Genomic DNA, 230686 nt, shown 5'->3' with positions numbered 1-230686 from the left:
ACGCGGCGGACGGCGCTGCTCTCGCCGCGCTGATGGCCCTGCTGTACGCGGAGAACATCGAGGTCGCTGAAGTCTGGGCGGACAAGCTGGCGGCAGAGGCCGGAGCATCGAACGGGGAGGACGCGGAGTACGCCGGTATACGCGCCGAAATCGCCCTGCGGCGCGGCGATCTGACCGCGGCCGTCGAGGCCGCCGACATGGTCCTGGACGGCAGGCCGATGCCGTCGTTCGACATCACCGCCACGTTACTGTTGGCCAGCAGGGCGTCCGTCGCCGTCCGGCTGGGCGAACTCGACCACGCAGAGAAGCTGTTCGCCGCGCCGCCGGGGGACGCCTTCCAGGACAGCCTCTTCGGTCTGCATCTGCTCTCGGCGCACGGCCAGTACAGCCTCGCGACAGGCCAGCCCGAGTCGGCGTACCGGGCCTTTCGTGCCTGCGGCGAACGTATGCGTGGTTGGGGCTTTGACGCGCCCGGTATGGCCCTGTGGCGCGTCGACGCCGCCGAGGCGCTGCTCGGCCTCGACCGGAACGAGGGCCGGCGGCTCGTCGACGAACAGCTGAGCCGGACGATGGCCCCCCGGTCCCACGCGTTGACGCTGCGGATAAAAGCGGCGTACATGCCGGAGCCGAAGCGGGTCGACCTGCTCTACGAAGCGGCTGAGCTGCTGCTCTCCTGCCGGGACCAGTATGAGCGGGCGCGGGTGCTCGCCGATCTGGGCGAGGCGCTCAGCGCGCTCGGGAGCTACCGGCAGGCGCGAGGTGTGCTCCGGCAGGCTCGGCACCTGGCCATGCGAACCGGCGCGGATCCTCTGCTGCGCCGGCTCGGAGTCAGGCCCGGCCGGCAGGACGACCCCGACCCGCAGCCGCGGAGCAGATCGCTGACCAACGCTGAGCGGCGTGCGGCGTCGCTGGCCGCGACCGGACTGACCAACCGGGAGATCGCCGACCGGCTCTTCGTCACCGCCAGCACCGTGGAGCAGCACCTCACCAACGTCTTCCGCAAGCTGGGCGTCAAGGGCCGCAAGCATCTGCCGGCCGAGTTGGACGACATGGAATAGCCCGGCGGGCACCGGACCGCGTCGCCCACGTACGGGCGACACGGTCCGCAGTCGTGATCAGGCGGCCCCGCCCCAGGTGACCCGTAGCTCGACCGAGCCGAACCGGCCGTGCTGCCGTTCATCGGCACGTCGCCGGCGGCTCCTTTCAGGTTTGGGTGGGAAGGCGGGAGTGACGGCCCGGATCCGTGACGCGTGGTCAGCCGTCCTCGCGGAGAGCGGCGACCTGGTAGAGACCGGTGCCGGCGAAGAGCGACTCCTGCTCGGCGAAGACCGTGAAGCCTTTTCCACGCAGCAGGGTGAGCACCTGATCGAGTGCGCCGTCGATGTCATGGACCTCGACGACAACCTGACGGATGCGGGGCCAGTCGGCCTCGTCGATGCCTGCCAGAACCTGCTGCTCGTTCTGCTCCACATCGATTTTGAGAAGCCCGATGGCGGCGATGCCGCGCTCCGCGATGACGTCGGAGAGCCGGACGACCGGAGTGTCGATCAGCTCGGTCTGCGGCGTCTGGTCCAGCATCGCGTCGACTTCCTCGGCGCTGAAGCCCTGGTTGAGGCCCAGCGAGCGCAGCTCGGCACGGTCGGCGGCCTTCGGATGGAAGGTGGAGAGCAGCGTCGCGTCCGGGAAGAAGGTCAGTTGCCTGACCCCGGCCACGTCCGAGACCGCGCACTGGTCGAACCGGCCCGCCACCCCATGCCGCTCCGCGTTCGCCCTCAGCGCCGCGTACGGCACCGGCGCAGGCTCGAAGGCGTGCACGGTGACGGGGCACTCAAGGTGAGCGAACAGGGTGAACATGCCGATGTTCGCCCCGACGTCGAACACCACGTCGCCAGGGCGCAACTCGACGCCGTGCTGCAGGTAGCAGCGTTGGGCGAAGATCTCCTGGTAGAGGAACTCGGTCTCGCTGGCACTGATGTGCGTGAAAGTCTTGCCGTTCGGCAGCTCCATCGTCTGCGCGGGCGTGCTCACCTCGGCACCCCAGGTGACCCGCAGCTCGGCCGGGCTGAACAGACCCGCGTCGTTCATCGGCACGTCGCCGGCGAGGCGTACGTCGGGAAAGCGTTCGAACAGGCGTAGTACGGCGACCTTGATCAGCATCCGGGCGAGGTGCTGGCCCGGGCACTTGTGGACGCCGTGCCCGAACGCGAGGTGGGGTTCGGACTTGCGTGCGAGGTCGAGCTTGTCCGCGTCGTTGAAGACTTTGGGGTCGCGGTTGGCCGTGGAGTAGAGCGGAATGACCCTGTCGCCCGCTTTGATCAGCTGGCCGTGCACTTCGACGTCCTCGACACAGACCCGCGGGATTCCCAACGCGTTCAGCGGCAGGTAGCGCAGCAACTCCTCGACCGCGCGGTCGATCAGTTCCGGGTCCTCCCGCACGGCGGCCCACTGCTCGGGGTGGGCGAGCAGCGCGAACAGGCAGTAGCCGACCATCTGCTGCATCGTCTCGTGGCCGGCCAGAACCAGCACCGAGAACGCCCCGGTCGCCTCTTCCTCGCTCAGGGCCTCATCCTCGCCGGCCACTGCCAGCCGGTGCAGCAGCCCGGTGCCCGTCTCTTCCCGTTTGTTGCGGACCAGTGACTCCGCGAAAGCAAAGAATTCCCCCATCACCTTCGTGGTGCCGGCCCCGTCGGTCTTCTCGGCGGTGACGTCGATGATGCCCCGAATGCGGGCCTGGAGCGCGGCGCCTTCCTCTTCGCTGAGGCCGTAGAGGTCGTTGATGACCTTGGGCGCCAACCGATTGGCGTACCCGGGCATCAGGTCGGTGCCGGGTCCGGACGCCTCGATGGTGTCGAGGCAGGCGTCCGCCACCTGAACGGCGGTCTCCTCCAGGTTCCGGGCGGCTCGCACGTTGAAGTCCGTGCCGATCTGCTGCCGGTAGCGCCGGTGTTCGGGCGAGTCCATCCCGGAGAACCAGCCTGGACGGTCGGGCAGGACTCCGTCCGCTCCCGAGCTGAACCGGGGGTCGTTGGTGACCATCTTGACGTCCTCGGCCGATGGCAGGAGCCAGTGCTTGGCACCGAAGATTTCGAACGAGCCTATGGTGCCGCTCTCCAGGAGCGCACGCTGGTCGTCCTGGATCGAAAACGGGCAGCGCCCGGTGGACTGGCTCTGAGGCTGAACCTCGGTACTCATCTGTAATCCTCCAAGTATGGGCGAGCGTCCACTGAGGTCACGCCGCCACTCCTTCGATTTCGACCAAGAGGTCGGTGCGCGCTATGTCGGTGTGCAGCACGGCCGCCGTGGCCTCGAGGGAAAGACGCTCGGCGCAGATCCGGCGAACGGCCGGAATGTCCTCGCTGTGTCGCACGTAGACCTTCAGGTGGTCGACGTCGGCGAGGGTGCGACCCCGGTGGAGCCCGTGCCGCCGCAGGTTCTCGGCGCTGATCACCTGAGCGATGTTCCGCAGCGCGATGTCGCACTGCCGGGCAACGTCACCGTGGTGCACGGTTTCGTGGCCGAGGATGCCGGCGGTCGCGGAGACGTAGAGCCGGCCGTCGTCCGATCCGGGCGCCGCGAGCCAGGTGGCGCGCGCGAAGACCGGCGGGCGCGGACCGTACCGCTGTGGGTAGCGGTGCGCCGTCAGTACGGCCGGGTTCTCGATGTTGACCCGCTCGCCGGCTCGGGCGGCGAGGAAGTAGCAGGCGATGCCGCCGCCGTGGGTGCCGATGCCGGTGGCCGCCGGCATGCTCGCCGGGTCGATCCCGCAGGCGTCCAGCGCCTCGGCTCGTCCCACACAGAAGTCCTGGTAGACCTCGAGGCCGTCGGCGTTCGGTGTGTTGATGCCGCTGACGTAGTTCCAGATACGAGCGAGACGCGGATACCCCAGCTCGCTGGTCAGGCCGAAGATCGCGGTGTAGAGGGCCGCGGTGCCGGCCGCGTACCGATCCCCTTCGGGAACCCTGGCGACGCCGAAAAGATAGTCGGCTGTCCGGGCCCAGGTGACGCCGCCGTGGCTGCCCGACTCCTTCGGCCCCGCCGCGCGCCATACCTCGGCGAACGGTTCGCCGTCGGGGGTCGTCGTGTGCACCGCTGTCCGCGGACGGCCGTCGGCCAATGACACCCCGGTGTGCCCGGCGCGGTGTTCGATGACACCGAGCAGCGTCTCGTCGTCGACGAGATCCGGCGAACCGAGCTTTTCGAAGGAACAGAACGGTGGCGTGACCGGCGCAGTCAAACGTCTCACACTCTTTCGCCGTCATTGGGTACGTCCTGGATAGGAAAATGCCGCGTGCCAATCCACGCAACCCCCTATGAACGAACGTCGGGGTCTGCGGGGCAATCCAGGGGGATCATCTGGGGGTGATTGTCGTCAGCCTGCCGCTATCGTTGCACCGACTCACGCATGACCGGCCCCGTGTGTCGACAAACGGAGACTTCCGGAAAAGCAAGAAATTCAGAGTTGCCGGTGGAATCAATCCAACGTTCGCGTGAATTGCCCTGACAGCCGCGGCGACCGCGCGAAGAACTCTGATGACGACGGAGAGGCGACACGTGCAGACCAGGATTCTAGGCCAGCGCGACATCAAACGGATTCTCTTGGTGGTCGGCCGCGATGTCATGATGGACCGGCTGATCAGGGAGTTGCAACGGGGCTTCGCGCGACTGGGCCGCGGTGAGATCGACGGCCCGCCGCCGCGCACCGGTTTTACCCGCGCCGCCGACGTGCCCGGCGTCATCGAGTTCATGCCCCATCGCTCGGCGGGCACGGCCGTGACGATGAAGACGATCAGCTACAGCCCGCAGAACCCGGAAAACTTTCACCTGCCGACCATCGTCGGAACCCTCGCGCGGCTCGACGACGACAGCGGCAGCCTGGTCGCGCTCGCCGACGCCGGTGTCATCACCGCCATGCGGACCGGCGCGGTCGCGGCCGTCGCCACCCGGCTGCTCGCCCGGCCGGGCAGCGCCACCCTCGCCCTGATCGGGGCCGGCGCCCAGGCGGTCACCCAGGCGCACGGCATCAGCCGGGTCCTCGGGCTCGAGCGCATCCTGGTCAGCGACATCGATCCCGAGCACGCGGCTTCCTTCGCCGGCCGGGTCGCGTCTCTCGGTGTGCCCGTCGAGGTCACCGACCCGGCGACGGCGATATCCGCCGCGGACGTTCTCTGCACGGTGACCTCGGTGCCGTGCGGTGCGGGACCGGTCGTCCCGGCCGCCCCTCGCCCGGCGCACCTGCACGTCAACGCGGTTGGTGCGGACGAACCGGGCAAGATCGAACTGCCCAGGGCGCTGCTGGACGACGCGTTCATCTGTGTCGACCACCCCGGGCAGGCCCGCGCCGAAGGCGAGTTCCAGCAACTGCCCGACCGGGAACTCGGCCCGACACTGGCCGACCTGTGCGCGGCGCCCGGGATCGCCCTCCCGCACCAGGAGAGCCTGAGCGTCCTCGACTCGACCGGCAGCGCGTTCGCCGACCACATCGCATTCGACGTACTGCTCGGCTTCGCCGACGAACTCGGCCTCGGCCAGAAGATCGCGATCGAGTCCACGCCCGAAGACGTCCTCGACCCGTATTCGCTCCAGGACTGACCGTGGACCGGGTCACCGCCGAGGTTCTGCCGCCCGGACATCAGGAAGCTCCGCGACGACGCCGCTGATGCCGCGCTGCCGCGCTGTCGTGCTGTCGTGCTGTCGTGCTGTCGTGCTGTCCACGCTTGAGCCGCTCGGTCACGTCCCCCGGCCCCCGTCGGCCGTCGAGCACCGTGTCCTACGGTTCGGCGGCCAACGGCGGACGGGGGTGCGGCGGGACGGGGCTCACGACGCGAGTGTCCCGCGTACGAGGTCGATGACCCGCGGCCCCTGGTCGGCCAGGTAGAAATGGCCGCCTGGGAAGGTCTCGACGTCGAACGGACCGGTGGTGTGCTGTGCCCAGGCATGTGCCTCGTCGATCGTCACCTCGGGGTCGTTGTCGCCGACGAGCACGGTGACCGGGCAGTCGAGTACGGGGCCGGGCTCGTACCGGTACGTCTCGACGGCGGTGTAGTCGTTCCGGATGGCCGGCAGGATCAGCTCCAGCATCTCGGGATTCGACAGAACCCCGGCGTTGGGGCCGCCGAGCTGCCGCACCTTGGCGATGATCTCGGCATCGGTCCCCTCGTGGAGCCGCTCGTTCGGCCGCTGCCGGGAAGGCGCCCGCCGCCCGGAGGCGAACAGCCGCACCGGCGCGGGCAGACCCGCCCGCCGCATGCGGAGCGCGACCTCGTACGCGAGCATCGCTCCCATGCTGTGCCCGAACAGCGCCAGCGGCTTGTCGGTCAGCTCCTTGAGCATCTCGAAGATCCGGTCCGCGTAGTCCGGGACGTTGTCGATCCCGGGTTCGAGACGGCGCTCCTGCCGGCCCGGATACTGCACGGCCAGCACCTCCACGTCCGGCGCGAGCGCCCGGGACACGGGCAAGTAGAAGCTCGCCGATCCGCCCGCGTGCGGCAGGCACACCAGTCGCACCGCGCTCTGCGGCGCCGGGGTGAAAACGCTGGTCCACTTCTCGAGTACGGCAGGGCCCATGCCCTCATGATTCAGTTGCATCAACGGCTCCATTTCGCTGCGAGTTTCTCCAACAGTTCGGAGATGACCGTGTGTTCCGCCTCGCTCATCACGATGGCTTCCTCGTCCAACTCGTCGATTTCCTCCAGCAGGGCTTGAATACCGGCCGCGTCGACTTCGGAGGCCGTCAACTCGTCCAGATAGGCGGCCAAGTCGGTCGGGTTGGGATTGTCGAACAGCAGGGTGGCCGGCAGGTCGAGTTCGGTCAGCTCCGACAGTCGATTGCGCAGCCGCATGGCGCCGAGCGAGTCGAATCCCAGATCGAGGAAGGACGAGTCCTCCAGGATGATCCCGGGTTCGGTGATCCCCAGGACGTTCGCCGCCTCCGAGCAGACGAGTTCCAGCGTGGTACGGGGCTCCTCCGCGTAGGAGGGCTCCTCGTACACGTCGGCAGCCGTCACGTCGGCGGCCGTCACGCCCGCAGCGGTCACGCCGGCAGCCTCGGGGGCGGCCGGGGTGAGCCAGTAGGCCTCGTGCTGGAACGGATAGACCGGCAGATCCGTCCTGCGGCCGCCGGCCAGGACCTTCGTCCAGTCGACCGCCGTCCCGCCCGCGTGCAGCTCCGCGACGGCCGTCATCAGACAGACGTCCTCCGCCGATCGCGGGCGCTGGACGGCGTGGAACGCGGCGTCGCCACCGAGACACTCCAGGCCGGCGGACGCGAGCGTGCCCGAAGGCCCGATCTCCACGAACGTGCCCACGCCTCGGCCGGACAGTTCGCGCAGGGCATCGTGGAAGCGGACCGTCTGCCTGACCTGGCGCAGCCAGTACTCCGGCGTGCTCATCTCCGCCGGTTCGACCAGGCGGCCGGTCACGGTGGACACCACAGGCAGCACCGGTGCACGGAACGTCAGCGAGTCCAGCACCTCACGGAACCGGCCGAGACCGGCCTCCACATGGCGGGAGTGGAAAGCGTGCCGGACGTTCAGCGCTCGGGCCTCCCGCCCGGACTCCGTCCACGCGGCCCGGAAGTCCGAAACGGCGTCGGGCGCGCCCGACACGACCACGGACGTCGGACTGTTGACCGCGGCCAGATCCAGCGCGGCCCCCGTGCGGTCGAGGAACTCCCGCGCCTCTTCCTCGCTCGCCCGCAGCGCCACCATGGCTCCTGGCGGCGACAACCGCAGCGCTTGTCCCCGGGCGACGATCAACGTGGTGACGTCTTCGAGCGAGAGCATCCCGGCGCCGTACGCGGCGGCTGCCTCGCCGATCGAGTGCCCGGTGAGGAAGTCGGGGCGTATGCCCCACTCATCCAGCAGCTCGAACAGCGCGACCTCCATCGTGAAGATGCCCGCCTGTGCGTAAAGGGTGTCGTCGACCAGCTCGGCCGTCACCGAGCCGCTCCGGCCAAGGAAGACGTCGGTGAGCGAATGCTCGAGGTGCTTGTCGAACGCGGCGCTCACCAGGTCCCAGGTACGCGCGAAGGCGGGGAACCTCTCGTACAGTCCGCTGCCCATCCCCAGCCGCTGGGTGCCTTGCCCGTCGAACAGGAACGCGACCCGCCCGGCCTTGGCGGTCGCGGTGACGAGTGCGGGCGACGTGCCGCCGTCCGCCAGCTGCGACAGCGCGCGCAGCAGATCCTCGCGGTCCGATCCCACCGCGATGGCCCGGTGCGCAAAGCTCGACCGGGTCGTCGCGAGGGAGTAGCCGATGTCGAGCGGACGCCACCGCGGGGCCTCGACGAGGGCGGCGTGCAGCCGCCCGGCCTGCTCCCGTAGCGCCTTCGGACTACGCGCCGACAGCATCAGCGGGAGCGGCCCGTGCTCGGTGGTCGTCTCCGGCCCGGTCTGCGTGTCCGACCCCGTCGGCGTGTCCGGCCCGGTGGCCGTGTCCGGCCCGGCCGGGTCCCGGTACTGCTCCAGCACGACGTGCGCGTTGGTGCCGCTGATCCCGAACGAGGACACACCGGCCCGGCGCGGCGTGCTGCCGTCCGGCCACGGCCGGCTCTCCGACAGCAGAGCGATGTCCCCCGACGCCCAGTCCACGTGCGGCGACGGCTCGTCCACGTGGAGGGTCCGCGGGAGCAGACCGTGCCGCATCGCCTCCACCATCTTGATCACGCCGAGGACGCCCGAGGCCGCCATGGTGTGGCCAATGTTCGACTTCAGCGAGCCGAGCCACGCGGTTGTCGAGCGGTCCTGCCCGTAGGTCGCCAGGAGGGCTTCCGCCTCGATGGGGTCACCGAGCGTCGTGCCGGTGCCGTGCGCCTCGACGGCGTCCACCTGCGACGCGGTGAGACCGGCGTTGGCCAGCGCCTGCCGGATCACCCGCTGCTGCGAAGCACCGTTGGGCGCGGTCAGCCCGTTCGAGGCACCGTCGGAGTTCACCGCGCTTCCCCGTACGACGGCGAGGACCCGGTGCCCCAGCCGGGTGGCCTCGGAGAGCCGCTCCAACACCAGGACGCCCACGCCCTCGGACCAGCCCGTGCCGTCCGCCGACGCGGAGAACGACTTGCACCGGCCGTCGGGCGCCAGGCCCCGCTGGCGGGAGAACTCCACGAACACGTCGGGTGTGGCCATCACCGAGACCCCGCTCACCAGCGCCAGCGAACACTCGCGCTGCCTCAGTGACTGGCTCGCGAGGTGCAGGGCCACCAGGGAGGAGGAGCAGGCGGTGTCCACGGTGACGGCCGGTCCCTCCAGCCCGAGTGCGTACGTCACCCGTCCGGACAGCAGACTGCTCGAGCCGCCGGTGATCGCATTCGACTGCTGCTCGTTGGCGCTCGCTCCGTACCCTTGCGACGCTCCGCCCACGAAGACACCCACGTTGCTGCCGCGCAGGGACCTCGGATCGATCTGCGCGCGTTCGATCGCCTCCCAGGAGGCCTCCAGCACCAGCCGCTGCTGCGGGTCCATGCCCAGCGCCTCACGCGGGCTGATGCCGAAGAAGGTAGCGTCGAAGTCGGCCGCGCTGTCCAGGAATCCGCCCTGTACGCAGTAGGACGTGTAGCCGGCGTCCGGATCGGGCGAGTAGAGGTTCGCCACATCCCATCCCCGGTTGGTGGGGAAGTCGGAGATCGCGTCCGTACCGGACTCCACGAGGTGCCACAGGCCCTCGGGGGAATCGACCCCGCCCGGAACCCGGCATGCCATCGAAACGATGGCGATCGGTTCGTTCGTCCACGGCTCGTCGGTGGCCGGTTGGTGAACCGCTGCCTCTGCCGCTACCTCCACCGCGGATGCCGCCATCTGCGCTGCGGAGCGCTGCGGCGCCGACACGATACCGACGTCGGCCAGGAGACGCTTGGCCAGATCGTCCGCCGTCGGATGATCGAACGCCGTCGTGGCAGGCAGCCGCAAGCCGGTTTCCGCCACGAGGTGATTGCGCAGCTCGATCGCCGTCAGCGAGTCCATGCCCAGATCCTTGAAGGGCCTGTCCGCCGCGATCGCGTCCGGAGCGCTGTAGCCCAGTACGGACGCCGCGTGTCCCAGTACGAGTTCGAGCATGACGCGGTGCTGTTCGATGCCCGTACGGCCGTTGAGACGATCCTTCAGGAGCTGGGGGCCGACGTCGCGCGCCTTGACCCTGGCCTGTGGACGACGCACCGTCCGGAGCGCACGGAACAGCGGAGGAACGTCGCCCTCCCCCACCGGATCAATGGCGGCGGCGAACAGTACCGAGTCGCCGTGCGAGGACGCCGCGTCGAACAGCCGCATCCCGTGCCCGGCGGAGATGGCCCGCTGGCCCTTGCCGATACGGTCGCGGTCGGTGCCGGTGAGTTTGGCGGTCAGGCCGCTGGAGTCTTCCCACAGACCCCAGGCCAAGGAGAGCGCGGGAAGGCCTTCCGCGCGCCTCTGTTCGGCGAGAGCGTCCAGGAACGCGTTGGCTGCCGCATAGTTGCTCTGCCCAGGGTTGCCTACGATGCCGGCGCCGGCGGAATACAGGACGAACGCCGCCAGGTCGGTGTCGCGGGTCAGCTCGTGCAGATGCCAGGCGGCGTCGGCCTTGGGCCGCAGCACGGTGTCGAACCGTTGCGCGGTGAGGGATTCGACGACACCGTCGTCGGTCGTGCCGGCCGTGTGGATCACTGCGGTCAGGGGGTGTTCCGGCAATATGCCGGCCAGGACCTGAGCCAGCCCGGTCCGGTCCGACACGTCACAGGTCGCGGTGTCGACGTGGGCGCCCAGCTCGGTCAGCTCGCTGATCAGCGTCTCGTCGGGCATGCCACGCGATACGAGCAGCAGCCGGCGGGCGCCCTTGTCGGCTACCAGGTGCCGGGCGAGGATTCCGGCCAGGACGCCCGAGCCGCCGGTGATCAGGACAGTGCCGTCGGGGTCGGGCTGACGGGGGATGGTGAGGACGAGTTTGCCGGTGTGGCGGGCACGGCTCATCCAACTGAACGCGTCGCGGGCATGCCGGATGTCCCAGGCCCGCACCGGCAACGGCCGCAGTACACCCTGCTCGAACAGGGCGAGCAATTCGGTGAAGATCTCCCATAGCCGGTGCGGTCCGGCGCCCATCAGGTCGAATGCCTGGTAGCTGGTGCCGGGCCGTTCGGCGGCGATCCGGTCCGCGTCGCGGATATCGGTCTTGCCCATCTCGATGAACCGGCCGCCGTCGACCAGCAGGTCGAGGGAAGCGTCGATGAATTCGCCGCTGAGCGAGTTCAGCACGACATCGACACCACAGCCCTGTGTGCTGTCCAGGAACGTGCTCCGGAAGTCGGTGGTACGGGAGTCGGCAATCCGCGCGTCGGGCAATCCGGCCTCGTGGAGAACGTACTGTTTGCCGGTGCTCGCGGTCGCGTATACCTGCGCACCGAGATGATGGGCGAGTTGAGTCGCGGCCATGCCCACACCGCCGGCGGCGGCGTGGATCAGTACGGATTCGCCGGCGCTCAGTCCGGCCAGGTCGACCAGCCCGTAGTAGGCGGTGGCGAACACGATCGGAATCGAGGCCGCCGTGGTGAACGACCAGCCCTCGGGTATGGCGGCCAGCAGACGCCGATCCGTGATCGTCACTGGCCCGAAGCCGCCTCCGACAAATCCGAACACCCGGTCTCCCGGGCGCAGGTCGTCCACCTCGGAGCCGACCTCAAGGACGACGCCGGCGGCTTCATTGCCCGCGAGACGGGTGTCGGCGACCACGCCGAGCGCGACGACGACGTCGCGGAAGTTCAGGCCGGCGGCGCGCACGCTCAGTCGTACTTCACCGGGCAGCAGCTGCCTGTCGGCGATGTCGGTGGGGACCAGACCGAGGTCTTGCAGCGTGCCGTTGCGGGACTGTTCCAGAAGCCAGGCCCGTTCCTGCGGAACAGCGAGCGCGCTGTCGGGGCGGGTCAGCCGTGGCGCTTCGATCCGGCCGGCCTCGATCCGCAGGCGGGGTTCGTCGAGCCCGGCGGTCGCGGCGAGTTGTTCCAAGGTGAGGTCGGCGTCGTCGCTTTCCACGAGGATGAATCGGCCGGGGTGTTCGGACTGGGTGGAGCGCATCAGGCCCGACACCGCGGCCCCGGCCAGATCTGTACCGGTCCGCACGACCAGGGTGCTGTCGCTGAAACGTTCCCCGGACAGCCACTGCTGAACGGCCTGCAACGTTCGACCGGTCAGCGTGCGGGTCTGCGTCAGCGGGTCGTCGGTGGTGTCGGCGAGCGCGGTGCATACGACCACGTCCGGCACCGGCACGTCATCGTCGTCTGTCAGGTCTTCGAACCAGGCTGCGGTGAGGTTGTTGTTCGGCTCTACGGCCGGGAGTTCGGTCCACGTCACGGCGTAGAGGTCGTCGGTGCCGGCGGTGCCGAGTGTGTCGGCGGTTACCGATCGGGTGACCAGCGAGCCGATGACGGCGACCGGTCGGCCGGTGGTGTCGGTGGCGCGTACGTTCCAGCCGTCCGCTGCCGGTGTCACCGCGACGCGCAGCATGGCAGCGCCGGTGGCGTGGAACTGAACTTGGCTCCAGGAGAACGGTAGCTGCACTTCCTGTCCGGTGTCGCCCGCGTTCAGGACGCAGGTGTGCAGGGCGGCGTCCAGTAGTGCGGGGTGCAGGGTGAATCGTGCCGCGTCCTGGGCCTGGTCCTCGGCCAGAACAACCTCGGCGTAGACGGTGTCCCGGTCACGCCAGGCGGCTTGCAGGCCTTGGAAGGCGGGTCCGTATTCGTAGCCGGTGGCTGCCAGGTCGTCGTAGAAGGTGGTGACGTCGATCGGTTCCGCGTCTACCGGCGGCCACACGGGGAACTCGGGCATCGAGAGGGTGTCGACGGCGGGGCTGATGGTGGCGGTGACGTGCCGGGTCCAGGCGTCGCTGTGGTCTGTCTGGGAGTACACGGTTACCGGTCGATGTCCGTCGCTGTCGGCCTCACCGACGGTCACGGACAGTTGTACGCCGCCAGCCGGGTCCAGCAACAGCGGGGTCTCGATCACCAGCTCGTCGACAACCTCGCAATCGGCCTCGGCGGCGGCTTGGGCCACAAGTTCCACGAATCCGGTACCGGGCAGGAGGACGGTGCCGCGCACGGCGTGGTCGGCCAGCCAAGCATGGGTGGCCAGCGATACCCGGCCGGTCAGCACCACACCGTCGGAGCCCGGCAACGCCACGACCGTACCCAGCAGCGGATGACCGTCACCGGCGAGCCGGGCCGGGCTCCCCGAGGTCCAGTAGCGCTGGTGCTGGAAGGCGTAGGTGGGCAGGTCCAGCACCGGTGTGGTGGTGGTGCCCACAACTGCTGGCCAGTGGATGTTCACGCCGTGGATGTGGGCTTCGGCGAGGGCGGTGAGTATCTGCTGGGGGGTGTCGTTGTCGCGGCGTAGCGTGGCGACGGTGGTGGCGTCCATGGCGGGTGTCAGTGTCGGGCTGGCGCTGACCTCGACAAACACCGTCTCGCCCATGTTCTGGAGCAAGTCTACGGCGGGGTGGAAGCTGACCGGTTCCCGCAGGTTGCGGTACCAGTAGTCGGAGTCCAGGGGTTGTTCGACCCAGGTGCCGTCAACGGTCGACAGCCACGGCACCACTGGTACCTGTGAGTCGGTGGTGCTGAGGATGTCGAGCAGCTCGGTACGGATCTCCTCGACCTGCGGACTGTGCGAGGCGTAGTCCACGGTGATCCGCCGGACCCGCGCCCCCTGCCCTTCATGGACGGCCAGCACACGGTCCACGGCCTGGGAAGTGCCCGCGATGACGGTAGCGGCCAGACCGTTGCAGGCCGCGACCACCGCCCCGTCACTCAGCGCGATCTCGTCCGCAGGCAGCGCGATGGACGCCATGGCACCCTGCCCCGCCAGACGGTGGGCGATCAGCTTGCTGCGCAGTGCCACGATCCGGGCCGCGTCCCGCAGGGTGACTGCTCCGGCGACGCAGGCAGCGGCGATCTCCCCCTGGGAGTGACCGATCACCGCGTCGGGACTGACACCGGCCTCCTGCCACACAGCGGCGAGCGACACCATGACCGCCCAGCACGCCGGCTGAAGCACATCAACCCGGTCAACCACCGAGGGATCATCCAGAACAGTGAGCAGATCCCAGTCCACGAACTCACTCAACGCGGCCGCACACTCGGCCAACCGGCCGGCGAACACCGCCGACGTCTCCCGCAGGCCACTGCCCATCCCCAGCCACTGCCAGCCCTGCCCCGGGAACACAAACACCACCCGCGGACCAGACACCGCAGCGCCGGGCCCAGTGCCGGTACCGGTGACCGTGTCGTCACCCAACAGGACAGCGCGGTGCTCAAACACCGACCGCGTCCCGGCCAGCGTCGACGCCACCGCCCGCACATCCACCCCAGGCGCAGCAGCCAGGTAAGCACGCAGCCGGCCCTCGAACTCAACAAGAGCCGAAGGGGACTTCGCCGAGATCACCAGCGGCACCAGATCCGAGGCCACGACCGGTGCCGGAGTCTCCTCGGTCTCCACCACCGGCAGATCCGGGTCCGGTGCGCTCTCCAAAATGACGTGCGCGTTCGTGCCACTGATCCCGAACGACGACACACCCACCCGACGCGCCCGCTCCATCACCGGCCACGGCTGGTTCTCCGTCACCAGCTCCACCGCGCCGGCGGTCCAGTCCACATGCCGCGACGGTGAATCCACATGCAACGTGCGCGGCACAACACCGTGCTGCAACGCCATCACCATCTTGATGACACCCGACACACCCGCAGCCGCATGCGTATGACCGATGTTCGACTTCAACGAACCCAGCAGAACAGGCTGTTCACGGTCCTGACCATAAGTCGCGAGAACCGCCTGGGCCTCGATCGGATCACCCAACCTCGTACCCGTGCCGTGCGCCTCGACCACATCCACATCAGCACTCGACAGACCGGCGTTGTCCAGCGCTTGTCGGATCACTCGCTGCTGCGACGGACCGTTCGGCGCGGTCAGGCCGTTGGAAGCGCCGTCCTGGTTGACCGCCGAACCTCGCACCACCGCCAACACCTGGTGGCCCTTGGCCCGAGCATCCGACAGACGCTCCACCACCAGCACACCGACGCCCTCGGAGAAGCCCATACCGTCTGCGGCGTCGGAGAATGCCTTGCTGCGGCCGTCGGCCGCGAGGCCACGCTGCCGGGAGATCTCCACCAAACCGTACGGCGTGGCCAGCACGGTCGTACCGCCGACGAGGGCGAGTGAGCACTCGCCCTGCCGCAGTGCGGAACTCGCCTGGTGCAGAGCGACCAGCGAAGACGAACACGCCGTGTCCACCGTCATCGCCGGACCCTCAAGCCCGAAGAGATACGACACTCGGCCGGACAGCACACTTCCCGCACCGGCGGTCATACCAAATCCGCCGAGATCGGCACCGGCGCCGTACCCACTACCGAAGGCGCCCATGAACACGCCGGTGTCACTGCCCCGCATCGAACTCGGGTCGATACCGGCTCGTTCGAACGCTTCCCACGAGGTTTCCAGCACCAGCCGCTGCTGGGGGTCCATGGCCTGCGCCTCGCGTGGGCTGATCCCGAAGAACGAGGCGTCGAACTCGGCGATGCCGTCCAGGAAGTAGCCCTGGACGCAGTACGTTTTGCCGGGTGCGTCGGGGTCCGGGTCGTACAGGTTGTCCAGGTCCCAGCCGCGGTCGGTGGGGAAGTCGGAGATCGCGTCCGTGCCTGACTCGACCAGCCGCCACAGGTCCTCCGGTGAGGACACTCCGCCGGGCAGGCGGCAGGCCATGCCGACGATCGCCAGGGGTTCGTCCGTGACCGCCCGCATTGGGGTTTTCGCGTGACGTGATGTTGCGGAACCCGCTCCGACGAGGAGGTCGTCGAGGTGGGTGGCCAGTGCGGTCGGGTTGGGGTAGTCGAACACTGTTGTGGTCGGCAGGCGTAGTCCGGTGGCTTTTGCCAGGCTGTTGCGTACCTGCACGGCGGTCAGTGAGTCCAGGCCGAGATCCCGGAATGCGGTATTCACCGCGATGTCACGGGCATCGGCGTGGCCGAGGACCTTGGCCGCGCTGTCACGTACCACCTTGAGCAGGGCCTGCTTGCGCTCTTCGGGTGCCAGGCCGGCGAGCCACTGTGCCGACGACGCTCCACCGGCGGCAGTGCGCCGTGTGGCCTTGGGGTACAGCGTGCGCAGCAGGGCGGGTACGTCGCCGTCCCGGACCGGGGTCATTGGGGCGGCCAGCACAAGCGACTCGCCGGAGCGTGTCGCGGTGTCGAACAGCCCCATCCCCTGCTCGGCGGAGAGAGCCCGCGCACCACCACGGTGAAGTCGGTCCTGGTCGGTGTCGGTCAGCTTCGCGGTCAGGCCGCTGACGTCTTCCCACAGGCCCCAGGCCAGGGAGAGTGCGGGCAGGCCTTCGGCGCGGCGCTGAATGGCGAGGGCGTCGAGGAAGGCGTTGGCCGCCGCGTAGTTGCCCTGTCCGGCGTTGCCGGTTATGCCGGCGGCGGAGGAGTAGAGGATGAACGCGGCCAGATCCATGTCACGGGTGAGTTCGTGCAGGTGCCAGGCAGCGTCGGCCTTGGGCCGCAGCACGGTGTCGAACCGTTGTGGAGTCAGGGACTCCACCACACCGTCATCAATCACGCCTGCGGTGTGGATCACCGCTGTCAGCGGATGCTCCGACGCCACACCCGCGAGGGCCTGGGCCACTGCGGCACGATCGGAGACATCACACGCCGTCACCGCGACCTGGGCACCCAGCTCGGTCAACTCACTGACCAGCGCTTCGCTCGGAGCACTACGCGACACCAACAGCAGATGGCGGACTTGCTTGTCGGTTACCAGGTGGCGGGCGATGATGCCGGCCAGGACTCCCGAGCCGCCGGTGATGAGGACTGTGCCGTCGGGGTCCCAGACCGTCTCTTCAGCCGGGGCGGGTGCTGGGGTGGTGGTGCGGGTCAGTCGTGGTGCTTCGTAGCGGTTGCCGTTGATGCGCAGGCGGGGTTCGTCGAGCCCGGCGGTCGCGGCCAACTGCTTCATGGTGAGGTCGGCGTCGTCGCTTTCCACGAGGATGAATCGGCCGGGGTGTTCGGACTGGGTGGAGCGCATCAGGCCCGACACCGCGGCCCCGGCCAGATCCGTACCCGTCCGCACGACCAACGTGCTGTCGTTGAAGCGTTCCTCGGTGAGCCATTGCTGGACGGCCTGCAACACCCGACCGGTCAGCGTGCGGGTGTGCGTCAGCGGGTCGTTGCTGGTGTCGGTGAGGGCGGTGCATACGACCACGTCCGGCACCGGCACGTCATCGGTGTCTGTGAGGTCTTCGAAGCGGGCTGTGGTGAGGCTGTTGTTCTGCTCTGGAGTGGGGAGTGGGGTCCAGGTGACGGAGAGCAGGCCGCTGGTGGCGGTGGTGGTGGGTTCGTGGACGGGGACGGGGCGCAGGGTCAGGGCGCGGGCGGACAGGACGGGAAGCCCCGTGCTGTCCGTAGCCCTGACGGACAAGGTGCCGTCACCGTTCGGGGTGAGTTGTATGCGGAGTTGGGTGGCGTTGCCGGCGTGCAGGGCCACGTCGTTCCAGACGGCGGCGCTCTCACCGGCGAGGCTGAGAGCGGTACTCATCAGGGTGGGGTGCAGGGTGTATTTGTCGGTGTCCTGGAGGTCCTCCAGAACGGTTTCGGTGAACAGTTCACCGCCTCGGCGCCATGCCGGTATTGCCGCTTCCACGGGTACGGCACCGGCCGGCGGCCACTCCTGCTCAGCCCGCCAACCCGGAGTGACGGGTGTGGTGGCGGTGGCAAGGGTGGCGGTGGCAAGGCGGGTCCAGGGCTCGCCTTCGTCGTAGCGGGCGTGGATACTCAGCCGGCGCTTGCCGTTCTCGTCGGGTTCGCTCACCCAGGTCTGCATCTGGGCAGTGTCGTCCGTCATCCGCAGCAGTGCGTCCACGGTCAGTTCCTCGACCAGATCGGCCCCGACCTCGTCCCCCGCGGCCAGGGCCATCTCCGCGAAAGCCGCCACCGGCAGGACTGCCTGGTCCCGCAGCCACAGCTCACCGAGCGCCGAAACCCCTGACGTGAACAGCACACCACTGGCCTCGGCCAGCCGCACCGCCGACCCCAGCAACGGATGCCCCTCACCCACCGACCGCCCACCACTGACCGCCCAATACCGCTGACGCTCAAACGCATACGTCGGCAGGTCCAGCACCCGCACCTCGGTAGCACCCACAACTGCTGGCCAGTGGATGTTCACGCCGTGGATGTGGGCTTCGGCGAGGGCGGTGAGTATCTGCTGGGGGGTGTCGTTGTCGCGGCGTAGCGTGGCGACGGTGGTGGCGTCCATGGCGGGTGTCAGTGTCGGGCTGGCGCTGACCTCGACAAACACCGTCTCGCCCATGTTCTGGAGCAAGTCTACGGCGGGGTGGAAGCTGACCGGTTCCCGCAGGTTGCGGTACCAGTAGTCGGAGTCCAGGGGTTGTTCGACCCAGGTGCCGTCAACGGTCGACAGCCACGGCACCACTGGTACCTGTGAGTCGGTGGTGCTGAGGATGTCGAGCAGCTCGGTACGGATCTCCTCGACCTGCGGACTGTGCGAGGCGTAGTCCACGGTGATCCGCCGGACCCGCGCCCCCTGCCCCTCATGGACGGCCAGCACACGGTCCACGGCCTGGGAAGTGCCCGCGATGACGGTAGCGGCCAGACCGTTGCAGGCCGCGACCACCGCCCCGTCACTCAGCGCGATCTCGTCCGCAGGCAGCGCGATGGACGCCATGGCACCCTGCCCCGCCAGACGGTGGGCGATCAGCTTGCTGCGCAGTGCCACGATCCGGGCCGCGTCCCGCAGGGTGACTGCTCCGGCGACGCAGGCAGCGGCGATCTCCCCCTGGGAGTGACCGATCACCGCGTCGGGACTGACACCGGCCTCCTGCCACACAGCGGCGAGCGACACCATGACCGCCCAGCACGCCGGCTGAAGCACATCAACCCGGTCAACCACCGAGGGATCATCCAGAACAGTGAGCAGATCCCAGTCCACGAACTCACTCAACGCGGCCGCACACTCGGCCAACCGGCCGGCGAACACCGCCGACGTCTCCCGCAGGCCACTGCCCATCCCCAGCCACTGCCAGCCCTGCCCCGGGAACACAAACACCACCCGCGGACCAGACACCGCAGCGCCGGGCCCAGTGCCGGTACCGGTGACCGTGTCGTCACCCAACAGGACAGCGCGGTGCTCGAACACCGACCGCGTCCCGGCCAGCGTCGACGCCACCGCCCGCACATCCACCCCAGGCGCAGCAGCCAGGTAAGCACGCAGCCGGCCCTCGAACTCAACAAGAGCCGAAGGGGACTTCGCCGAGATCACCAGCGGCACCAGATCCGAGGCCACGACCGGTGCCGGAGTCTCCTCGGTCTCCACCAACGGCAGGTCCGGTGCGCTTTCGAGGATGACGTGCGCGTTCGTGCCACTGATCCCGAACGACGACACACCCACCCGACGCGCCCGCTCCATCACCGGCCACGGCTGGTTCTCCGTGACCAGCTCCACCGCGCCGGCGGTCCAGTCCACATGCCGCGACGGTGAATCCACATGCAACGTGCGCGGCACAACACCGTGCTGCAACGCCATCACCATCTTGATGACACCCGACACACCCGCAGCCGCCTGTGTATGACCGATGTTCGACTTCAACGAACCCAAAAGCAGCGGCTGTTCACGGTCCTGACCATAAGTCGCGAGAACCGCCTGGGCCTCGATCGGATCACCCAACCTCGTACCCGTGCCGTGCGCCTCGACCGCGTCGACCTCGTCCGGTGCCAGACCGGCATTGGCCAGCGCGGATCGGATCACCCGCTGCTGCGACGGACCGTTCGGCGCCGACAGACCGTTCGACGCGCCATCCTGGTTGACCGCCGAACCACGCACCACCGCCAATACCCGATGCCCCTTGGCCCGAGCATCCGACAGGCGCTCAACCACAAGGACACCGACACCCTCGGAGAACCCCGCACCATCCGCCGCGTCAGCGAACGCCTTGCTACGCCCATCAGCCGCCAGACCACGCTGCCGCGCGAACTCCGCGAAGGTGAGGGGCGTGCTCATCACGGTTACGCCACCGACCAACGCCAGCGAACACTCGCCCTGCCGCAGGGCATATCCCGCCTGGTGCAAGGCGACGAGCGACGACGAACACGCCGTGTCCACCGTCATCGCCGGACCCTCAAGCCCGAAAAAGTACGACACCCGGCCCGACAGCACACTCACCGCGGCCGAGGTCGCACCGAACGCGCCAAAATCGGCACCGGTGCCGTACCCACTGCTGAAGGCGCCCATGAACACGCCGGTGTCACTGCCCCGCATCGCACCCGGGTCGATGCCGGCCCGCTCGAACGCCTCCCAGGAGGCTTCCAGCACCAGCCGCTGCTGCGGGTCCATGGCCAGCGCCTCACGCGGGCTGATCCCGAAGAACGACGCATCGAACTCGGCGGCCCGGTCCAGGAATCCACCTTGCACGCGGTAACCCTTACCAGACGCGTCCTGGTCCGAGTCGTACAGGTTCTCGATGTCCCAGCCGCGATCGGTCGGGAAGTCGGAGATCGCGTCCGTGCCCGACTCGACCAGCCGCCACAAGTCCTCCGGTGAGGACACTCCGCCGGGCAGGCGACACGCCATACCCACAATCGCCAACGGCTCATCCGTGACCACCCGCACCGGAGCTTTCACGTCACGCGCCGGTGCGGAATCCGCCCCGATGAGCAGCTCGTCGAGCCGGGTGGCCAGCGTGGTCGGGTTCGGGTAGTCGAACACCATCGTGGCCGGCAATCGCAGGCCCGTGCTCTTGCCCAGGCTGTTGCGCAGCTCTACGGCGGTCAGTGAATCCAGACCCAGGTCCTTGAACGCGGCAGTCACGGGCACCGTGTCAGTACCGGCGTGACCGAGCACCGCCGCGGCGCTGTCACGTACCACCTTGAGCAGGGCCTGCTTGCGCTCCTCGGGTGCCAGGCCGGCGAGCCACTGCACCGACGACGCTCCACCGGCGGAAGCCCGCCGGGCAACCGTGCGGTGCAACGAACGCAGCAGGGCGGGAACTTCGCCGTCGCCGTCCCGGGCCGGGGTCATCGGAGCAGCGAGCAGGAGGGACTCCCCCTGCCGGATCGCGGTGTCGTACATCCGCATTCCGTGCTCGGCGGTAATCGTCTGCGCACCGCCGCGGCGCAGCCGGTCACGATCGGTGCCGGTCAGCTTCGCGGTCAGCGCACTGGTGTCCTCCCACAGACCCCAGGCCAGGGAGAGTGCGGGCAGGCCCTCGGCACGGCGCTGATCGGCGAGCGCGTCCAGGAACGCGTTGGCCGCCGCATAGTTGCCCTGCCCCGGAGTGCCCATGACACCAGCAGCCGAGGAATACAGGACGAACGCGGCCAGATCCATGTCACGGGTGAGTTCGTGCAGGTGCCAGGCACCATCGCCCTTGGCCCGCAACACCACGTCCAACCGCTGCGGAGTCAGCGACTCCACCACACCGTCATCCAGTGCACCTGCGGTGTGGATCACCGCGGTCAACGGATGCTCCGACGGCACTCCCGCAAGGACCTGCGCCACCGCGGCACGATCGGACACATCACACGCCGCCACCGCGACCTCAGCACCCAGCCCGGACAACTCACTGACCAGCGCTTCACTCGGAGCACTACGCGACACCAACAGCAGACGACGGGCCTGGTACTCGGTGACCACGTGACGGGCGACGATACCCGCCAGAACCCCCGAACCACCGGTGATCAGCACCGTGCCGTCGCGGTCGATCCGCTGGGGGATGGTGAGGACGAGTTTGCCGGTGTGGCGGGCGCGGCTCATCCAGCTGAACACTTCGCGGGCCTGGCGGATGTCCCAGGCTTGTACCGGCAGCGGGTTGAGGACGCCTTGGTCGAACAGGGCGAGGAGTTCGGTGAGGATCTCGCGCAAACGGTTGGGGCCGGCATCCAGAAGGTCGAACGCCTGATAGGTGGTGCCGGGCCGTTCGGCGGCGATCCGGTCCGCGTCACGGATGTCGGTCTTGCCCATTTCGACGAACCGGCCGCCGTGCACCAGCAGCTCGAGTGAGGCGTCGACGAATTCACCGCTGAGCGAGTTCAGGACCACATCGACACCGCGACTGCCGGTGCTGTCCAGGAATGCGTCCCGGAACTCGGTGGTGCGGGAGTTGGCGATCCGGTCGTCGTCGATTCCGGCGGCACGCAACAGGTGCTGTTTGCCGTTGCTCGCGGTCGCGTAGATGTGTGCGCCGAGGTGGTGGGCGAGTTGGGTCGCGGCCATGCCTACGCCACCTGCGGCGGCGTGGATCAGTACGGATTCGCCGGCGCTCAGTCCGGCCAGGTCGACCAATCCGTAGTAGGCGGTGGCGAAAATGACAGGGACGGATGCCGCTGTGGTGAAGGACCAGTCCTCGGGCATCACGGCCAGCAGCCGACGATCGGCGATCGCGACCGGCCCGAACCCGCCACTCACCACACCGAAGACCCGATCACCCGGGCTCAGGTCGTCCACTTCGGGGCCGACCTCAAGGACGACCCCCGCGGCTTCGCCGCCCATCACGGCGTCACCGGGATACTTGCCCAACGCGATCAGAACATCGCGGAAGTTCAGACCGGCGGCGCGTACGTCCACACGTACTTGACCGGGTTGCAAGGGCCTTTCTGCGCTATCGGTGGGAACCAGGGAGAGGTCTTGAAGTGTTCTGCTGCGAGGCTTGTCAAGCACCCACGCGCGGTCTTCCAGAACCGCGAGCGAGGTATCCCTTCGGATCAGTCGTGGTACCTCGTAGCGGTCGCCGTTGATGCGCAGCCGAGGCTCGTCCAGTCCGGCGGTCGCGGCCAGTTGCTCCGGACTGAGGTCGGCGTCGTCGCTTTCCACGAGGATGAATCGGCCGGGGTGTTCGGACTGGGTGGAGCGCATCAGGCCCGACACCGCAGCCCCGGCCAGATCCGTACCCGTCCGCACGACGAGAGTGCTGTCGCTGAAACGCTCACCAGCTAGCCACTGCTGAACGGTCTGCAACACCTGGGCGGTCAGCGTGCGGGTGTGCGTCAGCGGGTCGTCGGTGGTGTCGGTGAGGGCGGTGCATACGACCACGTCCGGCACTGGCATGTCGTCGTCTTCTGTGAGGTCTTCGAACCGGCCGATCGTCACATCGGTGTGCTCGGGCGCCGGGATCTCGCTCCAGGTCAGGGCGAGCAGGTCGCTGGCGCTGGTGCCGAGTGTGTCGGCGGTTACGGGCCGGGTGGTCAGGGCGCCGATGGTGGCTACCGGTCGGCCGGTGTCGTCAGCGACACGTACGTTCCAGCCGTCCGCTGCCGGTGTCAGCATCACGCGCAGCATCGCCGGGCTGGTGGCGTGGAACTGAACCTGGCTCCAGGAGAACGGCAGCCGTACCTCCTGCCCGGTGCCGGACTCGCGTAGGACACTGGCATGCAGGGCGGCGTCCAGTAGTGCGGGGTGCAGGGTGAATCGTGCCGCGTCCTGGGCCTGGTCCTCGGCCAGAACAACCTCGGCGTAGACGGTGTCCCGGTCACGCCAGGCGGCTTGCAGGCCTTGGAAGGCGGGTCCGTATTCGTAGCCGGTGGCTGCCAGGTCGTCGTAGAAGGTGGTGACGTCGATCGGTTCCGCGTCTACCGGCGGCCACACGGGGAACTCGGGCATCGAGAGGGTGTCGACGGCGGGGCTGATGGTGGCGGTGACGTGCCGGGTCCAGGCGTCGCTGTGGTCTGTCTGGGAGTACACGGTTACCGGTCGATGTCCGTCGCTGTCGGCCTCACCGACGGTCACGGACAGTTGTACGCCGCCAGCCGGGTCCAGCAACAGCGGGGTCTCGATCACCAGCTCGTCGACAACCTCGCAATCGGCCTCGGCGGCGGCTTGGGCCACAAGTTCCACGAATCCGGTACCGGGCAGGAGGACGGTGCCGCGCACGGCGTGGTCGGCCAGCCAAGCATGGGTGGCCAGCGATACCCGGCCGGTCAGCACCACACCGTCGGAGCCCGGCAACGCCACGACCGTACCCAGCAGCGGATGACCGTCACCGGCGAGCCGGGCCGGGCTCCCCGAGGTCCAGTAGCGCTGGTGCTGGAAGGCGTAGGTGGGCAGGTCCAGCACCGGTGTGGTGGTGGTGCCCACAACTGCTGGCCAGTGGATGTTCACGCCGTGGATGTGGGCTTCGGCGAGGGCGGTGAGTATCTGCTGGGGGGTGTCGTTGTCGCGGCGTAGCGTGGCGACGGTGGTGGCGTCCATGGCGGGTGTCAGTGTCGGGCTGGCGCTGACCTCGACAAACACCGTCTCGCCCATGTTCTGGAGCAAGTCTACGGCGGGGTGGAAGCTGACCGGTTCCCGCAGGTTGCGGTACCAGTAGTCGGAGTCCAGGGGTTGTTCGACCCAGGTGCCGTCAACGGTCGACAGCCACGGCACCACTGGTACCTGTGAGTCGGTGGTGCTGAGGATGTCGAGCAGCTCGGTACGGATCTCCTCGACCTGCGGACTGTGCGAGGCGTAGTCCACGGTGATCCGCCGGACCCGCGCCCCCTGCCCTTCATGGACGGCCAGCACACGGTCCACGGCCTGGGAAGTGCCCGCGATGACGGTAGCGGCCAGACCGTTGCAGGCCGCGACCACCGCCCCGTCACTCAGCGCGATCTCGTCCGCAGGCAGCGCGATGGACGCCATGGCACCCTGCCCCGCCAGACGGTGGGCGATCAGCTTGCTGCGCAGTGCCACGATCCGGGCCGCGTCCCGCAGGGTGACTGCTCCGGCGACGCAGGCAGCGGCGATCTCCCCCTGGGAGTGACCGATCACCGCGTCGGGACTGACACCGGCCTCCTGCCACACAGCGGCGAGCGACACCATGACCGCCCAGCACGCCGGCTGAAGCACATCAACCCGGTCAACCACCGAGGGATCATCCAGAACAGTGAGCAGATCCCAGTCCACGAACTCACTCAACGCGGCCGCACACTCGGCCAACCGGCCGGCGAACACCGCCGACGTCTCCCGCAGGCCACTGCCCATCCCCAGCCACTGCCAGCCCTGCCCCGGGAACACAAACACCACCCGCGGACCAGACACCGCAGCGCCGGGCCCAGTGCCGGTACCGGTGACCGTGTCGTCACCCAACAGGACAGCGCGGTGCTCGAACACCGACCGCGTCCCGGCCAGCGTCGACGCCACCGCCCGCACATCCACCCCAGGCGCAGCAGCCAGGTAAGCACGCAGCCGGCCCTCGAACTCAACAAGAGCCGAAGGGGACTTCGCCGAGATCACCAGCGGCACCAGATCCGAGGCCACGACCGGTGCCGGAGTCTCCTCGGTCTCCACCAACGGCAGGTCCGGGTCCGGTGCGCTCTCCAAAATGACGTGCGCGTTCGTGCCACTGATCCCGAACGACGACACACCCACCCGACGCGCCCGCTCCATCACCGGCCACGGCTGGTTCTCCGTGACCAGCTCCACCGCGCCGGCGGTCCAGTCCACATGCCGCGACGGTGAATCCACATGCAACGTGCGCGGCACAACACCGTGCTGCAACGCCATCACCATCTTGATGACACCCGACACACCCGCAGCCGCCTGCGCGTGACCGATGTTCGACTTCAACGAACCCAGCAGAACGGGCTGTTCACGGTCTTGACCATAGGTGGCGATGAGGGCTTGGGCTTCGATCGGGTCACCGAGCGTCGTACCTGTGCCGTGCGCCTCGACCACATCCACATCAGCACTCGACAGACCGGCGTTGTCCAGCGCTTGTCGGATCACTCGCTGCTGCGACGGACCGTTCGGCGCGGTCAGGCCGTTGGAAGCGCCGTCCTGGTTGACCGCCGAACCTCGCACCACCGCCAATACCTGGTGGCCCTTGGCCTGAGCATCCGACAGGCGCTCCACCACGAGCACCCCGACGCCCTCGGCCCAGCCCGCACCATCCGCCGCGTCAGCGAACGCCTTGCTACGCCCGTCAACCGCCAGACCGCGCTGCCGTGCGAACTCCACAAACGTCTGTGTCGTGGCCATGACGGTCACGCCGCCGACCAACGCCAGCGAGCACTCGCCCTGCCGGAGCGAATAGGCGGCCTGGTGCAAGGCGACGAGCGACGACGAACACGCCGTGTCCACCGTCATCGCCGGACCCTCAAGCCCGAACAGATACGAGATTCGGCCGGACAGCACACTTCCCGCACCGGCGGTGGCGCCAAATCCACCAAGGTCGGCACCCGCTCCGTACCCGTTGGCCATGGCACCCATGAACACACCGGTGTGGCTGCCCCGCATCGCACCCGGGTCGATACCAGCGCGCTCGAACGCTTCCCACGATGTTTCCAGCACCAGCCGCTGCTGGGGGTCCATCGCCTGCGCCTCGCGCGGGCTGATCCCGAAGAACGCCGCGTCGAACCCCGCCGCGTCCAGGAAACCACCCTGCGCGCTGTAAGCCTCACCCTCACCAGGCGTATCGGAATCCGGGTCGTACAGGTTGTCCAGGTCCCAGCCGCGGTCGGTGGGGAAGTCGGAGATCGCGTCCGTACCCGACTCGACCAGCCGCCACAGATCCTCCGGCGACGACACCCCACCCGGCAGCCGACACGCCATACCCACAATCGCCAACGGCTGGTTGCCGGCCTCGGTGCTTGCTTGCAGTTTGGCGCGGGTCGTGTGCAGCTCGGCAGTCGTCCAGCGGAGATACTCGACCAGTTTGTCTTGATCGGGCATGGGCGCTAGCTCCTTATATGGGTGTGTACAGCGTGTGTCTCGGATACGCGCGCGTGAGGGGTGGCGGAGACGACTTGCAAGGTCGATTCCAGCGCGTACAGCAGATTCCGAACAGTGGCAGACTCGAACAGAGATTCGTCGAAGACGACGGTGCCGTGCAAGGCGCCGTCATCGTCGAAGAACCACATCCCGAGTTCGCCGTTCATGGGGCCCAGACGATCGCTCTCGATCATCCAGAATCGGCTGCTGGTGACACCGGGGAGGACGAGTTCGGAGGCGAGCGAGCTGAGCAGCTGGAACTGCACCAGTGGCCGGGGCAGTTCGGGCATACTGGCCCGCATCAACGCGTAGGGAAGGTCCTGATGGGTGTGGGCACCCAGCATCGCTGTGTGCACGCGTCGCAGGACCTCGTGGAACGTCGGATCGTCGGATAGGTCGACTCGTATGGAGGCGACCTTGGCGAAGAAGCCGATCAGGTGGTCGATCTCGGGCCGGCCACGATTGGCGAAGGGAATGGACACCAGAATGTCGTCCTGGCCCGACAGCCCGGCCGCCGCGAGCGCGAAGGCGCCCAGCAGGATCTCGTACGGCGTCGTGCCCTTTGCCTCCGCCAGCCGCCGTGCCGCGGAGGTCGCCTCCGGAGAGATCGTCCAGGCCAGGGACCGGCCGTTCGAGCCCGTGCCCTCCGGTGGTGTGCGGGCGGGCAGTCGCAGCGCGACAGCGCCCGAGAGGTGCTCACGCCAATACGCTTCGTGTTCCACGCCCGCGGGTCCTGACATCACGTCGTGTTCCCACTGGGCGAAGTCCGCGTACGTCGTGGTGATTTCCGGCAGCGCGGCGGCGGGACCACCGGCCAGCTCGGTGTACAGGGCGGACAACTCGCGGATGAGGACATCGAACGACCATCCGTCGCCCGCGATGTGATGCAGCATCAGCAGAAGGACGCAGTCGTCCTCGTCGACCTGGAGCAGGACGGCGCGCAGCAGGACGCCCTCCGCCAGATCGAACGGGCGTCCGAGTTCCGCCCTGGCGGCCTCCGCTACCGCCGCCTCACGGTCGGCCGCGTCCTTCCCCGTCACCCGGACGAGGTCGGCCGTTACCGGTGCGGGATCGCGTACAACCTGAACGAAGCCGTCGCCGTCGTCGCGAAAGCCGGTGCGCAGCGGTTCGTGGCGCGCGACGATCCGGGTCAGGGCGCGATCGAGTACGTCGCGGTCGACCTTTCCGTGCAGCCGGAATCCGTACGGGCTGACGGGTTGCACGGCGTGATCCGGCAGCGAGTCGCCCGTCCGCAGGATCTGCTGCTGGGCGGGCGAGATCCGTGCGGGCGTGCTCCGGGACCGTGCCACGAGGGCGGGCACGGGTGTCGTCCGGGCCGAGTTGATCGCCTGGGCCAGCAGCGCGGGTGTCCGGTCGTCGAACAGCGTACGAAGGGGGAGTTCGCAGTGCAGTTCGGCGCGGATACGCGAGACGACGCGGGCGGCGAGCAGGGAATGGCCGCCGAGCGCGAAGAAGTCGTCGTGCACGCCGACGGCAGGCACCTCAAGGACGGAGGCGTAGATATCGCAGATGGCGGTCTCCGCCGCGTTGCGCGGGGAGACCCGCGAGGAACGGACCGTCGACCACTTCTCCGGGTCGGGAAGCGCGCGCCGGTCGGTCTTCCCGCTCGTCGTCAGCGGCAGCTTGTCCAGGACGACGAATGCGGACGGCACCATGGCCGAGGGAAGCAGCCCCTCGACGTGGTCGCGCAGTTCGACGCCGATCTCCTCGGAATCGGAAGAGGAGTGGGTCACCACATAGGCGACCAGGCGGTCCTCGCCGAGAGCGTCGTTCCGTACGGCCACCGCGGCCTGGGTGACGGCCTCGTGTTCCGACAGGGCCGTCTCGATCTCGCCGAGTTCGATCCGGATGCCCCGGATCTTGACCTGGTTGTCGATCCGGCCGAGGAACTCTAGGTTTCCGTCCGGCAGCCGGCGGGCCAGGTCACCGGAGAGGTACATCCTCGTCTCCGAGCCGATTCCCTCGGTGATGAATTTCTGCCGGGTCAGGTCGGGCCGAGCCAGGTAGCCCTGGGCGAGGCCGATTCCGGCGATGCAGAGCTGCCCCGGTACGCCGTCGGGCAGGGGCCGCAGCGCGTCGTCGAGGAGGTGGATGCGCGTGTTGTCGATCGGTGGTCCGATGGGCGCCGTGGCCGGCCAGGTGGAGACGTCGACGGGAAGCGTGTAGCCCGTGACGAGCTGGCTCTCGGCCGGACCGTAGTGGTTGTGCACCCGCAGTAGCGGGCGCTGCCGGCACAGCTCGCGCAGCTTCTCGTCCAGTACGAGAGCCTCGCCGCCCTGGCAGAGGTGCCGCAGGGCCGACAGCCCGGTTCCTCGTGGGTCGACTTGCCCGACGAGCGCGCGCAGCACCGTGGTGGGCGCGTAGATGCGCGTGATCCGGCGGTCGTCCATCCACTCCGCGAGTGCCGCCGGGTCCAGCCGTACATGGTCGGGGGGAATGACGAGGGTGCCCCCGAGCAGCGCGGAGAAGACTTCCTGAACCGAGTAGTCGAAGGTCGTCGTGACGAACTGGGCGGTACGGCTGTCCGGCTCGCGGCCCATCGTGCGCTCCTGCCACAGCAGGAGGTTGACGACGCAGATGCCAGGCATGAGCACGGCCTTGGGGCGGCCGGTGGAACCGGAGGTGTAGATCGCGTAGGCGAGGCTGTCGCGATCAAGCACCACGTCGGGCACGGTGTCGGGCTGTTCGTCGATGCCGGGGTCGTCCGGGCGGACGATGTCGCGGACCTGCTCGAAGCGGGACCGGTACGCGTCCCGCGTGATGACCGTGGAGATCTGGGAGTCGGCGAGGACGAAACGGGTCCGCTCGACGGGATGTTCCGGGTCGATCGGTACGTAGGCCGCACCGGCTTTGAGGATGCCGAGTATCCCGACGATCATGTCGGCGCCTCGGTCGAGGCAGAGTCCGACGAGTGCGCCGGGGCGCACGCCCCGGTGGATCAACAGGTGCGCCAGTTTGTTGGCGCGGCTGCCGAGTTCGGCGTACGTCAGCGAGACGTGCTCGTCGATGACGGCGGTGGCGTCAGGGGTCCGGGCCGCCGCGTTCGCCAGCAGTTCCGGAAGCGAATCAACCGGCAGGACCCGCTCGGTGTCGTTCGACGCCACCGCCGCCAAGTGCGTATCGCCACCTGGCGTGAGCGGGATCGTCGAGATCGGATCGTCCGGGTGGTCGAGCACACCGCGGAGGACGAGCGTCATCTGATCCAGCATCTGTTCGATACGGAACTCGTCGAACAGGGCCCGGCTGTACCACATGTTTCCCGTCAGCCTGTCGCCGGCGGGATCTTCGTAGACGTGGAACTCCAGGTCCATGCGGGTGAAGAACTGGTCCATGCCGAAGGGTTCGACGGTGGCGCCGGGCAGCGAGACGGGGTTCGGCAACAGCGGCAGAAGCTGGAAAAGTGCCTGCACGACCGGGTTGATCGCGAGGTCGCGCGGCGGTGCCAGCCTCTCGACCAGGAGGTCGAACGGCAGGTCGGCATGAGCGAACGCGCCGACGGCGTTCGTACGCGTCCGCAGCAGAAGCTCACGGAACGTCGGGTCGCCCGACAGGTCACCGCGCAGCACCGCCGTGTTCACGAACATGCCGATCAGCCCCTCCACCTCCGCGCGGTTGCGGTTGGCGACCGGGGTGGCGACCGGGACGTCGTCGGTACGCGCGTAGCGGGACAGCACCACCTGGAAGGCTGCCAGCAAGGTCATGTACAGCGTGGCGCCGGTCGCCCGGCTCATGTCCTTGGCGGCGGTCACCAGCTCCGTCGGCGGGCACCAGGACACGCTTCCCGCATCCGCGCTGCCGATCGGCGGACGCGGACGGTCGGTCGGCAACTCCAGTACCGCCGGAGCGCCGCGGAGATTCTCCTGCCAGAAAGCCAGCCGCTTCTCAAGCCCGGCGCCGGACAGCACCCCGCGCTCCCACTGGGCGAAATCCGCGTACTGCACCGGGAGTTCGGGTAGTCCGGCGTCCGCTCCGCGCAGCAGCGCCGTGTACTGCGCCGACAGCTCCATTTGCAGAATGGCTAGTGACCAGGCGTCGCAGGCCACGTGATGCACCGTGAGCGCCAACACGTGATCGTCTTCCGCGAGCCGTACCAGCAGCGCTCTCAGGACCGGGCCGGTGCGCAGGTCGAACGGCTCGGCCGTCTCCTGCCGGACCAATGCGCGGGCGTGCTCCTCGTCCCGGGCATCCAGTTGCCGCCACCCGGAGACGTCCCCGTGCTGGACGCGCTGGCGCGGTTCGCCGTTCTCCGCGTCGAACACGGTCCGCAGCGCCTCGTGCCGGCGGACGACGAGGCTCAGCGCCCGCGCCAGCGCCGTGCTGTCGAGCGCGCCCCGCAACCGCTGCACGATCGGCAGGTTGTAGGAGTTGCTCTCGGGTTCGATCTGATGCATGAGCCACAGGCGCTGTTGCGAGAAGGACGCCTGAAGCGGCTCCTGGCGATCCACCGGCCTGATGCCGTGTCCGTTCGGCTTGCGCCGGAGCCGCTGCGCCGCGGAATTCGCAAAACCTGCTCTCCCGGACCCTGGGCGGGGACTTTTGGAAGCCATTCACTTCTCCCGAGAAAGGATTATTGCTACCCGTAGCGATGAAATATTCACGGTCGGTGACATGGCCCGAGTGCGCCGTGCGTCAATCGAATGCCTCGGGTGCGGCCCACGCAACCCCTAGTCTGCCTGCTGAAATACACATAGGGGGTCGGCAAAACTAGGGGGTGGCGCTGGGCTGGTGCCGCATGGAGAATATGCTCAACGAGCCGCTATTGTTCCGATTCGATTATCGGTAGTGCATGGCTGGTCGTTGGATTGCGATCCGGGTTATGTTTGAGCAATACCGCACTTCACCGGAAGGGTGCGAATGTCGCACGCGAAATTGATTCAGCCGATTTATGATTTGCTTCGCGTGAATGCCGAACGTCTCGGCGACAAAATTGCTTACGCGGACTCGCGGCATGCTCTGACCTACACCGAGCTGGAAGCGCGGACCGGAAGGCTCGCCGGGCACCTGGCGGACCTTGGTGTGGAACGAGGCGACCGGGTCGCCATTCTGCTGGACAACCGCGTCGAGACCATCGAAAGCTATCTGGCGATCGCCCGCGCCAGCGCGATCGCCGTACCCCTCAATCCGGCCGCGGCCGGGGACGAGCTTGCGCACTTCCTTTCCGACAGCGGCTCCGTGCTCGTCATCACCGACTCCGCCCACCTGGACGACGTGCGGCTCGTCGCCCCCGCGGTGACCGTCGTACGGGTGGACGAGGACCCGGTTCCCCCGGGCGTCCGGTCCTTCGCGGAACTGGTCGCCGTCGAACCCCGTACGCGGGCCCGGGACGACCTGGGGCTCGACGAGGCAGCATGGATGCTCTACACCTCCGGCACCACCGGCACCCCGAAGGGCGTCGTGTCGACCCAGGGCAGTGGCCTGTGGTCCGCGGCATTCTGCGACGTGCCCGCCTGGGAGCTGACCGAAGAAGACGTACTCCTCTGGCCCGCACCGCTGTTCCACAGCCTCGCGCACCACCTGTGCCTGCTGGCCACCATCACCGCCGGTGCCACAGCGCGGATCATGAACGGGTTCGTGGCGAGCGAGGTGCTGAACGAGCTGGAGAAGCACGCGTGCACCGTGCTCGTGTGCGTGCCGACGATGTACCACTATCTACTGGGAGCCGTCGGCGAGGCCGAATCTCGTACGTTCTCACTGAAGTTGGGCGTGGTGGCCGGCTCCGTCTCGCCGCCCGCCCTCATCGAGGGCTTCGAAAAGGCCTTCGGAGCACCGCTGCTCGACACCTACGGCTGCACCGAGACCACCGGGTCGCTCACCGTGAACTGGCTCAACGGGCCCCGGGTTCCCGGCTCGTGCGGCACCGCCGTCCCGGGAGTCACCCTGCGGTTCGTCGACCCCTCCACCGGCGCCGACGTCGCCGACGGCGAAGAGGGCGAACTGTGGGCGAGCGCGCCGAGCGTCATGACCGGCTACCACGGTCAGCCCGAAGCTACCCGCGAGGTACTCACGGACGGCTGGTACCACACCGGTGACCTGGCCCGCCGCAGCGAGACCGGACACGTCACCATCACCGGCCGGATCAAGGAACTCATCATCCGAGGCGGTGAGAACATCCACCCGCAGGAGATCGAGGCCGCGGTCCTCGGCCTGCCGGGAGTACGGGACGCGGCGGCGGCCGGCAGGCCGCACCCCGTACTGGGCGACGTTCCCGCCCTGTACATCGTGCCGGACGCGGACGGTGTGGACGCCGACGCGGTGCTCGCCGCCTGCCGCGAGCGGCTGTCGTACTTCAAGGTGCCCGAGGAGATCTACCGGGTCGACGCGATACCGCGGACCATGTCGGGCAAGGTCAAGCGGACCTGCCTCACGGAAGCGCCGGCCGAACTGCTCGCCGGAGCCAGCGGCAGCGACGCCCTGTACCGGCTGGAATGGGTTCCCGCCGAAACGCCGGGCCCGGCCGCCACCGGCGGACATGTGATCGTACGCGTCGCGTCCCTGCGGGCCGACGGCACCGAACTGGCGGGAGCGGCCCGCGACCTCGCGCGGTCATGGCTCAGCGACGAGCGGCGTGCCGGGGCGACCCTTGTCTTCCTGACCGGCCGCGCGGTGAGCGCCGGCCCGTCCGACGTCCCGGTCCCGGAGCACGCGGCAGTGTGGGACGCGATCCGCGACGAGCAGACGGAGAACCCCGGGGCCTTCGTCCTCATCGACCTCGAAGAAGCGGAGACCGAAGAACCGGAAGCCGGCGACCCGCAAGCCGACACCCCGGGAGCCGACGACACACGACTGTCGACTCTCGTCGCACTCGGCGAACCGCAGATCGCGCTGCGCGACAGCACACCGCTCGTCCCACGACTGGCACCTGAGAGTTCCACCGCCCTCACCACCCCCGCCGCGCGCGCGTGGGTGCTTGAGCCTGCTCGCAGCGGCACCTTGCGCGAACTCGCACTGGTCGCCGCCGATACCGATGCGCGGCCTTTGCGACCCGGTGAAGTACGGGTCGACGTACGCGCCGCCGGCCTGAACTTCCGCGACGTTCTGATCGCGTTGGGCACCTATCCCGGTGACGGCGTGATGGGCGGCGAAGCCGCGGGGGTCGTCCTTGAGGTCGGCCCCGAAGTGGACGACCTGAGCGCGGGCGATCGGGTCTTCGGCCTTGTCACGGACGGGTTCGGGCCGGTCACGATCACCGATCGCCGCCTGCTCGCCGCGATGCCGCAGGACTGGTCCTTCACGACAGCGGCCTCGGCCGCGATGGCCTTCGCCACCGCCTACTACGGGCTGGTCGAGCTGGCCGGGCTCAAAGCCGGCGAGTCGGTGTTGATCCACGCCGCCACCGGTGGCGTAGGCATGGCCGCAACCCAGATCGCCCACCACCTCGGCGCACACATCTACGCGACCGCGAGCAGCGGCAAACAGCACCTGTTGCGTGCCGCCGGAATCGACGACGGCCGAATCGCCAACTCCCGTACCACCGACTTCCGGGACGCGTTCCTGGACAGCACCGGCGGCCGCGGCGTCGATGTCGTATTGAACTCCCTCAGCGGTGAATTCGTCGACACCTCACTCGACCTGCTGGCGCACGGCGGCCGGTTCATCGAGATGAGTACTGATATTCGTGACGCGGGCCGGATCGCCGCCGAGCGGCCGGGCACCACCTATCAGGCATTCCACCTCGTGGATGCCGACCCCGACCGTTTGCGCGAGATCCTCACCGAACTCCTCGCCCTGTTCGACCAAGGCGTCCTCAACCCGCTGCCGGTACAAGCCTGGGACATCCGCCAGGCCCGCGAAGCGTTCAGCTGGATGAGCCGCGCCCGCCACACCGGCAAACTCGTCCTCACCATCCCCCAGCACATCGACCCCGACGGCACGGTGCTCATCACTGGTGGGTCAGGCGGCCTGGCCGGCGTCGTTGCGCGGCATCTGGTGGCGGACAAGGGCGCACGCCGTCTGCTGCTGCTGTCCTGCGACACTCTGGACGCGACGCTTGCCGCGGAGCTGACCGAGTCGGGTGCCCGGGTGGACACGGCGGTTTGCGACGTGTCGGATCGTGCCGCTCTCGCGCAGGTACTGGCGGGTGTATCGCCTGAACATCCATTGACCGCGATCGTCCACGCGGGTGGCGCCGCCGTCGCCGACGAGAGCCGCCAACTGCACCACCTTACGAAGAACCGCGACCTCGCCGCCTTCGTCGTCTTCAGCCAGGACGCGCCCGCCGCCACCGAAGCGTTCGCCGGAATCCGCCGAGCCGAAGGCCTGCCGGTCACGACGATCGCCTGGGGCATCCCCGAAGCCGAACCGGTCGTGGTCGGCCAACACCTGCTGGACCGCGCGATGGCCTCCGCCGACCGGGCGCACATCGCCGCGCGGGTGAACACCGCCGGCCTGCGGGCCCTGGCCGCCGCCAACGCGCTTCCGCCCGTGCTCAGGAATCTGGTCGGTGCGGAGACCGACGGGACCGGGCATCAGGACTGGTCGCGTCAATTCATGGTCGCGGAGGCAGCGCGACAGCAGGAATTGCTTGATCTGATCCGTACCACCGTGATGGAGATCCTGAGCCTCCCGACGACGGCACGCTATTTCCCTGACCGGACATTCCGCGAGAACGGCATCGACTCGCTGACCGCGGTGGAGTTGCGGAACAGCTTGGCGAAGACCACCGGGCTGCGGCTGCCAGCCACCATGGTGTTCGATTACCCGACCCCGACCGCATTGGCCGGTCAGATGAGGGAGCTGTTCGCGGGCGAGAGCCCTGTGCAGGCGCCGGTGGCGGCGTCGGTGTTGAGCCAGGACGAGCCGTTGGCGATCGTGGGCATGGCGTGTCGCCTGCCGGGTGGGGTGTCGTCGCCGGAGGACTTGTGGCGGCTGGTCGAGTCGGGTACGGACGCGATCTCCGGCTTCCCGACCGATCGCGGCTGGGACATCGAGAACCTGTACGACCCGGACCCGGATGCGCTGGGCAGGACGTACACCGTGCAGGGTGGCTTCCTGGACATTGCGGGGTTCGACGCGTCGTTCTTCGGGATCAGCCCGCGCGAGGCGCTGGCCATGGACCCGCAGCAGCGTCTGGTGCTGGAGGCCTCCTGGGAGGCGTTCGAGCGGGCCGGCATCGAGCCGGGTTCGATGCGGGGTAGTGACACCGGCGTGTTCATGGGCGCCTTTTCCTCCGGCTATGGCGCGGAGCATGAGGGTTTCGGTGCCACTGCCGGTGCGGTGAGTGTGCTGTCGGGCCGGGTGTCGTACTTCTTCGGGCTTGAGGGTCCGGCGCTGACGGTGGACACGGCGTGTTCGTCGTCCCTGGTGGCGCTCCATCAGGCCGGCTATTCGCTCCGGCAGGGCGAGTGCTCACTCGCCCTGGTCGGCGGCGTGACCGTGATGCCTACCCCGCAGACGTTTGTGGAGTTCGCGCGGCAACGTGGTCTGGCGGTTGACGGGCGTAGCAAGGCGTTCGCTGACGCGGCGGACGGTGCGGGCTGGGCCGAGGGCGTCGGGGTGCTCGTGGTCGAGCGTCTGTCAGACGCTCGGGCCAAGGGCCACCAGGTGTTGGCGGTGGTGCGTGGTTCGGCGGTCAACCAGGATGGCGCGTCGAACGGTCTGTCGGCGCCGAACGGTCCGTCGCAGCAGCGGGTGATCCGGCAGGCGCTTGCCAACGCCGGTCTTTCGAGTGCTGATGTGGATGTGGTCGAGGCGCACGGCACGGGTACGAGGTTGGGTGATCCGATCGAGGCCCAGGCGGTTCTCGCGACTTATGGTCAGGACCGTGAACAGCCTGTTCTGTTGGGTTCGTTGAAGTCGAACATCGGTCACGCGCAGGCGGCTGCGGGTGTGTCGGGTGTCATCAAGATGGTGATGGCGTTGCAGCACGGTGTTGTGCCGCGCACGTTGCATGTGGATTCACCGTCGCGGCATGTGGACTGGACCGCCGGCGCGGTGGAGCTGGTGACGGAGAACCAGCCGTGGCCGGTGATGGAGCGGGCGCGTCGGGTGGGTGTGTCGTCGTTCGGGATCAGTGGCACGAACGCGCACGTCATTTTGGAGAGCGCACCGGACCCGGATCTGCCGGTGGTGGAGACCGAGGAGACTCCGGCACCGGTCGTGGCGTCCGACGTAATACCGCTGGTGATCTCGGCGAAGTCCCCTTCGGCTCTTGTTGAGTTCGAGGGCCGGCTGCGTGCTTACCTGGCTGCTGCGCCTGGGGTGGATGTGCGGGCGGTGGCGTCGACGCTGGCCGGGACGCGGTCGGTGTTCGAGCACCGCGCTGTCCTGTTGGGTGACGACACGGTCACCGGTACCGGCACTGGGCCCGGCGCTGCGGTGTCTGGTCCGCGGGTGGTGTCTGGTCCGCGGGTGGTGTTTGTGTTCCCGGGGCAGGGCTGGCAGTGGCTGGGGATGGGCAGTGGCCTGCGGGAGACGTCGGCGGTGTTCGCCGGCCGGTTGGCCGAGTGTGCGGCCGCGTTGAGTGAGTTCGTGGACTGGGATCTGCTCACTGTTCTGGATGATCCCTCGGTGGTTGACCGGGTTGATGTGCTTCAGCCGGCGTGCTGGGCGGTCATGGTGTCGCTCGCCGCTGTGTGGCAGGAGGCCGGTGTCAGTCCCGACGCGGTGATCGGTCACTCCCAGGGGGAGATCGCCGCTGCCTGCGTCGCCGGAGCAGTCACCCTGCGGGACGCGGCCCGGATCGTGGCACTGCGCAGCAAGCTGATCGCCCACCGTCTGGCGGGGCAGGGTGCCATGGCGTCCATCGCGCTGCCTGCGGACGAGATCGCGCTGAGTGACGGGGCGGTGGTCGCGGCCTGCAACGGTCTGGCCGCTACCGTCATCGCGGGCACTTCCCAGGCCGTGGACCGTGTGCTGGCCGTCCATGAAGGGCAGGGGGCGCGGGTCCGGCGGATCACCGTGGACTACGCCTCGCACAGTCCGCAGGTCGAGGAGATCCGTACCGAGCTGCTCGACATCCTCAGCACCACCGACTCACAGGTACCAGTGGTGCCGTGGCTGTCGACCGTTGACGGCACCTGGGTCGAACAACCCCTGGACTCCGACTACTGGTACCGCAACCTGCGGGAACCGGTCAGCTTCCACCCCGCCGTAGACTTGCTCCAGAACATGGGCGAGACGGTGTTTGTCGAGGTCAGCGCCAGCCCGACACTGACACCCGCCATGGACGCCACCACCGTCGCCACGCTACGCCGCGACAACGACACCCCCCAGCAGATACTCACCGCCCTCGCCGAAGCCCACATCCACGGCGTGAACATCCACTGGCCAGCAGTAGTGGGCACCACCACCACACCGGTACTGGACCTGCCCACCTACGCCTTCCAGCACCAGCGCTACTGGACCTCGGGGAGCCCGGCCCGGCTCGCCGGTGACGGTCATCCGCTGCTGGGTACGGTCGTGGCGTTGCCGGGCTCCGACGGTGTGGTGCTGACCGGCCGGGTATCGCTGGCCACCCATGCTTGGCTGGCCGACCACGCCGTGCGCGGCACCGTCCTCCTGCCCGGTACCGGATTCGTGGAACTTGTGGCCCAAGCCGCCGCCGAGGCCGATTGCGACGTCATCGACGAACTGGTCATCGAGACCCCGCTGCTGCTGGACCCGGCTGGCGGCGTACAACTGTCCGTGACCGTCGGTGAGGCCGACAGCGACGGACATCGACCGGTAACCGTGTACTCCCAGACAGACCACAGCGACGCCTGGACCCGGCACGTCACCGCCACCATCAGCCCCGCCGTCGACACCCTCTCGATGCCCGAGTTCCCCGTGTGGCCGCCGGTAGACGCGGAACCGATCGACGTCACCACCTTCTACGACGACCTGGCAGCCACCGGCTACGAATACGGACCCGCCTTCCAAGGCCTGCAAGCCGCCTGGCGTGACCGGGACACCGTCTACGCCGAGGTTGTTCTGGCCGAGGACCAGGCCCAGGACACGGCACGATTCACCCTGCACCCCGCACTACTGGACGCCGCCCTGCATGCCAGTGTCCTACGCGAGTCCGGCACCGGGCAGGAGGTACGGCTACCGTTCTCCTGGAGCCAGGTTCAGTTCCACGCCACCAGCCCGGCGATGCTGCGCGTGATGCTGACACCGGCAGCGGACGGCTGGAACGTACGTGTCGCTGACGACACCGGCCGACCGGTAGCCACCATCGGCGCCCTGACCACCCGGCCCGTAACCGCCGACACACTCGGCACCAGCGCCAGCGACCTGCTCACCCTGACCTGGAGCGAGATCCCGGTACCCGAGCACACCGATGTGACGATCGGCCGGTTCGAAGACCTCACAGAAGACGACGACATGCCAGTGCCGGACGTGGTCGTATGCACCGCCCTCACCGACACCACCGACGACCCGCTGACGCACACCCGCACGCTGACCGCCCAGGTGTTGCAGACCGTTCAGCAGTGGCTGGCCGGGGAACGTTTCAGCGACAGCACCCTGGTCGTGCGGACGGGTACGGATCTGGCCGGGGCTGCGGTGTCGGGCCTGATGCGCTCCACCCAGTCCGAACACCCCGGCCGATTCATCCTCGTGGAAAGCGACGACGCCGACCTCAGCCCGGAGCAACTGGCCGCGACCGCCGGGCTCGACGAACCCCGCCTGCGCATCGATGGGGGCCGTTACGAGGTCCCGCGACTGACCCGCACCACCACCCCAGCACCCGCCCCGGCTGAAGAGACGGTCTGGGACCCCGACGGCACGGTCCTCATCACCGGCGGCTCGGGAGTCCTGGCCGGCATCATCGCCCGCCACCTGGTCACCGAGCACCGGGCACGTCGTCTGTTGCTCGTATCGCGCAGTACCCCGGACGAGAAGCTGGTCAGTGAGTTGTCCGGGCTGGGTGCTGAGGTCGCGGTGGCGGCGTGTGATGTGTCCGATCGTGCCGCGGTGGCGCAGGTCCTTGCGGGAGTGCCGTCGGAGCATCCGTTGACCGCGGTGATCCACACCGCGGGTGCGGTTGATGACGGTGTGGTGGAGTCCCTGACTCCGCAACGACTCGACACCGTGCTGCGGCCCAAGGCCGATGCTGCCTGGCACCTGCACGAACTCACCCGTGACATGGATCTGGCCGCATTCGTCCTGTACTCGTCCGCCGCCGCCATCACGGGCACCGCTGGGCAGGGCAACTATGCGGCGGCCAACGCGTTCCTCGACGCCCTGGCCGGTCAGCGCCGTGCCGAAGGCCTGCCCGCGCTCTCCCTGGCCTGGGGCCTGTGGGAAGACGTCAGCGGCCTGACCGCGAAGCTGACCGACACCGATCGTGACCGGATGCGCCGTGGTGGTCTGCTGACCATTACCGCCGAGCACGGGATGGGGCTGTTCGACCGCGCGACACGGTCCGGTGAGTCGCTTGTGCTCGCTGCCCCTATGAATCCGGCCCGGGACGGTGAAGGCGAAGTTCCCGCGCTGCTGCGTTCGTTGCACCGCACGGTTGCCCGGCGGGCTTCCACCGGTGGAGCGTCGTCGGTGCAGTGGCTCGCCGGCCTGGCACCCGAGGAGCGCAAGCAGGCCCTGCTCAAGGTGGTACGTGACAGCGCCGCGGCGGTGCTCGGTCACGCCGGTACTGACACGGTGCCCGTGACTGCCGCGTTCAAGGACCTGGGTCTGGATTCACTGACCGCCGTAGAGCTGCGCAACAGCCTGGGCAAGAGCACGGGCCTGCGATTGCCGGTCACGATGGTGTTCGACTACCCGAACCCGACCGCGCTGGCCACCCGGCTCGACGACCTTCTCGTGGGCGAGATCCCCGTACCCTCGCGTAAGACGACCCCCGTGGTACACGCGGCAACGGACGAGCCGTTGGCGATTGTCGGTATGGCGTGTCGCCTGCCGGGTGGGGTGTCGTCGCCGGAGGACTTGTGGCGGCTGGTCGAGTCGGGTACGGACGCGATCTCCGGCTTCCCGACCGATCGCGGCTGGGACGTCGAGAACCTGTACGACCCGGACCCGGATGCGCTGGGCAGGACGTACACCGTGCAGGGTGGCTTCCTGGACATTGCGGGGTTCGATGCGTCGTTCTTCGGGATCAGCCCGCGTGAGGCGCTGGCCATGGACCCGCAGCAGCGTCTGGTGCTGGAGGCCTCCTGGGAGGCGTTCGAGCGGGCCGGCATCGAGCCGGGTTCGATGCGGGGTAGCGATACCGGTGTATTCATGGGCGCCTTTACTAATGGGTACGGCGCCGGCGTCGATTTTGGGGCGTTCGGCGGGGCCTCGGCCGCGGTGAGTGTGCTGTCGGGCCGGGTGTCGTACTTCTTCGGGCTTGAGGGTCCGGCGATGACGGTGGACACGGCGTGTTCGTCTTCGCTGGTCGCCCTGCACCAGGCGGGTTCCGCCTTGCGGCAGGGTGAGTGTTCGCTGGCGTTGGTCGGTGGTGTGACGGTGATGCCGACACCGCAGTTGTTCGTCGATTTCTCCCGACAGCGTGGTCTGGCGGCTGACGGACGTTCCAAGGCGTTCGCTGACGCGGCGGACGGTGCGGGCTTCTCCGAGGGCGTCGGTGTGCTGGTGGTGGAGCGTCTGTCAGACGCTCGGGCCAAGGGCCACCAGGTGTTGGCGGTGGTGCGTGGTTCGGCGGTCAACCAGGATGGCGCGTCGAACGGTCTGTCGGCGCCGAACGGTCCGTCGCAGCAGCGGGTGATCCGATCCGCGCTGGCCAATGCCGGTCTGGCACCGGACGAGGTCGACGCGGTCGAGGCGCACGGCACGGGTACGAGGTTGGGTGATCCGATCGAGGCCCAGGCGGTTCTCGCGACTTATGGTCAGGACCGTGAACAGCCTGTTCTGTTGGGTTCGTTGAAGTCGAACATCGGTCACGCGCAGGCGGCTGCGGGTGTGTCGGGTGTCATCAAGATGGTGATGGCGTTGCAGCACGGTGTTGTGCCGCGCACGTTGCATGTGGATTCACCGTCGCGGCATGTGGACTGGACCGCCGGCGCGGTGGAGCTGGTGACGGAGAACCAGCCGTGGCCGGTGATGGAGCGGGCGCGTCGGGTGGGTGTGTCGTCGTTCGGGATCAGTGGCACGAACGCGCACGTCATTTTGGAGAGCGCACCGGACCCGGATCTGCCGGTGGTGGAGACCGAGGAGACTCCGGCACCGGTCGTGGCGTCCGACGTAATACCGCTGGTGATCTCGGCGAAGTCCCCTTCGGCTCTTGTTGAGTTCGAGGGCCGGCTGCGTGCTTACCTGGCTGCTGCGCCTGGGGTGGATGTGCGGGCGGTGGCGTCGACGCTGGCCGGGACGCGGTCGGTGTTCGAACACCGCGCTGTCCTGTTGGGTGACGACACGGTCACCGGTACCGGCACTGGGCCCGGCGCTGCGGTGTCTGGTCCGCGGGTGGTGTTTGTGTTCCCGGGGCAGGGCTGGCAGTGGCTGGGGATGGGCAGTGGCCTGCGGGAGACGTCGGCGGTGTTCGCCGGCCGGTTGGCCGAGTGTGCGGCCGCGTTGAGTGAGTTCGTGGACTGGGATCTGCTCACTGTTCTGGATGATCCCTCGGTGGTTGACCGGGTTGATGTGCTTCAGCCGGCGTGCTGGGCGGTCATGGTGTCGCTCGCCGCTGTGTGGCAGGAGGCCGGTGTCAGTCCCGACGCGGTGATCGGTCACTCCCAGGGGGAGATCGCCGCTGCCTGCGTCGCCGGAGCAGTCACCCTGCGGGACGCGGCCCGGATCGTGGCACTGCGCAGCAAGCTGATCGCCCACCGTCTGGCGGGGCAGGGTGCCATGGCGTCCATCGCGCTGCCTGCGGACGAGATCGCGCTGAGTGACGGGGCGGTGGTCGCGGCCTGCAACGGTCTGGCCGCTACCGTCATCGCGGGCACTTCCCAGGCCGTGGACCGTGTGCTGGCCGTCCATGAAGGGCAGGGGGCGCGGGTCCGGCGGATCACCGTGGACTACGCCTCGCACAGTCCGCAGGTCGAGGAGATCCGTACCGAGCTGCTCGACATCCTCAGCACCACCGACTCACAGGTACCAGTGGTGCCGTGGCTGTCGACCGTTGACGGCACCTGGGTCGAACAACCCCTGGACTCCGACTACTGGTACCGCAACCTGCGGGAACCGGTCAGCTTCCACCCCGCCGTAGACTTGCTCCAGAACATGGGCGAGACGGTGTTTGTCGAGGTCAGCGCCAGCCCGACACTGACACCCGCCATGGACGCCACCACCGTCGCCACGCTACGCCGCGACAACGACACCCCCCAGCAGATACTCACCGCCCTCGCCGAAGCCCACATCCACGGCGTGAACATCCACTGGCCAGCAGTTGTGGGCACCACCACCACACCGGTGCTGGACCTGCCCACCTACGCCTTCCAGCACCAGCGCTACTGGACCTCGGGGAGCCCGGCCCGGCTCGCCGGTGACGGTCATCCGCTGCTGGGTACGGTCGTGGCGTTGCCGGGCTCCGACGGTGTGGTGCTGACCGGCCGGGTATCGCTGGCCACCCATGCTTGGCTGGCCGACCACGCCGTGCGCGGCACCGTCCTCCTGCCCGGTACCGGATTCGTGGAACTTGTGGCCCAAGCCGCCGCCGAGGCCGATTGCGACGTCATCGACGAGCTGGTGATCGAGACCCCGCTGTTGCTGGACCCGGCTGGCGGCGTACAACTGTCCGTGACCGTCGGTGAGGCCGACAGCGACGGACATCGACCGGTAACCGTGTACTCCCAGACAGACCACAGCGACGCCTGGACCCGGCACGTCACCGCCACCATCAGCCCCGCCGTCGACACCCTCTCGATGCCCGAGTTCCCCGTGTGGCCGCCGGTAGACGCGGAACCGATCGACGTCACCACCTTCTACGACGACCTGGCAGCCACCGGCTACGAATACGGACCCGCCTTCCAAGGCCTGCAAGCCGCCTGGCGTGACCGGGACACCGTCTACGCCGAGGTTGTTCTGGCCGAGGACCAGGCCCAGGACGCGGCACGATTCACCCTGCACCCCGCACTACTGGACGCCGCCCTGCACACCTGCGTCCTGAACGCGGGCGACACCGGACAGGAAGTGCAGCTACCGTTCTCCTGGAGCCAAGTTCAGTTCCACGCCACCGGCGCTGCCATGCTGCGCGTCGCGGTGACACCGGTGGCTGACGGCTGGAACGTACGCGCCACCGACACCACCGGCCGACCGGTCGCCGTCATCGGCTCGCTGGTCACCCGATCGGTAACCGCCGACACACTCGGCACCGCCGGCACCGACGACCTCTACGCCGTGACGTGGACCGAACTCCCGGCCGTAGAGCCGAACAACAACCTCACCGCAGCCTGGTTCGAAGACCTGACAGACGACGATGACGTGCCGGTGCCGGACGTGGTCGTATGCACCGCGCTCGCCGACACCACCGACGACCCGCTGACGCAGACCCGCACGCTGACCGGTCGAACGTTGCAGGCCGTTCAGCAGTGGCTGTCCGGGGAACGTTTCAGCGACAGCACCCTGGTCGTGCGGACCGGTACAGATCTGGCCGGGGCCGCGGTGTCGGGCCTGATGCGCTCCACCCAGTCCGAACACCCCGGCCGATTCATCCTCGTGGAAAGCGACGACGCCGACCTCACCTTGGAACAACTCGCCGCGACCGCCGGGCTCGACGAACCCCGCCTGCGCATCAACGGCAACCGCTACGAAGCACCACGACTGACCCGCACCACCACCCCAGCACCCGCCCCGGCTGAAGAGACGGTCTGGGACCCCGACGGCACAGTCCTCATCACCGGCGGCTCGGGAGTCCTGGCCGGCATCATCGCCCGCCACCTGGTCACCGAGCACCGAGCACGTCGTCTGTTGCTCGTATCGCGCAGTACCCCGGACGAGAAGCTGGTCAGTGAATTGTCCGGGCTGGGTGCTGAGGTCGCGGTGGCGGCGTGTGATGTGTCCGATCGTGCCGCGGTGGCGCAGGTCCTTGCGGGAGTGCCGTCGGAGCATCCGCTGACCGCGGTGATCCACACCGCGGGTGCGCTCGATGACGGTGTGGTGGAGTCCCTGACTCCGCAACGACTCGACACCGTGCTGCGGCCCAAGGCCGATGCTGCCTGGCACCTGCACGAACTCACCCGTGACATGGATCTGGCCGCATTCGTCCTGTACTCGTCCGCCGCCGCCATCACGGGCACCGCTGGGCAGGGCAACTATGCGGCGGCCAACGCGTTCCTCGACGCCCTGGCCGGTCAGCGCCGTGCCGAAGGCCTGCCCGCGCTCTCCCTGGCCTGGGGCCTGTGGGAAGACGTCAGCGGCCTGACCGCGAAGCTGACCGACACCGATCGTGACCGGATGCGCCGTGGTGGTCTGCTGACCATTACCGCCGAGCACGGGATGGGGCTGTTCGACCGCGCGACACGGTCCGGTGAGTCGCTTGTGCTCGCTGCCCCTATGAATCCGGCCCGGGACGGTGAAGGCGAAGTTCCCGCGCTGCTGCGTTCGTTGCACCGCACGGTTGCCCGGCGGGCTTCCACCGATGGAGCGTCGTCGGTGCAGTGGCTCGCCGGCCTGGCACCCGAAGAGCGCAAGCAGGCCCTGCTCAAGGTGGTACGTGACAGCGCCGCGGCGGTGCTCGGTCACGCCGGTACTGACACGGTGCCCGTGACTGCCGCGTTCAAGGACCTGGGTCTGGATTCACTGACCGCCGTAGAGCTGCGCAACAGCCTGGGCAAGAGCACGGGCCTGCGATTGCCGGTCACGATGGTGTTCGACTACCCGAACCCGACCGCGCTGGCCACCCGGCTCGACGACCTTCTCGTGGGCGAGATCCCCGTACCCTCGCGTAAGACGACCCCCGTGGTACACGCGGCAACGGACGAGCCGTTGGCGATTGTCGGTATGGCGTGTCGCCTGCCGGGTGGGGTGTCGTCGCCGGAGGACCTGTGGCGGCTGGTCGAGTCAGGCACGGACGCGATCTCCGACTTCCCCACCGACCGCGGCTGGGACATCGAGAACCTGTACGACCCGGATCCGGACGCGCCTGGTAAGGGTTACCGCGTGCAGGGTGGTTTCCTGGATGCCGCCGAGTTCGACGCGGCGTTCTTCGGGATCAGCCCGCGCGAGGCACTGGCCATGGACCCCCAGCAGCGTCTGGTGCTGGAAACATCGTGGGAAGCGTTCGAGCGAGCCGGCATCGAACCGACATCCGTCCGGGGCAGTGACACCGGCGTGTTCATGGGTGCCATGGCCAATGGCTACGGCACCGGCGCTGATCTCGGCGCGTTCGGAATGACCTCCGCTGCGGTAAGTGTGTTGTCGGGCCGGGTGTCGTATCTGTTCGGGCTTGAGGGTCCGGCGATGACGGTGGACACGGCGTGTTCGTCGTCGCTCGTCGCCCTGCACCAGGCCGGCTATTCGCTCCGGCAGGGCGAGTGCTCACTCGCCCTGGTCGGCGGCGTGACCGTAATGCCTACCCCGCAGACGTTCGTCGAGTTCGCACGACAGCGCGGCCTCGCGGCCGACGGCCGCAGCAAGGCGTTCGCTGACACCGCAGACGGTGCGGGGTTCTCCGAAGGCGTCGGCGTCCTCGTGGTCGAGCGCCTGTCGGACGCTCAGGCCAAGGGCCACCAGGTATTGGCGGTCGTGCGGGGTTCAGCGGTCAACCAGGACGGCGCGTCGAACGGTCTGTCGGCGCCGAACGGTCCGTCGCAGCAGCGAGTGATCCGATCCGCGCTGGACAACGCCGGTCTGTCGAGTACTGATGTGGATGTGGTCGAGGCGCACGGCACGGGTACAACGCTCGGTGACCCGATCGAGGCTCAGGCGGTTCTCGCGACCTATGGTCAGGACCGTGAACAGCCTTTGTTGCTCGGCTCATTGAAGTCGAACATCGGTCATACGCAGGCGGCTGCGGGTGTGTCGGGCGTCATCAAAATGGTGATGGCGTTGCAGCACGGCGTCGTTCCGCGCACACTGCATGTGGATTCACCGTCGCGGCATGTGGACTGGACCGCCGGCACGGTAGAGCTGGTGACGCAGAACCAGCCCTGGCCGGCCATCGACCGGGCGCGTCGGGTGGGTGTGTCGTCGTTCGGGATCAGTGGCACCAACGCGCACGTCATTTTGGAGAGCGCACCGGACCCGGACCTGCCGTTGGTGGAGACCGAGGAAACCCCGGCACCCGTCGTGGCCTCGGATCTGGTGCCGCTGGTCATCTCGGCGAAGTCCCCTTCGGCTCTTGTTGAGTTCGAGGGCCGGCTGCGTGCTTACCTCACCGCCACGCCTGAGGTGGACATGCGGGCAGTGGCATCGACACTCGCCGCGACGCGGTCGGTGTTCGAACACCGCGCCGTCCTGCTGGGTGGGGAGACGGTCACCGGCGCCGGCGCTGCGCTGTCTGATCCTCGGGTGGTGTTCGTGTTCCCGGGCCAGGGTTCACAGCGGGCGGGAATGGGTGAGCGGCTGGCCGCGGTGTTCCCGGTATTCGCGGAAATCCACCAGCAGGTGTGGGATCTCCTCGACGTACCGGACTCAAGCTTGGATACGGACGAAACCGGTTACGCACAGCCCTCCCTGTTCGCCTTGCAGGTCGCCCTCTTCGGACTGCTGGAATCATGGGGCGTACGGCCACAAGCGGTGATCGGCCACTCGGTGGGCGAGATCGCCGCCGGATACGTGGCCGGCCTGTGGTCGCTTCAAGACGCATGCACCCTGGTCTCCGCACGCGCCCGCCTGATGCAGACCCTGCCCACAGGCGGAGCAATGGTCGCCGTACCGGTCTCGGAGAAACAAGCACAGGCAGCACTGACGGACGGCGTGGAAATCGCCGCGGTCAACGGACCCTCCTCCGTGGTACTGACCGGCGACGAAACCGCAGTGCTAGAAGCAGCAGCGGCCCTGGGCAAGTCGACACGACTGACGACCAGTCACGCATTTCATTCAGCTCGAATGGAACCCATCCTCGACGAATTCCGAACCGTGGCCGAGGGACTCGACTACCGAGTACCGCAGATCACGATGGCTGCCGGAGACGCGGTTGTCACACCGGAGTACTGGGTGCGACAGGTCCGGGACACCGTCCGATTCGGCGACCAGGTTGCCGCACACGAGAACGCGGTATTCGTCGAAATCGGGCCGGACCGTACGTTGTCACGCCTGATCGACGGCATCGCCATGCTCCACAGCGACGACGAAGCACAAGCCGCCATCACCGCCCTCGCCACACTGCACATCCACGGCGTGAACATCCACTGGCCAGCAGTTGTGGGCACCACCACCACACCGGTACTGGACCTGCCGACGTATGCGTTTGAGCGTCAGCGGTATTGGGCGGTCAGTGGTGGGCGGTCGGTGGGTGAGGGGCATCCGTTGCTGGGGTCGGCGGTGCGGCTGGCCGAGGCCAGTGGTGTGCTGTTCACGTCAGGGGTTTCGGCGCTCGGTGAGCTGTGGCTGCGGGACCAGGCAGTCCTGCCGGTGGCGGCTTTCGCGGAGATGGCCCTGGCCGCGGGGGACGAGGTCGGGGCCGATCTGGTCGAGGAACTGACCGTGGACGCACTGCTGCGGATGACGGACGACACTGCCCAGATGCAGACCTGGGTGAGCGAACCCGACGAGAACGGCAAGCGCCGGCTGAGTATCCACGCCCGCTATGACGAAGGCGAGCCCTGGACCCGCCTTGCCACCGCCACCCTTGCCACCGCCACCACACCCGTCACTCCGGGTTGGCGGGCTGAGCAGGAGTGGCCGCCGGCCGGTGCCGTACCCGTGGAAGCGGCGATACCGGCATGGCGCCGAGGCGGTGAACTGTTCACCGAAGCCGTTCTGGAGGACCTCCAGGACACCGACAAATACACCCTGCACCCCACCCTGATGAGTACCGCTCTCAGCCTCGCCGGTGAGAGCGCCGCCGTCTGGAACGACGTGGCCCTGCACGCCGGCAACGCCACCCAACTCCGCATACAACTCACCCCGAACGGTGACGGCACCTTGTCCGTCAGGGCTACGGACAGCACGGGGCTTCCCGTCCTGTCCGCCCGCGCCCTGACCCTGCGCCCCGTCCCCGTCCACGAACCCACCACCACCGCCACCAGCGGCCTGCTCTCCGTCACCTGGACCCCACTCCCCACTCCAGAGCAGAACAACAGCCTCACCACAGCCCGCTTCGAAGACCTCACAGACACCGATGACGTGCCGGTGCCGGACGTGGTCGTGTTCAGCGCCCTGTCCGGTGAAGATGCTGACCCGCTGGCCCGGACTCGTACGCTGACCGGTCGGGTGTTGCAGGCCGTCCAGCAATGGCTCACCGAGGAACGCTTCAACGACAGCACGTTGGTCGTGCGGGCCGGTACGGATCTGGCCGGGGCCGCGGTGTCGGGCCTGATGCGCTCCACCCAGTCCGAACACCCCGGCCGATTCATCCTCGTGGAAAGCGACGACGCCGACCTCACCATGAAGCAGTTGGCCGCGACCGCCGGGCTCGACGAACCCCGCCTGCGGATCGATGGGGGCCGTTACGAGGTCCCGCGACTGACCCGCACCACCACCCCGGCACCCGCCCCGGCGGAAGAGACGGTCTGGGACCCCGACGGCACGGTCCTCATCACCGGCGGCTCGGGAGTCCTGGCCGGCATCATCGCCCGCCACCTGGTAACCGACAAGCAAGTCCGCCATCTGCTGTTGGTGTCGCGTAGTGCTCCGAGCGAAGCGCTGGTCAGTGAGTTGACCGAGCTGGGTGCCCAGGTCGCGGTGACGGCGTGTGATGTCTCCGATCGTGCCGCGGTGGCGCAGGTCCTTGCGGGAGTGCCGTCGGAGCATCCGCTGACAGCGGTGATCCACACCGCGGGTGCACTGGATGACGGTGTGGTGGAGTCGCTGACTCCGCAGCGGTTGGACGTGGTGTTGCGGGCCAAGGCCGATGGTGCCTGGCACCTGCACGAACTCACCCGTGACATGGATCTGGCCGCGTTCGTCCTGTATTCCTCGGCTGCTGGTGTCATGGGTAGCCCGGGGCAAGGCAACTATGCGGCGGCCAACGCCTTCCTCGACGCCCTCGCCATTCAGCGCCGTGCCGAAGGCCTGCCCGCACTCTCCCTGGCCTGGGGCCTGTGGGACGACGTCAGCGGCCTGACCGCGAAGCTGACCGACACCGATCGTGACCGGATGCGCCGTGGTGGTCTGCTGACCATTACCGCCGAGCACGGGATGGGGCTGTTCGACCGCGCGACACGGTCCGGTGAGTCGCTTGTGCTCGCTGCCCCGATGACCCCGGTCCGGGACGGCGAAGGCGAAGTTCCCGCGCTGCTGCGTTCGTTGCACCGCACGGTTGCCCGGCGGGCTTCCGCCGGTGGAGCGTCGTCGGTGCAGTGGCTCGCCGGCCTGGCACCCGCAGAGCGCAAGCAGGCCCTGCTCAAGGTGGTACGTGACAGCGCGGCCAAGGTCCTCGGCCACGCCGATGCCCGTGACATCGCGGTGAATACCGCATTCCGGGATCTCGGCCTGGACTCACTGACCGCCGTGCAGGTACGCAACAGCCTGGCAAAAGCCACCGGACTACGCCTGCCGACCACAACAGTGTTCGACTACCCCAACCCGACCGCACTGGCCACCCACCTCGACGACCTCCTCGTCGGAGCGGGTTCCGCAACATCACGTCACGTGAAAACCCCAATGCGGGCGGTCACGGACGAACCCCTGGCGATCGTCGGCATGGCCTGCCGCCTGCCCGGCGGAGTGTCCTCACCGGAGGACCTGTGGCGGCTGGTCGAGTCAGGCACGGACGCGATCTCCGACTTCCCCACCGACCGCGGCTGGGACCTGGACAACCTGTACGACCCGGACCCCGACGCACCCGGCAAGGCACACAACGTGCAGGGTGGTTTCCTGGACGCCGCAGGGTTCGACGCCTCGTTCTTCGGGATCAGCCCGCGCGAGGCACTGGCCATGGACCCCCAGCAGCGGCTGGTGCTGGAAACCTCGTGGGAGGCGTTCGAGCGAGCCGGCATCGACCCGGAATCCGTCCGGGGCAGTGACACCGGCGTGTTCATGGGCGCCTTCGGCAGTGGGTACGGCGCCGGTGCCGATCTCGGCGGATTTGGTGCTACCGCCGGTGCGGTGAGTGTGCTGTCGGGCCGGGTGTCGTATCTCTTCGGGCTTGAGGGTCCGGCGATGACGGTGGACACGGCGTGTTCGTCTTCGCTGGTCGCTCTGCACCAGGCGAGTTCCGCACTGCGGCAGGGCGAGTGCTCACTCGCCCTGGTCGGCGGCGTGACCGTAATGCCTACCCCGCAGACGTTCGTCGAGTTCGCACGACAGCGCGGCCTCGCGGCCGACGGCCGCAGCAAGGCGTTCGCTGACACCGCAGACGGTGCAGGGTTCTCCGAAGGCGTCGGGGTCCTCGTGGTCGAGCGCCTGTCGGACGCTCAGGCCAAGGGCCACCGGGTATTGGCGGTCGTGCGGGGTTCGGCGGTCAACCAGGACGGCGCGTCGAACGGTCTGTCGGCGCCGAACGGCCCGTCGCAGCAGCGAGTGATCCGGCAGGCGCTGTCCAACGCCCGCCTGGCACCGAATGAGATCGACGCGGTCGAGGCGCACGGCACGGGTACGACGCTCGGTGACCCGATCGAAGCCCAAGCCCTCATCGCCACCTACGGTCAAGACCGTGAACAGCCGCTGCTGCTCGGCTCGTTGAAGTCGAACATCGGTCATACGCAGGCGGCTGCGGGCGTATCGGGCGTCATCAAGATGGTGATGGCGTTGCAGCGCGGCGTCGTTCCGCGCACACTGCATGTGGATTCACCCTCGCGGCATGTGGACTGGACCGCCGGCGCGGTGGAGCTGGTCACGGAGAACCAGCCCTGGCCGTTGATGGACCGGGCGCGTCGGGTGGGTGTGTCGTCGTTCGGGATCAGCGGCACGAACGCGCACGTCATTTTGGAGAGCGCACCCGACCCGGACCTGCCGTTGGTGGAGACCGAGGAGACTCCGGCACCGGCCGTGGCGTCCGACGTAATACCGCTGGTTATCTCGGCGAAGTCCCCATCGGCATTGGTCGAGTTCGAGGGCCGGCTGCGTGCTTACCTCACCGCCACGCCTGAGGTGGACATGCGGGCAGTGGCATCGACACTCGCCGCGACGCGGTCGGTGTTCGAACACCGCGCCGTCCTGCTGGGTGGGGAGACGGTCACCGGCGCCGGCGCTGCGCTGTCTGATCCTCGGGTGGTGTTCGTGTTCCCGGGCCAGGGTTCACAGCGGGCGGGAATGGGTGAGCGGCTGGCAGCGGTGTTCCCGGTATTCGCGGAAATCCACCAGCAGGTGTGGGATCTCCTCGACGTACCGGACTCAAGCTTGGATACGGACGAAACCGGTTACGCACAGCCCTCCCTGTTCGCCTTGCAGGTCGCCCTCTTCGGACTGCTGGAATCATGGGGCGTACGGCCACAAGCGGTGATCGGCCACTCGGTGGGCGAGATCGCCGCCGGATACGTGGCCGGCCTGTGGTCGCTTCAAGACGCATGCACCCTGGTCTCCGCACGCGCCCGCCTGATGCAGACCCTGCCCACAGGCGGAGCAATGGTCGCCGTACCGGTCTCGGAGAAACAAGCACAGGCAGCACTGACGGACGGCGTGGAAATCGCCGCGGTCAACGGACCCTCCTCCGTGGTACTGACCGGCGACGAAACCGCAGTGCTAGAAGCAGCAGCGGCCCTGGGCAAGTCGGCACGACTGACGACCAGTCACGCATTTCATTCAGCTCGAATGGAACCCATCCTCGACGAATTCCGAACCGTGGCCGAGGGACTCGACTACCGAGTACCGCAGATCACGATGGCTGCCGGAGACGCGGTTGTCACACCGGAGTACTGGGTGCGACAGGTCCGGGACACCGTCCGATTCGGCGACCAGGTTGCCGCACACGAGAACGCGGTATTCGTCGAAATCGGGCCGGACCGTACGTTGTCACGCCTGATCGACGGCATCGCCATGCTCCACAGCGACGACGAAGCACAAGCCGCCATCACCGCCCTCGCCACACTGCACATCCACGGCGTGAACATCCACTGGCCAGCAGTTGTGGGTGCTACCGAGGTGCGGGTGCTGGACCTGCCCACCTACGCCTTCCAACACCAGCGCTACTGGACCATAGGGAACACGAGCCAACTTGCCCGCGACGGCCACCCGTTGCTGGGGTCGGCGGTGCGGCTGGCCGAGGCCAGTGGTGTGCTGTTCACGTCAGGGGTTTCGGCGCTCGGTGAGCTGTGGCTGCGGGACCAGGCAGTCCTGCCGGTGGCGGCTTTCGCGGAGATGGCCCTGGCCGCGGGGGACGAGGTCGGGGCCGATCTGGTCGAGGAACTGACCGTGGACGCACTGCTGCGGATGACGGACGACACTGCCCAGATGCAGACCTGGGTGAGCGAACCCGACGAGAACGGCAAGCGCCGGCTGAGTATCCACGCCCGCTACGACGAAGGCGAGCCCTGGACCCGCCTTGCCACCGCCACCCTTGCCACCGCCACCACACCCGTCACTCCCGGTTGGCGGGCTGAGCAGGAGTGGCCGCCGGCCGGTGCCGTACCCGTGGAAGCGGCGATACCGGCATGGCGCCGAGGCGGTGAACTGTTCACCGAAGCCGTTCTGGAGGACCTCCAGGACACCGACAAATACACCCTGCACCCCACCCTGATGAGTACCGCTCTCAGCCTCGCCGGTGAGAGCGCCGCCGTCTGGAACGACGTGGCCCTGCACGCCGGCAACGCCACCCAACTCCGCATACAACTCACCCCGAACGGTGACGGCACCTTGTCCGTCAGGGCTACGGACAGCACGGGGCTTCCCGTCCTGTCCGCCCGCGCCCTGACCCTGCGCCCCGTCCCCGTCCACGAACCCACCACCACCGCCACCAGCGGCCTGCTCTCCGTCACCTGGACCCCACTCCCCACTCCAGAGCAGAACAACAGCCTCACCACAGCCCGCTTCGAAGACCTCACAGACACCGATGACGTGCCGGTGCCGGACGTGGTCGTATGCACCGCCCTCACCGACACCAGCAACGACCCGCTGACGCACACCCGCACGCTGACCGCCCAGGTGTTGCAGGCCGTCCAGCAATGGCTCACCGAGGAACGCTTCAACGACAGCACCCTGGTCGTGCGCACGGGTACGGATCTGGCCGGGGCCGCGGTGTCGGGCCTGATGCGCTCGACCCAGTCCGAACACCCCGGCCGATTCATCCTCGTGGAAAGCGACGACGCCGACCTCACCATGAAGCAGTTGGCCGCGACCGCCGGGCTCGACGAACCCCGCCTGCACATCAACGGCAACCGCTACGAAGCACCACGACTGACCCGCACCACCACCCCAGCACCCGCCCCGGCGGAAGAGACGGTCTGGGACCCCGACGGCACAGTCCTCATCACCGGCGGCTCGGGAGTCCTGGCCGGCATCATCGCCCGCCACCTGGTCACCCAGCACCGGGCACGTCGTCTACTGCTTGTATCGCGCAGTACCCCGGACGAGGCGCTGACCGATGAGCTGACCGAGCTAGGTGCCCAGGTCGACACCGTGGCCTGCGACGTGTCGGACCGAACCGCACTGGCCCAGGTTCTTGCGGATGTGGCGTCGGAGCATCCGTTGACCGCGGTGATCCACACCGCAGGCGTGATTGATGACGGTGTGGTGGAGTCCCTGACTCCACAACGGTTCGACACCGTGCTGCGGCCCAAGGCCGACGCTGCCTGGCACCTGCACGAACTCACCCGTGACATGGATCTGGCCGCGTTCATCCTCTACTCCTCCGCCGCCGGCATAACCGGCAACGCCGGACAGGGCAACTACGCGGCGGCCAACGCCTTCCTCGACGCCCTCGCCATTCAGCGCCGCGCCGAAGGCCTGCCCGCACTCTCCCTGGCCTGGGGCCTGTGGGAAGACGTCAGCGGCCTGACCGCGAAGCTGACCGACACCGACCAGGACCGACTTCACCGTGGTGGTGCGCGGGCTCTCTCCGCCGAGCAGGGGATGGGGCTGTTCGACACCGCGACACGCTCCGGCGAGTCGCTTGTGCTGGCCGCCCCAATGACCCCGGTCCGGGACGGCGACGTACCCGCCCTGCTGCGCACGCTGTACCCCAAGGCCACACGGCGCACTGCCGCCGGTGGAGCGTCGTCGGCACAGTGGCTCGCCGGCCTGGCACCCGAAGAGCGCAAGCAGGCCCTGCTCAAGGTGGTACGTGACAGCGCGGCCAAGGTCCTCGGCCACGCCGATGCCCGTGACATCGCGGTGAATACCGCATTCCGGGATCTCGGCCTGGACTCACTGACCGCCGTCCAGGTACGCAACAGCCTGGCAAAAGCCACCGGACTACGCCTGCCGACCACAACAGTGTTCGACTACCCCAACCCGACCGCACTGGCCACCCACCTCGACGACCTCCTCGTCGGAGCGGGTTCCGCAACATCACGTCACGCGAAAACCCCAATGCGGGCGGTCACGGACGAACCCCTGGCGATCGTCGGCATGGCCTGCCGCCTGCCCGGCGGAGTGTCCTCACCGGAGGACCTGTGGCGGCTGGTCGAGTCAGGCACGGACGCGATCTCCGACTTCCCCACCGACCGCGGCTGGGACCTGGACAACCTGTACGACCCGGACCCCGACGCACCCGGCAAAACGTACTGCGTCCAGGGCTACTTCCTGGACGGCATCGCCGAGTTCGACGCCTCGTTCTTCGGGATCAGCCCACGCGAGGCGCAGGCCATGGACCCCCAGCAGCGGCTGGTGCTGGAAACCTCGTGGGAAGCGTTCGAACGAGCCGGCATCGACCCGGCATCCGTCCGGGGCAGTGACACCGGCGTGTTCATGGGCGCCTTCGGCAGTGGGTACGGCGCCGGTGCCGATCTTGGTGGGTTTGGTGCTACCGCCGGTGCGGTGAGTGTGCTGTCGGGCCGAGTGTCGTACTTCTTCGGGCTTGAGGGTCCGGCGCTGACGGTGGACACGGCGTGTTCGTCGTCCCTGGTGGCGCTGCACCAGGCCGGCTATTCGCTCCGGCAGGGCGAGTGCTCACTCGCCCTGGTCGGCGGCGTGACCGTGATGCCTACCCCGCAGGCATTTGTGGAGTTCGCGCGACAGCGTGGCCTCGCGGCCGACGGCCGCAGCAAGGCGTTCTCCGACACCGCAGACGGTGCGGGCTGGGCCGAGGGCGTCGGGGTGCTCGTGGTGGAGCGCCTGTCGGATGCTCGGGCCAAGGGCCACCAGGTGTTGGCGGTGGTGCGGGGTTCGGCGGTCAACCAGGACGGTGCTTCCAACGGCCTGACCGCGCCGAACGGTCCGTCGCAGCAGCGGGTGATCCGACAAGCGCTGGACAACGCCGGTCTGTCGAGTGCTGATGTGGATGTGGTCGAGGCGCACGGCACAGGTACGAGGTTGGGTGATCCGATCGAAGCTCAAGCCCTCATCGCCACCTACGGTCAGGACCGTGAACAGCCTGTTCTGTTGGGTTCGTTGAAGTCGAACATCGGTCACGCGCAGGCGGCTGCGGGTGTGTCGGGTGTCATCAAGATGGTGATGGCGTTGCAGCACGGTGTTGTGCCGCGCACACTGCATGTGGATTCACCGTCGCGGCATGTGGACTGGACCGCCGGCGCGGTGGAGCTGGTCACGGAGAACCAGCCGTGGCCGGTGATGGAGCGGGCGCGTCGGGTGGGTGTGTCGTCGTTCGGGATCAGTGGCACGAACGCGCACGTCATCCTCGAAAGCGCACCGGACCTGCCGTTGGTGGAGACCGAGGAGACTCCGGCACCGGTCGTGGCCTCGGATCTGGTGCCGCTGGTGATCTCGGCGAAGTCCCCTTCGGCTCTTGTTGAGTTCGAGGGCCGGCTGCGTGCTTACCTGGCTGCTGCGCCTGGGGTGGATGTGCGGGCGGTGGCGTCGACGCTGGCCGGGACGCGGTCGGTGTTCGAGCACCGCGCTGTCCTGTTGGGTGACGACACGGTCACCGGTACCGGCACTGGGCCCGGCGCTGCGGTGTCTGGTCCGCGGGTGGTGTTTGTGTTCCCGGGGCAGGGCTGGCAGTGGCTGGGGATGGGCAGTGGCCTGCGGGAGACGTCGGCGGTGTTCGCCGGCCGGTTGGCCGAGTGTGCGGCCGCGTTGAGTGAGTTCGTGGACTGGGATCTGCTCACTGTTCTGGATGATCCCTCGGTGGTTGACCGGGTTGATGTGCTTCAGCCGGCGTGCTGGGCGGTCATGGTGTCGCTCGCCGCTGTGTGGCAGGAGGCCGGTGTCAGTCCCGACGCGGTGATCGGTCACTCCCAGGGGGAGATCGCCGCTGCCTGCGTCGCCGGAGCAGTCACCCTGCGGGACGCGGCCCGGATCGTGGCACTGCGCAGCAAGCTGATCGCCCACCGTCTGGCGGGGCAGGGTGCCATGGCGTCCATCGCGCTGCCTGCGGACGAGATCGCGCTGAGTGACGGGGCGGTGGTCGCGGCCTGCAACGGTCTGGCCGCTACCGTCATCGCGGGCACTTCCCAGGCCGTGGACCGTGTGCTGGCCGTCCATGAAGGGCAGGGGGCGCGGGTCCGGCGGATCACCGTGGACTACGCCTCGCACAGTCCGCAGGTCGAGGAGATCCGTACCGAGCTGCTCGACATCCTCAGCACCACCGACTCACAGGTACCAGTGGTGCCGTGGCTGTCGACCGTTGACGGCACCTGGGTCGAACAACCCCTGGACTCCGACTACTGGTACCGCAACCTGCGGGAACCGGTCAGCTTCCACCCCGCCGTAGACTTGCTCCAGAACATGGGCGAGACGGTGTTTGTCGAGGTCAGCGCCAGCCCGACACTGACACCCGCCATGGACGCCACCACCGTCGCCACGCTACGCCGCGACAACGACACCCCCCAGCAGATACTCACCGCCCTCGCCGAAGCCCACATCCACGGCGTGAACATCCACTGGCCAGCAGTTGTGGGTGCTACCGAGGTGCGGGTGCTGGACCTGCCGACGTATGCGTTTGAGCGTCAGCGGTATTGGGCGGTCAGTGGTGGGCGGTCGGTGGGTGAGGGGCATCCGCTGCTGGGTACGGTCGTGGCCCTGCCGGGCTCCGACGGAGCAGTCCTGACCGGCCGGGTATCGCTGGCCACCCATGCTTGGCTGACCGACCACGCCGTGCGCGGCACCGTCCTCCTGCCCGGTACCGGATTCGTGGAACTTGTGGCCCAAGCCGCCGCCGAGGCCGATTGCGACGTCATCGACGAACTGGTCATCGAGACCCCGCTGCTGCTGGACCCGGCTGGCGGCGTACAACTGTCCGTGACCGTCGGTGAGGCCGACAGCGACGGACATCGACCGGTAACCGTGTACTCCCAGACAGACCACAGCGACGCCTGGACCCGGCACGTCACCGCCACCATCAGCCCCGCCGTCAACACCCTCTCGATGCCCGAGTTCCCCGTGTGGCCGCCGGTAGACGCAGAACCGATCGACGTCACCACCTTCTACGACGGCCTGGCAGCCACCGGCTACGAATACGGACCCGCCTTCCAAGGCCTGCAAGCCGCCTGGCGTGACCGGGACACCGTCTACGCCGAGGTTGTTCTGGCCGAGGACCAGGCCCAGGACGCGGCACGATTCACCCTGCACCCCGCACTACTGGACGCCGCCCTGCATGCCAGTGTCCTACGCGAGTCCGGCACCGGGCAGGAGGTACGGCTACCGTTCTCCTGGAGCCAGGTTCAGTTCCACGCCACCAGCCCGGCGATGCTGCGCGTGATGCTGACACCGGCAGCGGACGGCTGGAACGTACGTGTCGCTGACGACACCGGCCGACCGGTAGCCACCATCGGCGCCCTGACCACCCGGCCCGTAACCGCCGACACACTCGGCACCAGCGCCAGCGACCTGCTCACCCTGACCTGGAGCGAGATCCCGGTACCCGAGCACACCGATGTGACGATCGGCCGGTTCGAAGACCTCACAGAAGACGACGACATGCCAGTGCCGGACGTGGTCGTATGCACCGCCCTCACCGACACCAGCAACGACCCGCTGACGCACACCCGCACGCTGACCGCCCAGGTGTTGCAGACCGTTCAGCAGTGGCTGGCCGGGGAACGTTTCAGCGACAGCACCCTGGTCGTGCGGACCGGTACAGATCTGGCCGGGGCCGCGGTGTCGGGCCTGATGCGCTCCACCCAGTCCGAACACCCCGGCCGATTCATCCTCGTGGAAAGCGACGACGCCGACCTCACCTTGGAACAACTCGCCGCGACCGCCGGGCTCGACGAACCCCGCCTGCGCATCAACGGCAACCGCTACGAAGCACCACGACTGACCCGCACCACCACCCCAGCACCCGCCCCGGCGGAAGAGACGGTCTGGGACCCCGACGGCACAGTCCTCATCACCGGCGGCTCGGGAGTCCTGGCCGGCATCATCGCCCGCCACCTGGTAACGAGCCAGCGAGCCCGGCGCCTGCTGCTGCTATCGCGCAGTACCCCGCACGAGACGCTGACCAAGGAGCTGACCGAGCTGGGCGCCCAGGTCGACACCGTGACCTGCGACGTCTCAGACCGGACCGCACTGGCCCAGGCACTGGCCGATGTGCCCCTCACCGCAGTGATCCACACCGCGGGTGCACTGGACGACGGCGTGGTGGAGTCCCTGACTCCACACCGACTCGACACCGTACTGCGCCCCAAAACCGACGGCGCCTGGCACCTGCACGAACTCACCCGCAACATGGATCTGGCCGCGTTCATCCTCTACTCCTCCGCCGCCGGCATAACCGGCAACGCCGGACAAGGAAACTACGCGGCGGCCAACGCCTTCCTCGACGCCCTCGCCGAACAACGCCGCACCGAAGGCCTGCCCGCACTCTCCCTGGCCTGGGGCCTATGGGAAGACACCAGCGGCCTGACCGCCAAGCTGACCGACACCGACCGGGACCGGATGCGCCGCAGTGGCCTGCGCACCATTACCGCCGACCACGGCATGCGGCTCTTCGACATGGCGTCGCGTCGTGACGAACCGATTCTGGTCGCCGCCGCGCTCGATCCGTCGCGGGAGGGAGAAGTCCCCCCGCTGTGGCGTTCGCTGCACCGTACGATCGGCCGGCGGGCCGCTTCCGCCGGTGATTCGTCGGTGCAGTGGCTGGCCGGTCTCGCGCCGGCGGAGCGGGATGAAGCGTTGCTGAAGATGGTGCGTGACAGTGCCGCTCTGGTTCTGGGACATGTCGGCGGCCGGACGATTCCGGTGGCCGCCGCGTTCAAGGATCTGGGCGTGGACTCGCTGACGGCGGTGGAGCTGCGCAACCGTCTTTCGGCGGCCACTGGGCTGCGGCTGCCGGCCACGTTGGTGTTCGACTACCCGAATCCGGCCGCGCTGGCCGGCTGGCTGGGTGAGTTGTTGGCTCCGCGGGAACGTGAACCTGACGTTCAGGAGCAGGCGCTGCGCCGGGTGCTCGCGGAGGTCTCGATGACCAAGTTCCGGGATGCCGGTGTGCTGGACGCGCTGCTGAAGCTGGCGGCCCTGGAGAGCCCGCCCGATCCCAAGCCTGTTGCAGAACCCGATGACGAGGTTCTCGTCGATGCAATGGACACCGACGCTCTCATCAAGCACGTGCTGGAGGCAGAACGATGAGCGAGAACCAGATCGTCGACGCATTGCGGTTGTCGGTCAAGGAGAACATGCGGCTCCGTAAGGAGAACGCCTCCTTGCAGGCAGCTATGGACGAGCCGTTGGCGATTGTGGGTATGGCGTGTCGGCTGCCGGGTGGGGTGTCGTCGCCGGAGGATCTGTGGCGGCTGGTCGAGTCGGGTACGGACGCGATCTCCGGCTTCCCCACCGATCGCGGCTGGGACGTCGAGAACCTGTACGACCCGGACCCCGACGCACCCGGCAAGGCACACAACGTGCAGGGTGGTTTCCTGGACGCCGCAGGGTTCGACGCCTCGTTCTTCGGGATCAGCCCGCGCGAGGCGCAGGCGATGGACCCCCAGCAGCGGCTGGTGCTGGAAACCTCGTGGGAAGCGTTCGAGCGAGCCGGCATCGACCCGGGTGCGATGCGGGGCAGCCACACCGGTGTGTTCATGGGTGCCATGGCCAACGGGTACGGAGCGGGTGCCGATCTCGGTGGATTTGGCGCCACCGCCGGTGCGGTGAGTGTGTTGTCGGGCCGGGTGTCGTATCTGTTCGGGCTTGAGGGTCCGGCGATGACGGTGGACACGGCGTGTTCGTCGTCGCTGGTCGCCCTGCACCAGGCCGGCTATTCGCTCCGGCAGGGCGAGTGCTCGCTGGCGTTGGTCGGCGGCGTGACGGTGATGCCGACGCCGCAGATGTTCGTCGAGTTCGCGCGGCAGCGTGGTCTGGCGGTTGACGGGCGTAGCAAGGCGTTCGCTGACGCGGCGGACGGTGCGGGGTTCTCCGAAGGCGTCGGCGTGCTTGTGGTCGAGCGCCTGTCGGATGCTCAGGCCAAGGGGCACCGGGTGTTGGCGGTCGTGCGGGGTTCGGCGGTCAACCAGGACGGCGCGTCGAACGGTCTGTCGGCGCCGAACGGTCCGTCGCAGCAGCGAGTGATCCGGCAGGCGCTGGCCAACGCCCGCCTGGCACCGAACGAGGTCGATGTGGTCGAGGCGCACGGCACGGGTACGACGCTCGGTGACCCGATCGAAGCCCAAGCCCTCATCGCCACCTACGGTCAAGACCGTGAACAGCCCGTTCTGCTGGGTTCGTTGAAGTCGAACATCGGTCATACGCAGGCGGCTGCGGGTGTATCGGGCGTCATCAAGATGGTGATGGCGTTGCAGCACGGCGTCGTTCCGCGCACACTGCATGTGGATTCACCGTCGCGGCATGTGGACTGGACCGCCGGCGCGGTGGAGCTGGTCACGGAGAACCAGCCCTGGCCGTTGATGGACCGAGTGCGTCGGGTGGGTGTGTCGTCGTTCGGGATCAGCGGCACGAACGCGCACGTCATTTTGGAGAGCGCACCCGACCCGGACCTGCCGTTGGTGGAAACCGAGGAGACTCCGGCACCGGCCGTGGCGTCCGACGTAATACCGCTGGTTATCTCGGCGAAGTCCCCATCGGCATTGGTCGAGTTCGAGGGCCGGCTGCGTGCTTACCTCACCGCCACGCCTGAGGTGGACATGCGGGCAGTGGCATCGACACTCGCCGCGACGCGGTCGGTGTTCGAACACCGCGCCGTCCTGCTGGGTGGGGAGACGGTCACCGGCGCCGGCGCTGCGCTGTCTGATCCTCGGGTGGTGTTCGTGTTCCCGGGCCAGGGTTCACAGCGGGCGGGAATGGGTGAGCGGCTGGCAGCGGTGTTCCCGGTATTCGCGGAAATCCACCAGCAGGTGTGGGATCTCCTCGACGTACCGGACTCAAGCTTGGATACGGACGAAACCGGTTACGCACAGCCCTCCCTGTTCGCCTTGCAGGTCGCCCTCTTCGGACTGCTGGAATCATGGGGCGTACGGCCACAAGCGGTGATCGGCCACTCGGTGGGCGAGATCGCCGCCGGATACGTGGCCGGCCTGTGGTCGCTTCAAGACGCATGCACCCTGGTCTCCGCACGCGCCCGCCTGATGCAGACCCTGCCCACAGGCGGAGCAATGGTCGCCGTACCGGTCTCGGAGAAACAAGCACAGGCAGCACTGACGGACGGCGTGGAAATCGCCGCGGTCAACGGACCCTCCTCCGTGGTACTGACCGGCGACGAAACCGCAGTGCTAGAAGCAGCAGCGGCCCTGGGCAAGTCGACACGACTGACGACCAGTCACGCATTTCATTCAGCTCGAATGGAACCCATCCTCGACGAATTCCGAACCGTGGCCGAGGGACTCGACTACCGAGTACCGCAGATCACGATGGCTGCCGGAGACGCGGTTGTCACACCGGAGTACTGGGTGCGACAGGTCCGGGACACCGTCCGATTCGGCGACCAGGTTGCCGCACACGAGAACGCGGTATTCGTCGAAATCGGGCCGGACCGTACGTTGTCACGCCTGATCGACGGCATCGCCATGCTCCACAGCGACGACGAAGCACAAGCCGCCATCACCGCCCTCGCCACACTGCACATCCACGGCCTGAACATCCACTGGCCAGCAGTAGTGGGCACCACCACCACACCGGTACTGGACCTGCCCACCTACGCCTTCCAACACCAGCGCTACTGGACCTCGGGGAGCCCGGCCCGGCTCGCCGGTGACGGTCATCCGCTGCTGGGTACGGTCGTGGCGTTGCCGGGCTCCGACGGTGTGGTGCTGACCGGCCGGGTATCGCTGGCCACCCATGCTTGGCTGGCCGACCACGCCGTGCGCGGCACCGTCCTCCTGCCCGGTACCGGATTCGTGGAACTTGTAGCCCAAGCCGCCGCCGAGGCCGATTGCGACGTCATCGACGAACTGGTCATCGAGACCCCGCTGCTGCTGGACCCGGCTGGCGGCGTACAACTGTCCGTGACCGTCGGCGGGGCCGACAGCGACGGACATCGACCGGTAACCGTGTACTCCCAGACAGACCACAGCGACGCCTGGACCCGGCACGTCACCGCCACCATCAGCCCCGCCGTCAACACCCTCTCGATGCCCGAGTTCCCCGTGTGGCCGCCGGTAGACGCAGAACCGATCGACGTCACCACCTTCTACGACGACCTGGCAGCCACCGGCTACGAATACGGACCCGCCTTCCAATGCCTGCAAGCCGCCTGGCGTGACCGGGACACCGTCTACGCCGAGGTTGTTCTGGCCGAGGACCAGGCCCAGGACGCGGCACGATTCACCCTGCACCCCGCACTACTGGACGCCGCCCTGCACACCTGCGTCCTGAACGCGGGCGACACCGGACAGGAAGTGCAGCTACCGTTCTCCTGGAGCCAAGTTCAGTTCCACGCCACCAGCCCGGCGATGCTGCGCGTGATGCTGACACCGGCAGCGGACGGCTGGAACGTACGTGTCGCTGACGACACCGGCCGACCGGTAGCCACCATCGGCGCCCTGACGACGCGGCCGGTGACCGCCGACACACTCGGCACCAGCGCCAGTGATCTGCTCGCTCTGACCTGGAGCGAGATCCCGGTACCCGAGCACACCGATGTGACGATCGGCCGGTTCGAAGACCTCACAGAAGACGACGACGTGCCAGTGCCGGACGTGGTCGTGTTCAGCGCCCTGTCCGGTGAGGACGCTGACCCGCTGGCCCAGACCCGCACGCTGACCGCCCACGCCTTGCAGACCATCCAGCAGTGGCTGGCCGTGCAGCGCTTCAGCGACAGCACCCTGGTCGTGCGGACGGGTACGGATCTGGCCGGGGCTGCAGTGTCGGGCCTGATGCGCTCCACCCAGTCCGAACACCCCGGCCGATTCATCCTCGTGGAAAGCGACGACGCCGACCTCACCTTGGAACAACTCGCCGCGACCGCCGGGCTCGACGAACCCCGCCTGCGCATCGATGGGGGCCATTACGAGGTCCCGCGACTGACCCGCACCACCACCCCAGCACCCGCCCCGGCGGAAGAGACGGTCTGGGACCCCGACGGCACAGTCCTCATCACCGGCGGCTCGGGAGTCCTGGCCGGCATCATCGCCCGCCACCTGGTAACGAGCCAGCGAGCCCGGCGCCTGCTGCTGCTGTCGCGCAGTACCCCGCACGAGACGCTGACCAAGGAGCTGACCGAGCTGGGCGCCCAGGTCGACACCGTGACCTGCGACGTCTCAGACCGGACCGCACTGGCCCAGGCACTGGCCGATGTGCCCCTCACCGCAGTGATCCACACCGCGGGTGCACTGGATGACGGTGTGGTGGAGTCCCTGACTCCACACCGACTCGACACCGTACTGCGCCCCAAAACCGACGGCGCCTGGCACCTGCACGAACTCACCCGTGACATGGATCTGGCCGCGTTCGTCCTGTATTCCTCGGCTGCTGGTGTCATGGGTAGCCCGGGGCAAGGCAACTATGCGGCGGCCAACGCCTTCCTCGACGCCCTCGCCATTCAGCGCCGTGCCGAAGGCCTGCCCGCACTCTCCCTGGCCTGGGGCCTGTGGGAAGACGTCAGCGGCCTGACCGCGAAGCTGACCGACACCGATCGTGACCGGATGCGCCGCAGTGGCCTGCGGACCATTACCGCCGACCACGGGATGGGGCTGTTCGACCGCGCGACACGGTCCGGTGAGTCGCTTGTGCTCGCTGCCCCTATGACCCCGGCCCGGGACGGCGAAGGCGAAGTTCCCGCCCTGCTGCGTTCGTTGCACCGCACGGTTTCCCGGCGGGCTTCCACCGGTGGCACGTCGTCGGTGCAGTGGCTCGCCGGCCTGGCACCCGCAGAGCGCAAGCAGGCCCTGCTCAAGGTGGTACGTGACAGCGCCGCGGCGGTGCTCGGTCACGCCGGTACTGACACGGTGCCCGTGACTGCCGCGTTCAAGGACCTGGGTCTGGATTCACTGACCGCCGTAGAGCTGCGCAACAGCCTGGGCAAGAGCACGGGCCTGCGATTGCCGGCCACGATGGTGTTCGACTACCCGAACCCGACCGCGCTGGCCACCCGACTCGACGACCTCCTCGTGGGCGAGATCCCCGTACCCTCGCGTAAGACGACCCCCGTGGTACACGCGGCAACGGACGAGCCGTTGGCGATTGTCGGTATGGCGTGTCGCCTGCCGGGTGGGGTGTCGTCGCCGGAGGACCTGTGGCGGCTGGTCGAGTCAGGCACGGACGCGATCTCCGACTTCCCCACCGACCGCGGCTGGGACCTGGACAACCTGTACGACCCGGACCCCGAAGCGCCTGGTAAGGGTTACCGCGTGCAGGGTGGTTTCCTGGATGCCGCCGAGTTCGACGCGGCGTTCTTCGGGATCAGCCCGCGTGAGGCACTGGCCATGGACCCCCAGCAGCGGCTGGTGCTGGAAACCTCGTGGGAAGCGTTCGAACGAGCCGGCATCGAAGCGGCATCCGTCCGGGGCAGTGACACCGGCGTGTTCATGGGCGCCATGGCCAATGGCTACGGCACCGGCGCTGATCTCGGCGCGTTCGGAATGACCTCCGCTGCGGTAAGTGTGCTATCGGGCCGGGTGTCGTATCTCTTCGGGCTTGAGGGTCCGGCGATGACGGTGGACACGGCGTGTTCGTCGTCGCTGGTCGCTCTGCACCAGGCGAGTTCCGCACTGCGGCAGGGCGAGTGCTCACTCGCCCTGGTCGGCGGCGTGACCGTAATGCCTACCCCGCAGACGTTCGTCGAGTTCGCACGACAGCGCGGCCTCGCGGCCGACGGCCGCAGCAAGGCGTTCGCTGACACCGCAGACGGTGCAGGGTTCTCCGAAGGCGTCGGGGTCCTCGTGGTCGAGCGCCTGTCGGACGCTCAGGCCAAGGGCCACCGGGTATTGGCGGTCGTGCGGGGTTCGGCGGTCAACCAGGACGGCGCGTCGAACGGTCTGTCGGCGCCGAACGGCCCGTCGCAGCAGCGAGTGATCCGGCAGGCGCTGTCCAACGCCCGCCTGGCACCGAATGAGATCGACGCGGTCGAGGCGCACGGCACGGGTACGACGCTCGGTGACCCGATCGAAGCCCAAGCCCTCATCGCCACCTACGGTCAAGACCGTGAACAGCCGCTGCTGCTCGGCTCGTTGAAGTCGAACATCGGTCATACGCAGGCGGCTGCGGGCGTATCGGGCGTCATCAAAATGGTACTGGCCCTGCAGCACGGCGTCGTTCCGCGCACACTGCACGTGGACGAGCCCTCGCGGCACGTGGACTGGACCGCCGGCGCGGTGGAACTGGTGACGCAGAACCAGCCCTGGCCGGCCATCGACCGGGCGCGTCGGGTGGGTGTGTCGTCGTTCGGGATCAGCGGCACCAACGCGCACGTCATTTTGGAGAGCGCACCGGACCCGGACCTGCCGTTGGTGGAGACCGAGGAAACCCCGGCACCCGTCGTGGCCTCGGATCTGGTGCCGCTGGTCATCTCGGCGAAGTCCCCTTCGGCTCTTGTTGAGTTCGAGGGCCGGCTGCGTGCTTACCTCACCGCCACGCCTGAGGTGGACATGCGGGCAGTGGCATCGACACTCGCCGCGACGCGGTCGGTGTTCGAACACCGCGCCGTCCTGCTGGGTGGGGAGACGGTCACCGGCGCCGGCGCTGCGCTGTCTGATCCTCGGGTGGTGTTCGTGTTCCCGGGCCAGGGTTCACAGCGGGCGGGAATGGGTGAGCGGCTGGCCGCGGTGTTCCCGGTATTCGCGGAAATCCACCAGCAGGTGTGGGATCTCCTCGACGTACCGGACTCAAGCTTGGATACGGACGAAACCGGTTACGCACAGCCCTCCCTGTTCGCCTTGCAGGTCGCCCTCTTCGGACTGCTGGAATCATGGGGCGTACGGCCACAAGCGGTGATCGGCCACTCGGTGGGCGAGATCGCCGCCGGATACGTGGCCGGCCTGTGGTCGCTTCAAGACGCATGCACCCTGGTCTCCGCACGCGCCCGCCTGATGCAGACCCTGCCCACAGGCGGAGCAATGGTCGCCGTACCGGTCTCGGAGAAACAAGCACAGGCAGCACTGACGGACGGCGTGGAAATCGCCGCGGTCAACGGACCCTCCTCCGTGGTACTGACCGGCGACGAAACCGCAGTGCTAGAAGCAGCAGCGGCCCTGGGCAAGTCGACACGACTGACGACCAGTCACGCATTTCATTCAGCTCGAATGGAACCCATCCTCGACGAATTCCGAACCGTGGCCGAGGGACTCGACTACCGAGTACCGCAGATCACGATGGCTGCCGGAGACGCGGTTGTCACACCGGAGTACTGGGTGCGACAGGTCCGGGACACCGTCCGATTCGGCGACCAGGTTGCCGCACACGAGAACGCGGTATTCGTCGAAATCGGGCCGGACCGTACGTTGTCACGCCTGATCGACGGCATCGCCATGCTCCACAGCGACGACGAAGCACAAGCCGCCATCACCGCCCTCGCCACACTGCACATCCACGGCGTGAACATCCACTGGCCAGCAGTTGTGGGCACCACCACCACACCGGTACTGGACCTGCCGACGTATGCGTTTGAGCGTCAGCGGTATTGGGCGGTCAGTGGTGGGCGGTCGGTGGGTGAGGGGCATCCGTTGCTGGGGTCGGCGGTGCGGCTGGCCGAGGCCAGTGGTGTGCTGTTCACGTCAGGGGTTTCGGCGCTCGGTGAGCTGTGGCTGCGGGACCAGGCAGTCCTGCCGGTGGCGGCTTTCGCGGAGATGGCCCTGGCCGCGGGGGACGAGGTCGGGGCCGATCTGGTCGAGGAACTGACCGTGGACGCACTGCTGCGGATGACGGACGACACTGCCCAGATGCAGACCTGGGTGAGCGAACCCGACGAGAACGGCAAGCGCCGGCTGAGTATCCACGCCCGCTATGACGAAGGCGAGCCCTGGACCCGCCTTGCCACCGCCACCCTTGCCACCGCCACCACACCCGTCACTCCGGGTTGGCGGGCTGAGCAGGAGTGGCCGCCGGCCGGTGCCGTACCCGTGGAAGCGGCGATACCGGCATGGCGCCGAGGCGGTGAACTGTTCACCGAAGCCGTTCTGGAGGACCTCCAGGACACCGACAAATACACCCTGCACCCCACCCTGATGAGTACCGCTCTCAGCCTCGCCGGTGAGAGCGCCGCCGTCTGGAACGACGTGGCCCTGCACGCCGGCAACGCCACCCAACTCCGCATACAACTCACCCCGAACGGTGACGGCACCTTGTCCGTCAGGGCTACGGACAGCACGGGGCTTCCCGTCCTGTCCGCCCGCGCCCTGACCCTGCGCCCCGTCCCCGTCCACGAACCCACCACCACCGCCACCGCCACCGCCACCGCCACCAGCGGCCTGCTCTCCGTCACCTGGACCCCACTCCCCACTCCAGAGCAGAACAACAGCCTCACCACAGCCCGCTTCGAAGACCTCACAGACACCGATGACGTGCCGGTGCCGGACGTGGTCGTGTTCAGCGCCCTGTCCGGTGAAGATGCTGACCCGCTGGCCCGGACTCGTACGCTGACCGGTCGGGTGTTGCAGGCCGTCCAGCAATGGCTCACCGAGGAACGCTTCAACGACAGCACGTTGGTCGTGCGCACGGGTACGGATCTGGCCGGGGCCGCGGTGTCGGGCCTGATGCGCTCCACCCAGTCCGAACACCCCGGCCGATTCATCCTCGTGGAAAGCGACGACGCCGACCTCACCATGAAGCAGTTGGCCGCGACCGCCGGGCTCGACGAACCCCGCCTGCACATCAACGGCAACCGCTACGAAGCACCACGACTGACCCGCACCACCACCCCAGCACCCGCCCCGGCGGAAGAGACGGTCTGGGACCCCGACGGCACAGTCCTCATCACCGGCGGCTCGGGAGTCCTGGCCGGCATCATCGCCCGCCACCTGGTAACCGACAAGCAAGTCCGCCATCTGCTGTTGGTGTCGCGTAGTGCTCCGAGCGAAGCGCTGGTCAGTGAGTTGACCGAGCTGGGTGCCCAGGTCGCGGTGGCGGCGTGTGATGTCTCCGATCGTGCCGCAGTGGCCCAGGCCCTCGCGGGTGTGGCGTCGGAGCATCCGCTGACAGCGGTGATCCACACCGCAGGTGTGATTGATGACGGTGTGGTGGAGTCCCTGACTCCACCACGGTTCGACACCGTGCTGCGGCCCAAGGCCGACGCTGCCTGGCACCTGCACGAACTCACCCGTGACATGGATCTGGCCGCGTTCATCCTCTACTCCTCCGCCGCCGGCATAACCGGCAACGCCGGACAGGGCAACTACGCGGCGGCCAACGCCTTCCTCGACGCCCTCGCCGAACAACGCCGCACCGAAGGCCTGCCCGCACTCTCCCTGGCCTGGGGCCTATGGGAAGACGTCAGCGGCCTGACCGCGAAGCTGACCGACACCGACCAGGACCGACTTCACCGTGGTGGTGCGCGGGCTCTCTCCGCCGAGCAGGGGATGGGGCTGTTCGACACCGCGACACGCTCCGGCGAGTCGCTTGTGCTGGCCGCCCCAATGACCCCGGTCCGGGACGGCGACGTACCCGCCCTGCTGCGCACGCTGTACCCCAAGGCCACACGGCGCACTGCCGCCGGTGGAGCGTCGTCGGCACAGTGGCTCGCCGGCCTGGCACCCGAAGAGCGCAAGCAGGCCCTGCTCAAGGTGGTACGTGACAGCGCGGCCAAGGTCCTCGGCCACGCCGATGCCCGTGACATCGCGGTGAATACCGCATTCCGGGATCTCGGCCTGGACTCACTGACCGCCGTCCAGGTACGCAACAGCCTGGCAAAAGCCACCGGACTACGCCTGCCGACCACAACAGTGTTCGACTACCCCAACCCGACCGCACTGGCCACCCACCTCGACGACCTCCTCGTCGGAGCGGGTTCCGCAACATCACGTCACGCGAAAACCCCAATGCGGGCGGTCACGGACGAACCCCTGGCGATCGTCGGCATGGCCTGCCGCCTGCCCGGCGGAGTGTCCTCACCGGAGGACCTGTGGCGGCTGGTCGAGTCAGGCACGGACGCGATCTCCGACTTCCCCACCGACCGCGGCTGGGACCTGGACAACCTGTACGACCCGGACCCCGACGCACCCGGCAAGGCACACAACGTGCAGGGTGGTTTCCTGGACGCCGCAGGGTTCGACGCCTCGTTCTTCGGGATCAGCCCACGCGAGGCGCAGGCCATGGACCCCCAGCAGCGGCTGGTGCTGGAAACCTCGTGGGAAGCGTTCGAACGAGCCGGTATCGACCCGAGTTCGATGCGGGGCAGTGACACCGGCGTGTTCATGGGCGCCTTCGGCAGTGGGTACGGCGCCGGTGCCGATCTTGGTGGATTTGGTCCTACCGCCGGTGCGGTGAGTGTGCTGTCGGGCCGAGTGTCGTACTTCTTCGGGCTTGAGGGTCCGGCGATGACGGTGGACACGGCGTGTTCGTCGTCGCTGGTCGCTCTGCACCAGGCGAGTTCCGCACTGCGGCAGGGCGAGTGCTCACTCGCCCTGGTCGGCGGCGTGACCGTGATGCCTACCCCGCAGACGTTCGTCGAGTTCGCACGACAGCGCGGCCTCGCGGCCGACGGCCGCAGCAAGGCGTTCGCTGACACCGCAGACGGTGCAGGGTTCTCCGAAGGCGTCGGGGTCCTCGTGGTCGAGCGCCTGTCGGACGCTCAGGCCAAGGGGCACCGGGTGTTGGCGGTCGTGCGGGGTTCGGCGGTCAACCAGGACGGCGCGTCGAACGGTCTGTCGGCGCCGAACGGGCCTTCGCAGCAGCGGGTGATCCGATCCGCGCTGGACAACGCCGGTCTGTCGAGTACTGATGTGGATGTGGTCGAGGCGCACGGCACGGGTACAACGCTCGGTGACCCGATCGAGGCTCAGGCGGTTCTCGCGACCTATGGTCAGGACCGTGAACAGCCTTTGTTGCTCGGCTCATTGAAGTCGAACATCGGTCATACGCAGGCGGCTGCGGGTGTGTCGGGCGTCATCAAGATGGTGATGGCGTTGCAGCACGGCGTCGTTCCGCGCACACTGCACGTGGATGAGCCCTCGCGGCACGTGGACTGGACCGCCGGCGCGGTGGAACTGGTCACGGAGAACCAGCCCTGGCCGGCCATCGACCGGGCGCGTCGGGTGGGTGTGTCGTCGTTCGGGATCAGCGGCACCAACGCGCACGTCATTTTGGAGAGCGCACCGGACCCGGACCTGCCGTTGGTGGAGACCGAGGAAACCCCGGCACCCGTCGTGGCCTCGGATCTGGTGCCGCTGGTCATCTCGGCGAAGTCCCCTTCGGCTCTTGTCGAGTTCGAGGGCCGGCTGCGTGCTTACCTCACCGCCACGCCTGAGGTGGACATGCGGGCAGTGGCATCGACACTCGCCGCGACGCGGTCGGTGTTCGAACACCGCGCCGTCCTGCTGGGTGGGGAGACGGTCACCGGCGCCGGCGCTGCGCTGTCTGATCCTCGGGTGGTGTTCGTGTTCCCGGGCCAGGGTTCACAGCGGGCGGGAATGGGTGAGCGGCTGGCAGCGGTGTTCCCGGTATTCGCGGAAATCCACCAGCAGGTGTGGGATCTCCTCGACGTACCGGACTCAAGCTTGGATACGGACGAAACCGGTTACGCACAGCCCTCCCTGTTCGCCTTGCAGGTCGCCCTCTTCGGACTGCTGGAATCATGGGGCGTACGGCCACAAGCGGTGATCGGCCACTCGGTGGGCGAGATCGCCGCCGGATACGTGGCCGGCCTGTGGTCGCTTCAAGACGCATGCACCCTGGTCTCCGCACGCGCCCGCCTGATGCAGACCCTGCCCACAGGCGGAGCAATGGTCGCCGTACCGGTCTCGGAGAAACAAGCACAGGCAGCACTGACGGACGGCGTGGAAATCGCCGCGGTCAACGGACCCTCCTCCGTGGTACTGACCGGCGACGAAACCGCAGTGCTAGAAGCAGCAGCGGCCCTGGGCAAGTCGACACGACTGACGACCAGTCACGCATTTCATTCAGCTCGAATGGAACCCATCCTCGACGAATTCCGAACCGTGGCCGAGGGACTCGACTACCGAGTACCGCAGATCACGATGGCTGCCGGAGACGCGGTTGTCACACCGGAGTACTGGGTGCGACAGGTCCGGGACACCGTCCGATTCGGCGACCAGGTTGCCGCACACGAGAACGCGGTATTCGTCGAAATCGGGCCGGACCGTACGTTGTCACGCCTGATCGACGGCATCGCCATGCTCCACAGCGACGACGAAGCACAAGCCGCCATCACCGCCCTCGCCACACTGCACATCCACGGCCTGAACATCCACTGGCCAGCAGTAGTGGGCACCACCACCACACCGGTACTGGACCTGCCCACCTACGCCTTCCAACACCAGCGCTACTGGACCTCGGGGAGCCCGGCCCGGCTCGCCGGTGACGGTCATCCGCTGCTGGGTACGGTCGTGGCGTTGCCGGGCTCCGACGGTGTGGTGCTGACCGGCCGGGTATCGCTGGCCACCCATGCTTGGCTGGCCGACCACGCCGTGCGCGGCACCGTCCTCCTGCCCGGTACCGGATTCGTGGAACTTGTAGCCCAAGCCGCCGCCGAGGCCGATTGCGACGTCATCGACGAACTGGTCATCGAGACCCCGCTGCTGCTGGACCCGGCTGGCGGCGTACAACTGTCCGTGACCGTCGGTGAGGCCGACAGCGACGGACATCGACCGGTAACCGTGTACTCCCAGACAGACCACAGCGACGCCTGGACCCGGCACGTCACCGCCACCATCAGCCCCGCCGTCAACACCCTCTCGATGCCCGAGTTCCCCGTGTGGCCGCCGGTAGACGCAGAACCGATCGACGTCACCACCTTCTACGACGACCTGGCAGCCACCGGCTACGAATACGGACCCGCCTTCCAATGCCTGCAAGCCGCCTGGCGTGACCGGGACACCGTCTACGCCGAGGTTGTTCTGGCCGAGGACCAGGCCCAGGACGCGGCACGATTCACCCTGCACCCCGCACTACTGGACGCCGCCCTGCACACCTGCGTCCTGAACGCGGGCGACACCGGACAGGAAGTGCAGCTACCGTTCTCCTGGAGCCAAGTTCAGTTCCACGCCACCAGCCCGGCGATGCTGCGCGTCGCGGTGACACCGATGGCTGACGGCTGGAACGTACGTGTCGCTGACGACACCGGCCGACCGGTCGCCACCATCGGCGCCCTGACGACGCGGCCGGTGACCGCCGACACACTCGGCACCAGCGCCAGTGATCTGCTCGCTCTGACCTGGAGCGAGATCCCGGTACCCGAGCACACCGATGTGACGATCGGCCGGTTCGAAGACCTCACAGAAGACGACGACGTGCCAGTGCCGGACGTGGTCGTGTTCAGCGCCCTGTCCGGTGAGGACGCTGACCCGCTGGCCCAGACCCGCACGCTGACCGCCCACGCCTTGCAGACCGTCCAGCAGTGGCTGGCCGTGCAGCGCTTCAGCGACAGCACCCTGGTCGTGCGGACGGGTACGGATCTGGCCGGGGCTGCAGTGTCGGGCCTGATGCGCTCCACCCAGTCCGAACACCCCGGCCGATTCATCCTCGTGGAAAGCGACGACGCCGACCTCACCATGAAGCAGTTGGCCGCGACCGCCGGGCTCGACGAACCCCGCCTGCACATCAACGGCAACCGCTACGAAGCACCACGACTGACCCGCACCACCACCCCAGCACCCGCCCCGGCTGAAGAGACGGTCTGGGACCCCGACGGCACAGTCCTCATCACCGGCGGCTCGGGAGTCCTGGCCGGCATCATCGCCCGCCACCTGGTAACGAGCCAGCGAGCCCGGCGCCTGCTGCTGCTGTCGCGCAGTACCCCGCACGAGACGCTGACCAAGGAGCTGACCGAGCTGGGCGCCCAGGTCGACACCGTGACCTGCGACGTCTCAGACCGGACCGCACTGGCCCAGGCACTGGCCGATGTGCCCCTCACCGCAGTGATCCACACCGCGGGTGCACTGGACGACGGCGTGGTGGAGTCCCTGACTCCACACCGACTCGACACCGTACTGCGCCCCAAAACCGACGGCGCCTGGCACCTGCACGAACTCACCCGCAACATGGATCTGGCCGCGTTCATCCTCTACTCCTCCGCCGCCGGCATAACCGGCAACGCCGGACAAGGAAACTACGCGGCGGCCAACGCCTTCCTCGACGCCCTCGCCATTCAGCGCCGTGCCGAAGGCCTGCCCGCACTCTCCCTGGCCTGGGGCCTATGGGAAGACACCAGCGGCCTGACCGCCAAGCTGACCGACACCGACCGGGACCGGATGCGCCGCAGTGGCCTGCGCACCATTACCGCCGACCACGGCATGCGGCTCTTCGACATGGCGACACGGTCCGGTGAGTCGCTTGTGCTCGCTGCCCCGATAAACCCGGTCCGGGACGGCGAAGGCGACGTACCCGCCCTACTGCGCACGCTGTACCCCAAGGCCGCACGACGCACTGCCGCCGGTGACGCGTCGTCGGCGCAGTGGCTCGCCGGCCTGGCACCCGAAGAGCGCAAGCAAGCCTTGCTCAAGGTGGTACGTGACAGCGCGGCAGCGGTGCTCGGTCACGCCGGTACTGACACGATTCCCGCGACTGCCGCGTTCAAGGACCTGGGCCTGGATTCACTGACCGCCGTAGAGCTGCGCAACAGCCTGGGCAAAAGCACAGGGCTGCAGTTGCCGGCCACGATGGTGTTCGACTACCCGAACCCGGCCGCGCTGGCCGCCCGGCTCGACGACCTCCTCGATCCACGGATTCCGTCAACGACCCTGCTTGCCGAACTCGACCGAATAGAGCAGATGTTCGAGTCTGTCACCTTCGATGAGAAGCAGGCATCTACGGTCGCGGATCGACTGGCCTCCGCGCTCAACAAATGGCAGCAGATTTCACGGCCGGAAGGTGTGGCCGCTGTTTCACTCGCGGACGCGGACGCCGGCGAGATCCTTGACTTCATCGATCGGGAGTTCAGGAATCCGACAGTCTGATCGGGGGCCGGGGCCGGGGCTCGGTGCCCCGGCAAGGTCGTCAAATGACGCCCCAGGTGCCGGACCTCCTCCCGCGCGGCTTCCCCGCACGGCCGCCGAACATCAGGTACGTGGGCGACCTCACGTACCTGCCCGTCGGCGTCGGTCGCCCACGGGAAGGCGTCGGAGAGGCTGGCCGGGACCGCAGGCGCAGGTGCTTCTGGAGGCGTCGCGGGGCGCGGACCGGGACCAGCTGATCGAGCTGCTGTACGACGATGGGGAGCGGCACGTCGAGACGGGGAGCGGCACGTCGAGAGGGACTCGCCGACTGCGAGGGCGACTACGACGGCGACCAGGTCCTGAACCACAAGGGCGAGGCCCTGGCTCTTGCTGACGGCCAGGGCGTCCGTGAGCAGTCGCAGACGGCAGGAGCGCCCCTGCCCGACGAGGGACTGTAAAACGTTCGGCTCTGTTCCGTAGTCGGTGGTGACGTTCCGTTGTCACGACAGAAGGATGCGGTGGCGGAGGAGGTCGAATCCTGCTCGGCCGTGTATCTGGCGCGTGATCCTCTTGGTGCGGGTGTTGACGCCTTCGGTGCGGCCGTTGTGGAAGCGCAGGGTCAGGCCGGCGTTGACGGCTGCGCGGTCGAGTTCCAGGCCGTTGCAGAAACTGTGCAGGTGGGGTAGGCCGGCCGCACGGGCGGCGGTGATCCACTCGGTGAGCCGGGTGCCGTTGCCCTTCGCCGGGGTCAGCAACTGGGCGAACTCGGCGACCAGTCTGGAGAGTTCGGTCATCTCGGGGCATGCGGTGGTGAGGGTCGACAGGAGCGCGGTGTCCTTGGTCCACAGGTGTTCGGGGTGAGTGAGCAGGAGCCGGGTCGCGTGGCGTGGGGTGGTCACCAGCCGGTTGCCCTCGGCTCGTCCCTGGGTGAGGTAGCGGACCAGGAGGTTGTGGCTGCCGGTATAGCCCTGGGTTTTGATCTCGCGGAACAGTTGCGTGACGGTCACCGCGGGCTCGGCCGCGCGCCGGGTGCGCAGGTGCTCGCGGTGTCGGAGCTTCGGTATGCCCACGGACCTTTCATCGCTTTGATGCCCCAACTGCAATCGGCGTGCGTCATCTGCAGGCGGCACCTATGTCGACGCTCCTGAACACCCACACCAAGTGGAGCACCACCGATTGGCACAGCCCACGACGCCCATCCGGCAGGAACCGCCCAACCGCAGCAGACAGCCTGCCGCGCCAGGCAGCCCGAACTCATGGTCTCCAGAGCCCTCCCCGCCAGGAAAAGCCGCAGATGGGCGCCTCTCTGCCGGTCGCCCCCAGCCGCTCCCCCTGGGGAGCGGCTGGGGAGTCCCCGGGCGAGGCGGGGAGCTCGTGGGGAGTCGCCTGCCGGCCTTCAATACGGTCCTCGAAGCAGTCTCGACGTGCCTGTCATAGTGGCCCCGCGCACACCCGGCCCGAGAACTATGGTGTCCCGCCACATGTGCCTCTGACCTGCCCATTCCTACGGTGTGGCGACACGAAACCGTCCCCACCAACCGTCCGGAAGTGGTGTTCATGGCTGCCTCGGCATCCGCCCCGCCGACCACCCGCTCACTCAAGCGCATCGTCGCCGCAAGCCTCATCGGGACCACTATCGAGTGGTACGACTTCTTCCTGTACGGGTCAGCTGCCGCGCTGGTCTTCAATAAGCTGTTCTTCCCCGAGTCCGAGCCGCTCGTCGGCACGCTCCTCTCCTTCCTCACCTACGCGGTCGGCTTCGCCGCCCGGCCGCTCGGTGCCCTGGTGTTCGGGCACTACGGCGACCGGCTCGGCCGCAAGAAGCTGCTGGTGCTCAGTCTGTTGATGATGGGCGGAGCGACGTTCGCCATCGGCCTGTTGCCGACGCATGCCACGGTCGGGGCTGCCGCCCCCGTGCTGCTCACCGTCCTGCGGCTGGTGCAGGGCTTCGCCCTCGGTGGTGAGTGGGGCGGGGCCGTGCTGCTTGTGTCGGAGCACGGGGACGCCAAGCGGCGCGGGTTCTGGGCCTCCTGGCCGCAGACGGGTGCGCCGGCCGGGCAGTTGCTCGCCACCGGGGTGCTCTCCGCGCTCACCGCGCTGATGTCGGACTCGGCCTTCGGGGCATGGGGCTGGCGTATACCGTTCCTGCTCTCCGGTGTGCTGGTGGTCGTCGGCTTGTGGATTCGTCTCTCTGTCGATGAATCACCGGTGTTCAAGGCGGCGCTGGCACAGGCCGAGGAGCGCAAGGCGGTCGCCGCGGCGGCCGAGAAGATGCCGCTCGTCGCCGTGCTGCGACACCACTGGCGCGATGTGCTGATCGCCATGGGAGCCCGGATGGCGGAGAACATCAGCTACTACGTCATCACGGCGTTCATCCTCGTCTACGCGACCACAGCAGCGGACCTGAGCAAGCAGACGGCGCTCAACGCGGTGCTCATCGCCTCGGCCGTCCACTTCTCGGTCATCCCGATGTGGGGCGCGCTGTCGGACCGGGTGGGGCGCAAGCCCGTCTATCTCGTCGGTGCGATCGGCGTGGCACTGTGGATGTTCCCGTTCTTCGCGCTGATCGACAGCCGCAGCTTCGGGAATCTACTGCTCGCCGTCACGGTCGGGCTCATCTTCCACGGGGCGATGTACGCGCCGCAGGCGGCCTTCTTCTCGGAGATGTTCGCGACCCGGATGCGGTACTCGGGCGCGTCGATCGGTGCCCAGTTCTCGTCGGTCGCGGCCGGCGCCCCGGCGCCGCTCATCGCCACCGCGCTGCTCGCGGACTTCCACAGCTCGACCCCCATCTCGCTGTATGTCATCGCCGCGGCACTCGTCACCGTGCTGGCGGTCGCCTGCGCCAAGGAGACCAGGAACCGGGATCTCGCGGACATCGAGGGGGCTGCCGCGGAGCCGGACGCATCCACGGCGCTGCCGGCCGACGCCCGGACCGTCTGAGCCCTGCTCGCCGGGCGGGCCCGAGACCCGGGCCCGCCCGGCGAGCACCGGATGTCACTGCTGGGCAGTGGGTTCGAACCAGGTGGGTTCGTCGGTCAGGGACTGCTTGATCCTGAAGAGCCCGAACTCGTTCAACGGCGGCAGCGCGTCCACCGGGAACCAGCCCACCTCCAGCGACTCGTCGTCGTTGACGCGTGCCTCGCCACCGGTCGCCCGGCAGCGGAAGGTGACGTCCAGATACTGGCAGCGGTCGCCGTTGGCGTACTGCACCGGTTCCAGGGCCTGTGTGAGCACCACCCGCTCCGCCACACAGCGCACAGCGGTCTCTTCGTACACCTCACGCTCCGCCGTCGCCGCCGGCTGCTCCCCCGGCTCGCAGATGCCGCCGATGACCGACCACTTGCCGGTGTCGGAACGGCGTCCGAGCAGCACTCGGCCCTCATCGTCGAAGACCACGGCGGTGACGCCCGGCAGCAGGAGCAGCTGTTGGCCCGCAGTGGCGCGGATCTCGCGGATGAAATCAGGAGTAGCCATGGGCCCGACCCTACGTGGCGCGCGAGTGGATCAGCGGCTCCGCCGGAGCCGTACCGAACGGACGGTGACCCAGCCGAGCCCCGCCACGGCGATCAGTGCGAGGACTCCTTCGGGGAGCGTGCCCATCCTGGTTGCGGGCGTGAGCGAGGACCTCAACGGCACCTCGTCCACCAGCGCGTCCGCGGTGAACAGCTTCGTCTGCTGGACGATCGTCCCGTCCGGACGGATGACCGCGCTGACCCCGCTGGTGACGGGAACAACGACGGACCTGCTGTGCTCGACCGCCCGCACCCTGGACATGGCCAGCTGCTGATAGGTCATCTCACTGCGCCCGAAGGTGGCGTTGTTGCTGGGTACGGTGATCAGTTGGCTGCCGTGCTCGACCGTGTCCCGTACGGCGTCGTCGAACGCCGCCTCGTAACAGGTCACGAGCCCCACGTTCGTACCTGCCAGATCGAAGACGCCGACCTTCTTTCCGGGGCCGAAGTCCCGCTGCACACGGTCCACGTCGGAGCTGAAGAGACGTACGAAGGAACGCATCGGGATGTACTCGCCGAACGGCTGGATGTGGCGCTTGTCGTATGTGCTGACGGGCCCCTTCTTCGGATCCCACTGGATGAGGGTGTTGCGCAGCTTGCCGGTGTCGGGCTCGACCACGGCCCCGATCACGGTGGGTACGCCGATCGCCTTCACCGCGTCGTCGATCACGATCCGGGCGTCGGCGTTCCGGTAGGGGTCGAGGTCGGAGGAGTTCTCCGGCCACAGGACGAAGTCGGGCTGGGGAACCTTGCCCGCCTTCACGTCCTGGGCGAGCCGTTCCGTGCGGCGCACATGGTTGTCGAGGACGGCGCGGCGCTGGGCGTTGAAGTCGAGTCCGAGCTGCGGCACATTGCCCTGGATCGCGGCGACGGTCGCTGTGCCGTCCTCGGCCGAGTCGTCCACGAGCGGCAGGGCGGCGAATGCGGCGGCGACGGGTACGAGGACGGTCGCGGCGGCTGCGGCGACGGCGGCCCGGGGCACCTCACGCGTGCTGCGGCAGGCGCGGAACTGACGTACCGCTTCATAGAGGCCGAAGCCGCACAGCACCACCGCGAAGGAGAGCAGCGGCGTGCCGCCCACGGCCGCGAGCGGCAGGAACACGCTGTCCGCCTGCCCGAAGGCGATCTTCCCCCAGGGAAAGCCGCCGAACGGCACCCTGGCCCGGATCCCCTCGTCGAGGATCCAGACAGCGGCGGCCCACACCGGCCAGCAGGCGAGGCGGGACACGGCGGCAATCCCGATGCAGCCGACCGCGATGAACAACGCCTCGGCCGCTGCGAGTGCCAGCCAGGGCACCGGACCGACTTCTTCGCCCGTCCAGTGCAGCAGCGGCAGCATGAAGCCCAGTCCGGCGAGCAGGCCGAGGCCGAACGCTGTACGCAGTCTGCGTTCGTGCAGCACCCAGCCGAGCAGGGCGAAGCCGGGCAGAACCAGCCACCACAGGGGTCGGGGCGGGAAGCTCAGGTACAGCAGCACTCCCGAAATCACGGCGGCTGCAGGCCGTACGAGCCGCGGCATCACCCGTCTCCCCCAGGACGTGGGGGTGGATGCAGGCCGCTGCGGGTCGTCGACTGGGGTGATGGTGGCGGTCACCCGGCGGAGTCTACGGTGGTCGGCAGTGTGTCAGGCAGCCCCGCTCGCGTGATGGAACCCCTCGCGCCGGATCGTTTCACCACTTTCCCGCACAGATCCGGGCCGCGGGCATTACCGTGTCCGCCAGCCCCCCCACCGATCGGCCGTGTCCGGCCGATCGCGAACGGGACGGTCACAGGTCGGGGGCGAACGTGACGATTGCACCAGCGGGGCGGGGCCGGGCGCGGGAACGCGGCAACGCTTCCGACGGAGCCGGGGCCGTGATCCTCGCCGCCTGCGCGATCTGGTCGTTGATCAGCGCCGCCGGTCGGGAGACCGGTCCGGAGGGTGTCCTGCCGGCTCTGCTCGCCGTCGCCGCGGGCTTCGCCTGTGGACGGATCTGCGGAACGCTGCTCCCGCTGGCGACGGCCACGGTTGCCGCCATGGGGGCGCTCCTCACGGGGCTCCTCTCGCGTCATGGCATGCCTGGCGCCACGGCCACGGTGGACACGGCGCCCGGTCACGCCGGGGCTGCCACCGCACTGCTGGGGCTCGCCGCGGGCGCCCGCCTGCTGCGGCGGCGGCGTCCCGGCAGCACCACTGCGGTGCTCCCTGCGGCTGCTGGCGCTCGGCACGGCCTGCGCCGCGCTGGCGCTGCGCTCGGTGGCCGGGTTCGCCGCGGCACTCGGGGTGCTGCTGTGTTCGCTGGCCGCCGCCAGGATGCGACAACGGCTGCTCGGCCTCGCCGGGCTCGCCCTGGCCACCGGTCTCGCCGTCGCTACGTCCTGGGCGGTCGCCGCGGACGCGCTGCCCCAGGGCCTCATGGTGTCCCTGGAGGGTCCGCTCACCGCGCACCGGGTGCTGCTGTGGCAGGACGCGTTGGAGCTGACCGGCGAACATCCGGTGCTGGGCATCGGCCCCGGACGGTTCGCCGAGCTGAGCCCCACCGTGAAGCAGACCGTCCACTCCGACGGCAAGCCGCACTCGGCGCCTCTGCAGCAGGCGGCCGAGCAGGGGGTGGTGGGGGTGGGGCTGCTGGGGTCGGCCTTCGGCTGGCTGCTGTACGTGCTGTGGCGGTCGCCCCGCACCACGGCCGTCGTCCTGACGGCGGGCGCCGCGCTCACCGCACTCGCGGTGCTGGCGAGCGTCGGCAATGCGCTGAGCTTCCCTCCGGTGACCGCGGGCGCTGGGCTGCTCGCGGGGCTGGCGTCGGCCCGGCGGCCCATTGGCGACGGTACGACAGGGGCGGACGGTACGGACGAGGCACGTGGACCGGATGGCGCGGATCAGGCACGTGGTCCGGACGACGTACATCAGGTACGTGGTCCGGAGGGAACAGATGGGGCGGCCGTCCGTCCCGGCGAAGCAGCCCGCCGCACACGGCGAACGGACCGCTCCACCCCGCTCTGAGCCGGTCGCGAGTCCCGAAGGCAACGCATCGGGCCGAGATCAGGCCCCGGCCGGTGCGCCGGTCGCCGACAGGTGCAGGCGTTCGCGGATGAACTGTACGCCCGCTTCCGCGTCGTCGACCGTGATGGTGAACGTCCTGCCGTCACCGAGCCGGAGCACCAGGCCCTCGCCCCTGCGGACCACCACGGCCGTACCCTGGTCGGGACGCCAGCGGTAGCCCCAGCCTCCCCACTGGCGCGGGGTGACCTGGGGTGCGAACTCCGCGCCCACCACATGGGTGAGCAGAATCCGGCGGCGCGGCAGGCCCATGTGGCCGCAGCGCACTTCGAGAGCGTCCCCGTCGACCCTGACGGCCACGTTCACAAAGGCGAGTGTGCCGAACAGCATGAGCAGTCCGGCGGCCACGCAGCCGATCACCGACATCAGCAGCGGGGCGGTTGCGGAGGCCCAGTCGGAGGTGACGGCCAGCTGGATGCCGAGCGCCAGACAGGCCGCGCCTGCGGCGGCGAGTACCCACTGGGCCCGGTTGGTGGCCCGGCCGATCCAGACGTCGGAGTGGGGGTCGGCTCCGGTGTGCCTCGGTTTTCGGGGGTGGTCCCTCATGTCAAGCAGCGTACTTAAGATTCCGCACGCCGGGGATGGGCCCGATGGCCTCCGCCGGGTCAGCGGGCGGGGCTGACGGCCCCCAGCAGTTGCCCCTCGGCGTAGGCCAGAGCGGTTTCCGGCAGCTCGGCGGTGCGCCCGCTGAGGAGGACGGTGAGGCCGTCGGCCGATTCGGCCGACGGAGCGGGTTCGACCCCGATTCGGCGCAGTGCCTGGGCGGCGACGGCACCGGCGGAGCCGTGCAGCGCGACCGGAGGCCGACCGGGCTGCCGCACGGCGGCACGGATGCGTTCGGCGACCAGTTCGTAATGGGTGCAGCCCAGGACCACGGCCCGCACATCGCGCGGGGTGAGTGCGGCGGCCGCGGCGATGGCCCGGTCGATCGCCGGTTCGTCCGCGTGCTCCACGGCGTCGGCGAGACCCGGGCACGGGACCTCGGTGACGGCGACGGAGCCGGCGAATTCCCGGATGAGTCCGCGCTGGTAGGGGCTGCCCGTGGTGGCGGGCGTGGCCCAGATCGCGACGGGGCCGCCACCGGCGACGGACGGCTTGATGGCCGGCACGGTGCCGATGACCGGCAGTGCGGGTTCCAGCTCGGCGCGGAGCGCCGGCAGGGCGTGGACGGAGGCCGTGTTGCAGGCGACGATCAGTGCGTCGGGCCGGTGGGCGGCGGCCGCGCGGGCCACGTCCAGCGCGCGGGCGGTCACGTCCTCGGGGGTACGCGGCCCCCAGGGCATGCTGCCGGGGTCCGAGGAGAGCACCAGATCGGCGTCGGGCCTGAGCCGGCGTACCGCGGCGGCGGCCGCGAGCAGGCCGATTCCGGAATCCATGAGCGCGATCTTCACCCGGTCACCTTAGTCGACCGCCCTTGCGGTTCCGTCACAGTGGGGCAGACTGCGGCAAATGAGTGCCGTTGCCTGGATCGCCGTGGGTTCGCTGGCCGCATGGGTGTGGCTGCTGCTGGGACAAGGGTTCTTCTGGCGGACCGATCAGCGGCTGCCGCGCCGGGAGGCCCTGGAGCACTGGCCGTCCGTGGCGATCGTCGTGCCCGCACGTGATGAGGCCGACATGCTGCCGGTGAGTCTGCCGTCGCTGATGGCGCAGGACTATCCGGGGGCCGCGGAGATCTTCCTCGTCGACGACTGCAGCAAGGACGGCACAGGGGACGTCGCCCGTGCGCTGTCCGTACGGCATGGGGGCCTGCCGGTGACGGTGGTGTCGCCCGGTGAGCCGGAGCCGGGATGGACGGGCAAGCTCTGGGCCGTGCGGCACGGGATCTCGCTGGCCCGGGCCCGGGAGCCGGAGTTTCTGCTGCTGACGGACGCGGACATCGCGCATGAGCCGGACAGCCTGCGGGGGCTGGTCGCCGCTGCCGTCTCGGGCGGGTTCGATCTGGTCTCGCAGATGGCCCGGCTGCGGGTGTCGAGTGTCTGGGAGCGGCTGGTCGTACCGGCCTTCGTGTACTTCTTCTCGCAGCTCTATCCGTTCCGGTGGGTGAACCGGGCGGGAGCGCGGACGGCTGCGGCGGCAGGTGGATGTGTGCTGCTGCGGACCGGGGCGGCGGAACGGGCGCGGGTGCCGGAGTCGATCCGGCAGGCGGTGATCGACGATGTGTCGCTGGCGCGGGCGGTGCAGCGCAGCGGCGGCCGGATCTGGCTGGGGCTCGCGGAGCGGGTGGACAGCGTCCGGCCGTATCCATGGCTGGCGGATCTGTGGCGGATGGTGTCACGGAGCGCGTACGCCCAGTTGCGGCACAGTCCGCCGCTGCTCCTCGGGACGGTGCTGGGGCTCGCGCTGGTCTATCTCGCGCCGCCGGTCACGCTCGTCGCCGGGCTGCTGGGCGGTGCTCCGGTGGCGGCGTGGGCGGGCGGGGTGGCGTGGGCGGTGATGGCCGGGACGTACATGCCGATGCTGGGCTACTACCGGCAGTCGCTGTGGCTGGCGCCGCTGCTGCCGTTCACCGCTGTGCTCTATCTGCTGATGACCGTCGATTCGGCGGTTCAGCACCACCGGGGGCGGGGCGCGGCCTGGAAGGGGCGTACATACGCCCGTCCCGAGGCCGCGCCGGACCGTTGAGCGGAGCCGTCCGTGGGCCGATGGCAGCAGTGCCGGCCGGACCCCCGGGGGGTCATTTACGGCCGGGGGTCCAGTTCATGCCCCACCCATAGGCGTAGTCGATGGTGCGCTGCGGGCTCACTCCGCGCTCGGGTACGAGGTAGCGGGCCTCGCGCTGCACCGTGAGGTCTCCCCCGTTGTTGGTGAGGAGGGCGAGCGCGCAGACGGTGGACGGGACGGTGCATTCGTCGAGGGAGAAGTCGATCGGGGCGCCGTGCTGGGGCCGGAGGGTGACGGTCGCGTGGAGATCGGCGAAACTCCGGGCGCCTTCATAGATGGTGACGAAGATCAGGACGCGGCGGAGCTTGTCCTTCTGGTCGAGGTTGATGGTGAGGTTCTCGCCGGTGGAGACGGCGCCGGTGCGGTCGTCTCCGTCGAGGTGGATATACGGGGGCTGCCGGAGTGCGCCGAACGCGTTTCCGAGCGCCTGTACGACTCCCTTGCGGCCGTCGGTGAGTTCGTAGAGGGCGCAGAGATCGAGGTCGAGGTCCGCGTGGTTGGCGACCGCTCTGCCGAGTTTGCTTCCCCAGCCCTTGAACTGTTTGCGCACTTCCCAGTTGAGATTGACCCGGAGTGCTCCAGAAGTGCCGCCCTGTTTGGCGAGGGAGACCGATGGCGCGTCCTTGGTGAGAGTCACCTTCGACAGACGGACCGGCGGGGTGGCCGGGGTTACGGGAGGTGCCGGCGGCGCCGTCGGCGGCGCGGGCGGGAGGACCGGCGGGGGTGGCGGCAGATGGTCGACCCGCGTTCCCCGCTGGGGCTGTTGAGGCGATTGGGGTTGTTGATACGACTGTGGCTGCTGTGGTTCGTCGACGGAAATACCGAAGTCCGTCGCGAGACCTTCGAGGCCGGTGCTGTATCCCTGACCGACGGCACGGAATTTCCAGGCGCCCTGGCGTCGGTAGAGCTCGCCGAGAATGAATGCGGTCTCGACCGTCGCATCCGCACTGTCGAAGCGTGCGATCTCCGAGCCGTCCGCCACGTCCGTGATCCGTACGTACAGCCCCGTCACCTGCCCGAAGGTGCCGCCGTCCGCGGAAGCTGCCAGGACCACGCGCTCGATGGCCGGCTCGATGCGCGCCAGGTCGACCGCGAGGCTGTCCGTCACCCCGTCACCGGCGGTCCGCTTGCCCTCGTGGCGCACCGCGCCGGATGCGTGGGAGGGCTGGTTGTAAAAGACGAAGTCGGCGTCGTTGCGCACCTTTCCCGACACGACAAGGAGCGCCGAGCCATCGACGTCCGGTGTCCCCGGGGAGGTGCGCCACCCCAGTTCGACCCGCACGGCGTGAGCCGCCACCGGAACATTGGCTCCTTTTAGCATGGTCATGTCCGCCCCCATCGCGAGTCCGGCTGCCCGAAGACTTTTCTCCGCCAACCTAATCCCCCGCCCCTCACGGGGCCTACAGCGGCGCAGTAACCGTCCGGCGATCCGCCGGTAACCCCCCGGGAACCCATCCTGGAGGGCGACATGGCTGACGAGAAGTGGCTGCAAGCCCTTAGTAGGGTCGGGGACTGGCGCGGTGGCTTCCGCTCCGTTTCCAGCCCCCGCCGCTTCAAACCGTGCATGCGGTTCTCCCGCACACGGCTTTCCGACATCGTTCACCGCTGGGCATGCGCTGCCACCCCGCGTACGTTCCCGGTCAGACGGTAGACCCCGAGCCGGGTGGTCCACTCATAGGTGTAGTGGGTGGTCCAGTTCCGACCCTTGAGGCCGTGTTTTCGGCTGGCAAAGATCGCCAGCCGCTCGTGGACGTAGCCGTCGACCGCGTTGAACTTCCGTCCGGAGTTCCCGTTGCGGAAGTACGCCGCCCAACCCCGCAGGACGGGGTTGAGGTCGGCCACCACGGCGGCCACCGGCCGTTCGGTCCGGGAACTGGAGGTAGCGGCACGGACCTTGTCCCGCAGCACCCCCAACGCCCTGGCCGAGGGCCAGCGTTGCAGGTAGAACCTGCCCCGCCGCTTCCACGACTCCACCTTGCGGTGATGGAAGCCGAGGAAATCGAAGCCCTGCCCGCCTTCACGAAGGCAGACGATGCCGGTCTTCTCGGGGTGCAACCGCATCCCGAGACCACCCAGCACATGCGCCGCCAGTTCACGCGCCTGCTCGGCGCGTTCCCTGGTCGGTGACAGGACCACGAAGTCATCGCAGTAGCGCACCAACTCCCCCAGCCTTCGCCCGTGTTCTCGCCATGCCTCGTCGAGGACATGCAGGGCGATATTGGCGAGCAAGGGGGAAATCGGTGAGCCCTGTGGGGTTCCCGCCCCGGTCGGGGAGGTAACCCCGCCCTCCAGCACTCCCATCCGCAACCACGCCCGGATCAGCTTCAGCACCGACCGGTCGACCACACGCCTCGCCAACTGAGCGACGAGTGCGTCATGATCAATCGTCCCGAAGCAGTCGCGGATATCGGCCTCCAACACCCACTCCCGCCCTTGGTTCGCAGCCACGCGCACTGCCTCGCACGCGTCGATCGCGGACCTCCTGGGCCGGAACCCATAGCTCGCGTCGGTGAACCCGGCCTCGAAGACAGGTTCGAGAACCAGCTTCGCGGCCGTCATCACCACCCGGTCCGCCACGGTGGGAATCGAGAGCGGCCGGAATTCTCCCGGCCGCCCCGGCTTGGGAATCTGGACCCGCCGCAGCACCGACGGACGATACGTATGCGTCCGCAACCGCTCCGACAGGTCCTTCAGGAACACCTCCACCCCGGCGGCGGCCACCGCGTCGACGGACACGCCGTCCACGCCCGGCGCGCCCCGGTTCGCACACACGACCGACCATGCCCGCCACAAGACGTCCATGCGGTGGACGTGGCAATACAGGGCATGGAACCGTCGTTCGGGTTCTTGCTCGGCACAGCGGTAGAGCGTCCACTGCAAGGCTCGGACCTTGTCCAGAGGCCGGCCGCCCGGTCCTGCGGGGCCTTCCTCCCGGCGGATGGATCTAGCCGTTTCGGCACTCATCCGGGCACCTCCCTGTTCGTGTCACGCATCGATGAAGCAGGGGCCCTTCGCTCCTGACGGGTTGTGTTGTCCCGCCGATCAGCACTACTACGACCCCCTCCGACTGCCTCTCGGCAGCCCGCCACTTCCCGGTTCGGCCGGTTATAGGCGGGCCACGCTCCCGGACCGCACATCCGGGGCCGAGTAGGCCCTCTCCAGTTCCCAGGACAACCTTCCGACCATTCCACGCTCCTTACGCCGGGAGGTTCTTCGGCACCCGCTCCAGGTTCCCGGACGCCTTCCATGGCCTTCGCCAGATCATCACGGGCTCGGCACCTCCTTGGCCCGCCCCGCAGGGCGAGCTGGAATTAACGACGCTGCAAGCTTCACTTCATGTTGCGGACTGGTCGGTCGCACGCCCCCGAAGGACGCATGTCACCCCACTTCGACGCCGCCCTCTCAAACGACGCCGGGAGTCAGCTACCGGGGACCCTGGCGTCTCCCCGGACCGGACTTGCACCGGCTGGCTGCCCTGAACTTGACGTCCGGTTACATCTGTTCACATCCCTTCTGGGTCGCGATGACGCCCGGACTGCTGGACGTACGATGATCGATTCCAAGGGGGCAGTGGGCCGAGTCTCGCCCGTGCCTGATGAGGGCGCTGCAGATGCGTGAGGAGGCCGGACACCCAGCGCGTACTGCGGGGCATCCGTGATCCACTCGCTGATCGCGATGAGCGAGCGGACCCCGTCAGCACCGCCGCGACGGCCGCGCACAGCAACGCGACCGCCGGATACCTAAATCCCCGCACATCGCGGGGATCGGCGACCAGGGTCAGGAAACGTCGCAGGTGAGCCTTGACGTGAGGGAATCACTCGTGGAGCCCGGTTGCTCCAGCACGGAAGGGATGGGCGATGATGTCCGGGCAGACGCGGCCGGCTGCCGTCACTGTTTCTCTGCGCAGCATCGACCGATGGACGGCCGGCCACCTCAAGCGGATGCCGTGGCCGAGCACCTGCAGAGTCCTTCCCGGCCGGCCACCCCCCGAAGCGGCGGCGGCCAGCGGAGCGAACGACTGGGGCCGCCGCAAGGCGCGCGAGGAGAAGGAACTCGACCAGCTCCCTGTACAAGTCCGGGCGGTGCTGACGGCGCCGTGTCCGAAAAGTGACCCATATACGGCGTGTCACACGGTGACTGCGACCTGATACCCGCGCCCCGCCCCCGGAAGAGACCGCCCGGGGCCCGGCGCCGCAGCGAATCCCACGTCCCCCCGTATCTACATTTTCAGCCACTTCCCCATACCGGCGGATGGACAGCAGACGACGCCGAGCACGCTACTTACCAGCGGAATTCACTTTTCCGTTTTCATTTGATCAAGATGAACTCCATTCGTTCGAATCCACTTGCTATGTTTGCAGCCCTGGGAGATCTGACCGTGCACAGGGGGCAGGATGGAAGCTCAGCAGATGGCTCAACTCATCGACCGAGAAGGCGAGTTGAGTGCGCTGAACGCCCTACTCACCAGTGCGGGAGCGGGGCGCAGTAGCATCGCACTGGTCAGCGGGCCGACCGGCAGCGGGAAAACGCAATTGCTACAAACATTCTGTAAACAGGTGGAAAACTCTAACGCCATCTTGCTGACCGCCGTAGCGTCCCGTGCCGAATGCGAGCTCCCGCTGGGCGTGATGGATCAGCTCTTCAGAAGTGAGGCGCTCCCCCCTGAGTTCCGCGACCGGGTCAACGAGCTGCTGTCGGAAGAGCTCTCCACCAGCCGTAGAACGGGCTCCGACCCCGTCCTGATGAACCAGCCGAGCATCGCAGTGGCCCATGGCCTCCGGTCGTTGCTGCTGGAGCTGGGCGAGCGCGGGCCCGTGGTGGTGAGCATCGACGATCTGCAGTACGCCGACGCGCCCTCCCTCCAGGTGCTGTTGTTCCTGCAACGCCGCATGAAGGCCTCGCGGACGCTGCTGCTGCTCGCCGAACAGTCGACGGTCCGTTCGCCCCACCCGGTCTTCCACGCCGAGCTGTTCCGGCAGCCGAACTGCCGCAAGATACGGCTGGGGATGCTGTCCCGTTCCGGTGCGCACACCATGATTGGAACCAGACTCGGCCAGGCCAAGGCACTGGAGCTCGCCGAGGCCTACCAGGAGGCCTCGGGCGGAAGCCCGTTGTTCCTGTCCGCACTGCTGGACGACTACGAGGCGGTCCACCGGCTCAACGCCAGCAGCCACGAGAGCGAACCCGCCGTCCCCCAGGAGGCTTTCCGCAATGCGCTGATGGGCTGCCTGTACCTGGCGGAGCCGGCGGTCCTCGAAGTCGCGCGGGCGGTGGCCGCGGTGGGCAAGGTCATATCGTCCGTGTCGATCGGCCACATCCTCGGCCTGGACACGGCCACGGTGGAGCATGCGATCGCCTCACTCACCGCCACCGGCCTGCTGAACTCGGGGAACTTCCGGCATCCCGCCGCGCATACGGCCATCCTGGAACAGGTGGCGCCCGAAGGCCGGCACGAATTGCACCTGCGGGTCGCGGCCGCCCTCCAGAACGACGGCGTGCCACCGGTTGTGGTAGCAGAACAGCTCGTCGCGGCGGGCAAGGCGCCCGAAGAGTGGATGATCAATGTCCTGAGGGACGCAGCGCATTCCGAACTCGCCGCGGCCAGATCCGGCATGGCCTGCGAATACCTCGAACTGGCCCTGACCTACTGCACCGACAGCCGGCAGCTGACGGCGCTCACCGCGGACCGTATGCGCATCGACTGGCAGAAGTGCCCACTGAAGGCCATGCGCCACGCGATACGATTAAAACAGGCCCTGCGTGACGGGCACTTGACCAACCAGGACACGGGCCTGCTGGTACGCAACCTCCTGTGGCACGGCCGGTACAGCGAGGCACGCGAGACGCTCACCCTCTGGGAGGCACGCGACTCCGGGACCCGTAGCGCCCCGTCGGAGGAACTCGCAGCCTTCAACGCCTGGATGACGTACTCGCATCCTTCGCTGGTGGCCGTTCCCTCAGGCTCGCCCGGTTCGTCCGGCTCTGCTGTGTCCTCCGCTGCCTCCAACTTCCCGGATTCCGCTGCTTCCTACACTGCCTACGGCGCCTTCGGGTCGCCGACCGGGGCCGAACCGGAGACAGGTCTGGGTCCGGTACGCTCCCACGGACGCCAGGCGATCACCGTGCTGTGCCGTCTGCTCACCCAGGGCGCGGATGACGAGGCCGTGACCAGCGCCGAGGGGGTCCTCCACAGCGTCGGCCTGGGTGTTGCCACGCTTGAGTCGTTGCACGCCGCCCTGCTCACGCTGATCTGCGCCGACCGCCCGGACAAGGCCGCTTCCTGGTGCGAAGAACTACTGAAGGAGGCGGCGGACCAGGGCTCGCCAACCTGGCAGGCAGTGTTCGCGGCGGTACGCGCTGACGCGGCCTTCCGCCAGGGCGACATGGCCACCGCCGTGCAGCACAGTGAGGCCGCGCTCACCCAACTCCCCATAGCCTCCTGGGGCGTCGCCATAGGCGCCCCGCTGGCGACTCTGATCCTCGCCACGACCATGATGGGCCAGTACGACAAGGCAGTGAAGTACGTCAGATTACCGGTGCCGGACACCCTCTTCGACGCCCGGTACGGACTCCATTACCTCAACGCGCGCGGGCACTTCCATCTCTCGACGAACCGGCCTGTGGCGGCGCTCGCCGACTTTGAGAGCTGTGGCCGTCTGATGGAGGCCTGGGGACTCGACCTGCCGTCCGTGATCTCCTGGCGCAGCGGCGCCGCCGAAGCCGCGCTGGCCCTCGGACAGAAGAGCAGGGCCAAAATGCTCATGGAGGAGCAGCTGACCCGTCCTGGAACGCACCAGCCGCGCACCCGGGGGGCATCGCTCCGGCTGCTGGCCGCGGCCGGCGATCTGGAGGACCGGCCGGCACTCCTCCAGCAGGCCGTACGGCTGCTGCAACCGGACACCGGCCGCTTCGAACTCGCCCGCGCACTGGCCGATCTCAGCGACACGTACCGGCAGTTGGGCGATGCGGACCGGGCCAGGGGGACGGCGGACAGGGCGGCCGAGATGATGAAGTCGTGCCAGGCGTGGACGGAGTGGGAACAGCCGCTGCCGGTAGCGCGGCCCTCGCACCCGCCGACCGTACCGGCGGAGCGACACGCTGACGGGCGTCACAACGATGGACGGCACGCAGAACAGAAGCCGACCGGCGCCGAAGCACTGACCGACGCGGAGCGACGCGTCGCCGAGCTGGCCGCGATGGGAGCGACCAACCGGGCGATCGGGCGGAAGTTCTACATCACGATCAGTACCGTCGAGCAACACCTCACCAGGGTCTACCGCAAGCTGGACGTCAGCCGGAGAAGCGATCTGGCCGCGAGGCTCAACATCGTTTCGACAGAGGCCGAGTCCGCTTGAGCGGCCTCTCGGGGGCAGGGAGCAGTGCTCCTGCCAGCGAGGCCAGCAGCGCGTACCAGCCGTCGACCGCGGCCTCGGCATGCTGCCGGCCATGGCACGCATGTCCGATGCCCGTAGCCGATGACCGGGAAATCCTCGTCCTGGCCCTCGGCCGGATAGGCGCCGTGGACGGACATGCTGGTCATGTCCCAGTGCAGACGGGACACGTCAATGCCGAACTCGGCGATCGCCCGAGCCCCGACGGTACCGGCAACGTGCTCCAGACGCGGAGCGATCGCATCCAGAGCCCGAGCCGGCCGGTCGTCGTTGAGCAGGCCCGGCTCGATCCCGAAGACTTCCTCCACCGCCCACGTGCGAGCCCAGTCCCCGACCCGCACCAACGGTGCGCGCGGTCAGCCGGTTGGCCACCAGCGCCTCGATGACCTGCCCGTGCGTCACAAGCGCGCTGACGCCACCAGGGCACACCTCATCGGTGATCCCGGCCAGATCCAGCCGACGAGTGAACTCGGAAACGACAGGCGGAGCGCCCAGACGTTTCTCCACCACGGACGTCACCGCCACTACAAAACGCTGACGCTGAGACCGTGGCCGCGGGGACCGGGAAGTCTTCGACACACCCCACCCAACGCCACACCCAGGCCCGAGGACACCCCCTGACCGTTCACACCATACGAATCAACGACCCGTGAAGTCCGGGTCTAGGGTTCGTAGATCCATTCCAGGTAACGCTCGATCTCGTCCGCCGCGCGCCGCGCGCCTCCCGCACGGCGCGCCTGGCGTTGGAGTGCACGTACTTGGCGGCCCGTCTCCAAGTCGCCGACGAGCACGACGACCGCGTCCACGAGCGATTGCGGACCGGCGGCCTCCGGCGGCATCTGCACCCCGAGTCCAAGTTCCACCACCCGGTCGGCCACCGCACGTTCGCTGGCGCACGTGGGCACTGCGACCAGCGGTGTATTGAAATAGAGAGACTCCATGACGCTGTTCAGGTCCGAGTGGCAGACGAACGCCGCCGCGCAGCGCAGCACCACCGAACGCGGAACCCATTCATGCACTTCGACGTTGGGCAACTGCTCGGCCGCCTGAAGCACACCTTCCGAATTGCTGTTCGTCATGATCACCGCGTGCAGCGGCTGTCCGGCGAGGGCATCCACGCAGCTCCGGAGGAAATCCGCGTCCGCGCCGAGGAGTTCGGGGTCGAGGGCGAAGCACACCACGGGCAGGCCGGTCGCGGGAAGCTGCCAGCGCTCATTCATCCGGCGTTCCGGTATGCAGGGACCGACGAACGCCACGCGACTGTCGAAGAGGTGCCCGTCTGCCTGAAATTCCCTGGGCAGCAGAGCTATCGACAGGGGCTCGGGCCTCGTATAGAAGTCGCTTGGCGTCAAACCTGCTTGCTCTGCCGGGGAGAGAAAGCGGAACAGCCGCTCCCGGATGTCCGCGGGAAGGTCACTGACGCACTCGTCGATACCGGAATCGGATACGGCGGCGTCGTCACGAACCGGGACGTCGCCGTTGGCGAAGGACGGGTAGATCTGCACCGCCGGCCGGTTCCAGCGAAAGGTCAGCAATCGAGCGGTAATGCGGGTCGAAGCCTCGTACAGCACCAGGTCGGGCACGTCGTCGGCGAAGTCGGCATAGATCGCCTCCGCCCAGTCGAGCGTGGCTTCGACACACACGGGGTCCGCCGGCCCGCTGCATTCCCAGAGGTCGGTCTGTCGTCCGTAGGTGGGACAGGACTCGTGGACCAGAACGTCGACGCCGGCGATGACGGCACGCGCGGCGAACTCCTGAGTGGTGACGTAGGTGATCCGGTGATCCCTGCGGTTCAGTTCCTGGGCTATCGGCAGCATCGACCGGCTCTGGGTCTCGGCAGGAGCGCTGAGAACGACAATGCTGTAGCGCGACGGGGGGGGATCTTCGGCCATGAATACGACCTCCCCCGCCCCCTGTGCCCGAGGCACGGTTCGTCGCCTCCCGAAGGGCCCGGGTGGATTTCCACGGGGAACTTGGTTTGTCAGCAACTCGCTCAAATTGAGATCGCGTCCTGTGGTCAGGCGCCGGAGCGTACCACGCACGAGGCGCCATGCGAATAAAGTCGACCGACTTCATCTGACCGACTCAGTGATGTCCGGTCCACACGGGAACCATCCGAACTCACTACAAATATCCTTACTTCTGGGAAAACAACCGGCCCACACACGAATCTTTCACAACACAGGGAATGCCTTGATCCCGGAGGGGAGGTGCACGCTCACATCGAGACAAATTCACTGTAAACTATTTCGCCGGACACAACGAAACCCCTAACTAACCCCTAAGGGGTGATCATTGCTGAATTCGAGCCATCCAATTCCACGATTGGCTGACTCACGCCGGTGGGGAGCACGAAGCCCCGGTGCGCTGTGGGCGTCACCGGGGCCACTTGCGGGATATTCCGTTCCCGCGAGCGGATGCGGGAAGGTCGGATCTCCGGAAGGTTCAGTTTCCAGAAGGTTCAATTCTGATGGTTTCCGGGAGCGATTCAAGCCATTTCTCGACGGATTCGGCCGCGGTGGGGGCCGAATTCTCCAGCAGGGTGAAGTGGTTCCCCGGAATCTCACGCAGTGTGTGCGGGGCCGGCCAGGAGGAGCGCCAGCTCTCGTCGCCATCGGCGCTCACGGCCGCCCCGGGCTCCGCGGCTCGACCCATGAATGATTCTGTCGGTCGTACGAACAGGACGGGTGCCGCGACTGGCTGCGGACCACACTGAGTGATGAGCGAGCTGTACCGGCCCATGGCCGACAGCCTGGCCGCGGTGAAGATGCCGAAGGCATCCTCGCGCTCCAGCATCCCGTCCAGCATCTGTGCCCAGAGGCCGTCGGACGAGTCGTCCGCGTTCGCCGAGCCGTCCGCGGCAGCCTGCTCATCACTCTCGTCGGTGGGGAGATAGGTGTCCAGCAGCACGATCGCCGCAGGCATCACCCCTTCGCTCTCCAGGCGGCTGGCCGTGGCATGCGCGAGCTGGCCGCCGGAGGAGTAGCCGACCAGTGCGAACGGTTCGTCACCAGCCAGCCGCCGTACGCTCTCGGCGAAGTGGTCGACGACTGCGTCCACCGAGTCCGGCAGCTGCTCCCCGTCCACGAATCCGGGCGGCGTCACCACATGCACATCGCGCACACCCCTGAAGTTCGCGGCGAGCCGCGCGTACTGCTGGGCTCCGGCGAGCGCCATCGGCGACGGAAAACAGATCAGCGACGGACCGCGGGGGCCGCGGGCCAGCGTCACCGGCGGGCTCACGGTGTGCAGTTGGGAGGCTGTCCGGAAGGAAGGACGCAGCTCGGCCACTGCGTTCAGCAGTGCGGTGCCTTCTGCCATCTTTCCCTCCTTCACCGCGGCCCGGAACAGCTCACTGAGGGTCTCCGGCATGCGCGACGGGCCGGCGGTGGCAACGGCGACACGAGGGGCAGCGGCAGCGGATGCCTGCGCCGGCGGGGCGGAGCCCAGTTCGGTACGCAAGTACGAGGCGAGCCGGGCAGGGTTGCCGAGATCGAACACTGCTGCGGCCGGGACTTCCAGCCCGGTGGCGCGTTGCAGACTCTTCCGCAGTTCTATCGCGGAGAGCGAGTCGACTCCGGCCTCCAGGAAGCCGCGCTCCGGATCGACTTCACCGGCAGAGTCATGGCCCAGGACCGCAGCCATGTGTCCCACCACTACTTCAATCAGCAACTTCTCCTGTTCAGGTGCAGGGAGTTCGGCCAGGCGTGCGAGCAGCCGGACCGCCGCCAGACCGTCGGAGGGCTCCTGGCCGGCCGCAGAATCGAGCCCGTCGGTGACAGCCCCACCAAAGAGCGCGGGCGAGTCGATCCAGTAGCGGCGATGCTGAAAGGCGTAGGTGGGCAGGTCCACTGTGCGTGCGCCACTGCCCTTGTACAGCGCCTGCCAGTCCACTGCGGCTCCGCCGGCGTGCAGCAGTCCCAGTCCTGCCAGAACCGCCCGGGCCTCGTCACGCCGCTTGCGCATCATGGGCACCACGGTCACCCGCTCGGCCTCGCCTGCCTCCAGGCACGGCTGTACCAGCCCTGACAGCACCGCGTCCGGTCCCAGCTCCACGAATCGCGTTACGCCACGTGCCACTGCGGCGCGTATGCCGTCGTTGAAGCGGACGGCTTCGCGGACGTGGGTCACCCAGTAGTCGGGTGAGGTGAGTTCCCCTGCCGTGGCGATACGTCCGGTGACGTTCGAGACGACCGGGATACGGGGCTCGCTGTGGGCGAGGCCCGACACCACCGTGCGGAACTCGTCCAGCATCGGGTCCATCAGCGGGGAGTGGAAGGCGTGTGAGACCTTCAGGTACGAGGTCTTGCCGCCCTGCGCCCGTACTGCCTCCACGACCTTCTCGACGGAGGCTGCCGTGCCGGAGACCACGATCGCGCGGGGTCCGTTGACGGCGGCGATGGCCGCGTCCTCGACTCCGTCGAGGACGGTGAGGATCTCGTCCTCGGTGGCCTGGACGGCCGCCATCACCCCGCCGTCGGGCAGCGCCTGCATCAGGCGGCCGCGCGCCGCGACCAGAGCAGACGCGTCGGCCAGCGAGAACACTCCGGCCGCGTGCGCCGCGCTGATCTCGCCGATGGAGTGCCCGGCCAGCAGATCGGGGCGTACCCCCAGCGACTCCACCAGCCGGAACAGCGCCGTCCCGATGGCGAACAGGGCGGGCTGGGCGTACTCCGTACGGTCCAGCAGCACCGCCTCCGCCGAGCCCTCCGCCGCGAACAGCACGTCCCTCAAAGGCCGTTCCAGCAGCGGGTCGAGGTGTGCGCACACCTCGTCCAGGGCTGCCGCGAACACCGGAAAAGCCGCGGCGAGTTCGCGTCCCATACCGGGACGTTGGGCGCCTTGTCCGGTGAACAGGAACGCGGTCCTGCCGCTGGTGCGGGCGACTGCGCGGACGAGTTCGGTGGCGGGGGTGTCTTGGCTCAGGGCGCGCAGTCCGGTGCTGAGTTCTGCCGGGTCGGTGCCGGTGATGACGGCGCGGTGTTCCAGGTGTGCGCGGGTGACGGCCAGGGCGTAGCCGATGTCGGCCGGGGCGGGGGCGTCGGTGCGTTCCAGGAGGTTGAGCAGGCCGGCTGCCTGGGCGCGCAGCGCGTCCGGGCTGGCGCCGGACACCGGCCAGAGCACCGGCCCTACGACGCCGTCCCGCTGCGGGCTCTCCGCCTCGACGGAGGCCTCGACCGGTGCCCCGGGCGGTGCCTGTTCCAGGATCACGTGCGCATTCGTACCACTGATCCCGAACGACGACACCGCCGCACGTTTGGGCCTGCCCGCTGCCCACGGCCGGGACTCCGTCAGCAGTTCCACGCCGCCGGCCGTCCAGTCCACCTTCGATGACGGCTCGTCCACGTGCAGGGTCTTGGGCAGTACGCCGTTGCGCATCGCCATGACCATCTTGATGATTCCGGCCACACCCGCCGCAGCCTGCGTGTGCCCCAGGTTCGACTTCACCGACCCCAGCCACAGCGGGCTCTCGGCCGGCCGGCCCTTGCCGTAGGTGGCCAGCAGTGCCTGCGCCTCGATCGGGTCACCCAGAACCGTGCCCGTACCGTGCGCCTCCACCACATCTACCTGGTCCGCCGACAGCCTGGCATTGGCCAACGCCGCCCGGATCACCCGCTGTTGGGCCGGCCCGTTCGGCGCGGTGAGACCGTTGCTGGCGCCGTCCTGGTTGACCGCACTGCCCCGCACCACCGCGAGCACCCGATGCCCGTTGCGCCGCGCGTCGGAGAGTCGCTCCACCACCAGCACGCCGACGCCCTCGGAGAACCCCGTGCCGTCGGCCGCCTCGGCAAAGGACTTGCAACGGCCATCGGCCGCAAGCCCGCGCTGCCGACTGAAGTCGACGAAGGTCCCAGGTGTCGACATCACCGTGACGCCTGCCGCCAGCGCGAGCGAACATTCGCCGTTGCGCAGCGCCTGGCCAGCCAGGTGCAGGGCCACCAGAGACGACGAGCACGCCGTGTCCACCGTCACCGCCGGCCCCTCAAGGCCGAGGGTGTAGGAGACACGGCCCGAGACGACGCTGCCGCTCCCGTAGCTGTTGATGTAGTCGTGGTACATCACACCGGCGAACACACCCGTGCGGCTGCCGCGGAGAGTGCCCGGATCCAGCCGCGCGTTCTCCAGCGCCTCCCAGGAAGCCTCCAGCAGCAACCGCTGCTGCGGGTCGATGGCACGCGCCTCACGCGGTGCCACGCCGAAGAAGGCCGGGTCGAAGTCGGCGGCGTCGTAGAGGAACCCGCCGTGACGGGAGTACGAGGTGCCGTCGTGCTCCGGGTCGGGGTCGTACAGGGCATCGAGGTCCCAGCCCCGGTCCTCGGGAAACCCGGATATGGCATCGGTCTCTTCGGAGACCAGCCGCCACAGATCCTCCGGCGACCGGACACCGCCCGGGTAGCGGCAGGACATGCCCACGATGGCGAGCGGCTCCCGTGCCATGCCGGTCAGCTTGCGGTTCTGCTCGCGCAGACGCTCGGTCTCCTTGACGGATGTCCGCAGGGCGTCGACGAGCTTCGCGTCGGGCCGATCGGGTTGCGGAGTCTGAGTGGGCCGGCTGGGACGACTGGGCTCAGTCATTGCGGTGTCACTTCTCCCGCGTCATGTCGTTGACGTCGAATTCGTCGTACACGTGGTCGGATTCGTAGGCCGCGTCGTGGGCCGGGCCTTCGGACAGGTCGTCGTGGGCGGAACCGGAGCCTGCGAGAGCCATGCTGATCAAGGCCTCGGTGTCCATGGCATCGATGGAGTCCGCGGCTTCGTCCGCGTCTTCCACCGCGCCTTCCACCGCGAGTCCGGCTTCGATTCCGGCGAGTTCCAGCAGGCTGTCCATCAGGCCGGCCTCCCGCAGCCGGGACAGCGGGATCGCGGCGAGCGCGGTACGGATACGGTTCTCCGCCGACCCGGTACCCGTTTCGCTCGGGTCGTCCTCCGACTGCGGAGCGAGCTCCTCCCACAGGTGACCCGCGACCGCCCGAGTACTGGGGTAGTCGAAGATCAGCGCAGCCGGCAGACGCAGGCCGGTGGCCGCGTTGAGGCGGTTGCGGAACTCCACGGCGGTGAGCGAGTCGAACCCCAGGTCGCTGAACGACCGGTCGGAGTCCACGGCTTCGGTATCGGCATGGCCGAGTACCGCCACGGCTTGCGCGCGCACCACCTCGGTCAGCAGGTCCTTCCGCTCGTGTGCGGGCGTGTCCGCGAGGCGGGCGCGCAAGCTCTGCGAGTCGGCGGGCGACTGCGAAAGGGACTGCGCGATCCGCCGTGCGGGCGCGCGCACCAAGCCGCGGAAGAGCGGCGGCAGTTCCCCGTCACCGCTCTGTGCCATGGCGCGAACGTCCAACACAGCCGGTACGAGGAGCGCGTCGGCCGGGTTGCCGATCTGGTCCTGGTCGAGCACAGCCGTATCGAACAGGGCCAGGCCCTGCTGGGCGGAGAGTGCCCCGGCACCCGCGCGTGCCATGCGGTGCGCATCGGTGCCGCTCAGCGTGCCGGCCATGCCGCCGTCGTCCGCCCACATGCCCCAGGCCAGCGAGCTGGCCACCAGGCCATGGGCCCGGCGGTGCTGGGCCAGCGCATCCAGGAAGGCATTGGCTGCCGCGTAGTTGCCCTGCCCCGGTACGCCCAGCGCCCCGGCGATGGAGGAGAAGAGCACGAACGCGGTCAGGCCGAGGTCGCGGGTCAGCTCGTGCAGGTTCCAGGCCGCGTCGGTCTTGGGCCGGAGCACGGTGTCCATGCGTTCCGGAGTCAGCGAGCCGATGACTCCGTCGTCGAGCGTGCCGGCGACGTGTACAACACCGGTCAGCGGGTGGCCGGCCGGAACTGCCGCCAGCAGGGCGGCCAGTTGGGTGCGGTCGGCGACGTCACAGGCAGCGAGTGTCACGCTGGCGCCCAGCTCGGCCAGCTCGGCACTCAGCTCGGCGGCACCGGGCGCGTCCGGACCCCGGCGGCTGGCCAGCAGTACATGGACGGCCCCGTGTTCGGCCACCAGGTGGCGTACGACCAAGGCCCCCAGCGCGCCAGTGGCACCAGTCACCAGAACCGTGCCGTCGGCATCCCAGACCTTCCGCTCGGACGGGACATCGGCATCGGCATCGGCGGGCGGGGGCGCGGCAGACACCCGCGCCAATCGCGGTACGTACACGTCGCCCTCACGCAGCGCGAGTTGCGGCTCATCTGTATGCACTGCCCGAGGCAGTGCGGCGAGAGAGGCATCGTGGCCGTCCACGTCGATCAGTACGATCCGGCCCGGATTCTCCATCTGCGCCGACCGTACGAGACCGCCCACTGCGGCACCCGCGAGATCACTCACGTCGCCGGCCGCCGTCTGGACCGCGCCCTGTGTCACCACCACCAGGGTCGACGCGGCGAACCGCTCGTCCGCCAGCCATGTCTGAAGGTCGGCGAGCGTCCGATGCGTACGCTCGCGCACCGCGGCCGCGACATCCACTCCAGCCTCGGCCGTACGGGTGTCTCCGACGACCGGCAGGACGACTACGCTCGCGTCGCCGGCGTCGCGCAGCTCCGGCACCACCGCGCTGCGCGCCACCACGGTGGCGAGAGACTCCGACCACTCGGCGGCATTCGAACCGACCACTACCCACTTACCGTTGTCGGCCAAAGCGGGAGCCGAGGGCAACGGAGCCCAGTCGACCCGGTACAGGGAGTCGTGGAACTCGGCGCGCGCCTGGGCCAGTTGCTTCTCGGAAATCGGCCGGACATCCAGCCGCTCCACCGAGACCACCGCACGACCCGCGGCATCCGCCACCTCAAGCGACACCGCACCAGAGCTCAGCGGACGTACCCGCACCCGCAGCGCCGACGCACCCGTCGCGAACAACTCCACGCCCGACCACGCGAACGGCAGACCAGCCCGCTCCCCCGCACCCGTCAGACCCACCGCATGCAACGCCGCATCCAGCACCGCCGGATGCACACCAAACCCCTCAACCCCCACACCCTCCGGCAACACCACCTCAGCAAACACATCCTCGCCCAGCCGCCACGCAGCCCTCAGACCCTGGAACACCGGGCCGTACACCAACCCCCCTTCCGCATAACGCTCGTACACACCCTCAACCGAAACCGGCACCGCACCCACCGGAGGCCACACGCTCAGATCAGCCCCGCCCACACCGCCCCGCACCCCAGCGCCCAACACACCCGTCGCATGCCGGGTCCACGATGCGGCACCCACCACGTCCTCCTCGCCACGCGAGTGGATGCTGAAGGTGCGGCTCCCCGAGTCGTCAGGCGCGTTGACCACAAGCTGGGTGTGGATCACTCCGTGCTCCGGGAGCACCAGCGGAGTCTCCAGGGTCATCTCCGACAGCAGCGCGCAGCCCACCTGGTCACCGGCCCCGATCGCCATCTCGACAAAGCCTGTGCCGGGGAAGAGCACGGTGTCACCGATGGCGTGGTCGGCCAGCCATGGCTGGGTCCGGGTGGAGAGCCGGCCGCTGAAGAACAGACCGTCCGACTCGGCGAGCACGGCGGCTGCTCCCAGCAGCGGGTGATCGCCGGCGCCGGACGCCGCGCCGAACGGGGAGTAGCCGTCGATCCAGTAGCGCCGGCGCTGGAAGGGATAGGTGGGAAGGTCGACCTGCTGAGCTGTTCCTGTGGCGTGCAGGCCCGCCCACTGGACGGTGTGGCCACTGGTCCAGAGGTGGGCCAGTGCGGTGAGGGTTTCGGCCTGTTCGGGGCGGTTGCGGCGTAGGAGGGGGATGAATGCAACTGTGGTGTCGTCGGGCAGGGCGTCGGCGGCCATGGCGGTCAGGACCGCGTCCGGGCCGATCTCCAGGAAGGTGGTGACGCCCTCGGCCGCCAGAGCCTGGATGCCGTCGGCGAAGCGGACGGCATCGCGGACGTGGGACACCCAGTAGTCGGGGGAAGTGAGTTCACCGGGTGCGGCGGTACGGCCGGTGACGTTCGAGACGACGGGGATACGGGGCTCGCTGTAGGTGAGTCCCGTCACCACTGCCTTGAACTCCTCCAGCATCGGGTCCATCAGCGGGGAGTGGAAGGCGTGCGACACCTTCAGCCGGGACGTCTTTCGGCCCTGTGCCCGCAGGTCTTCCACCACCGAGTCGACGGTGTCCTTGCTGCCGGAAATGACCACCGCACGGGGGCCGTTGACCGCCGCGATCGCAGCGTCCTCGGCACGGTCCAGGAGGGTGAGGACCTCGTCCTCGGTGGCCTGGACGGCGGCCATGATGCCGCCGTCAGGCAGGGCCTGCATGAGCCGGCCGCGTGCGGCGACCAGCCTGCAGGCGTCCGCCAGGGAGAACACCCCGGCCGCGTGCACGGCGCCGATCTCGCCGATGGAGTGCCCGGCCAGCAGATCAGGGCGTACGCCCAGCGACTCCACCAGGCGGAACAAGGCCGTCTCGACAGCGAACAGGGCGGGCTGTGCATACTCCGTACGGTCCAGCAGCACCGCCAGGTCCGAGCCCTCCTGAGCGAACAGGACATCCCTCACCGGGTGTTCCAACAGGGGATCCAAGTGCAAGCACACCTCGTCCAACGCCGTCGCGAACACCGGGAAAACCGCGGCGAGTTCACGGCCCATCCCGGTCCGCTGCGCGCCCTGGCCCGTGAACAGGAACGCCAGCAGACCCTCGGTCACCGCCCCTTCGACCACACCCGGCGCACCCTCGCCAGCAGCCAATGCCCGTAGTCCTGCGATCAGTTCATCACGTCCGGTACCCGCAATCACCGCACGGTGGTCCAGCTGCGCCCGCGTCGTCGCCAGTGCGACGCCCACATCCACCGGCTCGGGAGCGTCCTCGCGCCCCACCAGGCCCAGCAGCCCCGCCGCCTGCGCGCGCAACGCCGCCGCGTTCGCGGCGGACACCGGCCATGCCAAGGTCCCGGGACGGCCGGCTCGGTCGCCGGCCGCAGCCCAGAGGCGGACCCGGAGCCGACGGGCTCGGGGGCCTGCTCAATGATCACGTGCGCGTTCGTGCCGCTGATCCCGAAGGACGAGACGGCCGCGCGCCTCACTTCCCCGGCCTCCCAGGGCCGGGACTCCGTCAGCAGTTCCACACGGCCGGCCGTCCAGTCCACCTTCGACGACGGCTCGTCCACGTGCAGGGTCTTGGGCAGTACACCGTTGCGCATCGCCATGACCATCTTGATGATCCCGGCCACGCCCGCGGCGGCTTGGGTGTGTCCCAGGTTCGACTTGATGGAGCCGAGCCACAGCGGGTGCTCGGCGGCGCGGTCACGTCCGTACGTCGCCAGCAGCGCCTGGGCCTCGATCGGGTCGCCCAGGACCGTGCCCGTACCGTGTGCCTCCACCGCGTCGATCTGGTCCGCCGACAGCCCGGCATTCGCCAAGGCCGCCCGGATCACCCGCTGTTGGGACGGGCCGTTCGGCGCCGTCAAGCCGTTGCTCGCGCCGTCCTGGTTCACTGCGCTGCCGCGTACCACCGCAAGCACCTGGTGGCCGTTGCGTCGCGCGTCCGAAAGCCGCTCCACCACCAGCACGCCGACGCCCTCGGACCAGCCGGTGCCGTCCGCCGCCTCGGCGAAGGACTTGCAACGGCCGTCGCCCGCCAGGCCGCGCTGCCTGCTGAATTCGATGAAAGTGGCGGGTGTGGACATCACCGTCACGCCGCCGACCAGGGCGAGGGAGCATTCGCCGATGCGTAGAGCCTGGCCCGCCAGGTGCAGGGCCACCAGGGACGACGAGCACGCCGTGTCCACAGTCACGGCCGGCCCTTCCAGGCCGAAGGTGTAAGCGATACGGCCGGAGACGATGCTGCCCGCGCTGTGACTGGTCGGGTAGTCGTGGTACATCAGGCCTGCGAAGACGCCGGTCGAGCTGCCCTTCACGGTCGCGGGGTCGATGCCTGCCCGCTCGAACGCCTCCCAGGAGGCCTCCAGCAGCAGTCGCTGCTGCGGGTCCGTGCTCAGTGCTTCGTTCGGGCTGATCCGGAAGAAGGCGGCGTCGAAGTCGGCCGCGTCGTGCAGGAAGCCGCCCTTGTTCACGTACGTGGTGTCCGGCCGATCGCCGTTCGGGTCGTAGATCGCGCTGGTCTCCCAGCCGCGGTCCTCCGGGAACTCGGAGACGGTGTCATTGCCCTCGGAGACCAGTTTCCACAGGTCTTCGGGCGACTCGATGCCGCCGGGATAACGGCAGGACATGCCTACGATGACGATCGGGTCGTCGGTTACGAGCCCCTCGTGGCTCACCGGCGCAACAGCGGGGGTGTCGAGCGTGCCGAGGAGTTCGTCGTGGAGATGGTCCGCGAGGTCGCCGGCAGTCGGGTAGTCGAAGACGAGAGTGGCCGGCAGGCGCAGGCCGGTCGCCGCGTTCAGCCCGTTGCGCAGTTCCACCGAGGTCAGCGAGTCGAAGCCCAGGTCACTGAAGGCGCGGTCCGGCGCGATGGCCGCGGGCGTCGCATGACCCAAAACGTCGGCGACCTGCACTCGCACCACATTGAGCAGCGCGCGTTCCCGCTCGGCCGGGGTGAGTGCGGACAGCTGATGGTGCAGCGTGTCAGCGGTGGTGCCGTCGCTGACGGCAGCGCTACGTCGCACCGTGGGGACCAGGTGGTGGTAGAGGGACGGGAGTGCGGTGCCCTGCGCTCGCAGCGCCTCCACATCAAGACGTACCGGTACCAACGCCGCATCCGCCCGCGCACCCGCATCAAACAACCGCAAGCCGTCCACCACCGACAACGGCAACACACCACCCCGCGCCATCCGCGAACGATCACCCTCCGACAACCCACCACCCATACCCCCCACACCCGTGTCACCCCAGAGACCCCACGCCAACGAAGCACCCGGCAACCCCTCCGCCACCCGAAACTCCACCAAACCATCCAAAAACGCATTCGCCGCCGCATAATTCCCCTGCCCCGGCACCCCCAACACACCAGCAGCAGACGAAAACACCACAAACGCATCCAACGCCAAACCCCGCGTCAACTCATGCAAATTCCACCCACCCAACACCTTCGGCCGCAACACCGCACCCAACCGCTCCGCAGTCAGCGAACCCACCAAACCGTCATCCAGCACACCCGCCGCATGCACCACCCCACACAACGGAAACTCCTCAGAAATCCCCGCCAACACCCCCTCCAACGCACCACGATCCGCCACATCACACGCCACCAACTCCACCGACACCGCACCCAACCCCAACAACGACGACACCAACTCACCCGCACCCTCAGCACCACCACCACGACGACTCGTCAACACCAACCGCCGCACCCCACACACCGACACCAAATGCCGCGCCAACACCACACCCAAACCACCCATACCACCCGTCACCAACACCGTCCCACCCGACGACCAACCACCAGCAACACCATCAACACCCCTATCCAAAACCGCAGTCACACCCGCGCGCACCAAACGCGGAACAAACAACACCCCGCCCCGCAAAGCCACCTGCGGCTCACCCACACCCGTCACCGTATCCAGCGAAAACTCCACATCGTCCACATCCACCAGCACAAACCGCCCCGGATGCTCCGCCTGCGCCGACCGCACCAAACCACCCACCGCAGCACCAGCCAGATCACGCACCTCACTACCGCCGGCCGACACCGCGCCCCGCGTCACCACCACCAACGTCGACCCACCAAAACGCTCCTCCCCCAACCACACCTGAAGAGCACCCAACACACCCTCCAACACACCACTCACACCATCCGCACCCCCATCAACATCACCGAACGCCCGCAACACCACGACACCCGGAACCGGCACATCGGCAGCAACACCCACCACATCGGCAAAATCCACCACCACAGACCCAGCACCCACAGCCACCGAACCCGACCCAGCCGGCACCCAATCCACCCGATACAGGGAGTCGTGGAACTCGGCGCGCGCCTGGGCCAGTTGCTTCTCGGAAATCGGCCGGACATCCAGCCGCTCCACCGAGACCACCGCACGACCCGCGGCATCCGCCACCTCAAGCGACACCGCACCAGAGCTCAGCGGACGTACCCGCACCCGCAGCGCCGACGCACCCGTCGCGAACAACTCCACACCCGACCACGCGAACGGCAGACCAGCCCGCTCCCCCGCACCTGTCAGACCCACCGCATGCAACGCAGCATCCAGCACCGCCGGATGCACACCAAACCCCTCAACCCCCACACCCTCCGGCAACACCACCTCAGCAAACACATCCTCGCCCAGCCGCCACGCAGCCCTCAGACCCTGGAACACCGGGCCGTACACCAACCCCCCTTCCGCATAACGCTCGTACACACCCTCAACCGAAACCGGCACCGCACCCACCGGAGGCCACACGCTCAGATCAGCCCCGCCCACACCGCCCCGCACCCCAGCGCCCAACACACCCGTCGCATGCCGGGTCCAGGACGTGTCGTCCACCGCACCCTCACCACGGGAGAACACCCGTACCGCACGCCCACCAGAGCCGCCCTCAGGCGCACCCACCACCACCTGCACCTGCACACCACCACGCACCGGCAACACCAACGGCGCCTCCAGCGTCAACTCCTCCAACACCCCACACCCGACCTGATCCCCCGCCCGAATCGCCAACTCCACAAACCCGGTGCCGGGGAAGAAGATCGAGCCACCCACGACATGGTCGGCCAGCCAGGGCTGGGTCTGCGCAGAGAGTCGACCGGTGAAGAGGACCCCCTCCGAGTCGGCGAGCACGACGGCCGCGCCCAGCAGCGGGTGGTCGGTGGCACCGAGGCCGATGGCCGCCGGGTCACCGTGATCGGTCGACGTCTGCGACCAGAAACGGCGACGCTGGAAGGCGTATGTGGGCAGATCGACCTCGCGGGCTCCGCTGCCCTCGAAGACGGCGGGCCAGGCGACTTCGCCACCCGCGGCGTACAGGCGCCCCAGTCCGGCCAGGAGGGACCGCGCCTCCGGACGTCCCTTGCGCAGCAGCGGCACGCACACCGTCTGCTCCGTCTGCCCCGCCCGCTCCGACTCCTCGGTCTCCGCGCTCTCCGCGAGGCACGTCTGTGCGAGGCCCGTCAGCACACCGTCGGGGCCCACCTCCACGAACCGTGTCACTCCACGGTCCGCGGCGCTGCGCACGCCGTCGCTGAAGCGCACCGCTTCGCTCACATGCCGCAGCCAGTAGTCCACCGAGCACAGCTCCTGCTCGGCGGCCACGTCGCCCGTCACGTTGGACACCACTGCCAGCTTCGGCTCAGCGAACGACAGGCCCTCCAGGACCTGCCGGAAGTCGGCCAGCATCGGCTCCATCAGCGGGGAGTGGAAGGCGTGCGACACCTTCAGCCGGGACGTCTTTCGGCCCTGTGCCCGCAGCCACTCCGCGACCTCCTCCACCGCCGCTTCGGGGCCGGAAAGGACCACGGACCGCGGGCCGTTGACTGCGGCCAGGCCGGCTCCCGCCGACTCAGCGAGCAGCGGCAGCGTCTCCTCCTCCGTCGCCTCGACCGCGACCATCGCGCCGCCGGCCGGGAGCGCCTGCATCAGCCGGCCGCGCGCGGTGACCAGCGTGCAGGCGTCCGCCAGGGTCAGCACCCCGGCGATGTGCGCGGCGGCGATCTCGCCGATGGAGTGCCCCATCACGAAGTCGGGGCGTACACCCCAGGAGTTGACCAGGCGGTACAGGCTCACTTCGACCGTGAACAGGGCGGGCTGGGCGTACTCGGTACGGTCCAGCAATGCCGCGTCAGCCGCGCCCTCGTCCGCGAACAGCACGTCCTTCACGGGCCGTTCCAGCAGACCGTCGAACTGCTCGCAGATCTCGTCCCAAGCCTGCCGGAAGACGGGATACGTGTCGTAGAGCTCACGGCCCATGCCGGTCCGCTGCGCACCCTGCCCGGTGAACAGGAACGCGGTCTTGCCGCTGGTACGCACCGCGTCCGGCGCGGCCGTTTCCTCGGCGAGGGACCGCAGGCCGGCCACCAGCTCGGCCGTGTCCGCGCCGAGAACGGTCGCGCGCTGCTCCAGCGCGCCGCGCATCGTCGTCAGGGACCAGCCCACATCCGCCGGACGGAGTTCGCCGTGCTCCTCCACGTACGACGCGAGTCGCGCCGCCTGGGCGCGCAGCCCTTCCTCGCCGCGGGCGGAGATGACCCACGGCACCACGGCGTCGCTCGACGGCCCGGCCTCCGAGGAGTCGACTGCCGGCTCGTCGTCACGGTCGTGCGCAGCCTGCTCGATGATCACGTGGGCGTTCGTACCGCTGATGCCGAAGGACGAGATACCCGCGCGGCGCGGCCGGTCGACGTCCCACGCGACTTCCTCGGTCAGCAGCCGCATCGCGCCCGCCGTCCAGTCGACGTGGGTGGACGGCTCGTCCACGTGCAGGGTCCTGGGCAGTACGCCGTTGCGCATCGCCATGACCATCTTGATGATTCCGGCGACGCCGGCGGCGCCCTGGGTGTGGCCGATGTTGGACTTGACCGAGCCCAGCCACAGCGGCCGGTCGGCGGCGCGCTCCTGTCCGTACGTCGCCATCAGGGCCTGGGCCTCGATCGGGTCACCCAGGACCGTGCCGGTGCCGTGCGCCTCGACCGCGTCGACGTCTGCGGCGGTGAGCTGGGCGTTGGCCAGTGCCTGGCGGATGACGCGCTGCTGGGCGGGGCCGTTCGGCGCGGTGAGGCCGTTGCTGGCGCCGTCCTGGTTGACGGCGGAGCCTCGTACGTGCGCGAGCACCCGGTGGCCGTTGCGCGTGGCGTCCGACAGCCGCTCGACCACCAGGAGGCCCACGCCCTCGCCCCAGCCGGTACCGTCCGCTCCGGCGGCGAACGCCTTGCAGAGACCGTCGCGGGACAGACCGCGCTGGCGGCTGAACTCCACGAAGGCGGCGGGCGAGGCCATGATCGTCACACCGCCTGCCAGGGCGAGATCGCACTCGCCGTTGCGCAGGGCCTGGATCGCGAGGTGCAGCGCCACCAGCGATGACGAGCACGCCGTGTCCACGGTCACGGCCGGCCCTTCCAGGCCGTACGTGTAGGCGATGCGCCCGGAGACGATGCTGCCGGAGCTGTTGCTGCCGGTGTAGTCGTGGTAGACGAGACCGGCGAAGACACCGGTGGCGCTGCCCTTGAGCGTCGCGGGGTCGATGCCCGCCCGCTCGAACGCCTCCCAGGACGTCTGCAGCAGCAGTCGCTGCTGCGGGTCGGTGATGAGGGCCTCGTTCGGGCTGATGCCGAAGAAGTCCGCGTCGAAGTCGGCCGCGTCGTGCAGGAACCCGCCCCTGCGTACGTACGTGGTGTCCGGGCGGGACTCGGTGGGGTCGTAGAGGCGGTCGACGTTCCAGCCCCGGTTCTCGGGAAAGTCGGTGATGGCGTCGTCGCCTTCGGAGACCAGTTTCCACAGGTCTTCGGGCGATTCGATGCCGCCGGGGAAGCGGCAGGACATGCCCACGATGACGATCGGGTCGTCGGCGCGCACGCCGGTCGTCGGCAGGACGGTGGTGGCGGCCACGTCTCCGGAGACCTCGGACAGCAAGTGGTCCGCGAGGTCGCCGGCGGTCGGGTAGTCGAAGACGAGAGTGGCCGGCAGGTGCAGGCCGGTTGTGTTGTTGAGGCTGTTGCGCAGTTCCACCGAAGTCAGCGAGTCGAAGCCCAGGTCGCTGAAGGCGCGGTCCGGCGCGATGGCCGCGGGCGTCGCATGACCCAGTACTGCGGCGACTTGTTCCCGCACCAGGTCGAGGACCGCTTCGTGGCGTTCGGACTCGGCGAGTACGGCGAGGCGTTCACCGAGCGAGCCGGCAGCAGCGATCGCGGTCCGCGAGGTGGCCTGTCGGCGTGCCGGGCGTCCGGTGAGGTGGTGGTAGAGGGACGGGAGTGCGGTGCCCTGCGCTCGCAGCGCCTCCACATCAAGACGTACCGGTACCAACGCCGCATCCGCCCGCGCACCCGCATCAAACAACCGCAAGCCGTCCACCACCGACAACGGCAACACACCACCCCGCGCCATCCGCGAACGATCACCCTCCGACAACCCACCACCCATACCCCCCACACCCGTGTCACCCCAGAGACCCCACGCCAACGAAGCACCCGGCAACCCCTCCGCCACCCGAAACTCCACCAAACCATCCAAAAACGCATTCGCCGCCGCATAATTCCCCTGCCCCGGCACCCCCAACACACCAGCAGCAGACGAAAACACCACAAACGCATCCAACGCCAAACCCCGCGTCAACTCATGCAAATTCCACCCACCCAACACCTTCGGCCGCAACACCGCACCCAACCGCTCCGCAGTCAGCGAACCCACCAAACCGTCATCCAGCACACCCGCCGCATGCACCACCCCACACAACGGAAACTCCTCAGAAATCCCCGCCAACACCCCCTCCAACGCACCACGATCCGCCACATCACACGCCACCAACTCCACCGACACCGCACCCAACCCCAACAACGACGACACCAACTCACCCGCACCCTCAGCACCACCACCACGACGACTCGTCAACACCAACCGCCGCACCCCACACACCGACACCAAATGCCGCGCCAACACCACACCCAAACCACCCATACCACCCGTCACCAACACCGTCCCACCCGACGACCAACCACCAGCAACACCATCAACACCCCTATCCAAAACCGCAGTCACACCCGCGCGCACCAAACGCGGAACAAACAACACCCCGCCCCGCAAAGCCACCTGCGGCTCACCCACACCCGTCACCGTATCCAGCGAAAACTCCACATCGTCCACATCCACCAGCACAAACCGCCCCGGATGCTCCGCCTGCGCCGACCGCACCAAACCACCCACCGCAGCACCAGCCAGATCACGCACCTCACTACCGCCGGCCGACACCGCGCCCCGCGTCACCACCACCAACGTCGACCCACCAAAACGCTCCTCCCCCAACCACACCTGAAGAGCACCCAACACACCCTCCAACACACCACTCACACCATCCGCACCCCCATCAACATCACCGAACGCCCGCAACACCACGACACCCGGAACCGGCACATCGGCAGCAACACCCACCACATCGGCAAAATCCACCACCACAGACCCAGCACCCACAGCCACCGAACCCGACCCAGCCGGCACCCAATCCACCCGATACAGGGAGTCGTGGAACTCGGCCCCGCCACCACTGGCCAACTCCGATGCCTGGGTGGGCCGGACGGTCAGCGACTCGATGGAGGCGACCGCTTCGCCGGCCGTGTCGGCGATGTCCACCGCGAAGCTGTCCGCGCCCAACGGCGAGAGCCGTACCCGCAACGCGGACGCACCGGTGGCGTGCAGCGTCACGCCGCGCCACTCCGCGTTCAGTCGCAGGTTCACTGCCGCCTCGGCGACCGGCGCGGAGCCCAGGAGTGCCAGGCTCTGCACTGCGGCGTCCAGGGCCGCAGGGTGCAGGCCAAATCGCTCGGCATCCTTTGCCGCCTGCTCAGGCAGGACGACCTCGGCGTACAGTTCCTCGTCATGGCGCCAGGCGGCCTTCAGGCCCTGGAATACCGGCCCGTACGTCAGCCCCGCATCCGCGTACCGCTCGTACACGTCCCGAACCGAAACCGGCGCCGCCCCAGCCGGAGGCCATACACCGAAAGCGGACTCGTCCGCGACAGCGCGCACACCGGCACCGAGCACACCTGTGGCGTGCCGCGTCCACGACGCGTCACCCGCCACATCCTCACCGCGCGAGAACACCCGTACCGCACGCCCACCAGAGCCCCCCTCAGGCGCACCCACCACCACCTGCACCTGCACACCACCACGCACCGGCAACACCAACGGCGCCTCCAGCGTCAACTCCTCCAACACCCCACACCCGACCTGATCCCCCGCCCGAATCGCCAACTCCACAAACCCGGTCTCCGGGAATACGACGGAGCCCGCGGCGGCACGGTCGGCCAGCCAGGTGTGCGTACCCACGGAGAGTCGCCCGGTGAACAGCGCACCGTCGGAGTCCGCCAGCATCATCGCCGCACCCAGCAGTGGGTGATCGGCGGCGTCGAGCCCGATCGAGGCGATGTTTCCGACGGTCGCCACGTTCTTGATCCAATAGTGCTGGCGCTGGAAGGGGTAGGTGGGCAGGTCGACGGGCCGGGTCGGGCCGCCGGTGTGCAGGGCGGGCCAGTTGACGGTGTGGCCGGTGGTCCAGAGGCGGGCCAGCGCGGTGAGAATCTCCGTCTGTTCGGGGCGGTTGCGGCGCAGTAGGGAGACGAAGCCGGCCGTGGTGTCGTCGGGGAGTGCACTGGGGGCCATGGCGGTGAGGACGGCGTCCGGGCCGATCTCCAGGAACGTCGTCACGCCCTGGTCGGCGAGGGTCTGCACGCCGTCGGCGAAGCGGACCGCCTCGCGGACGTGGGACACCCAGTACTCGGCAGAGGTGATCTCCGCCGCCGTGGCCGTGCGGCCGGTCACATTCGAGACCACGGGGATACGAGGCTCGCTGTAGTCGAGACCCGACACCACCGCCTTGAACTCGTCGAGCATCGGGTCCATCAGGGGTGAGTGGAAGGCGTGCGAGACCTTCAGCCGGGATGTCTTGCCGCCCTGCGCCCGTACCACCTCCACCACTCTCTCCACGGAGGCCGTAGCCCCGGAAACCACCACCGCACGCGGCCCGTTGACCGCCGCGACCGTGGCGTCCCCGACCCCGTCGAGCAGCGCGCGGACCTCCTCCTCGGTGGCCTGCACGGCCGCCATCACCCCGCCCTCGGGCAGCGCCTGCATCAGCCGGCCACGCGCCGCGACCAGCGCACACGCGTCCGCCAACGAGAACACTCCGGCCACGTGCGCCGCACCGATCTCACCGATCGAATGCCCGGCCAGCACATCGGGCCGCACACCCCACGACTCCACCAGCCGGAACAGCGCCGTCTCCACCGCGAACAGCGCCGGCTGCGCGTACTCCGTACGATCCAGCAGCGCAGCCTCCGCCGACCCCACCTCAGCGAACAGCACATCCCTCAAAGGCCGTTCGAGCTGAAGGTCGAGATGACCGCACGCCTCGTCCAGCGCGTTCGCGAAAACCGGGAAGACGGCGGCCAGTTCACGGCCCATACCGACCCGCTGCGCACCCTGCCCCGTGAACAGGAACGCCAGCCGACCGTCAACCACGGCCCCGCTGACTACACCCGGCGCAGGCTCGCCGGCAGCCAGTGCCCGCAGCCCTGCGACCTGTTCATCGCGCCCGGCGCCCGCGACCACCGCACGGTGCTCCAGCTGCGCGCGCGTCGTCGCCAGCGCGACACCCACATCCACCGGATCAGGAGCATCCACACGCTCCATCAGGCCCAACAGCCCCGCCGCCTGCGCACGCAACGCCTCCACGCTCGCCCCGGAGACCGGCCACAGCACCGGTCCCGTGGAGCCTGTGGAGCCTGTGGAGTCCGAGTCCGGGCGCTCCACGGGCTCCGCCTCAGTGGGCTCCGCCGCCGGCGCCTCCTCAAGGATGACGTGCGCGTTCGTACCGCTGATCCCGAACGACGAGACACCCGCCCGGCGAGGTCTCGTGCCGTCCCACTCCACTTCCTCGGTCAGCAGCCGGACATGGCCGGCCGTCCAGTCCACCTTCGTCGACGGCTCGTCCGCGTGCAGCGTCTTCGGCAGGACGCCGGCCCGCATCGCCATGACCATCTTGATGATCCCGGCGACACCCGCAGCGGCCTGCGTGTGACCCATGTTCGACTTCACCGACCCCAGCCACAGGGGGTTCTCCGCCGCGCGGTCGCGCCCGTACGTCGCCAGCAGTGCCTGCGCCTCGATCGGGTCGCCCAGGACCGTGCCCGTGCCGTGTGCCTCGACCACGTCCACCTGGTCCGCAGACAGTTGCGCGCTCGCCAGCGCGTCCCAGATGACGCGCTGCTGCGACGGGCCGTTCGGCGCGGTGAGGCCGTTGCTGGCGCCGTCCTGGTTGACGGCGGAGCCGGGTACGACAGCCAGTACGGGATGTCCGTTGCGCCGCGCGTCGGACAGCCGCTCCACCAGCAGTACGCCCGCGCCCTCGGACCAGCCGGTGCCGTCCGCCGCCTCGGAGAACGCCTTGCAGCGGCCGTCGGCCGCGAGACCGCGCTGCTTGCTGAACGCGATGTAGGGGTCGGGGGTCGCCATCACGGTCGCGCCGCCTGCGAGCGCGAGGGTGCACTCGCCCTTGCGCAGTGCCTGGATCGCGAGGTGCAGTGAGACCAGCGACGACGAGCACGCCGTGTCCACCGTGACGGCCGGCCCCTCCAGCCCGAGTACGTAGGAGATACGGCCGGACAGCACGGCCGCGTTGCTGCCGGTGGCCATGTAGGCCTCGGCCTCTTCCGGCAGTTCCAGGTCGAAGTAGGTCTGGCCGTTGGTGCCCATGAAGACGCCCACGCGGCCGCCGTGCACCGAGTCCGGCGCGATGCCACCGCGCTCGAAGGCCTCCCAGGAGACCTCCAGCAGCAGCCGCTGCTGCGGGTCCATCGCCAGTGCCTCGCGCGGCGATATACCGAAGAAGGCCGGGTCGAACTCCGCGGCGTCGTAAAGGAAGCCGCCCTTGCGCGGGTAGTCCGCGCCGTCATCCGCGCCCGAGCCCGTTCCGGCGTCGGCCCCGGTGTCCCAGCCGCGGTCCTCGGGGAAGTCCCCGATCGCGTCGACCCCTGCGGCGATCAGCTGCCACAGCTCCTCGGGCGAACGCACGCCGCCGGGCAGGCGGCAGCTCATCGCGACGATGGCGATGGGCTCCTGTCCGGCGTTCTCCATCTCCCGCAACTGCTGCTTCGTGGCGTGCAGGTCCGCGGTCGTCCGCTTGAGGTAGTCGAGGAGCTTAGCTTCGTTCACGTTCGCCATCAGGGCCTCGCCGTGTGTCGTTTCCCGGGAACTGCGCATGCGGGAGGTTCGGGAAGTGGGGTGAATGAGCAGAAGGGGGCTGGGGCGGATCAGCGGGTCAGGAAAGCCCGAGTTCCTTGTCGAGGAAGTCGAAGACGTCCTCGGCCGACGCGGCGCCGAGGCGGTCGGCGACGGTGGGACCGTCTGCCGGCTCGGTGTTCCCCGCGTCGTCGCCGTCGTTGATTCGCGCGTTGAGCCGGGTGACGAGATCCTGGAGCCGGTGGCTGATCCGGCTGCGTTCGATCTCCTCCACGGAGAGGGCCGCCGCCACGGATTCGATGCGCTCCAGCTCCGCCAGTACGGGTACGGCGGGGGCTGCTCCGCTCGGGCACAGTTCGCCGTGCAGATGCCCGGCCAGCACGTCGGGGTTCGCGTAGTCGAAGAGCAGCGTGGCCGGGAGCTTAAGACCCGTGACGGTGCTCAGCCTGTTGCGGAATTCGACGGCGGTGAGCGAGTCGAATCCGAGCTCGTTGAAGGCGCGGCTGGACTGCACCCCGCTGGTGCTGTCGTAGGCGAGGACGAGCGCCACCTGTCCGCGTACCAGGTCCAGCACTTCGCGCCGCTGCTCGCTCTCGGGCAGGGCGGACAGCCGGACGACCAGGTCCGAAGCCGCTTCGGACGGGCTCGCTGGCCCGCCGGCGCCGCCGGCCGCGGTGGCACCGGTGCGTACCTCGGGGAGGCCTGCGATCAGCGGGCTGGACCGGGTCGCCGTGAAACCGGCCGCGAGCTGCGGCCAGTCGGCGTCCAGTACACCGACGCAGGTCGCCGCCCGGTCCAGGGCCCGCTGAAGGGCCGTCAGGCAGAGTTCGGCGTCCATCGGGGCCAGGCCACGCCACCAGGAGCGGTCCTGCGAGGCGTCCTCGCCCGCCATGCCGCCGCCGTCCCAGGGTCCCCAGGCCACCGAGGTGGCCGCGAGGCCCAGGGCCCGGCGGTGCTGGGCGAGTGCGTCCAGGTAGGCGTTCGCGGCGGCATAGCTGCCCTGTCCCGCGCTGCCGAGCAGTCCGGCGATCGAGGAGAAGGTGACGAACGCCGTCAGTCCGTGGTGCCTGGTGAGCTCGTGCAGATGCCGGGCCGCCTCCACCTTCGGGCGCAGTACGCCGGCGAGCCGCTCGGGGGTGATGGACTCCAGCACGCCGTCGTCCAGCACGCCGGCGGTGTGCATGACGGCGGTGAGCGGCTGGTCGTCGGGCAGGCCTTCGAGCAGCGCGGCGAGGGCCGTACGGTCGGCGACGTCGCAGGCCGCCACGGTGACCCGGGCTCCGAGCGCGGTCAGTTCGGCCGTCAGTTCCTCGGCGCCCGGTGCCTGCGGGCCACGGCGGCTGGTCAGTACGAGATGGGCGGCGCCGCGTCGGGCGAGCCAGCGGGCGACGTGCGCGCCGAGTGCGCCGGTGCCGCCGGTGACCAGGACGGTGCCGTGCGGCGTCCAGTTCCCTGCGGCGGCGGTGTCGCCCTCGGTCGCGGCCTCGTCGTCGCCGTGCGTGTCCGTGTCGCCGCTGCCGCTGCTCCCGGTGCCCGCGATGGTCGTGTCGGCGGGGACGTGCACGAGTCGGCGGCCGAAGGTTCCCGAGGCGCGCACCGCGATCTGGTCCTCCGCTCCGGCCCCCTGGTCGGCGGCGCCTCCTGCCAGTACGGACACCAGCCGGGCGGCCGTACGCTCGTCGGCCGTCGGCGGCAGGTCGATCAGGCCGCCCCAGCGCTGCGGCTGTTCCAAGGCTACGACCCTGCCGAGTCCCCATACCTGGGCCTGCTCCGGGTTCGGCAGTTCCTCCGCCCCGCCCACCGCGACCGCGCCGCTGGTCAGGCACCACAGCGGCGCATCGATCGCGGCGTCGCCCAGCGCCTGGGCGAGTGCGACGGTGGCGGTCAGGCCGTACGGGTCGGCGAGAGCAAGCAGGGAGAGCACCGCGCGTACCGGTGAGCCCGCTTCGGACTCGGTACGCAGCCGGTCCGTGAGCGCGGTCCGTGCCTCGGCGGTGCCGGTGGGGTCCCCTTCGCCGGCGAGGGAGGCCAGTTCGGCGGCGTCCACCGTGATGAGGTGTGGCTGCGCGCCCCGGACGTGCAGCGCCTCACCGAGCCGCTCTGCCCAGCGGCCGGCGGCTGCTCCCTCCGGTGCCAGGACGAGCCAGGTGCCTGCCGCGGCCGCGGTGTCCCGGGCGGGTTCAGGGAGGGGCAGCCAGTCGATCCGGTAGCTCCAGGCGTCGGCGGTCGCCTCCTTCACCCGGTGCGAGCGCCAGGACGCGAGCAGGGGCAGCACGACGTCCAGCGATTCCCGCTGGGCGTCGCTGTCCGCGTGCAGTGCCTCGGCGAGTGCGCCGGTGTCGGTGCGTTCCACGGCGTCCCAGAAGGCCGGGGCGCCCGCGCTGCCGGGCGTGGACCGGACCGTTGTACCGGAGGCGTCAAAGGCGTCGTTCTCCCACCAGTAACGCTGCCGCTGGAACGGGTAGGTGGGCAGCTGCACCCTGCGCCCGCCCCAGCCCGCGGCGACCGCGGGCCAGTCGACCGCCGTACCGCGTACGTGCAGTTCGGCGAGCGCGGTGGTCAACGACTGCGGCTCGGGGCGGTCGGCGCGCAGCACCGGTACGAAGGCGGTGCTCCGGGAGTCGGCTTCGTCCGTCACGCACTGCTGGGCGAGGGCGGTGAGGGTGGCGCTGGGACCCAGCTCGACGAAGGTGCTGACGCCGTTTTCGCGCAGGGTGGCGATGCCGTCGCTGAAGCGGACCGTCTCGCGTACGTGCCGCACCCAATAGTCGGCGGAGGTCAACTCGCCCTCGGTGTAAAGCTTTCCGGTGAGATTGGAGACGACAGGGAGCTGCGGTGCGTGCATCGGGAGGTCCGCGACGATCTTACGGAAGTCCGCGAGCATCGGGTCCATGCGGGGCGAGTGGAAGGCGTGGCTGACGCGCAGTCGTGATGTCTTGCGGCCCTGTTCCCGGAGCTGTTCCGCGACGTGCAGGACGGCATCCTCGTCGCCGGAGAGCACCACGGCCGACGGACCGTTGACGACGGCCACGCCGATCCGTTCCCCTTCGCCGAGCAGTGGGAGTACGTCCTCCTCGGACGCCTCGACGGCGACCATGGCGCCGCCGGCGGGCAGTTCCTGCATCAGCCGACCCCTGGCCGCCACCAGCGCGCAGGCGTCCGCCAGGGTGAACACACCCGCGGCGTGCGCCGCTGCGATCTCCCCGATCGAGTGACCGATCAGCAGGTCGGGGCGTATCCCCCAGCTCTCCAGCAGACGGAACAGTGCCACCTCGACCGCGAAGAGTGCGGCCTGCGCGTAGCCCGTACGGTCCAGTTCTTCCGCACCCCGCTCGTCCTTGGACCGCCACATCACGTCACGGACGGGTGTCTCCAGCCTCGGGTCCAGCTCTGCGCAGACCGCGTCGAGCGCCGCCGCGAAAGCGGGCTGGGAGGCGTACAACCCTTTTGCCATGCCGAGGCGTTGGGCACCCTGGCCGGTGAACATGAAGGCGGTGCGCCCGCCCGGTCCCTGCGGCGTACCGAATACCAGTCCCGCGCTGTCGTCGCCTGCGGCCAGTGCGTCCAGCCGGCGCAGCAGGCTGTCGTGGTCGTCCGCGACGACGACAGCCCGCTGATCGAAGACGGCCCGGGTGGTGGCCAGCGAGAACGCGACGTCCGCGGCCGTGTCGCGGCCGTCGGCGGTGAGGTGGGCACGCAGCCGGCCTGCCGACTCGCGCAGCGCCCGTTCGTCGCGCGCCGACAGCAGGTACGGAAGCACCTGCGGCTCAGCGGGGGCCGTGGGCGCTCCGGACGGTTCAGCTGTTTCGGATGCCTCAAACGCGGCTTCGGCGGGCGCTTCCTCGATGATGATGTGCGCGTTCGTACCGCTGAGCCCGAAGGAGGAGACGCCCGCCCGGCGCGGCGCGTCGCTGTGCCAGGCGACCGGCTCGGTCAGCAGCCGTACGTTCCCGGAGGTCCAGTCGACCTGCGGTGTCGGCTCGTCCACGTGCAGTGTGCGGGGCAGCACCTGGTGCTGAATCGCCTGCACCATTTTGATGACGCCGCTGACGCCCGCGGCGGCCTGCGCGTGCCCCATGTTCGACTTCACCGAGCCGAGCCACAGGGGGCTTTCGGCAGGGCGGTCCTGGCCGTAGGTGGCGAGGAGCGCCTGCGCCTCGATGGGGTCGCCGAGTACGGTGCCCGTGCCGTGTGCCTCGACCGCGTCGACGTCCTTGGTGGTGAGTCCCGCGTTGTTGAGGGCCTGACGGATGACGCGCTGCTGGGCGGGGCCGTTGGGGGCGGTGAGGCCGTTGCTTGCGCCGTCCTGGTTCACGGCGGAGCCGCGTACGACTGCCAGTACGGGGTGCCCGTTGCGCCGCGCGTCCGAGAGACGCTCCACCAGCAGCACGCCCACGCCCTCGGACCAGCCCGCGCCGTCCGCCGCGCCGGCGAAGGACTTGCATCGCCCGTCCGAGGCGAGCCCGCGCTGCCGGCTGAACTCTATGAACATCTCCGGTCCGGCCATCACGGTCACGCCGCCGGCCAGCGCCAGCGAGCACTCGCCGTTGCGCAGCGCCTGCGCGGCCAGATGCAGCGCCACCAGCGAGGACGAGCACGCCGTGTCGACCGTCACCGCGGGGCCCTCGAAGCCGAAGGTGTAGGCGACCCGGCCGGACACGAGGCTGCCGGCCGCGCTGCCGCCGGCGTAGTCGTGGTACATCAGGCCGGCGAACACCCCGGTCCTGCTGCCCTTGAGCGTGGCCGGGTCGATGCCCGCGCGCTCGAACGCCTCCCAGCTGGTCTCCAGCAGCAGCCGCTGCTGGGGGTCCGTCTCCGGCGTCTCCCTGGGGCTGAGGCCGAAGAACACCGGGTCGAACTCCGCGGCGTCGTACAGGAATCCACCCTCGCGCACATAGCTGCGGCCGGGGCGGCCCGGCGCGGGGTCGTACAGCGAGTCCATGTCCCAGCCGCGGTCGGTGGGGAACTGACCGACCACATCGGTGCCTTCGTCCACCACCCGCCACAGGTCCTCGGGAGATGTGACGCCGCCCGGGTAGCGGCAGCCCATGGCGACGATCGCTATCGGCTCATGCTTGCCGTCCTCCACCTCGCGCAGACGGCGGCGGGTCTCCTGGAGGTCCGCCGTCGCACGCCGCAGGTACTCACGCAGTTTCTGGTCGTTCGCCATCGGTGTCTGAGCCAATCTGAGGTCTGTCGAGCCGGGGCGGGCGGATCGGGGATACGGGGAGGGAATCCGGGCCGTCGGTGCCGTCGGCGTCGGCCCGGCTCCTGCTACGGGAGTCCGATTTCACCGTCCAGAGCGGCGAACAGCTCGTCGTCGGTGGCCGACTCGTAGTCCGTACGGACTACGGCGTCCTGCCCCGCACCGCGCCGGTCCCGCCATTTACGTACCAGTGTGTCCAGTAGCGCGGCGACTTCCGCATGCTCCCCGTCGTGCTCGCCCTCGTCCGGGGGCGAGGCGAGCAGAGCCGATTCCAGGCGGTCGATCTCGGCGAACAGCGACTGTCTCGAGGAAAGGGCCGGTACGAGCTCGGCCGCCAGGTGCGCGGCCAGCACGGCCGGCGCGGGGAAGTCGAAGACGAGGGTCGCCGGCAGCCGCAGGCCGGTGGCCGCGCCCAGCAGGTTGCGCAGATCGACGGCCGCCAGTGAGTCGAAGCCGATGTCCTTGAACGCCCGCTCAGGGTCGATGTGTTGGCCGCTTCCATGACCGAGCACCGCTGCCGCGTTGTCCCGGACCAGATCGAGGAGGAGGAGGTCGCGGTCGGCCTGCGACAGGCCGGACAGCCGCAGCGAGAGCGCTTCGGCGGCCGCCGCAGGGGCCGCTGCCGCCGCGGCCGGGACGGCGCGGCGCATCGGGTTGCGTACGAGCGTACGAAGCAGCGCGGGCACCGGTCCGCCCGGCGAGCGCAGCACTGCCGCCTCCAGCCCGACCGGTACGAGCACCGGGGCGTCGACAGCCATGGCCGAGTCCAGCAGGGCCAGCGCCCGGCCGGTGGGCAGCGGGCGCATGCCCATCCGCCGTATCCGCTCCAGATCGGCCTCGACCAGCCGGCCCGCCATGCCCTGGGTCTCGGCCCACAGGCCCCAGGCGAGGGAGAGAGCAGGCAGGCCCTGGGTCCTGCGGTGGCGGGCGAGGGCATCGAGGAAAACGTTCGAGGCGGCGTAGTTGGCCTGTCCGGCACCGACGAAGAGACCCGCAGTGGAGGAGAACAGCACGAAGACGGCAAGTGGTTGATGCTGCGTCAGCTCGTGCAGATGCCAGGCTGCGTCCGCCTTGGGACGCAGTACCGAGTCCACGCTTCGCGCGGTCTGCGTCTCGATCAGGCTGTTGTCAGCCACACCTGCTGTATGGATCACAGCCGTGAGGGGGTGACAGGACGGGATCTCGGCGAGCAGCTTCTCCAGTGCGGCGCGGTCCGCGACATCACATGCCACCGGTACCGCTTCGGTCCCGAACTCGGCCAGTTCTTGCGCAAGTTCATGAGCACCGGGCGCCTTCTCACCGCGACGGCTGACCAGCAGCAGCCGACGGGCGCCGTACCGCGTGGCCAGGTGGCGGGCGACAGCGGCACCGAGGCCGCCGGTTCCGCCCGTGATCAGTACGGTGCCTTCCGGATCCCCCCAGGGCGCACCGATGGCTTCGACTGCGCTCTGCTGCTCTCTTACGAGCAGCGGTTCCCACAACTTGCCGTCACGCAGAGCGAGTTCGGTTCCGTCAGTGGCTGCAGCAGATCGCAGGAGCTGCACGGAGGGCGGGGTGCCGTCCCAGTCGAGGAGCAGCAGCCTCCCGCCGGGGTGTTCGGCCTGTGCGGAACGCACCAGGCCCCACAACGGAGCGTGAACCAGGTCCACGGCCGTGCCGGGCTCGGCGCCGGGGCCGGCCGCGCCGTTGGTGAGGATCACCAGCCGGGAGTCGATGAACCTCGGGTCGGCCAGCCACTCCTGCACGGCCTCCAGCACACGGACCGTCGCGGTGCGCATACGGTCCAGCAGACCGGTTCCGTGATTCTCGCTTCCTGTACACGCGAGGGCTCCTGTGCACGCGAGGGCCACGAAGTCCGGTACGGGGCCGGGCGTCGCCCTGAGTGCCGCGAGATCGGAGAACACCGGAGCCTCGGCGCCGAAAGCCGCCACGAGCCGGTCGTCCTCGCTGCTGCCGATGACCGCCCAGCTGCCGGCCGGTTCCTCGGACGGAGACCATCCGGCCCGCTCGGCCCAGCTCGGCCGCAGCAGTGCGTCGTCGTCACTACCGGCCGCCGCCAGCTGTTCGGCGCTGACGGCACGCGCGGCCAGCGAACGTATCGATATCACCGGAGCACCGGTCGAGTCCGCGGCCAGTACTGACGCCTCGTCAGGGCCGTGGGACGTCACGCGTACACGCAGTGAGGTGGCACCTGCCGCATGCACCGAAACGCCGCTCCACGCGAAGGGCAGACGCGGCCCTTCGGCACTGTCCTGGCTGTCGCCCTCATCAAAGAGATTGGCGTGGAGGGCGGCGTCGAGCAGGGCCGGATGGACGCCGAAGGCGCCGGCGTCCTGGTGAGCTTCCGGGGGGAGGGCGACTTCGGCGTAGATGTCGTTGCCGGCGCGCCAGGCGGCCTTGAGGCCCTGGAAGACGGGGCCGTAGTGGTAGCCCTGGGCGGCGAGGTCTTCGTAGGTGTCGTGCAACGTGATGGGCTGGGCGCCGGGAGGCGGCCAGTTGCTGAGATCGGAGCTGGAGTCAGCCTCGACCGAGGGGAGTTGGGGAGTGAGAGTGCCTTGGGCGTGCTGAGTCCAGGGCGCATCACTGGGTACGTCGCCCGAGTCCGGGCGTGAGTGGATGGTGAGGGTGCGGCGGGCGGACGCGTCAGGGGGCCCGACCGCGATCTGGAGCTGGAGAGCCTGCTCCGGGGCGAGAACGAACGGCGCCTGGAGGGTGAGCTCTTCGAGGTGGGGGGTGCCGGTGTGGTCACCGGCGTGGATGGCCAGCTCGACGAGAGCGGTGCCGGGCAGGAGCACGGTGCCCATGATGCTGTGGTCCGCCAGCCAGGGGTGGGTGCGGGTACTGATGCGCCCGGTGAGGATGGATTCGTCGGTACCGGCGCGGTGGAGTACGGCGCCGAGCAGGGGGTGACGGGCGGAGGCCTGGCCGAGGGTGGTGACGTCGCCGGTGTCGGGGGTGGACTCCAGCCAGTAGTGCTGGTGTTGGAAGGGGTAGGTGGGGAGGTCGACGGGGCGGGCGGGGCGGCCGGTGTGCAGGGCGGGCCAGTTGACGGTGTGGCCGGTGGTCCAGAGGCGGGCCAGGGCGGTGAGGGTTTCGGCCTCCTCGGGGCGGTTGCGGCGCAGGAGCGGGATGAATGTGGCCGAGGTGTCGTCGGGGAGGGCGTCGGGGGCCATGGCGGTGAGGACCGCGTCCGGACCGACCTCCAGGAACGTCGTGACGCCCTCGCCGGCCAGGGTCTGCACGCCGTCGTTGAAGCGGACGGCTTCGCGGACGTGGGTCACCCAGTAGTCGGGTGAGGTGAGTTCCCCTGCCGTGGCGGTGCGTCCGGTGACGTTCGAGACGACCGGGATACGGGGCTCGCTGTGGGCGAGGCCCGACACCACCGTGCGGAACTCGTCCAGCATCGGGTCCATCAGCGGGGAGTGGAAGGCGTGTGAGACCTTCAGGTACGAGGTCTTGCCGCCCTGCGCCCGTACTGCCTCCACGACCTTCTCCACGGAGGCTGCCGTGCCGGAGACCACGATCGCGCGGGGTCCGTTGACGGCGGCGATGGCCGCGTCCTCGACTCCGTCGAGGACGGTGAGGATCTCGTCCTCGGTGGCCTGGACGGCCGCCATCACCCCGCCGTCGGGCAGCGCCTGCATCAGGCGGCCGCGCGCCGCGACCAGAGCAGACGCGTCGGCCAGCGAGAACACTCCGGCCGCGTGCGCCGCGCTGATCTCGCCGATGGAGTGCCCGGCCAGCAGATCGGGGCGTACCCCCAGCGACTCCACCAGCCGGAACAGCGCCGTCCCGATGGCGAACAGGGCGGGCTGGGCGTACTCCGTACGGTCCAGCAGCACCGCCAGGTCCGAACCCTCCTGAGCGAAGAGCACGTCCCTCAAAGGCCGTTCCAGCAGCGGGTCCAGGTGACCGCACACCTCGTCCAGGGCTGCCGCGAACACCGGGAAAGCCGCGGCGAGTTCGCGTCCCATACCGGGACGTTGGGCACCTTGTCCGGTGAACAGGAACGCCAGCCGCCCCTCTCCCTCCGTGCCCCGCACGACACCCGCCTCCTCGCCGGCCTCCAGTGCCCGTAGCCCGGACAGCAACTGCCCACGCTCCGCACCGGTGACCACCGCACGACGCTCCAGCTGCGCACGGGACGTGGCCAGGGCCAGGGCCACATCCACCGGATGAGGGGCCTTTGCCCCTTCCAGCAGGCCCACCAGACCGGCCGCCTGTGCCCGCAGCGCACCCTCACTCCGCGCGCTGAGCACCAGTGGCAGCGTCGGCTGAGCGGCATCCTGACGCTCCGGGGCCGCCTCCTCCTGGGGCGCCTCTTCGATGATCACGTGCGCGTTCGTCCCGCTGATCCCGAACGACGAGACTCCTGCCCGGCGCGGCCGCTCACTGTCCCAGGCCACCGCCTCGGTCAGCAGCTCCACCCGCCCCACCGTCCAGTCCACCTTCGACGACGGCTCATCCACATGCAACGTCTTGGGCAGTACGCCATGACGCATCGCCATGACCATCTTGATGATCCCGGCCACACCCGCCGCAGCCTGTGTATGACCCAGATTCGACTTCACCGATCCAAGCCACAATGGGCCCTGGTCCGAGCGGTTCTGACCGTACGTCGCCAGCAGCGCCTGCGCCTCGATCGGGTCGCCGAGCTTCGTACCCGTACCGTGCGCCTCCACGGCGTCCACGTCAGCCGGACGCAGCCGCGCGTTTGTCAGTGCCTGCAGGATCACCCGCTGCTGCGACGGGCCGTTCGGCGCCGTCAGACTGCTACTGGCCCCGTCCTGGTTGACCGCGCTGCCCCGTACCACTCCCAGCACCCGGTGGCCGTTGCGCTGGGCGTCGGAGAGCCGCTCCACCAACAGCACACCCACACCCTCGCCCCACCCGGTGCCGTCCGCGGCTTCGGCGAAGGCCTTGCAGCGGCCGTCGACCGCGAGCCCGCGCTGCCGGCTGAACTCGGTGAAGGTGTCGGGCGTCGACATCACCGTCACACCGCCGGCCAGGGCCAGCGAGCATTCGCCGTTGCGCAGCGCCTGTACCGCCCAGTGCAGCGCCACCAGCGACGACGAGCACGCCGTGTCCACCGTCACCGCCGGGCCTTCCAGCCCCAGGGCGTAGGAGACGCGGCCCGACACGACGCTGCCTGAATTGCCGTTGCCGATGTACCCGTCCACCTCGTCCGGAATGCTGGACAGGCGCGAGGCGTAGTCGTGGTACATCACTCCGGCGAAGACACCGGTCCGACTGCCGCGCAGTGCGTGCGGGTCGAGCCCGGCGCGCTCCAGTGCTTCCCAGGAGGCCTCCAGGAGCAGCCGCTGCTGCGGGTCCATCGCCAGCGCCTCGCGCGGGCCGATGCCGAAGAACTCGGCGTCGAAGTCGGCCGCGTCGTGCAGGAATCCGCCCTCACGGGCATAGGTCTTGCCGGGCTGGTCCGGGTCGGGGTCATACAGTCCCTCGATGTCCCAGCCACGCCCGGCGGGAAATCCGGAGATTCCGTCCCGGCCGCTTTCCAGTAGTTGCCACAGCTCCTCGGGAGATGTGACGCCACCCGGATAGCGGCAGCTCATGCCGACGATCGCGATGGGCTCGTGTTCCCTGCGCTCGGCTTCGCGCAACTGGCGGCGTGCTTCCCGAAGATCGGCCGTCGCTCGCTTGAGGTAGTCGAGAAGCTTCTTCTCGCTTTCCACCCAAGAACCCCCTGAACCCGTTCGGATTGTCCATCCGAACGCTACGGGCGGCCCTCATCCGCCGACCACCCATAGCCCCCCCTAGCCACCCCTACTAGCGGTCGCCGACAGGGGCCCCTACGCAAATACCGAAGTTATGGGCACTCTTAAGAATCACTTGGTGAACCACCATATCCAGGGGTCGGCGAAGAAGTTCTTCAACTAAGGGCTCATAGGGGGGGCTAGGGGTCTGCCCGGCCACCTCGCTGCTATAGCGTTCTTCCCGTTGAAGGCTGCGAAACATTGACCTGGGGTGGGAAGATGCCCGCAACACCGACCGCCAAAGGAACCGCCCCCTTCGGCGATTACAAGACCTGGTACCGCGTCACCGGGGATCTCCGCTGCGGACTGCCGCCCGTCGTCGTACTGCACGGTGGTCCCGGCAGCACGCACGACTACCTGCTGAGCATGACGGCCCTGGCGGAGGCCGGCCGGCCGGTAGTCCACTACGACCAGCTGGGGAACGGCGGGTCGACGCGGCTGCCGGACAACGGGGCGGACTTCTGGACCGTCCAGCTCTTCCGGGACGAACTCGACAACCTGTTGCGGCACCTCGGGGTGACCGACAACTACATTCTGTTCGGCCAGTCCTGGGGCGGGATGCTGGCCGCGGCCCATGCCTCCGACCGACCGGCCGGACTACGCGGCCTGGTGATCGCCAACTCACCGGCGTCGATGCCGCTGTGGCTCCAGGAGATGAAGGTGCTCAGGGAGCAGCTTCCGCCAGAGGTGCAGGAGACGCTGCTCCAGCACGAGGCCGCGGGCACCACGGACACCGACGAATACTTCGCGGCCATGCGGGTCTTCTACGACCGTCATGTGTGCCGCGTCCTTCCGTGGCCCCGGGACTATCTGGCCACCTTCATGGAGATCAATGACGATCCGACCGTCTACCACGCCATGAACGGGCCCAATGAATTCCATGTCATCGGGACACTCAAGGACTGGTCGGTCGAAGACCGGCTGCCGCACATCGAAGTACCGACCCTATTGATCAGCGGGCGTTACGACGAGGCCACGCCGGCCACCGTCCGACCCTATTTCGAGCGCATACCGAAAGTACGCTGGGAAATATTCGAGGAATCCAGTCACATGCCGCACATCGAAGAGCCCGAGCGTTTCACCTCGGTCATGGTCGGTTTTCTCAAGGAACTCGAAGAAAACCAAGAACTCAACAACTTGAAGGATGAGGCACGCGGGTGACCACTGCTCAGGAGGTTCGTGCATATCCGTTCAGCGAGCCGGACCGGCTCATACTCGACCCCATGTACGCGAAGCTGCGTACGGAGGAACCGCTGAGCCGGGTGCAGTTCCCGATCGGCGAACCCGCCTGGCTGGCCACGCGCTACCAGGACGTACGCACCGTCCTGGCCGACCCCCGCTTCAGCCGGGCGATGGCCAGGACGCGCAATCAGCCGCGCACCCACCCCGGCGAGCACCTGGACGACGGTCTGGTCGGCATGGACGCACCGGACCACGCCCGGCTTCGCAAGCTGGTCGCCAAGGCGTTCACCGGGCGCCGCGTGGAGCTGATGCGCGCGGACACCCAGCGGATCGTGGACGGCCTGGCCGACACGATGGTCGAGCAGGGCGGCCCCTTCGAGATGGTGGAGAACTTCGCCGTCCCCGTGCCGGTGACAGTGATCTCCGAGATGCTGGGTGTGCCGGCGGCGGACCGCCCCAAGCTGCGCGTCTGGTCCGAGGCGATGGTCTCCACGACGGCGCTGCCGTGGGAAGAGATGGAGCGCAACGCCAAGGAGCTGTTCGCCTACATCGGCGAGCTGGTCGCGGAGCGGCGGCGCAATCCCACCGAGGACCTGCTCGGCGCGCTGGTCAAGACGCGTGACGAGGACGGCGACCGGCTGAGCGAGGAGGAGTTGGTCATGCATGTGACCGGCGGCCTGCTCATCACCGGCACCGAGACGACCGCCTCGCAGATCCCCAACTTCCTCTACGCACTGCTCAGCCAGCGCGACCAGTGGGAACTGCTTTGCGCGAAGCCGGAGTTGGTGCCTCAGGCGGTCGAGGAACTGGTGCGCTGGATCCCGCTGAACTACTCCGCGATGTTCGCCAGGTACGCCCTGGAGGACGTCCGGTTCGGCGATGTCACGGTGAAGGCCGGTGAACCGGTGCTCGGTTCGGTGGCCTCGGCCAACCGCGACCCCGAGATCTTCGAGGACCCCGAGCGGCTCGACGTGACGCGCGAGAACAATCCGCACATCGGCTTCGGTCACGGACCGCACCACTGTCTGGGCGCCCAGCTGGCCCGGATGGAGCTCCAGAGCGTGCTGAGCACCCTCATCGAGCGCTTCCCCACCCTGAACATCGCCGATGTCGAGGACAGTGTCGTCTGGAAGCAGGGAATGCTGGTGCGCGGTCCGAAGCGGCTGCGAGTGACTTGGTGAGCAGTTGGGCCATCGCCGTCGACCGGACGGCCTGCATCGGCGCCTCGGTGTGCGCCAATTACGCGCCCGGCCACTTCGAGTTGCGGTCCGGCAAGTCCTACCCGCGGGTCGGGACGACGGAACCCGACGAGGCGGCGCTGGACGCCGCGGAGACCTGCCCGGTGTCCGCGATCACGGTGCACGACACCAGCACCGGCGTGCTGCTCGCTCCCGAGGAGTAGCGGTACGGGTACGGGCACCGCTCCCCGTACCCGTCCGCCCCGCCCGCTCCATCACCCCCGCAACTGAACGTCTGCGCCTCCGTATGCCTGTACGTCTCGAAGGGACCGTGCACATGACCACCGCATCCCGGACCGGTACCGCGATGATCTTCCCCGGCATGGGGCCCACCCCCTTCGCGGAGGTCGGGAAGTTCATGGTCATCAACCCCTGCGCCCGGAAGCTGGTCGCCGCCGCCGACCAGGTCCTCGGGTACTCGCTGGTCGACCGCTACCGGCAGACCGAGGGCGACTACAGCGAATACGCCCAGGTCGCGTTCATGGTCAACTCGCTGGCGCTGGCCCAGTGGGCCGGGCACACGCTGGGTGTCGAGGCCGAGCTGTGCACGGGGCCGAGCTTCGGCGAGAAGCCGGCCGCCGCGTTCAGCGGCGCGCTGGACTTCCCCGACGCCGTCCGCGCCACCGCCGGATTCGCGCGCCTGCTGGAGGACTACTTCAGTACGGAGTTCAAGGACCTGGTCACCCACTCCTTCGTGCGGGTGCCCGAGGACAAGCTGCGCGAAGTACTGGCGGAGCTGGACGAACGCGGCGAGACGTACGAGATCTCCTGCTACATCGACGACGACTTCTACATGCTCACGCTGCGCGAGCACAACCTCGAATGGCTGAAGCCCAGGCTGCGTTCACTGGGCGGCCTGTCGCTGTACTCGATGCGGCCGCCGATGCACTGCTCGGCGTTCGGAGGACTGCGCGCCCGCGCCCAGGAAGAGGTCTTCGGGCCTCTGGACTTCGCCGACCCGCGGATCCCGGTCGTCGCGGATCAGGACGGTTCGCTGATCACCACGGGTGAGGGGGTGCGCACCATGCTGCTGGACAGCTGCGTACGCCCGATGCGCTGGCCCGCGGTCGTCGACGCGCTGCGCGAAGCCGGCGTCGGCGTCGTGTGCGTGGCCGGTCAGGACAGTCTCTTCGGCCGGGTACGGCGCACGACGTCCAACTTCGAGGTGGTACCGGTCACACCGCGGGTCGCTCTCCAGCCGAGGCCGCAGCCCGCACGTACCTGAACCGTTCCCTTCTCACCTCTCCCGAAAGGCAATTCACCATGTGGGACCAGAAGTTCGAGGACCTGCTGCGCAGGTTCCTGCCGTTCCTCGGCGCCGACGAGAAGCTCGCCGAGGACACCACGCTGCGCGACCTGGGCCTGGACTCGCTCGGCATCGTCGAGCTGCTCGCGGCGCTGGAGCAGACGTACGACGTGCGGTTCCAGGACGAGGCACTCGGCCAGGAGACGTTCCAGACGCCCGGTGTGCTGTGGAAGGTGCTGTCCGGTCTGGTCGAGGAGCAGGCCGCCTGAGTCCGCGGCACCCGGGACCCACAGGGTCGAGCATCGAAGGAGGAGCAGTGGACGCAGCCGTGGGAGAGGCGCTGCACGGGCGTTTTCTGCGCGGAGTCGACCTGGCGCCGCGCAACGACGCGGTACGGGTCGGGGCCGACTCGGTCACGTACGAGCAGGCGCACGAGCGGGCGCTCGTCTGGGCAGGTGCGCTGCTGCGCGCGGTGCGCAAACCGCCGAGCACCGTGGCGGTGCTGGCGGCGAAGGGAGTCGACGCGTACGTCGGCATCCTCGCCGCGCTGTACGCGGGAGCCACCGTCGTGCCGCTGCAACCGGGCTTCCCCCCGGCGCGCACCCGCCGCATGATGCGGGCCGCCCAGGTGTCCGCCGTCATCGCCGACGAGGCCGGCTGGGCGCAGTTGCCGGAGCTGATGGCACCCGGGCCGGACGGCGAGGAGCCGCTCGACACCGGTGGCCCCGACGGCGTACTGCCCGTCCTCGCGCCCGGTTGCGGACCCGGTACGCATCCGGGTGTCGACCGGATCGTCCCGGAAGCGGCCGGCGCGCTGAGCGAGCCGCGCCCGGTGCGGCCGGCCGACGCGGCGTACGTGTTGTTCACCTCCGGGTCGACGGGCCGCCCCAAGGGCGTGCCGATCAGCCACGGAAGTGCCTCGCACTACTTCCGGCTCCAGGACGAGCGCTACGACTTCACGCCGCAGGACGTCTTCTCCCAGACCTTCGACCTCAACTTCGACTGCGCGATGTTCGACCTGTTCTGCGCCTGGGGTGCGGGGGCGACCGCACTGTGGGCGCCGCCCGGTGCGTACCGCGCGATGCCCACCTTCCTGGCCGAGAGCCGGACGACGGTGTGGTTCTCCACGCCCAGCGCGATCCCGCTGGTGCGCCGGCTCGGCGGGCTGGCTCCCGGCGCGCTGTCCGGACTGCGCTGGAGCTTCTTCGCCGGTGAGGCACTGACCTGTCAGGACGCCACCGCCTGGCAGACGGCCGCGCCGCATTCGACGCTGGAGAACCTGTACGGACCGACCGAGCTGACGATCACGATCGCCGCGCACCGGTGGGAGCCGGAGCGTTCCCCGGGGATCGCGGTGAACGGTGTGGTGCCGATCGGCCGGGTCAACGACGGACACGACCACCTCCTGCTCGACGAAGGCGGACAACCCGCCCTCAATGAGGGTGAGTTGTGTGTGACGGGACCTCAGATGACTTGCGGCTACCTGGATCCGGCTGACAACGAAGGCCGCTTCCTGGAGCACGACGAGCGCACCTGGTACCGCACCGGAGACCGGGTCAGGCGAATCGGCGAGGACGGCGAACTCGCCTACTTGGGACGGCTGGACTCGCAGGTGCAGATCGCAGGATGGCGCGTGGAGCTCCCCGAGATCGACCACGCGCTGCGCGGCTGCGAGGGCGTCACCGAGGCGGTCACGGTCGATGTGGCCGGCGCTTCGGGCACCGAACTCGCGGTCTTCTACACCGGTTCGGCCGTGCCCGCCGCCACGTTCGCCCGGCAGCTGCGGGCGGTCCTGCCGCAGGGCATGACGCCCAGGCACTACTGGCGGCTGGACGAGTTGCCGCTCAATTCCAACCGGAAGACCGACCGGGGTGTACTGCGAAGCCGTGCCGAGGCGCGGCTGGGAGGGTCCCGTACCCACAGCGCCCCCGACGCCACCACTGAGACCACCAGCACGTCCAGCAAGCCCAGCACGCCGACGACCTGACAGGAGAAGAGCGTTGGACAGCACTTCCGGCGCGGTGCACGGGGTCCCCGTGCCCGGCCACAGTCATGGCAGCCTTGTCCACACCCTGCTGGACGAGGCCGTCTCCTCCACGCCCTCATCGGCGGCGGTCAGCGACGCCGACGGGCAGTGGAGCTACGCCCGTCTCGACAAGTACAGCCGTGCCTTCGCCGACTGGCTGGAGGCGCAGGGTATCGGACCGGGCGATCGCCTGGTCGTACAGCTGCCGACCAACCGGGAACTGGTCGCCCTGTTCTACGGCGCGTCCCGGCGCGGAGTCGTCTTCGTACCGCTCAACCCGAACATGAAGGCATTCCACCTGCGTTCGGTGCTGGAGAACGCCGAGCCCGCCCTGGTCATCGGCGCCGAGGGACAGCACGAGACGCTCAGCACGGTCACCACGGCCCCCGTCCACCCGTTCGGCGGTGTGTGGAGCGAGGTGGAGAAGATCGCCGACCGGGGCCCGCGGCCGCAGACGGCGGTCGACGTCGCGCCGGACCTGCCCGCGGTCCTCGTCTACACCTCGGGCAGCACCGCCGCCCCGAAGGCGGTGATCTGCCCGCACGCGCAGATCACCTTCGCCACCCGGTCGATGGTCCAGGTGCTCGGCTACCGCCCCGACGACGTGGTGTTCTGCCGCTTCCCGATGTCCTGGGACTACGGCCTGTACAAGGTCCTGATGTGCGCGGTCGGGCGCAGCGAAATCGTGCTGGCCGACGGCGAGTCGGACCTCCGGCTGCTGTCCGCCATCAGGGACAGCGGGGCCACCGTCGTCCCGATCGTGCCGTCGCTGGCCACCATGATCGCCACGCTGGCGCGCCGCTCCGAGAATCCCGCGCCCCTGGTGCGGATGTTCACCAACACCGGTGCCGCGCTGCCCCAGCCGACCATCGAGACGCTGCGCGACGCGTTCCCCGGTGTGCGCGTGGTCCGCCAGTTCGGGCAGACCGAGTGCAAGCGCGTCTCCATCATGCCGCCGGAGCAGGACCGCGAGCGGCCCGACTCGGTCGGTCTGCCGCTGCCCGGCACCCGGGTCCTCATCCTGGGCGAGGACGGCGAGCCCGTGCCCGCCGGGGAGTCCGGCGAGATCGTCGCCGCGGGCCCGCACGTAATGCCCGGGTACTGGCGCAATCCGGAGGTGAGCGCCCGCAACTTCCGCCGCCACGAGCCCTCCGGAGAGCTGCGGCTGCACACCGGGGACTACGGCTCTCTCGACGAGGACGGCTATCTGTACTTCCAGGGCCGCCGCGACGACATGTTCAAGCGCAAGGGCATCCGGATGAGCACCATCGAGATCGAGGCCGCCGCCATGGACATTCCCGGCGTGCGGCAGGCGGCGGCGCTGCCGCCCTCGGACCGGCACGACCTGGCGCTGTTCGTGGAGTCCGATCTCGCGCCACACGCGATCCTGCGCGAGCTGGCGGGCCGGCTGGAGCGGCAGAAGGTTCCCGCGACCTGTCGGGTACTCAGCGATTTCCCCCTCACCCTGCACGGCAAGAACGAGAAGAAGCGGCTCGCCGAGCTGCTCGACGGGAGCGATCAGTGACTCGGTACACCGAGCTGGCCGAGCGGTACGGCACTCCGCTGTACGTGTACGACCTGGACCGGGTCGCCGCGGCGCGGCAGGACCTGTTCGACGCTCTGCCTGAACCGTTCAGTCTGTTCAGCGCGGTCAAGGCCAATCCGCACCCGGAGGTGCTGCGCGCCCTTGGCGCGGGCGACGGGCGCGTCTGCCGGGCCGAGATCAGCTCGCTGGGCGAGCTGGGCGCCGCACTGGAGGCCGGGTTCGATCCGGCGGAGATCCTTTACACCGGTCCTGGCAAGACGGACGGCGAGCTGGTCGACGCCATCGGCGCCGGGGTGCGGCTGTTCTCGGTGGAGTCCCTCACCGACCTGGAGCACGTGGGCGCCGCCGCCGGTGTCCAGGGGGTGGTGGCCGACTGTCTGCTGCGCATCAACAGCGCCTCGGCCAGCGCCACCACCAGCATCCGCATGACCGGCACGCCCTCGCAGTTCGGCATCGACACCGAGACGCTGGGCGAGGTGCTGCCCAAAATGCGCGCGGTGCCCGGCACCCGGGTCGCGGGTGCGCACTTCTTCCCGCTCAGCAATGCCAAGGACGAGGACAGCCTGGTCGGGGAGTTCCGGCACACGTTGTCGGTCGCCGCCGATCTTGAGCGCGAACACGGGGTGCCGCTGCGGTTCCTGGACATCGGCGGCGGGTTCGCCGCACCGTACGCCGTGCCCGGTGAGCGCCCGGTGTACGAGAAGCTGTGCGAGCGGCTGGAGACCACGCTGGACGAGCTGTTCCCCGACTGGCGCCGGGGCACACCGCACCTCGCCTGCGAGTCCGGCCGCTATCTGGTGGGCGACAGCGGTGTGCTGCTGACCCGGGTGATCAACATCAAGGAGAGCCGCGGCCGTACGTTCGTCATCCTGGACGCCGGCATCAACACCTTCGGCGGGATGTCGGGCCTGGGCCGGCTGCTGCCTGTGGCGGTCCAGCCGGAGGGGCCCGAGCAGGCCGCGGAGATCGAGGACGGCACAGGGCTGAGCGCCAGTCTGGTCGGTCCGCTGTGCACGCCGGGCGATGTGCTCGGCCGGCAGGTGGAGCTGCCGAATCTGCGCGTCGGCGACATCCTCACCATCCCTAACGCCGGGGCGTACGGCCCCACCGCGAGCCTCCTGATGTTCCTGGGCCGGCCCGCTCCCGCCGAGGTGCTGGTGCGCGGTGGTGAGGTGGTGTCCGCGTCCCGGCTGGAGCACAGCCGGGTCCCGCTGACACCGCTGGCCCCGTCGGCCCCGTTGGAAGGCCCGGCACCGGTCGGTGGAGGGCGGGCATGACCCTACTCGCGCGGCAGCTGACAGGACCGGGACCGGCGGGCACCGAGGCGAACACGGCAGCGGTGGCCACGGCGCGACGCCGGCAGACGGTCCTGGTCAGCGGGCTGGCTTCCGACTCGCACACCTGGAACCTGGTGTTCATGCAGCTGCTGATCGAGGAGCAGGGGTACGACGTGGTGAATCTGGGCCCGTGCGTCCCGGACGAGCTGCTCGTGCAGGAATGCCTGGAGCGCGCGCCGGCCATGCTCGTACTGAGCAGCGTCAACGGTCACGGCGCCCAGGACGGTCTGCGCGTCATCAGGAAGCTCCGCGACGAGCGTGGACTGGCGCAGCTGCCCGCGGTGATCGGTGGGAAGCTCGGCATCTCCGGCGGCGAGGGCGCTGGGCTCGTGGCGGAACTGGTCGCCGCGGGCTTCGACAGTGTCTTCGAGGACGGCGCGCAGGAGATCGCGGCCTTCCAACGCTTCATCGGTGGCATACCGCAGAGAGCGCTGTCGTGAACGACCGCTTCGCTGCGGCGCCGGAGAACGGTCCGGCCCGGCGAGGCGCCGGCAGGGCCGGTGCCGAGCCGAAAGTTGCCGCGACGGCCGGTACGGAGCCGGGCCTGGCACCGGACGGCACGCCCGGCGGTGCCACGCTGGACGGCGCCGTGTCCGGGAACGTCCCGTTGGACGGAGCCCCAACGAGCGTTGTCCCGCAGGGTGGCTCCCCGGCAAGCGGTTCCGTGTCCGGCGGGGGCCCGGCAGTCCGTGCTGTCGCCGGCAGCACGGGGGGTACGTCCGTGCCCGGCGTCATCCCGGCGCGCACCCGGCCCGTGGACCCGCCCGGTTCGGCCGTGCGGGCGGTCGGCGCTCCGGATTCCCCGGTCGGCGACTTCGGCGCGTTCGTGCGCCGCTCGCGCCGGGCCGGCCGACTCGTCGTGCAGCCCCGCATGGGGTTCGGCGACCCAGCGACCATGCGCGAAGGGCTGCTCGCCACCCGGCGTGCCGACGCCACCACCGTCGGCACCCTCACCCTGGACAGCTACACCCGGGTCGGGGACCTCGCCGCGATCGAGACGGCGCTGCGGGAAGGCATCGGCCTCAACGGCTTCCCCATTGTCAGTTACGACGTCGAGACCACCCGTTCGGTACTGCGCAACGTGCGCTCCGACGACTTCCCGGTGCAGGTCAGGCACGGCTCCGCGGTGCCGTTCGACATCTTCGTCGCCCTGATGCGGGCCGGGCTCAGCGCCACCGAGGGCGGCCCGGTCTCATACTGCCTGCCGTACGGCCGTACCCCGCTCGACGAGTCGATGCACAACTGGGAGCGCAGCGGCACCCTGTTCGCACAGCTTCGCGAGTGGGGCGCCAATCCCCACATGGAGACCTTCGGCGGCTGCATGCTGGGCCAGCTGTGCCCGCCGAGCATGCTTGTCGCCGTCAGCGTCCTGGAGGCACTGTTCTTCCACCGTCTCGGGATCGGCGACCTGTCCGTCAGCTACGCCCAGCAGACCAATGGCGCGCAGGACCGCGAGGCGGTGCTCGCGCTCCGCAGGCTGTGCGCGGAGCTGCTGCCGGACGCCGACTGGCACGTAGTGATCTACGCCTACATGGGTGTGTATCCCACGACGCCCGAGGGCTGCTACCGGCTGCTCGGGCAGGCCGCCGAACTCGCGGTCAGCACCGGCTCGGAACGGCTGATCGTCAAGACCGTCGCCGAGTCCCGCCGCATCCCCACCATCGCGGAGAACGTGGCCGCGCTGGAGCACGCCGACCGGGTGGCCCGGACGGCCGGAGCCACCAAAGGCCCAGGGGCGCCGGCCGCCACGGCCACCGCGGCCGCGGAAGCCGCGACGCAGGATTCGCAGACGTACGCCGAGGCGCGCTCGCTCGTCGACGCGGTGCTGAACAGCCACCCGGACCTGGGCCACGCCCTGCTGCTCGCGTTCAAGCGCGGTTACCTGGACATTCCCTACTGCCTGCATCCGGACAACGCCGGCCGCAGTCGCAGCCACATCGACGGCGACGGCTGGCTGCGCTGGGCCGACACCGGATCGCTGCCCCTTGCCGGCCTGGTGGGCGGCCGCCGGGCCCGTCCCGTCACCTCCTCGGACCTGCTCGAAGCGCTGTCCTTCGTGCAGCGCAGCTACGACCAGCCGTTCCTGTACGGGGACCGGCCGCTGTCCTGACCGCCCGCCGGTCCGGCCCGTGCCCCCGTCCTTCCCCGTCCGTCCCTCCCCGCTTTGTTCCTCGCCCGCGGAATTCTTTTTGGAGTGCACCGAATGACCGAGTCTGAGAACGTTCTTTCCGAGTCCGGTGGCAAGCCGAGGAGCAGGCCGGAGGCGCCACAGTCCGCTCTGGTGCGGCGGCTCACGGGGCTGACCGCGGCCGAGCAGGAACGCGCCGTACTGGAGATCGTGCACGAGCAGACCGTCGCCGCGCTGCGCCGGGCCCGTCCGGAAACGAAGGACGCGGTGGACACCGCACGCCCGTTCCTGGAGCTGGGTTTCGACTCGCTGGCGGCAGTGGACCTGCACACCCGGCTGTCCGCGGCCACCGGTCTGGAACTGCCCATCACAGCGGTCTACGACCACCCCACCCCGGTCGAACTGAGCCGCTTCGTACGCACCAAGGCCCTCGGCCTGACCCCCGAGCCCGTCGACGCGGCCGTCCGGCAGACATCGGGGGACGACGACGACCCCATCGCGATCATCGGCATCGGCTGCCACTACCCCGGCGGTGTCAACTCTCCCGAGGAATTCTGGGCGTTGATGGCCGAGGGCCGTGAGGTACTCTCGGACTTCCCCACCGACCGCGGCTGGGACGTTCCCGGCATGTTCGACCCGGACCCGGACCAGCCCGGCAAGTCGTACGTCGACAAGGGCGGCTTTCTGGCGAACGCGGCCGATTTCGACGCTGACTTCTTCAAGATCAGCCCCCGCGAGGCGCTGGCGATGGACCCGCAGCAACGCCTGATCCTGGAAACCTCCTGGGAAGCACTGGAGCGCGCCGGGATCAACCCGGCCTCACTCCGGGGCAGCCGGACCGGTGTCTTCTTCGGCGCCGAGGTGCATGAGTACGGCACCCGGGTGCACCAGGCCCCGCTGGGCCTCGACGGCTACCTGATGACCGGCAACGCGCCCAGCGTCGCGTCCGGCCGCGTCTCGTACACCCTGGGTCTGGAAGGCCCGGCCGTGACGGTGGACACGGCATGCTCAGGCTCGCTGGTCTCCATGCACCTGGCGGCCCAGTCGCTGCGCAACGGCGAGTGCTCACTCGCCCTGGTCGGCGGCGTCGCCGTCATGGGCAGCCCCGGCATGTTCACCGCGTTCAGCCGGCAGCGCGGTCTTGCGGCCGACGGCCGCTGCAAGGCCTTCGCCGAAGCCGCGGACGGCACCGGATTCGCCGAGGGCGCCGGCGTGTTCGTGGTGGAGCGCCTGTCGGACGCACGGCGCAACGGTCACCGGGTGATGGCAGTACTGCGCGGCAGCGCGGTCAACCAGGACGGCGCCAGCAACGGCCTCACCGCGCCGAACGGCCCGTCGCAGCAGCGGCTGATCCTGCAGGCCCTGGCCAACGCGGGACTGGGCCCGGCCGATGTGGACGCGGTCGACGCGCACGGTACGGGAACGAAGCTCGGCGACCCGATCGAGGCCCAGGCGATCCTGGCGACGTACGGTCAGGAACGGTCCGCCGACCGGCCGTTGCGACTCGGCTCGGCCAAGTCCAACCTCGGGCACACGCAGGCCGCCGGCGGCGCGGCCAGCGTGATCAAAATGGTGCTGGCCATGCAGTACGGCATGCTGCCCAAGACGCTGCACGTGGATGCTCCGAGCCATCACGTCGACTGGTCGGCAGGTGAGGTGGAACTGCTCACCGAGGCCATGCCGTGGGACGCCCCGGACGGACGGCCGCGCCGGGCGGGCATCTCCGCGTTCGGCATCAGCGGTACGAACGCGCACGTGATCATCGAAGAGGCACCGCAGGAGCAGGCGGCGCAGACCCCGGAGCGTCAGGACTCCACGGACCCGGCAGCGCTGCCGCTGGTTCTCAGCGCCCGTACGAGCGACGCGCTCAGCGCGCAGGCGGCGGGGCTGTTGGGCCTGATGGAGCGTGTGGATGCTCCGGATCCGGTGGATGTGGGTGTCGCGCTGGCGACGACGCGGGCGGAACTGGACCACCGTGCGGTGGTGACGGGCGCCGGGCGCGACGAGCTGATCGCAGGGCTACGAGCACTGGCCGAAGGCAGTGAGGGCACGTCAGAGGTCGTGCGGGGAAACGTGGTTGACGGTCGACTGGCGTTCCTGTTCACGGGGCAGGGTGCGCAGCGGGTCGGTATGGGCCGTGAACTGGCCGCCTTCTTCCCGGTGTTCGCGAATGCGCTGGACGAGGCGTGCGGTCATCTCGACCTTCAGCTCGAACGGCCTTTGAGGGATGTGCTGTTCGCTGAGGTGGGGTCGGCGGAGGCTGCGCTGCTGGATCGTACGGAGTACGCGCAGCCGGCGCTGTTCGCGGTGGAGACGGCGCTGTTCCGGCTGGTGGAGTCGTGGGGTGTGCGGCCCGATGTGCTGGCCGGGCATTCGATCGGTGAGATCGGTGCGGCGCACGCGGCCGGAGTGTTCTCGTTGGCGGACGCGTGTGCGCTGGTCGCGGCGCGTGGCCGGCTGATGCAGGCGCTGCCCGAGGGCGGGGTGATGGCGGCCGTGCAGGCCACCGAGGAGGAGGTCCGCGCGCTGCTCGACGGGGTCGGGGACGCCACGGTCGCGGCGGTCAACGGGCCGCGCGCGGTGGTGGTTTCCGGGGCTACGGCCTCCGTGGAGAGGGTGGTGGAGGCGGTACGGGCGCAGGGCGGCAAGACATCCCGGCTGAAGGTCTCGCACGCCTTCCACTCACCCCTGATGGACCCGATGCTCGACGAGTTCCGGCAGATCGCCCGGGTGCTGGACTACACCGAGCCCCGTATCCCGGTCGTCTCCAACGTGACCGGACGCACCGCCAAGTCGGGAGAGCTCACGTCCCCCGAGTACTGGGTGTCGCATGTTCGCGAAGCGGTCCGGTTCGCGGACGGGATGCGGGCCCTGGCCGGCGAGGGTGTGACGACGTTCCTCGAGGTCGGCCCGGACGCCGTCCTCACCGCCATGGCCCCTGGCGCCCTGCCCGACGACTCCACGGCGGTGTTCGTCCCGCTGCTGCGCCGCAACCGCCCCGAGCAGCCAGAAACCCTCACCGCCCTGGCCCGGCTGTGGACCGGCGGTCACCCCGTCCACTGGAGCGCCCTCCACACCGGCAACCCGACCCGCCCCGTCAACCTCCCCACCTACCCCTTCCAACGCCGGCGCTATTGGCTGGACGCCGTCCCTGACACCGGCGACGTCACCACCCTGGGCCAGTCCCCCGCGGACCACCCGCTGCTCGGCGCCCTCATCACCGCCCCTGGCACCGACACCACCGTCCTCACCGGACGCATCAGCACGCAGAGTCACGCCTGGCTGGCCGACCACGCCGTCATGGGCACCACCCTCCTGCCCGGCACCGCCTTCGTCGAGCTCGCCCTCCACGCCGGCCACCACACCCACACTCCCCACCTCGAAGAACTCACCCTCCACGCGCCCCTCGCACTCCACCCCGACCAGCACACCGATCTGCGCATCCAGACCAACGCCCCCGACCACACCCTCACTATCCACTCCCGCCCCCACGGCGCCGCGGACGCGACACCCTGGACCCTCCACGCCACGGGCAGCCTCAGTTCTGAACTCCCCGCGCCCGGCGCCGGATTCGCCCTGGCCAGCTGGCCGCCGCCGGGCGCCAGGCCCATCCCCCTCCACGACACGTACGAACAGCTCGCCGCCCAGGGCTACCACTACGGCCCCTACTTCCAGGGGCTCAAGGCCGCTTGGCAGCAGGGCAGCGAAATCTTCGCCGAAGTGGCTCTCCCCGAAGAGGCACACAGCGACGCCGGTGCGTTCGGACTCCACCCGGCCCTACTCGACGCCGCACTCCACGCCACGGACCTCGGCAAGAGCGAAGATCCTGAGGGCGCTCGGCAGACGGCCCTGCCTTTCGCGTGGAGCGGCGTCTGCGTCTACGCGACAGGCGCGACCTCCCTGCGCGTGCGCATCACCCCGGCGGGCAACGACGGCGTACGTCTCCACCTCGCCGACCCGACGGGCCAACCGGTCGCTGTGGTAGAGCAGTTGGCCATGCGTCCCGTGTCGGCCGATCAGATCGCGGCGGCCCGCGACGGCGCCGACACGCCGCTCTACGTCGTGGAATGGAACACGCTGCCTGTCGCCGCGGACCAGACGGACCCTGGCGTTACGAGCTGGGCGACGCTCGGCGAGCGGGCGACACAGTGGGAGTGGACCGGCGCCACGAACCACACCGACCTGGCAGCCCTCGCCGCGGGGGCCGGCGCGGTGCCCGATGTCGTCGTACTGACCTGCCCGGAAGGGCCGGACGCCGCCGACATGCCGGAGCGGCTGCGCGAAGCCACCGGCGGTGTGCTGACAGCACTTCAGGGGTGGCTGGCCGACGAGCGGTTCTCATCCTCCCAGTTGGTGGTGGTGACCCGGGGCGCGGTCGGCCCCCGTGACGGGCTCGATGAACCGGTGGACCTCGCGGGTGCGGCCGTGTGGGGTCTGGTGCGTTCCGCGCAGGCCGAACACCCGGACCGTTTCACCCTGTTGGACTGGGACGGCACACAGCCTCCGCTCCCCCGGCTCGCCGCAGTTCTGTCGGGAGGTGAGCCGGAACTGGCCCTGCGCAACGGCGAAACCTACGCACCCCGCCTCGTACGAGCCACCACACCCCACCCCGACACCTCAACCACCCCCGCCCTCACCGGTTTCGAGGACTGGGGCCCCGAAGACACCCTCCTCATCACCGGCGGCACCGGCGGACTCGCCACCCTCATCGCCGCACACCTCATCACCCACCACCACATCAAAAACCTCACCCTCGCCAGCCGACAAGGACCCCACGCACCAAACGCCACCCAACTCACCCAACACCTCACCCAACTCGGCGCCCACATCACCCTCACCACCTGCGACGTCAGCAACCCCACCCAACTCACCCAACTCATCAACAACACCCCCCACCTCAAAGGCATCATCCACACCGCAGGAACCCTCAACGACGCCACCCTCACCAACCAAACCCCCCACCACCTCAACACCACCCTCACCCCCAAAGCAGACGCCGCCTGGCACCTCCACCACACCACCCAACACCTCAACCTCACCCACTTCATCCTCTACTCCAGCGCAGCCGCCACCCTCGACGGCGCAGGACAAGCCAACTACGCCGCCGCCAACGCCTTCCTCGACGCCCTCGCCACCCACCGCCACACCCAAAACCAACCCGCACACTCCCTCGCCTGGGGACTCTGGAACACCAACCACGGCATGGCCACACACCTCACCCAAACCAACCTCAACCGCATGAACAACGGCCCCCTCCTCCCCCTCACCACCACCCAAAACCTCACCCACTTCGACACCGCCCTCACCACCACCAACCACCCCACCCTCCTCCCCATCAAACTCAACCCCCACCACCCCACCCAACACCTCCTCCACACCCTCCACCCCACAACACCCACCCGCCCCACCGCACACACCACCACCCACACCACCACCGGCTCCGAAGTCGCCACCCGGCTGCACCGCCTGGACGCGACGGAGCGCGAGCGCGCCCTGCTGGACCTCGTACGCACGCACGTCGCCGGGGTGCTGCACCACGACAGCGCGAGCGCGGTCGACGCCCGGCGCGCGTTCACCGAGGTCGGTTTCGACTCCCTCTCCGCCGTGGAACTGCGCAACAGGCTGAACAAGGCGACCGCCCTGCGGCTGCCCGCGACTCTCGTCTTCGACTACCCGACACCGCAGGCACTCGCCGAGTACCTGGGCGACAAGCTCTTCGGCGCGGCCCCGGCCTCGACCGCGACCCCGGTCATCCCGTCCGGTGCGGCCCCCGACGAGCCCATCGCCATCGTCGGCATGAGCTGCCGCTTCCCCGGCGGCGTCAACACCCCCGAAGACCTGTGGGAGTTGCTCGCCGAAGGACGCGACGGCATTTCGCCCTTCCCCGAAGACCGCGGCTGGAACGTCGACGACATCTATGACCCGGAGCCCGGCAAGTCCGGCAAGACCTACTCGCGTGAGGGCGGTTTCCTGCACGACGCGGCGGACTTCGATGCCGAGTTCTTCGGGATCTCCCCCCGCGAAGCACTGGCCACCGACCCCCAGCAACGCCTGCTCCTGGAAGCATCCTGGGAAGCACTCGAACGCGCCGGACTCGACCCCCACACCCTGCGCGGCAGCCGCACCGGCGTCTTCGCCGGCATCATGTACCACGACTACGCCTCCCGCCTCGGCAACTCCCCACTCCCCGAAGGCGTCGACACCTACCTCGGCAACGGCAGCCTCGGCAGCGTCGCCTCCGGCCGCATCTCCTACACCCTCGGCCTCGAAGGCCCCGCGGTGACGGTGGACACCGCGTGCTCGTCGTCGCTGGTCGCACTGCACCTCGCGGTGCAGGCGCTGCGCAACGGCGAATGCTCGCTCGCCCTGGCCGGCGGCGCGACCGTGATGTCCACGCCTGACACCTTCATCGACTTCAGCAGGCAGCGCGGTCTGGCGCGCGACGGCCGCATCCGTTCTTTCTCCGATTCGGCCGACGGCACCGGCTGGGGCGAGGGTGTCGGCATGCTGCTGGTCGAGCGGCTCTCCGACGCCCAGCGCAACGGACACCGCGTACTGGCAGTCGTACGAGGCAGCGCCGTCAACCAAGACGGCGCAAGCAACGGCCTCACCGCACCCAACGGCCCCTCACAACAACGCGTCATCCACCAAGCCCTCCGCAACGCCCGCCTCAACCCCACCGACATCCACGCCGTCGAAGCACACGGCACCGGCACCGTCCTCGGCGACCCCATCGAGGCACAAGCACTCCTCGCCACCTACGGCCAGAACCGCCCCGCCGAAAGCCCCCTGCGGCTCGGCTCCATCAAGTCGAACCTGGGACACACCCAAGCCGCCGCGGGCGTGGCCGGAATCATCAAGATGGTCATGGCGATGCGCAACGGCATACTGCCCAAGACCCTGCACGTGGACAAGCCGTCATCGAAGGTGGACTGGACGGCCGGACAGGTGGAACTACTCACCGAGGCGGTGGCCTGGGAGAGCGAGGGGCCGCGAAGGGCGGGCGTCTCGTCGTTCGGGATCAGCGGCACCAACACCCACGTGATCATCGAAGAGGCACCGCAGGAGGAGACGGCGGCGGAACCTCGGGATGCCGAGGTGCCGGTGCTGCCGCTGGTGTTCAGTGCCCGGACCGATGGCGCACTGCGGGCACAGGCAGCCGGTCTGCTGGACCTGCTGGAGGGGACGGACGCCCCCGAGCCAGTGGATGTCGGGCTCGCACTGGCCACGACCCGCGCGCAGCTGGAACGCCGCGCGGTCATCACCGGTGCCGGACGCGATGAGCTGCTCGCCGGACTGCGGACACTCGCGGTCGGCGAGGAAGCTGCAGGGACCGTACTGGGCACGCAGGTTGAGGGGCGGCTGGCGTTCCTGTTCACCGGACAGGGCGCGCAGCGAACCGGGATGGGACGTGAACTGGCCGAGGTCTTCCCGGTGTTCGCGGCAGCCCTGGACGAGGTGTGCGCACACCTCGACCCGCTGCTGGAACGGCCTTTGAGGGACGTGCTCTTCGCTCAGGAGGGTTCGGACCTGGCGGTGCTGCTGGACCGTACGGAGTACGCCCAGCCCGCCCTGTTCGCCATCGGGACGGCGCTGTTCCGGCTGGTGGAGTCGCTGGGGGTACGCCCCGATCTGCTGGCCGGGCACTCCATCGGCGAGATCAGCGCGGCGCACGCGGCCGGAGTGTTCTCGCTGGCCGACGCGTCTGCTCTGGTCGCGGCGCGCGGCCGCCTGATGCAGGCGCTGCCCGACGGCGGGGTGATGGCGGCCATCCAGGCCACCGAGGACGAGATCCTCACCGTCCTCGACGGAGTCGAGGACGCGGCCATCGCCGCCGTCAACGGACCCCGCGCGATCGTGGTCTCCGGCACGGCAGCCTCCGTCGAGAAGGTCGTGGAGGCAGTACGGGCGCAGGGCGGCAAGACCTCGTACCTGAAGGTCTCACACGCCTTCCACTCCCCGCTGATGGACCCGATGCTGGACGAGTTCCGCACGGTGGTGTCGGGCCTCGCCCACAGCGAGCCCCGTATCCCGGTCGTCTCGAACGTCACCGGACGCACCGCCACGGCAGGGGAACTCACCTCACCCGACTACTGGGTGACCCACGTCCGCGAAGCCGTCCGCTTCAACGACGGCATACGCGCCCTGGCCACCGAAGGCATCACCACCTACCTCGAAATCGGCCCCGACGCGGTCCTCACCGCCATGGCCCCCGACGCCCTCCCCGACGACACCTCGGCCACATTCATCCCGCTCCTGCGCCGCAACCGCCCCGAGGAGGCCGAAACCCTCACCGCCCTGGCCCGCCTCTGGACCACCGGCCACACCGTCAACTGGCCCGCCCTGCACACCGGCCGCCCCGCCCGCCCCGTCGACCTCCCCACCTACCCCTTCCAACACCAGCACTACTGGATCAACGCGGTGGCCGAGCAGGCCGACGTGTCCGCCGCCGGCCTCGCTCCCGCGCAGCACCCGCTGCTCGGCGCCGCCATCACGCTGCCGGAGTCGAGCGCGGTGGTCCTGACGGGACGCATCGGTCTCCAAACCCACCCGTGGCTCGCCGGCCACGCCGTCATGGGCACCACCCTCCTGCCCGGCACCGCTTGCGTCGAACTCGCCCTGCGGGCGGGCGACCAGGTGGGTTGCGGCCTGCTGGAAGAGCTCACCCTCGAAGTGCCGCTCGTCCTTCCGCCGCAGGGCGCCTGCGACCTCCGGGTGTCCGTGGGTGAGCCCGACGAGTCCGCACGGCGGCCGGTCAACGTGTACTCGCGAGTCCAGGACGCGGCCTCTGCCGACGCCTGGACCCGGCACGCCAGCGGTCTGCTCGCCGTCGGCACGAGCGCGTCCCGCTCCGGGGCCGATCTGAGCGTATGGCCGCCCGAGGGCGCCACCCCCGTCGATGTGAGTGAGCTCTACTCGACGCTGGCCGCCGACGGGCTGGAGTACGGCCCGGTGTTCCGGGGCCTGCGCGCCGCCTGGCGCCGCGACGGTGACGTCTTCGCCGAAGTTGCCCTGCCCGAAGAGGCGCACGGCGACGCGGGTGCGTTCGGTCTCCACCCGGCCCTCCTCGACGCCGCACTCCACGCCACCGAGCTGGTGGGCGGCGACAGCCGGCAGCTCGGACGCGGCGCGGCCCTGCCGTTCGCGTGGAGCGACGTGTCGCTGCACGCCTCGGGGGCGACCGCACTGCGGATCCGGGTCGCGGCGGTCGACGGCAGTGCGGACACGACGTCGCTGGACCTGGCCGACGCGGCCGGAGCACCGGTGGCAACCATCCGCTCGATGGTCGCCCGGCCGGTGTCTGCCGAGCAGATTGCGACGGCGCGCGGCGGTTCGCTGCCGCTGTACCACGTGGAGTGGACCCCGATCCCGACGGAAGGCGCGAGCGCGGGTACCGGCACCGGTTGGGCGGTGCTCGGTCCGGAGGCTGACAAGTGGGCCTGGGCAGGCCTGACTTCGTACCCGGACCTGGCTTCGCTCGGCGATGCGGTGCCACCGGTGGTGCTGCTGCCGTGCCCGGTCGTCGAGTTCGACGCCACGGACCCGGACGGCAGGACGACGATGCCGGAGCGGCTTCGTGAGGTCCTCGGCGATGTGCTGGGCACTCTGCAGCAGTGGCTGGCGCAGGAGCGGCTGTCGTCCTCGCGGCTGGTCGTCGTGACTCAGGACACGGACGGCCCGGGAAGCCTGATCAATGCGGCGGTGGGGGGTCTGGTCAGGTCGGCCCAGGAGGAGAATCCGGGCTGCTTCGTACTGGCCCGCTGGGACGGCGACGAGGCCTCGGCCCGTCACTTCCCGGCCGCGGTCGCCAGTGGTGAGCCGCAGGTTTCGGTCCAGTCGGACGGTGTGTCCGCGGCCCGGCTGGGACGCGTCGCACCCGATGTGACGACCGCCGGCTCACCCGCCCTCACCGGTTTCGAGGACTGGGGCCCCGAAGACACCCTCCTCATCACCGGCGGCACCGGCGGACTCGCCACCCTCATCGCCGCACACCTCATCACCCACCACCACATCAAAAACCTCACCCTCGCCAGCCGACAAGGACCCCACGCACCAAACGCCACCCAACTCACCCAACACCTCACCCAACTCGGCGCCCACATCACCCTCACCACCTGCGACGTCAGCAACCCCACCCAACTCACCCAACTCATCAACAACACCCCCCACCTCAAAGGCATCATCCACACCGCAGGAACCCTCAACGACGCCACCCTCACCAACCAAACCCCCCACCACCTCAACACCACCCTCACCCCCAAAGCAGACGCCGCCTGGCACCTCCACCACACCACCCAACACCTCAACCTCACCCACTTCATCCTCTACTCCAGCGCAGCCGCCACCCTCGACGGCGCAGGACAAGCCAACTACGCCGCCGCCAACGCCTTCCTCGACGCCCTCGCCACCCACCGCCACACCCAAAACCAACCCGCACACTCCCTCGCCTGGGGACTCTGGAACACCAACCACGGCATGGCCACACACCTCACCCAAACCAACCTCAACCGCATGAACAACGGCCCCCTCCTCCCCCTCACCACCACCCAAAACCTCACCCACTTCGACACCGCCCTCACCACCAACCACCCCACCCTCCTCCCCATCAAACTCAACCCCCACCACCCCACCCAACACCTCCTCCACACCCTCCACCCCACAACACCCACCCGCCCCACCGCACACACCACCACCCACACCACCACCGTTGATCCCTCCTCGCTGGAGCAGCGGCTGGCACCGCTCGCCGACGACGAGCGCCGCCTCCTGCTGGAGGACATGATCTGCGTCGAGGTGGCCGCGGTGCTCGGGTACGCCGACGCCTCGTCGCTCGACCCGGCGCGGTCGTTCCAGGAGTCCGGATTCGACTCGCTCACCGCGGTGGAGCTACGCAACAGGCTGAAGAAGACCACCGGTCAGCGCCTGTCCGCCACGCTGGTCTTCGACTACCCGACGCCCCAGACCCTGGCGAGGTACCTGCTGGAGGAACTGCTGCCGGAGATCGAGGAGATCCGGGCGCAGCAGCAGGTGCCCGCAGCGGACGGGAACGAGGACAACGAGGACGAGGACACGCTGCGCCGGGTGCTCGGCTCGGTGCCGCTGGCCCGTATCAGGGAAGCCGGCCTGCTGAACGCACTGCTGGCGCTGGCCCCGTCCGGGCTCCCGGCACAGAGTGCAAAAGCGGCGCACCGGAATGCCGAGGCCGAAGGCGACCAGAGCGACGGCGACCAGAGCGACGCGATCCTGGCGATGGACATCGACGACCTCGTACGCGAGGCGTTCGAGCGCAGCGACTCCGAACAGCCTGAATGACCGAGCGGGCTCCGGCCCCGCCGGTTCCGCCGTCCCTGCCGTCCCCGTCGTCTCCGGTTCCACCGGGGTCGACGGGGACGGGGCACTGTCCGGACGAGGGGACGGAGCACCGTCCGGGCGAAGCGACTCACGTGACACGAGCGACCGAGGAATGCGAGTGACGACCGTGGATACACCTGTTCAGAAGATCGCAGAGGCGCTGCGCAAATCGCTGCTGGAGAACGAGCGCCTGCGCCGGCGCTATGACGAGGCCACGGCCGCCGCTGCGGAGCCGGTGGCGATCGTGGGCATGAGCTGCCGCTTCCCGGGAGGGGTGGAGTCTCCGGAGGACCTGTGGTCGCTCGTCGACTCGGGCACCGACGCGATCACCGGGTTCCCGGACAACCGGGGCTGGGACCTCGACGGGGTGTACGACCCGGACGGCGTACGGCCGCACACCAGCTACACCGGGCAGGGCGGATTCCTGCACCGGGCGCCGGAGTTCGACCCGGCGTTCTTCGGGATGAGCCCGCACGAGGCGACCGCCACGGACCCCCAGCAACGCCTGCTGCTCGAAGTCGCCTGGGAGGCGTTCGAGCGGGCCGGGATCGATCCACACGGCCTGACGGGCAGCCAGACCGGGGTGTACGCAGGCGTCATGGCCACCGACTACCCGGTGCGGGTGGGCACGGTGCCCGAGGGTGCCGAAGGATTCATGGTCACCGGCACCGACGGCAGCATCGTGTCAGGACGGATCTCCTACACCCTCGGTCTGGAGGGGCCCGCCGTATCGATCGACACGGCATGCTCGTCCTCGCTGGTGGCGCTCCACCTGGCCGTGCAGGCGCTGCGCCAGGGCACCTGCTCGCTGGCCCTGGCCGGCGGCGTCACCGTGATGTCCACGGCCCGTACGTTCGTGGAGTTCAGCCGGCAGCGCGGGCTGGCCCTCGACGGCCGCTGCCGGTCCTTCGCCGACGCCGCCGCCGGTACGGGCTGGGGCGAGGGCGCCGGCATGCTCGTACTGGAGAAGCTGTCCGACGCGCGCCGCAACGGCCGCCGCATCCTCGCGGTGGTACGCGGCTCCGCGCTGAACCAGGACGGTGCCAGCAACGGCCTCACCGCCCCGAACGGCCCCTCGCAGCAGCGGGTGATCCGCCAGGCCCTGGCCGACGCCGGCTTGTCCACCGGGGACGTCGACGTCGTGGAGGCGCACGGCACCGGCACCGTGCTCGGCGATCCCATCGAGGCACAGGCCCTGATGGCGACGTACGGCAAGGGGCGTCCGGCCGACAACCCGCTGTGGCTGGGCTCGGTCAAGTCGAACATCGGGCACACCCAGGCCGCCGCGGGCGTGGCCGGGGTGATCAAGTCGGTGATGGCGCTGCGGCACGGCGTACTGCCCAGGACCCTGCACGTGGATGCCCCGTCCACCAAGGTGGACTGGGAGGACGGCTCGGTGAAGCTGCTCACCGAGCCGGTGCCGTGGCAGCGCGACCGCCCCCGCCGCGCGGGGGTTTCCTCCTTCGGCCTCAGCGGCACCAACGCGCACGTCATCATTGAGCAGGCGCCCGAAGCCGAAGCGCCCGCGGTGGCCGCGCCGGACACCTCGGCCGCGCTGCCCTACCTCATCACCGCGAAGAGCGCAGCGGCGTTGCGCGTCCAGGCCGACCGGCTCGCCGAGCGGGTCGCGGCCGACCTCGGACTGCGCCCCGCGGACCTCGGGTACTCCCTGGCGACCACCCGTGCCGCGCTGGAGCACCGGGCCGTGCTGGTCGCCGACGGCCGGGACAGCCTGCTGGCGGGGCTGCGGTGCACCGCCGACGGCGACACCCCGGACAACCTGGCGAGCGGCACCGCCACCGGCCGGGCCAAGGTCGCGTTCGTCTTCCCCGGTCAGGGTTCGCAGTGGGCCGGCATGGCACTGGAACTGCTGGACCGGGCACCGGTGTTCGCCGAGCGGATACGTGCCTGCGCGGACGCCTTCAGCCCCTACGTCGACTGGGACCTGCTCGCCGTACTGCGGGGCGAACCTGACGCGCCCACCCTCGAACGCGTCGACGTGGTCCAGCCGGTGCTGTTCTCCGTGATGGTCTCGCTGGCCGAACTGTGGCGCGCCAACGGTGTGAAGCCCGCCGCGGTGGTGGGCCATTCGCAGGGCGAGATCGCCGCGGCCTGCGTAGCGGGCGCCCTCTCCCTCGAAGACGCCGCCCGCGTGGTGACGCTGCGCAGCCAGGCCATCGCCCGCCGGCTGACCGGCCCCGGCGGCATGATGTCGGTGTCCTGCCCCGCCGAGCAGGTCGCCGCGCGGCTGCGCCGCTGGGACGGCCGGCTGTCCGTCGCCGCGATCAACGGCGCCGGTTCGGTCGCCGTCTCCGGTGACTCCGACGCACTGGACGAGCTCCTCGCCGAGCTCCAGGCCGAGGACATCTGGGCGCGCAGGATCCCGGTCGACTACGCCTCGCACTCCGCCCATGTGGAGTCCATCGAGCAGGAGTTGCTGGAAGTACTGGCGGACATCACGCCCCGCCCCTCGCGCATCCCGTTCTACTCGACGGTGACCGCGTCGCTGATCGACACCAGCGAGCTCGACGCCTCGTACTGGTACCGCAATCTGCGGCAGACGGTGCGCTTCGAGGAGACCACCCGGGCCCTGCTCGCCGACGGCCACGGCGTCTTCGTCGAGGCCAGCCCGCACCCGGTGCTGTCCATGGGCATCCAGGAGACCGGCGAGGCGGCTGGGCGGCCCACCGCTGCCATCGGTTCGCTGCGCAGGCACGAGGGCGGCATGGACCGTTTCCTGCTCTCGCTCGGCGAGGCTTGGGTGCAGGGCGTGGCCGTGGGCTGGGAGTCGTCGTTCACGCCGTACGCCCCGGCGTGGGTCGACCTGCCCACCTACCCGTTCCAGCGCCGGCCGTACTGGCCACGACCGGACGCGGGCGGTGCGGATGTGGCCTCGGCCGGGCTCGACGCCGCCGACCATCCGCTGCTGGGCGCGGTGGTGGGGCTGGCCGACGCGGACGGTGCGCTCCTGACCGGCCGGATCGGCCTCGACTCCCACCCGTGGCTGGCGGACCACGCGGCCGGCGGCACGGTACTGCTGCCCGGCACCGCGCTGGTGGAGCTCGCCGTACGCGCCGGTGACCAGGTCGGCTGCGGCCGGGTCGATGAACTCACCCTGACCGCACCGCTGTTGCTGCCCGAGAAGGGCGGCGTCCAGCTCCAGGTGTTCGTGGGCGTGCCGGACGCGACCGGACGGCGACCGGTCGCCGTGCACTCGCGCCCGCTGACCGCCCCCGGAGCGGAGAACACCGACGGCGCCGAGACGGCATGGACGGGGCACGCCAGCGGCTACCTCGTGTCCGAGCCGGCTTGGGATGCGAGCGCGGCCGCCGACACGTCAGCCGTCTGGCCGCCCGAAGGCGCCACCGCGCTGGACGTCTCGGACCTGTACGAGCGGCTCGCCGACCAGGGCTACGGCTACGGTCCTGCCTTCCAGGGGCTGCGCGCCGCCTGGCAGCACGGCGACGAGGTGTTCGCGGAAATCGCCCTGCCCGAGGACGCCCGCGCCGAGGCCGCCAGGTTCGGACTGCACCCGGCGCTGTTGGACGCGGCCCTGCACGCCGCGGGCCTCGGCCCGTTCGGCACTTCTTCCGACACCTCCGACGGACAGATCCGGCTGCCCTTCAGCTGGAGCGGCGTGAGCCTGCGAGCCGTGGGCGCGGCCGCACTGCGGGTACGGGTCTCCCCGGCCGGCGACGACGCGGTGAGTCTGCGTCTGGCGGACGCGACGGGAGCGCCGGTCGCATCCGTCGATGCGCTGATACTGCGTCCGGTCGCGCTCGGCGGGCTGTCGGCCACCCCGGCACCGCACCGCGACTCCCTGTTCCAGGTGGAGTGGCAGGCGGCGGCGAAGGCGGGCGAAGCGGCATCGGCACGCGCGGTGCCCTGGGCTCTCCTGTCCGAGGACGAAACCGCAGACTCTGCCGTGTACGCCACGCTGCTGCCGGCCGGCGACGCAACGCGCACCGATGGGCCGGACGGGCCGGCACCGGAGGTGCTGGTTCTCCCCTGCCCGCCGGTCGACGTCACGGACGCGGAGCACGTGCCGCAGCGACTGCGCGAAGTGCTCGGCACCGTGCTGGCCGCACTGCAGCAGTGGTCGGCCGAGGACCGGCCGGTCTCTTCCCGGCTGGCCGTGGTCACCCAGGGCGCCGCAGGCCCCGAGGGGCTGCCGGTGGACGTCGTCGGTGCGTCGGTGTGGGGTCTGGTGCGCGCCGCACAGGCCGAAACGCCGGACTGCTTCGTCCTGGTCGATTCGGACGGCGCGCCCAAGTCCGCGCGGCAGCTCGCCGCCGCGGTGGTGTCGGGTGGTGAGCCGGAACTTGCCCTGCGCAACGGCGAAACCTACGTACCCCGCCTCGTACGAGCCACCACACCCCACCCCGACACCTCAACCACCCCCGCCCTCACCGGTTTCGAGGACTGGGGCCCCGAAGACACCCTCCTCATCACCGGCGGCACCGGCGGACTCGCCACCCTCATCGCCGCACACCTCATCACCCACCACCACATCAAAAACCTCACCCTCGCCAGCCGACAAGGACCCCACGCACCAAACGCCACCCAACTCACCCAACACCTCACCCAACTCGGCGCCCACATCACCCTCACCACCTGCGACGTCAGCAACCCCACCCAACTCACCCAACTCATCAACAACACCCCCCACCTCAAAGGCATCATCCACACCGCAGGAACCCTCAACGACGCCACCCTCACCAACCAAACCCCCCACCACCTCAACACCACCCTCACCCCCAAAGCAGACGCCGCCTGGCACCTCCACCACACCACCCAACACCTCAACCTCACCCACTTCATCCTCTACTCCAGCGCAGCCGCCACCCTCGACGGCGCAGGACAAGCCAACTACGCCGCCGCCAACGCCTTCCTCGACGCCCTCGCCACCCACCGCCACACCCAAAACCAACCCGCACACTCCCTCGCCTGGGGACTCTGGACCCAGAACACCAACATGACCACCCATCTGACGGCGGCAGACATCGAGCAGATGGCGAAGTCCGGCGTGCGCGGCCTGTCCGGAGACGAAGGCCTCGCTCTCTTCGACACCGCCGTGTCCAGCGGGACGCCTGTCCTGCTGCCGATCCGGCTGGACCTCAAGGCGCTGCGCGAACGCCCCGGCGACCTGCCACCGCTGCTGAGCTCTCTGGTACGCCCCGTGACCCGGCGCTCCGTCGCGTCCGCGGCTGCGGACGGCGGCGACACGCTGGCCCACCAGCTCCTCCGGATGTCCGTGCCCGAACGAGACCGCCTGCTGCTGGATCTGGTACGTACTCAGGTCGCCGGCATTCTCGGTCATGAGAGCGGCGACGCCGTCGCCCCGGACCGCGCGTTCAAGGACCTGGGATTCGACTCGCTCGCCGCTGTGACACTGCGCAACCGTCTCGGCACGGCGGCCGGAATCCGGCTGCCGGTGACCCTTGTCTTCGACCACCCCACACCGGTCGCCCTGGCGGAGTACCTCCGCACCGAACTGATCGGCACCGACGAGCCCCAGAACACCGGCCCGGTCGTCACCCCGGGTGCGGCCCCCGACGAGCCCATCGCCATCGTCGGCATGAGCTGCCGCTTCCCCGGCGGCGTCAACACCCCCGAAGACCTCTGGAAGTTGCTCGCCGAAGGACGCGACGGCATTTCGCCCTTCCCCGAAGACCGCGGCTGGAACATCGAGGAGATCTGCGACACCAGCGGGCTGCGGGCGAACACCAGCCACTCGCGCGAAGGCGGTTTCCTCTACGACGCGGCGGACTTCGATGCCGAGTTCTTCGGGATCTCCCCCCGCGAAGCACTGGCCACCGACCCCCAGCAACGCCTGCTCCTGGAAGCATCCTGGGAAGCACTCGAACGCGCCGGACTCGACCCCCACACCCTGCGCGGCAGCCGCACCGGCGTCTTCGCCGGCATCATGTACCACGACTACGCCTCCCGCCTCGGCAACTCCCCACTCCCCGAAGGCGTCGACACCTACCTCGGCAACGGCAGCCTCGGCAGCGTCGCCTCCGGCCGCATCTCCTACACCCTCGGCCTCGAAGGCCCCGCGATGAGCGTCGACACCGCGTGCTCGTCGTCGCTGGTCGCACTGCACCTCGCGGTGCAGGCGCTGCGCAACGGCGAATGCTCGCTCGCCCTGGCCGGCGGGGTCTCGGTGATGTCCACGCCGGAGACGTTCATCGACTTCAGCAGGGCGCGAAATCTGGCACCGGACGGCAGGACGAAGGCGTTCGCCGGAGCGGCGGACGGCACGAGCCTCTCCGAGGGTGTCGGCATGCTGTTGGTCGAGCGGCTCTCCGACGCCCAGCGCAACGGACACCGCGTACTGGCAGTCGTACGAGGCAGCGCCGTCAACCAAGACGGCGCAAGCAACGGCCTCACCGCACCCAACGGCCCCTCACAACAACGCGTCATCCACCAAGCCCTCCGCAACGCCCGCCTCAACCCCACCGACATCCACGCCGTCGAAGCACACGGCACCGGCACCGTCCTCGGCGACCCCATCGAGGCACAAGCACTCCTCGCCACCTACGGCCAGAACCGCCCCGCCGAAAGCCCCCTGCGGCTCGGCTCCATCAAGTCGAACCTGGGACACACCCAAGCCGCCGCGGGCGTGGCCGGAATCATCAAGATGGTCATGGCGATGCGCAACGGCATACTGCCCAAGACCCTGCACGTGGACGAGCCGTCATCGAAGGTGGACTGGACGGCCGGACAGGTGGAACTACTCACCGAGGCGGTGGCCTGGACTGGCGAAGAGCCCCGCCGAGCGGCGGTGTCGTCGTTCGGGATCAGTGGTACGAATGCGCACGTGATCCTGGAACAGGCACCGCCCGGGGCACCGGTCGAGGCCTCCGTCGAGGCGGAGAGCCCGCAGCGGGACGGCGTCGTAGGGCCGGTGCTCTGGCCGGTGTCCGGCGCCAGCCCGGACGCGCTGCGCGCCCAGGCAGCCGGCCTGCTCAACCTCCTGGAACGCACCGACGCCCCCGCCCCGGCCGACATCGGCTACGCCCTGGCCGTCACCCGCGCACACCTGGAACACCGCGCCGTCATCACCGGCACCGACCCGGCAGAACTCAGCACCGGACTGCGCGCCCTGAGCCAAGACACCCCCGCCACCGAACTCGTCCGCGCAGTCGCCCGCACCAGCGGCAGGACCGCGTTCCTGTTCACCGGACAAGGCGCCCAACGTCCCGGTATGGGACGCGAACTCGCCGCGGCTTTTCCGGTGTTCGCGGCAGCCCTGGACGAGGTGTGCGCACACCTCGACCCCCTGCTGGATCACCCCCTGAAGGACGTGCTCTTCGCTCAGGAGGGTTCGGACCTGGCGGTGCTGCTGGACCGTACGGAGTACGCCCAGCCCGCCCTGTTCGCCATCGAGACGGCGCTGTTCCGGCTGGTGGAGTCGCTGGGGTTACGCCCCGATCTGCTGGCCGGGCACTCCATCGGCGAGATCAGCGCCGCGCACGCGGCCGGAGTGTTCTCGCTGGCCGACGCGTCTGCTCTGGTCGCGGCGCGCGGCCGCCTGATGCAGGCGCTGCCCGACGGCGGGGTGATGGCGGCCGTCCAGGCCACCGAGGACGAGATCCTCACCGTCCTCGACGGAGTCGAGGACGCGGCCATCGCCGCCGTCAACGGACCCCGCGCGATCGTGGTCTCCGGCACGGCAGCCTCCGTCGAGAAGGTCGTGGAGGCAGTACGGGCGCAGGGCGGCAAGACCTCGTACCTGAAGGTCTCACACGCCTTCCACTCCCCGCTGATGGACCCGATGCTGGACGAGTTCCGCACGGTGGTGTCGGGCCTCGCCCACAGCGAGCCCCGTATCCCGGTCGTCTCGAACGTCACCGGACGCACCGCCACGGCAGGGGAACTCACCTCACCCGACTACTGGGTGACCCACGTCCGCGAAGCCGTCCGCTTCAACGACGGCATACGCGCCCTGGCCACCGAAGGCATCACCACCTACCTCGAAATCGGCCCCGACGCGGTCCTCACCGCCATGGCCCCCGACGCCCTCCCCGACGACACCTCGGCCACATTCATCCCGCTCCTGCGCCGCAACCGCCCCGAGGAGGCCGAAACCCTCACCGCCCTGGCCCGCCTCTGGACCACCGGCCACACCGTCAACTGGCCCGCCCTGCACACCGGCCGCCCCGCCCGCCCCGTCGACCTCCCCACCTACCCCTTCCAACACCAGCACTACTGGCTGGAGTCCACCCCCGACACCGGCGACGTCACCACCCTCGGCCAGGCCTCCGCCCGTCACCCCCTGCTCGGCGCCGTACTCCACCGCGCCGGCACCGACGAATCCATCCTCACCGGGCGCATCAGTACCCGCACCCACCCCTGGCTGGCCGACCACAGCATCATGGGCACCGTGCTCCTGCCCGGCACCGCTCTCGTCGAGCTGGCCATCCACGCCGGTGACCACACCGGCACCCCCCACCTCGAAGAGCTCACCCTCCAGGCGCCGTTCGTTCTCGCCCCGGAGCAGGCTCTCCAGCTCCAGATCGCGGTCGGGCCCCCTGACGCGTCCGCCCGCCGCACCCTCACCATCCACTCACGCCCGGACTCGGGCGACGTACCCAGTGATGCGCCCTGGACTCAGCACGCCCAAGGCACTCTCACTCCCCAACTCCCCTCGGTCGAGGCTGACTCCAGCTCCGATCTCAGCAACTGGCCGCCTCCCGGCGCCCAGCCCATCACGTTGCACGACACCTACGAAGACCTCGCCGCCCAGGGCTACCACTACGGCCCCGTCTTCCAGGGCCTCAAAGCCGCCTGGCACCACGACAACGCCGTCTACGCCGAAGTCGCCCTCCCCGAAGAGGCCCACGGCGATGTGGGCGCGTTCGGGCTGCACCCCGCCCTCCTCGACGCCGCACTCCACGCCGCCGACCTGGGCAACGCCCACGCCGATGCCCACGACGACGAAACCGAGCAGTCGGGCATGCTGCTCCCCTTCGCCTGGCAGGGCGTCACTCTCCACGCGTCCGGCGCGACGCGGCTGCGGGTGCGGATCACCCGTACCGCCGCCAACACGCTGTCCGTCGTCGCAGCCGACCCGCAGGGCGAGCCGGTCGCTTCCGTACAGTCCCTTGTGCTGCGCGCCCTCAGCACGGAACAGCTGCTCATCTCCAGCAGCGGCCCGCACGGTGGCCATCAGCCGTTGTACGGCGTGGACTGGCTGCCGGCTCCGCTGCCCGCACCGGCCGTCGGGAGTGCGGATGTCCTCACGATCCGTCCGGCCGGCGCGTACCCCGGAGCGGCCGAGTGGCTGGCCGGTGCCGAGGCGCTCCTGCCGGCCGAAATACCGGCCGACGTACTGGTCCACTGCGACGACGAGCCCGATACCGGCACCGCGTCGTCCGCAGCGGTGCGCACCGCCACCGGCCGGGCGCTGATTCTGCTCCAGCGGTGGCTTACGGACGAACGGTTCGCCTCGTCCCGGATCGTCGTCGTCACCCGGCAGGCCGTCGCCGCGTCCCGTCCCGGCGAGGAGGCCGAGGACGTGCTCGACCTGGCAGGCTCGGCGGTCTGGGGCCTGGTGCGCGCGGTGCGCGAGGAGCACCCGGGCCGGGTGGCGCTGGTGGATGTGGACGGTACGCCGGAGTCACGGAAGGCGCTGTCGGCAGCCGTGTCGATCGGGGAGCCGGAGGTCGCCCTGCGTGGCGCTGCCGCGCTCGTCCCCCGGCTCGTACGGGTCGCCACCAGTGCGGAACGTACCGACCGTGCGAGCAGCCAACTCGACGCCGACGGAACCGTATTGGTCACCGGAGGCACGGGCGGCCTGGGCAGTGCCTTCGCCCGTCATCTCGTGACGGCACACGGCGTACGCCACCTGTTGCTGCTCAGCCGCCGCGGTCCGGCGGTCGCGGGGGCCGACAAGCTCGCCGCCCAACTGGCCGACCTCGGCGCGAGCGTCGACATCGTGGCCTGTGACGCGGCGGACGAGGACGAACTGTCCGCGGCCCTCGCGCGCATTCCGGCCGAACGTCCGCTGACCGGCGTCGTGCATGCCGCCGGTGTACTGGACGACGCGACGCTGGCCTCGTTGACACCCGAGCGGTTCGAGACGGTACTGCGCCCAAAGGTGGACGCGGCGCTCAATCTTCACCGGCTGACGGCGGACGCGGAGCTGGCGGCGTTCGTGCTCTTCTCCTCCGCGGCGGGCACGCTCGGCGCGGCCGGGCAGGCCAACTACGCGGCCGCGAACGCCTTCCTGGACGCGCTGGTCCAGCACCGGCGGGCGCAGGGGCTCACCGGGCTCTCGCTGGCCTGGGGTCTGTGGAACGCGGAGACGGGGATGGGCGACCAGCTCGCCGACGCCGATCTGCGCCGGATGGCGCGCTCCGGCATGCGGGCGCTCGCGGCGGACGAGGGCCTGGCGCAGTTCGACGCCGCGCTCGCTCGGGGCACGTCCGGGCGGCCGGTACTGCTGCCGATGGCTCTGGACATCGCCCGCGCCCGTACCGGCAGCGGCACCGACGGCGTACCGGCGATGCTGCGCGCACTGGTACGGGCCCCGTCCCGCCGGGCCGTGGACAACGGCGGTGGAGCGGCGGCCGAGTCACAAGGCGCCCTACTGGCGGGCCAGTTGGAGTCGCTGTCGGCCGAGGAGCAGGAGCGGACGCTGCTGCACCTGGTGCGCAGTCACACGGCCGAGGTGCTCGGTCACGCACGGGGCCAGGCAGTTGATCCGCTGCGCGGGTTCGTGGAGCTGGGCTTCGACTCGCTGACGGCTCTGGAGCTGCGCAACCGGCTCGGCAGTGCCAGTGGGCTCCGGCTGCCGTCCACGCTGATCTACGACCACCCGACTCCGCTGGCCGCGGCCCGGCATTTGCGAGCCGAACTGGTCGACGACGGTGCCGCTCAGGGTCCGTCGCTGGAGGCGGAACTCGCCGGCCTGGAAGCCGCCATGAGCGGCGCCGCACCGGACGAGGCCGAGCACGCCAGGGTCGCGGCGCGGCTGCGGGCGCTGACGGCGCAGTGGGGCGAGGTCTCCGAGCCGGAGGGCCGGCAGACGCTCGCCGACGACCGGGCGGCGTTGGAGTCGGTCTCCGCCGATGAACTGTTCGACATGCTCGACAGTGAGCTGGAGGCCGACTGACCACGCGGCAGGCACATGGTGAGGGCCGTCCCCCAGTCGTCGGCTGGGGGCCGGCCCTCACTGTTGTTCAGCCGCGGCCGGGCACCCTCGAAGACGCACCACGTTCACGTGCACCGTCCTCTCCCACCCTCGCTTCGGGAACCCCCGCCGCCCCGGGGACCTCCGCCGCCGTCTCGGGAGCCCCCGCCCGCGTGTTCCGCAGCAGGATCAGTGAGGTCACAGCCATCGCGAGGAGCAGGCCGACCGCGGTCCAGGAGGCGACGCGCAGCCCGTGCGCGAAGGCCTCCCGTGCGACGTCGAGCAGCTCCTCACCGGCACGGGACGGCAGGTGCTGCGCAGTCTCCACCGCGCCGCCCAGGGTGTCCTTCGCGGAACCGACCGCGTCGCGCGGCAGACCGGCCGGAGCCTCCCGGGCCACGTCGTGCCGGTACACGGCGGTCCCGATGCTGCCCAGGATGGCGACGCCGAAGGCGCCACCGAACTCCGTGGCGGTCTGGGACAGTCCGGAGACCGATCCGGCGCGGTCGGCCGGCGCCGTGGCGATGACCAGGTCGGACGTGGTCGTCATGACCAGCGTGATGCCGGCCGCCATGATCACCGTGCCGAGGGCGAGCACTCCGGCACCGGAGCTCGCGTGGAGCTGGGAGAGCACGCCGTACCCGGCGGCGGCGACCACCAGGCCGCCGGTCACGACCACCCCGGGTCGTACGAACCGCACCAGCAGCGGGGCCGTCGCGGAGCTGACCAGGGCGGCACCCGCGGCGGGCAGCGCCCAGAGCCCCGCCTGCAACGGCCCGAACCCGAGCACCATTTGCAGGTACTGGGAGGTGAAGAGGCCGGACCCGACGAGGGAGAAGATCGCGAGCACGCTGGTCGCGACGGACGCGCTGAACGCCCGGTCGCGGAACAGCCGTACATCCAGCAAGGGTTCGGCCAGTCCGCGCTGGCGCCTCAGGAAGTACCAGCCGATGCCGAGACCCACGAGGAAGACGACGACGGGTACCGCGCTCACTCCGTCCTCGGCCATCTTCTGGATGCCGTAGACGGCGGGCAGTACCGCGGCCAGTGACAGCGCGGCGCTGAACAGGTCGAATCTGCCGGGCTTCTCGGCTTTGGACTCCGGGAGCAGCGGCGGCGCGAGGATGAGCAGCAGCGCCATGACGGGCAGGTTGACCAGGAAGACCGATCCCCACCAGAAGTGTTCGAGGAGTACGCCGCCCAGGAGCGGGCCGAGGATGGCGCCGGCGGCGAACGCGCCGGTCCACACGGCGATGGCGATGCGACGCTGTCCGTCATCGCTGAACATGTTGCGGATGAGGGACAGGGTGGACGGCATCAGGGTGGCGCCGCCGAGCCCCATCAGGGCGCGTGTCACGATGAGCATGGCCGGCCCTGTCGCGAGGCAGGCCACCACCGAGGCCAGTCCGAAGACGACCGCGCCGATCATCAGGAGCCGTCTGCGGCCGATCCGGTCGCCGAACGAGCCCATCGCCAGGAGCAGCCCGGCGAGGACGAACGGGTAGATGTTGACGATCCAGAGGAGTTCCGCGCTGCTCGGGCCCAGCTCGGCGCTGATGAACGGCAGTGCGTAGGAAAGCACTTGCATGTCGAGGGAGACCAGCAGGACGGGGAGGATGAGGACGGCGAGTCCTGTCCACTGCTTCCGCCCGGCCCTCCTTGTCGGCTGTATCGCCGCTGTGTCTGCGTTGCTCATGGCGTGTTCCGCTCCTGCTTCGCTGCCTGGTTCTGCGCCTACGCGTTGAGGTAGGCGAGCACTGCCAATACACGCCGGTTGTCGTCTCCCGACGCGGTGAGGCCCAGCTTCGTGAAGATGCTGTTGGTGTGTTTGCTGACCGCTTTCTCGGAGACGAACATCTTGGCGGCGACCGCCGCGTTGGACCGTCCTTCGGCCATCAGCCCGAGCACTTCGCGTTCCCGCTCGGTCAGGGCGTGCACCGGGCTGGTCTCGGTGTCGTGCTTGATCAGCAGCTCGGAGACCACTTTGGGATCCATGACGGTTCCGCCCGCGGCGACCTGACGGACCATGTCGACGAAGCGGCGCACGTCGAAGACACGGTCCTTGAGCAGATAGCCCACGCCCCCGTTCTGGTCGGACAGCAGCTCGCGCGCGTACATCTGCTCGACGTGCTGGGAGAGCACCAGGATGGGCAGCCCCGGCACTTGCGTGCGGGCCTGCACGGCGGCGTGCAGTCCTTCGTCGGTGAAGGTCGGTGGCAGTCGTACGTCGACGATGGCCACGTCGGGCCGGTGCTGGAGCAGGGCCCGCAGCACGGCGGGGCCGTTGTCCACCGCTTCTACCACTTCGAAGTCGTGGACTGTGAGCAGTTGTACCAGTCCCTCCCTCAGCAGGGCCAGGTCCTCGGCGATCACAACGCGCACGGAAGCTCCATCGTCACTAGGGTCGGTCCGCCGGTCGGGCTGCTGATGCCGAGTTCTCCGTCGAAGGCCGCGAGCCGGCGTTGCAGGCCGCGCAGGCCGCTACCGCCCTCGGCTTCCGCTCCGCCGCGTCCGTCGTCGCCGACCTGGGCCCGGAGTTTCCCGTCGGTGTACCAGAGGCGCACGCTCGCGCGGCCCGCGCCGCTGTGCTTGGCGACGTTGGTGAGTGCCTCGGCGATCACGAAGTACACGGCCGACTCGACCGGCAACTGGGGCCGGGAGGGGAGGTCGATCTGTACTTCGACGGGTACGGCCAGGCTAACCGCCAACGCTCTTACGGCGCCGTCGAGTCCGCGCTCGGCGAGTACGGGCGGGTGGATGCCGCGTACCAGGTCCCGCAGTTCGGTCAGTGCCTGGCTGCTGGATTCCACGGCGTCGGCCAGGAGTTTGCGCACCATGGCGGGGTTGCTCTCCAGCAGGGTGTCGGCGAGTCCCAGGCTCATGCCGAGCGACACCAGTCGGGCCTGCGCGCCGTCGTGCAGGTCCCTCTCGATCCTGCGGAGTTCGGCCGCCTGGGACTCCACAGTCTCCGAGCGCGTCTCGGTCAGCCGCTCCACCCGCAGGGTGAGCCTGGCGTTGCGGGTGGGGGACAGCAGCAGTCGGTTGAAGCGGATGTGCAACCGTGCCAGTGATGGTGAGATCAGCAGGCCGAGGGCCACGAACAGCATGCCCTGCGGGATGGCGAGGTTGGCCTCGGTCTGGTCGGTGATGAACCAGATCGCTCCGAAGCCCCAGTGCGGTCCCATGCTCTCCCAGAGGAGGGGGGTGACGAACATGCCGTTGAGGCCGTAGGCGACGAACGAGGCGGGCAGCAGTCCCAGGACCAGCCCGACGGGTGTGTCGAGCAGCGTCCACAGGAAGTCCCGCCAGGTGGCGGGGTCGGACAGCAACTGGCGGCAGTGCGTGACCGACCCGGCGGTGTCGTAGGGATCGTTCGAGTCGGTGGGGCGGTAAGGCGTTTCGATGGGCACGCCGGACCATTCTTCGGCCGTCCGCCGGTGGAAGTTGGCCAGACCGCGTACCGCGATCACGACGACCGGGAGGACGAGGAAGCCCACTCCGACGACCAGTGAGGCGAGAGTGACGACCATGGCGGTGAACAGGACGAGGCTGCCGATCTGGGAGAGCACGGCGACCGCCAGGCCCCGTGCGCACCAGTGCAGCCGATGCGCCAGGCCGCGGGACGATGCCGGTAACCGTGCGGCCCAAACCTTGTTCAACTGCTTCAACCTCCTGTGGCCCGGAAGCGTTCAGGTCCTGCTCCGGGCGATCGTGGTCCCCACGGACCCATGATGCAACACGTGCGGGCAGTGACCGGGCAGTCTCACGCGACCGTGCCCAGTGTCACGGCGTTTCAAGGATCGCGCGTGAACCCTGGCGGAAGTAGTGGGGAAGGGCCCAGGTCAGGGGTGGACTTTCCTCTACCCCCCTTGTGGACACAGACCCATCGGTCGTCGCTCTTCCCGTCCGTAGCGTGGTTGTCGTGATCGCGTCCCCCTCGCGACAGGCACTGGGAGCTTTGAATGGACACCACCGCAGTCGACGACACAGTACGGCTCGACGCCGTTCGCAAGGTCTATGGCGAGGGCGCCAATGCAGTGACCGCGCTCGACGGCGTCAGCCTGAGTTTCCAGCGCGGCAGCTTCACCGCCGTGATGGGCCCGTCGGGTTCGGGCAAGAGCACCTTCCTGCACTGCGCGGCGGGGCTGGACCGGCCGACTTCCGGCACCGTCCTGCTGGACGGCGAAGATCTCAGTGGCTACGACGAGACGACGCTGACCAAGATGCGGCGCGAGCGCATCGGCTTCATTTTCCAGGCCTTCAATCTGCTGCCCGCCCTTTCGGTGCTGCAGAACGTCACGCTTCCGCTGAAGCTCGCCGGCCGGCGCCCCGACCGGGCCCAAGTGACCAAGGTGATCGAGCGTGTGGGGCTCGGCGATCGTACCGGAAGCCGTCCCGCCGAACTGTCCGGCGGCCAACAGCAGCGCGTGGCGATCGCCCGCGCGCTGGTCACCAGGCCCGCGGTGGTCTTCGCCGACGAGCCGACCGGTGCGCTGGACACCCGCACCGCCCGTGAGGTGCTGCGGCTGATGCAGGAGTCCGTACGGTCGCTGGGGCAGACCATCGTGATGGTCACCCACGACCCCGTGGCCGCCTCGTACGCGGACCGGGTGGTGTTCCTCGCCGACGGCCGGTTCGTGGGCGACATCTACAACCCGACGGCCGAGGCGGTCGCCGAGCGGATGACTCGCCTGGGCGCCTGGGCCGACGAAGCGCCCGTGGCCTACGGCCAGCAGGTGCCGAACGCGGCCGGAGGCACGTACTGATGTTGTCCCTGGCTCTGCGCACGCTGCGGTTCCGCAAGGGCGGATTCGTGGCCACCTTCATCGCCATGTTCTTCGGCGCGGCCCTCATCATGGCCTGCGGCGGTCTCATGGAGAGCGGCGTCCGCGACGCGGTGCCGCCCCAGCGGCTGGCCGCGGCTCCCCTCGTGGTGGCGGGCGACCAGAAGTACGACGATGCCCAACTGTCCGAGCGGGTGCGGCTCGACGCGGCGCAGGTACACGCCGTCGCCGCGGTGCCCGGTGTCGGCAAGGCCGTCGCCGACGTGTCCTTCCCGGTGGCGGTCGTACGTGACGGCCGCCCGGTGACCGACCTGTCCGATACTGCTACCGGCACTGAGCACCGCCCGCTCGGCCACGGCTGGGACTCGGCTCAACTGGCCCCTTACACCCTCACTTCGGGGGCCCGGCCCGGTGCGGCCGGTGATGTGGTGCTGGACACCGGGCTGGCCGGGCAGGCGGGCGCCTCCGTCGGCGACCGGGTCCGGATCGTGGCCGACGGACGGCCGCAGGAGTTCCGGCTGGCCGGAATCGTCAAGCAGGCAGGCGGCCGTGCGGCTTCGCAGCCCGCGGTGTTCTTCACCGACGAGCAGGCCGGCGCGCTGAGCGGCCGGGCCGGCACGGCGGACGCGATCGGTGTGCTGCCCAAGGCGGGCACCGACATCGCCGAGCTCGGCAGCAGGATCGAGCACGCCCTGAACGGCAAGGCGGCCGTCACGCTGACCGGCGAGAACCGGGGGCTCGCCGAGTTCCCGCAGGCCGCGAGCAGCCAGAAGAGCCTCGTCACGCTGTCCGCGATCTTCGGCGGCTGGGCGATCCTGGTCGCCATGTTCGGGGCGTCCTCCACACTGGGGCTGACCATTCAGCAGCGGCACCGCGAGATGGCCCTGATGAAGGCGATCGGCACCACCCCGCGGCAGCTGCGCCGCATGATCCTGGGCGAGACGCTGGTCGTCGCGACCGTCGCCTCGGTGCTGGGCTGCCTGCCCGGCGCGCTGCTCAGCGAGCTCATCTTCGACAAGCTGGTCTCCGCCGGAATGGTCTCCGGGGCCGTCGAGTTCCGCCTCGGCGTGGTGCCGGCCCTGGTGGCTGTGGGCGCCTCGCTGCTGGCCGGCGTCGGTGCCGCGTACATCACCGCCCGGAAGATCGCCAAGACCCGGGCCACCGAGGCGCTGGCGGAGAGCTCGATCGAGGGGCGCTGGCTGACCCGTACCCGGGTCGTCCTGTCCGTGCTCTTCCTCGTCGGCGGCGCCGGCATGGCCGTGATGACCATGACCATGATGAAGGGCGACTTGACGGCCAGTACCGCGGGACCGGCCTGCATCATGTGGGCGATCGGCCTGGCGCTGCTCGCCCCCGGCTTCACCAAGGCCATCGTGGCGCTGCTCCAGGGCCCGCTGCGTGCCCTCACGGGACTGCCGGGACAGCTCGCGGTGCTCAACTCCCGGGCCCATACGATCCGGATGGCCGCCACCATCACGCCGATCATCCTGCTGACCGGCATCGCCACCGGCACGCTGTACATGCAGCAGATCGAGGACGCCTCCAACCGCTCCGCGCACACCGGGATCCTGCGGGCGGACAACGTACTGACGTCCGAGACCGGTGGCCTGGCCCCCGGCACCCTGGACCGGGTGCGGCAGGTACAGGGAGTCGGCGCCGCCTCCGACTACGTGACCAGTACCGGGTTCGTGCAGAGCCCCGAGGACGCCGAGCAGACCAGCGACGGCTGGCCGCTCCAGGGCGTCAGCGATGCCAAGAACCTCTCGGTGCAAGCCGCGGCCGGTTCGTTCGCCGGCCTGCGCGGGAACAGCGTCGCGCTGCCCGTCGAGCACGCCGCTTCCCTCGGGCGCGGTGTCGGTGACTCCCTCACCCTGAGGCTCGGGGACGGCACTCCGGTCAAGGTGAAGGTGGCTGCGACCTACCGGGCGGAGGGCGACGCGGCAGCACTGCTGCTGCCCGCCCAACTGCTGGCCGCCCACACCACCGACGGGGCGGCGAGCCAGATCCTGGTGCGCCACGCCGCCGGAAGCGACTCCACCGAGGTGACCGCGGCGCTGTCCGCGCTGGTCAAGGACCAGCCGGGGGTCAAGGTGACCGACAGCGCCGCGCTGGTCGCCGGGCGCACCGAGGGCCAGCAGCAACTGGCCACCATCAACTACCTGGTGGTCGGCATGATCGTCGGATACACCGCGATCTCGGTGGTGAACACGCTGATCGCGGCCACCGGCCGGCGTCGCCGGGAGTTCGGCCTCCAGCAGCTGACCGGCTTCACGCGGCGGCAGATCATGACGATGATGAGCGTGGAGAGCGTGCTGACCGCCGTCGTTGGTGTGCTGCTCGGCACGGTCGCCGCCGCGGTCACGCTCTTCCCCTACAGCGTCGCCAAGCTGGACCGGGTGGTCCCGTCCGTACCGGTGTGGATCTACCTCGCGGTCGTGACCGGCGCGGTGGTGATCACCTTCACGGCGACCCTGCTGCCCACCTGGCGGGCCACCAGGATCCGACCGGTGGAAGCGGCGACCGCCGCGTAGAAAAGCCCCTGAAAACCAAAGTGAAGGGCCGGAAGTCCATCCCCCGTAAGACTCTCCGGTCTGGCCCCACCGCCTTGCAGGCGGTGGGGCCTCACCTTTTCCCACCCCTAGGTGGGGGTGGTTAGGGGTTGGCCGGACACGTGCCCGGTGAGAGCCTTCACCGGTAGACGACACACGTATGAGGGGCAAGTGAGTTGACGAGCAGCGTGCAGGAAAAGAGCGATTGGATCGAGCGCTTCCACCCGGCTCCGGACGCCAGGAACCGGCTCGTCTGCTTTCCGTACGCGGGCGGCGCGGCAAGTTATTTTCACCCTGTCTCGGCCGCGCTGTCGCCAGGAATCGACGTGCTGGCAGTCCAGTACCCGGGCCGGCAGAACCGCAGGACCGAGCCTCTGCTGCGCTCCGTCGACGAGTTGGCGCGGCACGCCACGACGGCGCTGCGCCCCTGGGCGGACCGGCCGTTGACGCTGCTCGGCCACAGCATGGGCGCACTGGTCGCCTTCGAGGTGGCGCGGCGGCTCGCGGGTGACGGCGCCGCCCCGCTCTCCGTCGTCGTTTCCGGCCGCCGTTCGCCGACCAGCGTGCGGCACGAAGACGTGCACAAGCGGGACGACCAGGGGATCGTGGCCGAGATGGAGCGGCTGGGCGGCAGCGACGTGCGGATGTTCCAGGACCCCGAGCTGCGGGCCCTATTCCTGCCGGTGATCCGTGCGGACTACGAGGCCGTGGAGACGTACCGCTACCAGCCGGGTCCGCCCCTGCCGTGCCCGGTTCTCGCGCTGCTCGGGGACAACGACCCCATGGCGACGCTCGACGAGACCCGTGACTGGGCCGAGCGCACGACCGCGCCGTTCGAACTGCGGACCTTCTCCGGCGGGCACTTCTACCTCAACTCCCACGCGGCGGCCGTGACTGAGGCGGTACGGGAGAACATCGCGTCCCTGAGCAGCTGATACCGGCGAAACTCCGCCGCGTTGGGATCTGCTGGACCGGTCGGTGCCTGCCGACGGAGAAGAGCTCGTGCGCTTGCTCCACAGCGGGGACAGCGTGACACCGAGCCCATTCTGCGAAGCGTCCCCCGGACCCGGTCCGGGGGCTCTATGACTGCGATGTCGAGCACGATGGGCATGACCGCCGGGCTGCTGCAGCAGCTGGACCTGCGTTCCGGGGACTGATCACCATCCACAGCGGCGACATGCAGCCATCGGCATCCACCGGTCCACGCTGGTGATCCAGATCAACCGGCTCGAAGGGGACCTCGGACAGCCCCTGCTCGAACGCGCCGAACGCGGCACGGCCATGAAGCTGACCCCGTTCGGGACAGGTTCGGCAGCTCGCGCTGAAGGAACTGCTGTTCTCCGATCGAGCAGAGCTGATCCCTGAGCAGACCGGACCGTCATCAGCCGACATCGAGCAGATCGCGTCAGTGGTCCTGGGCCAGCTCCACGAGGACGAACGGCGAAGCGTCCTGGAACGAGCTGAACACGTCCGCGAAGTCCTCAGGTCAGGTGGGCGGGTCCGGCCTGCCCGCGCCGGGTGGCCGTGGCTCAGCCGGTGCGCCCTGCGAGCCCGTCGACCCAGGCGCGGACCGCCCGGGCCGTGGTGACGGCGTGTTCCTCCACGATCGTCCAGTGATCGCCCGGGACCTCCAAGGTGTCGCACGGACCGGGCCAGGAGACCTGCCCCGCGCGCCCGGCGGGGGTGCCGCCGTGGGTGTCCGCCTCCGGCGGCCGGTCGGCGGCGCGGACCAGCAGGACGGGCACGTCCGGGGGTTCGGGGCGCCACCCCCGGAGCATCCGGGTGTAGGCGCCGAACGCGGCCAGGGCCATGTCGTCCACCGCCGCGTCGAACTCCTCTCCCATGGCCAGGGCCGCGCGGGCGGGCATGGCGAGCAGCCACGGCTCGGCCTCCCGTTCGGGGGTCACGTGGTAAGTGTCGAGGAGGACCAGGCCGGCGGGCGGAGTGCCGGTGGCCGCGAGCCGCGCGGCGACCGCGTGGGCCGGGCACCCGCCCATCGACCACCCCAGCAGGACGGGGCGGCGCCCGCCCAGCCGCTCGCGCAGGGTGGCCGTGTGCAGGTCCACCAGTGTCCGCCAGTCGCGCGGCGGCGCGTCGCCCGAGGTGACCCCCGGGTGCTGCATCTCCAGCACGTCCCGGTCCTCCTCGAAGTGGCGGGCGAGCGTGGCGTACCAGGGCCTGCCGAGGGCCGGGGAGAAGCCGGGGAAGCACACCAGCGGCGGCCGGCCTCACCCTTGGCCAGGTGGAGCGGGTCCAGGGCGTGCGCGGCGGTGTCCTCGGGGCCGAAGCCGGGGACGGCCAGTGAGGCGGTCACGAGCAGGTGCATCGCCGAGACGACGTCACCCGTCGCGCACACGCGGCGGTAGAGGGAGGCGAGGGTCTGGGGGGACCGGGCCGTCGCGGGACGCGCCGGCCCGGCGGCGGCCGCCTCCCGGTGGGGCGGCGCCTCGGACAGCCCGGCGAGCAGATGCTCCGTCAGCTGCTCGCAGGTGGGCAGGTCGAAGGTGAGGGTGGGGGGCAGCTCCAGACCGGTGAGCAGGCTCAGCCGGTTGCGCAGCTGAACGGCGGCCAGGGAGTCGAGGCCGAGTTCGCTGAGGGCGCGGTCGGCCGTGACGGCGGCCGCGCCGGTGTGCCCGAGCACGTCGGCGACCGCCTCGCGGACCAGTGCGAGCAGAGCAGGGGCGCGGTCGGCGACGGGCAGCCGTGCCAGCCGTTCGCGCCACGCACCCGGCGTCTCGTCCGGCACCCGGCCGGTACCGGAGGCGGGTCCCCCGCCGTCACCGGGTTCCCCGGCCGCGGCCGGCCGAGGGCCGGACGGACCGGACAGGTCCCACAGGGGCGGCGGGAGGGGCCGTCGGGCCCGGGAGGCCGCCGGGTCCAGCGGCAGCGGCGCAAGGACGGGCTCGCCCGCCGCCAGGGCGGCGTCGAACAGCGCCAGGCCCTCGGCCGCGGTGACGGCTCGGACCACGCCGTCACCTGTCCGGCCGGTGCGGGCGGCCATCCCCTCACCTCCCGCCCACGGTCCCCACACCAGCGAGAGCGCGGGCAGTCCCCGGGCCGTCCGGTGTAGCGCGAGGGCGTCGAGGAAGGCGTTCGCGGCGGCGTAGCCGGCCTGGCCGGGGTTTCCGAGCAGGCCCGCCGCCGAGGAGAAGAGCACGAACCGCGACAGGGGCAGATCCTCCGTCAGCTCGTGCAGGTGCCAGGCCGCGTCCGCCTTCGGCCGCAGGACGGCCGCGAGACGCCCGGGTGTCTGGCCCTCCAGCACACCGTCGTCGAGGACCCCCGCCGCGTGCACCACGGCGGTCAGGTCGGCAGAGCACGCGGCGATCACCCCGGCCAGCGCGGAGCGGTCGGCGGCGTCGCAGGCGACCACGTCGACCCGGCCGCCGGCCCGCTCGATCTGCTCCCGCAGCCGCCGCGCGCCGGGCGCGTCCGGGCCGCTACGGCTGGTGAGCAGCAGCCGGCGTACCCCGTGACGCTCCGCCAGATGACCGGCCAGCAGGGCGCCGAGCGCCCCCGTCCCGCCGGTGACCAGCACCGTGCCGTCCGCTTCGAACCCGGCCGCCCGGGCGGGCTCGGCGGCCGTCGGCCGGGTCAGCCGGGGCACGTGCACCCTGCCCGCGTGCACGGCGAGCTGGGGTTCGCCCGTCGCCAGGACGGCCGGCAGCCGGTGCACCGACTCCGGGTGGCCGTCGACGTCGACGAGGGTGAGGCGGCCGGGGTACTCGGACTGGGCGCTGCGCGCCAGCCCCCAGACCGCGGCGGCGGCCAGGTCGGGGTCCGCGCCGGTGGCACCCCGGGTCACCAGGACCAGGCGCGTTCCCGGGGCCAGGGCGGGCAGCCGACCGCGCAGCAGCTCCAGGGCCCGCGTGACCAGGCCGTGCGTGCCGGCCACCGGGCCCGCGGACGGGCCGGACGGGGCCAGGGAGACGACGAGGGCGGGGGCGGCCGCCGCGGCGGACCCGGCGGAGGGCACCCCGGGCCCCGGCGGCCCGGGCACCGACACGCCGCCGCCCGGGGCCATGTCCGCGGCCGACGCGGGCCGCCCTGCGCCGGACAGCGCCGCGGCCAGGCCGAGGTCGTCCGGTGTGCCCACCTCCCAGGCGGGCGGGGCCGAGCGGGCCGGGTCGGCGGGCGTCCAGTGCGGCCGGTACAGCGGTTCGGGCCGCGGGATCCCGCCGGCGCCGTCGGGGCCGGGTACGGCGCGGGTGGTCAGTTCCGCCACCCGCAGCACCGGCCGCCCGGCCGGGTCGGTGAGGTCCGCCGCGACGGTGTGGTCCCCGGTGGGGCGGAGCCGGACCCGCAGGGCGGTGACGCCCGCAGCGTGGCGGCTGACGCCCCGCCAGGCGAACGGCAGCCGGCCGGTCCCGCCGGGCTGTCCCGGATCCGCGGAGAGCAGCAGCGACGCGTGCAGGGCGGCGTCGAACAGCGCGGGATGGAGGCCGTAGCGCTGCGCCTCGGCCACGGCCTCGTCGGGAAGCCGTACGTCGGCCAGCAGGTCGTCGCCCTGCCGCCACATCGCCCGCACGCAGCGGAACGCCGGGCCGTACGCGTGACCCGCCTCTGCCAGGCGCTCGTAGGCTCCGGTCAGGTCGACGGGCACCGCGTCCGGGGGCGGCCAGGACTCCTCGTCGCCGTGCGCCGGGCCGGGACCGCCGGTCGGCGGTCCCAGGCGGCCGGTGGCGTGGTGGGTCCACGCCCCGAGGGGGCCGCCGTCCCCGGGGCGCGCGTGCAGGTCGACGGTCCTGCGGCCGGACGGGTCCAACGCGCCGAGCACGACCTGCACCTCGACGCGCTCGCCGGAGCCGGGCAGGTGCAGCGGGAGCAGCAGCGTCAGCTCCTCCAGTTCCGCCAGGCCGCAGGCCGCGCCGGTGTGGAGCGCCAGGTCGGCGAGAACGGTGGCGGGCACCAGCACCCGGCCGTGCACGACGTGGTCGCGCAGCCAGGGCTGCCCGGCCTCCGACAGGTGGCCGGTGCTCAGGAGGCGGTCCGTGTCCGCGAGGCTCGTCGTCGCGGACAGCACCGGGTGGCCGGTGGCGTGCGCGGTCGTGTCCGCGGGGCCTGCCGCGGTGGCGGAGGGCTCGGCCAGCCAGTGGCGCTCGCGCTGGAAGGGGTAGGTGGGCAGGCCGATCCGCCGGGCGGCCGGGCCCGGGTGCCCCTGCCGGACCGCCTCCCAGTCGACCCGGAGGCCGTGCACGTGCAGCCGGGCGAGTGCTGCCAGGAGCGTGCCGGGCTCCGGGTGGCCGGGCCTGGTCGTCGCGGTGAACACACGGTCCCCGGGCTCCCCGACGGTGCTCAGCGCGGCCGAGGTGAGGTGGGCGCCGGGACCGGCCTCGGCGAAGGCGGTCACCCCCGCTTCGTCCGCGAGGTGGCGGACGGCGTCGGCGAAGCGCACCGTCTCACGGGCGTGGCGGACCCAGTAGGCCGGTGAGCGCAGGTCGTCCCCGGTGGCCGGGCGCCCCGTGAGGGCCGAGACGACCGGGATGCGGGGCTCGCGGAAGGCGGCGCGCGACACGGCCCGGGCGAACTCCGCCAGTGCCGGTTCGACCAGCGGAGAGTGGAAGGCGTGACTGGTCCGCAGGCGTTCGGTGCGGCGCCCGCGGGCCTCGAAGCGTGCCGCCACCGCCGCCACCGCCCGTTCATCCCCGGAGACGACGACCGACCGGGGGCCGTTCACCGCCGCGACCGCCACCGGCCCGGCCGCGGCCGGGGTCCTCACGAGTTCCGCCCTCGCCTCCTCCTCGGTGGCATCCAGGACGACCATGGCGCCGCCGGCCGGAAGGCTCTGCATCAGCCGGCCCCGGGCGGCGACCAGACCGACGGCGTCGTCCTCGGTGAGGATCCCGGCGGCGTGCGCCGCGGCCAGCTCCCCGACGGAGTGTCCGGCCAGGACGTCGGGCCGCACTCCCCAGGAGGCGAGCAGCCTGAACAGGGCGACCTCGAACGCGAACAGGCCGGCCTGGACGACATCGGTCCGGTCGAGGGCGTCGGCGGCCTTGCCCGGCTCGGGCCACAGGCTCTCGCGCAGCGGCCGGTCCCCCGCGCCGACGGCGTCGAACCGGCCGCACAGCGCGTCGAAGGCATCGGCGAAGACCGGGTAGGCGGCGTGCAGTTCCCTGCCGAGGCCCGGCCGTGCGGCGCCCTGGCCGGTGAAGAGCAGGGCCAGCCGTGGGCCCGTGCGGACCTGTACGGGCGCCGTCGTCCCGGCGGCGAGCCTGTCCAGTCCGCTCAGCAGGCCGGCGCGGCCGTCCGCAGGTACCGCCGCCCGGTACCGGAGCGCGGCGCGTGCGGTGGCGGCGGAGAACACCACGTCCCCGAGGGGCTGTTCGGGCCGCTCCCGGAGGAACGCGGCCGTACGCCGTGCCTGGGCCCGCAGAGCGCCCGCGTCGGCGCCGGACAGCAGGAGCGGCGGGTGCGGAGCGGCCGGGGTGCCGCCGTGCTCTCCCGCGTCCCGCTCCACGACGGCCTCCTCCAGGATCACATGGGCGTTGGTGCCGCCGATGCCGAAGGCCGACACCGCGGCGCGGCGGGGCTGCCCGGGGGCGGGCCGCCACGGCTGCTCCCGGGTCAGTGGCCGTACGGCGCCCGAGGACCAGTCGACCCCGGGGGACGGCTCGTCGAGGTGCAGCGTGCGCGGCAGCACGCCGTGCCGCATCGCCAGCACGGTCTTGATGACCCCGGCGACACCGGCCGCGGCCTGGGTGTGTCCGAGGTTGGACTTGAGGGATCCGAGCCACAGGGGCCGGTCGGCCGGGCGGTCGTGCCCGTAGGCGGCGAGGAGCGCACGGGCCTCGACGGGATCGCCGAGCGGGGTGCCGGTGCCGTGCGCCTCCACGGCGTCGATCTCGGCCGGGGTGAGCCCGGCGGCGGCCAGGGCGTCGCCGATCAGCCGCTCCTGGGCGGGTCCGCTGGGCGCGGTCAGGCCGTTGGACGCGCCGTCTGCGTTGACGGCGGATCCGCGGAGCACGGCGAGCACCGGATGGTTGTTGCGCCGTGCGTCGGAGAGCCGTTCCAGCAGGACCAGTCCGACGCCCTCGCCCCAGGCGGTTCCGTCGGCCGCGGCGGAGAACGGCTTGCAGCGGCCGTCCGGGGAGAGTGCGCGCAGCCTGCTGAACGCGACGAACGGCACCGGGCTGGCCATGACGGTGGCGCCGCCGGCCACGGCGAGGGAGCACTGTCCCGAGCGCAGCGCCCGCGCCGCCCAGTCCATGGCCACCAGCGACGAGGAGCAGGCCGTGTCCACGGTTACCGCGGGCCCCTCCAGGCCAAGGGTGTAGGCGATGCGCCCGGAGGCCACGCTGCCGGCGGATCCGAGCGCGAGGTGGGCCTCGTACGCGTGGCCCCCTCGGTGCAGCAGACGGCCGCCGTAGTCGCCGTGCATCACTCCGACGAAGACTCCGGTGTCGCTGCCGCGCAGGGCGGTGGGGGCGAGGCCCGCCCGTTCCACGACCTCCCAGGCGGTCTCCAGCAGCAGCCGCTGCTGGGGGTCGGTGGCCAGCGCCTCCCGGGGGGACATGCCGAAGAAGGCCGCGTCGAAGTCGGCGGCCCGGCGCAGGAACCCGCCGCGCCGGGTGACCGAGGTGCCCGGTCGGTCGGGGTCGGGGTCGTAGAGGGCGGCCAGGTCCCAGCCCCGGTCGGCGGGGAACGCGGAGGTGGCATCCGCTCCGTCGGCGAGAAGCCGCCACAGCTCCTCCGGCGTGCGGATGTCGTCCACGGGTCCCGGGAAGCGGCAGGCCATCGCGATGACGGCCACCGGCTCGTCGGGCGGCGGGGCGTCACCGCGGGTGCCCGGACCGGCCGGGCGGGCCGCCGGGGGCGGGGAGCCGAGCAGCGCGTCGTGCAGGAAGCCGGCCACCGCGTCCGGTGTCGGACGGTCGAAGACCAGGGTCGAGGGCAGATCGAGGCCGGTGGCCGTCCCGAGCCGGTCGCGCAGCAGCACGCCCTGGAGCGAGCCGAGTCCCCGGTCGGCGAAGGTCTGTTCGGGGTCGGGGTGGGTCCCCCGCACCTCGTCCGCCTCGGCCGTGGCGTCGAGGACGATGCGCAGCACGGTGCGGCGCCGCTCCGGGGCGGGCAGTGCGAGCAACCTGGCGCGCAGCCCGGCGCGGGTGTTCGTGCCGTCGTGCGCGAGGGCCTCGGCCAGCCGGGCGGCGAGGACGGTCCGTCGGATCTTGCCGGAGGAGGTGCGGGGCAGGGAGGTGCTCGGCCGGATCTCGTCCGGCACCTTGAACGCGGACAGTCGCTTGCGGCACGCGGCCCGCAGTCCGGCGAGGTCGGTGCCCTGCGGGCCGGGGACGACGAACGCCACCGGAACCTCTCCCAGCACGTCGTGGGGGCGGCCGACGACCGCCGCGTCCGCGACTCCGGGGCAGGACAGCAGCACCTGCTCCACTTCCACCGGGTTGACATTCTGGCCGCCGCGGATGATCAGGTCGCCCACGCGGCCGGTGACCCGCAGCCCGCCGTCCGGTGTGCGGTGGCCGAGGTCGCCGGTGCGGTACCAGCCGTCCCGCAGGACCTGCGCCGTGCTGTCGGGGCGGTTGTGGTAGCCGGTCATCAGACCGGGGCCTCGCACCCAGATCTCGCCCTCGTCGCCGTCCGCGACGGTGTCCGCGGAGACCGGGTGGGCGATCCTGACGTCGACGCCGGGCAGCGGCTGCGGCACGCGGTCCGGGCCCGGCGTGCCGGGCCGGGCGAGCGCGATCTTGCCGCTGGTCTCGGTGGCGCCGTAGCCGTCCAGCAGCGGTGCGCCGAGCAATTCCTCCATCGAGGCGCGCAGTTCCGCGGGGCAGGGTGCTCCGGCGGTGACGCACACCCGCAACCCGCCGGGGACCGGCCGGGTCCGACGCAGTGCGTTCACCAGCAGGTGGTAGGTGGCCGGGACCCCGGCCAGCATCGTGAAGGGCTCGTCGGGCGGCTGTCGCCGCAGAGCCTCCACGACGTCCACGCCCCGGGCCAGGAGGAAGGCGCTCGCGCCGGTGGCGACCACCGCGACGACACACAGCGAATGCGCGTAGGCGTGGTGCACCGGCAGCGGCCACAGCAGCCGGTCCCGCTCGGACATGCCGAGGAGCGGTGCGTAGGCGGCGGCGGTCGACCACAGCGCAGCCCGCTGGCTCGTCACCGCGCCCTTGCGCGTGCCGGTGGTGCCGGAGGTGTAGAGGATCCACGCCGGCTCGTCCAGGCCGAGGTCGTCGCGCGGCGGTCCTGGCGCGTCGGTCCCGGCGAGTTCCTCGTACGGCACCACGTCCGCGGGCGGCCCGGGCGGCGGTGCCACCGGGCCCACGACCACGCTCGCCCGCAGCGGGGGCCGCCCGGCCGCCACCCGCGTCAGCCGTTCGAGGAGCGGCGCCTCGGCCACGGCCGCCACCGCGCCGCTGTCGCCGAGGACGTGGGCCAGTTCGTCGTCGGCCGCACCCGGGTCCAGTGGCACTCCGACGGCGCCGGCCCGCAGGGCCGCCAGACAGCTCTCCGCCATTTCCACCCGGCTGGGCAGGCAGAGCAGCACCCGGTCCCCGCGGCGTACGCCCAGCCGTGCCAGATGCCCCGCGACGCGGGCCGTCCGGCGTTCCAACTGTGCCCAGGTCACCTCCCGTTGCCCGTCCCGGAAAGCGGTCCTCTCGCCCGTGCGTGCAGCGTGCGCCCTCAGCGCCTCGACCAACGGGCGGACCAGTTCCGTGCGAACCTCCGCCATGCGTACCCCTCTTGCGCTCCCGGGACCCCCGATGCCCAACGACTATAGGGCCAGCGGGGGTTCGGGTCCGTCCGGCGCTCCGGGCACGGCTCGTCGCGCGGGTTCGGACGGAGGCGGCCGTGCCGGGCAGGGGTGCCAGCCGGCCTGGACGTCGCGCATCACCAGGGCGCAGCCCAGCGCGGCGGCCCCAGGGGGGAAGTCCGGGTTGCCGAAGAAGGAGGACGCGGCGGAGCGGACCCGGGCCGCCTCCATGTGCGAGGCGCCGGGCCTGAGTTCCATCGTGTCCAGGTGCCGGCCCGCCCGTTCGCAGCTAAGCGCCTCACGACCGGCCGACTTCATTGACAACGGACAACTGCGGCCCGCGGCTTCCGGCGCGCCGCAGCGTCCAGGCCGGCACCGACTGGAACGCTGTACCGAATGACCGCCAACTCGCCTGTGCAGGAACCAGCTTGGTGGCCTGCACTACGGAACGCCGCGGGCGTACGGTCGTGCACGACGCTGCCTGCCGCCGCGTCGCCGGCAGGGGGAAAGGAACTGAGCACGCTGGAGGCCCTCAACGCCTTGATGCGGGACGACGTGCGGGCCTGCCCCGACTGCGACGCCTCGGCCGTCCTCATTCCGGCGCTCGAACTCGGTGGAGGCTACGGGTAGCGGCAGGGACGCGGCAGGTCCTCGACGAGGGTGCGGGGTGCGGCGTAGTAGTCCTGCACCTCGGCGACATACGTGGCGGTGTCTTCGGCGGCCGAGTCGGGGCGCCAGGTCAGCAGGTGCCGGGGTGCGGTCAGAGACGGCTGGTCGAGGACGGCGGGCAGGGCGGTGCCGCCGCCCGCCTCGAAGCCGTAGTCGGCTGGGCCGGAGGTGCCGGTGACGACGTGGCGGGCGAAGTCCACGATGCTGGAATGCCGGATCTGACGGACCAGCAGTTCGGTGAGGAACGCGTCGCGGGCCGGTTCGGTGTGCCGCAGCCCGGACGGGGTGATCAGGAGCGGAACGTCCTGCCAGTTGGTGAAGGGCAGCAGGGCGTCGCGCAGCAGGACTATCTGGCGCAGCCACTCGTTGTAGAGCTGCATCGTGACCGGTCCACCGCGCCGGCCGCGGAGCAGATCGGCCGCGGGAGGGGTGAGCAGATGGCCATAGCAGTGGCTGCGGACGGCCAGCGGTCCGGCGAGCAGCGGAACACGGCTGATGAGCAGCCTCTCCAGAACCGCGTTGGCCCAGGAGGCGAGCTCCCGGCCGATCGTCTCGGCCTGCGCGCCCAGTTCGCGCGCTGCCGCGGCGCTGTCCGGGCCGATGGCCAGCGGCAGGGAGGTCTCCCGGGTGCCGAGGGCGAGTGTCGTGCGGATCTGGTCCCCCAGCACCTCGCCGTCGGCACTGGTGAGGGCGTTGTCGTCGATGATGCCCTGCAGCAGCGGCTCGGTGGCGGTGAAGAATCGCGGGCGGTCAGGGTGGTGCCGGGAGCGGGGAAGGTGTTCCAGCGGCTGCCGCCGAGAGCGGGTGTGCTCGGGGTGGGTGCGGGGGGCATGGGTCCTCCTCGCTGGTCGATGAAGCAGGGGTGGGAGTCCCCGCCCCGCTTGGCTACCTTCTTCAAGACACGGTCCAGGCACTGGGCCTTCGCGGTGAGCAGGCCGATCAGCTCGTCGCGCCAGCGCCGGATCGTGGTGGCGGAGATGCCGTTGCCGCCGGCCATGTCGGCCAGGCGCTGGTCGTGCCGCAGCACGGCCAGCACGATCACCGCGATCCGGCCGGGAGGCGGGGTCCTCCACCTGGACCCGATCGCCTTGAGATGGCGTCGTAGCAGGTCGGCGAGGTGGTTGACGATGCCCGTCGACAGCGGCAGACGGCACTGGTGGACAAGGGAGACGGTGTCCTCGGCGTGCTCTTTGATTTTCGTCACACAATCCCAACGGCCGCCGGAGGCATCGGGGTTACGCCCGCCCCCTGCGGCGCCGCCCCAGGTCACAGGCGGGCGGTGAAACGGCCATCGGGCAGTTTCCGCAGCCAGCCCCGGTCGAGGGTGCCGTCGGCGGTGGCGACCGGCAGGCCGCGGTTGCCGTCGGCGATCTCCTGATAGTCGTGAGGTTCCAGGCGCTCGGGGTCGAAGCCCTCCGTCCTGGCGAGTGCCACGCGGGTGTCGCCCTTTGCAGCCCATCCGCCACTTCTCGTTAGCCGTGAGGCCCTCCAACGGAAAAGCCCCCGCTGTTGATTAACGGAAGCTTTAACGATGTTTTAGCAGGTCAGGCGGACAGAAGCAGCGTAAAACGGATGACCCCAAGATTGGGACTCCCCAACCAGCTCATCGTGGGCTTAACTTAGGTGTCATGACCTCCCCCCGCTCCACCTACGGCGGCGGCTACTACGCCGCACCGTCGTTCCCCGACACTCCGATCTACGACTCCCTGGTCGCGGAGCGGGGCACCCCTCAGATCGCTCCGATCCGAGTGCCTGCCGCCTATGACACCGGCAACAGCCATCTGCCGGCTCTCCCGGCGGCGCTGCCGGCTCTTCCCGCGGCGCCTTCCCAGCCCAATCCGTCGTACGGCTACCAGCAGCCGGTCCAGCAGGGCTACGCGCCGATGCAGCCCGCACAGCTGCAGCACGCCCCGGCGCCATACATCCCGCAGCAGCCGACCGCGGCCCGCGGCGGGTACCAGGCGCCCTATCCGCCGCAACAGCAGCAGCGGCCCGCGCCCGGCACCGGTTACGAGGCGATGCGTCCGGCGTCACCGCGCCCCGCCCCGGCACCCTCGCCCTACGAGGACCCATACAACCGCCCGCACCAGGGCCGGGGGTACTGAGCCGGGAAACGCACACGGTCGCACGAGGTCGCCGTCGAGCCATGGGGACTCGACGGCGACCTCGGTGTTCCCGCACCGGCAGCACTGCCCCTCGGTCGCGCGCGCACCGGACGGGCCGTCAGCCCGGACCGGTGGGGAATGGGAACTCACGGGGGCAGTCCGTGCGTTGGCCAGGGTGAGGTTGCTCTCTCTTCGCTGCTCCGGCGAGCGAAGCGTGCCGTATCAGGTTAAGACGGATACGGAAGGGGGTGCAGGACTGTGCGAGCGGTTACGGGAGTGTGGCGTTGGCGGCGCAATCCCCTGTGCCGCGCCACTGACCGGCGCGAGGCGTGGGTGGCTCTTGTCGCACTGCTTCTCATGGTGCTGGCGACACCGGCAGTGGGTTGGGTGTGCGGTTCGCTCACGGACGACGCCCTGCAGAAATCGGTGCGGGCCCAGCAGGCCCAGCGGCGCACCGCGACCGCAGTCGTGGTACGCCGGGCCCCGGGAGCATCACGTCTCGTCACCGATCCCGAAGTGTCCTCGGAGCGCACCACGCAGACCTCGGTGGTGGCCCGCTGGAAGGCCCCGGACGGCACGGACCGCCGCGGTACGGTGACCACCTCCTCCCGCAAGACGGATCCCGGGGCCGAGGTGAAGATCTGGACAGACCTCGACGGCCGCCCCGCGCTGCGGCCCATGGACGCTCCGACGGCTCATACGCACGCGGCACTGGCCGGGCTCGGGGCGATGCTGCTCGCCGTCGGACTGGTCGAGGGCGGCCGGCGCCTGATCGTCTGGCGCATGGTGCGGGAGCGGTACACCCGGATCGGCCGAGCCTGGGCGAAGGCCGGTCCGGACTGGGGCAGGACCGGGACCGGCAGCTGATCAGCAGCCGATCGGGTCAACTCCCGCCCGCCGCGCGCGCTACGGTGGACCGGCCCGCCCTCTTCCTCGGTGGGCGGGCCCGGGGTTCGTCGCTGCCGCAAGGCCGGTGACACGGGCATCACACACGCACGAGGTGGGGGCACAACAGCGCCATGGCACAGGGCACGGTCCAGGTGACGCACACCGGCACATCGCGGTGGCGGCGCCGCACAGGCGAATACGCCTCCCTCACCGCAGCCCTGGAGGCCGCGGCCGACGGTGATGTCCTCACCGTCGCGCCGGGCACCTACCGGGAGAATCTGGTCCTGCACCGCGCGGTGACGCTGCGCGGCCCCGAAGGCTCGGTCGGTTCCGTTCGGATCGCACCGGTCGACGGCGTGCCGTTGACCGTCCGTGCCTCCGCCGTCGTCTCGGACCTGCATGTGGAGGGTCAGGACTCGACGGCCCCGGCGCTGCTCGTCGAAGACGGCGCACCGGAGCTCGCGGATCTGCGGATCGTCACGCGTTCGGCCGCCGGGATCGAGGTGCGCGGTGCGGCCCGGCCGACCGTACGCCGCTGCACGGTCGACAACCCGGCCGGGGTCGGCATCGCCGTACTCGAGGGTGCGGGCGGGGTGTTCGAACAGTGCGAGGTCGTCTCGGCCGGACAGTCCGGTGTCTCGGTACGTGACGGTGCGCATCCGCGGCTGGAGCGCTGCCGGATCCACCATTCGTCGGGCGCGGGGCTGAGCGTCACCGGCGAGGGCAGCGGCCTGGAGGCCGTCGGCTGCGAGGTGTACGAGATCAAGGGCAGTGGGATACAAGTGACCGCTCGGGCGGCCGCCCACCTCACCGACTGCACGGTGCACCGCACTTCGGCGGACGGGGTCACGCTCGACACCGACGCCGTACTGACACTCGCCGACTGCGACATCCACGACATCCCGGAGAACGCGGTGGATCTGCGTTCCCGTTCGGTCCTCACCCTGACCCGCTCCACGGTGCGCCGGTTCGGTCGCAATGGCCTGTCGGTCTGGGACCCCGGCACCCGGGTCGACGCCAACCAGTGTGAAATACATGACAGTACGGGCGACTACCCGGCGGTCTGGGTGAGCGACGGGGCGACCGTGATACTGGACTCCTGCCGGGTCCACGACGTGCCGGACGCCATCTTCGTGCTCGACCGGGGATCGCGCGCCGATGTGGTCGACAGCGATCTGTCCCAGGTCCGCAATACCGCGGTGTCGGTGAGCGACGGGGCGACCGCCCAGCTCGACGACTGCCGCATCCGTGAGGCGTCCACCGGCGCTTGGTTCCGCGACCACGGCAGCGGCGGCACGCTGAACAACTGCACCATCGACGCCGCGCAGACCGGAGTGATCGTCACCAAGGGCGCCGACCCGACGATCGAGCGCTGCACGGTCACCTCCCCCGCCGAGGCCGGTTTCTACGTCTCCGCCGAGGGCCGCGGCACCTTCCACAGCTGCCGGGTCACCGGAAGCGAGGGCTATGGCTTCCATGTGATGGACGGCTGCCGTACGACTCTGACCCGCTGCCGTACCGAGCGGTGTGCCCGCGGTGGATACGAGTTCGCCGAGGGCGGCGACGGCACAGGAGCGGGGCCCGTCGCGGAGGACTGCACGAGCGACGAGAGCGCGCTGCGCTCCCCCGCTCCCCCGGCCCCGACCGTGCTGACGGCGACCCAGTCGGCCCCCGGGCTGCTCGGCGCGGTCCCCGGGCCCCGTGCCGTGGAGCCCGCCCCGGCAGAGGTGCCCGCCGCCGAGCCGGTACGCGCGTCGGACGCCGTCCTCGGGGAGCTGGACGCCCTGGTGGGCCTGGACAGCGTGAAGCGGGAGGTGCGCGCCCTCACCGACATGATCGAGGTCGGCCGCCGGCGTCAGGAGGCCGGGCTCAAGGCCGCGTCGGTCCGGCGCCATCTCGTCTTCACCGGCGCCCCCGGCACCGGCAAGACCACCGTGGCCCGGCTGTACGGCGAGATCCTCGCCTCGCTCGGGGTGCTGGAGCGCGGCCATCTGATCGAGGTGTCCCGCGTCGATCTGGTCGGTGAGCACATCGGCTCCACTGCCATCCGCACCCAGGAGGCCTTCGACCGGGCGCGCGGCGGGGTGTTGTTCGTCGACGAGGCCTACGCTCTGTCACCCGAGGACTCCGGCCGGGACTTCGGCCGGGAGGCGATAGACACACTCGTGAAGCTGATGGAGGACCACCGGGACGCGGTGGTCGTCATCGTCGCCGGGTACACCCATGAGATGGAGCGGTTCCTCACCGTCAACCCCGGTGTGGCGTCCCGCTTTTCCCGGACCATCACCTTCAGCGATTACGAGCCCGCCGAGCTGCTGCGGATCGTCGAGCAGCAGGCCGACGAGCACGAGTACAGCCTGGCCTCCGGAGCCGGGGAAGCGCTGCTGAAGTACTTCACGGAGCTTCCCAAGGGCCCGGCCTTCGGCAATGGGCGGACGGCTCGGCAGACCTTCGAGTCGATGGTGGAGCGGCACGCGGGCCGGGTCGCCCAGCTCGCCGAGCCGAGCACGGACGACCTCACGCTGCTCTACCCGGAGGATCTGCCGGAACTCCCCTGAGCCCGCGGGGTGTCCTCGGCCCCCTCCCCGTCGGCCTGGCGCGGCAGGACCGGTGCCAGCCGGTCCAGCAGTGCGGCCCGCTCCTGGGCGAAGACCGGGTCGGCCTGGTAGTCCGAGTGCCCCAGAACGGGTTCGGGCAGCGGATGTTCGGGGGTGCGCCCGTAGACCAGGGGGTCCTTCAGCGGCCCCCGGTCCACCTCGGGCCCCGGTCCCTCGTCGAGCCGGATCCGGCCGCCGATCGGGTCGGTGGCCCGCCAGAGGTTGCGCCAGCAGTGCACGGACCGGTGCAGTCCGTGCAGCGGTGCGGGGCCGAAGTAGGCCGGGAACCAGCGCGCGTACAGTCGCTCGATCGGCGAGCCGTAGGTGAGCAGGGCGACCCGGCTCCTGGTCTCGGCGGACAGCTGCCAGACCGCGGACGCTGCGAGGACGCTGCCCTGGGAGTGGCCGGAGATGACGAGCTTGCCGCGGGTCTGTCCGGTCCAGCCGGACATCCGTGACGCCAGATCGGGGACGGCGCGCTCTGCGTAGCAGGGCGGTGCGAAGGGGTGGGCGGCGCGCGGCCAGAACGTACCGACGTCCCAGAGGATGCCGATGGTGCGCCGGGCGGAGGCGTCGCGGTAGGCACGCCGTCCCCAGGTGACGAAGAGTACGAAGCCGAGTCCGACCATCCAGGAGCCGGTCGACTGGGCCGCTTCCGCCACGGACTCGACGAAGGGGCCGCTTCCCTCCATCGCGAGCCCGGGCACCTCACCGCTCGCCCAGGCCCCGCCGACCGCCGCCGCACCGAGCAGCAGCGTGGCGCCGGAGACCGGGCCGAGGATCCAGGGCGCGGAATCGGTGAGGGCCGCCGCGGCCCGGATCCGGGCGATCTGCCGGGTCCGGGCGGCGTCCGGCCGCTCCTGCCCGTACTCCCGGTCGACCTCGGGTTCCAGGGCGCGGGCGGCGAGCCAGGTGCGTACGAGCAGCAGAAGGCCGGGTACCGCCAGCAGCACCAGGAGCACGGGGATGACCGAGGCCTGCCAGCTGAGCAGCACCGGCGGTCCCTCGATGGCGGAGTTCCTGCCCATGCCCGGGGTGCCGGAGCCGTCGAGCCAGTCGGCGACGCGCTGAGCGACCCCGCCGGTCATGACGCCGCCGAGAGCGCACGCGAGCATGGCGACGGCCGGTCCGCCGACTCCGTACATGACGGTGCGGGGTTCGGGAGTCCGGCGGTACAGCCCCAGCGACACGACGGCGAGGGCGACGACGAGCGCCCCCTGGCCGAGCGTGACGACACTGAAGGTGACATCGCCGGGCAGGGCCCCCGCAGAGACCCAGTCGGGGCGCGACCAGGCCGCGTACACCGCGGCAAGGACGAGCAGGGCCAGGGCGGCGCCGGGCAGACAGGTGATGAGGGCATGGTCGAGCCGGTTGTCGAGACGTCGTTCGCTGCGGCCGCGGCGGCAGACGACCCAGAGCACGACGAGCGCGCCCAGGACCAGCGCCGCCTCGACCAGCCTGCCGAGGATCTCGGGCACGGGGCCGGTGACTGCGCGGTCGTGGCGGGCCGCGGCGCCCGCGACCGACGCGGCGACGGTGAGGAATCCGGCGGCGGTGTGGGCGGCGCGCAGCCGGGCGACCAGCCGGCGGCCGTACCAGAATCCGGGCCGGCCGAGAGCCGGGCGGCCGCCGACCGCGGGGCCGGAGGTGTTCACGTCGTGAGCGGTCTCGGTGTCCACGTCGTCCGGTTCGGATCCGGTGAGCGGGCGCTGCGATTCGTACGCGCTCCATGTCCGGTTGGACAGGAACCAGAGCAGCCCCACCAGGGCGGTGGGCACCAGAGCGGCAAGGGCGAGCCTTCGGCCCGGCTGAGACCACCAGCCGCCCTGTGCCGTCGACAGGAAGCCGAGCCAGGAGCGCCGGTTCGAGCAGTCCGGCACGCCCGCGCACTGCCAGGCCGTCAGATCTAGCGCGACCTCGCACGCCGCCGCGGTCAGCAGGACTGTGAGGCTGAGCGCGACGAGCCGGACGAGGACGCCGTACAGGCGCACCGCGCGGGTACGGCCCCGGGCGGTGGGGCGCATCCAGTGGGCGAGGTTGACCACCATGAACGGGAGCAGCAGCAGCCACAGGGCGCGGGAGCCGTTGCCGGATGTGAGGTTGGACCAGCAGTAGGCCTCGGCGATGGGCCGGTCGCGGTACCGCTCCGGGTTCTGTTCGGCGTCCATGTCCCCGGCGCGGCGGTAGATGGCGGCGGTCGCGTCGCCGGTGACCCGGACCGGACGCGGATCGTCGAGCATCTCCTGCGGGGTGGCTCCGCCCACGCCATGGACCAGCAGTTCCAGCGCGGGCCCCGGACTCTGCGGGGCCTGGGTGACAGGTGGCACTGGAGTGACTCGCTCTCTCGGTCGTGGGGGGGTGCTGATGCACGGTCACCAGAATCATGGAAGAGGGCCGGTGTACGCACCGCTCTCACGGAATCTCCCCAGTGCGACGGCCTACGACACCGCGTGGCAGGATGACCCCGTCCGAAGAGACTGTTGCACGGCCAGAGGGAAGGACCGGACCGGCGTTGAGCGAGAATCAGAACCTGCTCGCGGAGCAGCGGCGCGCCCTGATCCTCGACGAGGTGCGCAGGCGCGGTGGGGTCCGGGTCAATGAGCTGACCCGCAAGCTGAGCGTCTCCGACATGACTGTCCGCCGGGATCTGGACGCGCTGGCCCGCCAGGGTGTGATCGAGAAGGTGCACGGCGGGGCCGTTCCGGTGGTCGAGGCCAGCACGCACGAGCCCGGTTTCGAGGCCAAGTCGGCTCTGGAGCTGACCGCCAAGGAGGACATCGCGCGGGCGGCCGCGGCGATGGCCGTGCCCGGCAGCGCCATCGCGCTCTCCGGCGGTACGACGACGTATGCGCTCGCCCAACGACTTCTGGACGTACCGGATCTGACGGTGGTGACCAACTCGGTGAGGGTCGCCGATGTGTTCCACTCCGCGCAGCGGTCGGGGGCTGCGGGCGGGGCGCGTACCGGGGCGGCCACGGTGGTGCTCACCGGTGGGGTGCGGACCCCGTCGGACTCGCTGGTCGGCCCGGTCGCCGATCAGGCGATCGCCTCGCTCCACTTCGATGTGCTGTTCCTCGGGGTGCACGGGATCTCGGTGGAGGCCGGTCTTTCGACGCCGAATCTGGCGGAGGCCGAGACCAACCGCCGTTTCGTCCAGTCGGCGCGGCGTGTGGTGGTGGTCGCCGACCACACCAAGTGGGGCAAGGTGGGCCTGAGTTCGTTCGCGACTCTGGAGCAGGTGGACACGTTCGTGACGGACGCGGGTCTGTCGGCCGCCGCCCGCGAGGAGATCGAGGAGCATCTTCCGGGCCTGCTGGTGACGGGCCGCATCGCGGACTCCGGCTCCTGAACCGTCGGCCGGTACGTGGCTTCCGCTCAGCTCGCGAGGTCGGTACACGGCCTAGGATCGTGCTGTGGCCGTCTTCCGGATCGAGCGCTTCACGCCCCTGCCCGCAGCCGAGTCCTGGCGCCGGGTGACGGACTGGGAACGGCACGCGGCGCATGTACCGCTGACCAGGATCACCGTTCCCACGGGGCTGACGACCCGGATCGGAACCGTTTTCGTGGCGCGCACGGGTGTGGGGCCTCTGGGGTTCGACGATCCTATGGAAGTGGTGCGGTGGACACCGCCCGCAGCCGGGCGCGCGGGGCTGTGCCGACTGGAGAAGCGCGGTTCGCTGGTGCTGGGCCGGGCGTCGATCGATGTGTATCCGACAGATTCCGGATCGCATGTGGTGTGGGTGGAGGAGCTGACTGTACGGCTGCTGCCGCGGTGGGCCGACCCGTTGCTCGCCGGAGCAGGACGCCGGGTCTTCGGCCGGGCGCTGGACGGCATGCTGGACCGTCCGGCGCGGCCGCATCCATAGGTGGCCACGGTTGAGCGGGGCCGGTGGCGGTGCGGTGAACCCGGGTGCCCGCGTGCCGCCGTTCGGAGTGCTCCACCGGGCCCCGTACGGCGGTCCGGTGGAAGACTCGGGCGAGTGACCGAATCCTCCGGTGGTACGCAGCTGCGTTGTCTGGTGACCGGTGCCTCCGGGTACATCGGCGGGAGACTGGTGCCCGCACTCCTCGACGCCGGCCATCGGGTGCGCGCACTGGCCAGGACCCCGCGGAAACTGCGTGACCACCCGTGGGCGGACCGGGTCGAGGTGGTCGAGGGCGATGTCTGTGACGCCGCCTCGGTGCGGGCGGCGATGCAGGACATGGATGTGGCGTACTACCTGGTGCACGCGCTCGGCTCCGGACCCGGATTCGAGGAGACGGACCGCGAGGCGGCCCGGATCTTCGGTGCGCAGTCACGGGCGGCGGGGGTCGGCCGGATCGTCTACCTCGGCGGGCTCACTCCGGCCGGGGTGCCCGAACGGGAACTGTCACCGCATCTGCGGTCGCGGGCCGAGGTGGGGCGCATTCTGCTGGATTCCGGGGTACCGACGGCCGTCCTGCGGGCTGCGGTCATCATCGGATCGGGCTCGGCATCGTTCGAGATCCTGCGTCATCTCACCGAACGGCTGCCGGTGATGATCACCCCGAGCTGGGTGCGTACATCGATCCAGCCGGTCGCGGTACGGGACGTGGTGCGGTATCTCGTCGGATGCGCCCACCTGCCGGCCGACGTGAACCGTACGTTCGACATCGGCGGCCCGGACGTCATGACGTACCGGGACATGATGCAGCGGTACGCCGCGGTCGCCGGGCTGCCCCACCGAGTGATCCTCCCCGTACCGGTGCTGACCCCGGGACTCTCCAGTCTCTGGATCGGCCTGGTGACACCGGTGCCGCCCTCCATCGCCCGGCCGCTGGCTCAGTCGCTGCGCCACGAGGTGGTCTGCCATGAGCGCGACATCGCCCAGTACGTACCCGATCCGGCCGACGGCATCATCGGCTTCGATCAGGCGCTGCGGCTGGCGCTCCAGCGGATCAAGGATGCCCGGGTCGATACCCGCTGGTCGTCCGCGGCGGTGCCCGGTGCCCCCAGTGACCCGTTGCCCACCGACCCCGACTGGTCCGGCGGCAGTCTCTACAGCGACGAACGGGAACTCACGGTGCCGGTGGCGCCGGACGCGCTCTGGCGGGTGATCGAGGGCATCGGCGGCGAGAACGGCTGGTACTCCTTCCCGCCGGCCTGGGCCGTGAGGGGGTGGCTCGACCGGATCGTCGGTGGCGTCGGGCTGCGGCGCGGGCGGCGGGACGCGCAGCGGCTGCGGGTGGGCGACTCATTGGACTTCTGGCGTGTGGAGGAGATCGTTCCGGGTGAACTGCTGCGGCTGCGCGCGGAGATGCGGCTGCCCGGTCCGGCCTGGCTCGAACTGTCGGTGGACCGGAACGAGCAGGGGCGGACGGTCTATCGGCAACGGGCGCTGTTCCATCCGCACGGACTGCTCGGCCATGCCTACTGGTGGAGCGTGTGGCCGTTCCACTCGGTGGTGTTCGGTGGTATGGCCCGCAACATCACCGCCGCCGCACGGGCGGTCCCGCAGCACTGCGGCACGTAACGTCCTTACAGACAGAGACATCTGACGAAGCGTCAGCTATAGTGTACGCCACCCCGCCCGCCGCCGACCGCGCGGGAGGTGCGATCCGTGCCACGCCGACTCCGTTCCGTGGACCTCGACTTCGTCGAGTCCGCTCCGCTGCGACTGGTCTTCGCCGCCGAGGTGTCAGCGCCTCCCGAGGTGGTCTACCGTGCGCTCGCCGATGATGTGGCGGGCTGGCCCAGCTGGTTCACCTCGGTGACTGCGGCCCGGCCCACCGAGGACGGCGCAGGTCGCGAGGTCCGGCTCAAGGGCGGCACGGTGATGCGCGAGACGATCATCGCGGCGGCACCCGGTGAGCGGTACGTCTACCGAGTCGACGAGTCGAACGCCCCTGGCCTGCGGGCCCTGTTGGAGGAGTGGCGGCTCACCCCGGCCGGCACCGGGACGCAGGTGCAGTGGACGTTCGCCGCGGATGGTTCCGCACCCTTGCGGTTCGCGCTGCGGCTGGGCCGGTCGGGGGTGGGTCGGGCTTTCCGGGACGCGGTACGCAATCTCGACAGGCGGCTGACCGGCCCTGCGGCCTGAGAGCGGCCGCGGACCGGGTGCGCCGCGTTCCGTCCCGGCTATCCGGGCCAGTTGCCGTCGGCCAGGAAGGAGTCGATGGTTTCCGTGTACGGGGCGATGTCCAGGCCCTGTTCGGCGAGCCAGCTGTCGGAGTAGTACTTGTCGAGGTAGCGGTCGCCCGGGTCGCAGATCAGGGTGACGATGCTGCCGGTGCTGCCCTGCTCGACCATTTCGGCGACCAGTTTGAACGCGCTCCACAGCCCGGTGCCGGTGGAGCCGCCCGCCTTCCGGCCGATGGCCTTTTCCAGGGCGCGCACAGCCGCGACACTGGCCGCGTCCGGCACCTTCATCATCCGGTCGATGGCCCCGGGCACAAAGCTCGGCTCCATCCGGGGCCTGCCGATGCCCTCGATCCGGGAACCGCAGTCACTGGTGGCCAGGGGGTTGTGGTGGGTCCAGCCGTCGAAGAAACAGGAGTTCTCCGGGTCGGGTACACAGATCCGGGTGTCGAACTGCATGTAGTGCACGTAACGGGCAATGGTGGCCGAGGTGCCGCCGGTTCCGGCCGTGGCGACGATCCACGTCGGCTCCGGGTAGCGCTCCAGTCCCAGCTGCTGGTAGATCGACTCGGCGATGTTGTTGTTCCCGCGCCAGTCGGTGGCCCGTTCGGCGTAGGTGAACTGGTCCATGTAGTGGCCGCCGGTGTCGGCGGCGAGCTTGGCGGACTCCTCGTACAACTTCCGTGAATCGTCGACGAAGTGGCAGCGGCCGCCGTGGAATTCGATCAGGCGGCACTTCTCGGGGCTGGTGGTGCGGGGCATCACGGCGATGAACGGCACACCGATCAGCTTGGCGAAGTACGCCTCCGAGACGGCCGTCGAACCGCTGGACGCCTCGATCACCGGCTTGCCCGGCCGGATCCAGCCGTTGCAGAGCCCGTAGAGGAAGAGCGAGCGGGCCAGCCGGTGCTTGAGGCTGCCGGTGGGGTGCGTCGACTCGTCCTTGAGGTAGAGGTCGATGCCCCATGCCTCGGGCAGCGGGAAGCGCAGCAGATGGGTGTCGGCGGAGCGATTGGCGTCGGCCTGAACCTTCCGTACGGCTTCCTTGAGCCAGGCCCGGTACTCGGGGTCGGAGCGGTCGATGTCGATGGTCGCCGTGGCCCGGCCGTCATCTCTGTGCATTGCGGTGCCCATCAGCGCGTTCCTCCTCGTGTCGCCGTCACTCTCCACCGTCAACGATATTCCGTCCACCTGCACAAACGTTCGCTTTGATGGTCCATAGCCCTGCCTTGGCGTTGGCGGGCGGGGCAGCTGTGACATCGACCCGGGACGCGGCCTGGCGCGTCGGCCCCGGCTTGTGCAGACTGCCCATCAGAAGCGTTACGAAGGGGGCGAAGCAGTCATGCCGGAAACGGAGTTCAGTGCGACGGGGGTACGGATCGAGCGATGGGCCCGTTCGCTCACGACGGCCGGGCAGGTGATCGTCAAGGACGGCAGGCTGGCTCTGCTGACCAGTTACGGCCGGGAGATCGACAGCGCCCCGGTGCGGACGGTGAGCGCGGGCAGGCCGTGGTTCGCCGGAGCCGGTGCGGCCGTGGCGCGCCTCAACGGGACGCGGTACCGACTGACCATGGGGCAACGCAACCACGGTCCGGACAAGGCCGGGCCGGCCCACAGATTTCTCGAGACGCTGCGCAGTGCGGGCGGCCGGATGACCTGACGGGCGCCGCCGGGCCACCGCGAGTTGCGGAGCCGTGCCCCCTGAGCGACATTGGTCACACGTCACTCATGGTTTACCGACGGTGACATTGTGATCCGCACCGCCGGAGCTGAATCAGCAGCCAGTCATCTGCTGGATCGTTCCTTCGTCTTCTTCCGGACCTATTTCGGGGAGTCGCAGCCGTGATCAGCGAGCCGAGCAGGCACTGCACGGTGGAGCTCCAGGCCCTGCCGTCGCGGATCGGTCAGGTCCGCAGAATCGTTTCGGCGCAGCTGCGCTACTGGCATCTCGATCCTCTGATCGACCCTGCGGCGCTCGGCGTCACCGAACTGCTGACCAATGTCCACCGGCATGCCCAGCCGGACAAGTCGTGCACCGTCGAGATCGAGTTGCTGCTCGAACGCCTGACGGTGTCCGTCCACGACCACGACCCACGGCTGCCGACCGTGCGCGAGGCCTCTGCGTCCAGCACGTCGGGGCGCGGGCTCGCGCTGATCGCCGCGGTCAGCGAGAGCTGGGGGGTCTGCCCGAGGGGCGGGGCCGGGAAGGTTGTCTGGTTCACTCTTCCGGCGCCTTCCCTGTTCGCCGCACAGCCGCTGAACGCGGTGTACGGGGCAACCACTGACGGGCCGTTCGAGCCGGACACCGTCATATACCTGGAGAGCAGGACGCCCTCTGTCGCGCGGTCGTGGGTGGTCGGCTAGCAGCGCCGGCGGAAAGTGGAGCGGGGCGCCGGACGGCGCCCCGCTCCACTTTCCGCTGTCGCGCTATTCGGCGGCGATCGCGCGGAGCACGTCCAGCCGTGCCGCCCGACGGGCGGGACGCCAGCCCGCCAGCGCCCCGGCCGTGATCCCCACGAGGGCCACCACCAGGAGCCGCAGTGGCGGCAGCGCGAAGGCGAAGGCGGTGTCGCCCGTGCCCGCGGACGCCTTGACCAGCACCCAGCCGAGGACGCCGCCGAGCAACAGGCCGCCCACCGTGCCGAACGCTGCGACCAGTACGGATTCCCAGCGGACCATGGACCGCAGTTGGCTCCTGGTCTGTCCGACGGCCCGCAACAGGCCCAGTTCCCCAGTGCGTTCGTGAAGCGCCAGGGTCAGCGTGTTGGCGATGCCCAGCAGCGCGATCAGTACGGCGAGGGCGAGCAGGGCGTAGACCAGTGTGAGCATCATGTCGATGCCACCGGCCGAGGACTGCGCGTACTCGCTGCGGGTCTGTACGTCCGGGTTGCCGTACGCCGCCGCGGTCCTCGCGACCGACGCTTTGCCGTCGGCGGTGGTGACACCGGGCTTGAAGGAGACGGCGATCAGCGAGTCGGAGTCCTGTGCACGGTGCGGGGCCCAGGCCAGGCGGGTGATGACGTAGTCGCCCGCCAGTTCCGACCGGCCGTAGACGGCACGGACCGTGAAGTTCTGCTGCGTGCCGTCGGCGAAGGCGAGCCGCGCGGTGGAGCCGGTGTGCAGACCGCGCCTGCCGGCCTCGGTGTCGGACACGGCGATCCCGTTCGCGCCCAGCCCCTTCAGCGATCCGTCGACCCGGCCGAGGTCGAAGACCCTGCCGAGCGCCGCCGGGTCGGTGACGGTCAGCGCACGTCCCGCACCGTCGACCTCCGCGACCCCCTTGCCGAGACCGACGGCGGTCGCGACCTCCGGCAGCCGGTCGACGGCCGGGGCCAGCCGGGGGCTGAGGCCGCTGCCGCCCGCCCCGAAGGCGGGAGCGCTGATGGCGACATCGCCCGCGAAGGAGCGGTCGACCGTCCGGTTCATGGTCGCCTTCAGGGAGGCGCCGAAGACGGTGAAGAGGGAGACCACGGCGACGCCGATCATCAGTGCGGTCGCGGTGGATGCGGTCCGCCGGGGGCTGCGCAGGGCGTTGCGCCGGGCCAGTCGGCCCGTGACACCACGCAGCCGGTCGAGCGGGGCACCGAGGAGCCGAACGGCGTACGAGGAGGCGACCGGTCCGAGCACTACGAACGCGGCGAGTGCCGACACCGCACCGGCGGCCGACAGCCGGACGGACACATCGGCCAGGGCGCCGGTCAGGATGGTGCCGAGGGAGGCCATCAGCAGCACGAGCCCGGCGAGGGCACGTGCCCGGGACGCCGCGGAGTCGTCGACTGCGCTCTCACGCAGGGCGGCGAGCGGAGCGGTGCGTCCGGCCCGGACGGCGGGCAGGAGGGCGGAGCCGAGGCACACGAGGAAACCGACGGCGAGCGGCAGGAGCAGGGAAACGGCGCTGATCACCAGCGCTCCCTCGGGGAACGGGAATCCGACGGCGGGGAAGAGCGCCTGCAGTCCGGCGGCGATGCCGATGCCACCGGCCAGACCGGCGGCGGAGGCGATCACACCGACCACGGCCGCCTCGACGAGGGTCGAGCCGACAACCTGCCGGCGGGAGGCGCCGAGGGCGCGCAACAGGGCGTTCTCGCGGGTCCGCTGGGCGACGACGATCGCGAAAGTATTGTGGATGGAGAAGGTGGCGACCAGCAGCACGATCCCGGAGAACACCAGCAGCAGCGTGGTGAACACGCTGAGGAAGGCACCGGAGATCATGTCCCGGTTCTCGGCGGCCGATGCCTGTCCGGTGATGGCCTCGACGTCCTTGGGCAGTACGGGGCGCAGTGCGTCCACAAGTTCCTGCTGGCTGGTGCCGGGGCCCGCGCGTACCTGGATGGTCGATGCCTCGCCGGGCTTCGGCGTGAGGTACTTCTCGGCATCGGCCTGCGTCATGGCGGTGTAGGTGACCTGACCCATGCCGTCCTGGCCGCCGAAGGTGGCCAGTCCGACGATCGTGACGTGCACGGGGTCGGGGGTGCGCAGCACGGTCGTGTCGCCGATCCCGAGCCCGCCCCGGTCGGCGGTGCCGCGATTGATGACGACCTCACCGGGCGCGGACGGGGCGCGTCCGGCGGCGAGCCGGTACGGATTGAGCTTCGGGTCGTCGATCCAGTTGCCGGCGAGGGTGGGCGGCCCCTGACCGCCGATGGGTTTGCCGTCGGAGCCGATGAGCTGGCCGGCGCCCTGGATGTCGGGGGCCGCCGCGGCGACGCCGGGGGTCTGCTCGATCCTCTTCACGAGTGCGGTGCTCACCGGCTGCCGGGTGCCCTGGGACTCGCCTGCGACCGTGACCGCATTGGACCCGCGCACGACGGCGTCGGTACCGGCGGTGGCGTTGCCGAACATGGTGTCGAAGCTCGCGCGGAGGGTGTCGCCCATGACGAGCGTCCCGGTGAGGAAAGCGACGCCGAGCAGGACGGCGACGAACGTACCGGCGAAGCGGCGCTTGTGGGCGCGGAGCGAGGAGATGCTCAGACGTACAGAGGCCCGGGTGCTGGTCATGTCGTCACCGCCTGCGTGACGGGTGGGGGGCGAAGGACTTGAAGCGGTCGAGCACGCGCTCCGCCGTGGGCTCGGACATCCGGTCGACGAGCCTGCCGTCGGCGAGGAAGACGACTTCGTCGGCGTGGGCGGCGGCGACCGGGTCATGAGTGACCATGACGACCGTGCGGGCGGTCTGCCGGACGGTTCGGCCGAGCAGCCGGAGCACCTCCTGGCCGGAACGGGAGTCGAGGTTGCCGGTCGGTTCGTCGGCGAAGACGACATCGGGACTGCCCGCGAAGGCCCGCGCCACCGCCACCCGCTGCTGCTGTCCGCCGGACAGTTCGCCGGGCCGGTGGTGCAGCCGGTCCCGCAGTCCGACGGTGTCGACTAGTGCGTCGAGCCACTCCGGGTCGGGGCGCTCCCCCGCGAGATCCAGAGGGAGGGTGATGTTCTCGGCGACGGTGAGCGTCGGCAGGAGGTTGAAGGACTGGAAGACGAAGCCGATGCGCCGCCGGCGCAGCAGAGTGAGCCTGCGGTCGTCGAGGGCGCTGATGTCGGTGTCGCCGATGAAGGCGGAGCCGGAGGTGAGGGTGTCGAGTCCCGCCGCGCAGTGCATCAGGGTGGATTTGCCGGAGCCGGAGGGCCCCATGATGGCGGTGAAGCGGCCGGCCGGGAAGTCGACGCTCACCCCGTCGAGGGCCCGGACCCGGGTGTCGCCGGTGCCGTAGAGCTTCACGGCGTCGACGACCCGGGCAGCGGAGGCGGCAGAAGTGGACGTGGGGGTGGGCCCGGAGGTGGGGACGGTGGTGGTCATGCCACTCCTCCCTTGCTGCCGCGGCCGAACTGTTCGTCGAGGACGGAGAGCCGGCGCCAGTACTCGTCCTCGTCGACCTCTCCGGCCGCGAAGCGGCGGCCGAGCAGGGTGATCGGTGACGCTTCGGCGGGTGCTTCCTGGGTGGTACGGGCCTGCCAGCGGCCTCTTCGGCCGTGCCGAACGATACGGCGCAGCAGGGTGACGCCGCCGATCGCGACGGCCGCCCAGAAGAGCGGGAAGAGGAGGATCCAGGGTCCGGGTCCACCGCTGTACGCCAGGGTGTTCATCTCGGTCAACTCCCTCGGTTCGGGGTTCGCGTTCAGGTTTCTCTGACGATTCCGAGCCTGGCCCCGGGAGGGGGTCCGAGTCGTCGTACAGCCGGCGGCCGTGCGCGTACCCCCTCGGAAGTACGTGGCGGAGGTGCGGCTGCTCCCGTCGGGCGGGCCGAGATCACTGGATTCTGTACCTACTAGTATGTACAGTCGATTCATGAGCACTTCGGACCGTCTCATCGAAGCCACCCGGGAGCTCCTGTGGGAGCGTGGCTATGTGGGCACCAGCCCCAAGGCCATCCAGCAGCAGGCGGGCGCGGGCCAGGGCAGCATGTACCACCACTTCGCCGGCAAACCCGATCTGGCGCTCACGGCCATCCGTCGCACGGCCTCGCAGATGCGCGAGACGGTGGGGCAGTTGTTCGACGGCCCGGGAACGGCGTACGAGCGGATCTCGGCATATCTCCTGCGCGAGCGCGATGTGCTGCGCGGCTGCCCGGTGGGCCGGCTGACGATGGATCCGGATGTCATCGCCAGTGACGAGTTGCGTGCACCGGTCGACGAGACGATCGGCTGGATGCGCGGAAGGCTCACCGAGATCGTCCAGGAGGGCCTGGAACAGGGCGAGTTCACCCGTCCTCTGATTCCCGAGGACGTGGCGGCGACGATCGTCGCGACGGTGCAGGGCGGCTATGTGCTGGCCCGCGCCTCCGGTTCGACGGACGCCTTCGACGCGGGCGCGCGTGGACTGCTCTCGCTGCTCGCCCCCGGTGACACCGCCGCCTGATACTCGATGAGCACAACGCACATGCACATCACGAGGAACCGTCCCGACACCTCAGCCGGGCCGGCCGAGCATGTCGACGGCATCGTCTGGACCGAGCCCGACGAATGGCACTGGCACGGCGCCGCGCCGCGCACGTTCATGACACATCTCGCTGTCGTCGAGGCGGCCGTTGGGCGTCTGCGACGCGTATGACCACCTCTTCCTGCGCAGCCCCCTTCTCCCGGGCCAGGAGCTGAACGACGCAGAGAGGGCGGCCGGCCGGCTGCGTGCCTTCCGCGAACTGGGCGGCCGAGCAGTGGTGCAGTGGACTCCGTACGGGATGTGTGTTTCTCGCGTTCGACGGTCCGTCACGGGCCAATCATGCGACGGACTGTCGGCTGCCCGAGCAACTGACCGCCCTCACCGAGGACGGCTTCGGCGGGCAGTTGCTGCTGGGCGGCGACACGACAGTGCCCGAGACCCCGGGCATGCCCTATCTGCTGCGAAGGTTGCGTCCTCGCCTCGAACAGGCCCTGGGGAAGAAGGCGTCGGACGGAATCCTGGTGGGTGACGCGGCACGGGCGTTCGTATGGAGGGCATCTTCGGTCCTGTCCGACAGTTGACGCCTTCGGCCCTGTCCGAGGGTTGAGGACAGGGCGGCCGCCCGAGGCCCCCGTCACGCAAGCGCGGCCAGCGGATCGTCCAGCACCGGCTGCCAGGCCAGTTCCGCCGCCCCCACCAGGCTGTTGTGGTCGAGCGTGCACGGCAGGATGGGCACACTGCCGCTGCGCCCCCACAGGCTCCGGTCGGCCACCACCGCACGCAGCCGCTCGGGATCCGCGTCGAGCAGTGCGCGGTGCAGTCCGCCGAGGATGATGCGGTCGGGGTTGAGGATGTTGACCAGCCCGGCGAGCCCGAGGCCGAGCCGGTCGATCAGCTCCTCGGCCGCGCCCCGTACCGCCGCGTCCTCGTACTCCGTACGCAGCAGATCGCCGGCCTGCTTGAGCAACGACTCCTCCGGACCGGGTTCTCGACGGGCGGCGATGAGGAAGGCCAGCGGGTCGGTCTCGACGTCGAGGCAGCCGCGGCTGCCGCAGTGGCACGGACGGCCCTCGGGGTTCACCGTGAGATGGCCGACCTCCAGCGCGAGTCCCGAACTCCCGGTGTGCAGACGGCCGTCGAGGACCAGGGCACCGCCCACGCCCCGGTGACCGGTGGCCACACAGAGCAGATGCTGGGCACCGCGCCCGGCACCGTGCCGGTGTTCGGCGAGCGCGGCGAGGTTGACGTCGTTCCCGGTGAACGCGGGTCCGGGGATGCCCGCTTCCCGTACGCAGGTGGCGAAGATCTCTCGCACCGGGGCGCCCGCCGGCCAGGCGATGTGCAGCGGGTTGAGCGCGGTGCCCTCCGGTTCGGCGACCGCGGACGGCACCGCGAGGCCCGCACCGACACAGCGCCGTCCGCTGTCCCGCAGCAGCCGGGCACAGTCGTCGACCACTTCGCCGATGACCTGCGCCGGGTCCGCGGTGACGGTGACACAGCCGGGGGCGGTGGCGACGAGCCGTCCGCCGAGCCCGACGAGCGCGGCCCGGAACCCGTCGGCGTGCACCTGCGCGGCGATGGCGACGGGCCCGGACTCCCGGATGGCCAGCCGGTGCGATGGGCGGCCCTGCGAGCCGGCGGCGGAGCCCGGCCGGGAGTCGACCCGGATCAGGCCGAGTGCCTCCAGTTCCGCGGCGACCGCACCGGCCGTCGCCCGGGTGACCCCGAGCTCGGAGGTGAGGACGGCGCGGGTGGGCGCGCGTCCGGTGTGGACCAGTTCCAGCGCGGGTCCGAGCGCGCTGCGGCCCCTCTCCAACTTTGTCCGGGTGGTGGTCACCTTGCCGTTCATGGGGGCGAGTCTCCCATGATCCGCGGGTGCCGCCGACGCCCCGGTGGCGCACTTGTGCCCCTTGCGGCCGCGGCGGGAGGCCATGTTGCGCCCGTTGTCAGGACGCCTCTATGCTGAGTTTGTGCCGCAACTAAACAAAATGCGGACGGCCCTGCCGGGGGGACCGGGCGGAAACACCGCCCCACCTTCGTTGGCCCGCCTCCGTACCGCGCTGACCGTGTTCTTCGCCCTCGACGGCTTCCTCTTCGCCGGCTGGGTGGTCCGCATCCCGGCCATCAAGCACCAGACCGGCGCCTCGGCCTCCACCCTGGGCCTCGCTCTGCTCGGCGTATCCGCCGGGGCCGTGGTGACCATGATGCTCACGGGCCGGCTGTGCCGGCGCTTCGGCAGCCATCCGGTGACCGTGGTCTGCGGTGTCCTGCTCCCCCTCAGCATCGCCCTGCCCGCGCAGACGCATTCGGCGCTCGCCCTCGGCCTGGTGCTGCTGGTCTTCGGCGCCGCGTACGGCGGGATGAACGTGGCGATGAACAGCGCGGCGGTCGACCTGGTCGCTGCCCTGCGGCGTCCCGTGATGCCCAGCTTCCACGCCGCGTTCAGCCTCGGCGGAATGGTCGGTGCCGGGCTCGGCGGACTGGTCGCGGGCGGCCTCTCCCCCGCCACGCATCTCTTCGTCCTCACCGGGATCGGACTCCTGGTCACCGCGGCGGCCGGACCGGTGCTGCTGCGCCAGCCAGTGCCGAGGCCCGCATCCACGGCCGGCGATGCCGAGAAGCCGCGGCGACCGGCCGGGCGGGCCCGCCGCATGGTGCTCCTGTTCGGCGTGATCGCGCTCTGCACCGCGTACGGCGAAGGCGCGCTGGCCGACTGGGGCGCCCTCCATCTGGAACAGGACCTGCACGCCCACCCGGGCATCGCCGCCGCCGGATATTCCCTGTTCGCGATGGCCATGACGGCCGGCCGGCTCAGCGGCACGGCACTGCTCGAACGGCTCGGCCAGACCCGGACCCTCGTCGCGGGCGGTGCGACGGCCGCCGCCGGGATGCTGCTCGGCTCGCTCGCCCCGACCACCTGGCTGGCGCTCCTCGGTTTCGCCGTCACCGGTCTCGGTCTGGCCAATATCTTCCCCGTCGCGGTCGGCCGGGCCGGTGAGCTGGCCGGGCCCGGTGGAGTGGCCGCCGCGTCGACGCTCGGCTACGGCGGGATGCTGCTCGGACCGCCCGCGATCGGCTTCCTGGCCGACTGGCTCTCCCTCCCCCTGGCCCTCACCACGGTGGCGCTGCTGGCCGCCGCGGCCGCGGCACTGGGGTACGGGGCACGCAACGCGGCGCACACATGAGCGATTGAGTAGCCGTACTCAAGCAGGAACAGCTCCCCGGAGACACGATGGAAGCGTCATCCATCTACGGGGAGCGGGCCATGAACAAGCCGGTCGTCGACAAGCGGCACGTCCGCACGCTCGCGCGGCTGACCTTCGGCAATGCCGCCTCGCTGATCTACCTCGGCCTCGTCCTGGCGGCCGCGGTGTTCGTCACCGTGGACACCCTGTTCGTCGCCCACCAGGACGCCTCGTTCGCCGGGGTCTGGCTGTTCCTCCTTGCGGCGCCCACCGTGTTCGTCTTCTTCATCGGCAGCGCGCTGTGGGGCGCGGAGGCGGCCGGACCCGCCTGGTTCGTCTACCTCGCCCTGGTCGTTTCCGTACTGCTGCAGTCGCTCGCCCTCGGCTGGTTCGTACGGCTGGTGCGCGGCGGCAGCGGGACTCGCACCGCCCACTCCCAGGGAGCCTGAGCCGCTGGCACAATCGGGCCATGGAGATCACGGACCACATCAAGTCCCTGACCGTCGAGGGAAAGCTGCTGGCGACCGCGGCGCAGGGGGCGGGAACCGGGGCCCCGGTGCCGACCTGTCCGGGCTGGCAGGTGCGCGATCTGCTCCGGCACACCGGGATGGTGCACCGCTGGGCGACCGCGTTCGTCGTCGAGGGCCACACGTCGTACCACCCGGACGGCGGGGAACCGGATCTGGACGGGCCCGAGCTGCTCGACTGGTTCCGCGAGGGCCACGGCCTCCTGGTCGACGCATTGGCGGCCGCGCCGGCCGGACTGGAGTGCTGGACCTTCATGCCCGCGCCGTCGCCACTGGCCTTCTGGGCCCGGCGGCAGGCGCACGAGACCACGATTCACCGGGTGGACGCGGAGTCGGCACGCGGTGGGCGGCTGTCGCCGTTGGCGGCCGATCACGCGGTGGACGGAATCGACGAGCTGCTGCGCGGGTTCCACGCCCGCCCGAAGAGCAAAGTGCGTACACAAACGCCGCGTTCCCTTAGGGTACGGGCCACGGATACGGACGCCACCTGGACCGTGCGGCTCTCGCCGGAACCGCCGCAGGCCGTACGGGATGAAGCGGCACCCGAAGAGGGCGCTGCGGAATGCGAGTTGAGCGCGACGGCCGAGCAGCTCTATCTGACGCTCTGGAACCGGCTGCCGCTCACGGCGATCACCCTGACGGGCGACCCGGAGCCGGCCCGGCTCTGGTGCGAGAACTCCGGAGTCACCTGATCCTGACAGCAGGCCGGGGCGGGACATCGCACGACGGGGCGCTCAGTACCTCGGTTCGTTCAGCATGCGGGAGCACCGACCTCTGCAACGGCGGCCACCGCACCTGTGACGCTTGGGAGCACAGGCGGTTGCGCACCCTCCGTCGTGGCCGGGTCAGCCGAGCCAGCCTGGGCGTACGAGCCCCGACTCATAGGCGAGCACGACGAGTTGGGCCCGGTCGCGGGCGCCGAGCTTCACCATGGTGCGGCTGACGTGGGTCTTGGCGGTGAGCGGGCTGACGACCAGTCGGCGGGCGATCTCCTCATTGGAGAGCCCTATGCCTACGAGCGCCATCACCTCCCTTTCGCGTTCGGTGAGTTCGCTCAGCCCCGTTGCCGCCGCGGGCTCCTTGGACCGGGCCGCGAACTCGGCGATCAGCCGTCGGGTGACCCCCGGTGAGAGCAGGGCGTCGCCGCCCACCACCGCACGTACCGCCCGCAGCAGCTCCTCCGGTTCGGTGTCCTTGACGAGAAAGCCGGAGGCACCGGAGCGGATCGCCTCGAAGACGTACTCGTCGAGCTCGAAGGTGGTGAGCATGACCACCTTGACGTCGCTCAGTTCGGAGTCCTCGGTGATGGCACGGGTCGCGGCCAGGCCATCGAGATGCGGCATCCGGATGTCCATCAGCACGGTGTCCGGCCGCAGTTCGCGCACCAAGCGTACGGCCTCCTCACCGTCGGCGGCCTCCCCCGCCACCTCGATGTCGGGCTGAGCGTCGAGCAGGGCCCGGAAACCGGCCCTGACCAGCAGCTGATCGTCGGCGAGCAGTACCCGGATCACGGTGTCTCCTCCTTGTGCGCTGCCGCGCCGGGCGAATCGGACGGCAGCGGAAGCTCGGCACGCACCCGGAAGCCGCCGTCGGCCCGGGGACCTGCCTCGATCGTGCCACCCAGTGCGGCGGCCCGCTCCCGCATTCCTGCCAGCCCGTTGCCGCTGCCCCCTGCGTCGTCACCGGTGGCGGGGCCTTCGTCGTCGATACGGAGCCGGATGCGGGCGGGCCCGTAACCGATACGGACCTGCGCGGTGCGCGATCCGGAGTGCCGGACCACATTCGTCAGCGCCTCCTGCACGATCCGGAAGGCGGCAAGATCCGCGCCGGGCGGCACCGCGCCGCGTACGCCATCGGTCTCGACGGTGACGGTCAGCCCGGCGCCCGCCGCCTGCTCGACGAGCTCGGGGAGCCTGTCGAGACCGGGAGCCGGGGCCCTGGGGGCGTCTCCAGGGGTACGCAGGGTGTCGAGGACCTGGCGGACCTCGCCCAGCGCCTCCTTGCTGGCGGCCTTGATGGTGGTGAGGGCGGTACGGGCCTGCTCGGGGTCGGAGTCCAGCAACGCGAGACCCACACTCGACTGGACATTGATGACGGAGATGCTGTGGGCCAGGACGTCATGGAGCTCGCGCGCCATCCGCAGCCGCTCCTCGTCGGCCCGGCGCTGCTCCGCGGCCTCCCGCTCCGCGCGCTGATCCGCCCACTGCTCACGGCGCACGCGTACGAACTCGGCGGCGGCGATGATGGCCACCACCCAAGCGGCAACGCCCAGTTCCTGCCCCCAGGCGGCGACGTGGTCGTCGGAGGGCGGCAGCCACCGGTAGAGCCAGTGAGCCACCAGGACGTGCCCCAGCCACACCATCCCGACGGCCGTCCAGGCGGCCCGCCGGTGCCCGGAGACAACGGCGCTGAAGCAGCCCACGGCAACGGCAAGGAAGACCGGTCCGTACGGATAGCCGGCCGCCAGGTAGATCATCGCCGCGGCCGAACTGCCGAAGACGGCCACCACGGGGTGGCGGTGGCGCAGCAGGAGTACGGCGACGGCCAGGAAGAGCAGCAGCCGCGCAAAGATGTCCAGCGGCGCCCGCTCGTCCATCTGCCCCCGGGCCGCGATGGTCGAACCGACCATGACGACGGCACCGAGCAGGATCGTCGACGGCCAGGGCAGCCGGGGGGCGTAGTGCCCCGGCGCCCCCGTAATCCAGCGCGGCGGCTCGCCGTGCGCCCAGTGTGAGCGTTGCTCGTCCATGTCGGCCACGCTAGACCGCGAGCCGCGACGGAGGCGTCAGCCGGGCGTGGTGATCACCCGTACTCCCTGTGGAGTACGTCGTACGGGGTCCGCGACCTCTCAGTGGCCATTGCGTATGCCGAAATGCGCTTGCGCGTGTTCGTCTCCACAGTGGCCCTCCAGGCTTCAGGTTCCCAGTCATTCTTTGATCACGGATGACGAAGTTCGTGCGACCGCGGTCGCCGTGCCGCTTGACCGTTTGGCGGGCGGCCGATCCGGGTGGATCGGCGGGCCGGAGGCTGCCTATGGGGCGCGAGGGACCAGGCCGGCCTCGTGCGCGGCAATGGCGGCCTCCACCCGGTTGCGCGCCCCCAATTTGCCAAGGACTGCGCTGACGTGCGCCTTCACGGTGCCTTCGACCAGATGCAGCCTGGCGGCGATCTCGGAGTTGGACAGCCCTGCCCCGAGCCCGGCCAGCACGTCGAGTTCCCGTCCGGTCAAGTGCTCGAGCGGGCGATGGGGGCGTGCCGCCCGGTGTGCGCGCAGACCGGCGATGACTCGGCTGGCAACCCTCGGCGAAAGATAGGCCCCGCCGGCTCCCACCGCCTGCACTCCGTTCAGCAGTTCCCGTGGGTCGTCCGCTTTGAGCAGGAAGCCGCTGGCCCCGTCCTCGAGGGCCCGTGTGATGAAGTTGTCCTCCCCGAAAGTCGTCAGCATGATCACGCCGACTGTCGGCAGTGCCTGATGGATCTGAGCCGCCGCCGCCAGGCCGTCCAACCCGGGCATCTGGATGTCCAGGAGGACCACGTCGGGGCGGTGGCGGCGCGTCAGCGAGACGGCCTCATGGCCGTCGGCAGCCTCGGCGACCACTTCGGTGCGCGGATCCCTGGCCAGGATGGCTCGTACCCCGGCCCGGACCATCGCTTCGTCGTCCGCCACAAGGACACGGACCGGCCGACGGCCTGGTGTCGTCTGTTCCACATGCCGAGCGTACGGCCCCAGGGCGGCCATGGGACCGATCGCTGGGAGAAGTGCGACCAGCGGCGGGGCTGCACCCCTGACGAAAGGAAGGAAGGTGCTGACGAACGGCCCATGTGCCACCGCGCCCAGCCCCTCTAACGTCGCTGCCGTACGTGAGCAGTCCGGCAGATACCGGAGGAACCGATGTGATCACCCTCAGAGGGCTTACCAAGCGATACGGCGAAACCGTCGCTGTGCACGACCTGACACTGGACATCAAAGAAGGAAAGGTGACGGGCTTCCTCGGCCCCAACGGGGCTGGTAAATCAACCACGATGCGGATGATCCTGGGCCTGGACCACCCCTCTCGGGGCAAGGCGCTCATTGACGGCAGGCCGTACTCTGCCCTGCGCAACCCGGTCCGCGAAGTGGGCGCGTTGCTGGACGCGAAGGCGCTGCACCCGGCGCGCTCGGCACGCAGCCACCTCATCGCGCAGGCGCGCAGCAACGGCATCCCGGTGCGCCGAGTGGACGAAGTACTGGAGACTGTGGGCCTGGCCAAGGCAGCGCGACGCCGTGCCGGAGCGTACTCGCTGGGTATGAACCAGCGTCTTGGCGTGGCCGGCGCGCTGCTCGGTGACCCGTCGACGCTGATCCTGGACGAACCGGTCAATGGCCTCGACCCCGACGGCGTGCGCTGGATGCGACAGCTCGTGCGCGACCAGGCCGCCCAGGGTCGTACCGTCTTCCTCTCCAGCCATCTGATGAGCGAGATGCAGTTGACGGCCGATCACCTCGTGATCATCGGCAGAGGCAAGCTGCTGGCCGACACATCCATGGCCGACTTCCTTGTCGGCAGTTCCCGGGCATCCGTGCGCGCCCGGGTGCCCGACCCCGAAGAGCTGTCCGTGCTGGTGAGCGGTCTTGTGGCGGACAGCGGCGTGAAGGTCGAGGCATCGGACAAGGGCGAGATCGTCGTCAAAGGCCGGACCGCTGCCGAGGTCGGAGACCTCGCCCACAGCTCCGGCGTCCGGCTGCATCAGCTGAGCGACGTGCAGGTCTCGCTGGAACAGGCGTACATGGAACTGACGGCGCGAAGTGTTGAGTACGCGACGGGCGCGGAATCAGAAGAGGACCACAAGACCGGATCAGGGCGCAGCACCGGATCTGAGCAGGGAACCCGGCGTGAACGTGGCATGGCACGGCAGATCGGACGGTGGTCACGATGACGGCTGACATGACGGCGGATACGTCCGGACGCGCCGCCCGGGCACGGTCGGCCGGCCGGTTCGCCGGTGCGGTCGCCGCCGAGTGGACCAAACTGTGGTCGGTCCGTGCTCCGTACCTGTGCCTCCTGGTCGGTCTGCTGGCGACGGGGGTGTTCACCTTCTATTACGGATCGATCGCCCGCATCAACGAGCATGCCGTCCAGCCGGTCGGCAACGCCGTGGTGTCCTCCACAGTCCTCGTCCAGTTCGCCGTGGTCGTCCTGGCCACGGTCACGGTCACGAGTGAATACACGACCACCAGCATGAGTTCGTCGCTGCTGTGGGTGCCGGTCCGGCACCGGGTTCAACTGGCCAAGGCGCTGGTCACCGCCGTGGTCGCCTTCGCCGCCGGCGCGACGTTCGCCGCGCTGGGTATGGCGGTGGCTTGGGGGCCGTTCTCCGGCCATGCCTCGTTCGACACTGGTGCGGCGGTCGGCCAGGTCCTGGCCGTCGGCATCTTCTACGCCCTCGTCGCGGTACTGACCGTAGGGGTGTCCTTCGCCACGCGGCATGCGGCCGGAGCGCTGACGGTGCTCTTCACGCTGCTGTGGGCCCTGCCGAGCATGCTTGTGGGGCTCGGCGGCCCGGTCTTGCTCGCCATCAACGACTGGCTGCCGCACAGCGCGGGCGACCACTTCATGCGCAGCGGCAGCGCCGCCCCGTACCCGCCGAGCGCAGCGGTGCTGATCCTGCTGGCGTGGACACTGACAGCCCATCTGACCGGTTTGTATGTGCTGCGCCGTCGCGACGCCTGAAGAACGGCGCGGCCCTCGCCTCTGGGTCCGAGCCGTCAACCGGCCGGTCCCTCTTTTCCACCCGTCCGCCCGTCCGCTGCGCGACGGCCCGGCGGACGGGCCTGCCCCTTGTCGGTGGACCGTGACGTAGCGTCGGGCGGATGACAACACACACCGCGACCAAAGGAGAGGAAACCCGACGCCCCATGTGGCAGGTTCGCACCCCGCTGAGGTCGGTGCTCGGCGACACAGCACTGTGGGCTGTCTTCTATGCCACAGGCGTCATCTGGTCCAGCAAGGGCCCGGCGCCCTCGGTCACGCTGGACCTGGTGCTCCCACTGCTCGTGCTCGCCGTTGCGGTCCCCCTCGCCCGGTCCCGGCCGGGGACGGCGGTCCTCCTGGTCAACACCCTGTGCGCCATGGGACTGACCAACCCGGCCAGCCCCGCAAATGCCTACGTACTGGCGCTGGCCGGGCTGAGTTGCCTGCTGGGAGCGCGTACCGGCACGGCCCGCACCCCACTGCTGGTGCTCGCCGGCTGTCTGGCGGTCGATCTCGCGCTGTGCGCCGTACTGCAGGTCCCCGCGGTGTGGTGGTTCTACGCGATGACCGTGCTCCCCTCCGCGCTCCTGCTGCCCTGGCTCGCCGGCCGCTACTGGCGCGGCCGGAGGGAACTGGTCTGGGGAGGTTGGCAGTTGGCCCGCAGCCTGGAAGAACGGCAGCGGTTCGTCGCGGAGCAGGCGAGGCTGACGGAACGCGCGGACATCGCCGTCGACATGCACGACTCGCTGGGCCACGTACTGAGCCTGGTCGCTCTGCGTGCTGGGGCCCTGGAGCTCTCCCCCACGCTCTCCCCTCAGGACCGCGACGACGTCGCCGAGCTGCGCAGGACGGTATCGGACGCCGTGGACCAGCTACGTGAGACCGTCACCGTGCTGCGCGACGAGCCCCATACACAAGCCAGTCCGCCCGCGGCCGACAGCGTCGAGGAACTTCTGGGCCGTGCAGTCGCCTCCGGCGTCCCGGTGCGGTGGGAGCGCGACGGCCCCCTCCCCACATTGTCACCACTGATCGAACGCGGCGTATACCGGGTGGTGCAGGAAGCACTCACCAACGCCACCAAACACGCCCCGGGCAGCACCGTGCGGGTGGGCATCACCCACGACAGCGACCGCATTCATGTCCGGATCGTCAACTCCGCACCGCCCGCAGGCCCGTTGCCCGGAACAGTGGCGGGCAACCGTGGCCTGGCAGGACTGCGGGAGAGGGTAACGGTCCTCGGCGGCTCACTGCGGACCGGCCCGTACGAGGGCGGCTTCCAGGTGAGCGCCACCCTGCCGCACCACGCGACGGCGAAACCGACGCCACCGGGCTTTCCCGAAGACACCACCCGCCCTCTCCCCACGAACGGCACGCAGGACACGGGCGCAGAAGACACGGCCACCGGCGCCGCACCCGAATCGGCGCGCCGACTGGCTCACATACGGCGCAGCGCCCGCTGGCGTTTCGCTGCCGTCTTCGCGGTCCCCACCGTGGCAGCGGTGTTCTTCCTGCCCGCCATCGCGTACCTGGCCTACCAACTGGCCACCAGTGTGCTGCCGCCGTCCCGCTACGAGGAGCTGCGCGTCGGCCGGCCACGCACCGAAATCGCACACCTCCTTCCGCCACGCCCCTTCCCCTATCCCTATCCCCCCGACGATGCGCGCTTGGCGCCCCGGCCGCCCGGGACCACCTGCGAGTTCTACCGCTCGAACGGCAATCTTCTGGACCAGGTCGATCTCTACCGTCTGTGTTTCTCCGGCTCCAGACTGGTCGCCAAAGACACGCTCGATGCGGGGACGGAGTAGTCCTCAGCGGGTTTGCGGTCGAGGTCGGCGCGCAGTCCCTCCATCGCCGGTTCCACGACGGAGGGCGGAAGCTGCGCGAAGGTGGAGCCGGCCTGCCGGACGGCCAGGTCGAGGTAGAGCTCGGGCCTGCGCCGGTAGGCGATCTGGAAACCGTCGGTGAAGCCGTGCGGGATGGGGAAGGGCAGCACCATATGCGCGTCGAGCGTCTCGACGACTTCGGACATGGGGGTGAAGCGGGCGTACTCCAGCTCACGGTGGCTTGGTCACCAGGGCCCGCTGGGGACATACCGTTCCGCATCTTCGCAGCCAGCCAGGCGATCAACTGGTCGCCTGGTAGGGCTTTGTTACGTGTCCGGGCAGGCCGCAGTTCCGGTGGTTTCCTGCTGGTATGGGTGCGGATGAACTCGCTTTGTGTCGAGGCCGGTTGGAAGAGTTCGCCGGGGAGGCGTTTGTGCCCGTGGCGCGTGCGGATCAGCGGGTGAAGGGCCGGTTGTACCTGCGGGGTCTGTTGCTGGACGGGCGCCCGAAGTCGATGCAGCCCATGGCTGGGCGCCTGGGTGTGGACCATCAGCAGCTGCAGCAGTTCATGACGTCCTCGACCTGGCCGGTGGGCACGGTCCGTGTGGGACTGGCCCGGCGGGCGGGGTGTCGGTGGTGGACGACACCGGCTTCCCGGAGGACGACGCGTCCTCGCCCGGGGTGGCCCTGCAGTGCTCCGGCCCCCTGGGCAAGGTCGGCAACTGCCAGGTCGGGGTCAGTGTCCATGCCGCTCTCGTGAAATTGCGCTGGTGCATCGATCACGACTGCCGCGAGCCGAGGACCACCTTCGGATTCGACCACTTCGAAGGCCGCTCATTCACCGGCTGACACCGCCACGTCACCCTCGTCACCGCCGCCCACCTGTTCCTCACCGAACGACGGACCTTCCCAAAAGCCCCTGCCAGGGCCTGGACCCTTCTCCAACACCTCCTGGCCGCCTGGACCGACACCTGCCCCACCTGCCGACAGTCCACCCCCTGGCGGCCCCACGACACCACCTGACAAATCCCTACCAGCTGCCTCGGCGGCCGAGCAGGCCGACCGTGCGGGCCAGTTCGGTGACTGCTTCCTGGAAGAAGATCTGCCGAGCCTCCACCACTCGGTTGAACTGGCCGAAGATCTCGAAGGAGATCAGCCCGAACAGCTGCGACCAGGCAGCGATCAGTGGGGCGACGACCTCCGGAGGAAGGTCGGGGGCGAACTCGGCGACCATCCGCTCGGCCTCGGCGCGCAGCTCGTCGGCGAGCGGCGGCAGTGCGAGACCGTCCGTGCGGTAGGCCTCGCCGACGACGGCGATCAGGACGAGACCGACGCGGGAGGCGGGACCGATCGTCGCCTGTGGTGCGGCGTAACCGGGCACGGGCGAGCCGTAGATCAGGGCGTACTCATGGGGGTGGGCAAGGGCCCAGTCGCGTACGGCATGGGCGACGGCGGTCCAGCGGGTGACGTGGGGGGCGGCGTCGGCACGGGCGGCCCGGTGGGCAGCCTCGGCACTCTCGCCCACGGAGTCGTACGCATCAACGATCAGGGCCGTGAGCAGTTCGTCCCGGCTGGGGAAGTAGCGGTAGAGCGCGGAGGACGCCATTCCGAGTTCCCGTGCCACGGCGCGCAGCGAGAGCTTTGCGGCACCTTCGGCCGCGAGTTGTTTCCTAGCCTCGTCCTTGATGGCGGCAGTGACCTCGATACGGGCCCGTTCCCTGGCTCCTCGGATAGCGCTCATGCTCTTCAGTCTGCCACGGCTAAAGAGCACCGACCGACAATGAGAGCACTGCTCTTGCTTTTGAGTACCACTTCCATGCACACTGATCTCAAGCGAGAGCACTGCTCTCAAAACAGTGGGGGAGTCACCATGTCTCAGCCGTACTACCTTCAGGGCAACGCGTTCAACGTCCGGATGAACAGCATCGTCGGCTGGCTCGCTCGGCACGGCGTCAGCCTTCTCGGCTCGGCCGAGATGTCGGTGCGCGGCCGCAAGAGCGGGCAGATGCAGCGCATCCCCGTGAACTCCCACACCTACGAGGGCACGCAGTATCTGGTCTCCGCGCGGGGCCACTCCCAGTGGGTACGCAACATGCGGGTCGCCGGTGGCGGCGAGCTGCGGGTGGGCCGGAAGATCCGTACCTTCACGGCCGTGGAGATCGCGGACGACGAGCAGAAGGTGCTGATCGTCCGCGCCTACCTGGAGCGGTGGGGCTGGGAGGTCAACCAGTACTTCCAGGGCATCACCGCAAAGTCCACGGACGCAGAACTCCTGGCCGCCTGCCCGGACCACCCCGTCTTCCGGATCACCGTGGAGGGCTGACCGTGCGGCCCGGCCCGCCCTCGGCGTCAGATGTCAGGTGTCAGCGGTCCATCGCGGACAGGGCCCGCTGCGCCAGCGGATGCGTACGGACCAGCTCAGCCAGCGAAGTCGTTCCCCGGGTGACCCCGGCGAACGCGTTCCAGGCCGGACGGAATCCCGTCAGCACCGCGTGCAGCACCCCGGGCCGGCGCTCGAACAGCTTCAGCATGCGCCGTCCGACACCCATCTCGACACCCAGGCCGGCCTTGATGGCGAAGGCGTAGTTGAGCGCCTGGCGTCGGGCGTCCACGGCATCGTGAGACTCCGCGATCCGGACCGCCCACTCACCGGCGAGCCGCCCCGACCGCAGCGCGAAGGAGATGCCTTCGCGGGTCCACGGTTCCAGCAGCCCCGCCGCATCGCCACACACCAGCACCCGCCCGCGCGAGAGCGGCGAGTCGTCGCTGCGGCAGCGCGTCAGGTGCCCGGAGGAGATCTTCGGCTCGAAGCCGGCGAGACCGAGCCGGGCGACGAAGTCCTCCAGATACCGCTTGGTTCCCGCCCCGTCACCCCGCGCCGAGATCACGCCGACGGTGAGGGTGTCGCCCTTGGGGAACACCCAGCCGTAACTGCCGGGCATGGGGCCCCAGTCGATCAGCACCCGCCCCGCCCAGTCCTCCGCGACCGTCTCCGGCACCGGGATCTCGGCCTCCAGGCCGAGGTCCACCTGGTCGAGTTTCACCCCGACATGGGCTCCTATCCGTCCAGCGCTGCCATCCGCCCCGACGACCGCGCGGGCCAGGACCGTCTCGCCGCCGGACAGCACCACGGCGACCGTGCGCCGGTCCGGCACCGCGGCGCCGTGCTGCTCGACCCTCGTCACGGTCGCTCCGGTGCGGAGCTCGGCGCCCGCCTTCTGCGCCTCCTCGACCAGCCCCGCGTCGAACTCGGGGCGGTTGATGAGCCCGAAGAGCATCCGCTTGGAGCGGCGGGTCCGCGCCAGCCTGCCGTTGAGCGAGAACGTGACCGCGTGAATCCGGTCCCGCAGCGGCAGTTCGAATCCGGGCGGCAGCGAATCACGCGAAAAACCGATGATCCCGCCGCCACACGTCTTGTAGCGGGGCAGTTCCGCCTTCTCGAGGAGCAGTACCCGTCGGCCGGCGACCGCGGCCGCGTATGCCGCGGAGGCTCCGGCCGGTCCGCCACCGACTACGACGACGTCCCACACGGTCGACTCTTCGTGCTCATGTACGGCGTCTGCGTTCTCGCTGCTCACGATGTGCTTCTGCTCCCGATCCCACCAGTGGCCCATGCTGCTCACGGCATCCTACGGCGCGCCCGGCCCGGCCCCCGCTGTGGGAGGATCGACCGTGCGTTCGTCCTACATGCAACGCCGCTCACTCGGTGTACATGTGCCCGGATTCGTATACATAACGTCGCACCCACGAGGAGCGTGCCCATGACCGCCCGTCCGATCTCCGAGACCATTGCCTCGCTGATGCCCCGTGCCAAGACGGAGCTGACCGAGCTCGTGGCCTTCCAGTCGGTGGCGGATCCCGCGCAGTTCCCGAAGAGCGAGTGCGAGGCGGCTGCCAACTGGGTCGCCGACGCGCTGCGCGCCGAGGACTTCCAGGATGTCGCCCTGCTCGACACCCCCGACGGCACCCAGTCGGTGTACGGCTTCCTGCCCGGCCCGGCCGGCGCCCCGACCGTACTGCTCTACGCGCACTACGACGTGCAGCCGCCGCTCGACGAGAGCGCCTGGCTCTCCCCGCCGTTCGAGCTGACGGAGCGCGACGGCCGTTGGTTCGGCCGCGGCGCGGCCGACTGCAAGGGCGGCTTCATCATGCATCTCCTCGCCCTGCGCGCCCTCAAGGCGAACGGCGGCGTCCCGGTCTCCGTCAAGGTGATCGCCGAGGGTTCCGAGGAGCAGGGCACCGGCGGCCTGGAACGGTACGCCGAGGCGCACCCCGAACTGCTGACCGCCGACACGATCGTCATCGGCGACACCGGCAACTTCCGGGTCGGTCTGCCGACGGTGACCGCGACGCTGCGCGGCATGACCATGCTGCGGGTCACGCTCGACACGCTCGAAGGAAACCTGCATTCCGGACAGTTCGGCGGCGCCGCCCCGGATGCGCTGGCAGCGATGATCCAGCTGCTGTCGTCGCTGCGCGCCGAGGACGGCACCACGACCGTCGACGGGCTCGCCACGGACGCCGAATGGGACGGACTGCAGTACGCGGAGGCCGAGTTCCGCAAGGACGCGAAGGTCCTCGACGGCGTCGGACTGATCGGCACGGGTACGGTCGCCGACCGGATCTGGGCGCGGCCCGCCGTCACCGTCATCGGTATCGACTGCCCGCCGGTGGTCGGCGCGACACCGTCACTGCAGGCGAGCGCGCGGGCGCAGGTCAGCCTGCGGGTGCCGCCGGGCCAGGACGCCGCGAAGGCGACCGAGTTGCTGACCGCTCACCTCAAGGCGCACGCCCCGTGGGGGGCCAGGGTGTCGGTGGAACAGGTCGGCCAGGGCCAGCCGTTCCGCGCGGACACCTCCAGCCCGGCATACACGTCCATGGCGCAGGCGATGGAGGCCGCGTACCCCGGCGAGAAGATGCAGACGTCCGGGATGGGCGGCTCGATCCCGCTCTGCAACACCCTCGCCGCCCTCTACCCGCAGGCCGAGATCCTCTTGATCGGCCTGAGCGAGCCGGAGGCACAGATCCACGCGGTGAACGAGAGCGTGTCACCCGAGGAGCTGGAGCGGCTTTCGCTCGCCGAAGCCCTGTTCCTGCGGAACTACGCGGAGTCCAAGCGGTCCTGACTTCGCGTCACTGATGCCGCCGTGCTCCTGCGGATCTCCTGTTCGCAGGGCTCGACCGGTCCGCCGCTCCGTCCGCGGCGGACCGGGCACGGTTTCATAGGATCGGCCCGTGACAACGGGGACAGGGATCGGCTGGGCGCCGCCGACGGAGGCCGAACGACCATCGAGGAGCTGGTGCGGCGCATCTGTGCGACATCCCGTGGGTTCCTCTGAGCCTCGCCGAGTTCCTGGCCTCGTGGCCAGGGGGTTCTTCCACCTTCGGGTGCTCTGTGGCCTTGTGACGTAACTTCGGGATTCTAGAAGCGTTCTCACCTCGTCCGACCGATCCGCAGTCGGGCCGAAGGCTAGGAGGCTTGGGTTGGCGGCGCTGGCAGCCGTACGGGACCTGCGTGAGCACTGGGTACCCGCGTCGGCGGAAGAGCGGGAGCGGTTCGAGACCGACGTGCTGTCCGGGTTCGTCCTTTGCCCAGCGGCACCCGGCTGGCCCGGTCGCAGGCACTGACGACGTACTTCATGTTCCTGGAGCTGCGGCACAAGGTCGAACTCCACCGGATGACCGGCAGAGTCGTCGAGTGCCCGATCGACGAGATGAACCGGCCGCGCGGGGCCAAGGACGCCCAGCTGCGGATCCCGCCGAGCGAGCCAGAGGTCGGGACACTGTTCACCGGCTGGGGCGGCGAACTGGCGACCTGCCGCAAGTTCGCCCCTACCGCCAGGGACTACACCGCCTCGAAGCTGATGTCCCAGGTCGGACTCAGGGTGAGCGAGTCATGCAAGCGCGACTTGGCCGACATCAAGTGGGACCTGGGCCGCTTCGGCAAACTCCACGTCCGCCACGGCAAGGGCGCCCGCGGATCGGGGCCGCGTGAGCGGATGGTGCCGCTGATCAACGGCGCCGACCGGACGCTTCGGTGGTTCATCGAGGACGTCTGGGGCCAGTTCGACGACGACCGCACCCGCCCTGGCACCCCACTGTTCCCCTCCGAGCGCAAGAACACCGACGGCTCGTCCCGCCGGGTGGGCGACGACGCCCTGCGAAGCGGGCTCAAGGACGCGGCCAAAGCGCACCTGCCTGGGTGGGGGGAGAAGTTGACCCCGCACGTCCTGCGGCACTTCTGCGCGTCTCAACTCTACGGAAACGGGCTCGATTTGCTCGCCGTCCAAGAGGTATTGGGGCACTCCTGGATCGCCACGACCATGCGATACATCCACGTACAGCAGACCCGGGTTGAAGACGCCTGGGTCGCCGGGACGGAACGGGCCGCGAAGCGGCTGGAAGGACTGGTCCGATGAGGTGGAACCTGCGGCTGACCGCCGCGAACAAGGGCGTCTGGAAAGCCTCCGAACTCCAGCGGAGCCTGGCCGAGCATGGCCTGGTCATCTCGGCCGGGAAGATGTCGGGACTGTGGTCCGGCCAGCCCGTCTCACTCAAGCTGGAGGACCTGGACGTCATCTGCGTCGCCCTCAACTGCGAGATCAGCGATCTGCTGATCCCCGAGCCGGAGAAAGTCCGGCGCCCCGGCGAGGAGACCGGCCAGCAGGCCGCCGTTGCGGCTGGCCTGGCCCCGGTGGTCGTGCCGCGTCGCCGTGACGGCCGGTCTCTGCCGCCGACGTGATGGCCTACGTTCTGCCGGCGGGCAAATGCAAACCGCCAGCCAGTTGCCCGACCTGCTTCGGCTGGGGCGTGCTGCCCGGCCGCGCCTGCGGCGCTTGCGAGAGCTTCCGCCGCAACGAGGAGCCCGCCGAGTGCAGCGGCTGCCGGCGAACAGTGCGGTTGAAGAAGGGGTACTGCCGTCTGTGCTGGCATCAGGCAAGCCAGGACGCCAAGGGCCAAGTCGCCGTACTGGAATCCTACTTGGAGAGGGTGCAGCATCATCAACTGTTCTTCACCAACCTCCACCGGCCGCGTCAGCCCGGTCCTCCCAGAGGTAAGCAGGGACGACGTCGGGGTCGCCCGAGCCACCCCGACCCGGCCCCCGCCTACCGGCCGGTCTCCGGCTGGCTCCAGCCGCCGCTGTTCGAGGCCCGCCGAGATTTCACCCGGTTCAATCGCCAGGAACATGCCCGGCTCGACAACCCGTGGCTGGCCTGGGCCCGGCTTACCGCACATCGTCTCGGTGAAGCTCACGGCTGGCCTCGCGGTGTCCGCCTCGACGTCGGCCGAGCGCTGGTCATCGTGCTGTCCGGCCATGTCAGCGGCGAAGTCGTGCGGCACTCCGAGATCTTCCCGGCCCTGCGATCCCGAGGGCTCAGCGTCCAACGCACAGTGGAAGTACTCGCCGACATCGGCGTCTTCCACGACGACCGGACGCCGTCGTTCGAACAGTGGCTGGAGCGCAAGCTCGACGGCATCGCCCCCGGAATCCGCCGCGACGTGGAGCACTGGGCCCGTATCCTGCACGACGGTGGCCCCCGGTCCCAGCCCCGCGACGAGTCCACGGTCTGGAACTACCTGAACCGGATCCGCCCCGTCCTGCTGGAGTGGTCAGCCCAGCACGACCACCTGCGCGAGGTGACCCGCGGCGACGTCCTCAGAGAGCTCGATGCCCTTCACGGCAGCCAGCGACGGCACACGCTCATCGTGCTGCGGTCGCTGTTCGACCGGGCGAAGAAGAGCGGCACCATCTTCAAGAATCCGACCAGCCGCATCCGCGTCGGCCAGCACGAATACGGCATTCTTCAACCCTTGGAGCCCGAGTACGTCAACAACTCAGTCGCAGCAGTCACCAAGCCGGCGGACCGCCTGGCCCTTGCACTCGCCGCCGTGCACGCCGCGCGATCCGGCGCAATCCGGCGTCTCCAACTCGACGACCTCGACATCGGCAACCGAAAGCTCGTGATCGACGGCAGGGTCCATCCCATGGACGAACTGACGCTGCACGTCGCCCGCGAGTGGCTGGACCACCGGCGCCGCCGCTGGCCCGACAGCCAACCTGCACCTGCTGATCAACAAATTCACCGCCTTGGGCACCGGCCCGGTCAGCGCGGTCTCCCTGACCGCACCACTTCGCGGCCGAGCCGCCACCCTGGAACAGCTCCGCGTCGACCGGCAGCTCGAAGAAGCCCTCTCCCATGGTCCTGACGCCCTCCACCTCGCCGAGGTCTTCGGCCTGGACGAGAAGACCGCGATTCGCTACGCGAACTCCGCCCGCGCTCTCCTGGAACGGCCCCTGGAAAGCGACCCCGGGCTTGGTACAGCGATACAGCGATACAGCCGTTAACGCTAAGCCGGTGATCATGGGCTTGGCCTCGGATCATCCGTGTCGCGGGCCTATCAATGCCTCAAGGTTTCCGGCGCTGAGCGCCGCTCCGCGCGGGGCTGGACGACTCGACGCGAGGTCATCTGGAGCATGGGAAATCGCCGACGCCGGAAGCCTGGCCAGCCAATTACCGACCGAACGCAACCGAGGCGAGCCGGGTCGAAGTTTGTCCACGTCGACGAGGGGCCACGTTTGCGCAGTACGAGGGAGACGCGTGGGGCACGCCGCGCCATTGCAGCCAGGGCTTGCCCGCAGCGCCGGGCTAGTTGATGACGCTTTCCTGCAGGGTGCCACCCGCGTAGGAGCTGCCGCCATCCTTTGCCTTCACGAGGACGTAGCGGAGCTTTCCGTGGTCCAGCGCCTCCTTCAGGTCGTCCGCCAGCTTGCCGTCCCGTGGGGACTTCGTCTCACGCTCTTTCATCGCCTTGATGATCGTCTCCGCGTACTCCCTGGTCATCTGCTGGACCATCTTGTTCTTGTAACGGCCCTTCCCCTGACGCCAGCGGAGGTTGCTCGATGGCGCCTTGGCCTCGACGATGAGCAGCGTGCCGTCCTTGAGCCGGTACAGCTGGTCGAACATATCGGCACCAGTGGGGGTTTTGGGCAGGGGGATCCACTGGGCTCCCGGGAATTCCTCCGGAATGATGTGGTAGCGTGCCGCGCTCTCGCCGAGCCGCTCGGAGATGGAGCTGTTGTTGGGCTTGACGCCTAGTTCTTTCCGGTAGTTCTGCAATGCCTTGTCGCGTGTCTGCCCATTGGCCGCGGTCTCATTCTCCTTCCACTTCAGCTCCGCGTTGGTGAGATCCACGGACGTCTTGCGATGGTCAGCGATCTTGTTGAGCAGGTCGCTCCGTTTTCCGTCACCGACCGAGCCCGGGCCGACGAACTTCGCGGGGGACAGCTTCGCACCGGGGGCCGAGGGCAGCTTGTCCTTGGAGATCCAGTGGTTTTCGTTGTCCTTGGCGAGTTTCGGCAGCGTGACGCCGTTCTCCGTGGTGGTCTCGCTCTTTCGGCGGCCGTCGCTGATGTAGTTGGCGGAGTACCAGACCGGGTCGTTGTTGGCCTTCCAGACCATCTCGTCCTGGATGTACTTGTGGGGGTCGACGGCACTGCTCAGCAGTTCGTTGCAGGTGAACACGCTGTTCGTACGCTGCGGGATGCCGTCCGGGCCGGGCGGATAGGTGGTGAACACGGCCGCGTCGAAAGCGGGCCCGCCCGCGCCGTTGCAGTACTTGTCGAGCTTGAGCTTCTTGAACTCCTTCGCCAGTGCCTGCCGGTCACTGCCGGCCAGGACGGTGGAGGCGTTCGGGTCGATGTCGATCCAGGCGACCTTGTCGAAGCCCGGCGGGACCACCCCGGTACCGGAGAGTTCGTTGATCGCCGCCGCGAAGTCGTTCACGACCGCGTCCGTGCCCCCGGACACGGCCTTGCGCTGGATGGTCTGTTTGCCAGTCAGGTTCTGGAGGTCGGCCTTGTACCCGTCCGTGGAACCCTCGGGTTTGTAGGTGTTGCCCCAGACGACCTCGTTCCCCGCGCGCGCCAGATCGCTCGCATACTGCAGCGTCCGCCGGTCGGAGACGGAGAGCTGGGCCGTCTTGGCTGCCAGTTCGGCAATGCCGCTCTCGCCGGCAACTCTCAGGTTGTCGGTGTTCACGGCTAGGTCGTAGAACGGCTCGAACGCTCCCTGCTGCTTCAGATTGGCCACCGTCTTGCCGACATTGCTGAGCCGGCTCTCGCGGACCTCGGGGCTGGTCCGCGGACCGATGTCGGCCGTCATGGCGTCGAGGAGCTGCAGGACGGGCTTGCCCTTGCTGTCGTTGGCCCGCTGGTCGCCCAGTGGCTCATTGAGCTTGAAACCGCGGCCCATCAGCCTTTTGACGAGCGCCGGGTCGTCGCCCATGACGCTCGCTTCGTAGAAGACCGCGGACCAGCTCACCGGGATCGTCTGGCCGGGCGGTGCCGTATTCGTCGCCGTAGCCGTCAGCGTGCGGTTCCCGCCGGGAGGCACGGAAACAGGACTGTTCAGGGGCGTCTGTCCGGCTACGGTCACTATCACCGTGCCGCTGGCCGGAGCGGTGCCCTGGTTGGTCACGTTCACGGTGGCCGGGCAGCTCGGAGTGCTGCAGAACGATGCCGTGAGCTGTACGGCCACGTCCGTCTGGGCCGCCACACGTTGGCTCAGCGGTTCGGCCTGCTCGTGCGAGGTGTCGACCCGGCGTACGTTCTCCGTCGTGCTCTGCACCTGGGCCTTGTCGGGCTCGCTGACCGCAGACGACAGGGCCGGGGCGGGCGCGGGCTCACCGGCCGCCGCCGGCACGTGACCTGCGGACTGCACATGGCCCACGGACCGTGCGGCACCGTCCTGCGGGCCGGAGCGGAAGACGGCAGTGCGCGCATCCGAGGCGTCCGGCGCAGGTTCGGGTGTGGCGGCTCCTTGAGATCCAGCGGAACCCGGCAGGCCGACCGAGAGCGGCTGGTACGGAGGGGACGCACTCACCACGAAGCGCAGGGTGCCGTCGGTCAGTACCTTCGCCGGACGGCCGTTCACCGACGTGGCCACGCTCTGGCGCCACGTGGACGGCCGCCCGGACGGACCGTCGGTGTCCTTGCCCGAGAGGGCGTCGGCGAGCGCCGTCGGAGTCATCCGGGACAGCTCGGCCAGGCCGATCACCCCCTGCGGCGGGTCGGCCACCCAGGTGTTGGCCAGCGCTTCGGCGCTGCCCGGCTCGTGCTCGAACCACCACTGGCTGTTGCCGCGCAGAAGGGTTCGCTTGGGGCTCACAGCGAGCTCCGCGTATGCCCCCGAGTCACGGCTCAGGGTTCCGTACGTAGTGCCGTCGCGGGCGACCGTCAGACGGAAGCCGATGATCGCGCCGTTGCCGTTCACCGTGGTCCCCGCATAGGTGACCCCGCGCCAGGCACGCAGGCTCTTCGTGGCCGCCGAGGCCAGCTGCGGGGGCGTCTTCTCGCGTGGCCAGAGCACAAAGGTCATCAGACCGGCGACGAGCACCATGACCAGCGCCAGGACGCCCCAACGCCAGTACCAGCGACTGGACTTAATCAACCGGACAAGCGCTATAGCCGCCCGGGACGCCCGACTGCCCGCTGGCGGTGGCGGTGGCGAGAGGTGCGGCGCCTGTGGGGGAAGTGGTGGGAACGAAGGGTACGGGGGAAGCGGTGGTTGCGGAGGTGGTTGCTCGGACGGTACTGATGCGCTGTCCCGTGCGTCCACATCTGCCCCCGGTTCCGGGACCGGGCGACCCCACCGGGTCGTGGCGTGATGGTCCCGATTCCCCATTCCTGATTTCCATCCCAATCCCCCTTTCAAACAAGCTTGTTCGCGCCACGTGGCAGGTTCCCGCCGCTCCCTGAACCCTACGGTCACTGATCACCTCACGGTCCAGGCCAGAGATCGGCCCGAGGAGCGCCGACCCGGGCTGTATCAACCAGGTTCTAACGACGCCCGCAGCCGGTCAGCGATCTTCCGCCGAACCCTGGAGCCGATACGCCGCCGGAGATCACGGAAGGTCACCAGCAGGCTGGGTTCCTCGGGGAACCAGCGACAGTTGAATAGGAGAGCCCACCAGTAAGTACCAAGCCCGGACCCCGCGACTTCACCACGAACCCACGGGTCAACCCCCTAGAAATCCGGGCACTGACCCTCGGGTTCCCGCTGAGAACCCTTCAGTTTTCCCGAACTCGCGGGGGACGTGGGGTCCAGCCAAGGTGAGCCCAAAAGGGGCAGTGAGATGATCTCGGCGACTCAGCAGTGCGGTTCGGCGAAAGCGTCCTTGGCCGGTTCATGCTCGTCTTCCTGGCCGTCCTGATCAGTCCAGACTCCGAAGGGCCCAGACAGGCCGGGCTCGTCGGCGCCGAGCTGGAGGGCGCCGCCCTTGAGACCGTGCTCGCCGGGGATCACCGGGTGCCCGCTTCGAGCTGGGCGGGAATGCGGCCGGCGCGGAGCTCCTGCAGGTCGGGGATGTGGTTGTAGAGGGTGCCGGGGCTGACGCCGAGGAGCTTGGCGATCGAGGTGATCGAGTGCTCGGGGTTGGGGAGCATGTCGCGGGCGGCCCGGATGATGTCCGGGTTGACGACGGTGGGCCGGCCTCCGACCTTGCCGCGGACGCGAGCGGCGGCCAGGCCCTCGCGGGTGCCGGAGACGATCAGCTCGCGGATGAACTCCGCGAGCGCGGCGAAGACGTGGAAGACCAGCCGGCCGCCGGGGGTGGTGGTATCGAGCCGCTCGTGCAGCGAGGTGAAGCCGATCTCCCGCTTGCGCAGTTCGCCGACCATGGTGATCAGGTCCTGCAGGGAGCGGCCGTAGCGGTCGAGGGCGGGTACCACCAGGGTGTCGCCGGCGGCGAGGAAGGCGTGGCACGCCTTCAGCTCGGGCCGCAGGTCGTTCTTCCCCGACTTCTTGTCGGCGAAGATCCGGCGGCAGCCGACCGCGTTCAGGGCGTCGAGCTGACGGTCGAGCTTCTGTCCGCCGGTGGACACCCGTGCGTATCCGATGCGGATCTCGGTGCGGACGGCGGTTTCGGCGGCCAGGAGTTCGAACTGGGCGTCTTCAAGTGGCGTGCTCACGCCCGAAATCCTGTCAGGAAACGGTGGTCGGAGGTTGTTGAACCGCCCGGGTTTTTGAAGGACTTTTTGAAGGTCCTGGGGGCCTTCCGGCCGCTCACCCGGCGATCTTCAACAAACATTGGTTTATTGAAGATCTTGATCGCTTGGCCTGCGACGGCGGACCTCCGCCACAGGACATCACGAGCGGGTGGCACGGGTGAAGCGGGCAGCCCACTCCCGGACGAAGTCGACGAACTCGGGAGGGCCGAGCACCTCGAACTCCGCACCCACATTGCCCAGTGCCTGAGTCGGCCAGTCCAGGGTCTGCGAGGTCATCCTTACCCGGCACCGCTGCTCGTCGACCTCCTCGACCGTCGCCCACGGGCCAACGCGCGCGCGAACAGCCGCTGCGGGGGCGTGCACAAGCGCTTCGACGGTGTGCGGAACGGGGACGCCGCCGCTCCCCGCACGGACGAAGGCCGAGGCGTCGTCGGCAGGTAGCTCGCGCGGGCGAAACCGCTCTCCGGTCCCGCGCGGATCGTCGAGGCGGTCGAGGCGGAAGCTGCGCCAGTCCTGCCGGGTCAGGTCGTAGGCGACCAGGTACCAGCGGTACCCGAGCGAGACCAGCCCGTGGGGCTCGACATGGCGGGCGCTGCGCTCGCCACCGCGGGCGGTGTAGGAGAAGCGAAGTCGTTCCTCGTCCCGACATGCCTGCGCGATGGCGGTCAGCACACCGGCCTCGACGGTCTCCCCACCGCCCTCGACCGAGGGCACGGTCACCACCCGCAGGGCGTCGACCCGTCGGCGCAGTCGCGCCGGCATGACCTGCACGACCTTGGTGAACGCGCGGATCGAGGACTCCTCGATTCCGGTAACCGCGCCCTGGGCGGCCGCACGCAACCCAATGGCGAGCGCGACCGCCTCCTCGTCGTCGAGCACCAACGGCGGCAGGGCGGCGCCTGCCGTGAGCTGGTAGCCGCCATCGACGCCGCGACTGGCCTCGACCGGGTAGCCCAACTCACGCAGCCGGTCGACGTCGCGCCGCAGGGTACGCGCAGAAACCCCGAGCCTGTCGGCCAGCTCGCCGCCCGGCCAGTGCCGGTGGGTCTGGAGCAGGGACAGCAGCCGCAGAGTCCGTGAGCTTGTGTTCGCCATGCCCTCCAGGATGGCGGCAATTGAGGTCGGAAAGTGACCGCTATGGCTCATAGCGTGGGTCTCACGAGAACGGCACGGGCCCAGGCCGGGTGCGCCAACTGATCGAAACGAGGAGAACCATGACCGACAGCACGATGTCGACGACCCCCGACACGATGTGGGAAGTGCGGCTGGCCAAGCACCTGAAGGGAGACCTCGGGACCGACACCTTCGACCTCGTACAGGTGCCTACGCCCGAACCGGCCATGGGAGAGGTACTGGTCCGCACGGACTACCTGGGTCTGTCGGTGGCGTACCTGGAGATGCTGCGGGCTGACTCCCGTCTGCCGATCCCGCCGTGGGAGGTCGGCCGGCGCATCGGCGGCGGCGCGGTGGGCACGGTCGTGCGGTCCATCAGTGCGGACCTGGCCGTCGGCGACCAGGTACGCACCATGGCCGGCTGGTGCGAGTACTCGGCCGGGTCTGCCGACCAGTACCCCAAGCTGGACCCCGACCTGTTCCCAAGCCCGGTGCACTACCTCAGCCAGGGGCCCACCGCCTACTACGGGATGTCCGAGATCGCCAAGGCCGGTGCCGGCGATGTCGTCTTCGTCTCCGGCGCGGCGGGCGGCGTCGGGTCGCTGGCCGGACAGATCGCCAGGTGCCGGGGCGCCGCGAAGGTGATCGGCAGCGCGGGTAGCCAGGCGAAGATCGACTACCTGGTTGACGAGCTCGGCTTCGACGCGGCGTTCGACTACCAAGACGGCCCCGTCCTCGATCATCTGCGGGAACTGGCGCCCGAGGGCATCACCGTGTTCTTCGACAACGTCGGCGGAGAGCAGTTCGATGCGGCCGTCGAGGCGGCGGCGCCGGGGGCCCGCTTCGCGCTGTGCGGCGCGCTGGCCACCCAGATCGGCGACCACGAGGACCGGTTCCCCGAGCCGGACCTCACCGCGGCGGCCGCCAAGGGGATCGAGGTCCTGCCGTTCTCCACCTATCACACCCCGGAGCAGATCGCGGCGTGGACCGAGCACTTCAGCACCTGGTTGAGCGAGGACCGCTTCGTGTTCCCCCACACGATCGTGGAAGGCGGCCTCTCGGCAGCTCCCCAGGCGCTCGTCTCCCTGCTGAAGGGCAACTACAAGGGCAACGTCTCCGTCAGGGTCGCCGACTGAGGCACGAAGAGCGCCGCCCGTCACACACGGACGGGCGACGCGCTCCCGGTGACGTACCCACCATCCAAGGAGAACCGGCACCACATGACCGACGCCCCCGTGCTGTCCACCCGCACCCTGAACCGGACACTGCTCCAGCGACAGTTCCTGGCCGCCCGAACCTCCCGCCCGGTACTCGACGTCGTCGAACACCTGGTCGCTTTGCAGGGGCAGGAGCCCAACTGGCCTTACGTGGGGCTGTGGACCCGGCTGGCCGACTTCCGACATGACGACCTGACGGCACTGCTCCGCGACGGGCGCGTGGTGCGCTCCGCAGCCCTACGCAGCACCCAGCACCTGACCAGCAGCAACGACTTCCGCTGGCTGCGGCCCGTCGTCCAGCCCGTCCTGGACCGCACCGCCCGGGCGCAGTACTTCGCTGCGCAGACCGCCGGGTTGGACATCGCCGAGCTCACCGACGCCGGTCGCGAGCTGATGGCCGGCCACACCCTGCCTCGGCGGAAGCTCGCCCTGTCGCTCGCCGAGCGCTTCCCGGGCCGCGACGGCCGCGTGCTCGCGGGGGCGGTGGAACTGCGGGTACCGATGGTGCACGCCCCGGCCACCGGCGCCTGGGGCGCCTGGGGCAACCGCCCCAACATCGCCATCACCCTCGCGGAGCACTGGATCGGCCGACCGATGGCAGCGCCACGAGTCGAGACGGTGATCCGCCGCTACCTGGCGGCGTTCGGCCCGGCTGGCGTCATGGACATCCAGGCATGGTCGGGGCTGACCCGCCTGCATGAGACTCTCGACGGGCTGCGGTCACAGCTGCGCGTCTTCCACGACGAGCGGGGCACTGAGCTCTTCGACCTGCCCGACGCGTCGCTCGCCGACCCGGACCTGCCCGTCCCCGTGCGATTTCTGCCCGCCTTCGACAACCTGCTCCTCGGGCACACAGACCGCGCGCGAGTGATCAGCGAGGCAGACCGCAAGCTGGTGATGCCGGGTCAGGCCATGGTGCGGCCCACCTTCCTCGTTGACGGCTTCGTCCACGGCACATGGTCGGTGAAGGGCTCCGTACTGCTCATCTCCCCCTTCCGGCCGCTGTCGCAAGCGGGCACACAGGCAGTACTGGACGAGGCCGAGCGACTTCTCGCCTTCGTCGCACCTGATGCGGCCAAGCGGGGGGTCACGTTTACCTGAGAACGACGGGCCGTTTCCCCCTCATGCGGCGGCCGCCTCGTTGGTCGCGGCCGTCACCCGGCTGCGCAGCGGCGCATCCGAAAGATAGCGCAGCAGCTGGACGGTGCGGATCACCCGCCGGCCCGAACCGGTGCCACCACTCGATCCAGTACGCCGCGCCCGCCACGATCCCCAGCAGCGAGCGCTCCGGCATCCGCTCCTTGATCGCCTGCACCAGCACCTGGGCGCTCTTGCGTGGCTTCTCGGCCCGGCGGGCTTTGAGTTTGGGCACCCCGGAGTCCGGGTCGATGAACAGCTCGTCGTTGTCCGGGTAGTCGCCGTCTGCCTTCGCCGCCGCGGCGGTCAACCGCTGGCGAAGCTGGGCGACCAGGGTCCGGCCGTCGAACGCCGTGGTGTCATCGGCCTCGCGCAGGCCGACCTCCACCAGATACTCCGGCAGCTTCTCCTCCACCGCCTCCCAGGGCAGCAGTTGCTCGGACCAGTCGGCGTACTCCTCCGAGCCCATCACCGCGACGTCGCCGGTGCGGAGCTCCTCGGCGAGGTAGTAGAACACCATGGCCTCGAAGTGGCGGCGCACGAAGTACCCGGGCCGGCGGCGGTCGCGGATGACCTTCTGCCAATTCTGCGTGGCGAAGGAGGTGCTGACGGGCCTTCCCTGGTCGTCGCGGTCGGGAATGTAGTCGCGGGCCGGGGTGCGGTGGGCCTTGGCGTGTGCGAGCGCGTCCAGGGCGGTGGAGTCCTCGCTGGTGGCCTTCAGCTCGATGACGTCGGTCAGGTCAAACGCCACCGGCCGGTCCGCCTTCAGGTGCCCGTGGAGCAGCACTTCCCAGTTGTCGCCGTGGTGGGCGGAGACCTTCTCGATCCAGGCGTACTGGGCGTCGAACCCGCCGAACTTCTCCACCGCCGCCGTCACGGAGGCCAGGCCGTTGGACTGGACCGTCAGCCCCTCGGCCAGCAGCAGGAACGTGGGCGACACCCGCCCTTCCAGCCGCCCCGCGACCTCCTCCGCGCTGGACTCCTCGTCCAGGCCCTCCAGCGCGTCCAGGGCCTGTTCGGTGATCGCGGCGGCCTTCACCCGCACGGTCTGCGCGGGCCCGCCGGCGTCGCCCTGCTGCAGCAGGGCGCGGTAGTTGCCGACCAGCGCCTCCCCGATCTCCTGCTGCTGGCGGCGGATCTCCTCCAGCTCGTCCCGGGCCTTCTTCGCCTTCGCCGCCATGCGCTTGCAGAACATCATGGCCACGTCGTCCCGCGCCCGCATTCGCGCCTTCGCGGCCAGGCAAGCGATCAGCGCAACCCGCTTGTCCTCGGTGTAGTCCTTCAACGTCGCGGCGTCCTGGGCCTCCGCCTCGCCGGCGAAGTCCGCGACCTTCCCGGACGCCACCCCCTGGAGCCACTTCGCGGTGTCGCCGAGGCCGTCGACCCACTCCAAGTGGCCCTTGAGCCGACGCGATATTGATCAGGTCCGCCGGGTTGTTCTTCGACGCCGCCTCGATCCGAATCGTCTCCTCGGCCACCTTGCGCGCCGCCGGCCCGTCGTAGCGCATGCCGCACCGCTCGCGCACCATGCCGCGGTGGCTCTTGGCGGTCCGCTGCGAGGCGTACACCGGCACTGTGCTCTCCGGCAGCTCCATCACGCGCCGCACGAAATCCACGACCTGGTCCGGCACGTCCTCCTGCTTCGGGAAGCAACCCATCCGCTGATACGACTTCAGCGCTGGCGGCAGCGCGAGCTGGTGCTCATCCGAGTCGGTGACCTCCTCGGCCCAGGTCCGTTCCTCCTCGCCCGGAGTGAAGAACACGTGCAACTCGCGCGCGGTGATCAGCCGCTTGAACCGCGGGTACGCGGTCCGCTCGATCGAGGCCATCCCCACCTCACCCGATACCAGCCCGAATCGGGCGCGCCACGCGCGCCCACGCGCGTATCGTTCCGACAGAGCTGACCGAGGACAGGCAGAATCCGGGACGCCCGGACAAGATCAGCCTGCGGGTGGTAAAGCCGCAACCGCACCAAGATCATCCCACTGCCCCTTTTGGGCTCACCTTGGCTGGACCCCATCGCCCGGTACGAGGCCCGGTTCCGCGCCGACGGGCTCCCGTGTCGACCGCGAGCCGGCCGACGGCGACGAGATCCGCTTCGGATCGGGGGCCCGTGTGGTCCACGCACCGGGCCACACTCCCGGCTCCATCGGTATCCATCTGCCGCACCACGAAGTGCTGTTCACCGGCGGCTGCGTGGCCGGGGTCGGTCAGGTGATGCTGGGCGTCTTCACCATCGACCGGGCGCAGGCCGTGGCCTCGTTCCGACGGCTGGCCGCGCTGGAACCGGCCACGGCCTGCTTCGGGCACGGCGATCCCCTCACCGTCGACGCCGCCGCGGTGCTGCGTGCCTCAGCCGACCGGGACTCCGGCCTCCAGGTTGAGCACGGTTGACCGCTCCCGGGCGCGCAGTGCCCAGCGCAGCCGTTCGTACCGGGTCGGAGGCAGCATGGTGGCCGCCTCCTCCTCGGTGACGAACCGCCAGCCGCGCAGTTCGGAGCCGGGCAGCAGCAGCCGATCGGCGTCCGCACCGGGCAGCAGACCGCCGTCGAAGAGCATCCGCAGCCCTCCGTAGCCGGGCGGTTCGGGCGCCTCCCAGTCGATGACGAGCAGTTTCGGCACCTGTTCGAGATGGATGCCTATCTCCTCGGCCACTTCACGGATCCCTGCCTGTGCCGGTGCCTCGCCGGTCTCGACCACTCCGCCCGGGAACTCCCAGCCGGGCTTGTACGTCGGGTCGACGAGCAGCACCCGGTCGTGTTCGTCGAAGAGCAGCACGCCGGCCGCGACGGTCTCCGCAGTCGGCTCGGGCGTCTGCACGATCTCACATACGGTGGCCGCTCCGGTGCGGACCGCCTCGGCGATCCGCTCGGCCGTCTCGTACGGAGTGAGCGCGCTGGTGTCGATGGTGTGGGCGTCCCGGGTGAGCCAGCCGAGCGCCGCCCGGTAGGGCTCGATGTGCTCATAGGCCCACTGCCGGACGCGCTCGCTGTGCTCCGGGTCGTCGGCGAACTCCACCCGGTCGGCGATCCGTTTGCGCAGGATCGTTTCCTCAGGTGAGAGCAGGACATGACGCACCGGTATGCGCCGGGAGGCGAGCCCTCCGAAGATCTCGTCGCGGTATTCCTGTCGCAGCAGTGTCATCGGCACCACCAGCACCCCGGACACCTCGGCGAGCAGGGCCGCGGCGGTGTCCACCACCAGACGCCGCCAGATCGGCAGGTCCTGGAAGTCCGTCACCTCGGCAAGTCTCTTCTGGGGCAGCAGATACCGCAGCCCTGCGCCGATCAGCTCAGGGTCGTAGAACGTGCTGTTCGGGATCAGATCGACCAGCTCGCGCGCGGCGCTCGTCTTGCCCGCGCTGAACGCACCGTTGATCCAGACGATCACGGTTCCCCCTCTTCCGTAGCCCCCTGTGGCTTGCCCGCAACACCCTGCCGCGAAAACCCGGCTGTGGCGATGACGTTGCCCGAAAGGAACCGTCGGAAGCCTGCGGACGGCGTCCCACGGCCACCGCCGGTTCCCGGCAGGCCGTTGACCATACACAGTGCGTGTGAGGGGTGGCGCCCAGGTCACGCGCCATGAAGCCGAGAGGTTCCGAGGCCGTGAAGGACCCACCATCCCTTCACTCTTCGATCAGAACTCCCTCACCAGTGGAACATCGTGCTCCCGACCTCCATTCCGGGGCCGATGCGTTGATATCTTCATGAACCGAACTCGGGGGACATCCACCCCGGATCCGCCACCCTCCGCGAGGTCGGCCGCCCCGGTGCGAGGCACCGCGCACGGCAGTTGCCACCGTTCCTGGGCAGTGAGCAGGAGCGAGTCCTGTCTCACCGGCACGCCCCGAACGGTGTTGGGCGCACTGGTCCTCCGCTTTCACGTCCTGGGCGGCGACGCATATCCCGTGGCTGGTCGAGACCGGATGCATGCCTTCGACCGGAACTGGAAGGTCTGCTCCCAGAACTACGCGCCAGGGAAGACGATCCCGGTCGACACCAAGCTCGACTTCGGGGCGGTCAAGCTCGAAGAGAACTGCCCCGCAAAGGATCAGAAGGAGTCGGAGGTTGAGGGCAGCAAGATGCCGAACCTGGCCGGGAAGTCCGTGAAGACGGCCCGCGGCACCCTCGACTCCGGTACGTCGATCACGGTGACTGATGCGACTGGTGACCGCATGGTGCTGCTGGAGAGCAACTGGAAGGTCTGCACGCAGAGTCCCAGCCCTGGGGCGGCCCTCACCGGTCAGCCTGTTGAGTTCACCGCCGTCAAGTACGACGAAACCTGCCCATAGTCACCGCTGCTGCAGCCTCTGGCCTCGGACACGACAGTGGCCCCGCCACCCGGGATGGGTGGCGGGCATCATGTCGTTCAGGCGACGTCCTCTGCGGCAGCGGGTATGTCGAGTCCGGTGGGGCCTGGAGAAAGTAACCGTCCGGGCAGTCTGCCCGTCGGCGCCGTCCCTGCCGTCCTTGCCGGCCGTGCCGACTGGACCGGGTGTCACCCTTCAGGCCGGCCGGGCCCACGACAGACCGCCCGTGTGCGCCTGGGGGCCCGTGTGCGCCTGGGGCCCGTGTGCGCCTGGGGCCCGTGGGGCCAGGCGAGCCGGAGTTGGCTCGTGAAGCTGTTTTCGCAGGTCAACAGCTACCCCTTGCTGGAGCCCAGGGTGAGGCCCGCGATGAAGTGGCGCTGGAGCAGCAGGAAGACCACGAGCGTCGGCAGAGCGACGATCACCGAGCCTGCGGCGAGCAGGTTGTAGTCCGTGAAGAACTGGCCCCTGAGATTGTTCAGCGCCGAGGTGATGGGGAGCTTGTCGCCGTCGGAGATGAAGACCAGTGCCCACAGGAAATCGTTGTACATCCAGGTGAACTGGAGCGTGCCGAGCGCGGCCAGGGCCGGTCGGCACAGGGGCAGGGTGATCCGCCAGTACCGGGTCCAGACGCCCGCGCCGTCGACGATCGCGGCCTCCAGGATCTCCTGCGGCAGGGTGCGCATGAAGTTGGCCAGGACGAAGACGCAGAAGCCCAGCTGGAAACCGATCTGCACGGTGATGACGGCCCAGTACGAGTCGAACATCGTCATCGAGTCGGACATCCAGTAGGGCAGCGGGATGCGGTTGAAGACGACGTACAGGGGCGTGACGATCACCTGCTGCGGCAACAGGTTCCCGGCGGTGAAAAGCATGAGCAGGACGAGCCCGCCGCGCATCTTCAGCCGGGCCAGCGCGAAGGCCACGAAGGAGGCGAGGAAGAGGGTGACGAGTACCCCCGGGACCGCGATGATCAGCGTGTTGACGAAGTACTTCGTCATGCCGGAGTCGGAGAACGCCTGGCGGTAGTAGTCCAGGGAGAGGTGGCGCGGCAGCGAGAAGTAACCGTGTGCCGAGGTCTCGTCGTACGGCCGCAGCGAGGCGTACACCGCGAGCAGCAGCGGGGCGAGGAAGGCGAGGGAGACCGCCATCAGGAAGGCGTGGACGCCGATACTGCCGGGGCGGAGCCGGCGCCGGACGGCGGGGGCCGGTGGCGCAGGTGGTGCGGCGGGGCGGGCGGGGGCGATGTGGACGGTCAACGGTTCTTCTCCCCTCGGAGCTCCTGGACCAGGTACGTCACGACGAACCCCAGGGAGACGGCCAGCAGGACGACAGCGATGGCGGAGCCGAATCCGATGCGGCTGGCCTCACCGATGATGTTGTCGGTGACGAGCACCGAGAGGAGTTCGAGTCCGTTGCGGCCGTGGTTGACGGCGTACACGATGTCGAAGGCACGCAGGGACTCGATGACGGTGATGACGCCGACGATGACATTGACCGGCCGCAGCGTGGGGAAGACGATGCGGAAGAAGGTCTGGGCCTCGCCCGCACCGTCGATCGCCGCGGCCTCCTTCAGCGAGGGGTCGACGGCCTTGAGCCCGGCGAGGTAGAGGATCATCACGTAGCCGGTGTGCCGCCAGGCCGCGGCCAGCAGGACCATCCAGATGTTGAGGTTCGGATCGCCGAGCCAGTCGGTCGGCGACTTCGTGTCCCCGATGACCGCGTTGAGGGCTCCCTGGTCACGGGAGAAGATCAGCTGCGCTATGAAACCGACCACGGCGAGCGACAGCACGACGGGCATGTACAGCGTCGACTGGTAGAAGCGGCTGAAGCGCACGCCCCTGTCGATGAGTACGGCGAGCAGCAGCCCGAACGGTGCGGCGACCAGGCCCAGGAAGGCGAGCCAGAGCAGATTGTGCCGGGCGGCGGGCCAGAACTGCGGGTAGTTGGTGAACAGATTCTCGTAGTTCTGCGTACCGACCCACTTGATGTCACCGATGCCGTCCCAGCTCGTGAAGGAAAGCACGACGGAGGCGAGGGTCGGTCCCCACACGATGGCGATGTCGAGCAGGACGGGTATGCCGAGCAGCACACCGAGTACGGCGAGGTCGCGGCCGGTGAACCGCCGCGAGACCCGCCGTCCGGTGCGCCGCGCCGAGGTGAACGACACGGTCGGTACTCCAGGTTCAGTCGGATTCCATCGGGGTCGTCCGGGGTCAGTCGTCTGCGAAGATGGTCTTCTTCTGCCGTTCGATGTCGTTGACCAGGCCGTCCACGTCGTTCGGGCTACTGATGAACTTCTGGATCGCCGGGATCATGACCGTGGAGGAGAAGTCCGGCCGGGTGTCGCGGTCCAGGAACTGGGAGATCTGCTTCGCCCCGGAGACCAGTTCCACGGCCTTCTTCTGGAGCGGTGAGTACGCGGAGATGTCCGCCTGGTCGCTGACCGCGATGTTGTTCGGGTCGCTCTTCAGGTAGATGTCCTCGGCCTTGCCTGTGGCCAGCCACTTGAGCAGGTCCTTGGCGCTCTCCAGGGTCTTCTTGTTCTTGAGGTTCTTCGACTTCTTCGCCAGCAGGAACCCGTCGATGGGTGCCTCGACCGCGTCCTGCCCGTGCTCCGGATTGATGACGGGGAAGGGGAAGAAGTCGATGTCGCCCTGTTCGCCCTTGGGGAACTGTGCGCCCGGGTGCGGCAGGCCGAACACGGCCATGCCGGCCTCCTTCTTCTGGAGGCTGGTGGCCGCCTCCTGCCAGGTACGGCCGTTGGCGCCCTGCTGGCAGTACGGGAGGAGTCGGCGCCAGGTGTCGAAGACTTCCCTGACCCGCTTGTCGGTCCAGGCGACTTCACCCGCCATCAGGCTCTTGTGGAACTCATAGCCGTTGGTCCGCATGTTGATGTAGTCGAAGGTCCCCATGGCGGGCCAGCCGTCCTTGTCACAGAAGGCGATGGGGTCCAGCTTGTCCTTCTGCATCTGCTTGGCGAGCGCCACGTACTCGTCGAGTGTCTTCGGTGCCCGATAGCCGCGCTCGTCGAACAGGCTCTTACGGTGAAAGACGGCCCACGGATAGTAGTAGTACGGCGTGAGGTACTGCTTGCCGTCCGCGCCGGTGGACTGGGCTTTCAGCGCGGCCGAGAAGCCCTTGTAGTCCTGCCAGTTGTCACTGATGTCGTGCAGCAGGCCTTTCTGGGCGAAGAACTGCATCCGGTAGCCGGCGAACCACATGAAGACATCGTCCGGCTTGCCCTGCAGATACCGGTTGATGTTCTCCTGAAAGGTGTTGTGGTCGACGGTGTTGACCTTCACCTTGCGCCCGCCCGACTGCGCCTCGTACGCCGCGAAAGCGTCGGCGAAGGCCCTCTTCGGAATGGGGTCGGACGAATTCGAGCCCATGGTGATCGTCTTGCCGTCCCCGCCGGGGCCGCTCCCGCAGGCGGTGAGCAAGGAGGGGAGTGTCACGGCTCCCGCACCGACTGCCGCACCACGCAACAGACTCCGCCGGGACATCCGATGTCCTGCGACGCTGCCCGGCACACCTGACCTGTCGTAATCAGACTGCGTCATGCCCAACTCCTTTGGGATGCAACCCAACACAACCGAACGTGCGATTGGATCCCACCCCCAAGCGATGGAGCCGTCAAGGGTTTTGACGAGATGCCGAACAACCGATGCCGCTCCCCTTCCAACAGACTTCAACACGCT

General features: G+C 69.6%; 88 protein-coding genes and 17 pseudogenes (1 of these 105 only partly in view). 55 read left to right on the top strand and 50 right to left on the bottom strand.

The genetic code is table 11. The annotated features are described in order from the left end of the window. Positions 1-1058 carry the 3' portion of an AAA family ATPase gene (locus tag NRF20_RS39415; protein ID WP_398634311.1) on the top strand. The gene continues 1657 nt to the left of window position 1, outside the view, so only the last 1058 of its 2715 coding nucleotides appear in the window; its start codon lies beyond the left edge, outside the window; its stop codon occupies positions 1056-1058. 196 nt (positions 1059-1254) lie between these two features. On the opposite strand, the pseudogene NRF20_RS39410 reads toward NRF20_RS39415, so the two are convergent. The 3 genes and pseudogenes from NRF20_RS39410 to NRF20_RS39400 form a co-directional block, all read right to left on the bottom strand. Continuing rightward, a pseudogene (locus NRF20_RS39410) lies at positions 1255-1872 on the bottom strand (FkbM family methyltransferase); the annotation flags it as partial. A gap of 159 nt (positions 1873-2031) precedes the next feature. After that, positions 2032-3192: pseudogene (locus tag NRF20_RS39405) on the bottom strand (C9 hydroxylase cytochrome P450); the annotation flags it as partial. A 37-nt stretch (positions 3193-3229) separates the two neighbouring features. Continuing rightward, complete coding sequence (locus NRF20_RS39400) at positions 3230-4234, bottom strand: FkbO/Hyg5 family chorismatase (protein ID WP_398634310.1); 1005 nt, start codon at positions 4232-4234, stop codon at positions 3230-3232. A gap of 317 nt (positions 4235-4551) precedes the next feature. Between NRF20_RS39400 and NRF20_RS39395 the strand changes: the two genes are divergently transcribed. Next, positions 4552-5589, top strand: a complete 1038-nt coding sequence (locus tag NRF20_RS39395) for an ornithine cyclodeaminase family protein (RefSeq protein ID WP_398634309.1) — start codon at positions 4552-4554, stop codon at positions 5587-5589. Between the two features lie 225 nt (positions 5590-5814). On the opposite strand, the gene NRF20_RS39390 is transcribed toward NRF20_RS39395, so the two are convergent. The 3 genes from NRF20_RS39390 to NRF20_RS39380 are packed head-to-tail and all read right to left on the bottom strand — an operon-like array spanning position 5815 to position 31267. Continuing rightward, complete coding sequence (locus NRF20_RS39390; protein ID WP_398634308.1) at positions 5815-6585, bottom strand: thioesterase II family protein; 771 nt, start codon at positions 6583-6585, stop codon at positions 5815-5817. After that, positions 6585-26642 (bottom strand): SDR family NAD(P)-dependent oxidoreductase, encoded by a 20058-nt coding sequence (locus tag NRF20_RS39385; protein WP_413754658.1) that lies wholly within the window; start codon positions 26640-26642, stop codon positions 6585-6587. Before NRF20_RS39385 ends, NRF20_RS39390 begins: the two co-directional genes overlap by 1 nt. Before the next feature lie 23 nt (positions 26643-26665). Continuing rightward, entirely contained in the window at positions 26666-31267 is a 4602-nt protein-coding gene (locus NRF20_RS39380) for an amino acid adenylation domain-containing protein (protein WP_413754114.1), read from the bottom strand. Positions 31268-31619: 352 nt separating this feature from the next. On the opposite strand from NRF20_RS39380, the pseudogene NRF20_RS39375 reads away from it, so the two are divergent. The 3 genes and pseudogenes from NRF20_RS39375 to NRF20_RS39365 all read left to right on the top strand — a co-directional run. Continuing rightward, positions 31620-60020: pseudogene (locus NRF20_RS39375) on the top strand (SDR family NAD(P)-dependent oxidoreductase); the annotation flags it as partial. Between the two features lie 239 nt (positions 60021-60259). Further along, positions 60260-74881, top strand: a pseudogene (locus NRF20_RS39370) (SDR family NAD(P)-dependent oxidoreductase); the annotation flags it as partial. A 518-nt stretch (positions 74882-75399) separates the two neighbouring features. Beyond that, on the top strand, positions 75400-75582 hold the full coding sequence (locus NRF20_RS39365; RefSeq protein WP_413754113.1) for a hypothetical protein: 183 nt from the start codon (positions 75400-75402) through the stop codon (positions 75580-75582). A gap of 42 nt (positions 75583-75624) precedes the next feature. Here NRF20_RS39365 and NRF20_RS39360 read toward each other — a convergent pair. Beyond that, positions 75625-76173 (bottom strand): annotated as a pseudogene (locus NRF20_RS39360) (transposase); the annotation flags it as partial. A gap of 508 nt (positions 76174-76681) precedes the next feature. Here NRF20_RS39360 and NRF20_RS39355 point away from each other — a divergent pair. Next, complete coding sequence (locus NRF20_RS39355) at positions 76682-78067, top strand: MFS transporter (RefSeq protein ID WP_398635094.1); 1386 nt, start codon at positions 76682-76684, stop codon at positions 78065-78067. A gap of 54 nt (positions 78068-78121) precedes the next feature. Here the strand turns inward: NRF20_RS39355 and NRF20_RS39350 are convergent, their stop codons facing one another. Together NRF20_RS39350 and lnt are read right to left on the bottom strand one after the other, a co-directional pair. Then, positions 78122-78601 carry an NUDIX hydrolase gene (locus NRF20_RS39350; protein ID WP_093900615.1) on the bottom strand — a complete coding sequence of 160 codons (480 nt, stop codon included), beginning with the start codon at positions 78599-78601 and terminating at the stop codon, positions 78122-78124. A 30-nt stretch (positions 78602-78631) separates the two neighbouring features. Continuing rightward, positions 78632-80233, bottom strand: coding sequence for an apolipoprotein N-acyltransferase (gene lnt, locus NRF20_RS39345; RefSeq protein WP_398635093.1), 1602 nt, complete (start codon positions 80231-80233; stop codon positions 78632-78634). Between the two features lie 260 nt (positions 80234-80493). Here lnt and NRF20_RS39340 point away from each other — a divergent pair. Next, positions 80494-81622: pseudogene (locus NRF20_RS39340) on the top strand (O-antigen ligase family protein). Between the two features lie 39 nt (positions 81623-81661). Here the strand turns inward: NRF20_RS39340 and NRF20_RS39335 are convergent. After that, positions 81662-82225, bottom strand: a complete 564-nt coding sequence (locus NRF20_RS39335) for a hypothetical protein (protein ID WP_413754112.1) — start codon at positions 82223-82225, stop codon at positions 81662-81664. Positions 82226-82284: 59 nt separating this feature from the next. Further along, entirely contained in the window at positions 82285-83070 is a 786-nt protein-coding gene (locus NRF20_RS39330) for a glutamate racemase (protein WP_398635090.1), read from the bottom strand. Positions 83071-83128: 58 nt separating this feature from the next. Between NRF20_RS39330 and NRF20_RS39325 the strand changes: the two genes are divergently transcribed. Continuing rightward, positions 83129-84301 carry a glycosyltransferase gene (locus NRF20_RS39325; RefSeq protein ID WP_398635089.1) on the top strand — a complete coding sequence of 391 codons (1173 nt, stop codon included), beginning with the start codon at positions 83129-83131 and terminating at the stop codon, positions 84299-84301. A 52-nt stretch (positions 84302-84353) separates the two neighbouring features. Here the strand turns inward: NRF20_RS39325 and NRF20_RS39320 are convergent, their stop codons facing one another. Both NRF20_RS39320 and ltrA read right to left on the bottom strand, forming a co-directional pair. Then, on the bottom strand, positions 84354-85679 hold the full coding sequence (locus NRF20_RS39320) for a TerD family protein (RefSeq protein ID WP_398635088.1): 1326 nt from the start codon (positions 85677-85679) through the stop codon (positions 84354-84356). Between the two features lie 260 nt (positions 85680-85939). After that, positions 85940-87304 carry a group II intron reverse transcriptase/maturase gene (gene ltrA / locus NRF20_RS39315; RefSeq protein ID WP_398635393.1) on the bottom strand — a complete coding sequence of 455 codons (1365 nt, stop codon included), beginning with the start codon at positions 87302-87304 and terminating at the stop codon, positions 85940-85942. 1430 nt (positions 87305-88734) lie between these two features. On the opposite strand from ltrA, the gene NRF20_RS39310 reads away from it, so the two are divergent. After that, positions 88735-91695, top strand: coding sequence for a helix-turn-helix transcriptional regulator (locus tag NRF20_RS39310; protein ID WP_413754111.1), 2961 nt, complete (start codon positions 88735-88737; stop codon positions 91693-91695). Between the two features lie 698 nt (positions 91696-92393). Here NRF20_RS39310 and NRF20_RS39305 read toward each other — a convergent pair. The 7 genes and pseudogenes from NRF20_RS39305 to NRF20_RS39275 form a co-directional block, all read right to left on the bottom strand. Beyond that, on the bottom strand, positions 92394-93623 hold the full coding sequence (locus tag NRF20_RS39305) for a nucleotide disphospho-sugar-binding domain-containing protein (RefSeq protein WP_398635177.1): 1230 nt from the start codon (positions 93621-93623) through the stop codon (positions 92394-92396). Positions 93624-94176: 553 nt separating this feature from the next. Beyond that, positions 94177-98244 (bottom strand): annotated as a pseudogene (locus NRF20_RS39300) (type I polyketide synthase); the annotation flags it as partial. A 70-nt stretch (positions 98245-98314) separates the two neighbouring features. Further along, positions 98315-99052 carry an acyl carrier protein gene (locus NRF20_RS39295; RefSeq protein ID WP_413754657.1) on the bottom strand — a complete coding sequence of 246 codons (738 nt, stop codon included), beginning with the start codon at positions 99050-99052 and terminating at the stop codon, positions 98315-98317. A gap of 240 nt (positions 99053-99292) precedes the next feature. Next, positions 99293-102268, bottom strand: a pseudogene (locus NRF20_RS39290) (SDR family NAD(P)-dependent oxidoreductase); the annotation flags it as partial. Positions 102269-102435: 167 nt separating this feature from the next. Continuing rightward, on the bottom strand, positions 102436-114459 hold the full coding sequence (locus NRF20_RS39285) for an SDR family NAD(P)-dependent oxidoreductase (RefSeq protein WP_413754110.1): 12024 nt from the start codon (positions 114457-114459) through the stop codon (positions 102436-102438). A gap of 106 nt (positions 114460-114565) precedes the next feature. Continuing rightward, positions 114566-119656 (bottom strand): type I polyketide synthase, encoded by a 5091-nt coding sequence (locus NRF20_RS39280; RefSeq protein WP_413754109.1) that lies wholly within the window; start codon positions 119654-119656, stop codon positions 114566-114568. A gap of 104 nt (positions 119657-119760) precedes the next feature. Beyond that, on the bottom strand, positions 119761-125385 hold the full coding sequence (locus tag NRF20_RS39275; protein ID WP_413754108.1) for an SDR family NAD(P)-dependent oxidoreductase: 5625 nt from the start codon (positions 125383-125385) through the stop codon (positions 119761-119763). Positions 125386-125685: 300 nt separating this feature from the next. Here NRF20_RS39275 and NRF20_RS39270 point away from each other — a divergent pair, with 300 nt between their 5' ends. The 12 genes from NRF20_RS39270 to NRF20_RS39215 all read left to right on the top strand — a co-directional run bounded on the left by NRF20_RS39270 (position 125686) and on the right by NRF20_RS39215 (position 158643). Beyond that, a complete protein-coding gene (locus tag NRF20_RS39270; protein WP_398634849.1) occupies positions 125686-126627 on the top strand; it encodes a proline iminopeptidase-family hydrolase in 942 nt (313 codons plus the stop codon). Continuing rightward, a complete protein-coding gene (locus tag NRF20_RS39265; protein ID WP_398634850.1) occupies positions 126624-127829 on the top strand; it encodes a cytochrome P450 in 1206 nt (401 codons plus the stop codon). Before NRF20_RS39270 ends, NRF20_RS39265 begins: the two co-directional genes overlap by 4 nt. After that, entirely contained in the window at positions 127826-128050 is a 225-nt protein-coding gene (locus NRF20_RS39260) for a ferredoxin (protein WP_266430973.1), read from the top strand. Before NRF20_RS39265 ends, NRF20_RS39260 begins: the two co-directional genes overlap by 4 nt. 113 nt (positions 128051-128163) lie before the next feature. Further along, positions 128164-129111, top strand: coding sequence for an ACP S-malonyltransferase (locus tag NRF20_RS39255; RefSeq protein WP_398634851.1), 948 nt, complete (start codon positions 128164-128166; stop codon positions 129109-129111). 38 nt (positions 129112-129149) lie between these two features. Further along, on the top strand, positions 129150-129401 hold the full coding sequence (locus tag NRF20_RS39250) for a phosphopantetheine-binding protein (protein WP_389986390.1): 252 nt from the start codon (positions 129150-129152) through the stop codon (positions 129399-129401). Positions 129402-129448: 47 nt separating this feature from the next. Then, positions 129449-131119, top strand: coding sequence for an AMP-binding protein (locus NRF20_RS39245; RefSeq protein WP_413754107.1), 1671 nt, complete (start codon positions 129449-129451; stop codon positions 131117-131119). Between the two features lie 34 nt (positions 131120-131153). Beyond that, positions 131154-132683 (top strand): AMP-binding protein, encoded by a 1530-nt coding sequence (locus NRF20_RS39240; protein ID WP_413754656.1) that lies wholly within the window; start codon positions 131154-131156, stop codon positions 132681-132683. Next, on the top strand, positions 132680-133981 hold the full coding sequence (locus tag NRF20_RS39235; protein WP_413754106.1) for a type III PLP-dependent enzyme: 1302 nt from the start codon (positions 132680-132682) through the stop codon (positions 133979-133981). Before NRF20_RS39240 ends, NRF20_RS39235 begins: the two co-directional genes overlap by 4 nt. Continuing rightward, the gene (locus NRF20_RS39230) at positions 133978-134481 is read left to right on the top strand and encodes a cobalamin B12-binding domain-containing protein (RefSeq protein ID WP_398634854.1); all 504 of its coding nucleotides are present in this window, start codon (positions 133978-133980) and stop codon (positions 134479-134481) included. Before NRF20_RS39235 ends, NRF20_RS39230 begins: the two co-directional genes overlap by 4 nt. A 314-nt stretch (positions 134482-134795) precedes the next feature. Continuing rightward, entirely contained in the window at positions 134796-136151 is a 1356-nt protein-coding gene (locus tag NRF20_RS39225) for a methylaspartate mutase (protein WP_413754655.1), read from the top strand. Positions 136152-136244: 93 nt separating this feature from the next. Next, positions 136245-147482, top strand: a complete 11238-nt coding sequence (locus NRF20_RS39220) for a type I polyketide synthase (RefSeq protein WP_413754105.1) — start codon at positions 136245-136247, stop codon at positions 147480-147482. 166 nt (positions 147483-147648) lie between these two features. Beyond that, positions 147649-158643, top strand: coding sequence for an SDR family NAD(P)-dependent oxidoreductase (locus tag NRF20_RS39215; protein WP_413754654.1), 10995 nt, complete (start codon positions 147649-147651; stop codon positions 158641-158643). Positions 158644-158710: 67 nt separating this feature from the next. On the opposite strand, the gene NRF20_RS39210 is transcribed toward NRF20_RS39215, so the two are convergent. From NRF20_RS39210 to NRF20_RS39200, 3 genes are read right to left on the bottom strand one after another with little or no spacing between them, the layout of a single operon-like run. Continuing rightward, entirely contained in the window at positions 158711-160357 is a 1647-nt protein-coding gene (locus tag NRF20_RS39210; RefSeq protein ID WP_398633784.1) for an MFS transporter, read from the bottom strand. A gap of 38 nt (positions 160358-160395) precedes the next feature. Next, positions 160396-161043, bottom strand: a complete 648-nt coding sequence (locus NRF20_RS39205; RefSeq protein WP_266430959.1) for a response regulator transcription factor — start codon at positions 161041-161043, stop codon at positions 160396-160398. Continuing rightward, the gene (locus NRF20_RS39200; RefSeq protein WP_398633785.1) at positions 161031-162320 is read right to left on the bottom strand and encodes a sensor histidine kinase; all 1290 of its coding nucleotides are present in this window, start codon (positions 162318-162320) and stop codon (positions 161031-161033) included. The genes NRF20_RS39205 and NRF20_RS39200 overlap by 13 nt, the downstream gene beginning before the upstream one ends. 303 nt (positions 162321-162623) lie before the next feature. Here NRF20_RS39200 and NRF20_RS39195 point away from each other — a divergent pair, with 303 nt between their 5' ends. From NRF20_RS39195 to NRF20_RS39180, 4 genes are all read left to right on the top strand, one after another. Further along, a complete protein-coding gene (locus NRF20_RS39195) occupies positions 162624-163427 on the top strand; it encodes an ABC transporter ATP-binding protein (RefSeq protein WP_398633786.1) in 804 nt (267 codons plus the stop codon). Then, positions 163427-165976: an FtsX-like permease family protein gene (locus NRF20_RS39190; protein ID WP_413754104.1), complete on the top strand. Its 2550-nt coding sequence runs from the start codon at positions 163427-163429 to the stop codon at positions 165974-165976. The genes NRF20_RS39195 and NRF20_RS39190 overlap by 1 nt, the downstream gene beginning before the upstream one ends. A 194-nt stretch (positions 165977-166170) precedes the next feature. Then, the gene (locus tag NRF20_RS39185; protein WP_398633788.1) at positions 166171-166929 is read left to right on the top strand and encodes a thioesterase II family protein; all 759 of its coding nucleotides are present in this window, start codon (positions 166171-166173) and stop codon (positions 166927-166929) included. 250 nt (positions 166930-167179) lie between these two features. After that, entirely contained in the window at positions 167180-167359 is a 180-nt protein-coding gene (locus tag NRF20_RS39180; RefSeq protein WP_413754653.1) for a LysR family transcriptional regulator, read from the top strand. Between the two features lie 164 nt (positions 167360-167523). On the opposite strand, the gene NRF20_RS39175 is transcribed toward NRF20_RS39180, so the two are convergent. The 5 genes and pseudogenes from NRF20_RS39175 to NRF20_RS39155 form a co-directional block, all read right to left on the bottom strand. After that, on the bottom strand, positions 167524-168207 hold the full coding sequence (locus tag NRF20_RS39175) for an alpha/beta fold hydrolase (RefSeq protein WP_413754103.1): 684 nt from the start codon (positions 168205-168207) through the stop codon (positions 167524-167526). Between the two features lie 311 nt (positions 168208-168518). Next, a pseudogene (locus NRF20_RS39170) lies at positions 168519-175685 on the bottom strand (type I polyketide synthase); the annotation flags it as partial. A 42-nt stretch (positions 175686-175727) separates the two neighbouring features. Beyond that, positions 175728-175964, bottom strand: a complete 237-nt coding sequence (locus NRF20_RS39165) for a hypothetical protein (RefSeq protein ID WP_398633791.1) — start codon at positions 175962-175964, stop codon at positions 175728-175730. Positions 175965-176347: 383 nt separating this feature from the next. Continuing rightward, a pseudogene (locus NRF20_RS39160) lies at positions 176348-177207 on the bottom strand (hypothetical protein); the annotation flags it as partial. Between the two features lie 434 nt (positions 177208-177641). Continuing rightward, positions 177642-177809 (bottom strand): hypothetical protein, encoded by a 168-nt coding sequence (locus NRF20_RS39155; RefSeq protein ID WP_398633793.1) that lies wholly within the window; start codon positions 177807-177809, stop codon positions 177642-177644. Between the two features lie 194 nt (positions 177810-178003). Between NRF20_RS39155 and NRF20_RS39150 the strand changes: the two genes are divergently transcribed. From NRF20_RS39150 to NRF20_RS39140, 3 genes are all read left to right on the top strand, one after another. Continuing rightward, positions 178004-178480: a DUF6643 family protein gene (locus NRF20_RS39150; RefSeq protein WP_398633794.1), complete on the top strand. Its 477-nt coding sequence runs from the start codon at positions 178004-178006 to the stop codon at positions 178478-178480. Between the two features lie 258 nt (positions 178481-178738). Then, positions 178739-179347: a hypothetical protein gene (locus tag NRF20_RS39145; RefSeq protein ID WP_413754102.1), complete on the top strand. Its 609-nt coding sequence runs from the start codon at positions 178739-178741 to the stop codon at positions 179345-179347. 152 nt (positions 179348-179499) lie between these two features. Continuing rightward, positions 179500-181926 carry a right-handed parallel beta-helix repeat-containing protein gene (locus NRF20_RS39140; RefSeq protein ID WP_413754101.1) on the top strand — a complete coding sequence of 809 codons (2427 nt, stop codon included), beginning with the start codon at positions 179500-179502 and terminating at the stop codon, positions 181924-181926. Here the strand turns inward: NRF20_RS39140 and NRF20_RS39135 are convergent. Continuing rightward, positions 181896-184205 carry a hypothetical protein gene (locus tag NRF20_RS39135; RefSeq protein WP_398633823.1) on the bottom strand — a complete coding sequence of 770 codons (2310 nt, stop codon included), beginning with the start codon at positions 184203-184205 and terminating at the stop codon, positions 181896-181898. The two genes, NRF20_RS39140 and NRF20_RS39135, sit on opposite strands and share 31 nt — an antisense overlap. A gap of 272 nt (positions 184206-184477) precedes the next feature. Here NRF20_RS39135 and NRF20_RS39130 point away from each other — a divergent pair, with 272 nt between their 5' ends. The 4 genes from NRF20_RS39130 to NRF20_RS39115 all read left to right on the top strand — a co-directional run bounded on the left by NRF20_RS39130 (position 184478) and on the right by NRF20_RS39115 (position 188024). Further along, positions 184478-185314, top strand: a complete 837-nt coding sequence (locus tag NRF20_RS39130; RefSeq protein WP_413754100.1) for a DeoR/GlpR family DNA-binding transcription regulator — start codon at positions 184478-184480, stop codon at positions 185312-185314. Positions 185315-185378: 64 nt separating this feature from the next. Next, a complete protein-coding gene (locus NRF20_RS39125) occupies positions 185379-185831 on the top strand; it encodes an SRPBCC family protein (protein ID WP_413754099.1) in 453 nt (150 codons plus the stop codon). A 114-nt stretch (positions 185832-185945) separates the two neighbouring features. Beyond that, positions 185946-187457 (top strand): SDR family oxidoreductase, encoded by a 1512-nt coding sequence (locus NRF20_RS39120; protein ID WP_398633798.1) that lies wholly within the window; start codon positions 185946-185948, stop codon positions 187455-187457. A gap of 87 nt (positions 187458-187544) precedes the next feature. Then, the gene (locus NRF20_RS39115; protein ID WP_398633799.1) at positions 187545-188024 is read left to right on the top strand and encodes an SRPBCC family protein; all 480 of its coding nucleotides are present in this window, start codon (positions 187545-187547) and stop codon (positions 188022-188024) included. 38 nt (positions 188025-188062) lie between these two features. Here the strand turns inward: NRF20_RS39115 and NRF20_RS39110 are convergent, their stop codons facing one another. Beyond that, positions 188063-189196 carry a PLP-dependent cysteine synthase family protein gene (locus tag NRF20_RS39110; protein ID WP_398633800.1) on the bottom strand — a complete coding sequence of 378 codons (1134 nt, stop codon included), beginning with the start codon at positions 189194-189196 and terminating at the stop codon, positions 188063-188065. Positions 189197-189404: 208 nt separating this feature from the next. Between NRF20_RS39110 and NRF20_RS39105 the strand changes: the two genes are divergently transcribed. Next, positions 189405-189722 (top strand): hypothetical protein, encoded by a 318-nt coding sequence (locus NRF20_RS39105; RefSeq protein WP_398633801.1) that lies wholly within the window; start codon positions 189405-189407, stop codon positions 189720-189722. 182 nt (positions 189723-189904) lie between these two features. Next, the gene (locus tag NRF20_RS39100) at positions 189905-190426 is read left to right on the top strand and encodes an ATP-binding protein (RefSeq protein WP_413754098.1); all 522 of its coding nucleotides are present in this window, start codon (positions 189905-189907) and stop codon (positions 190424-190426) included. A gap of 63 nt (positions 190427-190489) precedes the next feature. On the opposite strand, the gene NRF20_RS39095 is transcribed toward NRF20_RS39100, so the two are convergent. From NRF20_RS39095 to NRF20_RS39085, 3 genes are read right to left on the bottom strand one after another with little or no spacing between them, the layout of a single operon-like run. Beyond that, positions 190490-193060, bottom strand: a complete 2571-nt coding sequence (locus tag NRF20_RS39095) for an ABC transporter permease (RefSeq protein ID WP_413754097.1) — start codon at positions 193058-193060, stop codon at positions 190490-190492. A 4-nt stretch (positions 193061-193064) separates the two neighbouring features. Then, a complete protein-coding gene (locus NRF20_RS39090; protein WP_398633804.1) occupies positions 193065-193856 on the bottom strand; it encodes an ABC transporter ATP-binding protein in 792 nt (263 codons plus the stop codon). Then, positions 193853-194143: an SHOCT domain-containing protein gene (locus tag NRF20_RS39085; protein ID WP_398633805.1), complete on the bottom strand. Its 291-nt coding sequence runs from the start codon at positions 194141-194143 to the stop codon at positions 193853-193855. The genes NRF20_RS39090 and NRF20_RS39085 overlap by 4 nt, the downstream gene beginning before the upstream one ends. Before the next feature lie 202 nt (positions 194144-194345). Here NRF20_RS39085 and NRF20_RS39080 point away from each other — a divergent pair, with 202 nt between their 5' ends. The 3 genes and pseudogenes from NRF20_RS39080 (at position 194346) to NRF20_RS39070 (ending at position 195517) form a co-directional block, all read left to right on the top strand. Continuing rightward, the gene (locus tag NRF20_RS39080; protein ID WP_413754096.1) at positions 194346-194915 is read left to right on the top strand and encodes a TetR/AcrR family transcriptional regulator; all 570 of its coding nucleotides are present in this window, start codon (positions 194346-194348) and stop codon (positions 194913-194915) included. A gap of 21 nt (positions 194916-194936) precedes the next feature. Then, positions 194937-195107, top strand: coding sequence for a hypothetical protein (locus tag NRF20_RS39075; protein ID WP_413754713.1), 171 nt, complete (start codon positions 194937-194939; stop codon positions 195105-195107). Next, positions 195061-195517 (top strand): annotated as a pseudogene (locus NRF20_RS39070) (hypothetical protein). The gene NRF20_RS39075 and the pseudogene NRF20_RS39070 overlap by 47 nt, the downstream one beginning before the upstream one ends. A gap of 53 nt (positions 195518-195570) precedes the next feature. On the opposite strand, the gene NRF20_RS39065 reads toward NRF20_RS39070, so the two are convergent. Then, on the bottom strand, positions 195571-196785 hold the full coding sequence (locus tag NRF20_RS39065) for an ROK family protein (protein WP_413754095.1): 1215 nt from the start codon (positions 196783-196785) through the stop codon (positions 195571-195573). 121 nt (positions 196786-196906) lie between these two features. Between NRF20_RS39065 and NRF20_RS39060 the strand changes: the two genes are divergently transcribed. From NRF20_RS39060 to NRF20_RS39050, 3 genes are all read left to right on the top strand, one after another. After that, complete coding sequence (locus NRF20_RS39060; RefSeq protein WP_398633808.1) at positions 196907-198121, top strand: MFS transporter; 1215 nt, start codon at positions 196907-196909, stop codon at positions 198119-198121. An 80-nt stretch (positions 198122-198201) separates the two neighbouring features. Continuing rightward, complete coding sequence (locus NRF20_RS39055) at positions 198202-198570, top strand: SCO4225 family membrane protein (RefSeq protein WP_413754652.1); 369 nt, start codon at positions 198202-198204, stop codon at positions 198568-198570. Positions 198571-198590: 20 nt separating this feature from the next. Next, entirely contained in the window at positions 198591-199340 is a 750-nt protein-coding gene (locus tag NRF20_RS39050; RefSeq protein ID WP_413754094.1) for a maleylpyruvate isomerase family mycothiol-dependent enzyme, read from the top strand. A gap of 153 nt (positions 199341-199493) precedes the next feature. On the opposite strand, the gene NRF20_RS39045 is transcribed toward NRF20_RS39050, so the two are convergent. From NRF20_RS39045 to NRF20_RS39035, 3 genes are all read right to left on the bottom strand, one after another. Continuing rightward, positions 199494-200159: a response regulator gene (locus tag NRF20_RS39045; RefSeq protein WP_266364118.1), complete on the bottom strand. Its 666-nt coding sequence runs from the start codon at positions 200157-200159 to the stop codon at positions 199494-199496. After that, entirely contained in the window at positions 200156-201397 is a 1242-nt protein-coding gene (locus NRF20_RS39040) for a sensor histidine kinase (protein ID WP_398633810.1), read from the bottom strand. Before NRF20_RS39040 ends, NRF20_RS39045 begins: the two co-directional genes overlap by 4 nt. Positions 201398-201679: 282 nt before the next feature. Continuing rightward, positions 201680-202357 (bottom strand): response regulator, encoded by a 678-nt coding sequence (locus NRF20_RS39035; protein ID WP_398633811.1) that lies wholly within the window; start codon positions 202355-202357, stop codon positions 201680-201682. A gap of 185 nt (positions 202358-202542) precedes the next feature. Between NRF20_RS39035 and NRF20_RS39030 the strand changes: the two genes are divergently transcribed. The 3 genes from NRF20_RS39030 (at position 202543) to NRF20_RS39020 (ending at position 206185) form a co-directional block, all read left to right on the top strand. Then, positions 202543-203565, top strand: coding sequence for an ATP-binding cassette domain-containing protein (locus tag NRF20_RS39030; RefSeq protein ID WP_398633812.1), 1023 nt, complete (start codon positions 202543-202545; stop codon positions 203563-203565). Further along, positions 203562-204359, top strand: a complete 798-nt coding sequence (locus NRF20_RS39025; protein ID WP_398633813.1) for an ABC transporter permease — start codon at positions 203562-203564, stop codon at positions 204357-204359. The genes NRF20_RS39030 and NRF20_RS39025 overlap by 4 nt, the downstream gene beginning before the upstream one ends. A gap of 185 nt (positions 204360-204544) precedes the next feature. Continuing rightward, positions 204545-206185, top strand: a complete 1641-nt coding sequence (locus NRF20_RS39020; RefSeq protein WP_413754093.1) for a sensor histidine kinase — start codon at positions 204545-204547, stop codon at positions 206183-206185. On the opposite strand, the gene NRF20_RS39015 is transcribed toward NRF20_RS39020, so the two are convergent. Further along, complete coding sequence (locus NRF20_RS39015) at positions 206119-206409, bottom strand: hypothetical protein (protein ID WP_398633815.1); 291 nt, start codon at positions 206407-206409, stop codon at positions 206119-206121. The genes NRF20_RS39020 and NRF20_RS39015 overlap by 67 nt on opposite strands. Positions 206410-206573: 164 nt before the next feature. On the opposite strand from NRF20_RS39015, the pseudogene NRF20_RS39010 reads away from it, so the two are divergent. From NRF20_RS39010 to NRF20_RS39000, 3 pseudogenes are all read left to right on the top strand, one after another. After that, a pseudogene (locus tag NRF20_RS39010) lies at positions 206574-206768 on the top strand (transposase); the annotation flags it as partial. Positions 206769-206830: 62 nt separating this feature from the next. Next, positions 206831-206905 (top strand): annotated as a pseudogene (locus NRF20_RS39005) (hypothetical protein); the annotation flags it as partial. 51 nt (positions 206906-206956) lie between these two features. Then, a pseudogene (locus NRF20_RS39000) lies at positions 206957-207226 on the top strand (hypothetical protein); the annotation flags it as partial. 7 nt (positions 207227-207233) lie between these two features. Here the strand turns inward: NRF20_RS39000 and NRF20_RS38995 are convergent. Continuing rightward, positions 207234-207944, bottom strand: a complete 711-nt coding sequence (locus tag NRF20_RS38995; protein WP_398633816.1) for a TetR/AcrR family transcriptional regulator — start codon at positions 207942-207944, stop codon at positions 207234-207236. Positions 207945-208073: 129 nt separating this feature from the next. Here NRF20_RS38995 and NRF20_RS38990 point away from each other — a divergent pair, with 129 nt between their 5' ends. Beyond that, positions 208074-208526, top strand: a complete 453-nt coding sequence (locus NRF20_RS38990; protein ID WP_398633817.1) for a nitroreductase/quinone reductase family protein — start codon at positions 208074-208076, stop codon at positions 208524-208526. Between the two features lie 40 nt (positions 208527-208566). Here the strand turns inward: NRF20_RS38990 and NRF20_RS38985 are convergent, their stop codons facing one another. After that, on the bottom strand, positions 208567-209781 hold the full coding sequence (locus NRF20_RS38985) for a geranylgeranyl reductase family protein (protein ID WP_398633818.1): 1215 nt from the start codon (positions 209779-209781) through the stop codon (positions 208567-208569). 183 nt (positions 209782-209964) lie between these two features. Here NRF20_RS38985 and NRF20_RS38980 point away from each other — a divergent pair, with 183 nt between their 5' ends. From NRF20_RS38980 to NRF20_RS38965, 4 genes are all read left to right on the top strand, one after another. Further along, entirely contained in the window at positions 209965-211329 is a 1365-nt protein-coding gene (locus tag NRF20_RS38980; RefSeq protein ID WP_398633819.1) for a dipeptidase, read from the top strand. 462 nt (positions 211330-211791) lie between these two features. Next, on the top strand, positions 211792-212622 hold the full coding sequence (locus NRF20_RS38975) for a tyrosine-type recombinase/integrase (RefSeq protein ID WP_398633820.1): 831 nt from the start codon (positions 211792-211794) through the stop codon (positions 212620-212622). Next, positions 212619-212945: a helix-turn-helix domain-containing protein gene (locus tag NRF20_RS38970; protein ID WP_398633821.1), complete on the top strand. Its 327-nt coding sequence runs from the start codon at positions 212619-212621 to the stop codon at positions 212943-212945. The genes NRF20_RS38975 and NRF20_RS38970 overlap by 4 nt, the downstream gene beginning before the upstream one ends. 248 nt (positions 212946-213193) lie before the next feature. Then, a complete protein-coding gene (locus NRF20_RS38965; RefSeq protein WP_413754092.1) occupies positions 213194-214411 on the top strand; it encodes a hypothetical protein in 1218 nt (405 codons plus the stop codon). A gap of 440 nt (positions 214412-214851) precedes the next feature. Here NRF20_RS38965 and NRF20_RS38960 read toward each other — a convergent pair whose 3' ends face one another. From NRF20_RS38960 to NRF20_RS38945, 4 genes are all read right to left on the bottom strand, one after another. Then, positions 214852-217653 (bottom strand): hypothetical protein, encoded by a 2802-nt coding sequence (locus NRF20_RS38960; RefSeq protein ID WP_413754091.1) that lies wholly within the window; start codon positions 217651-217653, stop codon positions 214852-214854. Between the two features lie 699 nt (positions 217654-218352). Continuing rightward, positions 218353-218508 carry a hypothetical protein gene (locus tag NRF20_RS38955; protein ID WP_413754090.1) on the bottom strand — a complete coding sequence of 52 codons (156 nt, stop codon included), beginning with the start codon at positions 218506-218508 and terminating at the stop codon, positions 218353-218355. Beyond that, entirely contained in the window at positions 218505-219173 is a 669-nt protein-coding gene (locus tag NRF20_RS38950) for a recombinase family protein (RefSeq protein ID WP_413754089.1), read from the bottom strand. The genes NRF20_RS38955 and NRF20_RS38950 overlap by 4 nt, the downstream gene beginning before the upstream one ends. Positions 219174-219350: 177 nt before the next feature. Beyond that, positions 219351-220307, bottom strand: coding sequence for a helix-turn-helix transcriptional regulator (locus tag NRF20_RS38945; protein WP_398634688.1), 957 nt, complete (start codon positions 220305-220307; stop codon positions 219351-219353). A 119-nt stretch (positions 220308-220426) separates the two neighbouring features. Between NRF20_RS38945 and NRF20_RS38940 the strand changes: the two genes are divergently transcribed. Together NRF20_RS38940 and NRF20_RS38935 are read left to right on the top strand one after the other, a co-directional pair. Further along, positions 220427-221461 carry a zinc-binding dehydrogenase gene (locus NRF20_RS38940; protein WP_398634687.1) on the top strand — a complete coding sequence of 345 codons (1035 nt, stop codon included), beginning with the start codon at positions 220427-220429 and terminating at the stop codon, positions 221459-221461. Positions 221462-221545: 84 nt separating this feature from the next. Continuing rightward, a complete protein-coding gene (locus tag NRF20_RS38935; RefSeq protein WP_398634686.1) occupies positions 221546-222643 on the top strand; it encodes a winged helix DNA-binding domain-containing protein in 1098 nt (365 codons plus the stop codon). Here the strand turns inward: NRF20_RS38935 and NRF20_RS38930 are convergent. Continuing rightward, complete coding sequence (locus NRF20_RS38930; protein WP_413754088.1) at positions 222636-224072, bottom strand: hypothetical protein; 1437 nt, start codon at positions 224070-224072, stop codon at positions 222636-222638. The two genes, NRF20_RS38935 and NRF20_RS38930, sit on opposite strands and share 8 nt — an antisense overlap. Before the next feature lie 76 nt (positions 224073-224148). After that, positions 224149-224508 (bottom strand): annotated as a pseudogene (locus NRF20_RS38925) (DUF4158 domain-containing protein); the annotation flags it as partial. A gap of 199 nt (positions 224509-224707) precedes the next feature. On the opposite strand from NRF20_RS38925, the pseudogene NRF20_RS38920 reads away from it, so the two are divergent. Further along, positions 224708-225073: pseudogene (locus NRF20_RS38920) on the top strand (MBL fold metallo-hydrolase); the annotation flags it as partial. On the opposite strand, the gene NRF20_RS38915 reads toward NRF20_RS38920, so the two are convergent. Next, complete coding sequence (locus NRF20_RS38915; RefSeq protein WP_398634685.1) at positions 225032-226069, bottom strand: NUDIX domain-containing protein; 1038 nt, start codon at positions 226067-226069, stop codon at positions 225032-225034. The pseudogene NRF20_RS38920 and the gene NRF20_RS38915 overlap by 42 nt on opposite strands. A gap of 520 nt (positions 226070-226589) precedes the next feature. Between NRF20_RS38915 and NRF20_RS38910 the strand changes: the two are divergent. Next, positions 226590-226970: pseudogene (locus NRF20_RS38910) on the top strand (hypothetical protein); the annotation flags it as partial. Between the two features lie 350 nt (positions 226971-227320). Here NRF20_RS38910 and NRF20_RS38905 read toward each other — a convergent pair. From NRF20_RS38905 to NRF20_RS38895, 3 genes are read right to left on the bottom strand one after another with little or no spacing between them, the layout of a single operon-like run. Continuing rightward, positions 227321-228232: a carbohydrate ABC transporter permease gene (locus NRF20_RS38905; RefSeq protein WP_398634694.1), complete on the bottom strand. Its 912-nt coding sequence runs from the start codon at positions 228230-228232 to the stop codon at positions 227321-227323. Between the two features lie 8 nt (positions 228233-228240). Further along, positions 228241-229155: a carbohydrate ABC transporter permease gene (locus NRF20_RS38900; protein ID WP_413754087.1), complete on the bottom strand. Its 915-nt coding sequence runs from the start codon at positions 229153-229155 to the stop codon at positions 228241-228243. 46 nt (positions 229156-229201) lie between these two features. Continuing rightward, positions 229202-230491 carry an ABC transporter substrate-binding protein gene (locus NRF20_RS38895; protein WP_413754651.1) on the bottom strand — a complete coding sequence of 430 codons (1290 nt, stop codon included), beginning with the start codon at positions 230489-230491 and terminating at the stop codon, positions 229202-229204. Positions 230492-230686: the final 195 nt, after the last annotated feature.

Source organism: Streptomyces sp. R-74717 (assembly GCF_047305335.1).
Taxonomy (GTDB): Bacteria; Actinomycetota; Actinomycetes; order Streptomycetales; family Streptomycetaceae; genus Streptomyces; species Streptomyces atratus.
The sequence above is the reverse complement of the archived record's forward strand: the minus strand, read 5'-3'. Positions and strand labels throughout refer to the sequence as shown.

Coding starts and splice junctions, on each gene's coding strand:
- NRF20_RS38935 (WP_398634686.1), top strand. CDS start 221,546: ATGACCGACGCCCCCGTGCTGTCCACCCGCACCCTGAACCGGACACTG.
- NRF20_RS39135 (WP_398633823.1), bottom strand. CDS start 184,205: ATGCTCGACGATCCGCGTCCGGTCCGGGTCACCGGCGACGCGACCGCC.
- NRF20_RS39280 (WP_413754109.1), bottom strand. CDS start 119,656: ATGGCGAACGACCAGAAACTGCGTGAGTACCTGCGGCGTGCGACGGCG.
- NRF20_RS39075 (WP_413754713.1), top strand. CDS start 194,937: ATGCACATCACGAGGAACCGTCCCGACACCTCAGCCGGGCCGGCCGAG.
- NRF20_RS39150 (WP_398633794.1), top strand. CDS start 178,004: ATGACCTCCCCCCGCTCCACCTACGGCGGCGGCTACTACGCCGCACCG.
- NRF20_RS39085 (WP_398633805.1), bottom strand. CDS start 194,143: ATGAACACCCTGGCGTACAGCGGTGGACCCGGACCCTGGATCCTCCTC.
- NRF20_RS39390 (WP_398634308.1), bottom strand. CDS start 6,585: ATGCAACTGAATCATGAGGGCATGGGCCCTGCCGTACTCGAGAAGTGG.
- NRF20_RS39040 (WP_398633810.1), bottom strand. CDS start 201,397: ATGGACGAGCAACGCTCACACTGGGCGCACGGCGAGCCGCCGCGCTGG.
- NRF20_RS39140 (WP_413754101.1), top strand. CDS start 179,500: ATGGCACAGGGCACGGTCCAGGTGACGCACACCGGCACATCGCGGTGG.
- NRF20_RS39095 (WP_413754097.1), bottom strand. CDS start 193,060: ATGACCAGCACCCGGGCCTCTGTACGTCTGAGCATCTCCTCGCTCCGC.
- NRF20_RS38995 (WP_398633816.1), bottom strand. CDS start 207,944: ATGAGCGCTATCCGAGGAGCCAGGGAACGGGCCCGTATCGAGGTCACT.
- NRF20_RS39105 (WP_398633801.1), top strand. CDS start 189,405: ATGCCGGAAACGGAGTTCAGTGCGACGGGGGTACGGATCGAGCGATGG.
- NRF20_RS38970 (WP_398633821.1), top strand. CDS start 212,619: ATGAGGTGGAACCTGCGGCTGACCGCCGCGAACAAGGGCGTCTGGAAA.
- NRF20_RS38980 (WP_398633819.1), top strand. CDS start 209,965: ATGACCGCCCGTCCGATCTCCGAGACCATTGCCTCGCTGATGCCCCGT.
- NRF20_RS39325 (WP_398635089.1), top strand. CDS start 83,129: ATGAGTGCCGTTGCCTGGATCGCCGTGGGTTCGCTGGCCGCATGGGTG.
- NRF20_RS39230 (WP_398634854.1), top strand. CDS start 133,978: ATGACCCTACTCGCGCGGCAGCTGACAGGACCGGGACCGGCGGGCACC.
- NRF20_RS39165 (WP_398633791.1), bottom strand. CDS start 175,964: ATGGAACTCAGGCCCGGCGCCTCGCACATGGAGGCGGCCCGGGTCCGC.
- NRF20_RS39380 (WP_413754114.1), bottom strand. CDS start 31,267: ATGGCTTCCAAAAGTCCCCGCCCAGGGTCCGGGAGAGCAGGTTTTGCG.
- NRF20_RS38895 (WP_413754651.1), bottom strand. CDS start 230,491: ATGTCCCGGCGGAGTCTGTTGCGTGGTGCGGCAGTCGGTGCGGGAGCC.
- NRF20_RS39190 (WP_413754104.1), top strand. CDS start 163,427: ATGTTGTCCCTGGCTCTGCGCACGCTGCGGTTCCGCAAGGGCGGATTC.
- NRF20_RS39310 (WP_413754111.1), top strand. CDS start 88,735: ATGGAAGCTCAGCAGATGGCTCAACTCATCGACCGAGAAGGCGAGTTG.
- NRF20_RS39365 (WP_413754113.1), top strand. CDS start 75,400: ATGGGGAGCGGCACGTCGAGACGGGGAGCGGCACGTCGAGAGGGACTC.
- NRF20_RS39020 (WP_413754093.1), top strand. CDS start 204,545: ATGTGGCAGGTTCGCACCCCGCTGAGGTCGGTGCTCGGCGACACAGCA.
- NRF20_RS39195 (WP_398633786.1), top strand. CDS start 162,624: ATGGACACCACCGCAGTCGACGACACAGTACGGCTCGACGCCGTTCGC.
- NRF20_RS39270 (WP_398634849.1), top strand. CDS start 125,686: ATGCCCGCAACACCGACCGCCAAAGGAACCGCCCCCTTCGGCGATTAC.
- NRF20_RS39080 (WP_413754096.1), top strand. CDS start 194,346: ATGAGCACTTCGGACCGTCTCATCGAAGCCACCCGGGAGCTCCTGTGG.
- NRF20_RS39055 (WP_413754652.1), top strand. CDS start 198,202: ATGAACAAGCCGGTCGTCGACAAGCGGCACGTCCGCACGCTCGCGCGG.
- NRF20_RS39250 (WP_389986390.1), top strand. CDS start 129,150: ATGTGGGACCAGAAGTTCGAGGACCTGCTGCGCAGGTTCCTGCCGTTC.
- NRF20_RS38945 (WP_398634688.1), bottom strand. CDS start 220,307: ATGGCGAACACAAGCTCACGGACTCTGCGGCTGCTGTCCCTGCTCCAG.
- NRF20_RS38990 (WP_398633817.1), top strand. CDS start 208,074: ATGTCTCAGCCGTACTACCTTCAGGGCAACGCGTTCAACGTCCGGATG.
- NRF20_RS39295 (WP_413754657.1), bottom strand. CDS start 99,052: ATGGCACAGAGCGGTGACGGGGAACTGCCGCCGCTCTTCCGCGGCTTG.
- NRF20_RS39025 (WP_398633813.1), top strand. CDS start 203,562: ATGACGGCTGACATGACGGCGGATACGTCCGGACGCGCCGCCCGGGCA.
- NRF20_RS39090 (WP_398633804.1), bottom strand. CDS start 193,856: ATGACCACCACCGTCCCCACCTCCGGGCCCACCCCCACGTCCACTTCT.
- NRF20_RS39210 (WP_398633784.1), bottom strand. CDS start 160,357: ATGAGCAACGCAGACACAGCGGCGATACAGCCGACAAGGAGGGCCGGG.
- NRF20_RS39050 (WP_413754094.1), top strand. CDS start 198,591: ATGGAGATCACGGACCACATCAAGTCCCTGACCGTCGAGGGAAAGCTG.
- NRF20_RS39335 (WP_413754112.1), bottom strand. CDS start 82,225: ATGAGGGACCACCCCCGAAAACCGAGGCACACCGGAGCCGACCCCCAC.
- NRF20_RS39305 (WP_398635177.1), bottom strand. CDS start 93,623: ATGGCCGAAGATCCCCCCCCGTCGCGCTACAGCATTGTCGTTCTCAGC.
- NRF20_RS39110 (WP_398633800.1), bottom strand. CDS start 189,196: ATGGGCACCGCAATGCACAGAGATGACGGCCGGGCCACGGCGACCATC.
- NRF20_RS39065 (WP_413754095.1), bottom strand. CDS start 196,785: ATGAACGGCAAGGTGACCACCACCCGGACAAAGTTGGAGAGGGGCCGC.
- NRF20_RS39320 (WP_398635088.1), bottom strand. CDS start 85,679: ATGGGGGCGGACATGACCATGCTAAAAGGAGCCAATGTTCCGGTGGCG.
- NRF20_RS39220 (WP_413754105.1), top strand. CDS start 136,245: ATGACCGAGTCTGAGAACGTTCTTTCCGAGTCCGGTGGCAAGCCGAGG.
- NRF20_RS39350 (WP_093900615.1), bottom strand. CDS start 78,601: ATGGCTACTCCTGATTTCATCCGCGAGATCCGCGCCACTGCGGGCCAA.
- NRF20_RS39355 (WP_398635094.1), top strand. CDS start 76,682: ATGGCTGCCTCGGCATCCGCCCCGCCGACCACCCGCTCACTCAAGCGC.
- NRF20_RS39015 (WP_398633815.1), bottom strand. CDS start 206,409: ATGTCCGAAGTCGTCGAGACGCTCGACGCGCATATGGTGCTGCCCTTC.
- NRF20_RS38940 (WP_398634687.1), top strand. CDS start 220,427: ATGACCGACAGCACGATGTCGACGACCCCCGACACGATGTGGGAAGTG.
- ltrA (WP_398635393.1), bottom strand. CDS start 87,304: ATGAGTGCCGAAACGGCTAGATCCATCCGCCGGGAGGAAGGCCCCGCA.
- NRF20_RS39255 (WP_398634851.1), top strand. CDS start 128,164: ATGACCACCGCATCCCGGACCGGTACCGCGATGATCTTCCCCGGCATG.